The sequence below is a fragment of the Nonomuraea sp. NPDC049400 genome, from assembly GCF_044466425.1.
Taxonomy (GTDB): domain Bacteria; phylum Actinomycetota; class Actinomycetes; order Streptosporangiales; family Streptosporangiaceae; genus Nonomuraea.
The window spans coordinates 1-227,478 of record NZ_JBITMP010000004.1 but is presented as its reverse complement, the minus strand read 5'-3'; the positions used below and the strand labels follow the sequence as shown (position 1 = coordinate 227,478).

Below are 227,478 nucleotides of genomic sequence, written 5' to 3'. Positions count from 1 at the left end.
GAGCCCGACGACGGCAACATGGGTGGCGGTGACCCGGACAGATGGGTGCACCGGTTGTTTCTCGAGTTATGCACTGATCTTCTCCAGATCACCGGGTTGGAGAAGGCCTCGCACGCGGGCTTCATGGACCGCAGGCTGCGCCTGGGCGAGCAGGCCGCCCACACCTCCGAACCGCCACCCGTGATCATCCCCATCGTGTGGACGGCCATCGAATCGTCGAGCATGCCCGAATGCACGCGAGCGAGTCATACTCCAGCTCGCGAGGCGCATCAAAGAAGTCGCCGAGTCGTCCCCGTTGCTGGAGGCGAGGGACGTTCCCGACTACACGGCACTTCCCAATGCCTTCGTCGGCTACAAGCTTCCGCGCACCATCAAGGTGACGGTGGTGGCGCCCGATATAGATCACCTTCCCGAGGGCCGTACCCCGTACTACTACGGTCAAATGCCGCACGAATGGAGCCCGTACCGTCACGAGGGAACCACCGGCCGCTCGTATCCGAGCTGGCCGATTTCGCGCGACTGCGCGGGATCGACACCGAGGTGGCCCCGCTCGACATGTCCGACGGCGAGCGACACGTGCCTGACGCTCCCGGAATGGTGCTGGTGGATCCGTGGGCCACACAGGTCCCTGACATGCGGGACACGCTCAGCAAGTTCGGCAGCTCGGGCAGGCACTGGTACCCCGTCAAGGTGCCGTGGAACGACGCGGACGTGCAGACGAGCAGGGCCGAGCCCCAGCTGCGCCGTTCGCCCGGCATGGTCATCCCGGGCGACTGCGGCGAGCCCGCCGCCCATGACGTGCAGTCCCTCGACGACCTGCGGCAGAAGATGCCCAAGATGCTGGCGCGCGCCTCCGAGCGCTACCTGCAGACGGCCCAGGTGAACTCGCCGCCTTCGGGCAAGAGATCGAGACTTATAGAGCCAGGAGACGGCGATGTCCAAGGACGAAAGTGAAGGCCGGATCGTCACGTTCTACTCCTACAAGGGCGGGACCGGGCGGACGATGGCGGTGGCCAACGTCGCCTGGCTGCTGGCCAGCAACGGCCTGCGCGTGCTGGCCATGGACTGGGATCTGGAGTCGCCCGGGCTGCATCGCTTCTTCCGCCCGTTCCTCGACGACAGCGTGATGAGCGCGACCACCGGCGTGATCGACATCGTCAACGAGTACCGGTGGGAGGCCGCGAGCCCGCGCGAGCACGACACCGACTGGCATCTGGAGTACGCCAAGGTGGTGCCGCACGCGGTGTCGCTGGAGTGGCGGTTCCCGAAGCAGGGCACCCTGGACTTCCTCTCCGCCGGCCAGCAGAACCGCGACTACTCCTCGCTGGTGTCCGCCTTCGACTGGGACACCTTCTACGAGAGGCTGGCCGGCGGCAGCTTCCTGGAGGCCCTGCGGGCCGACATCAAGCGCAACTACGACTACTGCCTGATCGACAGCAGAACGGGTTTGAGCGACATCGCCGACATCTGCACGATCGACATGCCGGACATCGTCGTCGACTGCTTCACCATGAGCGATCAGGGCATCGACGGTGCGGCAAGGGTCGCGGGGGCCATCAGCGGGCGTCATGACCGCCACCGCAGGATCCTGCCCGTCCCGATGCGGGTGGACGACGGCGAGAAGAAGAAGGCGGATGCCGGCCGGGCGTACGCGCGTTCCCGGTTCGAACGCTTCCTCACGGACATGTCCGCCGAGGACCGGGAGCGCTACTGGGGAGCGGTGGAGGTGCCGTACAAGCGCTTCTACGCCTTCGAGGAGACCCTGGCCGTCTTCGGCGACGCCCCGCAGTCACCCGGATCGCTGCTCGCGTCCTTCGAGCGGCTGACGGAGATGATCACGCAAGGCCAGGTCACCGGGCTCGTGCCGATGGAGGAGCCGGTACGGCTGCGCTGGCTGGAGTCGTTCACGCGAAGAGAGCCCGCTCTGCACGAGGAGATCCTGCTCAGCTACGCGCCGGAAGACCGCATGTGGGCCGACTGGATCGCGATCGTGCTCCGCCAGGCCAACTTCCGGGTCGTCCCGCAGGCGTTGTCGGCGGTCGGGGACGGCAACGGCGCAACGGCCGCGGACGGCGTCGTGGCCGTGGTGTCCGCGGCCTACCTGCAGGATTTCCAGGCCGCGGCCTGGGCGACGGCCACCGAGGACGGGTTGAACCTGGCGCCCCGGCTGACGATGCTGCGGATCTCAGGTGACCTGCGGCTCGGCCCGCCCTTCTCGGAGCAGCCGACCGTCGATCTCTTCAGGCTCTCTTCCTCGCAGGCCGCCGAGGCGATCCTGCGCGCGGTCGGCAAGCCCGCCGCCGTCGTCAACGACCCGGCGGTGCTGAGCGCCCGCTTCCCCGGCACGGTGCCGGCCATCTGGAACGTCCCACCGCGGAACGCCGCGTTCACGGGGCGGGACAAGGCGCTGGAAACCCTGCGCGACCAGCTCGTCGGCGGCAACCAGGCGGTGGTGCTCCCGCAGGCGCTGTACGGGCTCGGCGGCGTCGGCAAGACACAGGTGGCGCTGGAGTACGCCTACCGCTTCCAGGCCGACTACGACGTGGTGTGGTGGATCGCGGCGGAACAGCCGGATCTGATCAATCCTGCCCTGGCCGAACTCGCCCGGCGGCTCCACCTGCCCGTCGGCGACAGCATCGTGGAGGCGGCCGAAGCGGTTCGCGAGACGCTGCGCCGAGGTGAGCCCTACAAGCGCTGGCTGCTGATCTTCGACAATGCCGGTGAGCCGGAGGACCTGCGGAGGTACATGCCCGGAGGCCCCGGGCACATCATCGTCACCTCGCGCAATCCGACCTGGGTCAGCATCGCCAAGCCGCTCGAAGTCGACGTGTTCAGCCGGGAGGAGGGCCTGGAGCACCTGATGCGGACGGTGCCCGGCCTCAACCCCGACGACGCCCTGCGGGTGGCGGAGGCGCTGGGCTACCTGCCGCTCGCCATCGCGCAGGCCGCGGCGTGGCTGAGAGAGACCGGCCAGCCGGCCTCCGACTACGTCGAGCTGCTGCAGAGCCAGGCGGCCGTCGTGCTGTCGGCGAACCAGGCCGCCGACTATCCCAGCCCGGTGGCGGCCACGTGGAACGTCTCGTTGAGCCAGCTCAAGGAGCGTTCACCCGCCGCCGAGCGGCTGCTGCAGCTGTGCGCCTTCTTCTCGCCCGACCCCATCTCGCTGTCGCTGCTCTACAGCAAAGAGACGATGAAAGTGCTCGTGCCGTTCGACAAGTCGCTCCAGGGGGAGAAGCTTGTGCTCGGCCGGGTCATCAGGGAGATCAGCAGGTTCGCCCTGGCCAAAACCGATCAGGGCAGCAACACGCTGCAGGTCCACCGTCTCGTCCAAGCCGTGATCCGCGACCAGATGACGCAGGAGGAGAGAGACAAGGTCTCCCACGTGGTGCACCGCATCCTGGTGGAAGCCCGGCCCCGCCAGGGAGAGGTGGACGACCCGGAGAACTGGGAGAAGTACGACCTCATCTGGCCACACCTGCTCCCGTCCAACGCGGAGACGTGTGTGGAAGAGGAAACCAAGCAGCTCCTGACCGAGCGCGTGCGGTACTGGTGGAAGCGCGGCGACTACGACAACGCCCTGCAACTCGGCGAGCGCCTGTCCAGCTACTGGGAGCAGAAGTTCGGCCAGCTGGAACAGCAACGGCTGCACCTGCTGACCAATATCGCCAACGTGCAACGCTCGCTCGGCATGTTGCAGGAGGCGTACGAGCTGGAGCAGTGGGTCTGGGGCCACCAGCGCGAGCTGTTCGGCGAGGACCACCCGCACACGCTGCTGACCGCCAGCGGGGTCGCCGCGGACCTGCGGGCGCTCGGGCAGTTCCGCGAGGCGCTGGCACAGGACAGGGACGTCTATGAACGCTGGAAGGAGGTGTACGGCGAGGACCACCCGAGGGCGCTGCGGTCGGCGAACAACCTGGCCGTCTCCTACCGTCTCGTCGGCGACTGGCGCAATGCGAAAGAACTCGACGGCGACATCTACCAGCGCATGCTCCAGGCACTGGGGCCGATGAACCCCAACACGCTCAACTCGGCCCAGAACTTCGCCAGGGACATGCGCGAGGCGGGAGATTTCGAGGCCTCGATCGCTCTGCTGCGGCAGACGCTCCAGCATTACGCGGACCTGAATTTCGACGACTATCCCATCGCGCTGCGCGCCACGAAGAGCCTCGCCGTGTCGCTGCGCAGGGCCGGGCAGCGCAAGGAGGCGGCCGAGCACGCCCGGGACGTTTACAGCCGTTACATCCGGCTCTATCCGTCCGATCCCGAGGCCAAGGCCGCCGCGCTGGAGCTCGCCTGCTGCATGTCCTCCGCGGGTGACAAGGCGGCGGCCAGGGACATGGCGCGCAACGTGATGAAGGACTACAGCGAGCTGCTCGGTCCTGAGCACCCGTACACGTCCGCCGCGGCCAACAACCTCTGCTCGTACCTGCGCGGACTGGGAGCCCTCGACGAGGCCCGTGGCATGGGGGAGCGCAGTCTCGCCGCGCTGCGCCGCCACCTCGGTGACACGCACCCGTTCACGCTGACCTGCTCGATCAACGTGGCGAACTGCGCCGCGGACCAGGGAGAGCTGGATACGGCCGAGCGCATGGAGCAGCGCACGCTGGTCGGTCTCATCGCCACGCTGGGCAATGATCATCCCGATGTGCTGGCCTGCCAGGCCAACCTGTCGATCACCCTGCGTTCGCTCGGCAGGGACAAGGAGGCGGACGAGCTACGCAGAAGGACCCTCGCCGCGGTGACCGTCAAGCTGGGTGAAACGCATCCGTGCACCGAGGCCCTGCAGAAATGGCGGCGCGTCAACAGGGACCTCGAACCACAGCCGACCTGACGCTCAGGATTTCGATCCGCAGCCGATCTGACGCTCAGCCCGCCGGTTCGACGAGTTCGCGGGTGAGCCAGGGCAGCACCCTGGGCAGGACGCTCAGGGCGTCGAGATGTGCCAGCCCGCGCTGGATGCAGACCGTCGCGTTCGGGATGCGCCGGCCCAGCCAGCGGGCGTGCCCCACCGGGGCGAACACGTCGTTCTCGCCATGCCACACCAGGGTGGGCACCCGGATGACGGCCGGATCGAACCCCCAATCCGAGTTGAACGCCAGCACGTCGTCCACCCACCCGTCCGCCGAGTGGCGCAGGGCCTCGGTGAAGTTGCGGACCATCATCCGGCGCAGGCCGTGGTCGGAGACGATCCGGCGGTCGGCGCGACCGCCCTCCTGTCCGATGGACAGCACCTTGCTTTCGGGATCCGCCCGGATCTGGTTCGCGAGCGAGGTCAGGCGGGTGGCCGCGAGATGCGGCCCCGTCCGTGCGACCAGATATTCGAGCACGTTCGACTCCGCCATGCCCGCGAACCAGTCGAGCCCCTCGGCGCTGTGCGGGGCGAGGCTGACCAGCGCGGCCGCTCGCCTCGTGCGCTCGGGAAGCAGCGCGGCGCAGGCGAGCGCGTGCGGCGCGCCGCCCGAACGCCCCACGACGGCGAACCTGTCGATCTCGAGCGCGTCCGCGATCGCCGCCACATCCGCGGCGATGCTGGCCACCGTCCTGCTCGGCATCCTGTCCGACAGCCCGTATCCCGGCCGGTCAAAGGTGATCAGCCGGACACCCAGCCGGTAGAGCACCTGCGCGCGGGGAGACGGGCCGAGCCTGCTGCCGGGAGTGCCGTGCAGGAGGAAGATCGGGGTGCCGCCGGGCTTTCCCCGCTCCTCGACCGCCAGCCTTCTGCCATCCGGAGCGACCACGATACGGGGCAAGACATCCTCCGTCTGATCTTGGGAGAAACCCGTCACAGAGTCTTTCGGCGATCTGTCTTCTCTTGGAGAAACCCCGAGCAACCGGACGTACGCGTGCCCGGACAGTACGGTCACGGTACTACGGCGCAGCGGACCGGTGAATACCCGAACGAGGCCGCCGCCCGGGACGGTAGATCGATGGGAGCGAGAACCCCTTGGGCTCCTGTAGACTCTTCGAAGCTGCAGAGCCCGCCGCCTTAGCTCAGTCGGCCAGAGCACTTCACTCGTAATGAAGGGGTCTGGGGTTCGAATCCCCAAGGCGGCTCCAGTTCAAAGGCCCTTCCGGATGATCCGGAAGGGCCTTTTGCATGGGTGTACAGCAGCTCCGTACAGCAACCGCCTCTAGCGATCGAGGCTTTCGTTGAGCTGGTAGAGCCTTGCGGGTCTCAGGACTAGCGATCTGGGTTTAGACGTTCATGGTCACCGAACGCGATACGACTGTCCCCCAGGGGTGATCCATCGCTGGAGCGCCCAGAGCTGGAACGCTAACCGAACGTCAGTTGGTGTCCTCCACCTTGTCGCCACTGGGCGGGATGATCTTGTTGAAGAACGGGATGGCCAAGCCGAACGTGCCACCGCTGTACAGGAACGCCATCTGCCAGATGGTGCCGGCCGACGTCGTCAGGGCGAACGCGAGCACCGCAACGAATGCCGCCGCCATGACCACGACGGCGGCTCGGACGGTGAGTAGGTACATCGCTCCTCCGTAGGGGGACGTAGGGCGCGGCGATCACGCCCTTGTCTTGAGCGGCGAGCCTTCCATTCCTGAGAACTCCGGCTTTCGCCTGCTCTGATCCCAGCATCGGGGTGCTCTGGAGTAGTTTTCCCTTTGTGTTGAAGTGTTTTCTCTGGTGATACGTGGCGATTTAACGTGGTCGTGATTGAAGTCTAGGTGGTCAAAGGTTGTCGGGAGTAGGCTTTGCTCGTCTTGATGTGTCGATAGTAGGCGAGGGTCTTGTCATGGTGAGAGCGATAGCCATGCCATCCAAGGATCAGGTGCCCGAAGGCCCGCACCGGGAGCTCCTGATACTTCTCTTCCAGATGTACCGGGCCGCTGGACGCCCTCCGCTCAAGCAGATCGTCTCCACCGCGGAACGACTTGGGCTTGACGGCACGGCGAGCCAGGAGACGATCCGGCGCACCCTCCACGGCAAGGTCATTCCTGAGCGGTGGGAAACGGCATACGCGATTTATGCGCCGCTGTGCGCGCTCGCCGATGTTGATCCCGATGCGGAGTACTATCACAACGACTACGAGGGATACGGCGAGCCGGACACCTCAACGCACAAAGAGCTGTTCAGACGGGCGTGGAGTGCGGCTTTCGACACCGAAGAATTGCCGCCTCCTCTTTTGGGAGCCAAGGTCACGAACACGCAGGCTCAGCCCGTCCTCGATTTCTCGGATGAACCGCCATTCTGACCTGCAAGTCTTCAAGGCACTCGGCGAGTGAGGGGCGGCTGCAACATGTTGCAGCCGCCCCTGCCTTGCCGAGCACGGTGGAAGTGCGTGCGGAGCGCCCTTCTGGTTGTTGTTCCTGTTAGTGCCGACACGATTGTCGTCTGGCGATTCAGTCGTCGGCGGACGCAAAGATTTACGATCCAGACCGTGGGGCTTCTGCGTACATCCGAAACACATTGCCATGGTCAAGTTTGCTGTGGGCGAGCTGAGTGGCAACAGCTTGCTCATCACCCCAGCGCCCCATGCCATCAGCAAGGGCGGTCGTATAGGCCCTGACGGCGTCTTTGAGCTCCTCCAGCTTCGCTGTCGTAACCACCCGCATATTTGGTACGCCTATACCTCGTACGTCGAGGTCCCGGCTCGGGTGGACCATGACCGGAAGCGGAGTAACTTCAGGGTATTGCTCCTGATCCCAGCGGACACTGCCACCGAGCTGGTCTAGGTCCTTCTTGGAAATAGTTTCGGTTGTTGCGCCCGTCTTCAGCTCGGTGACCGCGTGGCGGTCGCGACCGAGCACCCACAAGTTATCCGGGCCGGTGCCGTACGCCTGCTCTGGGCGAGAACTGGTGAACCCCAGATGACGTCCCAAGCGCTCCCACGCGGCTTCGGCCTCCTTGGTGCGCTCTTCGTCCCACGTGATCTGATCTAGCATGGCCCGCACGCCCAGGACCAAAGATGTTGCGTCCTTGTACTGGCTCGCCAAGAACTCAGCAGCCGCGCGCGCCTGACTAGCGGCGGCTTTGAGCTGAGAGGGAGCAACGCCGACGGCTGGTCGGAGAACGAAGGCGTTCCTATTTCCCGCAGCAGAGAGCACTTGTTGCGCGGCTGCAGGATCAGTCAGGTGCAGGTACGCAGCCTTCTGCTCCATGATCCAACCACTTGTAGCAGGATCACTCAGAGTGTTGATGACCTCCTGCAGTTGGTCCACAGCGGCAAGCGACTGACCAGCCGAGGCAAGGTCGAACGCTTTGCGTGCGGCGATGGCCTCTGGGCGGATGGTGCTGGTCTCTGCGTAGCGGACCTCCGCGAGCGCCCGGCGGCTGCGTTCGACCCAGGCGGGAAGGCGGTTCAGGCAGGCAGACAGTGCACTACGGATTGCATCCAGGCCCTCTCCCTGAATCTGCGTGGCGATGTCGCGGCTCAGATTGAGCTGTGCCCGGGTAGCCGGCGAGAAGAGGCTCAGGTGAAGCGGATCATGGGTAGCCACCGCGAGATTGGCACCCAGCAGCAGTACTGCACATGAGTCGTCTGTGTCACGTACACCGCGCCCCATGCCCTGCTCGATGCGCTGTACCTCGCGGGCTAGTCGGACAGGGCTATCGGCAAGAGCAACAGCCTCCCGGCTCTCCACAGCGTCCATCGGCCGCGGAATGCCATCCAGAATGAGCAGGTCGCAGGCCCTGCCAGGGAGGTCGATTCCGTCATACTTGTTGACGAGAACAACCAGTCCGACATGGCCGGCCTTGAGATCCGCCACACCCTGCTGAAGGTCTCGAACCAAGAGGATGCGGTCGGCGTAGTGCCGCCACACGTTGGCTGCTTTCAAGCTTGGCACGAGAACGACAACGTTGATGGGTTCGGCCTCCACGATGCCGTCACCGTCGCGATCGCCTTGGGAAAACTGGTGAGCCAGAACACGGATGGCTTCCTCGTCCATGGAAGGGTTGAGCGCGATAGGAGCCAGTATCATCCGGTCACCCAGATCGGCCGCGCTTCCTGGTGTGACCGGATGCGCGAGCAACTCAGGGGCCGCATCTAGATCTGTTACCAAGATGCTGTCATCCGCCAGAGTGGCAGTCAGATAGACGCGACGGCGCGCGCGGGCAAAGGATGGGATCATATGGATCGGTGGGCAGGGCGGGCGGATTTCTACACTGCGGCCGGTGACGGTGGCAGCGCATAGGTGTAGCACATTCGAGATCAGCGGCCAGGCGAATTTGAATACATCATCCGACCGGAATGGATGTAGCAACTTCATGACATCGCTACGCCTATCAGCCCACGACCAGAATGGGATACGAGCGGTTGCGCTGTATTCCTTGGCCTTAACGTCCTCCCACACGTTGAGGGACTGATGCCGAAGATCTTCCTCGAACATGTCGAGGATGGCGCCGTAGGCGTCATGAGTGTCGGGGATGGTTAGCCGAAACTGGCCCTCCGTTGTTGCAAGGGCGGCGTGGGCGTCGTCGACGACAACAATGCCTAGGTCGACTGGTGCACGGCCATCTCCTGCTACACCAAAGATTGATTTTCCATTGATCAGCTTGTGGAAGGTGGTCACCAAGATGGCTTGCTGGGAGACGAACGCAAGATCGCTGGGATCGTTGGTCGTCTTCAAGCCGAGACGTGCAGCCTCCTCGCAGACACGGCTGGCGAGGTAAGTGTCGGGAGCCAGGTAGACGGCCTTACCTATGCCTTCGTTAAGGGTGCTTTGGGCGATTAGTAGCCCAGCGACGGTCTTGCCGCCACCGGTGTTCTGTTTGATGACGATGTCGCGATCATCCCTGCGGACATACCACTTCTCGAGTACCTCGCCCTGTTCTTGGCGTAGGTAGGGCCAAGGCCGGTGAGGAAGAGCCGCGTAGATGTCGCGCGGGCGTAGCAAGGGTTCGTGGTCCGCCGTGCCGATCCGGCTCCAGTCCAGTGGCATTGGACATCCCTTCGGGTCCGATCTCGTCCAGATGTGGGCCGATCTAACCGAAGATATACGCTTTCGGGCCTCGCTGATTACCAAATTGGAACGTTCTTGGCGTTCGTGACCCAGAGGTAAGAGGCGGCCGGGAGTGTAGGCCATCCTGAGTTCCGAAACAGCCCATAAAGCGTCGTTATGGACCATTGGTGCGGAAGAGGCGATCTATCGCCGACAGGCAGTGCTGGGGCGTGGCCGTAGTCGGTCGTGTCGAGCAGCAGTGTCGTCTCGCGTTAGCCGAGCGGGCGCAGACCGTCGAGGCACCACCTGCAGAGCGTCCAGTTTTGAAGCTCGAGGACGTTCTCGACAGATCACGACAGGGTGACGGGGAGCCGCGAGGGCCGCAGGCCCAACTTAAAGGCCCTTCCAGGTGATCCGGAAGGGCCTTTTGCATGGCCGTACAGCAACCACCTCTAGCGATCGAGGCTTTCGTTGAGCTGGTCGAGGGCCTTGCGGGTCTCAGGACTCGCGATCTGGGTGTAGACGTTCATGGTCACCGAGATCTGAGAGTGCCGCAGGATACGCATCGCCACCCGAGGGTGAACGTCCAGAGCGGCCAGCATCGAGGCGCAGGTGTGCCGAGTGTCGTGGACGCGGATGCGGGGGACACCGGCGGCCTTGCCACGCAGCTCAAATGATCGGTTGAAGTTCCGCGGCTCGACAGGCGTGCCGTACCGGGTGGTGAAGACGAGATCGGAGTCCTTCCACTTGTCGCCGGCCTCTTTGCGGGCGTCCTCCTGGACTCGGCGTCGGTGCTTGAGGGCGGTGACGCAGAGTGCTGGGAGGGGGAGCGAGGCGTCCGAATCGGCGGTCTTGGTCGTGTCACGGTGGAGCAGCTTGCCGTGGACGCGGTTGAGCTGGTGGGAGACCCACAGCTCTTGACCAGTGAGATCGATGCTGTCCCAGGTGAGCCCCAGGACCTCGCCACGACGCAGGCCGAGAACGAGCATGAGCACGAAGGCTGCGTAGAGCGGCTCGTCCACGGCCCGCAGATGCTCGAGGAACTTCCGCGCGTCATCGACGCTCCACACGACGTGCTTGCGCCTCTTCGTGGTCACCTTGGGCAGCGTGGTCAGCGAGACGGCGTTCTTGGAGATCAGTTCTTCGCGGATGGCGTGATTGAGAGCGGAGCGGAAGACGCGGCGGATGCTCTCGACGGTCCCGCGTGACGGGTGGTCCTCGCAGCACTGGCCATCCGAGCAGCACGGCTTCTTACGCTTCTTCTTCTGCGCGCAGCAGGTGCACAGGGCCGGAAGGGTGTTGAGCCAAGTCTGGACGTCGCGGACGGTCAGCTTGTCGAGTCGCCTCTTGCCCAGGCCGGGTATGAGGTAGAGCCGTACCAGCGCCTCGTACCCGGCGTAGGTCGTCGGTTCGCGGTTGGGCTGCACCACGTCGGAGAGCCAGCGGTTGAGGAAGGCGGACACCGTCTCGTGTCTGGTGGCCACAGGTCCCCTGCGAGCCTGCTCGTGGAGCTTGAGCCACTTCTCGTGGGTCTCCTCGCGGGTCTTGCCGTAGGCCCACTTGCGGGTGCGCTTGCCGTCAGGCGTGGTGACCCAGACGTAGCCCGCCCAGCCGTCCTTGTACGGGAAGATCGAGCCTTCCCCGTTCGATCGCTTGCCCATCAGGCGGCCTCCTCACATAGGCGGGTCACGTAGGCGTCCAGGGCGGACGATGGGATGCGGCGGCAGCGGGCGCTGACCAGGATTGATGTGATCTCGCCGGAGCGGATCAGGTTGTAGAGGGTCCAGCGGCTGATCTTGAGAACGGCCATGGCCTCGGGCACGGTGAGCAGTTCAGCGGTCATACGCGGCCTCCTGAGTGAGCGAGGCGGCCAGGGCGTGTTCGCCGGGTGTGAAGCCCTGTCCGGCGTATTGCCAGTGGCCGAGGACGTAGGTGGTTTCTGGGTCGTAGGGCAGGCGGGCGCGGGCCCAGTCGATGCGGGCCTGGCGCAGGTCGCCGAGGGTGGTGGAGTAGGCGCGGCTCTTGGTGGAGAAGTGGCCGCGGAAGCCGAGCATGTGGGCCCAGTCGCGTAGGCGTAGATGGGCGAGGTCGGGATGGGTGGCTGGGTTGCCGAGTGTCCAGGCGGTGCGGATGAGGCGTGCCGGGTGCTCGGCGATGTCGAGGCGGTGGAGTTGAAGGATGGTGGCGCTGGTCAGGGGCCGGTCGAGAGTGCCTGAGGTCTCGGCGGCCTTGGTGGCGTACTTGGCGATGTAGCCCGCGACCTTCTCTTCGGTCATGTCGCCGGTGCTGGAGTCGGCGGCGGTGGCGATGTGTTTGACGTCGATCTGGTCGCCCCAGAGGAGTTGGCGGGTGGGCTGTCCGAGGTCGGGCGAGGGGAGCTGTACAGCGCGAGCCGCCGAGTGGATCGCGCCGTCGAGCAGTTCGACAGTGGCCCAGGCCGGTGGTGGGACGGGTGTGGTGTCCTCGGTGCGGCTGTCCAGCCGGATCACGGCGTGGAAGTGGACAACACCGCGGGCCTGGTACTCGGCGACCTTGGCGAAGGAGATTCGTACGGTCTCATCGAAGGTCTTGCGGGTCAGGCCAGCGGCGGCGGCCAGGTGCCGGCGGAGGTAGATAGTGAAGCGCCGCCACAGGTCTCCGGCGTGGGCGTTCCACAGGATGTGGCCGACGTAGTCGTAGGTGTCAGGGTCGAGTGGTTGGCCGATGGCCGGGTCTCCTTGTTGGTGGCGGGTGAAGCAGGCCGGGCTGGTCCTGCGTGGGTGGCAGATGGGTGCGGCGCCGTCTTTGGCGGGGCCTCGGTGGACGGGGCCGAAGGTGGGTGCGGTGAAGGTGGCCAGCACTCTCGGGTGCGTGCATACGGTGGCCGGGACGCCCTTGTCGCCGCCGAGAAGGCCCGCGCGGATGAGGTGGAAGGTGTCGCGTCGGTAGGTCTCGGCGCACGCCGGGCAGCGGGCTTGGCGGCGGTTGCCGCAGCGGACGAGGAGTTGGCCGTGAGGCTCGTGGATGGTGGTGTAGTGCCGCAGCAGTTCGCCCGTGACGCTGTCGATGGTGTCCGACTCGCCGGTGAGGCGGATGGGTTCGCGGCAGCCGCGTAGCCGGTCCACCTGGTGCAGCCAGCGGGTCACGTCGTGGTTGGAGCGCCGGGCGAGGTCGCGGATGACCGGGCCGACGAGGGCGCTGATGGATGCGGGTAGCTCGATGGCTTCGGTCATGGTGCCTCCTCTCCGGTGCCTTCGCAGCACGGGCAGTTGATGGTGATCAGTTGGTTGCTGCGGATGGAGCGGACACGGACGGAGCCGTATCCGCCGCATTCCGGGCATGGCCGGTGGCGCATACTGGAGTTCCTTCGTTGAGTGCGGAGGGTGACGCCCCACGGGGGCGGCGTGGCTGCCAGGCTTGAGCCGTCCCGTGGTGGCGTCGTTTGCGTTCAGTTGTGGTTGTCGATGCCGGTGCCGGAGCAGTCGCGGCAGGTGTCGTCGTCGTAGAGGCCGGTGCCGTTGCATGTCGCGCAGGCGTAGGCCTGGATCTCGGTGGTCATCGGGTGCGTCCTCCTTGGTGGGTGGAGCAGGTTTCGGCGACCTCGATGACGAGGGTTTGGCCGGTGGGGTTGAGCTGGCTGCGGTAGGCGGTGATGGCGCCGGAGCCGAGGCAGCGGCGGCAGTAGGGCTTGTTCATGTCGGGTCTCCTTGCGTGGTGATCCAGGCGTCGCGGTCGCCGTTGGCGTGCGCGATGGCGGCCAGGACGCGCCGGAGGTTGGTGAGGTCCAGGCCGGTGATGATGGGGCGGAGCTCGACCGGCAGGCTGTCGGCGAGGGAGAGGGCGATGCGCAAGATGGCGGCCTCGCTGCCGCAGCAGGGCAGTCGGCCGGCGGACAGCGCAGTGTGAGCGGCCTGCCAATCGATGACCGCGTACGAGGGGCGGGTGTGGGCGGCAGGGATGTAGTCGATGGCGTAGCGGCGGAAGTCGGCGCGGTGGAGCCATACGCCGTGCTGGATGAGCAGCTCGACAGCGGCCTCCATGGCGTAGGAACCGCGGGCCCAGGCGCGGGCGGCCTCGGCCAGTTCGAACGAGGTGGGGTGGGTCATGAGATGGGTTCCTTTCGGATCTGGGTGAGTAGGTCTGTGGCCAGCTCGGCCGAGACGCCCATGCGGGCGCGTAGCTGCTCGCTGGTGATGGGCTTTTGGTGGGTGGTGTGGTGGTCGTCGGCCAGGCGGCGGGCGTAGGCCACAAGTGCGGGCGACGGGACGGGCCGGGCCGGTTGCGGCTTGGCAGCGTCGAGCGCTGGTGTGTCGTGGATGATCTTCTGGACTGGTGTACCGGCGTCCTCGGTCACCGCTTGTGCGGCGGGTGCCGGGGCGCGGCGGGAGGCGCGGCGTTCGAGCATGGAGACCGCGACCAGGAACGCCACGGCGGGTGTTGCGGCGGTGATCCAGCCCCACACGCTCGGGTGGGCGGTGGCCAGGTTGGCCGCCAGGGTGAGCACGATGCCGCCGGTGAGCACGAGCGCCGGCCACGAGATGATCCCGTGTCGGCGGCGGCCGGTGCGTTTGTCGCGTTGGAGTTCGCGGGCGGCCATCACGCACATCAGGTCGATGCACACGGCGACCGCCCACGCTTGCCAGCCGCGCTGCCCGTGCCGGGCGGCCAGGTCGCTGATGTGGGTGAACGAGCCGACAGCGGCGATGACCGCCAGGACGACCACGGGGCCGGTGTCGAGCAGGCGCGAGCGAATGCGGACCATAGCGAGGCACCTCCTTTCGGGCTTCAGGCATGGGCGGGGTAGGGACCTGGCGCGATGGGCTCGCGGCCGGGCCGTACAAGGTGTGGTCAGGTGGGCTCGCCCTCGCGGGCCAGCGCCTCCAGCTCCGCGTCCGTCACGGTGACGGTCAGGTCGGTGGCGGTGAGCAGGTCGGCCCACGTGGGCGCGAGATCGGCGTGCGCCTGGGCGGCGGCCTCGGCGACTTCTTCGCTGACGTAGACGGAGCGGGCGCGGTACCAGCGGCCGTCATCGGCGACGACAACGGCGGTACCGGGCATGTTGGCTGGGATCTGGCGGGCCGCGTCCAGGGCGGCGGGGTCGGTGTCTCCGAGGGTCATGGTGGCGGTCTCCGGGTCGTTCACTCGGTGGCAGACCCGGCCGGAGAGCTGGGAGCGCAGGGCGGTGACGCCGGGGCCGAGGTCGGAGCCGACCCGCTGGCCGCAGACGAACAGGTAGACGCCGAAGGCCCGGCCGAGCTGGGCCAACCGCAGCAGGGCGGTGGCGGTGGAGGCGATCTCGTCTTTCTCGCCCTTGTGGGCCATCAGGAACAGTTCGGCGACCTCGTCCACCAGGACGACGACTGGTGTCGGCCGTAGGTCCTGTGGCAGTTTCCAGATGTTGCGTGCCTTGTTGCTGCGGCACAGGGCCATCCGGGTTTTGACCAGGCAGATCAGGTCGTCGAGCAGGCCGACGCATTCGGCTCGTTCGGTGGCGATGGCCGACAGGCGCGGCCCGTAGGCGGTCAGCTCCACCCCGCCTTTGAGGTCGAAGCCCACCAGGGCGACGGGTTGCGCGGACAGGCCGGTGATGAGCGCGTTGAGCAAGGTGGACTTGCCGGATTGGGTGGCACCGGTGTTGAGCCAGTGTGGAACGGTGCGGAAGTCGACCACCCATGGCGCGCCGGTTTCCAGCAGTCCGACCCGTACCCTCAGCAGCCCTTCGGAGAGGACCGGGGTGCGGACCTCCGAGAGTGGGTCGCCTCGGGTAGCCAGCAGCGTGACGCGGCCCGGCCGGGACGCGACGAGCCGGACCGAGTGCACGCGCCAGGCGTGCGCGAGGTTCGATAGGCGGGCGGCGTAGTCCTCGGGCGTCTGCCCATCCATCAGCTTGACGTTGACGCGGAAGCCGAGCCGGTGTGGGCGGATGATGCCCAGGCGGGGCGGTTTGTCGATCTGGACGCGGCGGATCTTCCGCTTCTGCGAGAGGGAGATCGTGGCGTGCCCGACGATCGGCAGGCCGTCGAGGGTGTAGCGCCAGCGGCGCCGCTTGCGGGTGAGCGTGCAGCCCAGGGCGACGTTGCCCCAGGTGAGGTAGACGTGTGCGGCCTTGAGCGGGTAGCCCAGACACAGCCAGAGTGAGATGGGGTGCAGCTTGCGCCACAACAGCAGGACCGTGCAGACCGAGGCCACGGTGATGGCCAGCGGGATGAGCCAGTCGGACATAATCGGGACTGTCCTTTCGAACCATCGGAAGGAAGGCCCCGGAGCGGGCGGTTAGCTGCCAGGCGATGCGCCCGCTCCAGGGGTGCTCACTTACGCGGCTAGGCCGCCTTTGGGGTGGCCAGCGTGATGGTCTCGGCGCGAAAACCGAGTCCGGAGCGGCCGTTCATCGACCAGAAGAACGCTGCCAGGCCGACCGGCCGGACCTGCACGCCCTCGGGGATCTGCGGGAACGTCTCGCTCGGGAACGTCACCACGATCACCGGGTTACGTCGGTCGTCGTTCGGCTTGGGCAGGAGCGGGATGGTGTAGAGCTCCCGTCCTTCCGCGTCTCGCTTCACCTCGCCGGTGGCGCGGTCCACGATCTTGGGCTCGGGCTCGCCCGCGACCGTGAACGCCAGGCTGGTGATGTCGACGGGGATGTTACGCATGGTGGTCCTCCCAGACCTTAGGTCCTCAACTCCTAATGAGGACTGTAGGACCGATGATGACCACGCGGACCTCCTGTCGTCAACTCCTAATGAGGAGTAGAGTGCGTGTGAGGGCAGTTTTTACTGTCCGATCACCACGAGGCGGAAACAGTGACAACAGGTTTGGGCGGATTCGCCCCCAAATACCAGCGCATCGCGGAGGAACTGCGGCGAGACATCAACGAGGGCCGCTACCAACCCGGAGAACGACTCCCCGCGGAAACGGCCCTAGCCGAACGGTTTCGAGTCAGCCTGCCGACCATCCGACAGGCCATCGGCGTCCTACGAGCCCAAGGCATCGCCGAGTCCAAGCACGGCATCGGCACCTTCGTACGACAAGACCACCGGCTCGAACGACGCTCCCGCCACCGCTACGGCCGAGCCCGCAGCGACCAGAAGCTCCTGACAGCGCACCTGCGTCACGACATCGTCTTCGCCGGGCCGGAACAGGTGCCAGCACGCATCGCCGAGGCCATGGGCATCGACGAGGGCACCGAGGTCATCACCCGTCGCCGAGTGCTCTACGACAAGGAAAGCAACGCGCCCGAAGAGATCGGCGCCAGCTACATCCCGACCGACATCGCCCGTGGAACCTTCCTGGAAAAGCGCGACGTCGTCCCCAACGCGCTCTTCCTGTGCATCGAGGACCTGAGCGGCAAGCGCTACCACCACGCCCGTGACCAATGGATCGCCCGCAGCGCCACACCGGAGGAGGCCGTCACGCTGGGCCTGCCGCAGGGCGGCCAGGTCATGCACGTCATCCACACCGCCCGAGCCGAAGATGACACAGTGCTGGAAGTGTCGGAGTCGATCTGGCCGGCAGACCGGGTAACCATCATCGATGAGTACCTGATCGACCAAGAGCCGAACGTCCCTGACACTCCTTCCCAGATCTGAGGCACGCCGATGACCATCGAGAACGTTGACGAGGTTCGGTCGCATTGGTGGCCACGAGAAGGCTGGCGGCCGGGCCGCCTGGTCTACACCTGGCACCTGACCTTTGAGAACGCGCCGCAGTTGCATCAGCTCGCGGAGCGCTACCAAGCCGCTCTCGCCGCGATTGATGGGCACAACCTCATACCGGCCCGGTGGCTGCACCTCACCGTGCAGTCCGTGGGGTGGGTCGACGAGGTGACTGAGGAACAGCTTGATCAGGTCACCAAGGCGGTAGCCGCGCGCCTGGGGCAACTCGCCCCTGTCGAGCTGGCCTTCCACCAGCCTGCCGTCATCGGCGAAGCCGTAGTGATGGCTCCAATCCCAGCAGATCCGCTGCACCAGATCTGGAGCGAGATCAGGAACGGGATAGCCGAAGTCGCTGGAAAGGCACCCACAGCAGCTGAGCAGGCCAAGGGATTTCGCCCGCACGTGAGCCTGACCTACTTCAATAGGTCAGGACCGGCCAGGCCCTATATAGACGCCTTGAACGCGGTCGAAGCCGACGCGGTGAGCGTCAACGTAGATCAGGCGGCGTTGATTGTGCAGAACCGGGTCTTGGATCCCGAGTGGGTCTACCGCTGGAACACCCGAACGGCAGTGCCCCTAGGGGTCCGTTAGCGCACGTCGAGCGGTCGGGCAGCGGCCACAAGATCCGAAGTGGTTACAACCTTCTATACGGGTTCAAGCCGCCGCCCGATGGGCGGCGGGCGGCCGGGCGGTCCGGGCGGGCGTGCGGCCTCTCCGGGCCGGTCCCGCCCGGCCACCCCGCCGCACTATCGAACGGCTGTGAAAGACCAAACAAAGTTGCTCTGAGGTGCCAGGACGCGAACTGCGACACCCTGGGCGCGGTCAGTTGTCTGGATCAGGATGCGCTTCCACGACTACCAAATGTCCGGAGGTATTCCGCTTAATCAGGCGCTTGAAAAGAGTCGCGTTGGACGTATCGAGTTGTTCATCGAACCCCTCTGAAGTCGCCACTTCATAGTTCATCAGCGGCTCAACCGCGATCCATGCACCATCCCACTTGTCCGACTCCAAGCGTGTACGCCAGAGGTGCGGTGGGTCCTCGGCCTCCCACCCGCGCGCTCGAAGGATGCCCAGCGCCTTATCAAGGCCATCACGAAAGCTTGACCCACCGACGTCCAGCACGAGGATGTCTGTGATCTCAGTGTGGCCGTCCCAATACCACTCGGTCGTGGTTGCCGCCAGCACCCTTCCCGTACCCCGCAGGTCAGCGACGAGTTCGGGAGCAGCACGTGATTCGCTGGGAAAGAACTCGGAACGGCACCCGGTGGCAAGTGAAGTGACGAGCGCGAATGCCAGAGCCACGGAGATGAGGCCAGTTCTCATCGGGACTACTCCAACCAGCAGTGGGAGCGATTCACCTTATACATCGAAATCATCGACGACTTTAGCCTGTGTGGCGTTGTTGGGCCCAGAGGAAACAGCCAGGTTAAGCACGCCTCCGGCGGGAGCGCTCCGGTACCGAGGTGATCGCCACACGGCCCTGGACGTTGATGGGTGGCTGGGGGCTGATCACCTCGCACACCATCGACTCAGGCAAGCCCGGCAGGCCGGCTCGTCCGTATCAAGCCCGGCTCTGACCGCAGGACAACGCGTGATCGAGGAACGGCGACCGGCGAACGTACGCGAAGCCGAGCTTGACACTCCGTCCCCGGCCCGCTGCCGCTACACGATGAGGTCGACGGCGTGCGAGGTGATCAGAGGGCGCCGCTGTCGCGGTCTAGCTGGTTGTCGGTGTCATGGATCAAACGCAACTCAGGCCGAGCATGGGAAATTGCTTCTCGCCCACCCTTAAGTGCGATTGGGGCGAGACCAAAGATGTGCCTGTTTAGCTCATCTAGGCTTAGATCAACATTCCTGGCAAGCTGGGCAGCACTGATTCCGTTATCGCGTAGAACAGCGAGGACCTTGGTGAGAAGCTGAGAGGTCTCTCTTGGAATTCCGCCCGGTTCGGAGCTGCGATACCCCATTTGTGAGAGCCGTTTGGCTGTGGTCCTGTACACCCAATCGGACATGAGGTTGAGATCGTGCAGCCTGTAGGTCAACGCCATGGCGGCCACTTTCCACTTCTGCTTCGCTTTCAAGATCTGTGGAATGGAGGGGTTGCGTAGACCTTGAGCGAGCAGACCCGCCCTGGGCATGAGAAACGCTGAAGCGAATTGCTGAGCTTCCCTTTCAGCCTCTGGGCCGTGCGGTATTCGGTGTTCAACATGCAGAACTAGATGGCCTAGCTCGTGTGCGGCGTCAAATCGACCGCGTTCACCACTCTTATGTGTGTTCAAGAACACGAAGGGTTGCTTCCCGCCGTGCCGCAGAGAGAAGGCATCAACAGATGCGCAGTCGGCAGCAAGAGAGAAGACTCGAACACCGTGTGCCTCAAGAAGGTGGATCATATTTGGTGCGGGGGCTTCGCCAAGTCCCCACCTGGCTCGCAGTAGTTCAGCTGCCTCTTCTGGTTCTAGATGGGGAAAGGTTGGTATATCGGGTAGAGGTAGGTCGAAGCGGGCGCCTATCCACTCACCGAGAGCGATCGCGAACGTGCCGGCGCTGAGCGCCGCGTCTCTGTCTAGGGCGCTCATCTTCGTGAGCGCGCGAAAACTGGCTTCGCCTACCGGGATCTCATTAAGATCCACGCCCTCAAAGAAGGAGACGGGAAGCTCTAGAGCATCAGCTAGAGCCTCCAGCGTCTCTCCGCTAGGTGCCTTATGCCCGTTCTCAAACGCGGTCAGGCTTCGAACCGATACGTTCGAAGCCTTGGAAAGTTTTGCCAGGGTCATCCGGCGGCGCTTTCGCGCGAGGACAAGGCGTGAGGCAGTGAACACTTAGAACCATCCCTAGTGGACCAAGGTGCGGCCGTAGGGCGTCACCCGACGAGCGATCTAGATGCCCTTGTAGGTGACGTCGAACTCCGGGCCCTGGTCGTCGTTGTCGTCGGTGTTGATGTTGAACTCCGCGCCTCCGTCGCCGAACGGGATGGTGTCCACCATGATCCGTTCGGCCCACGTGTCGACGTACTTCCCGTGCATCTTCACCGGCAGGGAGACTTCGACCGCGATCCCCGTCTCGTCCATCCGGTAGAGGATGAACCAGGTGGGGAGGTCATCGACGTTCCTCTCCGTCTCCTCGGAGATCGTGATGCCGAGGTCTTCGAGGGAGAACAGTCCGAGCTGCTGGTTCAGCTCGACAAGCTCTGCGATGGCGGCACCCTTGGGGTTCTTCGCGCGGACGGAAGCGTCCGGGTCACCCACCCCCTTCGAAGCGCTCATGGCGGTGATGGCGAAGGTGCCAGACGGGTGGATCGTACGCAGAATGGTAAGGCGGTTGCTGAACTTCCAGTCTTCCGGGATGAGCTGTTCACGCAGGTAGCGGTTGCTCCGGCTCCAGAAGAGGGAAGCCGGGGCACCCGGAGCGTCCAGCGCCGTGCAGGTGCGCGCATCGGCGGCAGCGGTTTCGAGGGCCTGATGAATCACCTCGGTCGACAGACCCAGCTGCGTCAGGCGCGAGATGGCCTGGGCGCCGACATGGCAGACCTCTTCCATGAAGCCCCTCCAAGGTCATGATGGTTCCAAGAACTCTACCTCATTTGAGGTCGCAAAAGTGGAACCTAGATGACCATGGCCTATGATATCGAACACACAATCGATGTGGGAGGAGGTAGCTCCAGCTTGTGTCGGTGGCGGTGAGTGACGAACTGAGTGACGATCGCGGAGTACGAGCACGGTTGTATCCCTGAAACGGCAGGCCGGGACTTGCTGACGGCGGCAGGTTGATCGACAAGTAGAGAAGCCTCTGGTAGAAGGGATGTCGATCAAGATCAACCTGTCCACTGGAGGCTTCGAGCTGCTGTTCTTCGTGCTGCGTTGTCATTGTCGTCTCGGACGCTGTCCTACCTGTCTGACCTGATCCGCCCAGCACCGCAAGAGGATCCGTTCACCATGGTGGCGTCTCAACCCAGGCCAGCAGGCACTCCCCTGGTTCGTCCACCTGCGTAAGGACGAAACGCTCGCCGAAGTTGCGGCCCGGCTTCGGCGTCAGAGTGGCCACCGCCTGGGCGCTACATCCGCGAGGCCATCGCCCTGCTCACGCGTCTACGAGAACGGGTCCATGTAGGGGCGCTCTTTCACCCGGTCATGGATGCGGCGCAACCACGGCTGCCGAACGGCCGCCAGCCGCTCTAGCGTGCTGAGGAACACTCGCCCATCGGGACGGAAAAGACTGTGCGGCAGCAGCGGGAGCGGATCATCACGGCGAACGACCGCAGGCATCCCATACGCCGCCGGCAGGAGCCGCCGATCATCGTTGAACGCTATGTACGTCCACACGTCCGCGGCCAGCGGCACCACCGCCCTCGCGTCGCAAGCCCATACCTCCCCAGTCTGCGGATGCCGCGGCACCAGGGCGATGTCCGTGATCGCGGCGGATAGGCCGGGTCCGGCCAGGACGAGGTGGCGTTCCGGTGGCCCCGGGGGGAGCAGACTGTCGATCGCCCGGCGAAACGCCTCTGCGACAGGCCCGTCAGGGACGGACACCCGCTTACCACCCGATACTGCCAGCAGGTGCGCCAGTGCCACCGCGACCGCGGCCTCCCACGGCGGGCTCCAGAAACCACGCGGATCAACGGGCGGCGTGCTCGGCAACTCCGCCCAGTCAATAACCCGCTGGACGGGGCCATCGACGGCGACAGAGCGCACGGCCTCCGGCACCAGCCACACCACCTGCCAAAAACCACAGTCGTCGACGCGAGTCGCCACCGGACAGTCGCACCTCGCGCACGCCAGGTTGGGACCGTACTGGCCGTCCCAGCCACAACAGCAGCCGCCTAACCGCTCCGGGATGAAGACGGTTCCGCGGACGTCGCCGGGCGCGATCCCGATCCTGTTCGGTGGGCCCGAGATGGAGTACGTCTGCAGCCGCACGCCATGCTCTTCCGGCTCGGGCTTCAATGGTTCCCAAGACCGGCCGTCTCCAGGGTCCACCACGTACGTTCCTGGCTCCAGAAGACCAGGGAGCAGACCATGGCCGTACTTCTGACCAGAGTGGTCGGGAAGCGCCACCCGCGTCACCCTCGCGGTTATCACGGCGCCGCACCGCGCACAGGCGAAAACGACCAAGCAACCTCCTTCGTTGGGAAGGACGCGATCATGGTGGCACAACATCCCGCCTGGTTTGTAGGCCCTCAGAATCACCGCGTCGTAAGCCGCCTGAGGATGAAGAGGCTTCACTGATCACGAAGTATTGGTCGAGGGCTGAGATGAGCCGGTCGGCCAGCCCCGGGGTAGTGATCGCCGCCCATCGTCCGGCGACGTCGAGGAAACCGGAGAAGTGCTGTTGGGCTGTGGTGAGCAGGATGGAGAGCGCGTCGCGAGAGATCTCGATGGACGGAGAGTCCTCATCGTGCTGCCGGAGCTGGATGATGTGACCCACATGTGTGATGTGTGGCGTGGGGTCGTGGCCGAGCCAAGCTCCTTGCCCGCGAGCCACGTTCCACCAGTCCCGCCAGTTCTCCAAGCCGAAGCAGCAACCGGGCGAGACGTTGACGTTGGTGGTGGTGTCGCGGAAGCGCAGCCCGCCCGGAGCGATCAGCCCTTCAGCTTCGGCGAGATGCTGTTCCAGATGAGCCTCGGTCAGGTCGGCGGCGTGGGTGACGGGGATGCCGTTGTAGCTGAAGATGACTGCCATGGCCGTCCCGACGTCGGCGGGAGACATCCGGCCGGAGAGGGCGAGAAGGCGGTCGCTCGACGGCTCCGCGATCGGCCAGGCCGTGAAGTCCACCGCGTCGTAGGTCTCCAGGACGACTTCGACGATGACCATAGCCGTCAGTATCCAGGCATTGCGCCCGTGTGCGGTTGGCGAAGGTGCGAGGAGGGCTCGCCAGCACGTCGGAAGGTCGAGGGAGTCAGCGAAAAGTCAGCGGACTCGCTGACACGGGAGCGCAGTCGAGATCAACGGATGCATCCTCTCGGCACTTGACGGCACCGGATGGCATTCGGCGAGCAGACATGGCACGCCCCATCAGGGTTCGCATCGAAGTGTGCAGAGACCGTGACGATCGCCGACTTCGGTTCCCGCGTTTCGGGCTGGGGCGATCGGCTGCCGCGGACCGACTCCGTCGATCCTTGCCATCGGTCTCCTGGGGTACTGTCCGCGGCGACAGCCCTCACCGGACGGTGCCGAGTAGTATGCGCTGCCACCAGCGACGCGACTCCGCGCGGCGCCATGGGCCGGCGAAGGTGTGCTCTGGTGTGTCGAGCTGCACGACCTTGTGGATCAGGTAGAGCCCGGCGTGCTCGATCAGTTCGTAGTACACCGCCGTGCACGCGCAGGTGTACTCATGGACGCGGTATCGCTCAGGCGCGAGCGAGGTCCAGGTGAGGGCCTTGTGGCCGCGGCGAGCGCGAGCTGGATGTGGTGACAGCCCCGGACACTCCCATTCGAGCGGAGCGACCAGGTCACAAGCCAGGGGGAGAAGCTCGGGGTCCATGCTTCGAATATAGACCTCTCTATACCTCTGCAGACGTATCTAGGTGTTTTTGCAGGTCAGAGGGCATCTATGTTGTGCAGCGTGGCCGAGGAGAGCGACTACCCGAAGATCGACAGTGAGGGGCCCGAACTCGTCTATATGGTCGTGGCCAACCACATCGCGGCCAGGATCGAGCGTGGAGAGCTCAAGCCTGGGCAGCGGCTCCCCGCGGAACTGGATCTTGCGGAGCTGTACGGCGTCGCGAGGATGACGATCCGTCGTGCGCTGAAAGAGCTACGTGAACGCGGCCTGATCCGCAGCGTCCATGGCAAGGGCACCTACGTCCAGCAGCCCAGCCCGCCTGCTGACAACGCCGAGGGATGAGCCGTGCTGTACAGCAACCAGTACAGCAACGTCGACTCATTCAACCGCACGGGGACCGTCTAAGCTGGCCACTCAGGCAGAGCTGGAGCTGATCGACAAGGTGTCTGCCCTGTTCTCGTAATGAAGGGGTCTGGGGTTCGAATCCCCAAGGCGGCTCCAGTTAAGAAGCCCCCTGAGATCACTCAGGGGGCTTCTGTGTGCCTGTCGCTCCCCCTATCGACCTGCGCGGGAGATCTCTCGTGGTCCATCATGGGCGCGATGAATGTTCGCTACAACGACGTGATCGGGTCGCTGCGAGCGGCCTACGACGGCAGTGCTGAGCGGCGTGACGGGAGCGGCAAGACTGCGTGGAAGCTGGCAGAGCGGGAAGGATTCCTGAGCCGTCTACAGCGCCATGAGTGCAAGCGCCTGCTGGAGATCGGTGCCGGCACCGGCCAGGACAGCGCGTACTTCCAGGAGAACGGCATGGAAGTGGTGGCCGCCGACCTGTCTCCCGCCATGGTCGCACTGTGCCGGGAGAAGGGCCTTGACGCCCGTGTCATGGACTTCCTGAGTCTTGACTTCGCACCCGGCTCGTTCGACGCGGTCTATGCCCTCAACTGCCTCCTGCACGTGCCCAACAGTGATCTCCCTGCGGTGCTGGATGAGATCCGCCGGCTGTTGCGCCCTGGCGGCCTGTTCTTCCTCGGCGTGTATGGCGGTGGCAATCTGACTGGCGAAGGCCCGTTCGAGGGAGACGACCACCAGCCTCCTCGGTTCTTCTCCTTCCGGAGCGATGAGGAACTCCAGGAGTACGCACGCAGGAACTTCCAGATTGTTGACTTCCATGCTGTGGGTTCGGACGAGTTCCGGTTCCAGTCGCTCACCTTGCGCCGCCGGCCTGGGGGAGAGACCAATGGCCGGCATGCCACCGACGACTGACGTTTGTCTTCGCCAGGAAGTCGGTAGAACTCTTAGGAAGGTTTCTTATAAGTAAGAGGTGAGGCCGGTGCGCGTATGGCCCGCCTTGGCCGCGGCGCAGGCGGCCCTCCTGCTGATCGCCGCCTGCGCCCCCGCCAAGTCCCAGGACGTCCCGGTCAACGCCGAGGACGTGATGTTCGTGCAGATGATGGTCCCGCATCACCGCCAGGGCATCGAGATCGCCAAGCTGGGCGCCGCCCGTGCCGCCACGCCGGAGCTCAGGACGCTGACCGCGGCCATCGCGAGCACGCAGCAGGACGAGGTGGAGATGATGCTGCGCTGGCTGCACTCCTGGGAGCAGCCGCTCGCGCCCCCTACCGGCGCGCACGAGCACCACGGCGGGATGCCGGAGACCGACGTCAAGCGCGTGCAGGCGCTGAAGAAGTCGAAGGACTTCGAGTACGACCTGCTCAAGCTGCTCGTCGCACACCAGGGCGACGCCGTGCGGATGGCCGCCGCCGAGGTGGCGGGCGGGGCGAACCCGGCCGTTCAGAAGTGGGCCGGTCAGGTGCGGGACTCGCGCGAGGGGCAGATCGCGATCATGAAGAACCTGCTGAAGCGGTGAGGAAGGCCCGCAGCGCCTGCTCGTAGCGTGCCTGGTCGACGTTCCACGAGCCCACGTGGCCGCCGCCGCGAGTGCGTACGAGCGTCACCAGGTCCGGTCTGAGCTGCGCGAACCGCAGCGAGGGCTCGATGGGCACGCTGGCGTCGTCGTCGTCCACGAACAGCAGGATCGGCTGCTTGAACTCCTTCGCGTGCCGCACGTGGTCGAGGTCGTCGAGCGAGATCCCGGTACGCCGCTCCACCGTGAACTTGCCCACCGTGGCCAGCCAGAGCGGCACTCCCTGCTGCCGCGCCCCGAGGTCGATGGGCGCGTTCCAGTCCATGACCGGGCTGTCCAGGATCAGGCCCTTGATCGGCTCGCCGGGTAACTCGCGGGCCGCCATCGGCACGATGCCCCCGCCCATCGAGAACCCGTACAGCACCACCCCGGTCGCCCCCTGGCCGCGGGCGTAGGAGATGGCGGCGGCCACCTCCCGCCACTCGGTGGCGCCGAGGTGGAACTTGCCGTCGTCGCTGGCCGGCGCCCCCTCGTCGTTGCGGTAACTGATCGCGAGCACCGGCATCCCCAGCGAGTGGAAGACCGGCAGGAAGCGCAGGGCCTCGGAGGGGTTGGCGTTGCGGCCGTGCACGGCGATCACCCAGGTCTTCGCGGCGCCCGGCAGGCGCCACGCGGGGAAGTCGCCTAACTCGCCGCGGATCGACACCGTCTCGTACGGCAGGCCGAGCGCCGAGCGCGGGTCCTCGTGGCCCCAGATCCACCGGTCGAAGTACGCGCGGACCCCAGGCGTGAGCGTGCCCCGCCGCACGCGGGTCACCTGCCTGACGACCGTGGCGCCGGAGGCGGAGACCACCGGCCCCAGCGTGGCGTTGCCGTCACGCCAGGTCAGCCCGTACGTGCCGGGCGCCGCGGTGTCGGAGCCGCCCTTCAGGGTGACCTTCGAGCCGTCGAAGGCCAGCACCTCCAGGGGGTACGATCCCCCGTGCGAGGGGTCGATGACCATGCCGGAGTAGTACCAACCCGCGCCGCCCACCCCGACCGCCGTCAAGACCGCCAGGACCGCCAGGACGGTCGCGATCCGCGCCACCGCACGCTTCATGGCGAAATCATAGACGCCAAGACCAGAAAGTGATTAGATCACTTGATATGTCCGAGGTAACGCGGCCGACGCTGTCCGACGCTCTGACCGAGCGCATGCTGGAGCTCATCCGTACGGGCGGGCACCGGCCAGGCGACAGGCTGCCCTCGACCAGGGAGCTCTCCCAGCGCTTCGCCGTCACCACCCCGACGCTACGCGAGGCGCTACGCAGACTCGAGGCCACCGGGGCCATCGAGATGCGGCACGGCTCAGGCATCTACGTCGGGGCCGACATCGAGCGGGTGGTCCTGCCCAATCCCAACGTGCGCGAGCTGCACGCCAACCAGCTCCTGGAGCTGCTCGAGGCGCGCATCGTGATCGAGCCGCCGCTGGCCGCGATGGCTGCCGAGCACGCGGATCCCGAGGAGCTGGCGGCACTCAAGCGGGTGCTCGACCAGGCGGGCAGGCACCTGCGCGGTGACGACGCCCTGCTGCACGACGCCAACATGTCCTTCCACCGGGCGACTGCCCGGCTGGCGGGCAACAGCGTGCTGCACGAGGTCGTCGACTCGCTGCTCACCGTCCACGGACCCGAGCAGCGGGAGATCCTGCAGATCTTCGACGACCGGCGCCGCGACTATGAGGAGCACCTGGCGATCCTGGAGGCCATCGAAGCACGCGACGCGGCGCAGGCCGAGGAGCGTATGCGGGCCCACCTGGTGGACGTGAAGACCGTAGTAGAGCACAGGTTGCAATCCCCCTGATGAAAAACAAGGAGGCCGGTCCATGTTCCGGTCACGTGTGGTCACGCTCGGCGTGGCGGCGCTCGTCCTGACCGCCTGCGGTGGAAACGGCGCGCAGACGCAGAAGAAGACCGAGCTGACCCTGTACAACGACAAGGGCGCCTGGACGAAGTACTTCGACGAGATGGGCGCCCTGTCCAAGCAGAGCATCGGCCTGGGCATGAAGCCGACGGGATACACGGACTCGGCCCAGTACCAGGCGTTCATCAAGGCGTCGTTCCGCACGAACGTCAAGCCTGACCTGTTCACCTGGCAGACCGGGGGGATGCTGGAGGAGATCGTCAAGCAGAAGCAGGTGGCCGAAACCACGGACGTCTGGCAGCAGGCGATCCAAGCCGGCGACCTGTCGAAGGACCTGCTGCCGTACTACACGATCGGCGGCAAGCAGTACTGCGTGCCGATGAACGTCGCGTACTGGGGCATGTTCTACAACAAGAAGATCTTCGACAAGTACGGCCTCGAGGCGCCGAAGACGTGGGACGACCTGATCAAGGTGGCCGACACGCTGAAGAAGAACGGCGTCAAGGCCTTCTACCACACCAGCGTGCTGTTCTCCTTCGTCTGGTTCGAGCAGCTCATGGCCGGCACCGACCCCGACCTGTACGACCGCCTGTCCACCGGCAAGGCGAAGTACACCGACCCGGGCGTGGTCCAGGTGATGGAGAAGTGGAAGTCGCTCATTGACGCCGGATATTTCATCAATCCGGGCGACAAAACGGACCCTGGCGACGTGATGAAGAACGGCAAGGCCGCGATGGTCTCCTTCGGCACCTGGTTCAACACCAGCATGACCCAGCGCAGCCTCAAGCCCGGCGAGGACTACGACTTCTTCGTCATCCCCAACGTCAACCCCTCGCTGCCGAAGACCTCGATGATCTTCGAGAGCGGCCCGCTCTGCTCGCTGGCCAAGGGCGCCGATCCCGCCGCCAACCAGAAGTACCTCAAGTGGTGGACCACGCCGCAGGCGCAGGAGAAGTGGGCGACCAGCAGGGGCGACGTGAGCGCCAACCCCAAGGTGAGCATCGCGGACAAGGCACTCGGCACCGTCACGAAGGACGCGGGCAGCGGGCAGTACCGCCTGGTCAACCGGTACTTCGAGGCCACGCCGCCGCCGATCCTGACGGCCGCGCTGGACGGGTTCGGCAAGTTCGTGACCGAGCCGGGCAGCTACAAGGAGGTACTGGACACCATCCAGAAGGCTGCTGATGAGTACTGGAGTGCGCATCAGTGAGCGGATCTAGGCGGCGAGTTGCCCCGCGGGGCGTGGTCATACTCGGGCGCTTCGGATACGGATACGTGGCGCCCGCGGTGCTCCTGGTCGCGGGCCTGCTCTACGCGCCGTTCCTGTGGACGGCCTACCTCAGCTTCACCCGCTACGACGGACTCGAGCCGGCCCAGTGGCTCGGCGGGCACAACTTCGGCAAGCTGTTAGAGGACCCGGCCCTGATCACCTCGATCCGCAACACGCTGATCTGGGTCATCGGCACCATGGTGCTGCCCGTCGGGCTCGGCCTGCTGGTGGCGGTGCTGTCGTACGACATCAAGGGCGGCATGTGGTTCCGGGTGCCGTTCCTGCTGCCGTACGCGCTGAGCGGGGCGGGCCTCGCCATGGTGTGGAGCCCGATCCTGTCGCACGACGGCATCGCCAACAAGCTGCTCGGCGTGGACACCGCGTTCCTGCAGGACGCGCCGACCAACACGTTCGCGATGCTGCTGGTCTGGACGTGGCAGCAGCTCGGCGTCAACATGCTGCTCTTCGTGGTGGGGCTGCAGTCCATCCCGAGGGAGCCGATCGAGGCCGCCCGGCTGGACGGGGCGGGGGGCTGGCAGCTGTTCAGGCTCGTCATCTGGCCGCTCATGAGGCCGCTGACGGCGGTCGTGGTCGGGCTCGCGCTGGTGGCCAGCCTGAAGACGTTCGACATCGTGTGGGTGCTGACGCAGGGCGGTCCGGGGCGCAACTCCGAGACACTCGCGGTGACCATGTACAAGGAGACGTTCGTGGCCAGCGACTACGGCTACGGCTCGGCCGTGGCGGTGATGCTGACCGTCGTCACCGGTCTGGCGTCCTACCTCTACCTCAAGCGGCAGGTGGCCTCGTGATCCGGCGTGCCGTTCTCGTCGTGCTCGGGCTGCTCTGGCTCGGGCCGACGTACCTGCTGCTCGTGAACGCCTCGCGGCCGGCCGGCTCGTACGATCCGGGCCGCGCGTGGGTGCCCTCGCTCGACTTCTCGCTGTTCGAGAACTTCGGGCGGGCCATCGAGGGCGCCAATCTGACGCAGAGCCTGGCCAGCACCGCGCTGTACGCCGTCGTCTCGCCCCTGCTCGGAGTGATCATCGGGGCGCTGGCCGGGTACACGATCGTGGTGCTCCGGCTCCGCCACGGCTTCTTCTGGTTCATCCTGATCTTCGGCGGCACGGTCTTCCCGTCGCAGATGTTGCTCGTGCCGCTCTTCGTGGGCTACAGCGACGCCGGCCTGTACGACAGCCACCTCGGCATGATCCTCATCTACACGGCGATCAGCGTGCCGCTGGCCGCGTTCGTGCTGCGGAACTTCTACACCGGCGTGGCATTCTCGATCTTCGAGGCGGCCAGGATGGACGGCGCCTCCACCTGGCGCATCTTCTGGGGTATCTACCTGCCGATCTCGCTCAGCGCGCTGACGGCGGTGTTCATCCTGGAGTTCACCTTCGTCTGGAACGACCTCGTCTTCGGCCTGACCCTGAGCCAGACCGAGGACGTGCGGCCGGTGATGACCGCCATCGCCGGCCTGATGACCGACGTGTACGCCGGGACGCCCGTGCCCGTCGGACTGGCCGCGGGTCTCGTCGTCTCGCTGCCGACCGTCGTGCTGTTCCTGGCCACCCAGCGCCTCTTCGCCAGGGGCCTGTCTCTAGGGAGTGTTTGATGACGAGCCGGTTGCTCCAGCGGAGCCTGGGCAGTCCCGACTACGACGGGATCAGGCAGGCGCTGCGGGACGACACCTCGACACCGGTGATCAGCGTGCGCGGGCTGGAGGTACGGGTCGCGGTGCTGCCGCTGTTCACCCACGACGGCCGCCAGGCGGTCAGGGTGTCGAGCACCGAGCCGCTGACCCATGTGCTGGTGGGCGTGGACAGCGCGTCGGGCAGCGACGTGACGCTGCTGGTGCCCGAGGTGCACGCGCCGCGCGCGTTCACGCTGGAGAGCCGCGACGACGCCGGGGTGGTCGGCACCGCGCAGGTCACGGTGACCCCGCAGCGCAAGTGGAGCGTGTTCGTCGTGCACCACTCGCACCTGGACATCGGCTACACCGACCCGCAGGGCACCGTGCTCCGCCACCACCTCGACTACCTCGACGCGGCGCTGCGGCTGGCCGAGGAGACCGCGTCCTGGCCGGACGACGCCAAGTTCCGGTGGACGGTCGAGTCGTCGATGCCCGCGCTGAAGTGGCTGGACGCGCGGCCCGCCGACATGGTGGCGTCCTTCGCGGAAAAGGCCCGCGAGGGCGTGATCGAGGTGACCGCGCTGCCGTTCCAGCTCCACACGGAGGCGTGCTCGACCGAGGAGCTGTACCGGCAGCTCCGCTTCACCGCCCAGCTCAAGGAGCGGTACGGATTCGCCACCAGGTCCGCCATGCACACCGACGTGCCCGGCGCGGTCGTCGGTCTGGTGGACGCGCTCAACGCGGCCGGTGTGCGCTACCTGGCCGCGGCGCACAACTGGGCCGGGCGCTCGGTGCCCTACCTGCACGGCGGTGACAAGCTGACCAGGCCGTTCCGCTGGCGGGCGCCGAGCGGGAACGAGGTCATCGTCTGGTTCACCGACACGCCGCACGGCATGGCGTACATGGAGGGCAACACGGTCGGCCTGACCGACTCGTACGAGCTGGCCGACGACCTGCTGCCGCGTTACCTGTCCGCACTGGCCACGCGGGGGTACCCGTACGGGCCAGGGACCTTCGGGTGGCAGGGGCCCGACGCGCCCAAGGAGCCGTACGAGCTGGACGTGCTGCACCTGAGGGTGCAGGGCGCGCACGCCGACAACGCGGGTCCCTCGATCGTGCCCGCCACGATCGCGCGCCGGTGGAACGAGCAGTGGGCCTACCCGCGCCTGCGCTCGGCCGTCAACAGCGACTTCTTCGAGCACGTCGAGGAGCGCTACCACGACCGGCTGGCCGTGCACGAGGGCGACTGGACCGACTGGTGGGCCGACGGGCTCGGCTCAGGCGCGCGCCCGCTCGGCTACGTGCGCAGGGCGCAGTCGGCGCTACGGGTCGCCGAGACCCTGCACACGCTGGCCGGGGTGGACGCCACCGAGCAGGTCGACGCGGCCTACGACAAGGTCGCCCTGTTCAACGAGCACACCTGGGGCGCGGCCAACCCGTGGGAGGACGCCGAGGAGGCGGGCGACTCGGGCGGTCTGCAGTGGACGCGCAAGTCGTCCGGCGCCTACGACGCCCAGGACGACGCGGCCGACTTGCTGCACGCCGCGACCCACAGGTTCGCCGCCGCGCTGTCGGAAGCGGGTGACGAGGGCGGCGCGCTGGCCTCGTTCGCCGTCTTCAACCCGGGCACATGGGTGCGGACCGACATCGTCCGCACGTTCCTGCCGAGGGACGTGGTGGGCATCGACGTGCCGATCGCGCTGGTGGACTCGCGGACGGGGGAGACGCTCCCGCACCACGAGGAGTTCGTGCACCCGGAGGACTGGCCGACCCGGCCGATCGGGCGGCACGTGCGCGCGGTCGTCCCCGACCTGCCCGGCTACGCCTACGCGCGCATCGATGTCGTGCCGGGGCAGACCCAGGCGCCCGAGCCGGTCGAGCTCGATCTGGGCGGGGTGATCGAGAACGAGTTCTACCGCGTGGCCTATGACGTGCGCGAGGGCTACATCAGCTCGATCTTCGACAAGCGGGCGGGCCGCGAGCTGGTCAACGACGATGCGGCGGCCGGCTTCGGCCAGTACGTCTACGACCAGTACGCCACCGCCCCACATTTCAACCATTTGTCGGGACACGTTGGGGCGCACGACCGCACGCTCCTCGGCGACCGGGCCATCGGCAAGGGCGCCACCATCACCAAGGCCCAGCGCACGGCCGTCGGCGAGAAGCTGGTCGTGGAGCTGCACGGCAAGGGCGTGGACTGGATCCGCACGACGATCGAGCTGCACAACGGCGTGCCCAGGCTGGACCTGACCTACCAGCTCGCCAAGCAGGGCACCCCGGCCAAGGAGGCGGTCTTCCTGGCCTTCCCGTTCGCCGCCGGCCCGGCCACCGCCTGGGAGCTGACCGGCGGCGTCGGCGGCCCCGACGTGCCGCGCGTGCCGGGCTCGGCCGAGTACATGCTGCCGATCAGGCACTGGATCGCGTTCGAGGACCCCGAGCTGACCATCGCCTGGGCCACGCTGGAGGCGCCGCTGGTGCAGCTCGGCACCATCCACATGCCGTACGCGCCGTTCCCGCCCACGCTGGACCAGGAGGACGGCACGGTCTACTCGTGGGCGCTCAACAACATCTGGGACACCAACTTCCCTGCTCAGCAGCAGGGCGAGACCACGTTCCGCTACGCGGTCGCGTCGACTCTCAATGTCGCCGGGTCCGCGACGGTTGCCGGGACCGACGGCCGGCGGCTCGGCGCGGCCGCGGCCTCGGGGCTGACCGAGCCGTTCGTCGGCGCGCTGATCACCGACAGCCCCGACGTCACCGAGACGTACGTGTCGGTCGACCACCCCGACGTGCTGGTCACGTCGCTCGGCCGGTCGGGGGACGAGCTCGTGGTGCGGCTGCAGTCGCTGGCGGCAGAGCCGGTCGAGGTGGCGGTCCACCTGCCCGGGCTGCGTGCGGCCCGCGGGCTCGACGTGGTGGACGAGACGGTCAAGGTACGGCTGCCCGCCTGCGGGGTGGCCACTGTTTGGGGGACGTGTTCGTGAAGATCGTTGACATCAGGGCCACGACGGTCGCGGTCCCGCTCGAGGCGCCGCTGCGGCACAGCAACGGCGCGCACTGGGGCAGGTTCGTCCGCACGATCGTCGAGGTCGAGGCCGACAACGGGCTGGTCGGCCTGGGCGAGATGGGAGGCGGAGGGGAGAGCGCGGAAGCGGCGTTCCGGGCGCTGATGCCGTACCTGAAGGACCATGACCCCTTCCAGCTCGAGGCGCTGCGCTTCAAGATCGCCAACCCGACGGCCTCGCTCTACAACAACAGGACGCAGCTGCTCGCGGCCATCGAGTTCGCCTGCATCGACCTCATGGGGCAGCACCTGGGCGTGCCCGCGCATGACCTGCTCGGCGGGCGGATCCGCGACGCCGTGCCGTTCGCCTCGTACCTGTTCTTCCGGTACGCGGCCAAGGGGTACGGCGAGATCCGCACGCCCGAGCAGCTCGTCGAGCACACCAGGGAGCTCAGGGCGGCGCACGGGTTCACCGTGCACAAGCTCAAGGGCGGCGTGTTTCCGCCGGACCACGAGCTGGAGTGCTACCGGGCGCTGGCCGAGGCGTTCCCGGAGGACCGGCTCAGGTACGACCCGAACGCCGTGCTGTCGGTGGCCGAGGGGCTGCGTTTCGGCCGGGCCATCGAGGGGCTGAACAACGACTACCTGGAGGACCCGGTCTGGGGCCTGGAAGGGCTCAGGACCGTCCGCGAGCAGGTCAGGGTGCCGCTGGCGACGAACACCGTCGTGGTCAACTTCGAGCAGCTCGCCTCGAACGTCATGCGCAGGGCCGCCGACGTGGTGCTGCTGGACACGACCTTCTGGGGCGGCATCAGGCCGTGCGTGAAGGCGGCGGGCGTGTGCGAGACGTTCCAGCTCGGGGTGGCCGTGCACTCGTCAGGGGAGCTGGGCATCCAGCTGGCGACCATGCTGCACCTCGGCGCGGTGCTGCCGAACCTGACCTACGCCGCCGACGCGCACTACCACCAGCTCAGGGACGACGTGATCGAGGGCGGGAAGATGGCGTACTCGGAGGGCGCCATCGCCGTCCCGTCGGGGCCTGGGCTGGGGGTGCGGCTGGATCCGGAGAAGGTCGCCCGTTACGCCGAGTTCTACCGGGAGACCGGGGGCTATCCGTACGACCGCGATCCCGGGCGGCCCGGCTGGTACGCGACCGTGCCGAACGAGCGGTTCGCCGACCCCACCGTGTCCATCGATGTAGCTCCATAATTGGGCGCTATGTCTGAAGCTGCCCAGCCGGCCCCTCCGGCTGACAACCTTGTCACCACCTCGCACAGCCTGCCGTCGGGGCAGGCGTACACCGCCACCACCGGCACCATGGTGCTGCGCGAGGAGGTGACCTTCGACGGCAAGTTCGAGGGCCTGCGTCCGAAGGCCGAGGTGTTCGTCACCTCGTACACGCTTGATGGGGCCGACCCGCTGAGCCGGCCGGTCACGTTCGCCTTCAACGGCGGCCCCGGCTCTTCCAGCGTGTGGCTGCACCTGGGTGTGCTCGGGCCGCGCCGGGTCGTGATGGGGGACGCGGGCTCGCTCCTGCCTCCCCCTTACGGCCTGGCCGACAACGAGGAGAGCCTGCTGGCCGTGAGCGACCTGGTCTTCATCGACCCGGTCTCGACCGGCTACTCGCGGGCGGCAGAGGGCGAGAAGGCGGAGCCGTACCACGGCTTCACCGGCGACATCGAGTCGGTCGGGGAGATCATCCGGTTGTGGGCCACCAGGAACGGGCGGTGGATGTCGCCGAAGTTCCTGGCGGGGGAGTCGTACGGGACGATCAGGGCGGCCGGGCTGGCGGACCACCTGCAGTCGCGGTACGGCATGTACCTCAACGGCGTGATGCTGATCTCCTCGGTGCTCGACTTCATCACCGGGGATTTCAACCAGGGCAACGACCTGTCCTACGCCCTCTATTTGCCGACTTATGCCGCTATTGCGCACTATCACGGGCTGCATGGGGACCGGCCGCTGGCCGACGTGCTGCGGGAGGCCGAGGCGTTCGCCGAGCGCGACTACCTGTGGGCGCTGGCGCGAGGCAACCGCCTCAGTGCCGAGGAGCGCTCGGCCGCCGTCTCCACGATCGCCGCGCTGACCGGGCTGAGCGAGGACTACGTCGACCGCGTGGACCTGCGGATCGAGCACATCCGGTTCTTCACCGAGGTGCTGCGCTCGCGCCGCCAGGTCGTCGGGCGGCTCGACGGGCGGTTCATAGGCTGGGACCCCGACTCGGGGCGCGAGCACTTCACCGCCGACCCCAGCATGAACGCGATCATGGGGCCGTACAGCGCCGCGCTCAACCACTACCTCCGTACCGAGCTGGGCTACGCCAACGACCTGCCGTACGAGGTGCTCACTTCGCGGGTGTGGCCGTGGTCGTTCAAGGAGTTCGAGGGCGCGCACGTCACGGTGGTCGACAAGCTGGCCGCGGCCATGCGGGCGAACCCGCACCTGCGTGTCCATGTGGCCTGCGGCTACCACGACGGCGCGACCCCGTACCACGCCGCCGAGCACGCCTTCGCCCACCTGCCCGTGCCCGCGGAGCTGGCCGCGAACGTGGAGTTCAGGTACTACGAGGCAGGCCACATGATGTACGTCCACGAGCCGAGCAGGCTGCGCCAGTCAGCGGACCTGGCGGCGTTCGTGCTCGGCCAGCAGACCTGACGCGCGGGCCAGGCGCTGCTTGAGGTTGGCGCGGAGCGCGGCGAAGCGCTCGGGGTTGTCCCGGATGAGCGTGCGCTGGAGCTCCGCGTCGGCCGCGAACCAGGCGGCGATCAGGCCCGACGACCACTTGCAGGACGTGTCCGCGAACGCGACCTGCTTCTCCTCCTCGCTGATGGCCGGCTTGTCCAGGTTCCAGCGCTTGTCGGCGATGGCGGCCTCGGGAGCCGGGTACGAGTGGCCCGCCTGGCTCATGCACGACTGCCAGCGCTTGACCGCCGCCGTCACGGACGGGTCCTTGGCGGCCTGTTCCAGCGTGAGCGAGTCCTGCAGGGCCAGCCACGGCCAGTCCGCCTTCTGCGCGCCCTTGCCGAGGGTGAGCGTGGCCCGGTCCAGGCAGCCGCGGTCGACGGCGTTGCCGTACAGGCGGTGGCGGGCCGGCTTGGAGAGCTTGCCCGCCCAGGCGCCGGTCGTGTCGGGAGCGGGCAGGCGGGCCAGGTGGTAGCCGAAGTGCTTGGTCGACACGGTGTCGGCGACGCCGTAGCGGCGGGAGTTGCCGGGGTCCACCGCGGCGATGGTGACGGGATCTTCCTTGGGCAGGTCGATGGTGATCCCCTTCTTGCGCATGCACCGTTCGACGAGGTCGTTGTGGGCGTTGCCCAGGATCGCCCGCTGCTCGGGAGTGGTCTTGTAGGCGTCGAACGGCAGCACCAGTTCTGACACCGAGGAGACGCCCTTCACGGGCGCCCGTGGCGCGGGCTCGTCGGCGGCGCAGGCGGCGGCGGAGATCAGCAGCAGCATGCCCGCGAGGAGTCCGCGGCAGCCGGCTTCCGGCGGCCAGGCCCGGCTGTTCAGCGACACCAGATATCGAGCGCGCTGGCGCGGTTGTTGGAGACGGCGTTGTTGACCAGGAAGCCGTCGTTCGAGTCGTGCGTGAACGTGCTGTGCGCGCCGGTGTACCCCGGGTGCTGCCAGAGAGTGGCGCTGCAGCCGATGCGGTTCCTGATGGAGCTGGTCTCGTTGTCAATGCCGTGCCAGGAATCGGTGAAGTCCCAGTTCAGCCAGTTGTTGTCGGCGAAGTCGGAGTCGTCCTGGATGAAGTCGCGCCAGAGGTCGGCGTGGCCGCGGTTGAAGTCGAAGCCGGCGTACAGGCAGACGCGACCGCCGTAACAGGTCGAGCGGGGGCTCGCCACCGCGGCGCCGGCGGGGGCGACCGCGGTGAGCATCGCGGCCGCGGCGACGAGGCCGGCCGCCTTTCTGGATAGCCTCACAGGTCTCTCCTCGATCAGTGGGTCGTTTCGAGGGTCCGTGCAGGGGCTGCTCGCCCGGCACGCCGAGGACCACTGGTATCAGCGGCACGACCTGGGAGATCGTCGCGTTGGCGCAACTCTTGCCAGCTTGGTGCGCGACCTTGGCAATCCGTGGGCTATTCGGGGAGTGCGGCCGGGTTCTGCGCGAGCAGCCCGCCGTCCACGCGGTGCTCGGCGCCCGTGATGAACGACGAGCGCGGCCCCGCCAGGAACGCCACCAGCTCCGCCACCTCCTCGGGCCGGCCCACGCGGCCCAGCGGGTGGGAGCGGCCCCACTGCTGGATCTGCTCCTCCTGCGACGACTCGCCCCGCCACAGGTCCGCGGCCCAGCGCAGCATCGGGGTGTCCACCGAGCCAGGGCAGACCACGTTCACCCGGATGCCGTCGGCGGCGTGGTCGAGCGCCATGGCCCTGGTCAGGCCGTTGAGCGCGGCCTTGCTCGCCGTGTACGCGGCGACCTGCGCCTGCGAGGAGAACGCCTGGACCGACGACATGATCACGATCGAGCCGCCGCCGCGGGCCCTGAGCTTGGGGATGGCCGCCTTGCAGGCGAGGTAGACGCCCTTGAGGTTGATGTCGAGCACCTCGTCCCAGACGTCCTCAGGGGTGTCCTCGACCGTGCCGTAGCGCTGCACGCCCGCGCAGGTGACCACGATGTCGAGCCCGCCGTACTTCGCCACGGCCAGGTCCACCAGGTCCCGCATCTCGTCGGCCTTGCGCACGTCGGCGATCACACCGGTGACGCTCTCGTGTCTATGGTCGCGCTCGCACGGGGCTCCGCTGGTCACGCAAGCTGCCGCTCTCCGCCCCAGGCTCGCCGCTCCGGTATCGAGCGCCGCGTCCTTGTCGACCCCGCAGAACACCACGGACGCCCCGCCGTCGGCCAGCCGGTCGACCACCGCCCGCCCGATGCCCATCGAGCCGCCCGTGACCAGCGCGACCTTGCCGCTGAACTCGCTCATGCCAATACCTCCGCGCGCAAGCGCAACACCTTCGTCTCGTGCGGGTCCAGGGTCAGGGCCGTGCCGTTGGCCACGGCGGCGGCCAGGCCGTCGGTCGGCATGCTGGAGAACGGCTCGAGGCCCACCGTGTACGCCCGTCCCCACCAGGGATAGCCGGTGGACGCGCCGAGCTCCTGCCACATCCACAGGTACGGCAGGAGAGTCGCATCCCACTCCACACGGATACCGATATCCCCCGAAATTTCGTACCAACCCTCGTTAAAGCCGGTCAGATAGACGATGTCGCTCGGCGCCCCCGGCTCCTGGACCACGCTCAGATCGGTCTCGCCGCCCTGGTCGGCGGGCACTCTCGGCCAGTCCCAGGGGCCGCCTGCTTTCACCCGGCGGCCTTTCGCCGGATTTATCGCGCTTTCGTGGGGAACGACCTTGACGCCGGCCGGCACCCGGATCCTGGCCCCCGGGCGCAGGAACGGCAGGCCGTACACGATGTGCTGCCCCCACATGGCGTGCAGCGGGAGGTCGGCCTCGTTGGTGGCCCGGCCCTCGATCTCCAGCGCCGCCGTCCCGGACCGCAGCCTGAAGACCTTCTCCATCCGGTACGGCAGCCGCCGCGTGCGCACGCTGAGCCGTACCGCGACCTCCTCCTCCGAGTCGGCCACGACCTCGCACTGCCACGGCAGCCCGGAGACCTCCCCGTGCTGCGCCAGCCGCGCGCCGCGGTACTCGCTCGGCGCGCCGCCGCTGGGGAAGATCTCCTGCCAGCCGCCCTCGTAGTGGTCGACGAACTGGGCGACGTCGTCGGCCGCGCCCTGGAGGTGGTCGTGCGGGTTGCGCAGGCCCTGCGGGGAGAGCCAGACGAAGTCCGTGTCGGTGGGCTTGTACAGGAACTCCACCACGTCGCCGCCCTTGTCCGGCACGACGGTCACGCGCAGCCGCTCGTTCTCCAGCACGACCGCCCGCAGCCCGTCGATCGTGACGTGCCGCAGGCGAGCCGCCCAGTTACGCCTCACTGGAAGGTCACATCCAGAAATCTCGGCCGGTAGATGGTCACGTCCCGGTAGTGGTCGGTGTTCACGAAGCTGTTGACGTTGTAGGAGACCACGAGCCCGTTGCCGGACACCTCGGGGTGTGCGTGGGCGTTGTACGTGAAGATGTTCCCGGCGGTCTCCGGGGTCTTGTAGACGTGCTGCTTGCCGGTGAACGGTCCGGCCGGGGAGCAGGAGCTGTAGGCCACGATGTTCGGGCTGAGCACCTCGGTCGTGTCATGCGTGATCAGGACATATCCAGATCCGACCTTGGTGACGCTGTACTCGTTCGCCACCCCGCTCATGATCCGCGCCGAGTCGGCCTCGCTCGCCGACCAGGTGCCGTCGGCCTTGAGGTACTCCCACGTGCCCAGCAGGCTCTGCCCCCGCACCCTGGCGACGTGCATGTACTTGGGGGAGCCGAGGTCCTCGACGCCGTAGACGTAGGTGTATCCGCCGTCCTTGAGAATGGCGGAGGCCCAGGAGATGCCGTGCGCGGACGGCAGGTCGGTCACGCTGATCGGCTTGTTCAGCCGGCCAGGGGCGAACCTGGCCAGCACGTTACGGTGCCAGCGCCAGTCCCAGGCGCCGGTGCCGTACCGCTCGTACTCCTGGTAGGTGACCTCCACGATCCCGCCGGCCACCGTCGCGTCACCGGCCCAGAACCAGTGGTTCTTGTCGCGCGGGGGCATCACGGCGGTCGGCTTCTGCACGGTGCCGTCGTGGATCGTGGACAGCCTGCCGCCGCTCTCCACGGCGAAGGAGTTGTTGAGGAACACCGTGTCGCCGCCCTCCCCGACCACGGGTGGGCGCGAGCCGCCGGGGTTGACCCGGCCGAGGAACGTGTCGGAGAAGATCCACAGCTCTCTGCCGCTCGGCAGTTTGACCGAGTACGTGCCATCGGCGCCCGTCCAGTCGTCCACCCGGCTGTTGTCGTTGCCGTAGTTGGTGAAGAGGCTGGTCAGCCGGGCGTTGGTCGTGGTTCCCTTGACCGTCGGGGCACAGGCGGCGGCCGGCGTGGCCTGCTGCTGCTGCTGTTGCACCACCGACGGGACGGGCTTGGGTGGGGCGGCCCAGGCGTGCTGCGGCGCGGCCGTCAGGCCGACCAACGCGATGGCGAGGGGTGCTAAGGCGGAGCGGAATCGCGTCATCACCGGTCCTTGGGGGAGGGAAGTTCCCTACAGTTCTAGTCATTAGATCACTTACTGTCTAGGGCCCCTCTCACACTCGACCAAGACGGATTGTTGGCGGCTCGGGGTCGGCGGCGGCCCTGCGCGACGCGGAAAATGTGATGACCGCGCCCGAACGGGGCGGCTACCCTGCCGGGATGGGCCACGTCGAAGTAGGACATCTCACGTACGTGCTGCCCGACGGGCGGCCCCTGCTCAACGACGTGTCCTTCAGGATCGGTGAAGGCGTCAAGGCTGCGCTCGTCGGGCCCAACGGCGCGGGCAAGACCACGCTCATGCGGCTGATCGCCGGCGACCTCCAGCCGGTCGACGGCAGCGTGGCCAGCTCCGGCGGGCTGGGCGTGATGCGGCAGTTCGTCGGCAGCGTGCGCGACGGCAGCAGCGTGCGCGACCTGCTGCTCGGCGTCGCCCCGCCGGCCGTGCGCCGGGCGGCCGAGCGGCTCGACGAGGCCGAGCTGGCCATGATGGAGCGCGACGACGAGAAGACGCAGATGCGCTACGCGCAGGCGATCAGCGACTACACCGACGCGGGTGGCTACGACATCGAGGTGTTGTGGGACACCTGCACGGTGGCCGCGCTCGGTGTCCCGTACGAAAGGGTGAAATATCGGGACGTGGCCACGCTGTCCGGCGGCGAGCAGAAGCGGCTCGTCCTGGAGGCGCTGCTGCGCGGCCCCGACCAGACGCTGCTGCTGGACGAGCCCGACAACTACCTCGACGTCCCCGGCAAGGAGTGGCTGGAGCAGCAGCTCAGGGAGACGCCCAAGACCGTGCTGCTGGTCAGCCACGACCGCCAGCTCCTGGCGAACGCGGCCGACCGCATCGTGACCGTCGAGTCCGGCAACATCTGGATCCACGGCGGCGGGTTCGCCACGTACGCCGAGGCCCGCAAGGCCCGTAACGAGCGCCTCGACGAGCTGCGCAGGCGCTGGGACGAGGAGCACGCCAAGCTCAAGGCCCTGGTCAACATGCTCAAGAACAAAGCCAGGTACAACGACGGCATGGCCGCCGCCTACCACGCCGCCCAGACGCGGCTGCGCAAGTTCGTGGAGGCAGGGCCGCCCGAGGTGGCCCCGAGCGATCAGAACATCAAGATGCGCCTGCGCGGCGGACGCACCGGCAAGCGCGCGGTCATCTGCGAGGGGCTGGAGCTCACCGGGCTCATGCGCCCGTTCGACCTCGAGGTCTGGTACGGCGAGCGCGTCGCGGTCCTCGGCTCCAACGGCTCGGGCAAGTCCCACTTCCTGCGCCTGCTGGCCGGGGAGCCGATCGCCCACGACGGCGTCGCCAGGCTCGGCGCCCGCGTGGTCCCTGGCCACTTCGCCCAGACCCACGCCAGGCCGGACCTGCTCGGCCGCACCCCGGTCGAGATCGTCATGACCGAGCACGCCAAGCTCAAGAACGAGGCGATGAAGACGCTGGCCCGCTACGAGCTGGCGGGGCGCACCGCCGAGCAGCGGTTCGACTCGCTCTCGGGCGGCCAGCAGGCACGGCTGCAGATCCTGCTGCTCGAGCTGTCCGGGGCCACGTTGCTGCTGCTCGACGAGCCGACCGACAACCTCGACCTGGCCAGCGCCGAGGCGCTGCAGGCGGGGCTGGACGCGTTCGACGGCACGGTGCTGGCGGTCACCCACGACCGCTGGTTCGCCGCCGACTTCGACCGCTACCTGGTCTTCGGCTCCGACGGCACGGTCTACGAGTCGCCGGACCCGGTCTGGGACGAGGCCAGGGTCGCCCGTCCCCGTTAAAGAGTTGGTACGCCCGGCGCGTGTCACCTGCCATCCGTGCCCATGCACGGGTTATCACGGCAAAGTGATCCCGCGTAGCCGAACCGCCAGCCTGCTCGCACTCGGGGCACTCGGGGCAATCTGCCTCTCCGGGTGCTCCAGCGAGAAACGACCAGCACAAGAGCTCAAGCCCCTCGCGCTCAAGGAACAGGTCTCGAGCATCGTCAAATCCGCCGACGGGTACGCCGTCAGCTGGGCAGGCGTGCTCAACAACGCCAACCCGTGGCACTTCGGCGAGCACGTGGTGGCCACGATCGTCGGGCACGACGCCAAGGGCGCCGAAGTGGTCAGGATGGACCAGCCGCTCGACGCCGTGCCGCCGGGCGGCTCGTTGTCCTTCACCGGCCAAGCCACTGCCGCGGAGAAGCCGGAGAAGGTGACGATCCAGTACCGTCCCGCGCGCTGGCGGATGGCGACGCGCATTCCCTCGGCGTTCCAGAGCTTTCCCATTACCCGGAGCCAGACTCTGCGCCAGAAAGACGGCTCATACCTTATTACCGGATATGTCGGTAATCCATATCAAATGGCGGCCGGCAGTCTGGTCGTGAACGCGTTGCTGCGCGACAAAGCGGGCAAACTCCTCGGTGGCGGCAGCACGTTCGTGGACGACGTCAAAGCGGGCAGTCCGCCGCGATTCATTCTCACTGTTTCCGGTCTGCCGGCCGGGTCCAGCGTGGCGAGGACCGACATCACGGCCAGGACCTGGGGGTCCACCGGCCGTCCCTACGAGGATCTGGCGCTCGGCGGCGCCGTGCCGATCCACACGGTCAAGCCGGTGACCGAGCCTTTCGCGGTGGATCGGAGCACACAGGTCGTCTCTGAACATAAGCAATAATTCACGCCAAATTCAAAGGCGTTGCTATGCCGTAGGCTGAAACAGGTAGAACTACTAGTTACGAATCAATTACCTTCGGTCATATGAATGACCGCGTCCTGGTCGAAGCACTTCGCGCCCGTGACCCAGGTGCGCTCGCCGCGCTCTATGACACGTACGCGGAGAGCATCTACCGCTACTGCTGGTCCCTCCTCCTGAACGCCGACAGCGCCCAGGTGGCGCTCCGCGACACGCTGATCGCCGCCGAGGCGCACGCGGGGGCGCTGGCCGACCCGGACCTGCTGCGCGCCTGGCTCTTCGCGCTGGCCCGCGTGGAGTGCCTGCGCCGCAGGGCCGCCGCGCCGCCGGGCGCCGCCGAGGTGCTGGCCGAGGCGCCGCCCCTGGACGACCCGGCCGACGCCGACCTGCGGGTCATGGCCTGGAACGCCGTCCAGAGCCTGCCCGTCGCCGACCGCGAGGTGCTGGCGCTCACGCACCGGCACTCGCTGCCCGCCGCCGAGCTGGCCCTGGTGCTCGGGACGCGGCAGGTCGAGCAGCCCCTGGAGGAGGCCCGCGAGCGCCTGCGCGACGCGATCACTGCCGAGATCCTCGCCAGGAAGGGCCCGTACGACTGCCCGCGGCGGGCCGCGATGCTGGCCGGGTTCTCCGGCGAGCTGACCCAGGAGATGCGCGAGCGGCTGGTCAGGCACCTGCCGCGGTGCGAGATCTGCGCGCCGCACCGCCTTCGCGAGGTGTCGGCCGCCAAGGTCTTCGAGCTGCTGCCCGAGGAGGCGCTGCCCGACTCGCTCCGCATCCGGGTGATGAGCTGCTTCGTCGACCCGGAGCTGCTGCCCTACCGCCGTTACGTCGCCAGGCGCACGGCTGCCCTGGGCGCCGCCGGATTTCCCGTCTCCGCGGACCAGGCCGTTCAGGGGTGGCCTAAGGCGCTGGCGGGCGCGCTGGCGGCGGTCGCGACCGTGGTGGCGATAGTGGTGATCTTCCAGCAGCTCGGCGGGGGGAGCGGCGGAGTGTCCGGCGTGGCGACGGCCGCGTTCCCCGCGACGGGCCAGCCGCCCGGCATCCAGTTGCCCTGGCGCTCGGAGCCGCCGGACGTCCCGGTGACCGGGGAGCCGGTCCTGCACAGCACGGCCACGCACCCGATCGGCGTGACCGGCGGTCCGATGCTCGTGCCGCCCGTCGTGCCGGTCAACAACGCGGTCCAGACGACGCCGGCCCGGGGCACGCCCCCGTCTTCCGGGCCGCCCCAGTCCCAGCCGCATGGGGAGCCGCCTACGTCGCAGGCCCCGCCTTCCACGTACGTACCGCCTCCTACGCAGACCCCGCCGCCCCAGCACTCGCCGCCCGAGCACTCGCCGGGGCCCCGCACCCGCACTCCCTGCCCCACGCCGACCCGCACGCCCACCGCGACGCCGCCGCCTCCTACCACCACCCCCGCCGAGACGCCCACGCAGACGGCCGCCCCCACGGAGACACCCTTGCCCAGCACGACGGGCTGAGTTCCCCGAGCTCTGAACGGCCCCCTCCACCGGAGGGAACGAGCCTTCGCCGACTACGTTACGTAAGCAGCCCACTGGGAACCGTGTGCATAGAGTAGCCACGTGTTTCCGGGGGGACTGATGCGTGCATTTCGGACAGGGCTTCTCGCGTGTTGCCTGATGGTCGCCCTGTGCCCGCCCGCCGAGGCCGAGCCCGCCCCCTCCTCGCGGGAGGTGAAGAAGGCCCGTCAGTCCGCACGTGAGCGTTCGAAGGAGCTGGGAGCGGCCACCGCCGAGCTGGTCACGGCGCAGTCGCAGCTGGACGGGCTGGCGGCCGAGGTGGAGCGGCTGGTGGAGGCCTACAACGGCGAGCTGGTGCGGCTCCGGCAGGCCGAGGAGTTGTACGCGCAGGCCAGTGCGCGTCTGGCGGCGGCCGACGCGGAGGTCGAGCGGGTGAGGCAGGAGGTCGCGCTCCTGGCCACGGAGAGCTACGGCGGGCAGACCCCGATGGCGCCGGTCATCGGCATGATCTTCGACCAGGGCGGCACTGAGGGAGCCCTGCACAGGGCAGGGGTGCTCGCGCAGCTCTGGGGCGAGCGGGCGGCGATCCTCAGCAGGATGGACGACAGCCAGAAGGTGGCCGCCATCCTGCGTACCCAGGCCGCGAACGCCTACGCCGCCCAGGAGGCCGCCTCGGAGCGCGCCGAAACGGCCAAGAGCGCCGCCGAGGCCGCCGTTGCCAGGCAGCAGGAGGAGACGAGGGAGCTCAGGGCGCGTACGGAGGTCCTGCGCCACGAGGTGGACAAGGCGCGCAGCCGCGCGAAGCTGCTGGCCCGGCAGCGGGCCGCGTCGCTGTCAGGGGGGATGGTCTCGGGGGGCTCGGCCATGGGGGACGTGGCGGCCAACTGGGCGCTCACCCAGCTCGGCAAGCCGTACGTGTGGGCGGCCGCCGGCCCGGACACCTACGACTGCTCGGGGCTGACGATGCGGGCCTGGGAGAAAGCGGGCGTACGGCTCGACCACTGGACGGGCACCCAGTGGACGGCGGGCCCGCACGTGCCGCTGGAGCAGCTGAAACGTGGCGACCTGCTCTTCTTCGGCCACGTCAAAGACGATCCGAGCACCATCCACCACGTCGGGATCTACGTCGGCGACGGGCAGATGGTGCACGCCCCGCAGACCGGCGACGTGGTGCGGGTGGCCTCGATCTGGCGCGGGGACCTGGTGGGCGCCACCAGGCCCCGCTGAAGGGGACGGTCAGTGATGGCCGGATTCCTTGGCCCGGCGGAAGGAGCGCTCGATCTCGGCCTCGGCCTCGATGCGGCCCACCCAGTTGGCGCCCTCGACGGACTTGCCCGGCTCCAGGTCCTTGTAGACCTCGAAGAAGTGCTGGATCTCCAGCCGGTCGAACTCCGACACGTGGTGGATGTCCTGGATGTGGTGCATCCGCGGGTCGGTCGAGGGGACGCAGAGGACCTTGTCGTCGCCGCCCTTCTCGTCGGTCATCCTGAACATGCCCACCGCCCGGCAGGTGATGTAGCAACCGGGGAACGTCGGCTCCTGCAGCAGCACCAGCGCGTCGAGCGGGTCGCCGTCCTCCCCGAGGGTGTGCTCGATGAAGCCGTAGTCGGCGGGGTACTGCGTGGAGGTGAACAGGAGCCGGTCGAGCCTGATCTTCCCGGTCTCGTGGTCCACCTCGTACTTGTTCCGTTGCCCCTTTGGAATCTCAACGACGACGTCGAACTCCACCGCGGTCCTTTCTCATGGGCTGATTCCGCCTCACCAGTCAGTGCCTGGTCAGGCATCGTCTCCCGTACTCAAGCCCCCGGGCACCCCCGGCTGGGCGTTAATGTCTCGTAGGCGAACAAAGGAGAGAGGGCAGCGACGTGGCGCGGCACGACCGGTGGCTGATGCTTACCACTCTCGCCGTGCTCCAGGCCCTGACGATCGTCACCGGCGTTTACGCGATGACCACCGACTTCAGCCTGGGCGCGTTGACGAGGCAGTCTCCACCGACCAAGCCGACGGCGTCCCCGCCGGAAGGGTCTCCCTCCGTCCCCGTGGTCACCTCGGGGCCAGTGCTGGCCCAGCTTTCGGTGAAGCCAGGAGACGGACCTCTCTCGACTAAGGGTACTTTGACGCGGCAGCTCACCCACGCGCTGGGTGACGAAGCACTCGGCAACCGGGTCGGCGCGGTGGTCCTCGACGCGGTCACCGGCGAGCGGATCTTCGCCGCCAACGCCGACACCCCGATCGTCCCCGCCTCGACCACGAAGATCATCACCTGCGCCGTCGCCCTCGCGTCCCTGGGGCCGGACACCCGTCTGTCCACCAGGGTCGTCCAGGGGCCGAAACCGGACACGGCCGTCCTGGTCGGGGGCGGCGACCCGCTGATCGCCGGTCCGTCGGCGAAGCCGGGGTACCCGAAGCAGGCGAGCCTGGCCACGCTCGCGGCCCGCACCGCCGCGACCCTTAAATCGCAAAACATTCGAAAAATCGCTCTTTCGTACGACTCATCCCTCTTTGTAGGTCCGGCGGTCCCTCCCGGCTGGAAGCCGAACTACATCCCGGACGGCGAGGCGGCGCCCGTCCACGCCCTGACCATGGACGAAGGCCGCCAGGACCCGCGCAACAAGCAGCCCCGGGTTTCCAACCCGCCCCAGTACGCCGCCGCGGCCTTCGCCAAGTTGCTGGCCAAGCAGGGCATCACGGTGTCCAGGTCCGTACGGCCGGGCAAGGCCCCGGCGGGCGCCACGGAGCTGGGCCGGGTGGACTCGGCGCCCCTCTACTCCCTGGTTGAGCACACGCTCACCCACAGTGACAACGACATGGCCGAGGCGCTGCTCAGGCTCGTCGCCATCAAGGAGGGGCAGCAGGCGTCGGTCGAAGGGGGCGCCAAGGCCGTGATCGCGGTGCTCCAGCGCCTCGGGGTCGCGCAGGGCGTCTCCCTCACCGACGGCAGCGGTCTGTCCCCACGCAACCGCATCAGCCCCACCGCCCTGGCCAAGGTGATCGCCATGTCCTCCTCCGCGAGCCAGCCCAACCTGCACGCCATCGCCTCGGGCATGCCGATCGCCGGCTTCTCCGGCACCCTCGGCAACGGCCGGCGGTTCACGGGGAGCGACAGCCGGGGCCAGGTCGGTCTGGTCCGGGCCAAGACCGGCACGCTCAACAACGTCAACACGCTGGCGGGCATGGCCACCACGAAGGACGGGCGGCTGGTGACGTTCGCCTTCATGGCGGACCGCGTACCGGTCACCGCCGAGCCCGTGCTCGACCGCCTGGCGGCGATCGTGGCGAGGTCATGAGGACGCTCCTTCGCCTGCTTATGGCGATCCTTCGGATCGCGGCTCAGTCGCTGGGATCCGGTGTCTTCCCTCGTCGTTCGGTCGCTTCGCTCCCTCTCTCCTCAGTCCAGACACCGGCGCTCCTTCGCAGGTTGGACATGGAGCACGTACGGTGGACGGTATGCAGGTGATCGACTGGGATCTGGCCGTCACGACCGGCACGCGCCTGGTGCGCCCCGGTCCTCAGGTGAGCCGGGAGGAGGCCAGGCAGGCCGTCACCGAGCTCCGCACCCTGTCACGCGAGGCCGAGGGCCACGTGCGCAGCTTCACCAAGATCCATACAGAGACCGCGCCGCAGGCCGCGACCATCGTGGACCGGCCAGGCTGGATCAGGGCGAACGTCGAGGGCTTCCGCGTGGTGCTCGAGCCGCTCACGCAGCGCATGGGCAGCGGCCCCAACCCGCCGCCCGCCATCGTCACGGCCGTGGGCTCCCGCATCACGGGCGTGGAGGTGGGGGCCGTCCTCGCCTTCCTCGCCTCACGGGTTCTGGGCCAGTACGAGCTGTTCCTCCCGCCTGACCCCACCGGCCAGGAGCCCGCCGGCCGCCTGACGCTCGTCGCCCCCAACATCGTCCACGCCGAGCGCGAGCTGGGCGTCAACCCCCACGACTTCCGCCTGTGGGTGTGCCTCCACGAGGAGACGCACCGGGTGCAGTTCACGGGCGTGACGTGGCTGCGCGAATACGTCCGGTCGCAGATGACCGAGTTCCTGCTCGCCTCCGACCTCGACCTGCCCACGCTGCTCGAACGCCTCCGCAACGCCGCCGACACGGTGGCCGACGTGGTGCGCGGCGGCGAGGGCAACCTCATCGACGCCATCCAGTCACCCGGCCAGAAGGAGATCCTCGACCGGTTGACGGCCGTGATGACCCTGGTGGAGGGGCACGGCGACTACGTCATGGACGCGGTGGGCCCGTCCGTGGTGCCCTCGGTGGCCGAGATCCGCGCCAAGTTCGCCCAGCGCCGTGAGGGCGGCTCCCGGCTCGACCGCACGGTGCGGCGGCTGCTGGGGATCGAGCTCAAGATGAAGCAGTACGCGGAGGGGTCGGCGTTCGTGCGGAAGGTGGTGGACCGGGTCGGGATGGATGGCTTCAACCGCATCTGGACCTCGCCGGAGACGCTCCCCACGACCCCGGAGATCGCCGACCCGGACGCCTGGATCAACCGCGTCATCGGCACCCCGGCGCTCCCGGCCTAGCCTCCCGCACCGCCCACGCGGAGCGCCGCGCGCCGGCCCGGACGGGCGGCTGTCGTCACCCACGACCAGCGCTCCGCGCCAGGAGCGCTGTGTCGGGTGGTGCAGGCACGTACGGCCGGTGCCCCGCTCGGAGCGTCGGCGGGACGGGGTGCGGGTGGCGTTGTGACGTGTGGCGGCACGGGACAATGGCACCCGTGGGCCCACATCCAGCCGTAGCCGACGTGCGCAGGGCAGTGCGTGAGGCGCTGGCCGACGTCCAGGAGGGCGCGCTGGTCCTGGTGGCGTGCAGCGGCGGAGCCGACTCCCTGGCGCTGGCGGCGGCGCTGGGGTTCGTGGCACCCAGGATGGGGCTGCGCGCCGGGCTGCTCACCGTGGACCACCAGCTCCAGCCGGGCTCGGCCCAGCGGGCGCGAACGGTCGCGGACATCGGGGAGACCCGGCTGGACCTGCACCCCGCCGAGGTCCTCACCGTGACGGTGGGCACCGAGGGCGGCCCCGAGGCGGCGGCGCGGGAGGCCCGTTATCAGGCGCTGGCGGAGGCGGCCGACAAGCACCGGGCGCAGGTGGTCCTGCTCGGCCACACCAGGGACGACCAGGCGGAGACCGTGCTGCTGGGGCTGGCCAGGGGGAGCGGCGTCAGGTCGCTGTCCGGGATGGCGGCCCGCAGCGGCCGCTACCGGAGGCCGTTCCTCGAGCTCCCGAGAGCCACCACCGTCAGAGCCTGCCAGGCCATGGGTCTCGTCCCCTGGGACGACCCGCACAACGAGGACCCCCGCTACACCAGGGTCCGCGTCAGAAACAGGGTCCTGCCGGTGCTGGAGGCGGAGCTCGGCCCGGGAGTGGCCGAGGCACTCGCCAGGACCGCCAGGATGGCCCGCGAAGACGCCGATGCCCTCGATCAGTGGGCCGAATCGGCGTACCAGAATTGCGCTCTTAGCGATATTCCGGGATCGGTGACGCTGGCCGTGCCGGAGTTGGAAAAGCTCCCCGACGCCGTCAGGCGGAGGGTTTTGCGGCGGGCGGCCATTGCGGCGGGGGCACCCTCGGGCGCTCTGTCCGCCACTCATATCCTGGCCGTGGACCGGCTGGTCACGCGGTGGCATGGGCAGAAGGCCGTGGACCTACCGGGGGGTCTGTCCGCCGTGCGGCGGTATGGGACCCTGATAGTCGCCATCAGTCCCATCGCATAAGGAACCACAGGTGGACGCTGCCGACATGGGCAATGACCTGGAAAAGGTCCTCATTCCCGAGGACGAGCTCCAGGCGAAGATCAAAGAGCTTGCCGGGCGGATCGACGAGGACTACGCGGGTAAAGATTTGCTGCTCGTGGGCGTGCTGAAGGGCGCCGTCATGGTGATGGCCGACCTGGCCAGGGCCCTGCACGTGCCCGTGCAGATGGACTGGATGGCGGTGTCGTCGTACGGGGCGGGCACCAAGTCGTCCGGCGTCGTGCGCGTGCTGAAAGACCTCGACACCGACATCATGGGCCGCCACGTGCTGATCGTCGAGGACATCATCGACTCAGGACTGACCTTGCACTGGTTGCTGGAAAACCTGAAGTCGCGCAATCCGGCGTCGCTGGAGATCTGCACCGCGCTGCGGAAACCGGACGCGGTGAAGGTGCCCATCGAGGTGAAATACGTGGGCTTCGACATTCCCAACGAGTTCGTCATCGGATACGGGCTGGACTACTCCGAGCGATACCGCAATCTGCCGTTCATCGGCACTCTGGCCCCACACGTTTACAAGTAGCAATCTGGAACACGGCCGGGAACACCGCACAACGTGACGTACGTTGATAGGGCAAGGCCGGTGCAGCGGGCGGGTCCCCCCGTGCGCTCTGCCGGTGTACCTTCAGACTCCTGGAGGGTGACCGCGTGTCGCCTTCGGGTAGTCAGAAGTCGCGGTGTCGGATGCCGCGGCCCCGGGCCAGCCCGGGGTTCCAGGCCATGGTCAGGAAGGGACGGGCCCGCAAGGGGTTCCGCATCGGATGGATCTCAAGCGATTTACACGTGGGCCACTGCTGTGGATCCTGGGCATCGTCGTGCTGCTCCTCCTCGTCACTCAGCTCTGGAGTGGCGGCGGTAATTACAAGGAAGCCGACACGTCCCTGGTCCTCCAGCAGATTCGCGCCGGAAACGTCAGCAACGCCAGGATTGTCGACAAGGACAACCGAATCGAGGTGACGCTGGCCAACCCGATCGCGGTGAAGACCGGTGACACCCCGACGAAGCTGATCCAGTCCGACTGGGTCACCGGTTACGGCGGCAAACTGACCGACGAGCTGCAGGCTCAGGTCGAGGCGGGCAAGACCAAGAGCTTCACCACCGAGGTGCCGCAGGAAAACTTCCTCGTCAGCATCCTGGTGAGCTTCCTGCCGATCGTCATCATCGTGCTGCTCTTCCTGTTCATCATGAACCAGATGCAGGGCGGCGGCTCCCGGGTGATGAACTTCGGCAAGTCCAAGGCCAAGCTGATCACCAAGGACACCCCCAAGACCACGTTCGCCGACGTCGCGGGGGCCGACGAGGCCATCGAGGAGCTCCAGGAGATCAAGGAGTTCCTGCAGGCCCCGGCCAAGTTCCAGGCGATCGGCGCCAAGATCCCCAAGGGCGTGCTGCTGTACGGCCCGCCCGGCACCGGTAAGACGCTGCTGGCCCGCGCCGTCGCGGGCGAGGCCGGGGTGCCGTTCTACTCGATCTCCGGTTCCGACTTCGTCGAGATGTTCGTCGGTGTCGGCGCCTCGCGTGTCCGCGACCTGTTCGAGCAGGCGAAGGCCAACGCCCCGGCGATCATCTTCATCGACGAGATCGACGCCGTCGGCCGCCACCGCGGCGCCGGCTTGGGCGGCGGTCACGACGAGCGCGAGCAGACGCTCAACCAGCTGCTCGTCGAGATGGACGGCTTCGACGTCAAGGGCGGCGTGATCCTCATCGCCGCGACCAACCGGCCCGACATCCTCGACCCGGCGCTGCTGCGTCCCGGCCGGTTCGACCGGCAGGTCACCGTCGACCGCCCCGATCTCGAGGGCCGCAAGGGCATCCTCAAGGTCCACGGCCGCGGCAAGCCGTTCGCGCCCAACGTCGACCTCGACGTCATCGCGCGCCGCACCCCCGGGTTCACCGGCGCCGACCTGGCCAACGTGATCAACGAGGCCGCCCTGCTCACCGCGCGGGCCGACGAGAAGCTGATCACGATGGACGTCCTCGAGGAGTCGATCGACCGTGTCATGGCAGGGCCCGAGCGCAAGTCGCGGGTCATGTCCGACAAGGAGAAGAAGATGATCGCCTACCACGAGGGCGGTCACGCGCTGGTGGCGCACGCGCTGCCGAACTCCGACCCGGTCCACAAGATCACGATCCTGTCCCGGGGCCGCGCGCTCGGCTACACGATGACGCTGCCGATGGAGGACAAGTTCCTGGCCACCAGGTCCGAGATGATGGACCAGCTCGCGATGCTGCTCGGCGGCCGCGCGGCGGAGGAGCTCGTGTTCCACGAGCCCACCACCGGCGCCTCCAACGACATCGAGAAGGCCACGGCCGTCGCCCGCCGCATGGTGACCGAGTACGGCATGAGCGAGCAGCTCGGCGCCCGTAAGTTCGGCACCGGGCAGGCCGAGGTGTTCCTGGGTCGTGAGATGGGCCACGAGCGCGACTACTCCGAGAAGATCGCCTCCACGATCGACGAGGAGGTCCGCCGGATGATCGAGACGGCGCACGACCAGGCATGGGACATCCTGGTCGAATACCGCGACGTGCTCGACAACCTGGTGCTCGAGCTCATGGAGAAGGAGACCCTCTCCCGCGAGCAGGTGCTCGAGATCTTCTCCCCGGTGGTGGTCAAGGAGCACCGCCCGTCCTACGCGGGCTACGGCAAGCGGCTCCCCTCCGACCGTCCGCCGATCCTGACCCCCAAGGAGCAGTCGGCCAACGGCTCGCTGACAGGGGGCCACCAGGACGCCCTCCCGTCCGGAGAAAGTGCGTGACTCAGCACGACGTCGACCTGGGCCGTATCGAGAAGGCCGTACGCGAGATCCTCTACGCGATCGGCGAGGATCCCGACAGGGACGGCCTTCTCGACACGCCCGCAAGGGTCGCCCGAGCCATGGCCGAGCAGTATTCAGGGCTCGGCCAGAAGCCCGAAGACGTGCTGACGAAGGTCTTCGACGTCGACCACGACGAGATGGTGCTCGTCAGGGACATCGAGGTCTACAGCACGTGTGAGCACCATCTGGTCCCGTTCCACGGCGTGGCCCACGTGGGCTACATCCCCAACGACCGCGGCCAGGTGACCGGCCTGTCCAAGCTGGCCCGCCTGGTCGACGTGTACGCCCGCCGCCCCCAGGTCCAGGAGCGCATGACGTCCCAGATCGCCGACGCCCTCATGCGGGTCCTGGAGCCGCGCGGGGTCATCGTGGTCGTCGAGGCGGAGCATCTGTGCATGACGATGCGTGGCGTACGCAAGCCGGGCGCCAAGACCGTCACCTCGGCCGTCCGCGGCGACTTCCGCACCAGTGACAAGACCCGATCCGAGGCGATGGCGCTGATCCTGGGTCGCTGATGAGCGAACGGGGTACCCACGATGTCAACATGTGTGGGGAAGCGCCTAGGCTTGGCCCATGACTAGCGTGCCCATCAACGTGCCGGGGGGTGCGGATCGGTGCCTCGTCATGGGTGTGGTCAATGTGACCCCCGATTCGTTCTCCGACGGCGGCCTGTGGTTCGACGAGAGGGCCGCCATCCAGCACGGCCTTGACCTGGTCGAGGAGGGGGCCGACCTGGTCGACGTGGGCGGGGAGTCCACCCGCCCCGGCGCGGCCAGGGTCTCGCTGGAGGAGGAGCTGGCCAGGGTCGTGCCGGTGATCAGCGCGCTCGACGCCGAGGGTGTGGCGGTCAGCGTCGACACGATGCGGGCCGAGGTGGCCAGGGCCGCGGTCGAGGCGGGCGCGCGGCTCGTCAACGACGTGAGCGGCGGTCTCGCCGACCCCGAGATGCCGCGCGTGGTGGCCGAGACCGGCGTCCGCTATGTGGTGATGCACTGGCGCGGCCACAGCCACGACATGGACAGCCGCGCCGTCTACGCCGACGTGGTGACCGAGGTCCGCGAGGAGCTGAGCAAGCGGGTCGACCTGGTGCTGGCGGAAGGTGTCACGGAGGAGCAGATCGTGCTCGACCCCGGGCTCGGCTTCGCCAAGAACGCCCAGCACAACTGGGCGCTGCTGGCCGGGATCCCGCAGCTGGCGGAGCTGGGCTTCCCGCTGCTCATCGGGGCCTCGCGCAAGCGCTTCCTCGGGCGGTTGCTGGCCGATCCCGACGGGACGCCCCGGCCGTTCAGCCGCAGTGACGACGCCACGCTGGCCGTGACCGCGCTGGCCGCGCACGCGGGCGCCTGGTGCGTACGCGTCCACCACGTGGGCCCCAATGCCGATGCCGTGCGCGTGTCCGCCGCATGGAAGAGAGCCGGAGCAGGCACATGAGCGTCGACACCGCCGCCATCGAGACGGTCAACCAGGAGTTCTACGCCGCGATAGAGAGCGGCGACCTCGACAAGATGACCGAGATCTGGGCCGAGGACACCGCCGACGACCAGGTGAGCTGCGTCCACCCGGGCTGGACCCTGCTCGCCGGCCGGTCCGAGGTGCTGCGGTCCTGGGCCCTCATCATGGCCAACACCACCTACATCCAGTTCGTGCTGACCGACGTCAACACGACCGTGCTGGGCGACGTGGCCGTGCTGACCTGCGTCGAGAACATCCTCACCGCCGGCGAGGAGGGCGAGGCCAGCTTCGCCGCGGGCAAGGTGGTGGCCAGCAACGTCTACGTCCGCACCCCGCAGGGCTGGCGGCTGTGGATGCACCACGGCTCGCCGGTGCTCCAGGGGGACGACGACGAGGAGGAGGAAGGCGAGCTTGAGCGCTGACCGCATCGCTCTCAAGGGCCTGCGGGCCAGGGGGAGGCACGGCGTGCTCGCTGCCGAGCGGGAGCTCGGGCAGGAGTTCGTGATCGACGCGACGCTGTTCCTCGACACCGCGCCGGCGGCGGCCGGCGACGATCTCACCAAGACCGTCCACTACGGGGAGCTGGCCGAGGCGCTGGTCGAGGTCGTGGAGGGCGAGCCGGTCGCGCTGATCGAGACGCTCGCGCAGCGGCTGGCGGACGTGTGCCTGGCCAGTGAGCTGGTGAGCAAGGTCGAGGTGAGCGTGCACAAACCGGCGGCGCCCATCCCGCTGGCGTTCGACGACGTGGTCGTGACCATCGAACGGAGCCGCGTATGAAAGTAGTCCTGGCTCTGGGCAGCAACCTGGGGCCCCGGTTCCAGACGCTGCAGGGCGCCGTGGACACCTTGTTCGACGCGCCGGGGCTGGAGTTCGTCAAGGCATCCCCGGTCTACGAGACCGATCCCGTCGGGGGTCCTGCCGGGCAGAAGCCGTACGTCAACGCGGTCGTGATCGCCGAGACCACGCTGCCGCCGCGCACGCTGCTGGAGCGGGCGCAGAGCGTGGAGAACGCCTTCGGCCGGGTGCGCACCGAGCGCTGGGGGCCGCGCACGCTCGACATCGACCTGATCGTGGTGGGCGACACCGTCTGCGACGACCCCGAGCTGACGCTGCCGCATCCCCTCGCCCACGAGCGCGCGTTCGTGCTCGTGCCCTGGGCGAAGGCCGACCCCGACGGCGTGGTGCCCGGGCGTGGCCGGGTGACGGAGCTGGTGGAGGGCGTCGACCAGCAAGGGGTACGCCTGCGCGACGACCTCAGTCTGCAGAGGCCCGATTGAAGCCCACCCACCCCGGCCGCCTGGTCGGCATCGTCATCGTCGTCGCGTTGATCGCGTGGGCGTTGGTCCGGTCTTTCTACTCCGAGCTGCCCCTCATGCCGTGGACCGCGATCCCCACGGTCCTGCTGCTGGCCATCGGCGAGGGTTACAGCGCGTGGACGACCAAGGCCAGGATCGCCAGGAAACCTGGCACCAAGCCGGTGGAGCCCCTGTCGGTGGCCCGGCTGGCCGCGCTGGCGAAGGCGTCGGCGTACGTGGGGGCGATGTTCGCCGGGTTGTTCGCCGGGTTCGCTCTCTATACGGTGCAGATCTTGGACCGGGAGACGCCGCGATCGGAGTTCTTCGTCGCGACGGGGTCGTTCCTGTCATGCGTGGTGCTGGTCTGCGCCGCCCTCTACCTGGAGAACGTCTGCCGCATCCCGAAGGACTCGGACGAGCAGCAGCCCGGCTAGGCGCTACGCTCCCTCGCCGGTTCGGGCGCACGTCTACGCCCGAACAGGTAGATGACCGGGGTGGTGCAGATCAGCGGGCCGACGATGGCGATGGGGCGCTCCAGCCACCACTTCAGGTCAGGCGGGATCTCACTGCCCAGGGTGCCGAAGAGCCACCATGACAGCCCAAGTGCGATGGCCATCCCGGTCGTGTGGAAGAGGAAGAGCGGCAGCGAGTACCGGTTGATGAAGCCGTTCGCCCGGCTCCACCTGGGCCGCTCCAGGACGCGCTCCATCGACGGCCGCAGCACCTCCACCAGCCCGATCTGGAACAGCAGCAGGGCGACGATCACGAACGTGGGCGGCGCCATGTTCGACCACTTGTCACCCGGCACGCCCACCATCGAGCCCGGGTAGATGCCGGAGTAGACCAGGCCGAACAGGGCGAAGAGGCCGGTCCAGAGCAGTGCGACGTCGTAGCGCCTGGGCAGGATGACGACTCGGTCGTAGAAGAACCCGGCCTGGTGGGCGAGCCCCCAGATGAGGATCATGTTGAGCCACCCGGCCCATTCGACCCCGTACCGGAAGCGCACCACGTCGACCACCAGCGACGCGCCGCCGAGCCAGATCAGCGCCAGCACGTCGTAGCGGCGGTGCAGCCAGAGCGCCACCGGCAGCAGGGCGATGAGCACGAGGTAGACGCCGAGGAACCACAGCGGGCTGAGCACCAGCAGCACCACCCGCCACATCCAGTCCACCTGGAACGTGAACGTGACGACCGCGCCGATGGCGAGCCACACCCCGGACAGGAACAGCGCCGGTAACGCCAGCGCGCGGATGCGCCGCCAGACGAACGAGCCGATGCCGACGCCGCGCCCCCGGGCACGCTCCCAGGACAGCAGGTGCACGTGGCCACCGACGTAGAAGAACAGCGGCAGCACCTGCAGCAGCCAGGTCAGGATCCACAGCCCGGAGGTGAAGCCCAGCGGGCTGGTGGGCTCGGGGCCGTTCGGCTTCCACTCCAGGATGGTGAACGCCCAGTGCCAGACCACCACGACGCACAGGCTCAGGGCGCGGAGCCAGTCGACGTACTTGTCGCGCTCGGCCTTCACTTGTCGATGTCACCCACGACGAAGAACATCGAGCCGAGGATGGCCACCATGTCGGCGACCAGGTGTCCGGGCAGCATCTCCCGCAGCACCTGGATGTTGCTGTAGGAGGCCGAGCGCAGCTTGAGCCGCCACGGGGTCTTGTCGCCCTTCGAGACCAGGTAGTAGCCGTTGATGCCGAGGGGGTTCTCGGTCCACGCGTACGTGTGCCCCTCCGGCACCTTGAGCACCTTCGGCAGGCGCTGGTTGATGGGCCCGGGCGGCAGCGAACGCAGGTGCTCGACGCAGGCGTCGGCCAGCTCGAGCGAGCTCTTGAGCTGGTCGAACAGCACCGCGAACCGGGCGTGGCAGTCGCCCGCCTGCCGCGTGACGACCTTCACGGGCAGCTCGCGATAGGCGAGGTACGGGTCGTCGCGGCGCAGGTCGAAGTCCACCCCCGAGGCCCTGGCGATGGGGCCGCTGACGCCGTACTGCATGATCTGCTCGCGGGTGAGCACGCCGACGCCCTTGGTGCGGGCGATGAAGATCTCGTTGTGCAGGATGAGGTCCTCGATGTCGGGCACCCGGCGCCGGGTCTCAGCGACGGCGGCCGACACCCGGTCGAGCCAGCCGAGCGGCAGGTCCTCCTTGAGGCCCCCGACCCGGTTGAACATGTAGTGCATGCGCCCGCCGGAGATCTCCTCCATGACGGCTTGGATGCGCTCGCGCTCGTCGAAGGCGTAGAACAGCGGCGTGATCGCGCCCAGCTCGAGAGGGTAGGAGCCGAGGAACATCAGGTGGTTGAGCACCCGGTTGAGCTCGGCCAGCAGGGTGCGCGCCCACACGGCCCTGACCGGGGGCTCCATGCCGAGCAGGCGCTCGGCGGCGATCACCACGCCCAGCTCGTTGGCGAAGCCGGAAAGCCAGTCGTGCCGGTTGGCCAGCATGATGATCTGACGGTAGTCGCGGACCTCGAACAGCTTCTCCGCGCCCCTGTGCATGTAGCCGATGATCGGCTCGGCGGCGGTGATGCGCTCGCCGTCGAGCGTCAGCCGGAGCCTGAGCACTCCATGGGTCGACGGATGCTGCGGGCCGATGTTGAGGATCATGTCCTCGGTGGCCAGCTCTTTCGCGCCCGCGCCGATTCCGACCACACGTTCCGTCATATGGCCATGCTGCCACCGCACTGATTGGTGATCCAGCCGGGGGGCAGGTCAAGGAATCGTATGGAAATGCATCCCGAAGCCGGACATGGGGAGAAGACCGGGAACGGGGGGAGAAATCACCATGAAGAGAGCTGTGTTCGATGTCACGATGCTGATCGCGCGCGTCGTGACCGGCGTGATCTTCCTGGCTCACGGCCTGGAGAAGTGGATGGCCGGCCTCGGACCCACGGGTCGGGCATTCGCCGGGATGGGAGTCCCGATGCCCGAGCTCGCCTCCGCGTACGCGACCATCGTGGAGACCGTCGGCGGCCTCTTCCTGATCCTGGGCCTGCTGGTCCGGCCGGTGGGGCTGCTGTTGCTGCTCAACATGCTCGGCGCGATCGTCTTCGTGCACTCCGGCCGCGGCATCCTGACCACCACCGGCGGCTGGGAGCTGCCTGGCCTGCTCGGGGCGCTGGCCTTGCTGTTCCTGGCGCTCGGTGGCGGGCGGATCGGGATCGACGGGCTGTTCGGCGCGATGTTCCGCAGGCGCGCGGAACGCCGGGCCGCCGAGGAGGAGCTCGCCGCGCACGCTCCGGGCGCATCTGGTCCGGAGCCGTCGAACGTCACGACCGTGAACGGCGGCCCCACCACGCCCACATCGTCCAATGAACCGGCGGAGCCGCGCGTGCCCAGGCAGCCTTCCGAGCACCGGTCAGGCATGATCGACGACGACGACATGAGGGACATCGACGCCCTGGTCTCCGACGAGCCGCCGCCGCACCGCAAGCCGCCGAACAGGGCATGAGGCTCAGCGCGCGACGAGCTCCCGCAGCGCCTGTACCAGCCGGTCCACGTGCTCCTCCGTGGTGCCGATGCCGATCGAGGCCCGCACCGCGGAGGCGGTGCCGTCCTCGCAACCCCCATCGGTCTCGTTGAGGAGGTGCCGGACGAAGGGGTGCGCGCAGAACTTCCCGTCGCGCACCCCGATGCCGTACTCGCTGGACAGCACCTCGGCCACCTCGCGGGCGGAGTAGCCGTCCACGGTGAACGACACGATGCCGACGCGCGGGTGGTCATCCCCCCACAGCGACAGCTCACGCACGCCCTCGATCGCGGCGAGCCCGGACCGCAGCCGGGCGATCAGCCGCTCCTCCTCGTGCACCAGCGCGGTCCAGCCGGTGGCCGTGAGCGCGTCGCAGGCGGCGGCCAGCGCGATGGCGCCCAGCACGTTCGGGGTGCCCGCCTCGTGCCGCGGCTCCGGGTCGTCGTGCCACTCGGTGTCGTCCCCCACGGAGCGCACCGCGCCCCCGCCCTTGAGGTACGGCTCACCCTGCGCGAGCCAGTCCCGCCGCCCGACCAGCACCCCGGCGCCGAACGGCGCATACAGCTTGTGCCCGGAGAAGGCCACGTAGTCGAGGTCGAGCGCGGTCAGGTTGAGCTGCCGGTGCGGTACGAGCTGGGCGGCGTCCACCAGGATGCGGGCCCCGTGCCGGTGCGCGATGTGGGCCAGGGCGGCGATGGGCCAGAGCTCGCCGGTGACGTTCGAGGCGGCGGTGACCACGAGCAGCTTCGGCCCGTCGATCCCGGCCAGCGCCTCGTCGGCGGCGCGGACGGCCTCGCCGGGGAAGGCGGGCGGCGCCAGCCGTACGGACTTCTTCCAGGGGAGGAGGGAGGCGTGGTGCTCGGTGTCGAAGACCACGGTGGTCGTGCCGGCGGGCAGGCAGCCGGCCAGGAGGTTCGTGGCGTCGGTGGTGTTGCGGGTGAAGATCACGGAGTCGTCCGGGCGGGCGCCGACGAACGCCCTGACCGTGTGGCGGGCCTGCTCGTAGCGGGCGGTGGTCAGCTGGGAGGCGTAGCCCGCGCCCCGGTGGACGCTGGAGTAGGCCGGGAGCGCGGCGGTGACGGCGGCGCTGACCGGCTCGAGACAGGGCGCGCTGGCGGCGTAGTCGAGGTTGGCGTAGCCGACGAGCCTTCCGCCCTTGACCGGCACCTCGAGATCGTCCCCGAGCACGGCGGGAATGGGCCTGCTCGTGGCGGTGGGAACCGCCTCGACGGGCTGGGCGGGAATGGAGTTGAAGATCGTCAGCGTGGGCACGGCACATCTCCCTCAGGGTCATCGGACCCCTGGAAGCAGCCACGGAGCCCGCGCTTGCCCGCCACACCTCGTGACGGACCAGGTCTTCACCCGGGGCACCCCGCCGCGGACGCGAGGGTTGCCGGCCAGCTAGCCGGGGCTTGTCGCTGGCACTCATGACCTACGACGGGCACTATAACCCAAATCCCACCTTCGATCGCAAGTCGGCGAACTTCTGCGGCGCGTCACTCGTTGCTACCGGAAACCCCCGCCCACGTAGTCATGGAGGTACGCAGAATGTTGGACTGGGTGGCCGACCCGCAGATCTGGATCGGCTTCTTCACCCTGGTCGCCCTGGAGATCGTGTTGGGCATCGACAACATCATCTTCATCTCCATCCTGGCCGGGAAGCTACCTCCGGAACAGCGCGACAGAGCCCGCGTACTGGGCCTGGCCGCGGCCCTGATCAGCCGCCTGCTCCTGCTGCTCGGCCTGTCGTGGGTGGTGCAGCTCACCGAGCCGTTGTTCGCCGTCTTCGGCCACGACATATCGGGACGCGACCTGATCCTGCTGCTCGGCGGCCTGTTCCTGCTGGGCAAGAGCGTCACCGAGATCAGCCACAGCATGGACGGTCCCGCGGGCGGGGACGGCAAAAAGGTCGCCGCCGCCTCCTTCACCTCGGTGATCCTGCAGATCATGGTGCTGGACATCGTGTTCTCGCTCGACTCCGTCATCACCGCCGTCGGCATGGTGGACCAGCTCGGCGTGATGATCGCGGCGGTCGTGGTGTCCGTGCTGGTGATGCTGTTCGCCTCGGGGCCGATCAGCAGGTTCGTGGACCGGCACCCGAGCATCAAGATGCTGGCGCTGTCGTTCCTGGTGCTGATCGGCGTGGTGCTCATCGCCGAGGGCTTGGGCCAGCACATCCCCAAGGGCTACATCTACTTCGCCATGGCGTTCTCGCTCGTCGTCGAGCTGCTGAACATCCGGATGCGCAGCAAGCGCGTCCACCCGGAGCAGGAGGATTCGGCTTCTAGTATGAAATAGTGCGCTTTGACCCTTGGGATCCGGATTTCGTGGCTCACCCGTACGGCGTGTACGACGAGCTGAGGCGCGAGTCGCCCGTCAGCTACTTCGAGCCGACGAACCAGTGGCTGATCTCACGCCACGCCGACGTGAACGCCCTGCTCAGGGACCGCCGCCTGGGCAGGTCCTACCTGCACGTGGCCACCCATGAGGAGTTCGGCAGGCCGCCGGAGCCGGAGTTCCACGAGCCGTTCTGGCGGGTGATCAGGGCGGGCATGCTGGATGTGGAGCCGCCGGTGCACACCAGGCTGCGCCGGCTGGTCTCCAAGGCGTTCACGCCCCGCATGGTCGAGTCGCTGCGGCCCCGGGTGCGCGCCATCGCCGAGGGCCTGGTGGACGCGTTCGTGGAGAAGGGCGGCGGCGACCTGATCGCCGAGGTGGCCGAGCCGCTCCCGGTGACGGTGATCGCGGAGATGCTCGGCATCCCCGAACACGACCGACACCTGCTGCGCCCCTGGTCGGCGGACATCTGCGGCATGTACGAGCTCAACCCGACGCCGGACGCCCAGCACGCGGCGGTACGCGCGGCGTCGGAGTTCGCCGGCTACCTCAAGACCCTCGCCGCGCAGCGGCGCCGGACCCCGGGCGAGGACCTGGTCAGCGCGCTGGCGGCGATTGACGAGCTGACCGAGGACGAGCTGGTCGGCACGTGTGTGCTGCTGCTCAACGCCGGCCACGAGGCCACCGTGAACGTGACAGGCAACGGCTGGTGGTCCCTGTTCAGGAACCCCGCCGAGCTGGCCCGGCTGCGCGAGGACCGCTCGCTGCTGCCCACGGCTGTCGAGGAGCTGATGCGCTGGGACACGCCGCTGCAGATGTTCGAGCGCTGGGTGCTGGAGGACATCGAGGTGCACGGCGTGGAGATCCCGCGTGGGTCGGAGGTGGCGCTGCTGTTCGGCTCGGCCAACCGCGACCAGGCGGTGTTCGAGGAGCCGGACCGGCTCGACGTGGGGCGCGCGGACAATCCGCACATCTCCTTCGGGGCCGGCATCCACTTCTGCCTGGGGGCGCCGCTGGCCCGCATCGAGCTCATGGAGTCGTTCGGCGCGCTGCTGACCCGGGCGAACAAGCTGGAGCTGCGGCAGGAGCCCGCCTGGAAGCCCGGCTACATCATCCGAGGGCTGGAGTCCCTGGAGGTCAGCGCCGCTGGCTGAGCCAGCCGAAGCCGCCTAGGCCGGCCGGATCGATCAGCTCGCCCTCCTCCGAGGCCCGGGCCAGGGCCCGAACATAGCCCCGCGGATCGGTGTGCGCCAGGTCGATGGGCGGCCGGGTGCCGGTGATCCCCAACGCCTTCAGCGCCTCACGCTGTGTGGACAAGGTTGTGGATATCGCACCGGCTCGCCGCCCGGCCTCCGCGCACGCGTCGAGGGCCACGTGAGCCGTGATGTCGCAGGTCCCGTCGGGGATCGGGGCAACGACGGCACCGTCGCGGTAACCGGTCAACGTGCCACAGAGCGGCCGGTTATCCACAGCATGTGCATAATCGATGGCAATCGCCCGGCCGCGGTTGAGACGTACCAGGACAGAGGCCCATGCCTCATCGCGGGGCCGGCCGATCTCCGCGCGCGAGCCCACGCGGGACAGCGGCCACCACCGGTCGAGCCAGGCGCGGTCGGCGGGACGCAGCGTGCCGCCGAGGCGCTCCTCGCCCGTGTGGACGTCCACCATGATGAGGCGCGGCCCGTCGGCGGTCTGCTCGGCCACGTCGAGCGGGATGTTGTCGAGCCACTCGTTGGCGATGGCCAGGCCGGTGATGCCGGTGGGCAGGCTCCGCCGCCAGGTGACTCGCTCGGGCAGGCCCTCTGGCCTGGGGGAGAGGTCGACGGCGGTGACGCGGAGCCGGTCGCGCAGCATGGGCTCGGCGGCGGCGAGCACCTGGGTGACCAGCGTGCCCTCGCCCGCGCCGATGTCGACCAGGTCCAGCACGTCAGGGCCGCCGAGCTCGGTGTCCACCTCCGTCAGCAGCCCCAGCACCGCGTCGGCGAACGCCGCCGAGGCGCTGACCGAGGTGCGGAAGTGGCCCGAAGGGCGTTCGCGAAGGTAGAAGCCCTCCTCGCCGTACAGCGCACGCTCCGTCGCGGCGCGCCAGGTGAGCCACATGTCCTGGACTATCTCATGATTTCTTGTTGACACGCATCGTTATCAAACGACTACTCATGGTCGCCGACTTGCGGTAGCTTTACCCTTCGTCATCGAGTGATCGCGTTCCGCCAACCCTCATTTGGCGGAGCCCTTCGCTTCCGAGCAGAGCACCCCAGCGGCCCAGGCCGCGCAACCGAGAGGAACCCCCGTGCTGAAGAAGGTCATGGTCGTCGCAGGAGCCTTCGCCATGCTGTCGCTCGCGACCCCGGCGCACGCCGACATCACCAGTGGCGACGGCAGCGTGCTCGGCGGCAACCAGGTGCACGTTCCGATCGCCATCCCGATCAATGTCTGCGGCAACGCCGTGGCCGTCATCGGCGTCGCGTTCGCCGGCTGCAAGGGTGGCGCTCACGCCCACGTCCCGAGCCACCACTGACAACGAGACAAACCCGGGCCGGCGCTCGTCCGGCCCGGGCTGTCACTCCGGCTGGCCGGTCGGCGAGCGGCCAGTCGGCGCACCTCCAAGAGGTCACATCAGCGCGGGCGTCGGTCCTGGATGAGGGACCCGGCGCCCGCTGCCATGCGATGAGACCCCTCTCCTCATCTCTTCCGACAGGGGGTGCACCATTTTGTATGCCCTTGTCGCTTTTGTCGTTAACTCAACATGCGGCAAAACAGCGGTCACATCTGCAGTCACGAAAGGCCGTTACGCTGGTCGGCGGTGCCATATCGACAGAGGTGTGACGTCATGGACGCAGGGGATCGCCCGGCACGGCTGACTGTCGGCGTGCTGGGGGCGGGCAAGGTCGGCTCGGCCCTCGGCGCCGCGCTGGCGCAGGCGGGGCACCGGATCGTGGCCGCGAGCGGCGTTTCGGAAAATTCACAGCGATGGGCGGCCGATCGGCTCGGCGTCAAGCTGTCCAGGCCCGACGAGGTCGTCGGGGCGGCCCAGCTCATCCTGCTCACCGTGCCCGACGACGCGCTGCCCGACCTCGTCAACGGGCTCGCCACCACGGGCGCCGACCTGCAGGGCAAGCTGCTCGTGCACACCAGCGGGGCCTACGGGCTGTCCGTGCTCGACCCGGCGGCCAGAGCCGGCGCGCTGCCGCTGGCGCTGCACCCGGTGATGACGTTCACGGGCAGGGACGACGACATCAACAAGCTCACCGGCATCTCGTACGGCGTGACCGCCCCCGACGTGCTGCGGCCGATCGCCGAGGCACTGGTGATCGAGATGGGCGGCGAGCCTGTCTGGATCGCCGACGCCGACCGCGCGCTCTACCACGCGGCGCTGGCCGGCGCCGCCAACCACATGGTCACGCTCATCGCCGAGTCACAGGAGCTGCTCGGGCGCATCGGCGTCGAGCACCCGGGGCGGATGCTGGGCCCGCTGCTCGGCGCCGCGCTCGACAACGTGCTGAGACTGGGCATCGCCGGGCTGACCGGTCCGGTCGTCCGCGGCGACGCGGGCACCGTGCGCAAGCACGTGGACGCGCTGATCCTGGCGGCGCCCGAGGCGGCCGACGCCTACATCGCGCTGGCCAGACTCACGGCCGACCGGGCACTGGCCGCCGGGCTGCTCAAACCGGAGGAGGCGGAGCGGCTGCTCGACGCGCTGGGCGGCAATATATGGACTTAATCGTCCCGTTCGGAGGCTGACTATGGAGCTGATCGTCGCCAGGCACAGGGAAGACCTGGTCAAGGCGCGGCGTGGTGGTGAGGTGGCGCTGGTGCCGACCATGGGCGCGCTGCACGAGGGCCACCGGTCGCTGATCAGGCAGGCCCGGGCCCGCGCCGATCAGGTCGTGGTCAGCATCTTCGTCAACCCCCTGCAATTCGGCCCAAACGAGGATTTTTCCCGATATCCCCGTACGTTCGACGCCGACCTTGACGTGTGCCGGGCGGAGGGCGTGGACGTCGTGTTCCACCCCGACGCCGAGGTGATGTACGCGCCGGACCGCCAGGTGAGCGTCTCCGCCGGCCACATGGGCACGGTCGTCGAGGGGGCGTCTCGCCCCGGCCACTTCGACGGCGTGCTCACGGTCGTGCTCAAGCTGTTCAACCTCGTCCAGCCCGACCTCGCCGTCTTCGGCCAGAAGGACGCCCAGCAGCTCGCGCTCATCCGCCGCATGGTCGCCGACCTCGACCTGCCGATCGAGATCCTGGGCGCGCCCACCGTACGCGAGCCCGACGGCCTGGCGCTGTCGAGCCGCAACCGCTACCTGTCCGACGACGACCGGCAGGTTGCGCTGGCGCTCTCCCGCGCCCTGCGGGCGGGCGCGGCGGAGCTCACCCCGGCCAGGATCCGCGCGGCGGCGCGGCAGGTGCTCGACGCGGCGGGGCCGGGGCTCGAGGTCGACTACCTCGCGCTGGTCGACCCGGCCACGTTCGCCGACGTCGACGAGGCGCACGAGGGGACGGCCGTGCTCGCGGTGGCCGCCAAGGTGGGCGCGACCAGGCTGATCGACAACGTCACCCTCACCTTGGGTCCCGCCTCTTAGGACACCCGGACCCCGGGGCATGGGCACGCTGCGCCAGGCGTTATCGTCATGTTGACGAAATCGCCTCAGTGAGGAGACCCCTGATGAGTGCACCGGCGATTCCCCTGCGGCTGACCGCGCCCGCGCCGGGCTGGACCGTCGAAGCGGACGTGGTCGTCATCGGCTCGGGCATCGCGGGCCTGACCGTGGCCCTGCGCCATGCCGAGCTGGAGCCGTCCGCCAAGGTGCTGGTCGTCACCAAGGATGTGCTGTCGGCGGGCTCCACCCGATGGGCGCAGGGCGGCATCGCGGCCGTGCTCGATCCCCGTGACACCCCCGACGAGCACCTGAACGACACGTTGCTCGCCGGAGTCGGGTTGTGCGACACGCGGGCCGTACGCACGCTCGTCACGGAGGGGCCCGGCGCGCTGCGGCGGCTCATGGAGCGTGGCGCCCGCTTCGACCGCACCCCAGATGGGGAGCTCCAGCTCACGCGGGAGGGCGGGCACCGGCGGCGCCGGATCGTGCACGCGGGCGGCGACGCCACGGGAGCGGAGGTGCAGCGCGCACTCATCGAGGCGGCCCGCGCCGAGCACATCGAGGTGATCGAACACGCGCTGGTGCTCGACCTGCTCAAGGACGCCAGGGGCCGGGCCACGGGCGTGACGCTGCACGTCATGGGCGAGGGCGCACGTGACGGGGTGGGCGCGGTGCGCGCCAGGGCGGTGGTGCTGGCCACCGGCGGCATGGGCCAGGTGTACGCCGCCACCACCAACCCCGCCGTCTCCACCGGCGACGGGGTCGCGCTCGCGCTGCGGGCCGGGGCCGTGGTGCGCGACATCGAGTTCGTCCAGTTCCATCCGACCGTGCTCTGGCTCGGCGAGGGCTCGACCGGTCAGCAGCCGCTGATCTCCGAGGCGGTCAGGGGCGAGGGCGCGTACCTGGTGGACCACGAGGGCGGCCGGTTCATGGAGGGCGTGCACGAGCTCGCGGACCTCGCGCCGCGCGACGTCGTGGCCAAGGCGATCATGGGCAGGATGCGCGAGACGGGCCGCGACCGCATGTACCTCGACGGCCGCCACTTCGGCCGCGAGAAGTGGGAGTCCCGTTTTCCCACGATCTACGCCGTCTGCCGCGAGCACGGCATCGACCCGGCGACCGAGCCGATCCCCGTGGCGCCCGCCGCCCATTACGCGAGCGGCGGCGTCCGCACGGACCTGCACGGCCGTACCTCGATCGAGGGCCTGTACGCGTGCGGCGAGGTGGCCTGCACGGGCGTGCACGGCGCGAACCGGCTGGCCTCGAACTCCCTGCTCGAGGGGCTCGTCTTCGCCGAACGCATCGCCGAGCACATCCACGCGGTACGCCCGTCGCCGGGCGAGCCGGCAGCGGACGGAGCGGCGACCGGGCTGGTGGACCCGAGGGTCAGGCCCAGGATCCAGGCCCACATGAGCACCGGGGTGAGCGTGCTGCGCAGCCGCGAGTCGCTGCTGGCCACGGCCAGGGCGCTGCGCGACGCCCGCTGGACGCCGGTCGAGGTGCCCGCCTGCACCGAGTCCTGGGAGGCCACGAACCTGCTCACCGTCGCCACCGTGCTCACCGGCGCGGCGGCGGCCAGGCTCGAGACCCGCGGCTCACACTGGCGCGAGGACTACGACACCCGAGACGACAACGACTGGCTCGGCCACCTGGACGTGACCCTGACCGAGGAGGGCCCCCGCATGACGTACACGCCTCACGAAGACGTGATGCCGCCGCGCCTGGCGCAGGAGCTCACCGCAGCCGGGCTGGACCCGGCCGAGGTGGACGCGCTGATCGACCGGGCGCTGGCCGAGGACCTGCAGGAGGCGGGCGACGTGACGAGCCTGGCCACGATCCCCGCGGAGCAGTCCTGCGCGGGCGACGTGGTGGCCCGCAAGGACGGCATCGTGGCGGGACTGGCCGTGGCCGAGGCGGTCTTCGTCCGGCTGGGCGCCGCCCGTACGGAGAGAAGGGCCAAGGACGGCGAGCGGGTGCGGGCCGGAGACGTGCTCATGACGGTCGAGGGGCCGGTGCGGGCCATGCTGACGGCCGAGCGCACCGCGCTCAACCTGCTCACGCACCTCTCGGGGGTGGCCACGCTGACCGGCAGGTGGGTGGAGGCGATCAGCGGCACGGCGGCGCGCGTGCGTGACAGCCGCAAGACGCTGCCGGGGCTGCGGGCCCTGGAGAAGTACGCCGTGCGCTGCGGCGGCGGCGTGAACCACCGGATGTCGCTGTCGGACGCCGCACTGATCAAGGACAACCACGTGGTGGCCGCCGGCGGGGTGGCCGAGGCGTTCAGGGCGGTCAGGGAGCGCTACCCGGACCTGCCGATCGAGGTGGAGGTCGACCGGCTCGACCAGCTCGAGGCCGTGCTGGACGAGGGGGCCCAGGAGATCCTGCTGGACAACTTCACGATCGAGGACACGGCGCGGGCCGTACGAGTCGTGAAAAATCGGGCGAAAAACAGGGTTGCGCTTGAAGCCAGCGGGGGATTGACCTTGGAATCGGCTCGCAGTGTGGCCGAAACTGGCGTTGACTACCTGGCGGTGGGGGCGCTGACGCACTCTGCACCGGCCCTGGACATCGCACTGGATCTGCGGGGGTAATTGATGCTGCTCACGATCGACGTCGGCAACACGCACACGGTGTTGGGGCTGTTCGAGGGCGAGGACGTCATCGAGCACTGGCGGCTGGCCACCGACGCCCGCCGCACCGCCGACGAGATCGCGGTCGTACTCCAGGGCTTGCTGGCGCAGTCGCCGCTGCTCAAGGGGGCCGACATCGACGGCATCGCCATCTGCTCCACGGTCCCGAGCGTGCTCAACGAGATGCGCGAGATGTGCCGCCGCTACTACGGCGACGTCACGGCGGTGATCGTGGAGCCGGGCATCCGCACCGGGGTGCCCGTACGCATGGACAACCCCAAGGAGGTCGGCAGCGACCGCATCGTGAACGCGCTGGCGGCCATCGACCAGTACGGCGGGCCCTGCGTCATCGTCGACTTCGGCACCGCGACGTCGTTCGACGCGGTGTCGGCCAAGGGCGAGTACGTCGGGGCGGTCACCGCGCCCGGCATCGAGATCTCGGTCGACGCGCTGGCCGCCGCCGGGGCGCAGCTGCACAAGGTGGAGCTGGTCAGGCCGCGCTCGGTGATCGCCAAGAACACGGTGGAGGCCCTGCAGGCCGGGATCATCTACGGGTTCGCCGGCCAGGTGGACGGGATCGTGGAGCGCATGGCGGCCGAGCTGGCCGACGACCCCGACGACGTGACGGTGGTGGCCACGGGCGGGCACGCGGGCCTGGTGGTGGGCGAGTCGCGCTCGATCGACGTGCACGAGCCGTGGCTGACGCTCATCGGGCTGCGCCTGATCTACAACAGGAACACGACCTGACACGGAACAAGCGGCCCCCGCTCCGGTAAGGGGGCCGCTCGCGCATGTCCGGGGTTGATCGTCACTCGCTCTCGGCGGTGTAGATGTAGTCCCAGGAGCCACACTTCTTCGGGTAGTTGCTGTACTGGCCGATCTGGCAGACCTTCACCCGCAGGCTGTGGACGTCGTGCTCCTGGAAGAAGAACTTCTTGTAGCCGGGGTAGCCGCAGTACTTCCTGGAGTAGACCTGGGACCAGTCGCCGTCGAAGTCGCCGGCCTCGAACTTCACGAATGCGCACTTGCCACCCTCGTCAGCGCTGCGGTTGTCCAGGTCGTAGAGCCGGCCCCGGACGGTGACCTCGTTCGACTCGCCGTCCTCGTCCCAGTTGACGCCGATCCAGCCCTGCGACTTGGCGAGGTGGTTCTTGGCGTAGACGGCACCCCAGGAGGTGGAGTAGTCGTAGCCGGCCGTGGCGGCGTTGGCGGCGGAAGGAAGCGACAGGGCCACTGCGCCGGTCGCGGCGACGGCCAGCAAACCGGTCGCGATCTTCTTCAACATCTTCTCTCCTTGAGCTCCCCTCGGACCGGCTCCCTGCCGGCTCCCCCCTCGAGCTCGTGAGATATTGATAGGCGAGGGCTCTTGCACAGGTCCTGCAGCGTTCCTGCAGCGGACCGACGAGGCCTTGCAGTTCGCCATATCCCCTACCCTTTGATGTTGTGAGCGACGAACTTCCCGAGCAGATGCGCATCCGGAGGGAGAAGCTCGACCGCCTTCGCAGCGAGGGCGTCGACCCTTACCCGGTGAATTTCCCACGTACGGCGACCAACGCCGAGGTCAGGGAGAAATACCAGGGCCTGGAGCCCGACACCGCCACCGGTGACACGGTCGCGGTCGCGGGGCGCGTCATGCTCAACCGCGTGGGCGGCAAGCTCTGCTTCGCCACGATCCGCGACGGCGGCGGTGACCTGCAGGTCATGATCTCGCTCGACAAGGTGGGCGAGGAGTCGCTGGCCGCGTGGAAGCGCGACGTCGACCTGGGCGACCACGTGGGCGTCAGCGGCGAGGTCATCACCTCCCGGCGCGGCGAGCTGTCGATCCTGGCCGACAGCTGGCAGATCACCGCCAAGTGCCTGCGCCCGCTGCCGGAGAAGCACGTCGGCCTCACCGACCCCGAGGCGCGCGTCCGCCAGCGCTACGTCGACCTCATCGTCAACGACGAGGCACGGAAGATGGCCCGCCTCCGCAGCGCCACGGTGCGCGCGGTGCGCGACTTCTGGCACGAGGAGGGCTACCTCGAGGTCGAGACCCCGATGCTGCAGCCCATCCACGGCGGCGCGACGGCCCGGCCCTTCAAGACCCACATCAACGCCTACGACATGGAGCTCTACCTTCGCATCGCGATCGAGCTCTACCTCAAGCGGCTGGTGGTCGGGGGCGTCGAGAAGGTCTTCGAGATCAACCGCAACTTCCGCAACGAGGGCGCCGACTCCACGCACAACCCCGAGTTCACGATGCTGGAGGCGTACGGCACCTACCTCGACTACAACGACATGGCCGACCTGACCCAGCGGATGTACCAGAAGGCCGTGGTGGCGGCCCTGGGCACGTCGGTGGTCGTCCACGACGGGGTCGAGGTGGACCTGGGGATCGCCGAGTGGCCCCGCATCACCCTGTACGGCGCCGTCTCGGCGGCCGTGGGTGAGGAGATCACCACCGCGACCACCCTGGAGGAGCTCCGCAAGCTCGCCGACCGCCGCGAGATCCACTGGGACCCGAAGTGGGGCGCGGGCAAGCTGGTGCAGGAGCTCTTCGAAGCCCTGGTGGAGCACACGATCGTGCAGCCCACATTCGTCATGGACTACCCGCTGGAGACCTCCCCCCTGACCCGTCAGCACAGGGAAAACCCGCTGCTGACGGAGAAGTGGGACCTGATCGGCTTCGGCACGGAGCTGGGCACGGCCTACTCTGAGCTGATCGACCCGATCGAGCAGCGCCGCCGCCTGACGGAGCAGTCCCTCCTGGCCGCCGGCGGCGACCTGGAGGCCATGCAGCTGGACGAGGACTTCCTGCAGGCCCTGGAGTACGCCATGCCGCCCACCGGCGGTGTGGGCGTGGGGATCGATCGCATGATCATGGCCTTCACCGGCAAGAACATCCGCGAAACGATCCTGTTCCCGCTGGTCAAGCCCACCCACTGACCGGGTCAGGGCACGAGGACGAGGCGGCCGCGGAGGCCGCCGGCGGCCAGGCGGGCATGGGCGTCGGCGGCCTTGTCCAAGGGATACGTGTCCGCCACCCGCAACGTCAGCCGCCCACCTTCCACCAGCCGCACCACCTCCGCGAGCTGGGCGGCGTCGGCGCGGAAGAACACGGTGGCGACGTCGATCCCACGCAGCCCCACGGGCGCCACCCCCGCGGAGAGGGCGACGAAGGCCCCGCCGTCCCGCACCGCGTCCAGAGCAGCCAGGCCGAGCACGGCCGCGTCCACGACGGCGTCCACGCCCCCGGGGACAAGGGCACGCACGGAGGAGGCCACGTCGTCACCCCGGGGCACGAACCACTCTGCCCCCATCCCTCGCACCAGTTCCTTGTCCCCGGCCCCCGCGATCGCCGCCACCCGGGCGCCGCGCTGCGCGGCCAGCTCGACCAGGTAGCCGCCGACGGCCCCAGCCGCCCCCGTGACCAGCAGCGTACGTCCGGGGCCGGCGCCCGCGCGGTCGAGCGCCTGCCAGGCCGTGAGCGCGTTGAGCGGGATCGTGGCCGCCTCCACGGCCGTGCGGCCGCGGGGCGCCCGCGCCACCGCCGAGGCGTCGACCACCACGTAATCGGCCTGCGCCTTCACCGGTAGCTCGAGACGCGCCACGAGCCCGATGACCTCCTCTCCCACACGGAACGCGGCACCGTCCCCCACCTGGTCGACGGTGCCCGCGACGTCGAAGCCGAGCCCGTACGAGTCCAGCCTGCGGGCCACGCCGTAGTCCACGAGCGTCCCTGCGGCCACGGCGAGGTCGAACAGGTTGACCCCGGCCGCCGCCATCTTGATCCGCACCTGTCCGGGTCCCGCGGTGGGCACCGGCACCTCCACGAGCCGAGGAGAGCCGGAACCGCCGATGAGTGCACGCATGTTCGTCATGCGGACGAGCGTAGGAAGAGTTACTCTCTTCTGGTAAGTAGACACCTGAAAGTGCGTAACCCACCCACGAGGAGGAGAGAGTGGCCACGAAGACGGCGGCGGAGCGGCGCGACGAGGCCAGGCAGGCTTTCGACGCGTACTTCGCCCAATGCCCCTCCAGGAAGCTCCTCGACCGCCTCAGCGACAAGTGGGTCACCCTCCTGCTCGGCGCGCTGGCGGATGGGCCACGCCGCTACAGCGACCTGGCCAGGCGCATCGCGGGCGTCAGCCAGAAGATGCTCACCCAGACCCTGCGCACCCTGGAGCGTGACGGCTTGGTCTCGCGCACGCTCACTCCCTCGGTGCCCGTACGGGTGGACTACGCGCTCACCCCGCTGGGCGAGAGCCTGATGCCGCTGGTGATCGCGATCAAGAACTGGGCGGAAACGCACATAGAGGACGTCGAGGCGGCCAGGGACCGCTACGACGCGGGCAATACCTGACCCCTCACGGCAAGTGGTCGTGGAACTACCTTCTGGCTTGCCGGTTTCCGATCCGAGGCCGGTTGTCAGCATCGGGTCAAGGTCGTCGGCGGGTGTCCCGTTCCAACCTCGCCGACGCCCGGGTCTCGGCATGATCGCTATGAGGGGCGCCGGGTACGCGCACCCGGAAACGAGGCACTCCGGCGCGGGCGGTGACGCGTGAAGCCCGGCGGCGGCCGCATGAATACCCGCGGGCCAAGCGGAGCAAGCGGCTCCGAACAATCCGGTAGGCGCGTCGGGCCGGCCTTTTCAATGGCCTGACCTGGATCTCCCGGCAGGCTACGAATCGCCGTACAAAGCGAGCGATTGGTGGTTCACCACACGAGCGGAAGATCTTGCCCGGCCCGCTCAGCCGACAATGACCGGCTTATGGATCACACCGAAACTTCGCGCCGAACGGATCAAAATCGGGAACGTCCCGAGGCCCATTGATAGCGTGCGGTAAGCCCCAAAGAGATCACTCATCGCCGGCCGGGCGTTCTGACATATCGCGAGTGCGTCACATATAACGGATCATGTCAATAGCCCCCGTCAAGTGCGGCGATTGTCATGCTTGACGTCCTTTCCACGATGCGTTTACCGTCTCCGAGGAGCGGCTTTGGCCCATCTGTGAGGTCCGAGTTCTGCTGTTGGGGGGAGGGCTCCCGGTGGATGTGCTCACTGAAGACATTGAGCTGAGCCATGCGGATTTGGTGCTGCTGGCGGAGCTGGCCAGGGGAGTCACGGTCGATCGGGTGGGCAGACGTCTGGATATCAGCGGGCGCACCGTACGACGGAGATTGCGCGGCATCTGCGACCGCATCGGCGTCGCCACGGCGATCGAGGCCGTGGCCTGGGCCGCGCGCCGCCAGCTGATCTAGCCGCGACCCGGCTGTCAGTCGGCGATGCGCACGGCGCCGGCGAACGGCCGCCTGGCGATCGACGCGATCCGTACGACGTCGCCCGTCTGCGGGGCGTGCACCATCATGCCGCCGCCGATGTAGATGCCCACGTGGTGCAGGTCGCTGTAGAAGAACACCAGGTCGCCGGGGCGCAGCTCCGAGCGCGAGATGTGCCTCCCCGCGGTCCACTGGTTGCCCGTGTAGTGCGGCAGCGAGATGCCCACCCGCTGGTACGCCGCCATGACCAGCCCGGAGCAGTCGTAGGAGCTCGGCCCCTCTGCGCCCCAGACGTACGGCTTGAGCTGCTGCGTGAGCGCCCACCGCGCGGCCTCCGCCGCCTTGCCGCTGCCCGCGATGGGCAGGTTGACGCGCACGGCGCGCGTGCCGGGCTGTCCCGCCTCGCCGAGGGCCCGCTTGAACAGGCTGCTCTCGACCTTGGCCACCATCGTGGTGATCTTGTCGCGCTTGGACTTGAGGTCGTCGACGATCTGCTGGACCTCGTCGATGCGTGCCTTGGCGCCCGCCCTGGCGCGGGCGGCGGCCTCCATGGCCTTGGCGAGCTGGTTGATCTCCTCGCCCTGCTCCTGCTCCAGCGCGTACGAGGTCGCGGCGCGGTTGAGGAAGTCCTCCGGATCCTTGGAGGTCGCGAACGCCAGGGTCCTGGTGAAGCCGCCCGTGATGTAGGCGTTCTGGGCGAGCAGGGCGGCCTTCGCGCGCTTGGCGGCCAGATCCGTCTCGCTGGTCGTCAACGTCTTCTGTGCCGCCTCAGAGGCCTTCTTGGCCGACTTGAGCTTCTCCCGCTGGCCGTTGTACTGCTCGGTCAGCGTCTCGATCTGGGTGTGCAGCTCCTGTGCCTGGGCGGCGAGCTCCTTCAGCGAGGGCTTGGGGTCCGCGGACGCCGAACCGACGGGGATGGCGAACAGCAGCGCGGCGACTGTGAGACTCACCACACCGACGTGGCGCGGCCGCCGTGCCCGTTCCGGAGGGCGGGCGTGCTTGCCCGCTGACTTCCTCCCACCGTCACGCGTGCGCTTCACCAACCAGCTCCTCTCATAGACGCCTACCGGGTTAGCTGACGGGTTCGGGCCGGAGCAGCCCTACCGAGAGACTCGGACTCACCCCTGTGATGGCGCTGGAGGTCGCCACCTGTGGGTCCCCGGCTCCCCTTTCGGGAATTGAGCGTGCCCCCCGTACGACATACGGGGAACATTGTCGCTGGACACTAATGCACTCCAGGTTCGTGCTCAACCAGAACTGCCAAGTCTGTAGAGGTTTCACAACCGAAGGGTCACAAGGTGATCTCGTGATCACCTGTGCGGAACTGACCTTATGCCCTCTATGTCCGTGCTTTCGCGCTTACCCCCACCGGGTGCGAGCTCCGTGCTCATCTGGCCACGAGATGTAACAGGATGGGCCCAGACATGGGAGTTAGGGCCGAGCCGTAATGAGATCTGTACTCTGGAGAACCATGGAGCAGGTGGCCGAACTGACAGCGCCCGAGACCGCGGTGGTGGTCCGGCGAGCCCGCACGCCCGACGTGCGCGCGGTCAGGCGCCTGGTGGACACCTACGCGGGCGCGGGTCCGCGGCTCCTGAAGAAGGCCACAGTGACGCTGTACGAGGACGTACAGGAGTTCTGGGTGGCCGAGCGAGGCGGACAGGTTGTCGGCTGCGGCGCGCTCCACGTGCTCTGGGAGGACCTCGCAGAGGTCCGCACGGTGGCCGTGGATCCCGAGTGCCGGGGGATGGGCGTCGGCCACCGGATCGTCTCCGCGTTGATCCAGCAGGCTAAAGACCTTGGTCTGCGACGTGTATTCTGTCTCACTTTTGAGGTCGACTTCTTCGCGAGGCACGGATTCCGCCCGATCCAGGGCACGCCGGTCTCACACGAGGTCTACGCCGAGCTGCTGGCCTCGTACGACGAGGGTGTGGCGGAGTTCCTCGACCTGGAACACGTCAAGCCGAACACGCTGGGCAACACCCGCATGCTGCTCCATCTGACATCGGGTGACGCGGACCTTGACTAGCTGAAAAGGTGATTGTTGATACCTATGTCGATACGTTGGGCAGCACAGGCATGTGTCCTGACACGTGCCACACGCGCACTCGAAGCGAGGTGACACGGTGAGCACCGGACAGCCGCCGTATCCACAGGACGACTCCGGCGACAAGCCCGCCGGCACCCCGGAATACGGACAACAGAACGCGGGTCGCCACCCCGGCGAGCCCGACCCCGACGTGACTGTGGTCGGCTACCGGGCGGACGATGCCTACGGTCAGCAGCCCCAGTACGGCCAGCAGGGCTACGGCCAGCAGCCCCAGTACGGCCAGCAACAGCAGCAGTATGGCCAGCCCCAGTACGGCCAGCAGCCTCAACACGGTCAGCAGGGCTACGGCCAGCCCCAGTACGGCCAGCAGCCGCCCTCGGGCCAGCAGTACGGCCAGCAGCCGCAGGCCCAGCCGGACTACGGCCAGCAGCCGCAGTATGGTCAGCAGCCCCAGTATGACCAGCAGCAGTACGGCCAGCAGCAGCAGTCGGGCCAGCAGGGCTACGGCCAGCAGCCTCAGTATGGTCAGCAGCCGCAGTCCCAGCCCGGCTACGGCCAGCAGGGCTATGGCCAGCAGGCTCAGTCCCAGCCGGGTTACGCCCAGCCGGGCTACGGCCAGCAGCCGCCCTCGGGCCAGCAATACGGCCAGCAGCCGCAGGCCCAGCCGGACTACGGCCAGCAGCCGCAGTATGGCCAGCAGCCCCAGTCCCAGCCGGACTACGGCCAGCAGGGCTATGGCCAGCAGGCTCAGTCCCAGCCGGACTACGGCCAGCAGCAGTACGGCCAGCAGCCCCAGTCCCAGCCGGACTACGGCCAGCAGCCTCAGTATGGTCAGCAGCCGCAGTCCCAGCCCGGCTACGGCCAGCAGGGCTATGGCCAGCAGGCCCAGTCCCAGCCGGGTTACGCCCAGCCGGGCTACGGCCAGCAGTACGGCGACCAGCAGTACGCCCAGGGCTACGGGCAGCCGCAGCAGTACGGCCAGCCGGGCTACGGGCAGGCCTACGGTCAGCCTGGCCCGGTGGGGGTGCAGCCGCCCGGAGCGCCGGCACCGCTGGCGGAGTGGTGGCAGCGCCTGGTGGCGAGGATCGTCGACGGCGTCATCTTCGGCGTCCTCTACACGGTCATCTCCATCGTCGTCGGCCTGCTCACCGTGAGCTACGACTCCGCCACGGGTTACAGCAGCGGCTTCCTGAGCGGCTTCGTCGCGAGCATGCTCAGCTATCTCCTCCTGGCCCTGCTGTACGTCGGTTATGACTTCTTCATGACCAAGATGAACGGCCAGACGGTCGGCAAGATGGTCATGGGCATCAAGGTCGTGCCGGTCGGTGCCGGGATGCCGCCCGGCGGCCTGGCCACCGACGCGGCGCTCAAGCGTGCGGGCGGGACCTGGGGCTGGTACCTCCTTGGCGTCATCCCGTTCATCGGACCGCTGTTCGGCGTTGTGGGCACGGGCGTGAACGGCGCCTCGCAGCTCTGGGACAAGCCGCTGCAGCAGACGTTCGCCGACAAGTTGGCGAAGACCGTAGTGGTGAAGATCAAGTAGTTCTCGCGACAGGTAAAAGCAGGGGCCGGCTTCGTGCCGGCCCCTGTTTTATGTGCGGACGGCGTACCAAAATGAGGGGACCTGGGCCGCTGACGACGCGAGGTGGGGGTTATGGCCGGGTCACCGTCCTGGGCGGACGGGGTGCCCGCGGAATGGTGGGAACGGCTCGCCGCCCGAGCGATTGAAGCGCTCGTCTTCGGGGTGTTCTATTACATTCTGTTCATTGCGCTATGGGGCATCTTCCGAACTGTCGGGATGCTGGAGGTGCTGGACGGCCGGCTGCCCGGTGTGCTCGCGTGGCTGGCCGCGGGGCTGGGTTATGCGGGCTACGACTGGTGGGCGCATTCCAGGCGCGGCAGGACGTTCGGGAAGGCGATCATGAGGATTCGCCTGGCGCCGGGCGACGTTCCGCCCCGGGCGCTGCTCAAACGGTCCCTGGTCTATCCGGGACCCGTCATGCTGATGGGCATTCCCGTCGTCAATCTGATCGCCGGAATGCTCCTGTTCTGTGTGGGTTTGCTCATCCTGATCGACAAGCCCCTGGAACGGGGGCCGCACGACAGGCTGGCCGGAACGCACGTTGTAAAAGATCTTCGCTGAGCCATCCGCACCAGGCAGGATGCCAATTCTCAAAATTTTCCCTTGATCCGGTAAGGAGCCTGGAGAGACTGGCATTAGGCTATGGGGCGTCCGGGTTGCCGGATGTCGGCGCCCCATGACGCGTAGGGCATCTGTGCGCCGCTATGGTCGTGTCTGGGCGGTAGTCGCCTTGTGCGTCACGAGGGGCTCAGCGCCCCTCCTGGTCGCGCTCCCATCCGCATAATGCGCCCCCGAAACCCTGTCAGCCGTGGAGGCGAGGACGAATGGAAGCCCTAACAGAGGTATTGTCAGCGCTCATCCCCCCGCTCGTGGTGGGCGGCGCCTTCATCTTTGGCGTAGTGAAGTTGGTCCGATCCGAGGCCCTCGGAGGCCGCCGAAACCGTGAGGATCAGGTCGAGGAGCCAGAACTGACCGGCCGCTCAGCCGAATCCCCGCAGCGCTGAATTGTCTCCGCGCCTTTCCGGGTATATGTTTGGGCAGGCGAATGAAACAATGCTCCGCGAAAGGATTGCGTAGATGGCCAAGCAGATCCAGGAGATTCTCATCGATGACCTCGATGGGGGCGAGGCCAATGAGACGGTCAGCTTCGCTATTGACGGCTCGTCCTATGAGATTGACCTCAGCGACCTTAACGCGAAGAAGCTGAGGGACGCACTCACGCCTTTCGTGCAGCACGCGCGCAGGGCGGGCGCAGTCTCCACGCGTCGCCGCGGTCGCGGCGGCAGCCGGGCGATGAGCCGCGAGAAGAGCTCCGAGATCCGGCAGTGGGCCAAGGCCCACGGCCTGCCGGTCAGCGAGCGCGGCAGGATCGCCTCCACGGTCGTCGAGAAGTACGAGGCTGCTCACTGAGCGAGCCGCCTATCGACCATGCGCTTATGCCGTTCGCCTAGGACCCCGGCGGCCGCCATAAGCGCATGATCGTATCTGGGGGGCGGGTTCTCGAATGCCGTGTGCCCAGATGGCGATCTTCCCCCTCGCACATATGCGGGCGTTTTGGTCGTGTGTTCCGGTCCATGTCCGGCACCGTTTCACCGGCGGGGCGCCCGCATATGTGGTTACACCCCGTGGTGCGCCCGGAAAGCCGGGGGGCGGGCATACCTCATTCAACGTACGCTCGCGTCCGTACGTCGCGAGTGGGTCCCACGCTCATGGAACGCGCCATCGCCGTAAATCACGGCCACCTATAGCCTCAAGGCGATCTCCGGCCGCCGCCGCGCCTATAGCTTGATCTCTCCGAACGTAAACCCGGGCCCGCTACTGTAAGTAAACCCGCGACCGGCGGGATGGACGGCGCCGGGCAATACCGGCGCCTCGCGGGCTCCCCGGTGTCGGGTAAAACCCGCTAACCCGAGCATGGCTCGCACAAACCGCGTTCCCCCGGCATGTGGCACACAATGCCCGACCATCTCCCGTGCAGAAGTGCCCCGTGAATGGGCGCCCGTGAGCGGTTTGGTCTCATGATGCGAGATGCACTCGGTAACCGGCCTGACCAGATGGCAAGATTCCCTTGGTGTGCAGTGCGTGCCGCGTTGTGCCCACGGCGTAGCGCGGCCGTTTGGACGGGGGCCCCTCCCGTACATAGGATGATTAGGTAACGATACGGACGCGGCATCTGTGATGTGCGGGCGAAGGGGCGGGCCCCGACGCCTACTCCGTCCCGGCGCGTCCGATGGCCGATCCGTGTGGGTCCGCATGCGTCGCGAGGGGCAATTTTCCGACGCTTCCGTGAAGCGTCCTAAACATCGTTCGCTTGCGGCGTATCGGGAACACGTCACCCCCGAACAGTAGTTGGATGGAGGGTGAACGCCCTGCTCTCGGGGAACGTCTCTGCTATAGAGCGTGTCAGCGGCAGTGGGCACGGTTCGCCGAGCCAGGGCTAGCATGCGGGATGACGGGACCGGATTTACCGGCCTGACTGACCGCTCTGTGAGGAGCGACGAGATGTTCGAGAGGTTCACCGACCGAGCGAGGCGTGTTGTCGTCTTGGCCCAGGAAGAGGCCAGGATGCTCAACCACAACTACATCGGCACTGAGCACATTCTTCTTGGCTTGATCCATGAAGGTGAAGGCGTGGCCGCCAAGGCTCTGGAGAGCCTGGGCATCAGCCTTGAGGGTGTGCGTCAGCAGGTCGAGGAGATCATCGGCCAGGGCCAGTCGGCTCCGTCGGGGCACATTCCGTTCACCCCGCGGGCCAAGAAGGTCCTCGAGCTGTCGCTCCGTGAGGCTTTGCAGCTGGGTCACAACTACATCGGCACCGAGCACATCCTGCTCGGGCTCATCCGCGAGGGTGAGGGTGTGGCCGCCCAGGTGCTGGTCAAGCTTGGAGCCGATCTCAACCGTGTCAGGCAGCAGGTCATCCAGTTGCTCCACGGTTACCAGGGCAAGGAGCCAGCCGCGGCGGGTGGTCCGCAGGAGTCGGCCCCCTCGACCTCCCTGGTGCTCGACCAGTTCGGCCGCAACCTGACCCAGGCGGCCCGCGAGGGCAAGCTGGATCCGGTCATCGGCCGCGAGAAGGAGATCGAGCGGGTCATGCAGGTCCTCTCCAGGAGGACCAAGAACAACCCGGTGCTGATCGGCGAGCCCGGCGTCGGCAAGACCGCCGTCGTCGAGGGCCTGTCGCAGAAGATCGTCAGGGGCGAGGTGCCCGAGACGCTGAAGGACAAGCAGCTCTACACGCTTGACCTCGGCGCGCTGGTCGCCGGCTCCCGCTACCGCGGTGACTTCGAGGAGCGCCTGAAGAAGGTGCTCAAGGAGATCCGCACGCGCGGCGACATCATCCTGTTCATCGACGAGCTGCACACGCTCGTCGGCGCGGGCGCCGCGGAGGGCGCGATCGACGCGGCCAGCATCCTCAAGCCCATGCTGGCGCGCGGCGAGCTGCAGACGATCGGCGCGACCACGCTCGACGAGTACCGCAAGTACCTCGAGAAGGACGCCGCGCTGGAGCGCCGCTTCCAGCCGATCCAGGTGGCCGAGCCCTCGCTCAGCCACACGATCGAGATCCTCAAGGGTCTGCGCGACCGCTACGAGGCGCACCACCGCGTGTCCATCACCGACGACGCGCTGGTGGCCGCCGCGCAGCTGGCCGACCGCTACATCAGCGACCGCTACCTTCCCGACAAGGCGATCGACCTCATCGACGAGGCCGGTTCGCGGATGCGCATCCGCAGGATGACCGCTCCGCCGGACCTGCGCGAATACGACGAGAAGATCGCCAACGTCCGCCGCGACAAGGAGTCCGCGATCGACGCGCAGGACTTCGAGAAGGCCGCTGCCCTGCGCGACCAGGAGAAGCAGCTGCAGCTCAAGCGCGAGCGGCGGGAGAAGGAGTGGAAGGCCGGCGACATGGACGTCGTGGCCGAGGTCACTCAGGAGCTCATCGCCGAGGTCCTGGCGACCGCCACCGGCATCCCGGTCTTCAAGCTGACCGAGGAGGAGTCGCAGCGCCTGCTCCGCATGGAGGACGAGCTCCACAAGCGGATCATCGGCCAGGACGACGCGATCAAGGGCCTGTCGCGGTCCATCCGGCGCACCCGCGCCGGTCTGAAGGACCCGCGCCGTCCCGGTGGCTCGTTCATCTTCGCGGGTCCCTCCGGTGTCGGTAAGACCGAGCTGTCCAAGGCTCTGGCGGAGTTCCTCTTCGGCGACGAAGACGCTCTGATCAGCCTTGACATGTCGGAGTTCATGGAGAAGCACACCGTCTCGCGGCTGTTCGGCTCGCCTCCCGGCTACGTCGGGTACGAAGAGGGCGGTCAGCTGACGGAGAAGGTGCGGCGCAAGCCGTTCTCCGTGGTCCTGTTCGACGAGATCGAGAAGGCCCACCCCGACATCTTCAACTCGCTGCTGCAGATCCTGGAGGACGGTCGCCTGACCGACGCCCAGGGCCGCGTGGTCGACTTCAAGAACACGGTCATCATCATGACCACCAACCTCGGCACCCGGGACATCTCCAAGGGCATCGGGGTCGGGTTCGCGAAGTCCAACGACACCGAGTCCAACTACGAGCGGATGAAGTCCAAGGTGCAGGAGGAGCTCAAGCAGCACTTCCGGCCCGAGTTCCTCAACCGTGTCGACGACATCGTGGTCTTCCACCAGCTGACGCCGGCCGAGATCATCAAGATCGTGGATCTGATGCTCGCCCAGGTCGACTCCAGGCTGAAGGACCGCGACATGGGGCTCGAGGTCTCGCAGGATGCCAAGCAGCTGCTGGCCGACCGGGGCTACGACCCGGTGATGGGCGCCCGTCCGCTGCGCCGTACGATCCAGCGCGAGCTCGAGGACGCGCTGTCGGAGAAGATCCTGTACGGCGAGCTCCGGCCGGGCCAGGTCGTCAAGGTGTCGACCGAGGGCGAAGGCGACAACGCCAAGTTCATCTTCAAGGGTGAGACCGCCTCCAAGGTCCCGGACTCGGCCGCCGCCATCGCAGCGCCGATCCAGCACTGACGGATCCCCGAAAGCCCCCGTGTGAGATGCCTCACACGGGGGCTTTCGCATGCCCGCCGGTGGCGTCGAGGTTCGTCGCGCCCGCCCCGGACGGGGGACCGTGCACTCCGGTCGTTGCGTAATTGTTGAGGTACCAGGTGTACGCCACCACCACGAGTAGTACTACACTGCGTAGAGCTTCGCCAGTCTCATCCAAGCGACTCACAAGAGCGTGTTCCTAGGCTGAGGCCTGCTCCCTGGGGAGTAGTGCGGAATCAACTCAGGGCGGACGCGCGGCCCACCATCGAGCAGGCATGCTCGCAAGGGCCGGCACGTCCGCGGGCGGGCGACGGAACACCAAGAGCAAGCCGTGGAGGAAACCGATGCGCCTGCGTCACGATGACGGAACGCTCGTTCACCTCGCCTACAACGCAGGCGTCCACCCCGCTGAGGACCTGGAGAACCTGATCGCCCACCTGACCCGTTACGCGGTCCCGGTGCGCAAGCGGCTGGGCGTGGAGCGGATGGGCATCGGGCTGTGGTTCTCGCCGAGCGTCGCCGACCACCTGACGGCCGACCGCATCGAGCTCGTACGGCTGCGCCGCTCCCTGGAGGAGCGCGGCCTGGAGGTCGTGAGCCTCAACGGCACCGGCGGTCGCAACCAGGAGGTCCCCGGCCCCGACTGGGCCAAGCCCGAGCGCTACCGCTACACCATGGCCCTGGCCAAGATCCTGGCGTTCCTGCTGCCGGACGACGTGCGGTTCGGGAGCATCTCGACGATCCCGATCGGGTGGCGCCGCGACTGGCCTGCCGACCTGCACACGATCGCCACGCGCCGCCTCGAGCGGCTGGCGCGCGAGCTGCGCGGCATCTACAGCGTGACCGGCAAGACGATCAGGGTCGGGTTCGAGCCGTGGCCCGGATGCGTGCTGGAGACGACCGAGCAGGCGCTCGAGCGGGTGTGCGGCATCGACTCCGAGCACCTGGGCGTGTGCCTGGACGCATGTCACCTCGCCTGCGGCGCCGAGGAGCCCGGTGCGGCACTGAAGGGGCTGGCCGAGGCCGGCGCGCCGGTGGTCAAGCTGGGGCATGTGCACAACCACACGGGGGAGACGCCGAGCACGGGGGCCGTGCTGCACGACACGCTGACGGCGATGCTGTCGGGGGCGGTCAGCGGGAGCGCCCACATCGAGGTCGAGACGCACAACCTGACCGTGCCCGGGCGCGCCAAGGGGCCGGGGGCGCTGGTGTCGCTGCTGGCCGACGAGCTGGACTGGGCCCGTACGAACCTCACCAGCCTGGGCCTCCAGCTGGCCGCCTGACCCTCCCGGCATCGCCCAAAGGCACGGACCGAACCGTGCCCCGCGGGTAGGGTCATGCAGCCGGAAGGTCCGCGCCAACGTGCGTGAGGCAGCCGGAAGGGCCGCGCCACCGTGGCTTAGGTAGCCGAAAGGGTCACGCCGCCGTGGCCAGGTAGGACCGCGCGGCCGTGGGGCGGTAGCCGGGAAAGCCGCGCCCGCCCCGCTCAGGCGTGGGGGAGGCGGTACGTGCCGTCGTCCAGGTGCTCGGCCAGGCCGTCGGCGATCAGGCCGTCCAGGGCGCGCTCGCGTTGCACCGCGTCGTCCCACACCACGTCCAGGGCGGCCTTGGGGACCGGGCCGTGGGCCGTCCGCAGCACCTCCAGGAGGCGGCCGCGGCACTGGCGGTCGGTGCCCGCGTACGTCTGGCCCTTGCGCGCGGGGCCGGTGTGCGGCGGCTTGCCCGCCAGCCGCCAGGCACACAGGTGATTGATCGGGCAGTCGGCACAGCGCGGCGCGCGGGCCGTGCAGACGAGTGCGCCCAGCTCCATCACGGCCACGCCCCAGCGGGCCGCGCCCAGCTCGGGCAGGAGGGCCTCGGCGAGCCGTCGCTCCGCCGCTGAGGTGGCCGTGGGAGGGTACTCCTCCGCGCGTACGGCTCTGGCGAAGACCCGCCGGACGTTGGTGTCCAGGACGGCGTGGCGGCCGCCGTACGCGAAGCTGGCGACCGCGGCCGCGGTGTACTCGCCGATGCCGGGCAGCGCCAGCAGCGTCGCGTGGTCGGAGGGCACCTCGCCCCCGTGCTCGTCGCTGATGGCTCTCGCGCAGGCGTGCAGCCGGAGCGCCCTGCGCGGGTAGCCGAGCCGGCCCCAGTGGCGTACGGCCTCGCCCGGCTGCTCGGCGGCCAGCGCCTTGGGGGTGGGCCAGCGGGCCATCCAGTCGTGCCAGACGGGCAGGACGCGTACGACCGGGGTCTGCTGGAGCATGATCTCGCTCACCAGTACGCCCCACGGGGTCGCGTCGGCGGCGCGCCACGGGAGGTCTCGGGCGTTGTCCTCGTACCAGTCCAGAACGGGGGCGTGTAGGAGGTTCGGCTCAACCACGCGGTCAAGCGTATTCGGAGAATGCGGCCTTCGGCGTGTCGTCACTCTTCGTAGCTGTCACGGGAACCATCCTTTGCGTATGGACCCGGATACTGTGCGTGGCGACGGCGGTGACGTTTACTGGCGGCGCCGGATGAGCGTCCTCGTGGCGGTGCTCGTGGTGGTGGCCGTCGTGGCATGGGCATGCTCCAGCGGGGGCAGCGGGCCGGAACGTGCGTCCAGCGCGCAGACGTCACCGAGTGCCACCCCGGTCGTCGATCCGCTGCTGGCGGGGCTCCGTACGCTCGCCATGGGCACGGCCAGCTCGTCACCGACCCCGTCCACCACCCCTACGGCCACTCCGGCGGCGTCCCCCAAGCGTCCCGGCGAGCCCTGTGCCAAGGAGGACCTGGTGCTCAGCCTCCAGGGAGGCAAGGAGGAGATCTACTCGGGCGGCACCCAGCCCACGTTCCTGGTGACGCTGGTGAACACCGGCCCCGTGATGTGCACGGCCGACGTCGGGCCGCGCGCCATGGAGATCCGCATCACCTCGGGGGAGGACCGCATCTGGTCCACCGCGGACTGCGTCAGCGGGGTGGGCTCGGAGGTCAAGAAACTGCAGCGCGGGGTGCCCTACGTGCGTTCTCTGGAATGGGACCGCCACCGCTCCAGCACCGACTGCCGCGCCACCCCGGCCACCGCGCTGCCGGGGACGTACGTGGTCACGGTGCACATGGGCGAACTCCGCACTCCCAAGGGCGTCTTCCACCTCCGCTGAGCTTGCGGCTCGTCCATGCGCTCACCCCGACCTTCAACCCGACTGAAGCCTTCGCTAAGCTTCAGTTAACCTGAAGGTTGGAGGAAGAGGCATGCTGGAACATGTCCTGCTGTCGGTACACGTGCTCGCCGCCATCGTGTTCGTGGGCGGCTCCGCCGTGGCCACGAGCCTGTTTCCCCGGTACGCGCCGGTCGCCACCGCCGTTCCCGCCACCGCCGTTCCCGCCGCCGCGGCTCCGTCCGATCCGGATGTGCGCAACCGGTCCGTGGCCGTCGCGCTCCATCGCGTCACCGGCGGGTACGCCCTCTTCGGCCTGATCGTCCCCGTGGCCGGGATGATCCTGGCCAGCGTGCAGGGCCGGATGGGCGAGATCTGGATCATCATCTCCATGATCCTCACCGCTGCCGCGGGCGTGCTGCTCGCCACGCAGATCTACCCAGGTCAGCGTGACGCGCTCGGCCATCCCGACGACGGCAGGAGACTGCGCCGGCTCTCCATGCTCAGCGGCATCTACAACCTGGTCTGGGCGATCGTCGTCGTCATGATGATCGTGCGGCCCGGCTACGGTCCGCAGGCGTGAGCGGCATGCGTCTGCTGCGAATCGCGGCCGCCGTCGAGGTCGTCTCCTTGGCGGTCCTGCTCGGCAATCTGTTCACCGTCCACGCCAAGGCGGTCACGACGTTCGCAGGTCCGCTGCACGGCTGCGCCTATGTCGTGGTCATCGTGGCGACCTGGCTGATCCCGTCCGCCCCCCGATGGCCGGCCTTCATCCCGGGCGTCGGCGGCCTGCTCGTCCTGCGCGCCCGGACCCTCCCCGTGACCGATGACCCGCAGTGAGGACGACGTGATGGACACCTACTGGGGCCTGCCCTTCCCCTGGACCGAGCTGACGCTGAAGGCGACGCTCCTCGCCCGGGGCATCGAGCAACCGGCGATCTTCAACCACAGCATGCGCACTTACCTCTACGGACGTTTCCTCGGTGAGCAGCAAGGACTGCGGCCCGGCGCGGACTACGACGACGAGCTGCTGTTCCTCGGCTGCGTGCTCCACGACGCCGGGCTCAGCGAGAAGGGCAACGGCGATCAGCGTTTCGACCTCGACGGCGCGGACCTGGCTGCAGACTGGCTGGCAGAGCAGGGGTTGCCGTCGGAAAAGGTGGAGGTCGTGTGGGACGCGATCGCCCTGCATCTCCACTATGAGATCGCCATCCGGAAGCGGCCCGAGATCGCGCTGGTCACGGCCGGCGCCGGATACGACCTCGGGCCGGAAGGACCCGCCCTTCCTGACGGCTACGCCGACCGCATCCACGCCGTGCTGCCGCGCCTGCACGCCGCCGCCGTGCTCCACGACGAGATCGTCGGGCAGGCGCTCGACAAGCCGCAGAAGGCGCCGCCGTACAGCATGCCGGGCGAGTTGGTCCGCCAGGTCACCCGGGAGTCCTGGCCGACCTGGAAGGAGCTGTTTCAGACCTCCGGCTGGAACGACTACGACGGCTACGACGCGGACGGCGGAGGCGCTGCCTGAGCCGCCGCATCCCCATTGGAAAGGCACTGCCGACCGGCCCCGGGGCGGTGGCCGGTCGTCGCGTCCTAGACGTAGCGCTCCAGGATGGAGGACTCGGCCAGGCGGGACAGGCCCTCTCGGACGCTGCGGGCGCGGGACTCCCCGACGCCCCCCACCGCCTGCAGGTCGTCGATGCTCGCCGCCAGCAGCTTCTGCAGCCCGCCGAAATGGTTCACCAGGCGCTCCACCACCGTGGCCGGCAGGCGGGGGACCTTGGCCAGGAGGCGGAAGCCCCGGGGGCTGACCGGGCTGTCCAGTTTGTCGGTGCCGTTGTGGCCGAGGACATGGGCGACGGCCGAGAGGTCGAGCAGTTCGCTGGCCGACAGCTTGTCCAGGTCGTGCATCGCGTCGATCAGGCGCCGCTGGCGGCGGCCGGAGGGGGCCGGGAGGTAGTCGCGGATGACCAGCTCGCGCTCCGAGTCGACCCCGGCCACCAGCTCGTCCAGCTGCAGGGACAGCAGGCGGCCGTCGGTGCCGAGCTCGACCACGTAGCCCTTGATCTCGTCGGCGATCCTGCGGACCATCTCGAGGCGCTGGGCGACCGCGGACACGTCTCTGACCGTGACCAGGTCCTCGATCTCCAGGGCCGAGAGGGTGCCCGAGACCTCGTCGAGGCGGTGTTTGTAGCGCTCGAGGGTGGCCAGGGCCTGGTTGGCCTTGGAGAGGATGGCCGCCGACTCCTCCAGGACGTAGCGGATGCCGTCGAGGTAGAGGGCGATGATGCGCATCGACTTGCTGATGGCGATGATCGGCAGGCCCGTCTGCCTGGCCACGCGCTGGGCGGTGCGGTGGCGGGTGCCGGACTCGTCGGTGGGGATGGACGGGTCGGGCACGAGGTGCACGGCGGCGCGTACGATCTTGTGGTCGTCGCTCACCACGATGGCGCCGTCCATCTTGGCCAGCTCGCGCAGCCTGGTGGCCGAGAAGTCGACGTCGAGCTCGAAACCGCCGCTGCAGACCTCTTCGACGACCCTGTTGTAGCCGAGCACGATCAACCCGCCGGTCTGCCCGCGCAGGATCCGTTCCAGGCCGTCGCGTAGTGGTGTGCCCGGGGCCACCGCGGCCAGGGCTTCGCGTCGGCGGTCGTCCAGACTCCTATCCACATGACCCCCGTGTCGATCGGTCACGCCCAGCTTAGCGGCGCTATGTCACGTGTGTGAGGGCGTCCCAGACGTTCTCTGCCTGCACCACCTCGAACCCCGGCGCGAACGCCACCGGCCCCACCGGCACCAATGCCCGCTGTCCTGTGCGCCTGCGACCGCCTTCTTCCAGGGATCCGGCAGGTACGAGTGCCCGCTTGAAACCGAGCCTGGCGGCCTCCGTCAGCCTCCTGCGTACGTCCCTGACCGGTCGCAGCTCGCCCGCCAGGCCCACCTCGCCGAGCGCCACCAGCCCGGAAGGCAGGGGTTTGTCCCCGGCGGCGCTGGCGACGGCCAGCATGACCGACAGGTCCACGGCAGGGTCGGCCAGCTTGATGCCGCCCACGGTGGCGGTGAACACGTCGCAGCCGCCCAGCCGGGCGTTGAGCCGGCGCTCCAGGACGGCGAGGATCATCTGCACGCGGTAGGTGTCGAGGCCCGACGACGTGCGCCTGGGCTGCTGGGCCTCCGTGCGGGCGACCAGGGCCTGGACCTCGGCGGGCAGCGGGCGCGTGCCCTCCACGGTGACGGTGACGCAGGTGCCGGGCACCGGCTCGCTGCGCCGGGAGACGAACAGCCCGCTCGGGTCGGTGATGCCCTCGATGCCCCGCTCGTGCAGGTCGAAGCAGCCGACCTCGTCGGTGGGCCCGAACCGGTTTTTGATCGCGCGCACCATGCGCAGCCTGGAGTGGCGGTCGCCCTCGAAGTTGAGCACGACGTCGACCAGGTGCTCCAGCGTGCGCGGGCCCGCGATCGAGCCCTCCTTGGTGACGTGGCCGACGAGCACGGTGGCCATGTTGCGCTCCTTGGCCAGGCGGACCAGGTTGGCCGCCACCTCGCGGACCTGCGTCACCCCGCCCGGCACGCCGGTGGCCTGCGCGGAGCCGACCGTCTGCACCGAGTCGACCACCAGCAGCTTGGGCTGGACCTTCTCCACATGGGTGACCAGGGCCGACAGCTCGGTCTCCGCGGCGAGGTAGAGGTGGTCGCGGATCGCGCCGATGCGGTCGGCGCGCAGCCGCACCTGGGCCGCCGACTCCTCGCCCGTGACGTAGAGGACCGTCTCGCGCTCGGCGATGCTGGCCGCGGCCTCCAGCAGGAGCGTGGACTTGCCGATGCCCGGCTCGCCGGCCAGCAGCACGACCGCCCCAGGCACCAGGCCGCCGCCGAGCACCCGGTCGAGCTCGCCGACGCCGGTCGTGCGCGCGGTCGCCACCTCGGCCTTGACCTGCCCGATCGGCACGGCGGGCGCGGTGGTGGCGCCTGCCTGGACGACGTTGACGCCGGCGCGCGCCCCCTCCTCGTCGACCGTGCCCCACGCCTGGCACTCGCCGCACCTGCCCACCCATTTCGTGGTGCGCCACCCGCACTCGGCGCAGCGGTATCCGGGCTTCTGGGCTGTCTTGGCCATGCGGAGCAGGCTAGCGGCATCTACCGACAATCCTCGAGGGGTACGGCCCGCGTCACGCCACCCGCCGGATAAGTTACGCCAGGCCCAGCTCCGCGACGAGCATGCGCTTGGGCTTGGCGCCGACGACCTGCTTGACCGGCTCGCCGTTCTCGAACAGCAGCAGCGTCGGGATGCCCATCACGCCGTAACGGGCCATGATCTCCGGGTTTTCGTCGGTGTTGAGCTTGCCGATGGTCAGCCCGTGCTCCGCCTCGATCTGGTCCAGCACCGGCGCCACCATGCGGCACGGCCCGCACCACTCCGCCCAGAAGTCGACCAGCACCGGCTTGTCGCTCTTGAGCACCTGCTCCTCGAAGTTCTCCGTGGTCAGCGTGATCATGTCTATCCCCTTACGAAGCAACCTGGGCATGACTGCGCGAGCTGGGCGGCCACCTCGGCGCGGCGGGCGAGCAGGACGCGGATCTCGTCGTCGATCTCGTTGAGCTTGCGCTCGTAGACCTCGACCGACTCCGCGCACGAACCCCCCGTGCTGTGCCCGCGGCGCAGGCAGTCGACGAACGGCCGCGTGTCCTCCAGCGTGAACCCCACCTTGAGCAGCGCCCGGATCTCGGACACCAGCTTGACGTCGTCCTCGCTGTAGTCACGGTAGCCGTTGGCCGTGCGACGGGCTCTGAGCAGGCCGTGCTGCTCGTAGTACCGGAGCGAGCGGGTGCTTACTCCGGTGCGTTCCGCCAGCTCTCCGATGCGCATGCCACCACGGTAAACGTTGACACCGACGTCAATGTCAAGGCGTCAGTAGTAACGCCAGCGCAGCACGTTCGGGTAGGCGAGCTCCAGGCCCGGCGTCTCGGCGATGGCCTGCTCGGCCACCTCGGGCGCGAACTCGATGCGCAGCACCGCCTCCAGGTCCGCCCGCCGCTCGAAGGCCATCCTGAGGTCGAGCGGCCGCCGCTGCCACCCCTGGCGGACCCAGAACGACTCGACCTCCTGAGCGGAGTACGTCGGCACCGTGCGCGAGAACCAGCGGCCGAACGACCCGCGCGTGGCGTCGAGGTCGAGGACGAAGGCCGCGCCGCCGCGGCGTACCACGCGGGACAGCTCGCGCAGGCCCGGCTCGCAGCCGGGACCGAAGAAGTACGCCCAGCGCGCGATGGCCACGTCCACGCTCGCGTCGGGGATCGGCAGGTCCTGGGCCGCGGCGGGGTGCACGGTCACGTTGGCCAGCGCGGCGCAGCGGCGGCGGGCGATCACGGCGAGGTCCCCGTGCGGCTCCACCCCGATCACCGTGTTCGCCGTGGCGGAGAGCGCGGGCAGGTGGTACCCGGTGCCGCAGCCGATGTCGAGCACCGTGCCGCCGTCCCAGGGACGCAGCGCGCGCATCGCCGTGTCGGCCGCGCCTTCGGGATCGACGGCGCGGTTCTCCAGCTCGTAGATCTGGGGCGTGTTCCAGATGTTCGGGCTGGGGATCGCACCTTTCGCTATCCGTGGCATGCCCCAAAGTTAAGACACCCGCTGTACGCGGCTCACCAAAGGGGCTTTCGCGCCAGATCGGCTCCACCGGCTTAGGCTGGCAGCGTGGCTGATGTCATCCGCGTGCCCAATGCGAAGATCGCATTGTCCACCGCCTCGGTATATCCGGAACGCACTCCTGACGCGTTCGAGCTGGCCGCGCGCCTCGGCTACGACGGCGTGGAGATCATGGTGGGCGCCGACCCGGTGAGCCAGGACATCGACGTGATAGAGCGGCTCTCCGAGCACTATCAGGTCCCCGTCCTGGCCATTCACGCCCCCTGCCTGCTGGTCACCCAGCGGGTCTGGGGCCGCGACCCCTGGGCCAAGCTGGTCAAGGCCCGCAAGGCGGCCGAACGCCTGGGCGCCTCGACGGTCGTGGTCCATCCGCCGTTCCGCTGGCAGCGTGAGTACGCCCGGGAGTTCGAGACGGGGCTGGCCAGGATGCGCGACGAGACGAATGTCACGTTCGCGGTCGAGAACATGTTCCCGCTCAGGGCCAGGGGCAACGACGTGGTGCCCTACGCGCCCGACTGGAACCCGATCGACTACGACTTCCCCCAGATCACGCTCGACCTCTCGCACACGGCCGTGTCGGGCTCCGACGCCATGGAGATGGCCGTCAAGCTCGGCGACAGGCTGGCCCACGTGCACCTGGCCGACGGCATCGGCGTCACGAACAAGGACGAGCACCTCGTGCCCGGCAGGGGCAACCAGCCGTGCGCCCCGCTGCTGGAGCGCCTGGCCGGCACCGGTTACTCGGGGCTGGTGGTGCTGGAGGTCAACACGCGCAAGGCGGCCAGCCGTACGGAGCGGATCGACGACCTGGCGGAGGGGCTCGCCTTCGCGCGGCTGCACCTGGCGGCCTCCTCATGAACATGGGGCCGATCAAGGATCTGGGCAGGGTGTTCGACCGGGTGGCCGACGCGTACGACGCGGGCAGGCCCGGCTACCCCGACGAGGTGTTCCGCCAGCTGAGCGAGGTGTCCGGCGTCGAGCTCGACGGCGCCGTCACGGTGGACGTCGGCGCGGGCACCGGCATCATGACGCGCGCGCTCAGGGCGCGCGGCTCCCACGTCATCGCGATCGACCCGGGCGCGGAGATGCTCGCCCGCCTGGTCTCGCGCTCGGCGAGCGGCCCGCCCGCCGCCGCGGCCGTGCTGGCGGACGGCAACGCGCTTCCGCTGGCCGACGGCGTGGCCGACCTGGTGACGTACGCGCAGTCGTGGCACTGGCTCGACCCGGTGGCGTCGATCACGGAGGCCCGGCGGGTGCTGCGGCCCGAGGGGGCCATCGTGGGCTGCTGGAACTTCAACCACGCGGCCCAGGCCGACTGGCTGGCCGCCTACGAGGCCCGCCTGGCGGAGGCCGTGCCCACCTACTACGGCCCCGCGGTCGAGCAGTGGTCGGCGCCGCCCATCGCCTCGGCCTTCGACGTGATCGAGGAGCGCTGGATCCCCTGGACCAGGCTGGTCGGCATCGAGGACTTCCTGCTCGACCTGCGCTCGCACTCCTACATGGCGGCGCTCTCGCCGGAGCCCGCCGACGAGCTGGTCGAGCGGCAGCGCGTGGAGCTGCGCAGGGAGTTCCCCGAGGGCATGCTGCCCGTGCCGATGCGGGTCTACCTGGCGGTGGGCAGGTGAGCAACAAGCGCAGGCCCGGGCGCAGGCCGGGGTCGGCCGACACGCGTGGGGAGATCCTCACCGCGGCCAGGAAGGTGTTCGCGGAGAAGGGGTTCGACAAGGCCACCGTGCGTGCCATCGCCCGCGAGGCCGAGGTCGATCCCGCCCTCGTGCACCACTACTTCGACACCAAGGAGGGCATGTTCGCGGCGGCCATGCAGCTGCCGATCACTCCAGACCAGATCATCCCGGCGCTGCTCGAGGGCCCGCGCGAGGAGATCGGCGAGCGGCTCGTACGCCTGATACTCCAGGTCACCGCCGCGCCGGAGACGCGCGAGCCGATGGTGGCCCTGATCCGCTCGGCCATGACCAACGAGCAGGCGGCCACGATGTTCCGCGAGTTCATCTCCAACGCGCTGCTCTTCCAGGTGGCCAACCGGCTCGGCGTGCCGCACCTGCGGATCGAGGCGGCGTTCGCGCAGATGTACGGTGTGATCATGGGCCGTTACGTGATCAAGCTGGAGCCGCTGGCGAGCGCCAGTCACGACGAGCTCGCGGAGCTGCTCGCACCGACGATCCAGAGGTACCTCGTCGGCTAGAGCATTGTTCTGCATACACCGGTGACCTTAGGGTATGTCGCATATTCCGGAAATATTACCGGTGGGTAGGATTCCCGGGAGATGCCGGCGAAGCGGGTGACCGTACGCTGACAGCCAACGTCGTCTGTGGGAGGACCCGTGCTCTGGGTAGCCATCATCGGACTTTTGATGACCGTCCTGGCGGTGGCCGTCGCCGGCCGCAGGGTGCTGTTCCTGTTCAGGCTCGCGACCGTGGGGCCGCCCGCGCCCGAGCGGATCGAGTACGCCAGGACCCATGCCAAGGATGAGGCCAAGGCGCAGCTCGTCGAGGTGTTCGGGCAGAAGAAGCTGCTGAAGTGGACGCCGTCGGGCACCGCGCACTTCTTCGTCATGTGGGCGTTCTTCATCCTGCTGACCGTCTACATCGAGGCGTACGGTGCGATCATCCAGGGCGCGATCACCGGCAGGCCCGACTTCCACATCCCGCTGATCGGCACCTGGGGTGTGCTCGGCTTCCTGCAGGACTTCATCGCGGTCGCGTGCGTGCTCGGCCTGGTCGCGTTCGCCGCGATCCGGATCAAGAACTCGCCCAAGACGCTCGGCCGCACCTCCCGCTTCTCCGGCTCGCACCTGGGCGGCGCGTGGCTCGTCCTGTTCATGATCTTCAACATCATCTGGACGCTGTTCCTCGCCCGTGGCGCGTCGGCCGCCAACGGCAACTTCCCCTACTCCTCCGGGGCGTTCGTCTCGCTGGCCCTGGGGGACGCGCTGCCGCAGAGCACGCTCCTCGAGGAGATCGCGCTGCTGCTGCACATCGGCTTCATGCTGGTGTTCCTGGTCATCGTGGTGAACTCCAAGCACCTGCACATCTTCACCGCGCCGCTCAACGTGCTGTTCTCGCGCCGCCCCGACGGCCTGGGCGGCGCGCCCGAGATGCGCGTGGACGGCAAGGCGGTCGACTTCGAGGACGAGGACCTCGATCCGGAGCGGCTCGGGCGCGGCAAGATCGCCGACACCACGTGGAAGGGCTTCCTGGACTTCTACTCCTGTACGGAGTGCGGCCGCTGCCAGTCGCAGTGCCCGGCGTGGAACACCGACAAGCCGCTTTCGCCGAAGATGCTCATCCTCGACCAGCGTGACCACGCCTTCAAGGTGGCCCCGTACCTGCTGGCGGCCCAGCAGGGCGTCGAGCACAAGGACACCGACGTGCTGGCGCTGCTGGAGAAGCCGCTGGTCGGCGAGGACGGCGTGATCCACCCCGACGTGCTCTGGTCGTGCACCAACTGCGGCGCCTGCGTCGAGCAGTGCCCGGTGGACATCGAGCACATCGACCACATCCTCGACATGCGCCGCTACCAGGTGATGGTGGAGTCGTCGTTCCCGTCCGAGGCGGGAGTGATGGTGAAGAACCTGGAGAACAAGGGCAACCCGTGGGGCATGTCCGAGATGAAGCGGGCCGACTGGATCGAGGAGCTCGACTTCGAGGTCGAGGTCGTCGACGAGAAGATGCCCGAGGACGCCGAGTACCTGTTCTGGGTGGGCTGCGCGGGCGCGCTCGAGGACCGGGCCAAGAAGACCACCAAGGCCGTGGCGGAGCTGCTGCACATCGCGGGCGTGAAGTTCGCGGTGCTCGGCCCGATGGAGGCGTGCACCGGCGACCCGGCCCGCCGCCTGGGCATGGAGTACCTGTTCAACATGCTGGCCCAGCAGAACATCGAGACGCTCAACGAGGCCGGCGTCAAGAAGATCGTCGCCACCTGCCCCCACTGCTTCAACACCCTGGCCAACGAGTACCCGCAGCTGGGCGGCACGTACGAGGTCGTGCACCACACGCAGCTGCTGTCGAAGCTGGTGGACGAGGGCCTGCTCACCCCGATCACGCCGATCGAGGAGAAGATCACCTATCACGACCCGTGCTTCCTCGGCCGCCACAACAAGGTCTACTCCCAGCCCCGCGACATCATGTCCAAGGTGCCCGGCGTGCAGACCCAGGAGATGCACCGGCACAAGGACCGCGGCTTCTGCTGCGGCGCGGGCGGCGCGCGCATGTGGATGGAGGAGCGCATCGGCAAGCGCATCAACACCGAGCGCGTGGACGAGGCCCTCACCACCAACCCCGACACCGTCTCCACCGCCTGCCCGTTCTGCATGGTGATGCTCGGCGACGCGATCAACGAGAAGAAGAACAACGGCGAGGCCAAGGAGTCGCTCGAAGTCGTGGACGTGGCCCAGCTGTTGATCAAGTCGGTCAAAGGCGCTTCCTGACCGTTAGCCGTCAGACTCCCTCACCGTTGAAGTGGGGGAGTCTCGCATGTCAGCGAGGCAAGTGTCCGTAATCTGGGATCCACATAACGGGAAAATCACGGTAACCTCAACGTCGCATGGCTCTATTCGACGGGGAGGGGGCTCGTGATGGGCGTCGTCGTCACGGACGCCGAAGTCACCTTGGCCGACGTCCTCGCCCTCCGGCTAGCCATGGACGCACCACTGCAAGACGGCACCGAGCTCGTGCTCAGGCATCGCACCACGGGGGTGGAGCGCGACGTGCGGCTGGGCACGCCTGGCGCACGGACCCGAGAGGCCACGCTCGCGGTCTCGCTCGCGCCGCTGGAGCTCACCACCGGACGCTGGGACACCTACCTGCGTCGCGGCGGCAAGCGCAGCAGGCTGCGCAGCGTCGATCCCGGCTTCTCGCTCGACCACCTCGACGCGTACGCCCTGTGCAGGCGGACCCTCGCCTACCGCTCCTACCGCACGCGCAACGGCTACCTGGCGCTGAAGATCTCCGACGCCGAGCCGGTGGCAGAGGTGCGTGCGATCTGGTTCAGGGAGGGCCGGTTCGAGGTGACGGGCCTGCTCGCGTACACGGGCCTCGAGGATGACGACTCCCGCCACGAGGCCATGATGACCCTGGACCGCAGGCAGTCGAACGCGCGGATCCGCGCCACGGCCACCGTGCAGGGCGTGCGGTTCCACGCCGCCGTGTCACTCGTGGACGTCCTGGCGGCCGATCCCGACGCCGGGGCGGGCTCGGGCACCTGGGAGCCCGCGCTGGAGGTCGAAGGCGTGTCCACGCCGCTCAAGCTGGGCGCGCGGCTCGACGACATCGACGGCAAGAGACGCCGGTTGCACTATCCCTCGGCCACCGTGGACGGCGTGCCCATCAAGCCCTGCTACACGGCCGACGACGAGCTGCGGATCGAGGTCGGCGGATGAAGGTCAGCCTGGTCCTCGCCTCCGCGTACGCCATGCGGGGCGACGTGCGCGCCACGCTGAACCTCGCCACCGCCCTGTCAGAGCGGCACGACGTCGAGGTGATCAGCGTACGGCGGCAGAAGGAGAAGCCGTTCTTCCCCGTCGGGCCCAAGGTGAGCATGCGCAGCGTGATCGACGCCAGGCCGGGCGTCAGGCACCTGTTCCCGCGCGGTCAGGTGCGCACCGAGGTGGCGCTGTGGCGGTTGCTGCGCAACCTCAAGTCCGACGTGCTGATCACCACCAGGCCGGGGCTCGGCGTCCAGGCCGCCAGGCACGCCCCGCGCGAGACCCTGAAGATCGCCAGGGAATGGGGCAGGCCGGTCGTGCCGGGGCCGGTGAAGCGCCTCTATCCGCGCCTGGACGCCGTCGTGACGGCCACGGAGTCGGCCGGCGAGGAGTGGAGCAAGCTGCTCACCGACGGGCCCGTCGTGCACCCCCTGCTGGACGCGCTGCCCAGCGGCCCGTGGCCGCGCTCGCGCATGGACAACAGGATCGTGGCGGCCGGCGGGCGGTGGGTGCCGGTCAAGGCGTACGACCGGCTGATCAAGGCGTTCGCGATCGTGGCGGACAAGCGGCCCGACTGGCGGCTGCGGCTGTACGGCGGCGGCCCGGAGGAGCGGCGGCTGCGCGCGCTGGTCCGCGACCTCGACCTGCACAACCACGTCTACTTCATGGGCATGACGTCCGACCTGGCGGGCGAGTTCGCCAAGGCGTCGATCGTGGCCACCACCTCGCGCACCGAGGACCTCGGCATGGCGGTGCTCGAGGCCATGGGCTGCGGGGTGCCCGTGGTCGCCTTCGAAGGGGCCAGGGGGCCGCAGGAGTTCGTGGCGACGGGCTACAACGGCGTGCTGGTGCCCGAGACCGAGGACGAGCTGCAGCTGTTCGCGGCGGCTCTGCTGGCGCTGATCGACGACGAGCGCAGGCGGCGCTCCCTCGCGGCGGGCGCGCTGGACACCGCGGTGCGCCACGCGGCCGGCGAGGTGGCCGAGCAGTGGGAGAAGCTGATCAACGACCTCCGCTGAACACTGACCCCCCGTACGGGTTCCGGGTACCGTAGAAGCATGCATGGGTATAGCGGGGACAAGCAGGCCTATCTGACGCGTCTCAGGCGAATCGAGGGTCAGATCAGGGGCCTGCAGCGCATGGTCGATGACGATGCCTACTGCATCGACGTGCTCACCCAGGTCTCCGCGGCCACGCGGGCGCTCCAGGCGGTGGCGCTGGGGCTGCTGGAGGAGCACATCTCCCACTGCGTGGCGGACGCGATCAACAGTGGCGGGCCGGAGGCCGAAGCGAAGGTCAAGGAGGCCTCGGCGGCCATCGCGCGCCTCGTCCGCTCTTAGTCCTCCTTCAGAAGGACACCGTTCGGCGCGATTGACTAGTTATAGGAAACCCCGGAAACCTGCTAACTAGGTCCCCGGGGCTAGTAATCGTGATTGATCCTTCAGCGGCTCGCCGAAGTCCGCAATCCGAGCGCGTCGTCGAGTTCGTCCAAGGTCAGCCGCCGCTCGCTGACAGCCACGGCCGTGAGCACCTCGGCGTAGAGCGCAATCTCGTCCAACGCGACACGGTCGTGGACCCGAGAGTCCAGGTCGTCGTGCCCCACCGCGTCGTCCTTCCTTCCGCAGCCCACACCCTCTACGAGGTTACGGCGATGTCCCTTCCGGCGACATGGCCCATCGGAGTCATTCCTTTCCGATCCCCGGGGCCCCGGTGGAGTCATTTCCCGAATCCGAGATCACAATTCGGAGAATGACCGGTGATCAACGCGATAGAACGATATAGGCGGAGTAAGGGTGAAATAACGGTATTTGTGGTTTAGGTGTGGTCTGTGTGGTTGTCGTCGCGTTCGTGGACCACCCTGCGTACGAGTGCCGTCTGCCCGGCCAGCCCGCTCTGCGGCACCTTGGCCCCCGTCAGCCTGCCCCATGCGAGGCCGGTGGCGTACGCGGCACCGAGCACGGCCGCCGTGCTCGCCCGGTCGGGCGGCGCCACCTCCAGCGGCGGCGCGGGCTTGGTCAGCACCCTGCCCGGCACGGGGAAGCCCTCGGGCTCGGTCGACTCGCTCGCGGAGGTGCCGGTGAGCCCGGCGCGGTCCAGTTCCTCGTACGCGCGCCTGAGCCGATGGTCGAGCCGGGCCGGCAGCGCCCCCTTGGAGTCGGACAGGTCGGCCAGGAACGTGGCGGCGGCCATGGGCGGATCGGGCATGAAGGCGAGCGCCTCCACCAGGTCGTAGACGGTGTGCGAGAAGTGCGCCGCCGGATCGTTCTCGACGAGCAGGGCCCGGCACAGCCGCCGCGGGCAACGCTCCAGCCACGCCTCGCGCAGCGCCTCGGCGACTGTGGGGGCGTGCTTATGGTCGCACTCGCACGGGGCTCCGCTGGTCACGCAAGCTGCCGCTCTCCGCCCCAGGCTCGTCGCTCCGATCAGGCCCGGCAGGCGCAGCATGGGCTCGACCATCGTGAGCAGCGCCAGCGCGCGCGGCCTGAAGCGGGTGTCGGACATCAGGATCTGCGCCGTGTCCGCCATGACGGCGGCGAGCCTCAGCGCGGCACGCGGGTGGCCGGCCCGCTGCCGCTCGGACACGAGCGTGACGAGGTCGAGCAGCGGCGGCGCCGGCAACCAGCGCACCCACTCGTCGCCGGGCAGCGAACGGCGCAGATACTCGCCGAACACGGTGATCAGCCGCTCGTTGCCGTCGAACGCGGGCGCGTACGCGCACCACATGATCGTGCCCCAGATGGCCGCCACCGTGCTCGGCACGTCGGAGGCGAAGATCTCGTCGAAGGCCGTCAGCGGGTAGTCCAGCTCCGACTTGCGCCCGCTGGCCCGCAGCAGCACCCTGAGCCGCTCGGTGAGGTCCTCCGACACGTCTGGGCCGACGAACGCCTGGGTGGAGCCCGGCTCGGCGTGGAAGTCGGGCCCGTGCGGGATCACGTCGCCGGGTAGCACCGCCGCCGGATGCTGCACCTGCCGCGGCCGTACGCCCCTCGGAGGCGGCGCGAGGTGCCAGCGGCCGTCGGCCGGGTCGTGCAGGTGCCAGCGCGCGTGCGCGCCGAAGAGCCACCTGTCGCCATCTGGGGTCACAAGAATTCTGGCGGCCAGTACGTGGGCACGATCGGCCACGGAAAGCCCCTGCCAGCGTGGGTCCGCGACCATGGCACGGACCTCCGCCTCGGCGGAGGTGAACGCATCCCAGGCTCGCACGGGCGTCATCGTACTTGGCCGGTTCCGATCATCCACCGGCATTTCACGGCAGAATGTCTGCTATGAGGGCGAAGGTAGCGGGGGTACTGACGGTCGTCGGCGCGCTCTCCGCTTGCGGCACGACCACGTCCGCACAGCCGTCCCTGACCGGGCCGGGCGTGCTCACGCTGGACAAGGCCCAGCCTCCGGCGCCCGGCGGCGAGGTGGGCGAGGCCTCGACGGAGTTCCAGGACGCCGCCGACATGTCGATGTGGGCCAAGCTGAGCGACACGGAGAAGGACGTCGACAGGATCGCCAAGCTCGACGTGAACAAGACCGTGAAGGGCTCGCTCTACCTCGAGCCCAGGACCTCCGCCTGGTTCGACGGCTTCCGTGGCCCCTTCGTCTATCAGGAGCTGGCGGGGGACATCCTCATGCACGCCCGGGTCAAGGTCGAGGGCAAGAAGGGCGGGCAGCCCAAGCGGAAGTTCTCGCTCGGCGGCCTGATGGCCCGCCAGCCCGGCTCGTACGTCAAGCCCAACTGGGTGTCGGTCACCACCGGCACGGCCGAGGAGAGCGGCAAGGTCGAGGTGAAGTACACCCAGGACGGCAGCTCCAAACCCGCCGAGCTGGCCGTCAAGGACGGCTGGGTGGACCTCGCGCTCGGCCGGGTGGGCCGCGCCTTCGTCGCCCTCTACAGGGAGGACGGCGGCAAGTGGAAGGTCGGCCGGCGCTGGCCGTCCAATCTCCCCGACGTGCTCCAATGGGGCGTCACCGCCTATACCGACTGGGACAGCTACAACTTGCTGCAGAAGGACGCGACCAAAGCCAACGCCAAGCAGATCAAGGGTGTGCCCGACGTGAAGCTGACCGTGGACTTCGTCCGGTTCCTCCGGCCGGAGCTGCCCGAGTACGCCGACCCGCTCAACACCGCATCGGTGTCGGACGAGGTCCTGATCAAAGCGATGACGCCTGCCGGTGCCTGAGCGCCTTGGCCATGTAGTTGTCCGGCGTGCGGGCGAAGGAAGCCCGGTCGTCGTCGGTGAGCTCGCGTACGATCTTCCCGGGCACGCCGGCGACCAGCACGCCGGACGGGATCCTCTTGCCCGGGCCGACGAGCGCTCCTGCCGCCACCAGCGTGCCCGCGCCGATGCGGGCGCCGCCCAGCACGATCGCGCCGATGCCGATCAGCGCGCCCGACTCCACATGGGCGCCGTGGACCATGGCCTTGTGGCCCAGGCTGACGCGGTCCTCCAAGATCGCGGGCTCGCCCGGATCGGCGTGCAGGCAGCACAGATCCTGTACGTTGCACTCTTCGCCGACCTCTATCCGCTCATCGTCCCCTCTGAGAACGGAGCCGTACCAGATGCTGGACGCCCGCCCCACGCGCACGCTGCCGACCACGACGGCGCCAGGGGCTATGTACGCCTCGTGGTGTATGTCCGGGACTGCACCGTTATCCAATGCTGCAATGTACATCCGAGACATCGTAATTCCAGGTCCGGCTGTGGCGTTCCGGTTGCGGACGTGGGCAGATGGCAGGAAAGTCGTTTCCTGATGTCTCGTCGTCAGACCCTCACAACCCGCGCAGTCTTCCCCCGCCTCACGCAAACCACCATTAGGTAGCCCCCATGATGAACCAGCACGAGAGCATTCCCGATCTGATGCAAGAGGACACCTTCGAAGTCGTGATGCGCGGTTACAACCGCCGTCAGGTCCACGACTACATGATCCGTACCCGAAACCAGATAAGGGACCTGGAAGAGCGGCTGGCCCGGGCCATCGACCAGGCAGAGCAGGGCCGTGTCGAGCTGGCGGAGGCCAGGCGGCGCATGGTCGAGACGCCGCAGAACTACGAGGACCTCAGCCCCAGGCTCGCCCAGATCCTCCGGCTCGGCGAGGAGGAGGCCGCGGCCAAGCGGGAGGACGCCGAGGCCGAGGCAGCCAGCGTGCGTGATGCGGCCAAGTCGGAGGCCGACCGGCTCGTGACCACGTCCCGCGAGACCGCCGACAAGATCCTCACCTCGGCCCAGGCGGAGGCGGAGCGGCGGGTGAACGAGGCGACGCAGGCCGCGGAGGGGATGCTGGCCCAGGCGGGCACGGACGCGGAGGAGCAGCTCACGGCCGCCCGCACGGAGTCCGAGGACCTGCTGCGCGAGTCGCGCGCCGAGTCCGAGCGGCTGATCGCGGCCGCCCAGGCCGAGGCCGAGCAGCTCCTGCAGTCCGCCAACGCGCAGGCCGACAAGCTGGTGTCGGAAGCGCGTGGCGAGTCCGAGGCCATGCTGGCCTCCGCGAACCAGCGCACCGCCGCGCTGGACGAGCAGGCGGGGCGGCGGGTCGAATACCTGACCAACACGCACACGGAGGTCGTGCGGCGGCTGACCGAGATCAGCTCGGTGCTCGGCGACCTCATGCGCAAGGAGTCGACGGCCGGGTCGCTGATCCCTGAGTCCGCCACGGCTCCCGCGTCGCCCCAGGACGACGTGCGGGTCATCGTGGACTCGGACATGGACCCGGACGAGACGGTCAAGCTCAAGGTCGAGAGCGACGTCTCGGACGACACCGACGTGCACGTCGTCCGGTTGACTGAAGTCCACAAGTAACCCCCGACCCGGGCCACCCACCCGCCCGCCCCGCCTCGTGAATGGCCCCCGCCGTGCTCGGCCGGACGCGTGTGTGGGGCGCGCTGTGATGGGCGCGCCGCGCGGGCGCCATGGGCGGCGCGCGGGCGGGTGTGAGGTGTGGCACGACGGCGGTGGCGCACGGCACACGGCGCGCGGGTGGAGGCGCACGGCGGTGGCGCACGGCCGGAGGCGCGTGGTGCCCTGCCGGAGGGGCGGGGCGGAAGCCCCCGCCCCCGATAGGGTCGGAGGCTTCCGCGATCGTGGCCCCTCCTCGATTTGGGGGCCCGGTGCCGAGGCCGCCGAGACGCTGGACCCGGCACCGGGCTGCTTGTGGACGCCGGCCGCGGAACGCTCCACGGCCAGCGTCAAGGAGGTGCGGGCCCTGCTTGCCAGGGGTGCTGCCCGGCCCGCCTCTCCTGGTCCCGGAGCTGGTCGCGCAGACCGTCCGGGTCGTCCGCGTCGATGGTCATCGCACATCCGGCAGCGCGCTGCGCCGCGCTGAGCGGATGGTGCCTCGTGGCCCACCAGCGGCCGGCGTCGCTCCGCCAGATGGTCCACTGGGGGTGCTCCCGGGCGATCTCGGCAAGATGTCGATCAAAGGACATCTCTGTCCGCCTTTCCCGGCCCCCAGGCGAGGTTCCATCTCCTTCAAGATGGAGTAGTTCTCTAGAGAATTCAATGATCGTGATGGACAGGTCAACCTATCGCTTGACAGATGCTCTTGAACTAGGCGTCGAAGTCGTACTGGAGTACGTATGCCGCCGAGTCGAGCACCATCTCGTTGAGCTCGACGGGCAGCCCGCCCGACGTGTACGCGGTCCTGGCGATCACGATCACCGGTGTCCCGCCGGGCAGGTCGAGCAGCGTGATCTCGCGCGGTCCCGGCATGCGGGCGCGTACCTCCTCGGTGAAGTGGGCAGGAGGGACGCCCAGATCGCCCAGTCTGGCGTAAACGCCGCCGGGTCCCGTGTCCGCGAGGGTGATCGCGCTGCCTTCGACCAGGTGCGCGGGGAAGTAGGAGGTGGCCAGCTGCACGGGCCTGGCGTCGACCGAGTAGCGGCGCCGACGTACCCATACCTCGCCGCTCTCCAGGACGCCCGCCACCTCCTCGCCGGCCCGTTCCAGCGCCACCTCCACCCGGTCCACGGTGAAAGGCCGGCCCCGCGTGTCCGCGTCCCAGATGGCCCGGCCCTGACCCCACTGCTCTCGTGACAGGCGGCGCGAGCCGTGCCTGCGTATCGGTTTGAACAGCCGCACGTAAACCCCCGAACCTCGTTTGGGCACCGCCAGCCCTTCATTGATCAGTACGGCAAGCGCCTGCCTGGCGGTGGCGCGTGCGATTGCGTATTCGGCCATCAGCGCGTTCTCGCCCGGTAGTCGGTCCCCGTCGCGCAGTTCGCCGGACAGGATCCGGGCGCGGAGACCGTCGGCGATGCGGCGATAGATAGGGGGCTCGTGGGGTACCGGGGATTCAGACACTATTGATCACCCTCTGTCACCAACCAGGTTGTGGCGTCTCCAGAGAACTTGCCCCGTCTTGTCCACGATCGCACAGATAGAAAGCTTGGTCGTGGGCTTCTTTTGAGCGGATCGTGCCTGAGTGGTGAATTCGGCAGGGTTTTAGCAGACCGTTACCGTGGAACGGTCTCAGCCGGTATTCGAACGGCCCACCAGCGCCGAGTAATCAAAGCGAAGATCACGGCGCCTGCCGTGTTCAGGATGACATCGTCCACGGAGGAGAAACGGCCCAGTCGCAGGGCGTACTGGAGGACTTCGACGATGACCGAAAACGCCGCCGCGACCGCCGCAACGCGCGCCGTCGAGGACATCGCGCGGCTGCGTACCGGCAGCAGCGCGCCCAGCGCGGCGAACACCAGCAGATTGCCCCCGACCTGCACGAACACCGCCTCCCACGGTGCGCCGACCAGGTCAGTGAGGTCTGCGAACGGGACGAGGCCGACTCCTGTCCGACCGCTCGACGGCGTGAGGATCATCCAGATCCACGGAGCCGTGCCGACCGCTATGCCGATGTCGGCGATGGACGTGCGCAGAGGCGCCGGATGGCCGGAGCGGGCGCGGTGGCGGGAGAGGAGCAAGATTGCTAGCAAGGCGACGGGGAGTGCAAACGTACCAGCAATAATGACGGTTCCCCACAATTCCCACGTCCGCGCCATCCGACCATGATGGCGATGAACAAGGGGTACCGGAAGATGTCTATCTGGACAGGGTCACGGGCAGGTGCTCGGAGAGGAAGGCGAGCGCCACCTCCCATGTGCGCCCGGCTGCCTCCGGGTGGTGGAACATCGGGGCCTCGCTGTTGTGGAAGGCGTGCCCGGCCTCCTCCTCGATGTGCATGACCACGTTCGGTCTGCCCTCCGCGGCCTGCTCGACGGCGGCCACCCGCTCGCGCTCGATGTACGGGTCGCTGCCGCCGAAGACCAGCAGGAGCGGCGCCGCGATGCGGTCCATGAGGCCGGTGGAGTCGGGCACGGCGGAGCCGTAGAAGGACAGGACGGCGTCCAGTTCCACCTGCGCGGCGAGCGTGTAGTCGATAGAGCCGCCCAGGCAGAACCCCAGCGCGCCCACCCCACCGCTCACCTCCGGCAAGGACCGCAAGTGGGCGACGGTCAGGGCGCAGTCGGCCACGCCCCGCACGAAGTCGAACCCGCCCGCCACCTCGATCGCGGCGGCCGTGCCCGCGGGCGTGTGCTCACCCTGCCAGTGGGGATGGATGCGCCAGAAGAGGTCCGGCGCGGCCACCACGTAGCCGCGCGAGGCCAGGTCCAGCGCGACCTTCTCGATGTACGGGCCGACCCCGTAGATCTCCTGGACCAGCAGGATCCCGGGGCCAATCGCGGCGTCGGGGAACCACAGGTGAACGTCGAAGGTGCCGTCAGGGGCAGCCACTTGATCGGTTCTGGTTTGCATGTGCAACAGCATCGCTCATAGCGCGGACGGCGTTACGGCGAGACGATGCGATCAGAGAGAGTCCCGAGGCACCACCCGTTGTCCGCCGATCGCTCAGCGATCTGTACAGGGGAGAAGAGGAGAGTGTCGTGCTGACCCATTTCATCGGTGGCGAGCCGGTGGGCGCGGGCAAGACGTTCCCGGTCCACGACCCCGTGACGGGCGCGGTGACCAGGCAGGTGCACGAGGCCGATCCCGAGGTCGTCGACCGGGCCGTGCGCGCGGCCAGGGAGGCGGCACGCGACTGGGCGGCGCTGCCCGTCGGCGAGCGGGCAGGGTGGATGCGCCGCCTGGCCGCGGGCATCGAGTCCCGCTTCGACGACCTGGTGACGGCGGAGATCGCCGACACGGGCAAACCCCTCGACCAGACCCGCACGCTCGACATCCCGCGCGGCATCGCGAACTTCCGCGCCTTCGCCGAGATCGCCGCCCAGCGCCCGGACGACGCCTTCCACCTGTCCGGCGTGCTCAGCTACACGGTGCGCAGGCCGCTCGGAGTGGTCGCGGTGATCGTTCCCTGGAACCTGCCGTTCCTGCTGATGACCTGGAAGCTCGCGCCCGCGCTCGTCGCGGGCAACACGGTGGTGGTCAAGCCGTCGGAGCACACGCCCGGCTCGGCGGCGGTGTTCGCCGAGATCTGCGCCGACGCCGGGCTGCCCCCGGGCGTGGTCAACATCATCTTCGGGTACGGCTCCGCCGGCCAGCTCCTGGTCGAGCACCCGTGGGTGGACGCCGTGACGTTCACCGGGTCCACCAGTACGGGCAGCGCGATCATGCGGACGGTGGCCGACCGGGTCAAGCCGATCTCGTTCGAGCTGGGCGGGAAGAACGCCGGGCTGATCTTCGAGGACTGCGATCTCGACCGGGCCGTCGAGGGGACCGTGAAATCGGTCTTCACCAACGGCGGACAGGTTTGCCTGTGCACCGAGCGGCTCTACGTGGAGCGGCCGATCTTCGAGGAGTTCTGCGCCCGGCTCGCGAACCGCGCCCAGGAGGTCGAGCCACAGCCGATGATCTCGCAGGAGCATCGCGAGAAGGTGCTCTCGTACTACTCCTTGGCCCGCTCGGAGGGAGCCAAGGTGCTCACGGGGGGCGGCGTGCCCTCGTTCGGCGACCCGCGCGATTCCGGATATTTCGTGGAACCGACAGTAGTGACAGGCTTGTCAGAGTGGTCCAGGTTCAATCGGGAGGAGATCTTCGGTCCCGTGTGCCACGTCGCGCCCTTCGACAGCGAGGCCGAGGCGATCGACCTGGCCAACGGCAGCGAGTACGGCCTGGCCGCCACGCTCTGGACGACCAGCCTCGACCGGGCGCACCGGGTGGCGCAGCGGCTGGAGGCCGGGCTCGTCTGGGTGAACACCTGGTATCTGCGCGACCTGCGCACCCCGTTCGGCGGCGTGAAGTTGTCGGGCATCGGCAGGGAGGGCGGCGTCCAGTCACTCGACTTCTACTCCGAACCCACCACGATCACCATCAAACTGGAGCAACCCGATGTATGACGAATGGTCCCAGGCCGTGGACACGCGGACCCAGGCCGCCGACCGACTGGCCGAGGCCGCGCGTTCCGGCAAGCCATGTGCGCCGATCAGGGACCTGGTCAGCACGGCGGCCGACGCGTACGCCGTACAGGAGATCAACACGCGACGGGCGCTCGATGCGGGACGGCGGCTGGTCGGCAGGAAGATCGGCGTGACCAACGCGCTGCTGCAGAAGCAGTTCGGCATCGACCAGCCGGACTTCGGCATGCTCTTCGCGGACAGGTCGTACTCCGACGGGCTCCCGGTGCCGGTGGACGGGTTCCTGCAGCCGCGGGCCGAGGCCGAGGTCGCGCTGGTGCTCGGCAGGGACCTGACCGGTGGGCCGTTCACGGTGGCCGACGTGATCAGGGCGGTGGAGTTCGCGCTGCCGGCGATCGAGATCGCCGACTCGAGGATCGTCGACTGGGACATCACGCTGGCCGACACGATCGCGGACAACGCCTCGGCCGGCGCGTTCGTGCTGGGCGGCACGCCCGTCTCGCTGACGGGGCTCGACCTGCGCGCGGCGGCGATGACGATGACGCGGAACGGCCAGGAGGTCTCGACCGGCTCCGGCGAGCTGTGCCTGGGCAACCCGCTCAACGCCGCCGTCTGGCTCGCCTCCCGGCTGGGCCGTACGGACTACGCGCTGCGGGCCGGGGACGTGGTGCTGACCGGCGCGCTCGGCCCGGTGGTGCCCATCGGTCCCGAGGACGTGTTCGAGGCTCGCGTCGAGGGGCTGGGCTCCGTACGGGCGGTGTTCTCCAAGTGAGCGGAAGGACCAAGGGGCTCAGGGTGCCCGGCAAGGCCGTCCCCCGAGGCAGGTTCCCGCACGTCAAGCGGGCAGGCGACTTCCTGTACGTCTCCGGCACGAGTTGCCGGCGCCCCGACGACACCTTCGTGGGCGTGGCGGTGGACAAGTACGGGACGACGAACCTGGACATCCGCGCGCAGACCAGGGCGGTCATCGAGAACATCGGCGACATCCTCAAGGCGGCCGGAGGCTCCCTCGCCGACCTCGTGCAGATCACCGCGTACCTGGTCAACATGAACGACTTCAGGGGCTACAACGAGGTCTACGCCGAGTTCTTCGACGAAGAGGGGCCGACGCGGACCACCGTCGCGGTGCACCAGCTGCCCCATCCACACCTGCTCATCGAGATGCAAGCCGTCGCCTACCACCCGCAGGAGCGATCATGATACCGCCCATCGACTTCACCAAATGGATCGACGAGCACGCCCACCTGCTCAAGCCGCCGGTCGGCAACAAGGTGGTCTTCGAGGGGGCGAGCGACTTCATCGTGATGGTGGTCGGCGGCCCCAACTCCAGGACCGACTTCCACGTCGACCCGTACGAGGAGCTGTTCTACCAGGTGCGCGGCAACATGCACGTCAACGTCGTGACCGAGAACGGCCCCGAGACCGTGCACATCCGCGAGGGACAGATGTGGCTGCTGCCGCCCCGCGTGCCGCACTCGCCGCAGCGTCCTGAGGCCGGGTCCGTGGGGCTCGTGGTGGAGAAGATCCGGCCGGAGGGCGAGCTGGAGAAGTTCCAGTGGTACTGCATGGAGTGCGGCAACCGGGTGCACGAGGTCGAGCTGCAGGTGCGCGACATCGTCAAGGACCTGCCGCCGGTCTTCGAGGCGTTCTACGCCGACCAGAAGGCCCGCACCTGCGGTGAATGCGGTGCGCTCCACCCTGGCAAGGGCTAGATGGCCACCGACGTCCACACGCATTACGTGCCCAGGGGCTGGCCCGAGCTGGGCTGGCCAGGGGCGCCCAGGCTGAGGATCGAGTCGGAGCGCGACGCGACGATCCTCGTCAACGACCGAGATTTCCGGAAAATTCAGGATGACTGCTGGGATCCCCGGGTCCGGCTCGCGCGGATGGACCAGGACGGCGTGGACCGCCAGGTGGTCTCGCCCACGCCCGTCTTCTTCGGCTACGACCGGCCGGCCGTGGAGGGCGTGCGGATCGCCAAGATCTTCAACGACCTCGCCCTGGAGATCTGCGCGCACCCGCGGCTGATCCCGTTCTGCCAGGTGCCGCTGCAGGACCCCGACCTGGCCTGCGCGGAGCTGGACCGCTGCCTGGCCTCCGGCCACCGGGGCGTGGAGATCGGCAACCACGTCGGCGACCGCGACCTCGACGACCCGGGCGTCGTCCGGTTTCTCCAGTACTGCGCCGAAAGGAACGTTCCCGTCTTCGTGCACCCGTGGGACCTGCCCGCGGGCTCACGCATCGAGCGGTGGATGGCGCAGTGGCTGGTCGGGATGCCCGCGGAGACGCATCTGTCCATCCTGGCGATGATCCTCGGCGGCGTGTTCGACCGGGTGCCGGACACGCTGCGCATCTGCTTCGCGCATGGCGGCGGCTCGTTCGCGTTCTGGCTCGGCCGGTTCGAGAACGCCTGGCACCGCAGGCGCGACCTGGTCGGCGTCTCCGAACGGCCGCCGTCCCACTACCTCGGCAGGTTCAGCGTCGACTCTGCCGTCTTCGACGAGCGCGCGCTGCGGCTGCTCGTCGACACTCTCGGGGAGGACCACGTGATGCTCGGCAGCGACTTTCCCTACCCGCTCGGCGAGTCGCCACCGGGCGACCTGATCCGGCGCGCCGGCTTCCTGTCCGGCACGGCTCGGGCCAAGCTGCTCGCCGCCAACGCCGAGGCGTTCCTGGGCTGAACCATGCGCGCATCAGTGCTGGGGCTAGTGGTGCTGATGGCCGCCGGTTGCGGCGGGCAGGTGCCGCTGTCGGCCGAGGGCGATCCGCTGGTCAAGGTCGGCGCGATCATCTCGCAGACCGGCGTGTACGCCGTGCTCGGCGACGACATGGAGACCGCCATGCGGCTCTACCTGGACGACCACGACGGCCGCCTGGGCGGCAGGCCCGCCGAGCTGATCGTGGCCGACGACGCGGGCAACCCTGAGGAGGGCGAGGCACAGGCCAGGCGGCTCATCGACGACGAGGGCGTGGACGTGATCACCGGGCTGATCGCCTCGCCCGTCGCCGAGTCGGTGGTCAAGGCGGCCGGCGGCACGCCCGTGGTGATCGCCAACGCCGGCGCCGACGCGCTGGGCGGCCCGAACGTCTACCGCGTCTCGTACACCGACCACGACCACGGCTACGCCGCGGGACGCTACGCCGCCGAGCGGTACGGCAAGGAGGGCGTGGTGCTCATGGCCTCCGACTACTCGGCGGGCATCGAGACGCTCAGGGGCTTCATCGAGGGGTACGGCGCCCAGCCGCTCAAACGCATCCTGACGCCCTATGGCCGGATCACCGACCTGGAGCCGTACTTCGCGCAGATCCCGCCGGAGGCGAAGCTCCTGTACGCCTTCTACGCCGGCGGCGAGGCGGTCGAGTTCCTGAGGGGATACCGGCAGCACGCCGCCTCCAAGGTCAGGCTGCTGGCCTGCCAGAACCTCACCGACGAGGACGTGCTGCAGGCCGTCGGCCAGGACGCCGAGGGCGTCACCAGCGTCGGCATGTACTCGCCCGCGCTGGACAACCCGGACAACACCGCATTCGTCGCCAGGTGGCGGGCGAAGACCGGCCGGAACCCCTCCGCGGTCGCGCTCCAGAGCTGGGACGCCATGCGGCTCATCGACAGAGGGCTGGCCCAGGACGGAGGGCTGTCGGCAGTGGGCGAGCTGGACGGGCCGCGCGGGGCGTTCCGGCTCGACGCGACGCACAACCCGGTGCAGAGCTGGTACGTCCGCGAGTACCACAATGGCGTGAATCGGGTAGTTGCCACCATGCCCCCACAAAAGGAGTAACCATTGGACCGGGACCAGTGCCTCGCCCTCGACGCCGCCGACCCGCTGCGGGGCTTCAGGGACGAGTTCGTGCTGCCGGAGGGGGTCATCTACCTCGTCGGCAACTCGCTCGGTGCGCTGCCCCGCCGTACCGCTGAACGGGTGCGGCAGGCGGTCGAGGACGAGTGGGGCAAGGAACTCGTCGGCGGCTGGAACCACTCCGGCTGGTACGCGCAGCCGCTGACCACGGGCGACCGGCTGGCCCCGCTGATCGGCGCGGGCCCCGGCCAGGTCGTGGTGGGCAACACGACCTCGATCGCGGTCTTCCAGGCGGTGGCGGCGGCGCTGCGGCTGCGCCCCGAGCGCCGGGTGATCGTCTCCGACGTGCGGAACTTCCCCACCGACCACTACATGGTCCAGGGCCTGGCCGGGCTGCTCGGCGGCTACGAGGTGCGCGACTTCGCGGAGGGACGGTTCGACGACGCCGCCGTGGTGCTGCTCTCTGAGGTGGACTACCGCACCGGCGCCCGCCACGACGTGCCGTCGGTCACCGCCCGGGTCCACGAGGCCGGCGCGCTCATGGTCTGGGACGTGTGCCACAGCGTGGGGGCCATGGAGGTGGACGTCTCAGGGGCCGACTTCGCGGTCGGATGCACGTACAAGTACCTCAACGCGGGTCCCGGCGCGCCCGCGTTCCTCTACGTCAACCCGCGGCACCACGCCGCCGCCGAGAACGTGCTGTCCGGCTGGTACGGCCACGCCGAGCCGTTCGCGTTCGAGCCCGGCTACCGCCCGGCGGAGGGCGTCAGGCGGTTCGCGGTGAGCACCCCGCACGTGTTGTCGTTCGCGGCTCTGGAGGCGGCGCTCGATGTGTGGGAGCGGGTGCCGATGGACCAGGTGCGGGCCAAGAGCATGGCGCTGACCTCGCTCTTCGTCGACCTGGTCGGCGACGCGCTGGAGCTGGCCTCGCCCGCCGACCCCGCCGCACGCGGCAGCCAGGTGAGCTTCCGCCACCCCGACGGCTATCCGGTGATGCGGGCGCTGATCGACCGGGGCGTGCACGGGGACTTCCGGGCGCCGGACATCCTCAGGTTCGGCATCGCGCCGCTCTACATCGGCTACACCGACGTCCACGACGCGGCGGCCACGCTGCTCGAGGTGCTGGACAAGGAGCTCTGGCGGGACGAGCGCTACACCACCCGCCTGGCGGTCACCTGACCGGGTTCGCGTCGAGCTGCTTGACCGCCCGCTTGGGCGCGACGGTCCGGTAGCTCTCCTCCACCCAGTCGAGCAGCACGTCCGGCTCCGGGAGCTCCGACAGGAACGGCACGGTCACCCAGCCCGCCTTGCCCAGCCCGTGGCTGGTGGGCTCCGCCCCCTCGACGGTGAGCGCGTGGCCGTGCGCCTCCGACGCCAGCTTCACGCTGAACTTCGGGTCCCATTTCTCGGTCTGCTCCTCGATGCCGAGGAAGAGGAAGACCTTCTTGTTCACCTTGATGACGGTCTCGCCCCACGGGTGGTCCTCGTGGGTCTCGGGCAGCTTGAGCGCGTACGCGCGCAGCTCTTCCCGTACGTCGTGCCAGTCGCTCATCGGCGAAATTCCTCCAGCTTGCGCTCGATTCGTTCCCTGACCATGTCCCTGGCCTCCATCCTGGGCACACCGGACATGAGCAGGTGGTCGTAGTCGGTGTCGAGGTGCCGGATCGAGGCTATGACGGCCAGCGTGATGGCATTCTCGTCGAGCGCCCTGGCGGCCGCCGTCCTGCCCACCCGGCCGCTGCCGCGCTGCCCGGCGTGCCCGGCGATCTCCTGCGCCCGCCGCTCGGGGCAGCCGGGGAACAGCCTGGCGATCTGGGCCGCCATCCTGGCCTGGAACTCGACGTCCTGCTCCGCCCTGCGCTCCCGGTCGCGTTCGCGGCGGCGCAGGCGTACCTCCTCGTCGGCCAGGCACCGCTCCTCGGCGGCGGCCAGCGCGGCCTCCTCGACCAGCAGGCCGACGCGCTGGTAGACCTTGCGCCGCCGGTTGTAGCGCACGACCACCGCCGACAGGCCGCTCTCCTGCTTTGCCCGGCGGCTCAGCGCCGCGTTCCCCGACGGCAGGAACACCAGGTGGTCCATGTCCGCGCAGGTCAGGCAGTGCGGCCGGTCGTCCTCCATGATCAGGTAAGGGCCCGTGTCGCCGCACGAGGCGCAGGTCCAGGCGTCGAGCGGGGCCACCGCCACCAGGTCGGGCACCTTGGGCTCGGTCAGCTTGCGGACCCTGGCCTCGCTGAGGTCGGGCGAGAGCCAGTGCACGCGGAACGGCTCCTGCCCGTGCCTGGCGGTGAAGCGCAGCTCGCGGCGGTCGCGCGTGCCGGCCACGTACGGCGCGTCGACCGGCTTGAGCCCCTTGGCCAGCGCCCACTCCTTCAGCAGCGTGGCCGTGGTGAGCAGGCGGTCCTCGTCGACGGCCGCCAGCTCGGACAGCGTGGCGACCCGGCCCTGCTGCCATGTCGCCACGTGCCTGGAGTGCAGCCAGCGCAGCCCCGTCACCACGTCGATGAACGTCACGTACTTCCGCGTGGACAGCGCGATCTCGGCCGCCTCCGCGACCCTCCGCGACAAATTCGGCTTGCTCACGGGCCCCAGTCTCCCGCGCCTTTGTCGTGAGATGGCGAGACTCGCAGCTTTCCTTTTGGCCATCGCGGCAAGTAACCCCTACGGACCTGGCCCTGGAGGAAATCGTGCGTCTGTTCTGGCCGGCCGTGCTCATCCTCGCCACCTCGTGCGGCCTGGCTGAGGACGGCACGCAGCCCGTGGTCACGGGTGCGTTCGGCACCAAGCCGGTCGTCGCCATACCCAAGGGCAAGCCGAGCCGCACACCGCGGATCACCGTGCTGTCGATGGGCAGCGGCCGGCGTACGCTGCCTGGCGACGTGGTGCTCGCCGACGTGGACATCCGGCGCTGGTCGGGCAACCGGCCGTACATGAGCACCTATGACGGCAACCAGCCCACCGCGGTCGTCTTCGACGGCAGGCAGGTGTCGGAGACCTGGCGGCAGTCGCTCATCGGCCGGCCGGCGGGCAGCCGGGTCATGCTGGTCAGCCCGGCGTCCGAAGCGCTCGGTCCCAACGTGCCGCTGACCGGCCTCGCACCCGCGGACACGCTGGTGCTGGTCTTCGACATCCTGGGCGGTTACCCACCCGACGCCAGGCTGGTCGGCCGCACCCTGCCGGTGATCCCGGGCGACCTCGTACCGGGCGCGCCGCCTCGTGTCCTCATCGACGGCTCGGGGGACGAGATCGTGGCCGGGGCGAAAGTGGTGATCCAGTACGTGGAGGCGTCCTGGCCGTCGCGGACCGTCGTGGACTCGTCCTACCGGAGGGGTGGGCCCAGCGCGTTCGTACTGGAGGAGGGGTCCGTGCCGGATGGCTGGCTGGAGGGGCTCGTGGGCCGGCGGGTGGGCAGCAGGGTCGCGGTTTCCTGTTTCGGTGACGAGTCGTCGCTCTACGTGATAGACGTATTGGACACGTTCACGCACGTGTGACAAGGGGCCGGGTGATAGGTGTGCCACCCGGCCCCTTGGCATGCCGGCGCGCTACGTGCACCGGCGGACTGTCATGATCGGGACACCAGCCGACGTACCAGCCGCTTGAGGCGGGACTCCTGGACCGGCGCACCCTCGAGGGCGTCAAGGGCCTCGGCGGCGGTCGGGCGCTTGGCCGGGGAGTGGTCGAGCATCCTGCGCACGACCTCGGGCACCTCGGGCCCGTGGGCGTCGCCGCTGGTGGGGAGCTCGCCCGTGAGCAGGTGGTAGGCGATGGCGCCGGCCGCGTAGACGTCGGAGGCGGTCGTCATCCGGTCGGGCCGCTCCTGGCACTCGGGCGCCACGTAGTGGGCGTCGAGCACGTTGCCCAGCTCGTGGGCGACGGTGTAGTTACGCGGCCCCGGCTTGGCGTAGTCGAACCCGGTCAGCACCGCGTGCCCGTCGTCCGTGACCAGCACGGAGGCCGGGGTCAGCGCGCGGTGGACGACGCCGTTGGCGTGGGCGTGCGCCAGCCCGCGCAGCAGGTCCTGGATCACGCCCAGCCGGGCGCCCTTGCCCAGCGAGAGGTGCAGCGCCTCGCCGTGCACGTCGTCCAGCACCAGCACGAACCGGCTCTCGTCGTCGATGGCGAAGAAGTCGCGCGAGCGCACCACGCACGGGTGCGGCGGGATCCTGGCCAGCGTCTGGTACGCGTTGGCGATGCGCTGCCGCTCGGCCGCCCGCGCCTCGCTGTCGGCCAGCGGGTCGGCCTGGTAGACCCGTAGCAGCACCGTCTCGCTGCCCGGCAGCGTCGCGTTGAACGCGCGGTATTCGGTGACCTTGGTGTCGCCGCCGAGCTGCTCCTCGACCTCCCAGTTGCCGAACCTCGGCGGCGCGGTGCTGCGGCGTACCGTCTGGTTGAGCGCGTCGAGGATCGCGGTGCGGTACGGCTTCGCGTCGGGGCTGCACCCGCGCCTGACCCTGGAGACGTCGCTCAGCGTGGTGAGCAGGCCCGGCAGGTCGGTGACGTTGACCGCGTCGCGCTGCGCGGGGTCGACCAGCTCGGCGTCGGGTGAGGTGAGCACGACCAGGCAGTCGACGTAGACCCGCTCCAGCTGGGTGGCCTTGGACACCAGCAGGCCCTTCAGCGCCTTGGCGGTGCCGCGCAGCTTGGCCACAGGAGAGCCGAACGCCTCCCTGCGCGGCGGGAACCAGCGCGTGCCCGACACCTCGATGCGGCCCCTGGTGCCCTTGACGTCGACGACCACGAGCGAGTGGCCGGTCAGCACGATCAGGTCCACCTCGAAGACGTCGTGGCCGCGCTGGACCTCGACGTTGTGCAGCAGCAGCCAGTCGGCGGGGGCGTGGTCGCGCAGATAGGCGATCACCCTCCGCTCGGCGTCGTTGACCGGACGTCCCCCGCCGACGATCTCTGCCATAGGGGGTATCCTCCCACGATTCACAGTTGACAGCATGTTGTCGAAATGACAGTATGTTGTCATGAAGGGAATCGTGCACCACGCCGTCTATGACACGTTCGCCGACTGGGAGACCGGTCACGCGACCGCCCACCTGCGCAACGGACGCCACCAGCGCGAGCCGGGCGGCTATGAGATCGTCACGGTGGGCCTGACCACCGACCCCGTCGTGAGCATGGGCGGCCTCCGCGTCACCCCGGATCTGGCGCTCGACCAGCTCTCGCCTGCCGCCAGCGCGCTGCTCATCCTCCCCGGGGCCGACCTGTGGGACATGGGCGCCACGCTCGCGCCGTTCGCCGCGAAGGCCAGGGAGTTCCTCGACGCGGGGGTGCCGGTGGCGGCCATCTGCGGCGCCACCGCCGGGCTGGCCAGGGAGGGGCTGCTGGACGAGCGCGACCACACGAGCGCGGTGGTGCAGTATCTGGCGGCGCAGGAGGGCTACTCGGGCGCCGAACACTACCTCGACCAGGACGCCGTGCTCGGGGGCGACCTCATTACGGCAGGACCGACGGAGCCGGTGGCGTTCGCGCGGGAGATCTTCCGGCGGCTCGACATCTACCGGCCGGAGGTGCTGGACGCCTGGTTCCGGTTGCACGCGAGGAGTGACGCGTCGGCCTTCGAGGTGTTGATGGCGGCATGACGGACACGCCGGAGCTGCTCTCGGGCCTCGCGCTGGCTTCGTTCCGGCTCAACGGGCAGTTCCTCCAGGTGGCGGAGGGGCTGGCCCGCCCGGCGGGGATGACGGCGGCGTGGTGGCAGGTGCTCGGCGCCGTCCTGTCCGAGCCGCTGCCGGTGGCGGGGATCGCCCGGGTCATGGGGATGAGCCGGCAGGGGGTGCAGCGGATCGCGGACCTGCTGGTGGAGCGGGGGCTGGCCGAGTATCGCCCCAACCCGGCGCACCGGCGCGCCAAGCTGCTGCAGCCCACTGCCGCCGGGCGCGCCTCCATCGCGAAGATCGTCCCCGGCCACCACGCCTTCGCCGAACGCCTGGTGGAGGAGCTGGGGCCGGACGGCGCCCGCGACTGCCTGGAGGCCCTGCACCGCCTCTCCGCCGCCCTGGACCGCCTGGACGCCCAGCCGTAACCCCGATGGCCGCTCCCGGCGCCTCCGGGCGCGGGACGGCCACCAGGTCGGGCATCCGATAGGCCGCGTGCGCCGGTCCGGTGTCCTTTGTCGGGGCGGAGCAGGGGCGGTTCTCCATTTTCGGTTGATCATTTGCTAAACGGCGGTGAACGGCTGCCCCATCGCGCGTGCGGCCGGTAAAAATAAAGCTCGTTCGCCGGACTGTTTCCGTTGTGTCTGCGCCGCGCCTGGTTGACGAGCGGAAAAACCGAGTGCCAAGAAATCGAGGCACCTCTTTGACCTCCCGGAGAGCTTTCTGAGTTGCGATTCTGGCCGCCTCCCGCGATTGTTATTTGCGGCACCTCACAGCCCTGCAGAAACGACTATGGCGCTGGAAATTTCCGCGCCGATCCATGGAGGAAAGCACACATGATCCGTCGCATTCTGGCCGGTGCAGCAATCGCCGCCGCCGCTCTTGGCTTCTCCGCCACCGCGGCCTCCGCCGACGTCGGTCCCAACCCGCAGACCAGCGGGTGGAGCCTGCTGAGCCAGCTGACCGCTGCCGAGGACCTGACCGCGCTGAACAACATCCTGAACGACTCGGCCAAGGACATTCACCTCCTCCCGGTGACCGCGCCGGTGACCGTGCCGGTGTCCGACGTCGCCGACCTCGACGCCCCGGTCCTGAGCGTCCCTGTCATGAGCCACGTCAGCCCGGTCGACAACGACTGACGGCTCCTCACGTGGCGTAGGCAGGAAGCCGATCGCGGCTCTCGTGTGAGGGGCCGCCCGGCCAAGGTCGCCTTCCTGGTAGTTGAGGTGAACCAGAAGAACGGGCCGTGGACATTCGCGAAGCCACGGCACGGGCTTGGTGCGCACTGAGCTATCCGCGCCCTGTGGCCCGGGTCGATCACTGCAGGATCACCTGGGCCGCGGGGCCGTGGCCATGCATGGCCGCACGACGAGGCCGACGCGCTCAGGCCCCGGGTGCGCCGAATCGTTGTCGTAGCAGATCAGATCCCCCGGTTCCACCTCCTCCTTGGACTCCTTGGACATCCGGCTCCCCGACCTCCACTACCCCTGAGTCGTCACCCCGGCCCGCGCACACGCGTATTCCCCGCCCCACGAATAAGCGCAGCGCGCAGCGGAATCACCTGCGCCAGGGCCATCGATATCGGCGACAGCCCACGTGGCCCATTCATGGAATATTCGGCGCGCCTGGAAAACTCATGCGCGCCATACCGTTCTGTCGGTAGCTTTCCTGCGCCTCAATGCCGACAACGTAACGCGCCAACAAACGCTCCGACAAGGCGGCCGCCACGGGGGACAGCCGGGCATGCGCGCGTCAAGGAGCAGGAGCACGGCTGCCGGAGCGCCTTCGTGCCAGGCGTGCGGGGAGCCGTTGCCGCCACCCTGGAGCCGGCGAGCCCGACCAGGGCGCGGATCCCGCTCCCATCGGGCCCCAGCGCACGGCCTCGCCGGGCCGTCATAATTTCCCCGTAATTCGGTCATTTTCCGGCGAAAATAACATAGCCAAACATACTTCGTGTAACCTAGGTTCTGGTTAATCGTCAGAGCAGGATCACGACCCCCAGAGCGTGTGTGTTGGGGGGTGCGAGGAGCGTGAGCGGCGCCGAAGAACGGCTGCTCTACCAGGACCGGCAGCTGACGATCACGATGCGCGCGATTCCCGGGCCACCGTCCGTCGCGCTCATCGGGGAGATCGACGCCTCCAACAGTCCTGCGGTCGCCGGTGCCCTGGCGGACTGCCGCCAGGGCGCGTACATCGTCGTCGACACCGGCGAGCTGAATTTCATCGACGTCTCGGGCCTGCGCGTGCTCGTCATGCCCACGCTGCCACCGTCACAGCGGTGGATCCGCCTGCACAACGTCACGCCGTACCAGCGCCGGCTGCTGCGCATGATGGGCTGGTACTACGAGCCCCGCGCCCATCACCTGCCCGTGTAGAGAGCAGGGCCGCCGAGGTGCCCAGGCCCGTCGGCCCGCCCAGCCGGAACTGCGGCGGCCGGTTGTGGCGGCGCAGCGACTCCTCGTCGTACCGGAAGCAGTGCCGGTGCCAGTGGAGCACCCCGCTTACCCAGTCACGCAGCTCGTTGACGAACGCGTCGAGGTCTCGCCGGGCCTCCGCGTCGAGGCCGAGGTCGTCGCACACGACCGGCAGCTCGTGCTCGACGATGTGCTGGAACTGCCGCATCCGCGAGGTCAGCAGGTCGTTGACGATGCCGAGCGCCGTCGGGTAGTCGCAGTCGAAGAAGTTCTGGACCACCAGCACGCCGTTGTGCAGCTCGCCCCCGAACTCGATCTCCTTCTGGTACGAGAAGATGTCGTTGATCAATGTCCCGCAGTCGCTGATGGCGCTCTCCAGCGCCCGCATCGGGCCGCTCTCGTACACCTCCCGGCCGATCCTCTTGCCGTGCCGGAGCCGGGCCAGGCTCATCGTCAGCTCGGAGCCGAACGTCCGGCGGCGCATCTCCACGTAGTCCACGGGATCGGGGATGCGGTTGGCGAACTCGTCGGCCAGCTCCCACAGCCAGCTCGCGCACATGCTCTCCACCGCGCCGCGCAGCTCGCGGCGCTCCTCGAGCGGCATCGGCCCCGTCGTACGCGCCCAGACGTCGGCCAGGCCCCGCTCCAGCGCGTTCGCGGGCGGCGGCGCGGGCGAGCCGTCCAGGGGCATGAACGCCGACAACCGCTCCACCGCCGTCTTGGCCGCCACGAGGTTGCGTGACCGGCCGAAGACGGCCGGGAAGTAGTCGTCCGCGTACGTCCCCCAGGCCAGCCAGTACGACGCCAGATCCAGCTCCTCAGGGGTGGCGTCGGGATGGAGCCCCGCGGCGCACAGCGGCAGGTCGATGTCGATCAGCTGCCGCTCGTCCCATATGCCCGAGTCGAGCAGCCCCATCTCCTCGCACCAGGCCACGGTGTGCCGCCGGGCCGCGTCGAGATGGGGTGACAGCCTCACCTGGAACGGCATGTACAGGTCGGGGATCCGCGACGGCCCCACCCGCTGGTGCGGCACGTGCGTGAAGTTACGCAGCCGCTTGGCCCCCAGCAGGTTGACGATCGACGACATGCCCAGCGGCTTGGCGGCGGCGGCCCGCTTGTTCATGTACCGGCTGGAACGCAGGTGCCACTCGTGCCCGCCCGACTGCCAGTCCTGCAGCCCTTTGACGTAGGCCAGCACGCCGGCCGCGCTGATCGGGTCGATCGCGTACTCCACGAACAGCGGTCCCAGCTCGGTGAGCGCCGTGTGCTCGAACTGCTGCAGCCGCGAGGTCAGCAGGTCGTTGACGGCGTCGGCGGCCTCCTGCGTGCCGCACTTGAGGAACGTCTCCAGCACCAGCACGCCGTTGCTCAGCTCGCCCTCGTCCCCGACCTCCCGCTCGTACGAGAACAGGTCGTTGCGCAGGTGCACCGCGTCCGAGAAGGCGTCCTTGAGCACCCGCATGGGACGGGTCCCCGCGATCCGCGCGGGCACCTCGGCCCCCACCGCGTGCTCGACGAGCCCGGCCGACCAGGGCGCCCCGCCCACCTTGCGGCGCATCTCGATGTACTCGACCGGGTTGGCCACCCGCCCCCGGTTCATGTTGGCCAGCTCCCACAGCGACTCGTTCAGCAGGTTGCGGGTGCTCTCGGCGAACCGCGCCCGCCAGTCCGCCGACCTGCTCGGCACCGTACGCGCCCACAGGTCGGCCAGGCCCGCCTCGACCGGGTTGGTGGGCTCGGGCATGCTCAGGTCATCGCCCATCGGCATGAAGCGGGGGATCCGGTCGAGGTACGCCTTGCCGCCCCGCAGGTCGCCGGAGCGCTTGAACACCTCGAGGAAGTGGTCGTCGAAGAAGAAGACCCACACGTACCAGTCGGTGATCAGACACAGCTCGGCGCCGTCGCAGTCGGGATGGGTGTAGGCGCACATCAGCGGGTAGTCGTGGGCGTCCAGGTCGGCCTCCTCCCAGACGCCGGGGTCGTCGAGCATGCCCATGTCGCGCGCCCACCGCCTGGAGTGCGCGCGAGCCTCTTCGAGATGCGGGTTCAGCCGCGCCGGGTACGGCATGTAGAAGTCCGGCAGTTCGAACGGCTGGCTCATGGTCGCTCCCTCACAATGCGCGGCCGGCACCGTGCCCGCGGTGCCGGCCTCCGGCGTCCGGTCCCTCGGTCAGCCGTTCCTGCCGACCTCGACGTCCTCCAGCACGCCGAGCGCGTCCGGCACCAGGACGGCCGCCGAGTAATAGGCGCTGACCAGGTAGGAGATGACGGCCTTCTCGTTGATGTTCATGAACCGGACCGACAGGCTGGGCTGGTACTCGTCGGGGATGCCGGTCTGGTGCAGGCCGACGACGCCCTGGTTCTCCTGCCCGGTGCGCATGAGCAGGAAGGACGTCGTGTACGTGGCCGAGATCGGGATCTTGTTGCACGGGAAGATCGGGATGCCCCGCCAGGCCGGCACCTTGTGCCCGAAGGCGTCGATGGACTGCGGGTAGACGCCGCGCTTGCTGCACTCCCTGCCGAAGGCGGCGATGGCCTGCGGGTGCGCCAGGAAGAACGCCGGCTCCTTCCACACGGTGGCCAGCAGGTCGTCGAGGTCGTCGGGGGTGGGGCGGCCCGTGCGGGTGCGGATGCGCTGGCTGAGGTCGGCGTTGTGGAGCAGGCCGAACTCCCTGTTGTTGATCAGCTCGTGCTCCTGCCGCTCGCGCAGGGCCTCGATCGTGAGGCGGAGCTGCTGGTCGAGCTGGCTCATCGGCTGGTTGTACAGGTCGGAGACCCGGCTGTGCACGCGCAGGACCGTCTGGGCCACGCTCAGCTCGTACTCGCGCGGGCTCAGCTCGTAGTCCACGAACGTGCCGGGCAGCACGGGCTCGCCGGTGTGGCCCGACGCCATTTCGATCGCGGCCTCGCCGTAGTCGTTGTGGGCGTGCTCCTCGCTCGAGTGCCAGCGGTCCAGGTGCTCGCGCAGCGCGGGCGACTGATCGGCCAGCTGCTCGAAGTCCTGCCTGGACAGGGTGAGCACGGTGGTGGCCGTCTTGGCCCGCGCGGTGAACGCGAACCGCCCGCCGTCGGTCAGCGTCTGCTCGCCGAGGTAGTCGCCGTCGGCCAGGATGCCGAGGTTCTGCTCGTCGCCGTACGCGCCGCGGGTCACCTTGCTCACGCGACCGTGCGCGATGAGCACGAGCCGGTCAATGGGGCGGCCCTCGGAGACGATCTCCTCACCGGCCTCGATCTCTCGCTGCGTGAAACCGCCGGCCAGGGCCTGCAGCGCCTCGGTGTCGTCGAAACCGCGCAACATGGGTATCTCGGTGAGCTCGGCAGGAATGACCCGCACGTCAGAGCCGGTGTTGCTGAACGTGATGCGGCCGTCGCCCAGCTCGTAGGTCAGCCGCCGGTTGACCCTGAACACGCCGCCCGAGCACTGAACCCATGGCAGCAGCCGCAGCAGCCAGCGCGAGGTGATCTCCTGCATCTGCGGCGGCGTCTTGGTCGTGGTCGCGAGCTGCCTGGCGGCCTCGGTGCTGAGGCTGAGCTGGCTGTTGCCGTTGACGGTCTCAGGGGCTGTTGAGTTGGTCGTTTCGGTCATCGTGCTGCACCACCAATCTCGGTATGGGACTTAACCGGGCTTGCGGGTGGGTCGGAGTTCGGGCGGAAGCGAGAACGTGCGGGTCTCCTCGGTCAGCGTCATCCGCTCCACGTCGGCGTATCCGCGGGCGGCGAGCCAGTCGAGTAACTCCTCGACCGGCCGCTCGGGGACCGAGGCGCCAGAGGTGATCCCGACGGTCCGCACGCCGTCGAGCCACCGCTCGTCGGCGTCGGCGGCCCCGTCGACCAGGTACGCCGCGTCCGCGCCCGCACCGAGCGCCACCTCGACCAGCCGCCGCGAGTTGGAGGAGTTGGCCGAGCCGACGACGATGACCAGCTCGCACTGCGGGGCGATCCGGGTGATCGCCTCCTGGCGGTTCTGGCTGGCGTAGCAGATGTCGTCGCTGGGCGGGTCGACCATGTCGGGGAAGCGTTTGCGCAGCTCGGTGACGGCCCGCATGGTCTCGTCCACGGCCAGCGTGGTCTGCGACAGCCAGCTCACCGGGCCCTGCGCCGTCACCTCGCCGGGGCTGGCCGGATCCACGACGTGGATGTGCTCGGGGGCCTCGCCGTACGTGCCCTCGACCTCCTCGTGCTCGGCGTGGCCGATGAGCACGATCTCGTAGCCCGCCTCGGCCATGCGTACGGCCTCCTTGTGGACCTTCGTGACCAGCGGGCAGGTCGCGTCGATCGTCCGCAGGCCACGCCGCTCCGCCGCCTGCTTGACCGCCGGCGAGACCCCGTGCGCGGAGAAGACGACCAGCGAGCCGTCGGGCACCTCGTCGAGCTCCTCGACGAAGACCGCGCCGCGCCTGGTGAGGTCGCCGACCACGTAGGTGTTGTGGACGATCTGCTTGCGCACGTAAACGGGTGCGCCGAAGCGCCTCAGCGCCTCCTCGACGGTGGTGATCGCGCGTTCGACCCCCGCGCAGAAGCCGCGCGGGGCCGCGAGAAGTACCCGTCCCATCTGGGAACCTCCTAGTAGGTGCGGTGCGCGAGCTGGTCTGCCAGCAGGGCCAGCGCTCTCGCGGCCTCCGGCTCGATCCGCGCCGCGGCAAGTGCCGTCACGGCCTCGTGCACGCGTTCTTCGATCATTTCCTCGACCTGGTCCAGCGCGCCCGTGTCGCACAGGATCTGCCGCAACTCCGCGGCGCGCTCCTCGGTCAGCCCGGGGTTGCCGTGCCAGCTCTTGAGCCGGCCGAGCTGGGCGGGCGAGGCGTTGCGTACGGCATGCGCGAAGAGCACCGTGTGCTTGCCCTCGCGCAGGTCGTCGAGCGCCGACTTGCCGGTCTCCGGCTCCGAGCCGAACGTCCCGAGCACGTCGTCGCGGAGCTGGAACGCCTCGCCCAGCGGCAGGCCGAAGCGCGAGTAGGACTCCAGCAGCTCCATCGAGGCGCCCGCCAGCGCGCCGCCGATCTGCAGCGGCCGCTCGACGGTGTATTTGGCGGTCTTGTACCGGATCACGGTGAGTGCCTCGGCCACGCTCGCGCCCGAACGGAGCTGGGCGAGGATGTCGAGGTACTGGCCGCTGATGACCTCGGTGCGCATGGCGTCGAACACGTGGTGCGCGGCGCGCAGCCGGTGCGGCTCGACCCCGCACGACGACAACATCGTGTCGGACCAGGCCAGGCTGAGCGTGCCGAGCAGGATGCCGCCCGCCCGCCCGAACGCCTCCGCGCCCGGTCCTGAGTGCAGCCCCGCCAGGCTCCGGTGCACGGTGGCCCGGCCGCGCCGCAGATCGCTGCCGTCCATGATGTCGTCATGGATGAGCAGCCCGGCGTGGCACAGCTCCAGGGCCGCGGCGGCGGTGATGATCTCCTCGCTGTCGCCGCCGCCGGCGCCGCGCCAGCCCCAGTAGCACAGCTGCGGCCGGACGCGCTTGCCGCCGATGAGGATGAAGTCGGCCAGCAACCGGTAGGCCGCCCCGACGTCAGGGTCGTCGACGGGGGCACGCCAGGTCTCGAGGAAGCCGGCCAGGCGCCGGTCGACGCGCGACCCGACGTTGGGTTGGGTGAAGCTCACCGGCATGCGCGCGGCTCCTTCGGTCAGAAGTTCGCTACCAATAGTTATCCATCCAATACGTAGCGTGTAAAGGCTCTTTTGTGGCGGGCGACTTCTTTTGCCTCAGCAGTCCCAACGGCAGGGCGTGTCAAGAGGGGCGGATCGTTTGATGCTCTATGTGCGGGTATGCGGCATTTGTGGGCCCCTTCCGTAAGGAGACACCATGAAGGCAGTCACCTGGCACGGCAAGCGCGACGTCCGGGTCGAGGAGGTTCCTGACCCCTCGATCAAGGAGCCGAACGACGCGGTCATCAGGGTGACCAGCACCGGCATCTGCGGCTCCGACCTCCATCTGTACGAGGTGCTCGGGCCGTTCATGGCCGAGGGCGACGTCCTCGGGCACGAACCCATGGGCGTCGTCGAGGAGATCGGTCCCAGCATCGCGAACATCAAACCGGGTGACCGCGTGGTCATCCCGTTCAACATCTCCTGCGGCCACTGTCACATGTGCTCCATGGAGCTCTTCGCCCAGTGTGAGACGACCCAGGTGCGCGAGCACGGCACGGGCGCCGCGCTCTTCGGCTACACCAAGCTCTACGGCCAGGTGCCCGGCGGGCAGGCCCAGTACCTGCGGGTGCCCGAGGCGCAGTTCGGCCCCATCAAGGTGCCCGAGGGGCCGCCGGACGAGCGGTTCCTGTACCTGTCCGATGTGCTGCCCACCGCCTGGCAGGCCGTCGCCTATGCGGACATCCCCGACGGCGGCAGCGTCACCGTCTTCGGTCTCGGCCCGATCGGCCAGATGTGCACCCGCATCGCCGGCCACCTGGGCTACCGGGTGATCGGCGTGGACGGCGTCACGCACCGTCTGGAGATGGCCCGCCGCCACGGCATCGACGTCATCGACGCGAGCGAGGTCATGAACGTCCCCGAGGAGATCCGCCAGCGGACCTCCGGGCGCGGTACGGACTCGGTCATCGACGCGGTCGGCATGGAGGCCCACGGCTCGCCCGCCGCCAAGGTCGCCCAGACCCTCGCCGGCATGCTGCCGTCCGGGGTCGCCGCGCCGCTCATGACCCATGCGGGCATCGACCGGCTGGCCGCGCTCAACCAGGCCATCGACGCGGTACGGCGCGGCGGCGTCATCTCCGTCATCGGCGTCTACGGCGGCATGACGGATCCCATGCCGATGCTGCGCATGTTCGACAAGGGCATCACGATGCGCATGGGGCAGGCCCACGTCCGGCGGTGGACCAGCGCGCTGATGCCGCTGCTGACCGACGAGACCGATCCGCTCGGCGTCATGGACCTGGCCACGCACCGGATGCCGCTGGAGCAGGCGCCCATGGCGTACGAGATGTTCCAGAAGAAGTCGGACGGAGCGGTCAAGATACTCCTACAGCCATAACTTGGCATGTCACGGGGATTTTCCGGCCCAAAGGGCGGGCAGCCGAGCCTCCATGAGAGTCGTTGTGGTTGGAGCAACCGGAAACGTCGGCACCAGCGTGGTGCGCGCGCTGGCCACGGACGGCGGCGTGACCTCGATCGTCGGGGTCGCCCGCCGGTTGCCCGGGTGGCGGATCGACCGCACCGACTGGCGGCAGGCTGACGTCGCGACCGCGGACCTGACGCGGATCTTCGACGGCGCGGACGTGGTCGTGCACCTCGCGTGGCTGTTCCAGCCGACCAGGCACCCGGCCACCACCTGGCGGGCGAACGTGCTGGGCAGCATGCGCGTCTTCCGCGCCGTCGCAGAGGCGAGCGTGCCCGCGCTGGTCCACGCCTCGTCCGTGGGGGCGTACTCGCCGGGGCCCAAGGACCGGCCGGTGGACGAGAACTGGCCCACGCACGGCTGGCCGGGGGCCGCGTACGGGCGGGAGAAGGCGTACGTCGAGCGCGTGCTCGACGTCTTCGAGCACGATCACCCGAGCATCCGCGTGGTGCGGATGCGGCCCGGGTTCGTTTTCCAGCGGGCGGCGGCGACCGAGCAGCGCAGGTTGTTCGGCGGGCCGTTCGTGCCGCGGCGGCTGATCAGGGCGGGGCGCATCCCGTTCGTGCCGGACATTCCGGGTTTGAAGCTGCAGGTGGTGCACGCCGAGGACGCGGCGGAGGCGTACCGGCTGGCCGTCACGAGGGACGTTCGGGGCGCGTTCAACATCGCCGCCGAACCCGTGCTCGACCCGCCCGACCTGGCCAAGCTGCTCGACGCCCGCACGGTGTCGGTCTCGCCGACCGTGGCCAGGGCGGCCATGGCGATGGGCTGGCGCATGAGGCTCATTCCGGCCGCGCCCGGGCTGCTCGACCTGGTCCTGCGGCTCCCGGTCATGAAGACCGACCGCGCCAGGGAGGTGCTGGGCTGGACGCCGCGGCACTCCTCGTGGGAGGCCATTCGGGAGCTGCTCGAGGGGCTGCACGACGGCGCCGGCATGGACACCGCGCCGCTCGCTCCCGACGGCGGGCCGGTCGGACGAGTCAAGGAACTAGCCACCGGCGTGGGCAGAATGTGAAGCCTGGGGTGTAAGGCTCCGGCTTCGGGGAACGGGAGACAGAACGCGAGGTCCTGAAGCGCGGCCTGTGTGTCGGACGACACGGAGGAGTGCATGCGCACCCTGATGGCCCAGCCCTTCACCCTCCACGACGTCACCAGACTGCGTCGCGCCGTGGCCGAGTTGGCCCGGAGTTGCGGGCTGAGCGGTCCCCGGCTCCACGACTTTGTCCTGGCCGTGCATGAGAGCGTGGTCAACGCCGTGGAGCACGCCGGTGGGCACGGGTACTTCAAGCTGTGGACGGTGAACGGCGTGATCCGCTCCGAGACGACCGACCGGGGCTCTGGCATCCCCGGCGGATACGTGGACGCCGATCTGAAGCCGCTCGACCTTGCCCAGGAGGGCAGGGGGATCTACCTCATCCGTCGGTTGTGCGACATGGCCGACTTCGAGACCGGTCCCGGCGGCACCACGGTCCTGCTCACCATGCGGCTGCCACGAGCGCCCCACCGCACCACCCATCGGGTCATGAAGCGGATCCGGGTGACCGCCGGCCACCATCCCTTCGGCCGCTTCACCGCCTGACGACCTGCTCCGGTGCGGGGTGCCCGCGGGCGCGCTCCCAGGCGGCTGGCCTGGGCGGAGGGCAGGTAGGCTCACAACGTGAGCGGCGAAACGCGTTCAACCGGGATGATCTCGCCCGCCCGGCGCATCGGGCGGCGGGAGTTCGATTTCGCGCGCCAGGTCGCCATCATGGCCATCGTCAACAGGACGCCCAACTCCTTCCACGACCAGGGCCGCACGTTCGAGCTCCACAGCGCCGTCGCGGCCGCGTGCAGGGCCGTGGACGACGGGGCCGACTGGGTGGACATCGGCGGGTTCGCCTTCAGCGCGGCCCAGGCGCAGATCGGCACGGACGAGGAGATCGACCGGGTCGCGCCGGTGATCGCCGAGGTCAGGAAGGCCACCGACGCCGTCATCTCCGTCGACACCCACAGGCCCGAGGTGGCGCGGGCGGCCGTCGAGGCGGGCGCCGATGTGATCAACGACACCAACGGCCTGCGCGAGCCCGGCATGGCGGAGTTCGCCGCCGAGTCGGGGGTCAGCGTGATCGTCACGCACAGCCTCGGCGGCCCGGGCAGACGCGTCCTGCGGCCGAGCTACGCCGACGTCGTCTCCGAGGTGGCCGAGTACCTGCGCGAGCGGGTCGCGTACGCGCTCAAGACCGGCATCGCGGACGACAAGATCATCATCGATCCCGGCCACGACCTGAACAAGAACACCTTCCACTCGATCGAGCTCACGCGCCGGCTCGAGGAGATCACCGCGATCGGCTACCCGACGCTGGTGGCCCTGTCCAACAAGGACTTCATCGGGGAGACGCTCGACCGGCCCCAGGGCGAGCGGAAGGAGGGGACGATCGCCGCCAACGTCTTCGCCATCCTCAAGGGCGCCCGCATCCTCCGGGTGCACGACGTGGCCGCCACGGTCGCGTCCGTACGCATGACCGAGGCCATGCTCGGCTGGCGTGGCCCGCTGACCCCGAGTCACAATCTGGCCTGAGGAGGTCAATTGACCGAGCGGAAACCACAGGGGATGCCGTTCGAGAGCTGGGTCGACCGGCAGATTCGCGAGGCGGAGGAGCGCGGCGCGTTCGACGACCTGCCGGGGGCCGGAAAGCCCCTGCCGGACCGGCCGTACGACGAGATGTGGTGGATCAAGCAGAAGATCGAGAGCGAGGGGCTGTCGATGCCCCTGCCGCCCACGCTGGCACTGCGCAAGGAGGCCGAGGAGGCGCTGGCCGAGGCGCGCGGGGCCAGGTCGGAGACCCAGGTGCGGCAGATCCTCGAGGAGATCAACAACAAGATCCGCAAGGCGATCAGGACGGGGCTGTCCGGCCCGCCGCTCAACCTGATGCCGTTGGAGCGGCGAGCCTGGGGCGGAGAGCGGTAGCTTGCGTAACCAGCGGAGCCCCGTGCGAGCGCGACCATAGACACAGACATCGACGAGATCGTGTCGGAGTGGCGCAGGGCCCGATGAAGAAGAAGGGGCCCCGGGAGCGGGGCCCCTTCGACTGGTCGAGGGACCCGGGTCAGGCGGGCCCCTCCGAGAGACCCGGGTCAGGCGGGTCGCTCGGGCTTGCGTCGGGGGCCCGGATCAAGGTCCGGGCCCCGGCCGTGGCGGTTGCTAGTTGATGGGCGGGTAGGCGTTCCGCAGCAGCTCCTGGAACTGCGCGGAGAACCAGCGCCCGGACAGCGGCGCGTCGGGCAGCGCCCCCGACTTGTTGTGCTTGTTGAGGTCGTTGCCCTCGTACGTCGGGTCGCACATCCGGTCGAACTTCTTGCCTTCGTCGTTCGGGATGTCTGTGCTGGCGCCGTCGGACTCGCCCGGCGGCTTGATCCAGACGTAGGCGTCGAACCCGGAGGGGACGTTGGTGGTGGGCCGCGCGCCCATGCCCGCGCCGCTCTGGTTGCACCAGTTGCCGGCGTGGATGCGGCGGTCGGCGCGCGACTGGTCGACGAACTCGTTGACGTTCAGCGAGCTGCTCGGCCCGGTCGGGCGGGCGCTGCCGCCCCAGCCGTTGCGGGAGGTGTCGATCAGCATGCCGATCCCGGACGGGAAGCCCTTGGCGATCAGCCGCGTACGCAGGTCCGTCGCGAAGGTCTGCTCGTCGACGTACCAGTTCCAGTCCAGCCAGTTGGACTGCCGGACCGTCGTGCCGTTCACCGTGGTGTTGATCGTGAAGTACGGCTCGGTGGTCGCGGAGTAGTTGGCGGTGTTGACGATGAAGCCGTCCACGCTGTTCACCCCGGCGGCGGCACCGGAGACGGTGCGGTGGAAGAGGTCCACGCTCGGCTGGAAGTTCGAGTCCCAGCCGAGCCAGGCGTGGTGGGCGGCGTCGATGTAGGTGTAGACGTTGGTGATCGGGTGCAGCTGGTCCAGCGCGTACCTGACGCCGTCGACGTAACCACCGGGGCCGTTGGCCTCGCGGCACTTCTCGAAGGCGTTGAGGTTGGTGACCAGGTTCGGCAGCGAGTCGGGCTCGATGATCGTGACGATGCGCAGGTTGCGGTACGCCGAGTCCCTCAGGATCGCCGCGATCGGGTCGATGTACTCGGTCTTGTAGCGGTTGAACCCGTTCTGGGCGATGAGCAACTCGCCGTTGGAGGCCAGCGCCGAGCAGTCGCGGTTGGGCAGGTTGTAGACGACGATCTGGATCGTCAACGCCGCGGAGCCGTTGGCGGCGTCCTGCCGGACGGCTTCGTCCATGTGGGCGCGCAGGCCCAGGGCCGAGGAGGAGCCGGCGATCGCCGCGATGCGGTCAATCCACACGGCCGTCGAGGTGTTGGCCACCGCGGAGCCGCCCGGCTCGGCGGCCGCCTTGGCGGACCAGTTGGGGTTCACGTAGCCGGTGGCGCCGGCGTACGGGTTCGGGACGTGGGCCGGGTTGGGTCCGCCGTCGTCGTCGGCCTCGGTGGCGGTGACCGTCCGCGAGGTGAGCCCCGTGGAGGCGACCGTGATGGTCCGGCTGCCGTTCGTCGTGTCGGAGTCCTGCGCGGCGGCCAGGGTGACCGTCTGCGGGGTGTTCCAGTTGGACGTCGTGAAGGTGAGGCTGCCGCCGGAGGAGACCGTGATGTCGGTGTCGCCGCTGCCGGCGGTCGAGGTGACGCTCACGTTGCCGGAGGGCTGGGCGGCCAGCCTCACCGTGTACGTGGCGGTGCCGCCTTCGGGCACGGTGACCGCGGGCGGAGTCACGATGATCGACTGCTCCTGGACGGAGTCGTCGTCCACCTCGGTGGCGTTGACCGTGGCGCCGGTGACGCCGTTGCCGCCCACGCTGAACGCGGCCGTGCCGGCGGTCGTGTCGGAGTCCTGGGCCGCGGCCAGGGTCACCGTCTGCGGGGTGTTCCAGTTGCTCGGCGTGAAGGTCAGCGAGCCGCCCGAGCTGACGGTCAGGTCCGTGTCACCGCTGGTCCGCGCGGTGCTGACGGTCACGTTCGAGCTCGGCGCGGACGACAACCTGGCGGTGAACGTCGCCGTGCCGCCCTCGTTGACCGCGACCGAGCTGGCCGACAGGACCACGGACGGGGTCGTGGGGGTGCCACCGCAGGTGACGCCGTTGACGCTGAAGGACGTCGGGTTCGGGTTGCTGCCCGTCCACGTGCCGTTGAAGCCGATGGAGACGGACGCGCCCGTGCCCAGGCTGCCGTTGTACGGCATGTTGGTGCCGGTCACACGCGTGCCTGACTGGCTCCAGTTGGCCCCCCAGCCGGAAGGGGTGTACTTCTGGCCCGCGTTCGGGAAGTCGAAGGCCAGGGACCACGAGGTGATGGGGTCGCCGGTGTTCTTCAACGTGATGCTCGCGGTGAAACCGCCCTGGCCAGGGCTGCTCGTCCACGAGTTGGCAGAGTAGGTCACGTCGCAGGCGACCGCGGCGTTGGCGGCCGTGCTCTGGCCGACGACGAGCCCTAAGGCCGCGACACTCGCGGCGGTCACGGTCACGGCCCATCTGCGAAGGCCGCGTTGGAGTTTCACGAGCGATCATCTCCAGTGTTAGAGGGCTGGGAGCGCTCCCATGGTCTGCCTCAGCCGGATCCGTGTACAGCGGGCGCCTCTCCAAAAGGTGTCCGCCGCCCCACATGCTCGTTGAATGGCCCGGAATGCGGATGAAACTTTCATCCCGGGCAGCCTGGTGAGAGGAAACACGGGGGTTACCGGACCGCCATTCCGTTGACATACGCGTGAGGGCACCCACAATCCCGTTTGGGAGCGCTCCCACTCCTCTACTCCCATGGAGACCCCGTGAAGTACAGACCTCCTTCCCTCCTCACCCGCTTATCGAGGCGGCTCGCCGTGGCCACGACGCTCGTCCTCGTTGCGGGCGCGACCACGGCCGTGGCAGCCGGCCCCGCGCAGGCGGCGGTGGCGTGCGACGTGACGTACGCGGCCAACTCGTGGACGAGCAGCCCTGGCCAGGGCGGTTTCACCGCGAGCATCACGTTGAAGAACACCGGCGACCCCATCACCTCGTGGAACCTGGCCTTCGACTTCCCGACCACGGGCCAGAAGTACACCCCCACCGGCTGGAGCGCCAACTGGAGCCAGTCAGGCACCCGCGTGACCGCCACGAACATGTCGTACAACGGCAGCCTCTCCACGGGCGGCTCCGTCTCCATCGGCTTCAACGGCACGTGGACGGGCAGCAACCCCAACCCGACCAGCTTCAGCGTGAACGGCGTCACCTGCGGCGGCGGGAACCCCACCCCGCCCACCGTGTCGCTGACCTCGCCGACCGCGGGGCAGACGTTCACCGCACCGGCCACCGTGCCGATCGAGGCGAACGCCTCCGACGCCGACGGCACGATCTCCAAGGTCGACTTCTATCAGGGCTCCACGCTCCTCGGCACCGACACCTCGGCGCCGTACAGCTACAGCTGGACGAACGTGGCGGCCGGCAGCTACTCGATCACCGCGCGGGCCACCGACAACGGCGGCGCGGCCACCACCTCGGCGCCGGTCGGCATCACGGTCTCCCCGAACTCGGGCCCCGCGCTCGTGGTGAGCCCGACGACCCTGTCCGTGCCGGAGGCGGGGACCGCGAGCTTCGGGGTGAAGCTGTCGCAGGCGCCCACGGCCAACGTGACCGTCACCACGGTGCGCGCCAGCGGCGACACCGACCTCACGGTCTCGGGCGGCGCCAGCCTGACCTTCACGCCGGCCAACTGGAACACCGCGCAGAACGTCACGCTGGCGGCGGCCAACGACAGTGACACCACCAGCGGCTCCGGCGTGTTCAGGGTGAGCGCCACCGGCTACCCGGCGGTGGACGTGACCGCCAGCGAGGCGGACGACGACGTCGGCGGGAACAACCCCTACGTCCAGCGCTTCGTCGAGCTGTACAACGAGCTCCACGACCCGGCCAACGGCTACTTCTCGCCCGAGGGCGTGCCCTACCACTCGATCGAGACGTTCATGGTCGAGGCGCCGGACCACGGGCACGAGACCACGTCCGAGGCCTACAGCTACTACCTGTGGCTGGAGGCGACCTACGGGCAGGTCACCGGCGACTGGTCGAAGTTCAACAACGCCTGGGCCTCGATGGAGAAGTACATCATCCCGGCCACGGCCGACCAGCCGACGAACTCCTTCTACACGCCGAACAAGCCGGCCACGTACGCGCCGGAGTGGAACCAGATCAGCAACTACCCGTCGCAGCTCGACACCGGCGTCACCCCGGGCGTCGACCCGATCGCCAATGAGCTGCAGAGCGCGTACGGCACCCGTGACATCTACGGCATGCACTGGTTACTCGACGTCGACAACACCTACGGCTTCGGCCGCTGCGGCGACGGCACCACCAAGCCCGCCTACATCAACACCTATCAGCGCGGTCCCGAGGAGTCGGTCTTCGAGACCATCCCGCAGCCGTCCTGCGACACGTTCAAGCACGGCGGCCCCAACGGCTTCCTGGACCTGTTCATCAAGGACGGCTCCTACGCCAAGCAGTGGAAGTACACCAACGCCCCCGACGCCGACGCGCGCGCCGTGCAGGTGGCGTACTGGGCGCAGACCTGGGCCAAGGCGCAGGGCAAGGAGTCGCAGATCTCCGCGACGGTGGCCAAGGCCGCCAAGATGGGCGACTACCTGCGTTACGCGATGTACGACAAGTACTTCAAGAAGCCGGGCTGCACCAGCCCGTCCTGCCCGGCGGGCACCGGCAAGGACTCGGCGGCGTACCTGCTGAACTGGTACTACGCCTGGGGCGGCGCGACCGACTCCAACGCCGGATGGGCCTGGCGCATCGGCTCCAGCCACAACCACTCCGGCTACCAGAACCCGTTCGCGGCCTGGGCCCTGTCGAACGTGGCCGAGCTCAAGCCGAAGAGCGCGACCGGCGCCGCCGACTGGACTACCAGCCTGACCCGCCAGCTGCAGTTCTACAAGTGGCTGCAGTCCGCCGAGGGCGCCATCGCCGGCGGCGCGACCAACAGCTGGGAGGGCCACTACGCAACCCCACCGAGCGGTCTGCCGAAGTTCCACGGCATGGCCTACGACTGGCAGCCCGTCTACCACGACCCGCCGTCGAACCAGTGGTTCGGCTTCCAGGCATGGACCATGGAGCGGGTGGCCGAGCTCTACAACGTCACCGGCAACGCCGACGCCAAGGCCATCCTCGACAAGTGGGTGGCGTGGGCGCTGGACAACACCACGATCAACGCCGACGGCAGCTACCAGATCCCGTCCACGCTGCGCTGGACCGGCCAGCCCGCCGGTGACTTCAGCTCGGCCACCGGCATGCCGCCGGCCAACCCCGGCCTGCACGTGACCATCGCGGACTACACGCAGGACGTCGGCGTCGCCGGCGCCTACGCCAAGGCGCTGATGTACTACGCGGCCAAGGCCAACCACGCCGAGGCCAGGGACACGGCCAAGGCGCTGCTCGACGGCGTGTGGAAGAACCGTGACGCCAAGGGCGTGTCGGTGCCGGAGACCAAGCAGGACTACAACCGCATCGACGACCCGGTCTACGTGCCGCCGGGCTGGAGCGGCAAGATGCCGAACGGCGACACCATCAACTCCAGCTCGACGTTCATCTCGATCAGGTCGTTCTACAGGAACGACCCCGACTGGCCGAAGGTGGACGCCTTCCTGAAGGGCACCGGTCCCGCGCCGACCTTCAACTACCACCGGTTCTGGGCGCAGGTGGACGTCGCCGTCGCGCTCGCCGAGTACGGGCGGCTCTTCCCGTGAGAAAGGCCGCACTGATCGCCGCGGTGTCGCTGGTCCTGCCCCTCGCCGGGGTGGGGCCGGCGGCCCCCGCCCACGCCGCACCCGCCTTCGCCTACGGTGAGGCGCTGCAGAAGTCGCTGTGGTTCTACGAGGCCCAGCAGTCCGGCGACCTGCCGAGCTGGAACCGCGTCTCCTGGCGCGGCGACTCCGGCTTGAACGACGGCAAGGACGTCGGCGTGGACCTCACGGGCGGCTGGTACGACGCGGGCGACCACGTCAAGTTCGGCCTCCCGATGGCGGCCTCCGCCACGATGCTGGCCTGGGGCGCGGTCGAGTACCGCGACGCGTACGCGAGCTCCGGCCAGCTCACGCACCTGCTCAACAACCTCAAGCACGTCAACGACTACTTCATCAAGGCGCACCCGTCGGCGAACGTGCTCTACGGCCAGGTCGGCAACGGCGGCACGGACCACGCCTGGTGGGGCCCGGCCGAGGCCATGCAGATGGCGCGGCCCGCGTACAAGATCGACGCGTCGTGCGGCGGGTCGGACCTGGCGGGCGAGACGGCGGCCGCGATGGCGGCCTCGTCGATGGTCTTCCGCCCGACAAATCCGACTTATGCTGACACGCTGCTGGCGCACGCCAAGCAGCTGTACACCTTCGCGGACACCGTCAGGAAGAAATACAGCGACTGCATCACCGACGCCCAGGGCTATTACCAGTCGTGGAGCGGCTACAACGACGAGCTGGTCTGGGGCGCGATCTGGCTCTACCGGGCCACGAACGACGCCGCCTACCTGGCCAAGGCCGAGACCGGCTACGACAACCTGGGGAACGAGCCGCAGAGCACCACCAAGTCGTACAAGTGGACGATCGCGTGGGACGACAAGTCCTACGGCGCGTACGTGCTGCTGCACAAGCTGACCGGCAAGCAGCGCTACCTGGACGACGCCAACCGCTGGCTCGACTGGTGGACGGTCGGCGTGAACGGCTCCAAGGTGGCGTACTCGCCGGGCGGCCAGGCGGTGCTGGACCGGTGGGGCTCGCTGCGGTACGCGGCCAACACCTCGTTCGCGGCGCTCGTGCACAGCGACTCCATCACCGACGCCACGCGTAAGTCCCGCTACCACGACTTCGCGGTACGGCAGATCAACTACGCGCTCGGCGACAACCCGCGCAACTCCTCGTACGTGATCGGGTTCGGCGCCAACCCGCCGAAGAACCCGCACCACCGCACGGCGCACGGCTCGTGGACCGACCAGATCGCCAACCCCGAGCAGACCCGCCACACCCTGTACGGGGCGCTCGTCGGCGGCCCGCCCGACCCAAACGACGCCTACACCGACAAACGCGACGACTACGTCATGAACGAGGTCGCCACCGACTACAACGCCGGCTTCACCAGCGCGCTGGCCCGGCTCTACAAGGAGTACGGCGGCGCGCCGGCGGCGAACTTCCCGGCGGCGGAGACCCCGGACGGCCCCGAGCTCTTCGTCGAGGCGGGCGTGAACGCCTCGGGCACCAACTTCACCGAGATCAAGGCCATCGTCCGCAACCAGTCGGCGTGGCCCGCCAGGGTCCTGTCCGACGGCTCGTTCCGCTACTACTTCACGCTCGACGGCTCGACGACCGCCTCGCAGATCACCGTGTCGTCGGCCTACACGCAGTGCAAGGCGCCCACGCTGCATCAGGCGAGCGGCACCACGTACTACGTGAACATCGACTGCTCCGGCCAGGCCATCGCCCCGGCGGGACAGTCGCAGCACCGCAGAGAGGTGCAGTTCAGGATCGCCAGCTCGGGGACGTGGGACCCGGCGAATGACTGGTCGTACCGGAACATCCCCACCACGCCCGGCGCGACGCCGGCGCGGACCGGGAACATCACTCTCTACAGCGGCGCGACCAAGATCTGGGGTGAGCCCCCGGGTCCGGAGGAACAGGACACGACAGCGCCCAGCAAGCCGGGCAAGCCCGAGGTCTCCGGGATCACGGGCTCGACCGCCAAGCTGAGCTGGACCGCCTCCACGGACAACGTGGGCGTGAGCGGCTACGACGTCTACCTGGGGTCCCAAAAGGTGGGCACGGCCACGAGCGCGTCCTTCGACCTGAGCGGGCTCACCCCCGCCACTTCCTACACCGCCTCAGTGGTGGCGCGGGACGCGGCGGGCAACACCTCGGCGCCGTCCGACGGCACGCCGTTCACCACCACGAACACGACGCCGCAGCCCACGGGCGGATGCGCGGCGGCGTACAAGGTGACGAGCTCGTGGAGCGGCGCTTTCCAGGCAGAGGTGACGGTGAAGAACAACGGCACGTCCGCCACCGCCGGCTGGACGGTCACCTGGACGTCGGCGAACCAGATCACCCAGCTCTGGGGCGGCAAGCACACCCAGTCGGGGTCCGGCGTCACAGTGAAGAACGAGTCCTACAACGGGGCGCTGGCTCCCGGCGCCACCACCACGTTCGGCTTCATCGCGAACGGCACGCCAACCGTCCCCGACCCGATCACCTGCACTCCCGCCTGAGTGAAGACCCCGCCCCCGCCGCAGTAGCGGCGGGGGCGGTTCCACCGCTCAGTGAAAGGCAGCACATGAGATCACTCTTCACCGCGCTGGCCTGCCTCCTCGCCCTCTTCGCCGCCCCCGCACTCCCCGCGAGCGCCGCCACCGGCATCCACGTCAGCGGTACGAAGATCCTGGAGGCCAACGGCCAGGAGTTCATCATGCGCGGCACGAGTCATGCGCACACGTGGTACGCGACGCAGACCAAGGCGTTCGCCGACATCAAGTCGCTGAAGGCCAACACCGTGCGGGTCGTGCTCAGCGGCGGCCGCTGGACCCCCAACACCGTCTCCGACGTGGCCAACGTCGTCTCGCTCTGCAAGCAGAACAAGCTCATCTGCGTGCTGGAGAACCACGACACCACCGGGTACGGCGAGCAGAGCGGCGCCTACACCCTCGACCAGGCCGCCAACTACTGGATCAGCGTCAAGTCCGCCCTGGTCGGCCAGGAGGACTACGTCATCGTCAACATCGGCAACGAGCCGGTCGGCAACAACGCCGTCACCCCCGGCTGGGCCGCCGCCACCACTGCCGCGATCCAGAAGCTGCGCAGCAACGGCTTCCAGCACGCGCTGATGGTGGACGCGCCCAACTGGGGCCAGGACTGGCAGTTCGGCATGCGGGACAACGCGCGGGCGGTCTTCGACAGCGACCCGAACAAGAACACGATCTTCTCCGTCCACATGTACGGCGTCTTCGACACCGCCGCGGAGATCACCGCGTACATGGACGCCTTCAGGACCGCGGGGCTGCCGCTGGTCGTCGGCGAGTTCGGGTTCAACCACTCCGACGGCAACCCGGACGAGGACACGATCATGGCGCAGTCCGTGAGCCGCGGCCTCGGCTACCTGGGCTGGTCGTGGAGCGGCAACGGCGGCGGCGTCGAGTACCTCGACCAGGTCACCAACTTCGACGTCACCCAGCTCACGGATTGGGGCCGGCGGCTGTTCAACGGCGCCAACGGCATCGCCGCGACCTCCAGGCAGGCCTCGATCTACGGCGGCGGCAGCACCGACACGAGCCCGCCGAGCGTGCCCGGCACGCCGTCCGCGTCCGCCATCACCTCGTCCGGGGCCACCCTGACCTGGGCGGCGTCCACAGACAACGTGGGCGTGGCCGGCTACGACGTCTACACCTCGACCGGCACCGCGCTCGGCTCGACCGCCACCAACTCGATCACGCTGACCGGGCTGTCGGCGGCGACCACGTACCAGGTGAACGTGAAGGCCAGGGACGCGGCAGGCAACCAGTCCGCCGCGTCGCCGACGGCGTCGTTCACCACGCTGAGCGGCGGCAGCGGCGGCGGCTGCACGGCCGCCGGCACCGTGCAGAGCCAGTGGAGCACCGGGTACGTCCTGCAGCCCGTGACCGTGACCAACACCAGCACCTCGACCAAGCCGAGCTGGACGGTGACCTTCACGCTGCCCGCCGGGCACACGGTCACCGGCTCATGGAACGCCGCGGTGACGGTCAGCGGCCAGACCGTGACGGCCAAGAACCTGAGCTACAACGGCTCGCTCGCACCGAACGCCAGCACCAGCTTCGGGGTGCAGGCCAGCCGTCCGAGCGGCAACACGGCCGTCCCTTCCGGTTACACCTGTGCCAACTGAACCGCCCGTCGAACGGCTGCGTATGAGGAGGTGAGGCGAAAAAACAACATCCCTGCCCATGACACCATCCCGCCCGGATGGGACGGACGCGGCCGATACCTCCAGTCGGCCGCGTCCGTGTTCATGGCCTCCACTCCGTGGAGGCGGCTCGGTCGCTGAGGAGCCGTCGCCTTCCCTCGTCGCTCTGGTCGCTACGCTCCCGACGCTCCTCAGTCCAGGCGACGGCGCTCCCTCGCGTCTTATTTGACCTGGGCTTTCTTGATCTCGGTGAACCTCTGGCGGGCCGCGTCTATCGCGTCCTCGTCGTCGAACTCGGCGAAGGCCTCGTCCTGATAGCGGGCGGGAATGAGCTGCCTGACCCGGTCCGGATACCCCATGCCGGCCTCCGGCACCCTGATCAAGGGCGGGATGCCGATGCGGACGGCGATCGGGCCGGAGGCGCGCACGGAGGTCGCCCAGTCGGTGCCGGCGTCGGTGACCGCGCACATGTGGCGCGCGTACACCCACTTCACCTCGACGGCGGAGGTGGCGTTCGGCGGATCGGTCCCGAAGGTCTCCACGGCGCACACGACGCGCGACTCGAAGTCGTGGCCGTGCGCGTGGTGCTCGTCGAGCGAGGACTGCTCGAGCGCCAGCGTCGCCTGGGCGGCGAGCTCCTTGTACAGCTGCGACGACGACTGCCGGCTGGCGAAAAACATCACCCCGGCCAGGGTCAGGCTGGCCAGGGTGACGATCGCCGCGACGAGCCCGCGACGTGACTTGATCACGGGCTGGTGCAGGTCAGGGCCGGGGCCGGGTTCGGGATCGAGCCCGTGGCGTTGAAGCCGAACGTGGTTGTCGCGTTCGGCCCCAGCTGTCCGTTGTAGCTGGCGTTCTTGACCACCACGTTGGGCGGCTGCCCGGACAGTACGCCGTTCCACGGCGAGCCGTCGAAGCCCTGGCCGCCGCTGTAGGACCACTTGACCGTCCAGCCGTTCATCGAGGAGGTGCCCGTGTTCTTCACGGTCACCTCGCCCTGGAAGTGGCCGGCCCAGCCGTTGTCGGTGGCCTTCCACGTCGCCGTGCAGGCGCCGGTCGGCGGGGGCGGGGTCGAGGTGTTGGTGGGCGTGCTCTGGCCCGGGCCGACGCCGGTGACTTCGCCGTTGCCGCCGTCGAAGACGACGTCGGAGCAGCTGTAGAAGTTCTCGTTGCTGTCGGAGCGGATCCAGTGCGTGTAGATGATGTGCCGGCCGGTCTTGCCGGACGGGAGTTGGGCGTTCCAGTAGTAGTAGTTGAGCGCGCCGGCGGGGCCGGTGTCGGGCGGGTTCGTGACGCTGCCGAACGGCTCCAGGTCGGACCACTTCAGCGGCCCGTTCGGGTTCCAGCCGTTCTTGGTGATGTAGTAGTTGAACGAGCCGGGGTGCTTGGCCCAGTTGCTGTGCCGCATCTGGATGGTCGCGCCCGAGGTCAGGTGGGTCAGCGGCCAGTCGCTGCGGACCGCGTTGTAGGCCGTGAAGTCGTAGGGCCCGCCGCTGCCGCCACTGCAGAGCTGCCCGTCGGGGATGAATCCGGCGGTCCGGCCCGCGCCGTCGGAGCGCAGCACCGCGAACCAGTTGTACAGGGGCGTCGTGCCGCTCTGCGCGACGGCCGCCGCGCACGCCGGGTTGTAGGGGATGATCTGGCCGTTCTCCCGCAGGCCGTCCTGCCAGCACAGGAACGTCCTGGCGCCGGGGAACATCGACACCCCGTGCGCCTGTGCCTGCGTGGGCACCATCAGGACAGTCGCGATCAGTACCGTGACGGCGGTGACCGCCGCCGACTTGAATAACCTCATGGGGATTCCCTTGCGCTGTCGACAGAGGAAACCTGCCCCACGACTGCCCGCCCGGCGAGCGCATTGAATCATGCCGCGCACGGCCTCGACAACGCGCTGTGAAACTTTCATTCGATCTTGGTAATGGTGCTTTCTCCTCAATCCCGCTCGAGCGCGGAGTCGATCTCGTCGAGCCTGGCCTGTAACTCGCTCAGGCAGGCGGGCGCGAGCCGGCCCTCGGCCATGCGGACGGAGAGCTTCTGGCGTACGCCCTGCGTCGTCGACTCGGACGGGCCGTGCGGCGACACCGCGGCGTGCAGCACCTGCTTGAGGTCCAGCACGACGTCGGCGTCGGTCGCGCCGCACGGTGTCCTGGCCTCCAGCGTGCTCTTGAACTCGTCCACGGCCTGCTCCACCGTGATCGCCGTAGCCGGCGCGCTCTCGACGAACATGGCCGTCGGCGACGGCTTGACCGTCAGCTCCAGCTCCTGGAGCCCCGACCGCTGGAACCACAGCAGGGCGGAGAGTGCGACGGCCGCGGACCCGGCGACTGTGAGACCGCGTCTCACATGCCGGCCCAGTGTCGCCGTGCCGAGTGCCGAGTTCAGCGCGGAGGCGAACTCGGCCGCGGTCGGCCGCGCCTCCGGCCGGTGCGCCAGGCAGCGCTGGCAGAGCGAGGCCACGGCGTGCGGCACGCCGACGACGCGGGGCGGAGGATACGTCCTGCGGGCCGCCTCGATCTCCTCCCACGTCGTCTCCGGGTACGGCGTGCGCCCGGTGAGCATGGCGTACAGCAGCACGCCCAGCGCGTACACGTCGACCGCGGGGTGGGTCGGCGCGCCGAGCAGCCGCTCGGGGGCGACGTAGGGAGGGGTGCCGCGGTCGTCGTCGGGATCTCCGGCCCAGGCCGCGATGCCGAAGTCGAGGAGCTTGGGGCCGTCGGCGGTGAGCAGCACGTTCTCGGCCGTGACGTCCCGGTGGACCAGACCGCGGGCGTGCCCGGCCATCAGGACCCGGGCCAGCCGCAGCGCGATGGTCGCCGCCTCGGGCCACGGCAGGGGGCCCTGCTCGATGCGCTCGGCCAGCGGCATGCCGTCGAGCAGCGGCATCACCACGTAGGCCGCGACGCCGCCCTTCGTGGTGACGGTCTCGCCGTAGTCGTAGATCTCGATGGAGTCGGGATGGATGAACCTGGCGGCGGCGCGGGCCTCGCTGCGCGCGCTGGCGCGCTCGCCGTCGCCGGTGTGGAGTGAGGCGGTGAGCACCTTGACCGCGATCATCCGGTGCAATGACTGGTCGAAGGCACGCCAGATGACCGACATCCCCCCGCGGGCCAGCGGATCCAGCAACAGATACCTGCGGGCCAGCACATCCCCCGGCTCAAGCCGACTCACGGATGACCAGTTCCGTGGGGAGTACGGGGTCGATCCCCGCGGCCCCCGTCAGGAGCAGCCGGGTGGCGACCGTGGCGAGCTCCTCGACGGGCTGGCGGATGGTGGTCAGGGCGGGAACGGTATGCCTGGCGACCGGCGCGTCGTCGAAGCCGATCACCGCGACGTCCGCGGGCACCTTGCGCCCGGCCCTGCGCAGTGCCTGGATCGCCCCCGCCGCCATCAGGTCGGAGGCGACGAAGACGGCGTCCAACCCGGGGGCGTGGCGTAACAGCCACTGCATGGCGTGGGTGCCGGAGGCCGCGGTGAAGTCCCCGTACGCCACGGGCACGTCGGGTAGGCCCGCCGCCTGCAACGTGCGTACCAGGCCCTCTAATCGGTCCCGGGCGCCGGGCAGGGACGGCGGTCCGCCGATGGCGGCGACGTTGCGGCGGCCGGACAGCAGGAAGTGCTCGGCCGCCTGGCGCCCGCCGTCGAGGTTGTCCACGTCGGCGAACGGGAGCTTGAGGTCGTGGGGCGGGCGGCCGATGTTGCGCACGGGGACGCCCGAGGTGGATAACTTGATCGCCAGCGGGTGCCGCTCTCTGGCGCCCACGATGAGCACCGCGCCCGACAGCGCGGGCAGGGTGGATGACGTGGGAGTGACGGTGGTCACCATGAGGTGGGTGCCGTGCTCGGCGATCACGGCTCCCGCCGCGGACAGGAGCCTGGCGTAGTAGGGCTCGGAGAAAAGGCGGGGGAGATGGTCACAGATCACCGCCGTGACGCCGTCGGCGATGGTCTTGGCGGCCGTTCCCCGTGGGGCGCGTTGGCGCACGTATCCCATGCGGGAGACGGCGTCGTAGACTTGCCGGCGGGTCGAGGTACTGACCCGCACCGAGCCCGTGAGGACTCGAGATGCGGTCGCGGGGGAAACCCCTGCAGCGGCCGCCACCTGTGCCAGTGTGGGCTGCTCGGTCATGGAGCACCTCGCGGAAAAGATCCTGGGAGCGCTCCCACGTTACCAATGTTTCGGCGTTGTTAATAGAGCCTTTGCTGGGAGTGCGTCCCATTGTGCGGACGCACTCCGAATTTGCTCAGCTAGAGGCGTTGATAACCGGCAGGGATTTCTGAGTTTTCCCAGTTTTCCCTGCCGATGATCAATGGTTCAGCGTCGTGTCGATGTCCGCCTCGTCCAGCAACCCGTCCGGGCGCTCGCCCCGGTCGGGCTCCTGCCGCCGCGGCTGGCAACTCCCCCCGCAGCCGCCGAAGCGGGAGCTGTTGACCGGCGTGAAGTCGGTCGCCGGGATGCCCTTCAGCGCGGCCAGCATGGTGTCCTTCCAGATGGGCCCGGGGATGGAGGCGCCGAAGACCGAGCCGTAGTAGCGGCCGCCGATGGTGATGTTGTTCAGCTTGTGGGTGACCGCGCCGCGCGGGTCGCCGATGCTGACCGCGCCCGCCAGGTCGGGGGTGAAGCCGGCGAACCAGGCGGTGGACTGGGCGTCCGTGGTGCCCGTCTTGCCCGCCGCCGGCCGGCCGATGCCGCCGACGCCCTTCATGGTGCCCTTGGTGAACACACCGGACAGGATGCTCGCCGCGGCGTCCGTCACCTCGGGGTCGATCGCCTGCCTGCACTTGGGCTTGTAGTTGGTGACCTTGCCGTCGCGATCCTTGATCGAGGTGATGGCCATCGGCTCGCAGTACTTGCCGCGAGCCCCGATCGCGGCGTAGGCGTTGGCGACGGTCACCGGGTCCATCTCGTTGATGCCGAGCGTGAACGTCTCGTACTCCTGCAGGGGCAGACCGTCAGAGCGCTTGATGCCCAGCGACTTGGCCGTCTTGACCACGTTGCACAGGCCCACCTTCTGCTCCAGCGCCATGAAGAAGGTGTTCACCGAGCCCCAGGTGCCGGTGGCCAGCGACTTGAAGCCCCCGCCGCCGCCCTCGGCGTTGGTGACGGTGAAGGCGGGATCGCCGACGTTGTCGCCCTTGCAGTTCTTGAACGACCAGTAGGCCGGAGCGCGGTAGCCGCCGCCCACCGAGATCCCCTCGTTGATCTTCATGCCCTGCTTGAGCGCGGTGAGCAGGGTGAAGGTCTTGAACGTCGAGCCGGCCTGGAAGCCGGTGCCACCGCCGTGCACCGCGTCGGCGACGACGTTGTACGACATCTCGTTCTTGCGCTTGGAGATGCCGTACTTGCGGCTGGCCGCCATGGCCTTGATCTCACCGGTGCCGGGCTTCACCAGGGCCTCGGAGGCGACCGGGTTGTCCGACGCGTGCACGTGCTTCTTGATGGCCTGCTCGGCGGCCTTCTGCATCTTCGGGTCGATCGTGGTCCGGATCTCCAGGCCGCCCCGGTTGAGGAACTGGGTCCTGGCCTTCTTCGTCTTGCCGAAGTCCGGGTTGCTCAGGATCTCGTTGCGGACGTACATGCAGAAGTACGGGTAGTCGCTGGCCTCGCAGCCGCCGGGCAGCGGGGTGCCCTTGTAGCCGAGCTTGGCGGTCTTGGCCTCGGCGGCCTGCTCCGGCGTGATCTTCTTGAGCTCGGCCATCCTGTCGAGCACGACGTTGCGCCGGGCCAGCAGCCGGTCCTTGTACTCCTTGCCCCGGCTGGGGTCGGTCTGGAGGGGGTCCTGCACGGCGCCGGCCAGGGTGGCGGCCTGGGGCAGGGTCAGGTCGGCGGCCTTCACGCCGAAGAAGCGCTTGGCGGCCGCTTCGATGCCGTAGGCCCGGGCGCCGAAGTACGCGATGTTCAGATATTTCTCAAGGATCTGGTCCTTGGTGTACTTCTTCTCGACCGCCATCGCGTACCGCAGCTCGTTGAGCTTACGCGCGTAGCTGGCCTCGAGGGCCGCGTTCTTCTCCTTGGTGGTGGTGGCCGAGTTGAGCAGCACCTGCTTGACGTACTGCTGGGTGATGGACGAGCCGCCCTGGGCGATGCCGCCCGAGCTGAGGTTCTTGGCCAGGGCGCGGATGGTGCCCTCGATGTCGATGGGACCGTGCTCGTAGAAGCGGAAGTCCTCGATCGAGATGATCGCCGTCTTCATGATCTCGGCGATCTGGTCGAGAGCGACGTTCTCGCGGTACTCCTCGTAGAAGGTCGCGATCATCTTGCCCTTGGCGTCGAGCACCATCGTCCGCTCCGCGAGGGGTGGCTCCTTGAGCTCCTGCGGTTTGATCCCCAGGTCCTCCGACGCCGAGACGAACATCGCTCCGGTGCCTCCGACCGCGGGCAGCGCGATGGCCGCGGCCACCACACCAGCCGCGACCGCAGCCCCGGTCAGGCGCGCGATACTCGACATACGGGAACCCATGGTGGTAAAACCTCCCCCTCGTGGCATTAGGGTGCATCCTAAACCCCGCCATGACGTGCTCTATGTAAAACCTTGGACCCCGCTGGTGCCCGGTTTGTTCGTGGAGGAACCGGGTTTTCTCCGTCTCTGACCGCTTAACGGAAGTTCGGGCTGGCCAGGGGCCTGTGCGGCAGCTGTGGCGATCTTCAGTTTTCGCCAAAGAAAGCGTGTTGCCGTGCGGGCGGACGCTGGCCGCTCTGGCAATGTCGGTTTGCTACCGGTCGTGGTGGGGGGTCTTATGCGACGTGTCGGGGATGGCGAGCACTTCGATCGGCTGCTCGCCGCCGCAAGAACATACTGGGGCGAGAGCCCGGGTGGTGACAGCTGTGTCGTGGCGGAGGCGTTCGACCAGGACATCCGGGTCGTGGTGCGTACGCTCATGGTCGCGAAGGCGGTCTGCGAGCTGCTGTCGGCGCGGCTGTTCGCGCTGGTCGATCCGGAGTGGCGCAGGCTGGCCGAGGTGTTCGGGGCCGAGGCGGACGGGGGTCCGCGGGTGCCGCTGGCCGCGCTGGTCACGAGCCGGGTGGATCCCGATGTGCGCAGGGACATCCCGGTTGTGCACGTTCACGGGAAGGGGTCGCTGAAGGCGTACGCGATCTTCCCTGATCAGGGTCCCTGCTCGTTCCACGAGGAACTGCCCGCCAGGGTGGGCGCGTTCTTCGAGCGGCACGTCTGGCCGCACCGGCATGTGATCGCGCCCGACGCGGAGCGGACGGCCTGGCGGGCGAAGAGCGGCTACCAGCTCCGCACGGAGACCGAGCGCCGTCAGCTCCGCCACTACGGCTGCGCCCGCCTGGGGCTCGACCCCGGCCTGCCGACGATCACGGTCTTCGGCCACCGGCCGGAGCCGGACAAGGAGCTGTTCGAGTCGACGGTGGAGTACGCCGCCTCCGACGTGTCGGCGAACTGGCTGTTCCTCGACCCCGTCACCAGAACGCATTCGCGCATCAGGGGCCTGGCCGGCGCCCTGTCCACGAACCTGCTCTGGAGCATGACGGACGCGGCCGTCGCGTTCGGCGACAACGATCTGCCCGCGTTCGGCATCCCCGTCATCCAGGCAGGCTGGTCGGTGGGGAGAGCCTGCCGCACCACGCACGTCGCACTGCAGCCGTCGGACATCCGCCTGCTGCTTGACGAGGCCATCGCCAAGCACGACAAGGGGGAGTCCATCCTCGAGCCGGAGCAGCGCGAGCGTGCCCGCCTGTGGCTCTGGCTGCGCCGTTGCGGCGCGGACGTGCCCACGGGGCTCCTGCCGCACTGGGAGCACGGCGCCGATTACGCGCGGGCGCTCGCCGTCAACCTGTGGCACGTGGAGCGCGATGGCGACCCCCTCTACAGCGCGGTCGCGCGCATGTGGGACAGGCGTGAGCCCATGCTCACCCGTTTCGACTTCCACGATCCGGCGGGGCCGTACATCAGGAGCGCCCATGATCGGTTCCGCCGGATCGGAGCCGTTGATCACCAGGAGTTTCCCGACCCGGAAGGGCCGTTCGTCACCAGGAGCACCCCATGACCAGCCCAGGATCCGCCACCGAGCTCGACCAGCTGATTCTTCCCGCCATCCCGCCCGTACACCTCAACAACGGCCAGGTCTCCGCGCTGCAGGTGACCGACAGGTTCCACCGGGGCACCCAGATCCTGGGCAGGTTCGAGACCTCGGGCCTGGCCGGGTTCAAGGTCTCGGCGCAGGGACGCTCGCTGCGGGTGCTGCTGTCGCTGTCGCTGGACGAACGGTCCGTGACCGGCTGGCACGACGGCCAGGCCGAGGCGAGCGCGCTGCCCCGGCTGGTGCAGGTCCGCTCCCAGGGGCGGCTGCGCCAGTGCGTGCTGCTCAAGGGGAAGCGGGCGCACGCCCGGGTGACCTTCGACCTGGCGCCGGACGAGATCCCCGACGACGGGCTGATCTGTGTCGAACTGCTCGACATCACGGAGGGCGACGGGGTCTCCCCGGAGGTACGCCAGGCCGTGTCGGGACGCGTCATGCCTGACGGGGTGGCCGGGGTGCGGCTGAACAAGGTGGTGTTCGAGGAGCCGCCGGCGGTGGACTTCGACCCGGACACGCTCGACGGGCTGCGCTGTGAGCAGTCCTCGCTGATCAGCGCGGGCGGCCTGGCCAACTTCAACCGGCAGGGCGTACGCGTGCTGCGCTCGGGCATGTTGGTGGTCAACCCGGTGCTGAAGGACACGTTCGGGTCGAGCGGGCGCCTCACGCTCAAGCTGGGCACCAAGGCGGAGCCCGCGAGCGTCATCCCCGCGACGTGGCGGCGGGTGAACAGCGAGCTGCGCTGGATGCGCCACGCCACCAGGAAGCTGCTGGGCATGGCGGCGCCGCCCGTGAAGCGCGTGCTCAGCATCAGGGACGGGAACATGGGGGTGCCCGAGGAACGGGTGGGCGCCAACGTGACCGAGCTCGTGCTGCCCAGCCCGAGCAACTCGCCGTTCCTGGTGATCATGGGTCCGTGCCTCGGCGCCATGCCCACGCTGGAGTCGGCCATCGCGCACCAGTAAATAAGATGCGGAGTCATGGGCGACGCTGTCGACGGGATCCTCGAGCAGTGGCGGCGTGAGCGGCCAGATCTTGATTTGTCGGCGATGGGCGTCTTCGGGCGGCTCGCGCAGGTGATGCGGGTCCTGGAGCCGCGGGTCGACCAGGTCTTCACCAAGCGCGGGCTGCGGCCGGGCGAGTTCGACGTGCTGGCCGCGCTGCGCCGGGCCGGGGAGCCGTACACGCTGATCCCGTCGGAGCTGTCGGCGGTGCTGATGATGTCGCGGGCCGGCATGACCAACCGGCTCGACCGGCTGGAGGCGGCGGGGCTGGTCGAGCGCAGCCTCGACCCCGCCGACCGGCGTAGCTTCCGCGTCCGGCTGACCGGCGAGGGGCTGCGGATCATCGACGAGACGCTCACCGAGCACGCCGCGAATTTGGCCCGGCTGGCCGCTCCGCTCACCGCCGAGGACACCGAGACGCTCGCGGCGATCTTGCGCAAGTTGCTGGACGGGCCGCTTGGTAACCCTGAGGGCCGTGATGCGTAATGCAGGCAGGAAAAATGGCGACAGCCCGTGATATCGCCGCTCAGCGGGAAGCTTTTCCTATGTGAGGAACGGCTTGCGCATCGAGACGATCCGGCACCTCCATTGCACAGTCGTTCGCGCCAGCGGTGAGCTCGACCACGCGGGCCGGGTCCGGTTCAGTGCCTGCATCAACGCCGTGTGGGACTGGTCGGAGGGGCCCGTTCTGGTGTTCGACCTGGCAGATCTGGACTTCTACGACTCTTCGGTCATCGGGGTGCTCGCGATGGCCATGCAGCGGATGGAGGAGCAGAGAAGCGGCCGCATCATCCTGGTGCGGCCCGACGGTCACCTGCTGTCGGTGCTGCGGCTGACCGACCTGCTGTCGCGCGTGGAGCTGCGGGGGAGCGTGGAGGAAACGGTGGCGGAGCTGATGCTGGAGCCGGGATCGGCCGCCGCCCCGGCGCGCGGATCCGAGGCGGCGGCCGTGCGGGATCACAGCCCGTAGGCCTCCAGCAGCCGCAGCCACACCTCGCTCACCGTCGGGAAGGACGGGACCGCGTGCCAGAGGCGGTCGAGCGGCACCTCGGCCGTCACCGCGATCGTGGCGGAGTGCAGCAGGTCGGACGCGCCCGGCGCGGCGAACGTGACGCCGAGCAGCACCTTCCTGTCCTCGTCCACCACGGCCCTGGCCCGGCCGCGGTAGCCGTCGCCCATCAGGTAAGCCCCGGTGACCGACCCCATGTCGTAGTCCACCACGCGCACCCGGAACCCGTCGGCACGAGCCGCCGCCTCGGTCCTGCCGACCGCGCAGATCTGCGGATCGGTGAAGACGACCTGCGGCGCGCCGTACCCGTCCGCCAGATCCCGCATCGCGGGCAGCTCGTCGCCGCGGGCCCGCGCGGCGATCACGTCACCGCAGATCCTGGCCTGGTACTTGCCCATGTGGGTGAGGAGCGCGCGCCCGTTGGCGTCGCCCACGGCGTACAGCCAGCCGTCGGAGATGGCGGTGGCCCGCATGCTGTCGTCCACCTCGACGTACTTGCCGTCGGCCAGGCCCACCGTGCTGAGCCCCACGTCGCGGGTCGCGGGCCGGCGGCCGGTCGCCACCAGCAGCTCGTCGGCCTCCAGTGGCGGCCCGTCCGGCAGGTGCACCGTCACCTTCCCGCCGCGCTCCGGGCGCTCGACCCTGACGGCCTCGACCTGGGCGCGCACCTCGATGCCCGCCTCCGCGAACGACTCGGCCAGCAGCTCTCCCGCGAACGGCTCCATCCTGGGCAGCAGCCCGCCCCCACGCACCAGCATGGTGGTCTGGCGCGCGCCGAGCCCGTGCATGGCCTGGGCCATCTCGCAGGCGACCACGCCGCCGCCGATCACGACCAGCCGCTCGGGGATGGAGTCGGTCACGGTCACGTCATGGCTGGTCCAGGGCTCCGCCTCGGCCAGCCCCGGAGTGGGCGGGATGGCGGGCGTGCTGCCGGTGGCCAGCACGACGGCCTGCCGGGCGGTCAGTACGCGTTCCCCGCCGTCCTCGGTGGTGACGCGCACGCGCTTGGGGCCGTCGAGCCGCCCGCGCCCACGTACGAACTCGGCCGGCACGCTCTCGATCCACCGCACCTGCCCGGAGTCGTCGAAGTTCCCGATGGCCTCGTCACGCCTGGCCAGCACGGCTGCCACGTCGACGGGCCCGAGCGACAGCCCCGGGGCGCGCGCCACCTCGCCCACCAGATCGACCGGCCGCAGCAGCGCCTTGCTCGGGACGCACGCCCAGTAGGAGCACTCGCCGCCGGCCAGCCGCTCCTCGACGACCGCCGCGGTCAGCCCGCCGCGCACGGCCCGGTCCACGACGTTCTCACCGGCGGGACCGGCGCCGATCACGATGACATCGAACTCGTCAGCCACCCTGCCTCCAGAAGCACTTGCCCATGAATTGCACTCTTTCATGCCGGAGCACCGACCTCCTTGCCGGACGCGGCGGCTCGCGTGCCGTTCGCGGGAGGGGGCGGGGAACGTCACGCTGCGTTCACCCGCGGCCCGTAACGTGCCCGCATGGATGATCGTTACCCGACGTCGGTGCCGTACCGGCAGCGAACGGATGGCTATCACACGTACCGGATCCCGGCGGCGGTGGTGACCGGGGCGGGCACGGTGCTGGCGTTCGCGGAGGGGCGGCATGCCTCGGCAGGGGACTCCGGCCACATCGACATCGTGCTCAAGCGGTCCACGGACGGCGGCAGGACGTGGGGCGATCTGCAGGTGGTCGCCACGGAGCCGCGCCGGGGCACCGCGGGCAACCCCGCGCCCGTGGCGCTGGCCGACGGCCGGATCGTGCTGGTCTATGTCAGGCAGGGCCCGTCGGCCACGGAAGAGAAGATCAGGCGCGGTCAGGTCGCGGCGGCGGATGGGCGCCGGGTGTTCACGCAGGTCAGCTCCAACGACGGGGTCACCTGGTCGGCGCCGCAAGAGATCACCGGCAGTGTGAAGCACGCCGAGTGGCGCTGGTACGCGACTGCTCCCGGGCACGCGGTCGAGCTGCGCCACGGCCCGCACGCCGGGCGGATCGTGGTGCCCGGCAACCACTCGCTGCCGCCCGCCGGGTCGGACAACGAGACCGAGGGCAAGTACGACGGCGGCCACGCGTTGCTGAGCGACGACGGCGGGCGGACGTGGCGCATCGGGTACGTCGACGACAAGCCCGACGGGTACGTCAACGTCAACGAGACCACGGCCACCGAGCTGCCGGACGGGCGCCTCTACGTCAACGCCCGCACCGACTCCACCGCGCCGGGCACCAGGGCCGACGCCTGCTCCTCCGACGGCGGCCAGACGCTGGACCAGCCCTTCCGCCCCCAGGCCGGGCTGGTCGGGCCGGTGGTGGAGGGCAGCGCGCTGTGGTGCTCGTCGCCGGACGTGCTGCTGTTCTCGGGGCCCGCCGCCCCTGACGCCCGGGCATTGATGACGGTACGGGCCAGCGACGATCTCGGGGTGACCTGGCGGGTCGCGCACACCGTGTCGGGGCTGCCCGCGGCCTACTCCGATCTGGTCCGGGTGGACGGGGACACGGTGGGGCTGCTGTTCGAGACCGGCGGCTTCGGACCGTACGAGACCATCGCCTTCCGCCGCCTCCCCATCGCCGAGCTGACCTCCTGACCCCGGCCCACGATCAGGTGGCGAGGGGGTTGGGCAGCGTGGTCCAGCTGTCGCCGGGTGGTGCGCCCTCCAAGCGCGCGAGCAGGTGGGCCTTGACCGTGAGGTGCGTCCCGAACAGCGCCTCGCGGTCCTCGCTGCGGGGCAGCTCGTCGAAGGCGTCGCGGGCGGCGGCGGCCACGACGTCCCAGAGGCGGGGCTCGGCGGCCCGGTCGCCCCGGCAGAAGAGCGCGATCAGGCTGCCGAACGTGGTCCCGACGAGCCCGCCGAAGAGCTTGGCGTGCAGGATCACGGGGTCGTCGGCGAGCAACCTGGCGCTGACCGGCGGGAGCTCGATGCCGTTGCGGGCGAGCCTGGCGGGGCTGATCCTGACGTCGGCCAGGTCGCGGTAGACCAGCCGGTACGGCATGCCGTCCCGGTCGAGCTCGACCAGCAGGTTCTGGCCGTGCGCCTCGAGCGCCACGCCGAGCGCCAGCATGCCCAGGGCGTCCCGCAAGGCCAGCCGGGCGAACGCGGCCAGCCACGCCACCGGGTCACCGGCCATCGCGGGGGTGACCGCCGCGACGGGTATGGCGGACCCCGTCGGCTCGCGCAGCATGGCCGCCAGGTCGGGGCTGTGCTCGCCCTTCACCTTCGCGGCGGCCCCGGCCAGGTAGCGGGCGATGCGCGGCCGCCCGCCCTGCCGGGCCGACAGGGCGGTGAGCAGGTGCGACAGGTTGACGCAGTCGCGGACCGAGCCGGGCGAGATGTCCCTGACACCGGAGGTCATCCTGGTGCTGAAGGCGGTCTTGACGTGCGGGCCGCCGTCGAGAGGCGCGAGGGTGCGTACGGACATGAGCGGACGGGCCAGGACGGCTCCGGCGACGTGCGGGCGCAGGCCCAGGCCGGGCAGGACGTGGGCGCTCTGCCAGGGATGCACGGGGAGCAGGAGCCGGTCGCCGTCCTTGAGCGAGTCCGGCCACCGTCCTGAGACGAGGCAGTCCGCGGCGGGGACCGCGAGCAGGTCCAGGTGGACGACCGGCCGGTGCTCCGGCATGTACGCGAGCTGCTCGGCCACGGAGACGCCGGGACGGCTGCGGCAGCCCGGGTGGTACGGATGGCCGTCCACCACGCTCTGCTCGTGCTCCTCGGGCGTGGCCGGGGTGCGGGCCGGTTCCGCGCGGGACAGCGCCAGCGAGGCCACGCTGTTGTCCAGGTCCTCGACCAGCGGGCCCGTCCCCGGCAGGCCGAGGGCGGCGAGCAGCTCGGCCGGGTGCGTGTACGGATGGCCGTTCAGCCAGAGCGCGGGCTCGCCCCAGAGGTCGTACGGCTCGCGTGGCCGGCCCATGAGCCTGCGCCCGTCCGCCAGCGCGACCTGCACCAGGGCGTCCGGGCGGCACTCGGAGCCCACGGGGCTCACCAGTCCGGGGAGCGGCTCGTACAGGAGGCTGCGCCAGAGGCGGCCCAGGACGGCGGCGCGTGCGTCCGGGAGCGCCGCCATGTACGCGGCGGACAGCTCGGGGCGCATGAGGGCCAGGTCGGCCGCGAATTCCGCCTCCGTACGCCTCATATTTCCCACCATTACCCGGAAAGTTACGCTTGTTGGCATCAATGGGGACAAAGGGTATGGATAAGGTCGTCATGACAGCTACCGACGGCCTTCTCCCGCTCTCGCGAGAGGCACGGAGAGACGCCGCAGCCCTCGCGATGACGGCGCTGCTCAACTGCCTGATGCGCGAAGTGGCCCGTCCCGCGTGGGACGGCGCCTTCCTGCTGCCCGCCACCGGACACCTCCTGCGTGCCGACGACGGGCGGTTCCCCGGCAGGCCCGCGCTCCACACGCCGGACGGCTGGTGCCCGCTGTCGCTGGACGACCTGGTCGCGTTGACGGCCGCCGAGCTGCGCGCCGGCACGGGGGTCGCCAACGACGCGCTGCCCGCGGAGATCGCGCACAGCCGGGACGTCATGGCCGCCCTGCTGGCCGCCAGGCAGACCGCGACGCCGCCCGCGGACCCGTACCTGCGCTCCGAGCAGGCCCTCGTCGCCGGCCACCGCTACCACCCCGCGCCCAAGGCCCGCGGCGGCTCGGACCCTGGAGCCTGGCTCCCGTACTCGCCGGAGGCGCACGCGAGCTTCGCGCTGCCGCTGCTCGGCGTGCCCGCGGAGCAGCTGGTGGAGGAGGGGGACGCGGGCGCGCTCGACCGGCTCGGTCCGCCGCCGGGCGACGGCCTGGCCCTGCTGCCCGCGCATCCCTGGCAGGTGGAGCTGCTGGGCGGCCCGCCGCTGCGGCACCTGGGCCGCACGCAGGCGGTGGCGTGGCCGACCTCGTCGATTCGTACGGTGTACCTGCCGGAGCTGGACCTGTTCTGCAAGTTCAGCCTGGACGTGCGGATCACGAACGACATCCGGCGGCTGTGGCTGCACGACCTGAAGAAGCTGGCCGCGACCGCCGACCTCGTCGGGCACGCGTTCGACGACCTGCCGGAGCACGTCTCGCGCCCCGCCGTACTGCGCGACCGCGGCTACCGCAGCGCGGAGCTGGGCCGGGACGGCGGGGAGGCGCTGGCGGTCATCGTCCGCGACGGGCTGCGCGAGCACCTGCGCCCGGGGCTGACGGCGCTGCTGGCAGCCGGGATCAGCGAGGGCTTCCCCGGCAACCCGATCGACGGGCTGGGCGAGGACGAGGCGCTCGCGTGGTGGGGGCGCTACCTCGGCCACGTGGTGCCCCCGGTCCTGCACGCCTACTTCCGCCACGGGATCGTGCTCGAATGCCACCTGCAGAACGTGCTGATCGCGGTGGACAGGCACGGCAGCCCGGTCCAGGCGGTCTTCCGCGACCACGAGGGCGTCAAGGTGCTCGCGGAGCGGCACCCGCTGCTGCCGGGCATGGACGGCCCGCGGGCGTGGGAACGGCTGGTGTACTGCCTGGTCACCAACAACCTCCGCGAGATCGCGGAGGCCCTCGCGGAGCGCCATCCGGGACTGCGGGGGGAGCTGTGGGTGCGGGCCAGGGAGGTGTTCGCCGCCTGCGGCGAGGAGCACGGCGATCCGGACGAGCTGCGTGACCTGCTGTCCGCCACGCACGTTCCGGCCAAGGCCAACCTCCTGCTGCGCTGGCTGGACGCCCCGGGCGGGGACATGCGGAGCGTGCCCGTGCCGAACCCGCTGAGCCCCGGCCGTCTCAGGGAAGCGAGCGCATGCGGCCGATGATGGCCGTGGTCGAGTGGTCGGGCAGGTAGCCGAGCACCCGCACCTCGCCGCCCAGCGCGCGGACCAGCGGCGCCTCGGCCAGCATCTCCGCGGTGTAGTCGCCGCCTTTCACATAGAGCTCCGGGCGGATCATCCTGAGCAGCCGTTCGGGCGTGTCCTCGTCGAACTCCGTCACGTAGTCCACGTCGTTCAGCGCCGCCAGCACGGACATGCGGTCCTCGCACGGATTGACCGGGCGGCCCGGCCCCTTCAGCCGGGCCACGCTGGCGTCGCTGTTGACCGCCACCACCAGCACGTCGCCGAGCCGTCCCGCCTGCTCCAGGTACGTCACGTGCCCCCGGTGCAGCACGTCGAAGCAGCCGTTGGTGAACACCACCCGCTCGCCCCTGCGCCGGTGCTCGTCCAGGAGCTGGGCCAGGCGCTCGGCCGTCTGGACGGTGCCCTCGTGGCGGCGCAGGGCGCGCAGCAGCTCGTACCGGGTGCAGACGGCCGTCCCCTGGCGGCGTACGACGACGCCGGCCGCCGCCTGGCCCGCCTCCGCGGCCTCCTCCGGCGACGCGCCGCCGGCCAGCCAGAGCGCGAACGCGGCCGTGTAGGTGTCGCCCGCCCCCGTGGCCATGTGCTGGGGCGCGGGCCGGGCATAGGTGCGGTACGGCGGGCGGTCCCTCCTGTGCAGCAGCGTGCCCTCGCCGTCCAGCGTGGTCACCACGATCTCGGCGCGGGTCAGCTCCATGAGCCGGTCGGAGCGGGCCGACAGGTACGCCAGGCGGTCGGCCGGCTCGTCCGCGTCGCCCAGCAGGCGTACGACCTCGGCGTAGTTCGGCAGGACGGCGGCGGGTGCGCATTCGCCCCACGGCGCGACCGCGTGCGCGTCCACCACCAGCAGGGGGAGCCCGGCGAGCGCCCGGCGCACGGCCGGGGTGAACACGCCGCCGCCGTAGTCGCACGCGACCACCACGTCGGCGCCGCGCACGGCCTCGCCCAGCCGGCCGAGCAGCTCCCGCTCGGCCCGCTCGCAGAGCACGTCGAGGTCCTCCTCGTCGTAGCGGGCGGTGAGCTGGCCGCCGCTGACCAGCCGCCGCTTGTGTGCGGTACGCCGGCCCGGCACGGTCACCAGCTCCGTCTCGACGCCGAGCAGGTGGAGCGACTGTACGAGCTTGTCCCCGCAGGCGTCGTCCCCCACGGCGCCCAGGAGCCGTACGCGGGCGCCGAGCGCCACGAGGTTGGCGGCGGTGTTGGCGGCCCCTCCTGGGGCCTCCTCGGTGGCCTCCAGGCTCATCACGGGCACGGGCGCCTCCTGCGCCAGGCGCTTGGCCGAGCAGCGCAACCAGGAGTCGAGCATGACGTCGCCGACGACCACGGCGCTGATGGTGCTCTCTGTGCCCATGAGGAGCGAATACCGGAGAAAGCGCTGCTCAAACCCGGTTTGTCGGCAACGGCCGCCCCTGCGGAGGTTCGCCCGCCCCACGACTGAAGTGCGGCGGGGACGGGGCCGCTGCGCGGCAGGTTAAACGTGTGAACCCGCCGGGTAGCACGGGCGGCCATGGGAGACACATCCGGGCTGGTCGACGGGGTGGAGCGGATCGCCGTGCTACGGGCCAACGCGCTCGGCGACTACCTGCTGGCCGTCCCCGCCCTGAAGGCGCTCAAGCACGCCTACCCGGGCGCCCGCCTGACGCTGCTCGGCCTCTCATGGCACGCGGAGTTCCTCGGGGGCCGCCCGGGGCCGGTGGACGACGTGGTGGCGCTGCCGCCGATCTCCGGCGTGTCGACGCAGGCCGGTGGGCACCCGGCGCCGGAGGCGCTGTGCGCGGGGCTGCGGGCGCGCCGGTTCGACCTGGCGGTGCAGATCCACGGCGGCGGCCGTTACTCCAACCCGTTCATCCGCGGGCTGGGTGCCAGGGTGACCGCGGGAATGCGCGCTCCCGGGGCGGAGAGCCTGGACCGCTGGGTGCCGTACACGGTCTACCACCACGAGACCCTGCGCTTCCTCCAGGTCGCCGCGCTGGTCGGCGCGGTCGCGGGCGGCCTGGAGGCGCGGGTGGCCGTGACCGGGGACGACCGGGCGGAGCTGGCACTGGCGCTCGGCGAGCTGCCGCGCGGGCTGGTGGCCCTGCACCCGGGCGCGAGAGACCCGCGGCGGCGCTGGCCGGTGGAGCGCTTCGCCGAGGTGGCCGACGGGATCGACCGCCCCATCGCCGTCACGGGCGCGCCGGAGGAGAAGGATCTGGTGATGGGCGTGGTCGACGCGATGCGCCGGCCCGCGGTCCCCGTCGTGGGCGCGCTCGGCATCGGCGGGCTGGCCGCCCTCTACGAGCGGTGCGACCTGGTGGTCGCCAACGACACCGGCCCGCGCCACCTGGCCGCCGCCGTCGGCACGGCCACGGTCGCCGTCTACTGGTGCGGCAATCTGATCAACTTCGGGCCGCTCAGCAGGGACAGGCACCGGCCGCTGGTCTCATGGACGACGGTCTGCCCGGTCTGCGGCGCCGACGGCATGGACCCGCGTGCCGAGCGGTGCCCGCACGACCTGTCATGGGTGACCGACGTCCCGGTGGACCGGGTGATGGAGCAAGTCCGCGATCTGCTTGACGCATAGCGGGGGCGTGGGCGGGCGTCTGAGAGGGTGACATCAATCCCCCGGAGGTGATCGTGGACGCCGCGGACGAGCAACGTTTCCGCGAGTTCGTCTCTGCGCGCTCTCCCGCCCTGATGCGGCTCGGGTTCCTGCTCACCGGTGGTGACCAGCACGCGGCCGAGGACCTGGTGCAGAGCGCGCTGGCGAAGCTGGCGAGCCGGTGGCGGCAGGTGGAGACGCCCGAGGCGTACGCCAAGCAGATCATGTACCGCCAGCAGATCAGCTGGTGGCGGGCGAGCAGGCGGCGCGGCGAGGTGGTGCAGGCGACGCCGCCCGAGCCGGCGGACCGGGACCTCAACCACCAGAGCGAGCTGCGCATGGTGCTGCGGACGGCGCTGGCCAGGCTCACCGCGCGGCAGCGCGCGGTGCTGGTGCTGAGGTACTTCGAGGACCTGCCCGAGCAGGAGGTCGCAAGGACGCTGGGCTGCTCCGTCGGCACGGTCAGGAGCACGGCGCACAGGTCGCTGGCCCGCCTGCGTGAGATCGCCCCCGAGCTGGCCCAGGAACTGGAGGTGGCCAAGTGACACAACTGCTTCGCGACACGCTGCGGGAATGGGCCGACGAGACGAGGGTGCCGCACGACCTGGCCGACCGGGCGCTGCGGAGACGCGCCTGGAAGCCCGCGGGCATGGTAGTGCTGGCCGTGGGGCTGGTGGCGGCCGTCGCCGTGTTCGCCGTGGGCCTGCGCGGCACTCAGCCGGCCGCGCATGACCCGAAGGCCACCATGCACGCGGCCACCGGCGTCACGCTTCCCCCTCGCCCGTCGCCCGCGCCGACGGACGTGCGGACCGACACGGAGCACTCCCCGCCGGCCAAGCTGATCGCCGCGGGCCGCATGGCCGTGTCCGCCTACTACACCATCAGGCGGGAGCAGATCTCGGACGACGAACAGCGGATCATGCGCACCTGGTCGCTGTACGACCCGCGGACCGACGGCTACGAGGAGACCCGGTGGGCCTGGGTGGACGTGGCTCCGGGGCTGCAGGTGGCGGCCGTGCTGGAGGGGGACCTGATCAGCAAGCGGCTGGGCATCCTGGACATGAACACCCGGCAGATCCTGAAGTGGATCGACCTGGAGCGCCCGGTGGGGTCGGTCGCGTGGTCTCCCGACGGCACCAAGGTCCTGGCCACGGCCTACTCCAGCTACCCCGACATCCTCCAGGGGAAGGGTGACCAGGCGGCCCCCCGGCGGGAGGGCAGCCCGCGTACCGGCTACTACATCGTCGACGTCGAGGCGGGCACGGCCGACTACCACGAGCTGCCGCCGTTGAGCTCCGGGTTGTTCACCAACGAGAAGATCGTCAACATGAACGGCCGTCAGGACCTCGGCTGGAGCCTGGACGGCAGCATGCTCTGGGCACCCACCTCCACCACGCCGGACCGGGTCTTCTACACCCTCGACGGCGAGCAGCGTGAAGCGCCCGAGGGGGACCGGTACGTGCATCACTCGAGCATCTCGGCGACCTCGCCGAACGGCCGACTGGTCCTCGGCCCCGACGGCCTGCCGACCAAGATCACCGATGCCGAGACAGGCCAGGTCGCCGGGCGGCAGCGGGTGCTGCAACTGCACGCCTGGGCGGACGACGACAACGTCATCGCGCTGGGCTGCGCCGGGTCGTGCGAGAACGAGTTCAACAACGGGCTGGTCCTGGTGAGCGTGGACGGCCAGCGGACGACCCAGCTCGCCACCGACCGTGACTCCAGAAAGAACGGGGCCTGGCGATGGGTGCTGACGCCTAGGTAACTAGACCGATCGTTCTTGAATGTGCTAGCTTCGGCGTCGTGGCGAGGAACAAGGAGTTCGATCCCGAGGTCGCGTTGCAGAAGGCGCTCGAGCTGTTCTGGGAGCGCGGATACGAGGCCACGTCGATGGCGGACCTCGTGGAGCACCTCGGGATCGCGCGGGCGAGCATCTACGGGACCTTCGGCGGCAAGCGCGAGCTCTACCTGAAGGCGCTGGAGCGCTACCTGGGACAGCGCAACATCGTCGAGCCGCTGTCCCAGCCGGGGCCCGCGCTGCCCGCGCTCAGGGCGTTCCTGGACTCGTACGTGGCGGAGTGCCTGGTGGACGAGCTGCGGCGGGGCTGCATGGTGGTGAACTCGGCAGTGGAGTTCGGCTCGCGCGACGCCGTCGTGGCCGCGCGGGTGGCGGCGAGCTGGGCCGGGCTGGAGACCACGCTCGCCGCCACCCTCGTCAGGGCGCGCGCCCAGGGGGAGATCCCGCCGGAGAAGGACCCGTACGCGCTGGCCAGGTTCCTGCTTGTGCTGCTGCAGGGCCTCAGGGTGCTCGGCAGGGCCGACCCCGACCCGCGCCGGCTGCGTGACGCGGTCGGACAAGCCATGATTGCCGTGGAAATTTGAGAACGATTGGTATGGAATAGATGAGCCGTTTCGAAGGCAAGGTCGCTCTGGTCACCGGCGCGAGCGGCGTCCTGGGGCGCGCCGCCGCGCTGGCGTACGCGCGCGAGGGCGCGGCGGTGCTGGCCGCCGGGCGTGACGCCGCCCGGCTGGCCGAGGTGGTGAAGCTGATCGAGGAAGAGGGCGGGCGGGCGAGCGCGTTCGCCCTGGACGTCACCCGCTCGGCCGAGGTCGCCGCCATGGTCGAGGCCGCGGTCTCCCGGTACGGCGGGCTCCACGTCGCGCTCAACGCGGCCGGGATCTTCGGCATGCTGGCGCCGCTGGCCGACTACGACGAGGACACCTGGGACCAGGTGCTCGCGGTCAACCTCAAGGGCGTGTTCCTGGCGATGAAGCACGAGATCGACCACATGCGCGCGCACGGCGGGGGTGTCATCGTCAACGTGTCATCCAACCTCGGCGCGCACTGGCGGCTGCCCGGGGCGGCCGCGTACGCCGCCTCGAAGGCCGGGGTGAGCTTCCTGACCCGCACGGCCGCCCGCGACCACATCGCGGACGGGGTGCGGATCAACGCCGTCAGCCCCGGTCCGATCGACTCGCCCATGTCGACGCGCCCCGGCGAGACCCGGGAGGAGCGGGACGAGCGCATGAAGGGCGCGCTGCCGATCGGCCGGGTCGCCACGCCGGAGGAGGTCGCGGCGGCGGCGCTGTGGTTGTCGTCGCCGGAGTCCGCCTTCGTCGTGGGCCAGGACCACGTGATCGACGGCGGCGCCACCGCCTGACCCCGGGCTTCGTGACGCGGCACCGCCGTCACCGGGCCGCGGACCGGTGCTACGCGGCAGCGGCGTCGCCGGTGGCTCGGGCCGGTGTTACTCGGCGGCGGCGTCGTCGTGTGCCGTCGCGAGGGTCTCGGGCCGCAGGATGTGGGACGCGCCGAGGATCTCGATGCCCAGCAGGGCACCCTGCCCGTCCAGGTCGAGGATCACCTCGCCCGGCACCCCGTCGGCCTCGACCACGACCTGCCTGGCCGCCTCCCCGGCGGCGATCCGGTCCACCAGATAGATGTAGGCGACATCGTTCTCGTCGTCGTGTTCGATGCGCAAGTCAGCCTCGGTTCCTGTTCTTCCTGATGACGGTGACCACCTTAAAGGTCTTGTTGTTCCTGACCACGACGACGCCGTCCTTCTCGTACTCGGTTCTGTCCGGCGTCTTGCCGGGTCTCGCGGTGCCTTCGGAGAGCGTCCGGTTGATCTCGGCCTCGCTGACGCCACGTTCTTCCTTGCGCTGGTCGGCATGGCCCGAGTTGTACCCGCGCCCCGCCTCCGGAGCTGCGCCCCTTCTTGTTGTTGCGACCCATCTGGGCCATGCCGTCCTGGACGGAACGTGGGCCGCTCGTCCCTCCGCGTCCCGCGGGCCGCAGCGGGACGTTCCGGCCGCCCGCGCCCGCCAGGGCGGGGCCTCCGCCACGGCCGCCGGGGTGGTGCAGATCGTCGTAGATGCGGCGCATGGGCTCGGTGATACGGCGGCGGATGAGGTCGCCGATGTCCTTGCCGGTGCCCTCGATGCCCTCGTGCAGAATCCTGCCGACGGTCCTGCGGCCCGCCAGCACGTGGGCGGTGGCGTGGCTGGGGCCGAGCGGGCCGCCGACGAGCAGGGCCCTGGCGACTTTGACCGAGGTGTAGACCGCCTGCGTGGCGGCGGCGACCTTGACCGCGGAGATCACCGCGGCGCCGCACTCCAGCGCCACCGGGGCGATGTTCATCGCGGCCTGCGCCTGTGCCAGGTGACCGCCGTCGGCGCCGGTCCTGGCCCACTGGCCGTCGAACCCGGCGGCCGACTGGCTGCGATAGGACTGCTGCGCGCTGCGCGCCGCCGCGTCGGCCCCGCTCGCCGCCTGGGCCGTCCCGGCACTCGCGGCACGCACCGCGTCACGCTCGGAGCGCACATCGTCCACTTCGATGCTCGGCCACGGGCCCAGCTGCTCCATCATCCCGGCCGCCTGCGGGGGAAGCGCTACATCCATGCCAAACGACCGTAGCGGGATAAAATGATCAGCACGGCCCGCTTCCCGAGCAAAGCGGGAAGCGGGCCGTACAGAATCTGTCAGACCCGGCTGATGCGGACCGCGTCGGCGATGACGAGGCCCGTGCCCGAGGTCCATCGGCTCACGCCGACGGCGTTGTAGGTGCCTGCGTTGAGGGAGAAGGTGCCCAGGCTCTTCCAGGCCCCTCCGCCGGAACGTTGGTCGACGTAGACGGTCTGGTTGCCGCCCGACGCCGCCACGATGTACGGCGCCGAGCTGTTATATCCGGCATCGTCCGGATACCAGACCTCGACCCGGTACGTGCCCGCGCTGGGGATGGTGGCCAAGTACCATGCCGGGTCGCTGGCGGCGACCGGGTCGGCGAAGCGGTAGTCGGCTCCGTAGCGCTGGCTGGAGAAGGTGGAGGTGCCCCAGTTCGCGCTGGCGGTGAACTGGCCGGAGGTGGTGTTGTCGACGGTCGTGGACCACGTCGGGGTGCCGCCACCGGTCACGTAGTTCATGTACGTGGTCCAGTTCCAGTGCGAGCCCGGGTCGGTGTGGGTCGCGCCGGGGACCTGGTTGTGCCCGATGATGTGGGTGCGGTCCTTCGGGATGCCGTACTTGTCGCAGATGGCCTTGGTCAGGGCCGCGGACGCCCGGTACATCGCGTCGGTGAACCACGAGGCGTCGTTGACGAAGCCCTCATGCTCGATGCCGATGGACCTGGTGTTGTAGGTCCAGTTGCCGGCGTGCCAGGCGATGTCCTTGTCACGCACCATCTGGGTGATGGCGCCGTTGGAGGACTTGACCACGTAGTGGGCGGAGACCTGCGCGCTGGGGTTCTGGAACCAGGAGATGGTGCCCGCGTACGAGCCCTGGGTGACGTGGATGATCACCCGGTCGATGGCGTAGCTCGACTCGCGGCTGGAGGCGGTGTAGTTGCTGGAGCTGGCGGCCACCCAGGACGCCGGCGGGTAGTCGGGGCTGGCGACCTCGGCCTGCGCGTTCAGCTGGCGGGCCTTGGCGAGGTCGCCGCGGTCGGCGGTGACCTCCTGCGGCTTGACCTGCACGCCGCGGGTGTCGATGCCGAGGCCGAGCTGCTCGTACACCGCGTCGGCGTAGAGCCGGGCCAGCTCGGGTGAGGAGGCGTTGCCGTACTTGGCCACGGCCTGGTACCAGCGGCCGATGTCCTTCCTGGCCGTCTCGTCGAGGCCCAGCGCGTCGGCCTGGGAGCGAAGGACGGCCGCGCCGCCGAGGATGTTCGCCTCGTCGTCGGCCTTCAGCTTCTCGACCGGGAGCTTGGTGAGCTCGGCGGCCTTCTCGAGCGAGTGGTTGGTCGGATTGCTGACCAGGTGCATGACGCCGTAGCCGCCGCTGGCGCTGGGCTCGCCCTTGTGCCCGTCGAGGTGGGTCTCGGCGTAGGCGAGCGCGACGAGCAGGTCACGGGGCACGTCCTGCGCGGCCGCCGCCTTGGCGAACGCGGCTTGGAGCGGGCTGTCCTTGGCCACCGCCAGAGCGGGCTGGCCTGCGGCGATGAGGAGGACGGCGAGGATCGAGGTAGCGAGGGCTGCTAATCGCGTGCGGGCGAGAGTCATGAGTGCTCCTCGTAAAGGGGGACGGCTGCACCGTAAGACATCTCCTGACATATGTCGATAATTGACATTACTGCCGTGTTAGGTGAAACTTTTCGCCCCTGATCCTTTTTGGGGAGAGGCGTGGCGTGCACGCTCTCCCGCCGGCCGGGGTCCGTCGGCGGGCAGGGCGTGGCGCGGCGCCCTGTCCGCCAAGGATTTGGGTCCCGTCGAAGTTGTGAAAACTATTGCGCTTTCAGCTGATCGCGCTGAAACTTCCTTTCGTGACCGCGCTTCTGCGTACCGTCCTGGCGGCGCTCACCGCCGCACTCGTCAGCATCGTGGCCCCCGTTTCCTCCTCCCCAGCCGCCGCCATGGCCTGCGCGACCGATCCCGCCACCCCGAAGCGGCAGCTCAGGGCCATGTGGATCTCGTCGGTCGCGAACATCGACTGGCCCAGCCGCACGGGGCTGAGCGCGTCGGCGCAGCAGGCCGAATTTCGCGCCTGGCTGGACCTGGCCGTGCAGAAACGCATGAACGCCGTGGTGGTGCAGGTCAGGCCCACGGCCGACGCGTTCTGGCCCTCGCCGTACGAGCCGTGGTCGCAGTGGCTGACCGGCACCCAGGGCGGGAACCCCGGGTACGACCCGCTGGCCTTCATGGTCAACGAGGCGCACGCCCGCAACCTGGAGTTCCACGCCTGGTTCAACCCGTACCGGATCGCGAACCACGCCGACCCGAGCAAGCTCGTGTCCACGCATCCGGCGCGGCAGCACCCCGGCTGGCGCTTCGCGTACGGCGGGAAGCTCTACTACAACCCCGGCATCCCGGAGGTGCGGGACTTCATCGAGGACGCGATCATGGACGCCGTCTCCAAGTACGACGTGGACGGCGTGCACCTCGACGACTACTTCTACCCCTATCCGGTGAGCGGCGAGACCATCCCCGACTCCGCCACCTACGCCCAGTACGGCGGCTCGTTCAGCAACATCGGCGACTGGCGGCGCAACAACGTCAACCTGCTCGTACGCGAGCTCGACCAGCGCATTCACGCCGCAAAGCCGCACGTGTCGTTCGGGATCAGCCCGTTCGGCATCTGGCGCAACGCCGCGACGGACCCGCTCGGCTCGCGTACCTCGGGGCTGCAGTCGTACGACGCGATCTACGCCGACAGCAGGCAATGGGTGAAGCAGGGCTGGGTGGACTACCTGTCGCCCCAGATCTACTGGCACATCGGCTTCTCCGCGGCCGCTTACGAGGTGCTCACCGCCTGGTGGTCCGACGTGGTGCGGGGCACCGGCGTGCAGCTCGTGGTCGGCCAGGCCGCCTACCGCGCCGGAGCCTCAGGGCAGGACGCCGCCTGGCAGGACCCGGCGGAGCTGAGCGACCACCTGACCGACAACCGGCGGCATCCTGAGGTGGTCGGTGACGTCTTCTTCAGCGCGAAGGACGTCAAGGCGGACCGGATCGGGGCGATCACCCGGCTGGTGAACACCCACTACACGCGCCCCGCGCTCTTACCGGCCCGCGGCTCGTCGGCCGCGCCGTCCGCCCCGGCCATCGCCTCGGCCGTTCAGGGCTCGAACGGCGTCCAGCTCGCGTGGACCGGCTCGGGCACGTCGTACGCGGTGTACCGGGTGGCCGGCTCGCAGTCCACGGCGGACCCGTGCTTCTTCGCCGACGCCCGGAACCTGGTCACCACGACCCGGCAGACGTCCTTCACGGACACCGGCGCCTCCTCGGGCACCTACACCTACTACGTCACCGCGCTCAACCGGACACACCAGGAGAGCTCGCCCAGCGCGGGCCGGGCGGTGGGCAGCGGGCCGGGCTTCAGCGTGGTGATCGACAACGCGGACGCGGGCTTCACCGCCAGTACGAACTGGGGCACCTCCACCTACTCCACGCAGTTGCACGGCACCGACTACCGCTTCGCCAATCCGGTCTCGGGCAGCGACCCCGCCTGGTACCAGGCGACCATTCCGAGCGCCGGGAGTTATCGGGTGGAGGTGTGGTATCCGGCCAACTCCGGGTACAACAGCGCGACCCCGTACATCGTCGCGGCCTCCGGCGGCAACCAGACGGTCGCCGTGGACCAGCGCAGCGGCGGCGGGCAGTGGCGGGTGCTGGGGACGTACACGCTGGCGGCGGGCACGTACAACGTGGTCGGGGTGAGCCGCTGGACCTCCACGACGGGCTACGTGATCGCCGACGCCGTCCGCATCACCAAGACGTAGCCGATTGGCAACGGTGATCGTACGATGAGCCGGTGGACGGTGTCCGTCCGCGGCCGATCGACGCGGTCGCGGTCCTCGTCGCGGGGGGCTTGACGCCGGCGACCGGCTACACCGGTCCGGTCCTCGTGGTCCTGCTGGCGGCGGCGGTGCCGGTGCTGTGGATGCGCAGAGCGCCGCTCACCGTCGCCTGGGTCAGTGCGGGTACGGCGATCGCCCTCCTCGTGCTGGCCGTGATCACGGACGCGCCGCCCCCTGCCGGGGCGCTGGTCTGGCCGCCCACCTGCGCCTTCGCCGCCTACGGCGCGATGGCGTACGCGGGGGAGCACCGGAGCGGCGTGCAGCGGTGGCTGCCGGTGCTGGTCCTGGCCCTCGCCGTGCTGGCGCTCCCCGACCGGCTCCCCCTGATCCTGCGCACCGACACGGCGATCGCGCTGGCCACCCTGTTCGGCATGTACGTCGCCGTCAGGGAACGCCTCCACCGCGAGCTGGCGGAACGAGCCGAGCGGGTGGAGCGCGAGCGGCTGGCGGGCGAGATGCACGACGTGGTCACGCACCGGGTGAGCCGGATGGTGCTGCAGGCCGGGGTTCTGGCCCTGACGTCGGGCGACGAGCGCGCCAGGGCGGTGGCCGAGGAGTTGCGCGCGACCGGGTGCGAAGCGCTGGGGGAACTGCGCCACATGGTGGCGCTGCTCCGGCGCGGCACGGGGGAGGGGTTCGACCTGGGGCTGCCCCTGCCCGACCTGCGGCCGCTGGTCACGGAGTCGGCGCTGGCGGGCGTGCCGGTGGAACTGGTGGTGGCCGGGACGCCGGTGCCCGTCTCCGGCGAGGTGGGGCGTACCGCGTACCTGCTGGTGCAGGAGGCCCTGGCCAACGTCCGCAAGCACGCGCCCGGCGCGGAGGTGCGGGTGCAGGTCCGCTACCTTCCCGGTTCGTTACGGGTCACCGTCCGCAACACCCCTGGCCAGCCGGACGCCTGGGTCGCGGCAACCGGCCCCGGGATGGGCCTGCTCGACCTGCGGCAGCGCGTCGAGCTGGCCGGGGGCGCCCTGGAGAGCGGCGAGGACGACGACGGCGGCTTCCGCGTCGAGGCGACCTTGCCCGCGTCGCCGTCGTGAGGTCAGTCCCAGTCGTTCATCAGGCGCTCCAACTGGGCGTTCGCCTCCACGGGGTCATAGCCGGGCAGGGCCTCGCGCATGAGGTCGTGGATCTGGCGCTGGGCGTCGGCGCAGGCCTCGCGCACCGCCGCAAGCGTCTCCTCCGCGAGCTCGTGGCTGCTCAGGCGCATCGCGCGGGGGCCGTAGGCGATGTCCAGGACCCGGCCGTGCTGATCCACGGCCGCCTTGACCTGGCCCGACGCCGCTTCTCCCGCGCCGACGATCTTGTCGAGCTTCTCCTGGGCCGTCTCGAGCCAGGCCAGCAGCTGCTCGCTCTGGCGGGTGACCTTGTCCAGATCCTGGTCACTGATGTTGGCCGGGTTGAACCGGTGGCCGTACACGCTTGCCTCCGAGCCTAGAGAAGATCGCGGACCGCCTGCTCGACCCGTTGGCGCACGAACGTCTCGTCGAGCGGCGCCGCCAGAGCCTCGGCGCCGCTTTCTGCCTTCTCCGCGATCTCCTGAGCCTTGCGTGCCGCGTCGTCCTGGGCTGCCCGCAGCACGGCCGCCACCTCCCGGCCGAGCGCTGTCTTGCCGAGGCGCAGCGCGCGCGGGTCGATGCGCAGCCGGGTCAGGTCACCCTCGCCGCCCGCGGCGGCCTCGACCAGTCCGTCCCCGCTTCTGGCCAGGCCCTCGACCTGCCGGATCGCGGCCTGCGCCGCCCGCAGGCCATGCATGATCCGCTGGGCCTGGGCGTGGTATCGGGCCAGGTATTCGGCGTCGTCTTCCGGCGCAGGCGACCGCATGCCAACCTCCTGCAGTAAGAGAGCGAACACGATCTTGACTGTGAAATGTAGATCTCATGAACAGCGAGTGCTGCCCGTATAGCGATATATCCGGATATGGTCGTTCGGCATGACGGGAGTTGACATCGCTCTGGAGGAGGCGGGGCGGGAAGCCTCGCGGATCGGGACCTGCGGGGACGACCACGAGCTTGCCCTCGAGCCGCTCAGGGCACGCGGGGACGGCGTTTCCTCCTGGCAGGACGACGGCCTGTTCGCCGTGTTCACCAGCGTGTACGCCGAGTGCCGCGCGGTGTCCATGGCCACGCTCACCGGGCTCTCCACGGTGATCGGCGGCACCTGTGACGGCCTGCACGCCGTGGTCAGGAACACAGGCGAAACCGAGACCGCGAACGCCGAGAACGCCAGCCACGCATGACCCGTCGGCTCAAGGAGCCGGCCCGCCGGGCATCGACCCAGGTCTGATGCCGGGGTCATACCAGGGAACGAAGGAAAACGTCCTGAGGAAGGATGCCCCGGCTCGGCCTCGCGCGCGAGTGTTGACGTATGAATCGACTCGCCCGGACGGCCGCCTTACTCGTCGCGGTCGTCCTGCTCGCCTCGTGCGGCGCCCAGAGCACCCCTGCCCCGGCCGGTCACGGGGCACACACGGGGCACACCGCCGGATCCACGCCGGCCGCGGCCCCGCTGCGGACCGGCGAACGGTTCGCCAACCTCACGATGGCGGAGCCGTACACGCCGGCCCCGCCCAACGGCGGCACGGACGACTACCGCTGCTTCCTCATCGACCCAAAGCTGACCAGCAAGGTGTTCCTGACCGGCGCCCAGTTCCAGCCCCAGAACCGCGACCTCGTCCACCACGCGATCTTCTTCAGGCTCGACCCCGAGCACGCCGCCGAGGCGCGCAAGCTCGACGACAGCACGCCCGGCCAGGGCTGGACGTGCTTCGGCGACTCGGGTGTCGACGGCGACTCATGGGTGGCGCACTGGGCCCCTGGCACCAGCGAGACGCTGCTCGACCCCAAGTACGGCTACGAGCTGCCGCCGGGCAGCCGGCTCGTCATGCAGGTCCACTACAATCTGCTGGGCGTGGCGGGCAAGCCGGGCACCGACCGCTCGGGCATCCGGCTCCGCTTCACCGACCAGCCCCTGCAGCCCCTGCAGACCGCCCTGTTCCAGGCCCCGATCGAGCTTCCGTGCACGCCGCAGGAGTCAGGACCGCTCTGCGACCGGGCCGCCGCGGTCGAGGACGTCGGCGCCAGGTTCGGTGAGGAGATCAAGGAGACGTCGGAGATGCTCGCCAAGTTCTGCGGCCCCATCAAGCCCGGGCCGACCCAGCACTGCGACATGCCCGTCGAACACCCCGCGACCGTCCACGCCATGGCGGGGCACATGCACCTGCTCGGCCGCTCCATCAAGGTCGAGCTCAACCCCGGCACCCCGCAGGCCCGGACGCTCCTGGACGTGCCGAACTACGACTTCGACGACCAGTCGCTGCGGGTCCTGCCCACGCCCGCCAAGGTCAAGAAGGGCGACGTCGTACGGGTGACGTGCACGCATGACGCGGGCCTGCGCGCCCAGCTGCCGCAGCTCCAGAAGCTCCCCCCGCGGTACGTGGTGTGGGGCGACGGGACCAGCGACGAGATGTGCCTGGGCATCGCCATCGTGACCCCCGGCTCCTGTGACGCGCCCTTGCCGAGGCAGCGCTCCGCCGCCGGGCCTCTCCGGCGGCGGGGACATCTCACCTACACGGCGACGGGTCCGTCGCTCTCCCACCTGATGAGCGCCGTCCTGTGCCTGGTTTGCAGGCCGGTGCCCGGGTCGATCGCGAAGTCGCCGAACAAGGTGACCGTCCGCAGTCCGGTGGCCGCCGACCACAGCTCCGCCTGCCCGGTGCCGCCCGCCCGTTCTGCGCAGTGGGTCGCGATGATCGCGGCGGCGACCGCCTGAACGGCGGGATAGTCCGGCGGCTTCCCGGCCCTGTCGTGATACGCGGCGAGGAAGTCCCGCTCGGAGATCCCCACGGCCACCTCGCCCCCCAGACCGGGGAACCATTGCCCGATGCCGTAAACCCCCCGAGGGTCTCCGACGGCCGCGCCGAACTCCCGCACCCCCGCGGCCACGGCACAGACCACCCGCGAACGACCGGCCTTCTTGACGGCCTCGACGTCCTCGTCGAATGACCCGGCGCACAGGAGGTTCCATGAGTCCTCCACCAGGCCGCCTCGGACCACCGGGATGCCCTGCTCGTTCGCGGCTCGCGCGGCGCCGTCCGCCACCTGCCGGGCGAAGCCGCCCTTGCCGTACACGATCCGGAGCGGGCTCCGGTCGCCGGCCCGCACGAGGTGGCGGATGAACGGCTCGGCGTACCGGCTCGCCGGCGTCAGCACCGAGACGACATGTCCGGGGTGCGCCGTCTGGACGTCGTCGCCCGCGCCGCCGTGGTTCCAGATCAGGCAGCCCAGCGCCGCGCCGATGCCGCCCGCCCGCCGCATGAGCTGCGTCGAGTACGGCCCCAGCAGGAGGTCGCACTGCCCCGCCAACCGGGGAAGCACGACGTCCAGGGTCCCGGGTTCGCTGCGGTCGTCCTCGACGAGCAGCTCCACGGAGGGGGTGAGGGCTCGCCAGACCTCGAGCCCGAGCTCGACCTGCTTGCCGAAACGGGCATGCTTCCCGGACCGCGAAACGGGCACTCCGATCCGTAGTGTCACCTGGTCCCACTGCCCGTGGCGCTCGGCGTCACTCGCCTTCCGGGGCAGGCGCCTGCTCACCGTGATGTGCGCTGAGGAGTGTCGCGCTTGAGCCGTCCGGCGCTCTTGTACGTCAATGGAGATGTGAAGATATGGCGAATCGTGCTCCTGCCGCTGCTTCTGCTGGCGCTGACGTCGTCCATGGCGCCGGCGCAGGCGGCGGCCGTGCGGGCGGTGAAGAAGAAGGTGCTGCTCGACTACAGCAGGCAAGGCGGGTTCGCGGGGTTCGACGACCGCGTGATCGTCTATGACAACTACTGCGTCCGGCTGAGCCGCCGTACCGGGCCGACCATCGACAAGTGCCTCACCGCCATGGAGCAGCGCACGTTGCGGAAGCACCTCAAGGGCCTGGTCCTGGGCCGCTCCGAGGCCCCGCCGGCGGGGGCGGACTTCATCAAGTACACGCTTGTTCATAAGAAGCAGCGCGTCACCCGCTACACGCTGCCGGCCAGCTGGCAGCCGGTGGTGCAGGAGCTGGACAAGATCATGCAGAAGTACTGGGCGCCGGACTGAGCGGCCTGTCCTACCTGAGCGCGTCCACCGGCTCCATCCTGGCCGCTCGCAGCGCCGGATACAGCCCGGCCAGGAGACCGACCACGGCGCCCGCGACCGGGGCCGCGACCGCCAGCCGCAGGTCCAGGAGGGGCGTCCACTGCTTGGCGGCCGACACCGCGACGACCGTGACGATGCCCAGGGCGGCGCCGATCACGCCGCCCGTGAGCCCGATCAGCGTCGACTCCAGCAGGAACTGGGCCGCGATGTGCCGCCTGGCGGCGCCGAGCGAGCGGCGCAGGCCGATCTCCGCTACGCGTTCCATCACCGTGACGAGCGTGACGTTCGCGATGCCCACCGCGCCGACCACGAGCGAGACCAGGCCGAGGATCAGGAAGAGCGCGTTGACGTCGTCCTGCGCCTTGTCACGCGCCCTGGTCGGGCTGGGCGGGGCGACCACCTGCAACATGTCGCCGTTGCCCGGGCTGAGCGCGGCGGGCGCCTGACGGGTGATCAGCCCGGCGGCGCCCAGGCTCGTGTTGACCAGCACCCTGGTGACGTCCCGCAGCCCGAACTGCCTGCCCACGGTGGGCGGCACGAGCACGGCGGCGCTCAGGTTGCGCTCCCGGCGCAGGTCGCCCAGGATCCCGATGACCGTGTACGCGTGCTTGCCGATGAAGATCGCCGGTGCCCGGTCGAGCCGGGTGACGCCGAGCATCCTGGCCGCCTGGTCGCCGATCACCGCCACCCGGTGCCGGTGCCGCCGCGTCCTGTCCGGACGTGGGCGGTGGGGTGTGGGGATGGTCAGCTTCGGTGTGTCGTTCATATGTTCTACTCAGCCCGGTAAACAACTGGTAGCCTTTCGGACACTCACTGTGAAAATGCGGGAGAGAGGCGGGGGCTGGTCATGCAGGGCGTGTCGGTTCGCCTGCGGCCGGGATGGGCCGGCCGGGCGGTGCGCCTGCCGGGTCCGAGCGCGGTCGGCGACATGCCGTCGTGCCCGCACGGTGCCGGAGACGGTCGAGCATGGCCCGCTGCGCAGCCGATCGACGCGTCGTTCGCCGCCTTCCGCTCGTCCCGAAACAGGGGGCAGCCGATGAGTAAGCTCACCGCGACCGCAACCTGCACCGCCCATGCGGCGGTGGTGGAGAAGACCGGTCAGGTCGTCCCTCAGCTGTTGCTGGCCCAGCGGGTCGCCTGGCTGGCGGGCTTGGCGCGGGATCTGACCGCCGATCTGGTCGCCGCCCGGTGGAATGCGGCGGATCTGGATGCGCTGGCCTGCGGGGTCGGGCCGGACGGGCGCGCGTTGCCGGCGAAGGGCTGGATGGCTGTGCGCCGTCTGGGCTGGGGCACGAGCCTCGCCCCAGGCGTGCATGTGTGTGATCGGGTGGTGCGGTGCGCCCAGGAGCAGGCCGCCCGCAGCTTGCGGCTGGCGCTGCACCGCCGCGCCCTGGTGACGGCAATCGTGGCCACCTGGCCGGCCAATTCGCGGGCCCGCACCGACGCCGAATGGCAGGCGCTGCGCGCTGTGCTGCCGGACGGGGCTACCCCGGCCCAAATCCGCAACCGCACCCGCCAGATCGCCGCCTACCGCGACGAGCATCACACATTCCCGGCCGATCTGACTGACCTGGAGCAGCCGCCGACCGTGGCGGCGCAGATCGTGCTGGCCGCCGCGGACCGGCAACTGGTCACCCTGCAGCGCACCGGCGACCGTCGCGCCTGCGTGCGGGTGCGGCTTCCCCTGGTGGCCTGTCCCGCCTCCGCCAAGGAGTGGGCCTGGCACATGCTGCCGCTCGCCTTGCCGCCGACCGTCCCGCCGCAAGCCACGCTGTGCACTCCCACCCTGCGGGTGCGCAAGGGCCGGGTGCGCGTCGATCTGCCGTTTCAGATCCCGATCGGCTTCGCGCCCGCCACCGGTCACAGGGTGGGGGTGGGGTTCGACTGGGGCTGTAACACCCTGCTGACCGGTGTGACCGGGCGCCTGACCAACGACGGCCGGGTGATCTCGGATGGGCGGCCGCTCACCTACGACGCCACCGGCGTCTCGGCCAAGCTGCACCGGCTGCGCTCCGAGCGGGAGCAACTGGCCGCCAAACACCGGCATGTGGAACGGCTGCTGGCTGGGCTCACCCCCGTCGATCCCCGCTTCCCGGCGTTGAGCAGGGCTTATGAGGTTCTCGGGCTCGAGCACGAGCGTGTGTGCGCCCGCATCCGGCACCTGAATCATGCGCTGGCCTGGTCGGCGGCGCGCTGGGTGGCCGACCAGGCGATCGCGGCCGGGGCGACGGTCATCTACCTGGAAGACCTGGCCACCCTGGAAGCACGCGGACGCCGAGGACGCGCAAACGCCCGCCTGTCCGGGCAGGTTCGGGGGCAGGTCATCGAGGCGATCCGGCACCTGGCGGCCAAGCACACCATCGCCGTGGTCACGGTCCCGGCGCGCGGGACGTCCAAGTACTGCCCGCGGTGCGGGGACGGCACCTCGGTCCTGAAGCATTGCCCCGCCCCGGACCGGGTTGCCGAGCAGGGCTGGGCGTGGGCGTACTGTCCGGTCTGCGGCCTGTCATGTGATCGGGACTGGGCCGCGGCCGAACGCATCCTCGCGCGCGGTCTGCTGGGCCAGGACCTCACCCGTACCCATCGTGCAACGGGGGTGCGCACCATCGGCAAGGTCGTGGAGGGCAACGTGGCCCGCGCCCGCCGCACGCGCAGGCCCACCCGGGCCGCCCGGCGAGCCCGCCGCACCCGAACCGACCTGCCCCCCCGGCCCGCGGCACGGGACCGATCCAAGATGCGTCCCACCCCGAAACGACCGACACGAGCCCAGAACCGTCACTCAGCGAACGATCCAACAACCTCCAGCCATGTGCCCGACCGGCGCACGGTGCCCGCCCCATTCCCTGCGGGGAGTGGACAGCGTCCGGCGGGCCAAGCACCCCAGGCGCCCCGCCCACCGGCGGGACGCACAGGACTTGCACGCGATTCTCAACACCGGACCGGCTTCCACCGTGTCGCAGCCACCCCCGTCCTCACCCTCGGAGAGTACGGGGCAGCCCCCCACGGCCACGCCCGCCCGACTTGCCGGGAATCCTCAGGTAAACATAGAGAATCGCAGACGCTGAGCTGGAATATCGTGTCCGCCTCCATCCGCTGAGGGCCCGCCCACGCGACGGCCACGACGGCCGCCGGCCACCACCATGACCGGGTCCGTGGCGCCTGCCGCCTTCTCGACATGAGCACCAGCAGCCCGAGCAGCACCACCGCGTACGCGAAGGCCACGGCGAAGGGGGCGCTGTCCGAGAACAGGGCACGGTCGGCGAGGAGCGACGGGTAGACCGGCATCAGCGTCAGTTCGAACACCTGCCAGCCGCCCGCGAGCGCGACCGCCTTCATGCCCGTGACGAGCGTGAGCAGGAACGCCGCCGGCAGCCGTCCGCGCAGGACGGCCAGCAGCGCGAGCGCCGACAGCAGCGCCCACAGCGGTATCGTGCCCGCGTAGGGGAGTAACGCCGCCAGGTTCGCCGCCGCCACGGCCGTGATGCCCAGGTGCAGGCCGTCCTCCCACGCGCTGCCCGTCGCCAGGTGGACGATGCGGCTGCGCACGCCGCCCACGAGCAGGCCCCAGGCCTCCCTGAGCGCGGGGACCGTCCTGCCGGGGTCGGCCGACTCCAGCAGGACGTCGAGCAGCTCGTCGCCGTGCGCCGCGCGGTACTTCCTCGGGTATGCCAGCAGCAGCCTGCGGTAGCGACGTTCGAGGGCGGTCGTGGGCTGGGGCGCGGTGGCGGTCATGTGATGGGGCGCAGCACGAGCTGGGCGGCCTCGTGCATGCGCCTCGCCTCGGCCTCGACCAGAGCCTGGCCCTCGTCGGTGATCCGGAAGTAGCGCCGGTTGCGGCCGTTGACCGTCTCCTCTCTGTCGACGGTGATCACGCCCCGCTCGTTCAGGCGCTCCAGGATGCCGTAGAGGGTGCCGACCGAGGGCTGGACCCGGCCCCCGGACAGCTCCTTGATCGACTTGCTGATCGCGTGGCCGTGCAACGGGCCCGCGCGTAGGGCGGTGAGCACGAAGTACATCGGCTCACTGACTTCGGAGGTTCCCCTGGGCATGCGCAGACAGTATTCCGTTGAACGGAGCGTCCGCAACGCCGGGTCACCGGGATCACCTGCCCTTGCCGGTCAGGAACGCGGAGACCCAGGCCAGCGGGGAGTTCCAGTTGATGGTCAGCTCGTTCGTCGCCCACGACTCGATGTCGTCGATGTAGCAGAACTGCGGCTTGCAGCCCTTGAGCAGCCGCTGCGCGAGCGGGTCCTGGATGCTGGAGTTGGGGCCGCCGGCCAGCGTTCCGCGCGGCGGGTTGGGCAGCGCGGGGTCGAGCTGGCGCGCGTACCAGCGGCTGTGCTGGTTGCGCGAGGCCACCTCGCCGTAGCCGGTCACGTATGACTGGTTGAGCGCGTTGCGGCCGAGGAGGTAGTCCATGCCCTCGCGCACGGCCGCCCGGTACTTCTCGTGCCCGGTCAGGTCGTACGCCGTGGCCAGGACGACCAGATTGTTGAGCACCAGGTTGTTGGAGCCCCAGTCGAAGTCCGGCGGGTTGTACGGCAGCCCGTACGGGTGTGCCCGCTGGATCGCCAGATACTTCTCCGCCCCTTCCACCACGGACTGCCGCACCCGCGCCCGGTCGGGGACGGCGTTGGGCACGGTCGCCAGCTCGAGGCGGCCGAGCTGAGCGGTGTTGCCCCAGTCGAAGCCCCTGTCACGCCAGATGTCGCCGGCGTGGTGCGGCGAGGCCAGCAGGAAGTCCTTGAACTCCTTCCCGCCCGTCGTGATGAACAGCTCCGCCGCCGCCCAGTAGAACTCGTCGCTCACGTCGCCGTCGTTGTAGGCGCCGCCGCCGGTGCCGTCGTTCGGGTCGGCGTACCTGGCCGGGTTGGCCTTGGCGGCCGCCCACGCCCTGCGGGCCGCTCTGAGGTTCCTGGCGGCGAACGCCGGGTCGTACCGGGCGAACAGCCTGGCCGCCTGCGCCGCCGTCGCGGCCAGGTTGAGCGTGGCGGCGGTCGAGGTGGGGTGCAGCTCGCGGAGCTGCGGGTCCAGGTGCGGCAGCAGGGGCAGGCCCGTCCAGTTCTGGTCGTGGATCTTGTGGTGGGCCATCCCCGCGTACGGCTTGCCCTCCGGCACCTGCATGCTGAGCAGGAACTCCTGCTCCCAGCGGGCCTCGTCCAGGATGTCCGGCGTGCCGTTGCCGCTCTCCGGGATGTTCAGCTGGCCGTCCTTGAAGGCGGACCTGTCCCGTTCGTACGCGGCCATGAGCTGGTGCACCGAGATGCCGCCGTTGACGACGTACTTGCCGTGGTCGCCGGCGTCGTACCAGCCGCCCTTGACGTTCAGCGAGTAGTCGCAGACGCCGGGCTGGCACGGGACGCTCACGTCGCCCTGGTTCGGCGCTACGCCGGCGTGCCCTGCGGGCCTGGCGTAGCCGGGCCTGAGCCGGTCGAGGATCTCGATGCCGCTGCGCTGGGTGTAGTAGAACTTCAGCGCGTCCGCGGGGAGCTGGTCGTAGATGCCGGCCGCGATGTCGAACGGCCTGCTGGTCTCGCCGTCCGCCGTCAGCGTGTAGCCCTTGCCGGGCCTGCGGTATGCGCCGAAGTCCAGCGTGTGCACATTCTGGCCGGAGCTGGCGTCCACGCCTCTGGGGGTGGTTCTGCCCTTGGCGACCGCATGGCCGGCGGCGTTCTTGAGCTCCCAGTCGAGGGCCGTGGTCGCGGTGGTGACCACGGTGGCCTTCTTCGGGCCCCGCGGGAGGTAGCCGACCATGTTCACGCGGACCCGCGGTCCGGTGTCCGGCTCGTACGTCTCAGGCTCCGCGCCGCCCTTCAGCGACACGTTGTCCAGGCAGAACCGCCACGGCTCTGCGCTGCCGCCCAGCTGGAAGGCGACCTGGGCGTTGGGCAGCGACGCGGGGGCGGTGAAGGTGTAGGAGTGGTCGTTGCCGGAGACGCTGAGCTCCGGGTTGGCCGACAGGTACTGCGTCCACGGGTCCACGGGGAGCTGGATCAGCGCCTTGCCGACCTTGGCCGGGCTCGCCGAGCCGCTGAAGCGGTACGCGTACGTCTCGCCCGCGACCAGCGGAATGTCGTTCTGGCCGATGATGACGTCCCATGGGTTGGCGGTGCCGCCGGGGATGTCGGCGCAGAGGCGGCCGCCGTCCACCGTGAGGGTGAGGTTGGCGGTGCTCCACCAGGGGGCGGTGCCGGCGTCGAAGGTGCCGTTGACGATCTGCTCGGGTCCCTCGTCCGCCTGCGCTGTCGTGGCGGGGGACAGGGCGACCATGGTGAGGAGGGCCAGTATGGCGGCCCGGCTTCGGATCATGGAGGTCCTTCGGGGGGTGGGAGCGCTCCCAATTGCCGGAGCGATCTGATCCTCCTGTCCTGTCGCCGTCCCGTCAACAGGGCTCTTCGGCGACGCGGCAGAATGCGGATAAATGGCCATTTTTTAGCGTTAATGCCTAATTATTCGGACTTGTGGAAAATCGGGGTGGTGTGCGCGCTCGTACTGCGGGTGGGGCAGCTCGCCGTTTACGCTCTGGTGGGAATGGGCGCCAAAGCGGCGATCCGGGATGGGGCGTGACACGATGACAGAATCCTGGACGATGCGGCCGGTCATCCGGCGTGCGACGGCCGACGACGCGGGTCAGGTGGCGGAGCTCGTCGCGACCGCGTTCTCCGGGCTGAGGGTGGTGCACTACCTCGTGCCCGTCCGCAGGGAACGCCACCGGGTGATGACCGCGAACATCCGGATCCTCGTCGACCATGCCATCGAGCACGGCGAGATCCACCTCATCGACGACGGGCCCGCGGTCGCGGTCTGGCTCCCCCACACCGCGCCGCCGCCCGAACAGTCCGACTACGACCGCCGGCTGGCCGAGGCCACGGGCCACTGGGCCGAGCGCTTCCGGGCGCGCGACGCGCTGTTCGCGGCGAACCATCCCGCGCAGCCGTGCCACTACCTGGCCTTCATGGCGGTCCACCCGGGCCACCAGAGCCAGGGACTCGGCTCGGCGCTGCTGCGGCACCACCACGCTCGTCTGGACGGCGTGCCCGCGTACCTGGAGGCCAGCGACCCGCGCAACCGCGACCTGTACGCGCGCCACGGTTACCAGGCACGGGAGCCGTTCGCGCTGCCGGACGGGTCCCTGTTCTGGCCGATGTTGCGGCCGGCGGACGGATAGCCTCCACCGGAGCGGCCTGGCATCGTCAGACACGAAGGCCCAGGTCAGGCGGGTTATTGGTTTGCCGGGCGGCACCAGGTACGGTCGGGACCATGCACGCGTACCGGACCGGATCCGTGGCGTTCGCCATGCTGGCCGCACTGGGCGCGCTGTCCGCCGCGTGCGGCGGCGCCGCGCCCGCCGCGCGGCAGGCGGCGCCCGCGTCGGCCCAGCCCCAGTCCCAGTCGCCGTCGCCGAGCCGGTCGTCCACCGGGCAGGCGCTGGCAGGGAAGATCGTCGTGATCGACCCCGGCCACAACGGCGGGAACGCCTCGCACCCCAAAGAGATCAACCGCCAGGTCGACATCATCACCGGCAAGAAGGCGTGCAACACGACCGGCACCGAGACCGACGCGGGATACCCGGAGCACGCCTTCACCTGGGACGTCGCCAGGAGGCTCAAGCCGATCCTGGAGAAGATGGGCGCCAAGGTCGTGCTCACCAGGCCCAACGACAAGGGCGTCGGCCCGTGCGTCACCGAGCGGGCGGCCATCGGCAACGAGGCCAGGGCGGACGCGGTCCTGTCGATCCACGGCGACGGCGCGGCGCCGGCCGGGCACGGCTTCCACGTGATCATGCCGGGGCTGGTCGCCGGGCACAACGACGCGATCGTCAAGCCGTCCCGCCGGCTCGGGGTGGCGATCAGGAACGCCTACCACGCCGGCACGGGGCTCCCGTACTCCACTTATAGGGGCGTGGACGCGCTGGAGACCCGCACCGACCTGGGCGGGCTCAACCTCTCCACGCGCCCCGCGGTGTTCATCGAGTGCGGCAACATGCGCAACCGCGGGGACGCCGCCAAGATGTCCGACTCCGCCTTCCGCGAGCGCATGGCCGAAGCCCTGGCCGGCGGGCTCAAGAAGTATCTGAGCTAGCCGCCCCGTACGCGCGCAGGAACGCCGCGGCGGCGGCCTCGGAGAGCCGCTCCAGGTCGGCTTCCGTGTAGTGGTCGCCGCCTCCCCAGAACATGACCTTGTTCACCGGGACCCACAGCAGCAGGCCCACGAAGTGCTCGGCGGCCAGCTGGGGGTCGTCCAGGCTGAGCAGCCCGCGTTCCGCCAGGCGTCCGAACGCGTCGGCCATGGTCTTCAGCGAACGCTCGAAGCCCTGCTCGTACCAGGTGCGGCCGAGGTCGGGGAAGCGGTCGGCCTCGGCGATCACCAGCCGCCGCAGGCGGAGCAGGTCCGGTCGCATGAGCGCGTCGAGGAACTGGCGGGCCAGCTCGCCCAGGTCCTTCGCCAGGTCGCCGCTGTCGTCGAGGGCCGCCGTGATCAGCTTGGCCAGCCCGTCCACCTGGCCCGTCGTGTCGAGGATGATGCTGGTGAACAGCTGCTCCTTGTCGGTGAAGTGCTTGTAGACGGTCTGCTTCGAGACCGCCGCCAGCGCGGCCACCTCGTCCATGCTCGCGCCCACATAGCCGTTGCGCAGGAAGACCGGCCGCGCCGCGTCCATGATCTGCCTGCGCTTGCGTGCCGTGCGGTCGTTCTCTTCCGCTGCCATGACCACCCTTTCGCGCTGCTGCGGAGAACAGTACTAGACAGTTCCGTACTGATATGAGTACTGTACCGTCTAGTTCCCAACATGACCAAGGACTTTCCCATGAGCGATCTCCAGAAGCAGGTGCAGGAAGCCGCCGACCGGCTCGTCGAGTCAGGCGAGGAGCGCGGGCTCCAGGTGGCGGTCTATCGAGACGGCGTCCAGATCGTGGACGTGGCGGCGGGTGTGGCCGACCCCGGGACCGGGCGGCCCGTCACGTCCGACACGCCTTTCTACAACTTCTCGATCGGCAAGGGCGCCACCGCCACCGTCGCCCACGTGCTGGCCGAGCGGGGGCTGTTCGGCTATGACACGCCGGTGGTGGAGCTGTGGCCGGAGTTCGGGCGGCACGGCAAGCAGGGCGTGACCGTACGGCACGTGCTGTCGCACACCGCCGGCGTGCCCGGCGTGCCGCTCGACACGACGCCCGAGGACGTCTGCGACTGGGGCAAGATGGTCGCCGCGCTGGAGGACGCCGAGCTGTGGTGGGAGCCGGGCACGAAGGTGGGCTACCACGCGTACACGTTCGGGTTCCTGGTCGGCGAGATCGTCCGCCGGGTCACCGGCAAGCCCATCTCGCAGGTGCTGCTCGAGGACGTGGCGGGCCCGCTGGGGGTGGGCGAGGAGCTCTACTTCGGGATGCCGGAGAAGGAGCACGCCCGGCTGGCCAGGCTGGAGGACGCGCCGGTGGACATGTCGGCGTGGGGGGAGATGCCGGCGGACCTGCCGATGTTCAAGGCGGGGCCGATGACGCTGATGCCCACCGCCGACCTGGGCAACCGGACCGACTACCTGTCCGCCGACATCCCCGCGGGCGGCAAGACCTCGGCCAGGGCCATCGCGCGGATGTACGCGGCGCTGCTCGGCGAGGTGGACGGGACGCGGCTGATCTCGCCCGAACGGCTGCGCGAGGTGACGGCGGTGGCCTCCAGCGGGGTCGACGAGGTGTTCGGCATGCCTTCGGCCTGGGGGCTCGGGTACGGCATCGGCGGCCCCGACTCGACGGCCGAGGCGAGCCCGACGGTCTTCGGGGTGCCCGGTGCGGGCGGCAGCGCGGCCTGGGCCGACACGGCGACCGGCACCGCGTTCGCCCTCACCAAGAACCGCCTCACCAACGACTTCGCCGCCGCCACCCAGATCGCCGCCATCGTCAAAGCCGCCTGACGCCCTCCCGCCCCTCGCAACTCATGTTCAGTCCTCAGGAACGGTTGACCCTGGCTCGCACGTGATGGATAACGGATTCCGGCAAAGGGAGTAAACCTGCACTGTTACGGAGACCCCGATGGCAAGCGCGGCTTCTCCCGCACTGGTCGGGCGCGACGCCCAGCTGCGGCTGCTCAACGGCGCCATCACCGGGCCGCCCTCCGTCATCCAGGTGCAGGGCGAGGCGGGCATAGGCAAGACCAGACTCGTCAGGGCGGCCATCGACCCGCTGCGCGAAGGCGGCGGCGAACGGACGGTGCTGCTCGGCCACTGCCACCAGATCCGCGAGCCGCTGCCGTACGGGCCGGTGTTCGACGCGCTGCGGCACGTCGCCGCGGCGCTGCCGCCTCAGGAACAGCTCGGCCCGCTCACCGGGGTCCTGTGCGGCTACCTCCCCGAGCTGGCGGACCGGCTCCCGCCCGCCCCGTCGCCACAGCCGCTCGACGACCCGCGGGCCGAGCGGCACCGGCTGTTCCGCGCGGTCCACGCGCTGCTGGCCGCCGCGGGTCCCGTCGTGCTGGTGGTCGAGGACCTGCACTGGGCCGACGACGGCACGCGTGACCTGCTGCGGTTCCTCACCGACCAGCCGCCGGACGGGCTGGCGCTGGTGGTGACGTTCCGGAGGGAGGAGCTGCCGGTGCCCGGGTTGCCGTTCGGGCACGCGTACCGGCGGGCTCCAGGGGTGCGCGGCGAGGTGATCTCGCTGACGCCGCTCGACGTCGAGGGCGTGCGCAGGCTGGCCGGCGCGCTGCTCGGCCGGTCGGCGCCGACCCCCGAGTTCGCCGCCAAGCTGCATGAACGCACCGCGGGGGTGCCGTTCGTGATCGAGGAGGTGGTGCGCTCGTTGCTCGATGACGAGGGCCGGTTACCCGAGCCGGAGGCGCTCGATCGCATGGCCGTGCCGCTGCTGCTGCGCGAGGCCATGGCCGAGCGGCTCGCCGGGCTGTCACCGGCCGCGCTGAGCACCGTGCGCGCCGCCGCCGTCCTGCGGCTGCCCGCCGACGAGCCCCTGATCGCCGCCGTCTCCGTCCCCGCCCCGTCCGAAACCGGGCTGGGCCAGGCGCTCGAGGCGGGGGTGCTGCTCGAGCAGCCCGACGGCCAGTACGGCTTCCGCCACACCCTCGCCCAGCAGGCCGTCTACGACACGATCCCCGGCCCGGAGCGGCGCCTGATCCACCAGCGGGCCATGGCCGCGCTGGCCGCGCTCGACCCGCCGCCCCTCGTCCAGCTCGCCCACCACGCCCGCCGCGCCGGCGACTTCGCGGCCTGGCAGCGCCACGGCAGCGCCGCCGCCGACCGGGCCGCCGCGCTCGGCGACATCCCGCTCGCCGTCGAGGTGCTCGAAGGGCTGCTGGCCGACCCCAAGCTGCCCCGCGACGCCCGCGGCCCGCTGGCGCTCAGGCTCAGCAGGGTCGCCGCCATCGGCCTGTCCCACCGGCGCGTCGTACGCATCCTGCGCCACCTGCTCAAGGACGACTTCCTGTCCCCGCAGGTACGCGGCCAGGCCAGGCTCAACCTGGGCATCCTCCTGTCCAACCAGGCGGGCGCGGTGGCCGCGGGCCGCCAGGAGATCCTGGCCGCGCTCCCCGACCTGCACGACAGCCCGAGCCTCGCCGCCCGCGGCCTCGCCCTGCTGGCCATGCCGGCCTGGGGCGGCGAGCCGCTCTCCACGCACCAGGAGTGGATGGTCCAGGCGGAGAAGCTGATCGACGAGGACCACGAACCCGAGCTGGCCGCCGCCGTGCTGGCCAACAAGGTGAGCCTCGCCATGCTGGTCGGCGCGCCCGACGCGTTCGAGCTGGTGGCGGCGCTGCCGGTGGACGACCCCGCCACGGCCGTGCGCCGCCAGGTGGCGCGCGGCTACTCCAACCTGTACGACGCCGCGGTGGCGCTCGGGCACTACGCGGCGGCCGAGCGGTTCGCGGAGCAGAGCAGGCGCATCGCGGAGGAGACCGGGGCGCTCTACCCCGAGTTCCTGGTGGAGATGTCGTCGATCAGGCTCGACCTGCTGACCGGCCGCTGGAAGGGCCTGCGTGAGCGGGCCGTCGCCGCCGTCGAGATGACCTTCGAGGCGCCGCTGCTGGCGGTCGACGCCCGATTGACACTCGGCATGCTGGCCCTGGCCAGGGGCGAATGGGACGAGGCCGGCGCGCATCTCGAGGCGGCCGGTGTACGGGACCTGGACTCGGGTTTCCTGCCCGTCGCCGCGGCGGCCTCCAGCGGGCTGGTCGAGCTGCACCTGACCCGCGACTCGCTCGAGTCCGCGCTGCGCGAGGCCGACCTCGCGGTGGGCAGGCTGCGGCGCAAGGGCGTGTGGGTGTGGGGCGACCAGCTGGTGCCCGCCGCCGCCGGCGCGCTGGTCAGGGCGGGGAGGCGGGGCGAAGCGGCCGACCTGGTGGGCGAGTTCGCCGCGGGGATCGAGGGCAGGAACGCGCCGTCCGCGCAGGCCGGGCTCGACGCCGCCAGAGGGGCGCTGGCCCGGGACGCCGACGAGGCGGCGCACTATTACGCCAGGGCTCGTGCCGTCTATGAGGCGATGCCGCGGCCGTGCGACGCGGCCAGGGCGGGGGAGTCGGAGTCGGGCGCGCGGCTCGCGCTCGGGGACCGGGAGCGGGCCGCCGACCTCGTCGCCGACGCGGGCGAGCGGTACGCGGCGCTCGGCGCCACCCACGACGCGGCCCGCTGCCGCCACCTGCTGCGCGAGATCGGCCCGACTGCCGCGCGGCGCAGGGGCCGCAGGGGCGGGAGCGGGGTGTTGTCGCCGCGCGAGAGCGAGGTGGCCAGGCTGGTCGCGCTCGGGCGGACCAACAGGGAGATCGCCGAGGTGCTGTTCCTGTCGCGCCGCACCGTGGACACGCACGTGGCCAAGGTGCTGCGCAAGCTCGGCGTGCGCACGAGGGCGGACGTGCGTGAGCCCCGGCCGGACGACCGGCCGGGGCTCGTGGAGAGCTAGACGGTGATGCTCCAGGAGTCCAGGTAGCCGGTGTCCTGGAGGTAGACGTCCTCGATCTCGAGGATCCAGGTGCCCGCCGCCTGCTGGCTCACCGGGACGGAGAACGTCCTGGTGCCGTACTGCGTGCAGGTGGTGCCGCCGTACCTGTCGACCGCGTACCACGTGCCGTTCGGACCGCGCAGCCAGATGTCGAGGTCCTCGGCGCACGTGTGGCTGATCGTGATGGACAGCTTGACCGGCGAGGTCGCGGTGCCCGTCGCGGTGGAGGTGATCGGGCTCTGGATGGTGCTCCAGTCGTCGATCGTGTAGTTCGTGCCGTTGGTGAACGTCCTGCCGCCCGAGGTGCTCTGGACGGTCAGCGCGTACGTCGCCGTGTGCGTCGCCGTCACGCCCGTGCCGGTCACCGTGACGGTGTAGTTGCCGGCCGGTGTGGTGGGCGCGGTCGAGATCGTCAGCGTGGACGAGGCGCCCGAGGTCACCGAGGCCGGGTTGAACGCGGCCGTGGCGCCCGTCGGGAGGCCGCTGGCCGACAGGTTCACCGTCTGCGCCGTGCCCGCCGTGGTGGTCGTGCCGATCGTCGTCGTCGCCGCCGAGCCCGCCTGCACTGTGCCGGACGCGGGGCTGGCCGAGATCGAGAAGTCACGCGTCGGCGGGTTCGAGCTGACGGTGAGCGCGTACGTCGCGGTGTGCGTCGTCGAGCCGGTTCCGGTGACTGTGATGTTGTACGTGCCCGCCGCCGTCGACGAGCCGACGGAGAGCGTCAGCGTCGAGGAGTTGCCCGAGGTCACCGACGACGGGTTGAAGCTCGCCGTGGTGCCGCTGGGCAGGCCGGACGCCGACAGGCTCACGGTCTGGGCGCTGCCGGAGGTGGTCTGCGTGCTCACTGTGACCGTCGCCTGGCCGCCGGGCGTCGCGCTGCCGGACGTCGGGTTGAGCGAGATCGAGAAGTCGCTGGTCGATGTGCCGCACGCGGGCTCGCCCGACATCGCCGCCACGCTGACCGCGCTCCACGCCGCCTTGGTGGTGTTGCACTGGGCGCTGTTGGCCCCGAACAGCTCGATCGCGGCCGCGACAGAGGCGGCGCGGACGTTCGTGTACCGCCAGGACGAGGTCTTGCGGGACAGCGCGCCCATGAAGATCTTGCCGGCGTTCTGGATGCCGATGCCGGTGACCGACGAGGGGCCGCCGGAGCAGATCGGGCTGGACGGCTTGCCGCCGCCGGGGTTGTTGCCCTCGGCCAGCAGGTAGAACCAGTGGTTCAGCGGGCCCGCCGCCGCGTGCACCTCGGTGCTCGGGATCGAGGACGACCAGCAGTTCGGGTCGCCGAGCGCGCTCGGGTTGTACATGTTGCGGATCGGCCCGTCGCCGACCAGGTCGACCTCCTCGCCGACCAGGTAGTCGGCCGGGTCGTTCGGGTGGGCGGCGTACGCCTCGGTGATCGCGCCGAAGATGTCGCCGGTGCCCTCGTTGATGCCGCCGTTCTCGTTGCCCGATCCGGCGCCGCCAGGTGTGGTCTGGAAGATCGCGTGCCCGAACTCGTGCGCCACGACGTCGATGGGGGTCGCCTGCCGGTTGTTGGCCTGGTTGTGGCCGAAGTTCGTGTAGCTGCCGTTCCAGTAGGCGTTCACGTCGTTGAGCCCGACCCGGATCGGGAAGCCGCGGCCGCTGCCGTTGATGCCGTTGCGGCCCAGCCAGTCGCGCAGCATGTCCCATTCGCGCTGCACGCCGTAGAGCGCGTCCACGCAGGCGGTCTCGAGGTTGGTGCCGGAGCCGTTGCCCCAGGCGTCGTCGGTGCCGGTGTACGCGCTGCCGTTCTGGCCGCCGCACTGGATGCCGGGCCTGGTCGAGTCGGTCATCGAGTACGAGCTGCCGGAGCCGCTGGTCTGGATGGTGACCTGGCCGTAGTAGTAGCCGTTGCCGGTGCCCGCGCGTACCAGGTCGTAGGAGTCGGCGATCTCGCCGGTGCGCGCGTCCACGAACACGTGCTGGATGCTCGGCTTGCCCTCGGCGATGCCGCTGACCATGGCATCCCAGGTCAGCCTCGGCTTCTCGCCCCAGGCCAGCACGACCAGGCGGGGCGCGGCGGTGTCGTCCACGCGGGAGAGCCTGGTCCTGGCGACCTCGGTGGCCCGGTCGGCGCTGATCGTGGCGTTGGTCGGCACGTCGCTCGGGGTCGGGCCCGCCGCCGCGACCGTGTCCCTGACGTTCCCCGCCGCGTCGGTGACCACGACGGCGTCGCCGCCGACCATCGGCAGGCCCTTGTACGTGCGCTCGTACGACACGTAGTACATGTCGGCCGCGCCCGGGGTGACCGCGACGCGGCTGTAGGCCTCGTCCGGCCCTCTGGTCAGCTCGTCGAGCTGGCTGGAGATCGCCTTGTCCGCGACCTGCGCGGCGAGCGACGCGGGGTCGCCTGCTCGCGTGGTCTGCTTGCGCGGGGTGGCTCCCGGAGGGGCGGCGTTCGCGGGTGGCGCCTGTAAGGCCAGTGTCGCGGCCGTGGCCATGCCGACGACCGCCGCGAGTAAGGCTTTACGTTTCACGCTGTGCTGCTCCTTTCGACGTTCTCCCTCGGGGGTCGGCACGCTTCGTGAGCGCACGACACGCCGCACCGGGGATCGCCTCGGCGGCGGGATTGCAGGGAGATTGGGGGGTGGGAAGCTAGCAGTACTGTTGCGCCTTGATGCCGCGACGCTAAACGGTCACTCCTGACTGGGAAATACGTATATGCATCCGTAGGCATACCGATAATTCCGTTCTGACTGCTCAGTTGAGGAACAATCGGGGCGTGCAGTACGGCATCCTGGGCCCGCTCCTGGTGCGCTCCCCCGACGGTGACGCCCTGTCGATCGGGGGTCCGCGCCCGCGTGCCCTGCTCGCGCTGCTGCTGCTCGACGCCGGGCGGGTAGTGAGCGTCGAGCGCCTCATCGACGGCCAGTACGGCGACCGGCCCCCCGCGGAGGCCGCCAACGCCATCCAGGCGCAGATCTCCCGGCTCAGGCGGAGCCTGCCCGCCGGGCTGATCGAGTTCCACGGCGCGGGATACCGGCTGGCGGTCTCGCCGGATGACGTGGACGCGCACCGGTTCGAGCGGCTGTCCCGCGAGGGGCGGCGGCTGCTGACGGCCGGCCGTTTTCCGGGAGCCGCCTCCTCGCTCAGGGAGGCTCTCGGGTTGTGGCGGGGACCGGCGCTCGCGGACGTGGCCGACGCGCCGTTCGCGGGGCCGCAGGCGCTCCGGCTGGAGGAGCTCAGGCTGTCCGCCACGGAGGACCTGATGGAGGCCGAGCTGGGCCTGCCGGAAGGCAGCCCGGTGGCCGCGCTGCAGGACCTGGTGGCCACGCATCCGCTGCGGGAGCGCCCGCGCGGGCTGCTGATGCGCGCCCTGGAGGCGGCGGGGCGGCCGTCCGAGGCGCTCGCCGTCTACGACGAGACGCGCCGCCTGCTCGCCGACGAGCTCGGCACCGACCCCTCGCCCGAGCTGGCGGCCCTGCACCTGGCGATCCTGCGCGCGGAACGGCACCAGGTCCGGCGGACCGCACCACCGGCCCAGCTGAACCGGCTCGTCGGGCGGGAGGAGGAGCTCGCGCGGCTGGCCGAGCTGCGCGGCGCCCGCCTGGTGACGATCGTCGGCCCCGGCGGCACCGGCAAGACCCGCCTGGCCATCGAAGCCACCACCCGTCCCGCGCCGCTTTCCGATCGCGATGCCTTCCATGCGGGGAGGGGCGGCGCCCGGGAGGCGTGCTTCGTGGACTTGTCGCTGGTGGACGGGGCCGGGCAGGTGGCGGGGATGGTGCTGGCCGCGCTGGGGCTGCGCGAGCCGGCGCTGCGCAGGCTCCCCGACCCGGCGGAACGCCTGGTGGCGGCGCTCGCCGAGCAGGACCTCCTGCTCGTCCTGGACAACTGCGAGCACGTGATCGCCGAGGTCGCCGCCCTGGCCCGCCGCCTGCTCGCCGCCTCTCCCGGCCTGACGATCATGGCCACGAGCAGGGAGCCGCTGGGCATCACCGGCGAGCACCTGGTCCCGCTTGCGCCCCTGCCCACCGGGCCGGCTGTCCGGCTGTTCGCCGAACGGGCGGCGGCCGTGCGGCAGGGGTTCGCGGTCGGGCCCGGCGCCCAGGACGCCGTCCTGCGGATCTGCGCGGCGCTGGACGGCCTGCCGCTGGCCATCGAGCTGGCGGCGGCCCGGATGCGCACGTTCGGGGTGGCGGAGATCGCCACCCGGCTGGCCGAGCACGACCGGTTCAGGCTGCTCTCGCGCGGCGACCGTACCGCTCCTGCTCGCCACCAGACGCTGTACGCGGTCGTGGAGTGGAGCTGGAGCCTGCTCGACGCCGAGGAGCAGGCGCTGGCCAGGCGGTTCTCCGTGTTCGCCGGCGGCGCGAGCCTGGCGGCGGTGGAACGGGTCTGCGGCGCGGACAGCGCCGGCCTGCTGGCCGACCTGGTGGACAAGTCGCTGGTCGAGACCGACGGCGAGCGCTACCACATGCTCGACACCATCCGCCTGTTCTGCGCGGAGCGGCTGGCGGAGGCGGGCGAGGAGGAACGCCTGAGGGCGGCCCACGCCGCCTGGTTCCTGGAGTTCGCGGGCCGCGCCGACGGCCACCTCTACAGCGCCGAGCAGCTCGAGTGGCTGGCCCGGCTCTCGGCTGACAACGCGAACCTGCAGGCGGCGCTGCGGTGGAGCGTGGAGCACGACAGGCCGGCGGCGGCGCGGCTGGTGGCGGCGCTGGCCATGTACTGGTGGCTGAGCGGGCGGCGGGGGGAGGCGACCCCGCATGCCGTGCGCCTCCTTGACACGATCGGGCCCGAACTGGCCGAGGAGTACGTGCTGGTGGTGCTGCACGCCGTGCCCGAGGCCGGGTCGCCGCACTGGAAGCAGGCCCGTGCGGTGATCGAGTCGCTCGACCGGCCGATGCGATGCCCGTTCGGTCCGGCCCTGTGGGGAATGATCGCGGGGCCGCCGGAGCCGCAGGCGCTGTCCGGGCGAGTGCTCGCGTCCGACCCGTGGAGCAGGGCACTCGATCGGCTCGGCCGCGCCCTGCTGATGCTGGTGAGCGGCGGGGTCGCGGTCGCGGAGCAGGAGCTGGAGTCGGCGCGCGCGGAGTTCGGCTCGTTGGGGGAGCGCTGGGGCAAGGCGCAGGGCCTCGACTGGCTCGGGATGATCGCGAGCTGGCGCGGCGAGTGGAGACGGGCCATGGCGCTGTGGCAGGACGCGGTCGCCCTGCTGGAGGAGCTCGGCGCGGTGGAGGAGCTGGTGGACGTGCTGGGCCGGCGGGCCGACGCGCACCGGCGCGCCGGCGACGTCCAGAGGGCACGCGCCGACTCCGAGCGCGCCGGGGAGCTGGCGCGCCGGCTGGGCAGGCCAGAGCTGGCGGCGGCGGTTCACCTGCGGCTGGGCGAGATCGCCCGGTCCGAGGGCGACCTCGCGGAGGCCGGCCGCCTGCTCGACGCGGCCCTGGCCGCCTCGGAGAGCGGGGCGTTCACGTCCACGGGGTTCAGGTCGCACGTGCTGACGGCGCTCGGCCGTTTGGCCGAGGCGACGGGCGACACTGCCGAGGCCGCGCGCAGGCACGCGGAGGCCCTGGCCACGGCGCTGAAGTCGCCGCTGTCCACCGACCTCGCCGACGCTGCGGAAGGCCTGGCAGGACAGTGCCTGCCGGGCGGCACGACGGAGGACGGAGGTTCGGCGGAGCGGGCGGCGTTGCTGCTCGGCGTGGGGGTGGCGCTGCGCGGCATGGCCGTCGCCGGGGATCGGGACGTCGCCAGGGTCGCCGCCGCCGCCACGGAGGTCCTCGGGGCGGAGGGGTTCGCGGCGGCGTTCGCCAAGGGCGCCTCGATGAGCAGGGACGACGCGCTGTCCGCCCTGACCGCGACCACGGGCCCCACCGACTGACAGAGCCCGCCCCGGCTGTCAGCCGGTGGTCGCCCCGCTGTCAGCGCCGCCCGCGAGGCTGCGGGACATGAAGAACACCAACGTGCTCATCTCCGGGGCCGGCATCGGCGGCCCCGCTCTCGCCCTCTGGCTCGCCCGCCACGGCTTCAACGTCACCGTCGTCGAGAAGGCCCCGTCGCTCCGCCTCGGCGGCCAGGCCGTCGACTTCAAGGGCAGGACCCACCGCACCGTACTGACCCGCATGGGGCTGCTCAAGGAGATCGAAGCGCACCAGACCGGCGGTGTCGACCAGGAGATCGTCGACGCGGACGGCCGCCGGCTGACGGTCATGCCCGGCGAGTTCACCGGCGGCGACATCGAGATCAAGCGCGGCGAGCTGTCCCGCCTCCTTTACGAGCGGACCGCCGCGAGCTGCGAGTACGTCTTCGGCGACTCGATCACCTCGCTCACCGAGACCTCCGGCGGCGTCCACGTCACCTTCGAACGCGCCGCGCCCCGCACGTTCGACCTGGTAGTGGGGGCGGACGGCATCCACTCCAACGTACGCCGCCTCGCCTTCGGCCCCGAGGCCGACCACGTGAAGCACCTCGGCTACTACTACGCCCTGGTCGACGTCCAGGAGGACTTCGGCGGGGTCTCGAAGATGTACAACGAGCCCGGCAGGATGGCCGCCGTCGGCGGGCCGAAGGCACCGGCGTTCTTCGTCTTCGCCTCCGAGCGCCTCGACTACGACCGGTACGACATGCGGCAGCAGAAGGACATCCTGACCCGCGCCTACGCGGGCATGGGCTGGCAGGGCCCGGCGCTCACGGAGGCGGTCCGCCGCTCCGGGGACGTCTACCTCGACTCGATCAGCCAGGTCGGCATCGACCGCTACAGCCAGGGTCGCGTGGTGCTGCTCGGCGACGCCGCGTACGGCAACACCTTGGGCGGATTCGGCAGCGGCTTGGCCGTGGTCGGCGCGTACGTGCTCGCGGGCGAGCTCAAGCGGGCGGGCGGCGATCACCGCGTGGCCTTCGCGCAGTACGAGGAGCAGATGCGCGGATACGCCAAGATCGCCAAGAACGGCAACGCGGGCCCCTTCCTCGCCCCCCGCACCAAGAGGGGGATCCGGATGCGGAACTGGTTGTTCAAGTACAGCTTCCTGCTGGGTTTGATGATGAAGATGGGCGACAAGTTCGCGAACGACATCGCGCTCAAGGAGTACTGAACTTTTCTCACATCCGCCGCATCCAACCCCGGCATGAACAAGATTCAGAAGCTCGCCACCCTGTCCGTCCTGCCCGTCGCCGCGGCTCTGCTGGCTCTCCCCGCCCAGGCGGCGGAGCGACCCGCCTGCCCCGTCCCCGCCAAGGCGCAGTCGGACCAGACGGACAGGCCCGCCAAGGGCGCGACCGCCATCAAGGGCGTCAGGGTGGGCTACCTCCCCAAGGGCTTCACGTACGGCGAGATCCTCGCGAACCAGCACGACGGCCTCATCGAGTACGGCTACCAGTGGGCGGACGACCGCGACGACGTGGACAGAAAGCACCGGGCCCTGTGGGTCAGGGTGGTGTGCTGGCCGAAGGCGAGCAAGCTGGCCCAGCTCAAGAACGCGCCGTTCCAGACCGGCACGTTCTCCGGTGACACGAAGACCGTCAAGATCGGCGGCCGTCAGGTGCTCACCCAGGAAGGCGACGGCGCGCTGGGCCACGGCCGGTACGCGGGCTGGGTCGAGCGCAAGGGAGTCGTCGTCACGGTGATGGCCAGCCAGCCCCTCGTGCCCGAACTGGCGAAGATCATCAAGGGCATCAAGCTCTGAGCCGGCCGACGCCGCCTTCGATGCGGAGCCTCGACATGCCTGTCAGCAGGGGGATGTGGGGCTCCTCGCCGATGTGCCAGTCCTGGACCGGCACCAGGCCGGGGCCGATCAGCTCGAACCCGTCGAACAGCCGCAGCACCTCATCCCGCGCCCTGAACCGCGCCTGCGCGGGGGAGCCGGCCGTCGCCATCGTGAGCTGAGCGATCGCCTCGGGGTCGCTCTCCGCCATCGCGTGGGTGAGCACCAGGTGACTGCCCGGCGCCATAGGCTCCCTGAAGGCGGCCACGACGCCCGCGGGATCCTCCTCGTCCATCACGTAGTGCAGCACGCCGACCATCAGCACGCACACCGGCTGATCGAAGTCGATCAAGCCGGTGACGTGTGGGTCGGACAGCACGTCGGCGGGGCGGCGCAGGTCGGCCTGGATGCTGGCGACGCCGGGCGAGTCGGCTAGCAGCACCTGGGCGTGCAGCCGCACCATCGGATCGTGGTCCACGTAGATCACCCGGCAGGCCGGGCTGACCGAGCGGACGGTCTCGTGGATGCTCGGTGAGGTCGGGATGCCGGTGCCCAGATCGACGAACTGCCGCATGCCCCGCTCTGCCAGATGGCGGACGGCCTCGACCTGGAACCTGCGGTTGGCCCTGGCCACCAGGCGCGCCTCCGGGGCGACGGCGAGCAGCTTGTCGGCCACCGCCCGATCGACCGCGACGTGGTCCTTGCCGCCGAGCAGATAGTCGTAAACCCGGGCCGAGCTGGGAACAGTCGGATCCACACCGGGCGGAACGCGTTCTAGCTCGGTCACGGGGGCCGTCTCCTTCTACGTGTACGACTCGAACGCCATACTACTCGGCGCTTCCGCGCCGAAGGCCCAGGTCTGCGAAGCTTCTTCGACTGGACAGGCAGGCGAAACAGAACACGTTCTCGTTTATTGCGGGCCGTCAGGCGCCGGGGCGCTGAAGCGGGTCAGGAGCTGCTCGGCGGCGGCGAAGCCGGCCACCACGTCGGCGGCCGTACGCCGCTCGCGCACCATCCCCACTGCCTGCCCCGCGTAGATGTAGGCGGTGTCGAAGTCGCCCTCGCGCCGCGCCACCTCCAGCTGCGCCTGGGCGGAGTCGTCCGCGGCCAGCTCGTCCTCCCGCCCTGCCCAACGGTCGAAGAACGCGTTGCGCAACGCGCGCCCGCCGTACTCCGGTGGCCACCCGAGGCGCTGGGCGACGTCGAAGACCCGGCCGTACGCGGTGCCCGTCTCCTCCGCGGCCAGCACCTGATCGCCGGCCGCCGCGGAGAGTGCGGTCTCCACGCACCCCATGAACGCCGTGCCCACCCACGCCCCGGCGGCGCCGGCGGCCAGCACGGCGGCGAGCCCGCGCGCGGTCGCGATACCGCCCGCCGCGAGCACCGGGATCCGCACCGCGTCGAGCACGCTCTGCAGCAGCGGCAAGGTGCCCACCTCGTCGCGCCCGTGCCCGCCGGCCTCGGCGCCACGCGCCACCACCGCGTCCACCCCTGCCTGCTCGGCGGCGCGGGCCTCGTCGGTGGTGCCCGCCTGGGTGACGACCGTGATGCCCGCCTGCCTGAGCTCCCCGACATAACGCTCGTACGGCCCGAAGCTCACGGAGACCATCGCCGGGCGGAGCTCGAGCACGACGTCGAGCTGGGCCGGGTTGTGGGGCAGCGCCCAGGCCATGAGCCCGATCCCGTACGGCTCGCAGCCCGCGACGGTGGCCTCCTTCTCGATCCAATCCCCCGTGGTGGTGGCGGAGACCCCGATCAGGCCCAGCGCCCCGGCCTCGGAGACGGCGGCGGCCAGCCGGCCCGCGCCCACCCCCGCCATCGGCGCGCCCACCACGGGCACCCTCAGCCCGAACCGATCAGTAAGCCAGGTGTGCAAGATCACTACCTCCAAAACCCCTGCTGGAGCCAGTCTTCCATGGCCTTCCCTACCTCCGGACCGGAAATAGAGCCGGATGGCCGATGCGCTCATGGCACACACCTGTGCATCCTGGTGGGGAGCGGGTTTCGTTCCGCAGCTGAGAGGAGTCACGAGGGCATGGACAACGCGGCAGGCCGCCCGACCGTGATCTTGGATAATGGCGTGGTCGGCAGGGTCATGCTGGCTCATCCGTCCAGGCGCGATCTCGTGCTCGTGCTCGGCATGGACGGCACCCTGCTGAGCTGCCAGCTCGACGACATCGCGTGCGTGGTCGGCGGCAAACCACTCTGCCGCGACGGCTGACGCCGGCGGCACTTCCCACCGGCACCGAGGTGACGGCGGTCGATGGCGGCCGCCCTTTTGGGGGGAACGGCTCCGCTTCCCGCCAACCCGACGTGACCGCAGTCAGTGGTGGCCGTCCCTTGGGGAAGAAAGGGAGGCTGGCGGGCCGCGGCCGGATGGGCGGTGGCCGTCCCTTGAAGGGAAGGGCGCGATGGGGCCGCCGTGGCCCGTGGGAGTGGCGACGGGCCCTTGCAAGGAGGGGCGGGAGCGCGTCAGGCGGCTTTGACGATGGCGGCGATCTGGGTGGCGGCGGCGAAGTCGTTGGTGAGGCGGTTATTGGTGAGGGCGAACGCGGTGCCGGTCGCCGTGTCGGCCCAGGCCGCGCTGCTCGGGTTCCGGCTTGGCCAGCGGGGTTGCGTTGTGCAGTCTGCCGAGACTTGTCGCGCACATGTTCTATCCGACAGGGTCAACTCTTGGTATTGTTACGGTCACGCAACGTGAAACCCGGGAAGGGTGAGTGCCAGTCATGCCCGCGTGCCCGTTCGACCGCGATCCACAGGCACCGACCGCGTGGCGCCCTCGCCGGTCGGCCATGGACCGCGCTGGCATCGTGGCGGAGGTCGGTGAGCATGGCTGAGTTGCGTCCGATCGCCCCTGCCTTCGTGGTGCCTGGCCCGTCCGGTGTTGCTGTCCGCGATCGGCTCAAGCACCTCACCGCCGCAGATGACGAGGTGCTGCGCCTGGTCGGGGCGCATACGGGCGCGCTGGCCTCGGCCGATCTGAAAACCAGGTGCGCTGACGGGCTTGGTCACTCCGCCGACGCCTGGGCGGCCCGCAAACGCGAGTTGACTGGGCAGTCGTCGGCGCGCTGGGCGGGGGCCATCACCAAAGCGTCCCACGATCAGTGGGCGCTGGCCCGCCGCTGCCAGGCGGACCACATCCGCGACCTTGAGGCTGCGATTGCCACGATCACCCGTCGGCTGTCGCTGCCTATCGGGAAGAAGGGCACCGGCAAGGAGCCGGGCGGCTACCGCTCGGCGCAGGAATGGTTCGCCAAGTCCCGCCGCCTGCACCTCCTGCAGGACCGGCTGAAGCGGCTGCGGGCTGGCCAGCAGGCCGGGCGGGTGCGCGTGGTGCGGGGCGGCAAACGCCTGCTGAACACTCGCCACCACCTGGACGCCGCCGGACTCACCGAGGCCGAGTGGCGGCAGCGGTGGGAGGCTGAGCGTTGGTTCCTGGCCGCCGATGGCGAGTCCGGCAAACGCTACGGCAACGAGACCATCCGCATCACCCCCGACGGGCAGGTGTCGATCAAGCTGCCCGCGCCACTGGCGCACCTGGCCAACGCGCCGCACGGCCGCTACGTCCTCGCCTGCCGGGTGGCCTTCGCCCACCGTGGCACCGAATGGGCCGATCGCATTGAGGCCAACCGAGCCGTGGCTTACCGCATCCACCTGGACGTGGCGCGGGGACGCTGGTACATCACCGCCTCCTGGCAGATCCCTGCTGCCCCGACCATGCCCCTATCGGCTGCGCTTGCCGCAGGGGTGATCGGGGTGGACACCAACGCCGACCACCTGGCCGCCTGGCGCCTGGACGTCCACGGCAACCCCATCGGCAACCCACGCCGCTTCGTCTACGACCTGTCCGGGTCGGCAGACCATCGTGACGCGCAGGTCCGCCACGCCCTGACCCGCCTGCTGCACTGGGCAAGGGCCTGCGGGGTGAAGGCCATCGCCATCGAAGACCTCGACTTTCAGACGGAGAAGACCCGGGAAAAGCACGGCCGCCGCAAACGCTTCCGAAAGCTCATCTCCGGCATGCCCACCAGCAAGCTACGCGCCCGGCTCACCTCAATGGCCGACCAGAGCGGGATCGCGATCATCGCCGCCGACCCGGCCTACACCTCCAAGTGGGGCGCCCAGCACTGGCAAAAGCCCCTCACCACAAAGACTCGCACGACCACGCGCCACGACGCAGCCGCCGTGGCGATCGGCAGACGCGCCCAAGGGCACCCGATCCGGCGACGGACGGCACCGCCCCCTGCCCACCGGAGCGATGGACAGGGGCATCGGACCGTCCAGGCCGGAACGGACGCCTGCGGGCGTGAGGGACCCCGCCCCCACATCCCCGGACCACGGACACGATCCGTGCCGCCCGGACGCGGCACGAACGCGGGCGACCAGAACACTCAACACCGTTCGGAGCGTTCGACTGAGCACGTGCAACTCATGCTCAGCCCTTAGGAACGGTGCCCTTTCGGAGAGGGCCCCCCGCTTCTGGCACGTCAACGCGCCGCCTGCCAATCCGCCCTGACCTGCGCGAACGCATGAAAGTTTCACAAGCTGCCGCCTCGTACCGAGCGTCCATTGACACATGATCGACACAAACGTACCGTTTCGTGGGAGCGCTCCCAAGAAGCTGTGCGGGAGGGAAATGATGGGTCTTCGGTTCGGCATCCTCGGACCGGTACGGATTTGGCGAGACGGCGCGATGGCGCCGCTGGGCACGACGAAACAGCGGCTCCTCCTCACCCGCCTCCTGCTGGAGCCGAACCGCGCGGTCTCCCACGACCGCCTGTTCAGCGCGTTGTGGGAGGACAGCCCGCCCAAGTCGGCCCTGGCCAACGTACGCAGCTACGCAAACCTGCTGCGCAAGGACCTCGACGGCCGCCTGCGGGCGAACCCGCCCGGCTACCTCCTCACCGTCGAGGCCGGTGAGCTGGACGCCACCGAGTTCAACGAGCGGGTACGGCAGGGCCGTGACGCGATGGCAGGCGACCGTTACGAGGAGGCTCTGGGATATCTGACCGCGGCGCTCGACCTGTGGCGGGGAGCCGCGGCCGAGGACCTGCCCAGGACCGTCGGGGTGGCCGCCCAGCTCGACGCGCTGGAGGAGCAGCGCTACATGGCGATCGAGGAGTGCGCGCGGGCCCGCCTGGCGCTCGGCAGGCACAGCGAGGTCATCGGCGGCCTCCGGGAGACGCTGGCCCTGCGGCCCACCAGGGAGCGGCTGTGGGGGCATCTCATGGTGGCGCTGTATCGCACCGGAGACGTGGCGGGGGCGCTGACGGTGTATGCCGAGGCCAGGCAGGCGCTCGACCGCGAGCTCGGCATCGAGCCCGGGCCCGAGCTGACCGAACTGCACCATCTCATGCTGAACCGGGATCCCCGCCTGAGCGGCCCCGCGCTGGGCTGGCGCCGCCGCCGCCTCCGCTGCCACCGCCGCCCCGTCCGCCTCTTCCCAGGCTCCGCATGACCGCCGCCGCCCGTGCGCCTCTTCCCGGGCTCCGCATGACCACCGCGGCTCCCGTGCCGCCGGGTCTCCGGTCTCACGGTCCCGGATGACCATCGGGGGACCCGGCCTCGGCGGACTGGTAGCCCTGGGCCTGCAGGGTGAACAGCCGCCGGTAGAGCCCGTCGAGCATCATCAGCTCTTCGTGCGAGCCCTGCTCGGCCACCTGCCCGCCGTCGAGCACCACGAGCACGTCGGCCTCCCGCACGGCCCCCAGCCGATGCGAGATCAGCAGGCTCGTGCGTCCGGCCCGATGCTCGAGCAGCCGGTTGTGGATCTCGGCCTCGGCCTCCGCGTCGAGCCCCGAGCTCGGCTCGTCCAGGATCAGCAGGTCGTGTCCGTCGCCCAGCACCGCCCGGGCCAGCGCGAGCCGCTGCCACTGCCCGCCCGACAGCACCACCCCGGCCTCGGCCTCGGGGTCGGGTCCGAAGAACATCCTGGTCAGCAAGGTGTCGTAGCCGCGCGGCAGAGCGCTGACCGCGTTGTGGACGCCGGCCTTCCTGGCGGCGGCCTCGATCCGGGCGGCGGAGGCGGTCAGGTTGTCGCTCCCCGCCACGTCGCCGATCGCGATGTTCTCGGCGGCGGTCAGGTCGTACTCCATGTAGTCCTGGAACACCGCGCCGATCCGGCCGCGCAGCTCCTCGGGGTCGAGATCGCGCAGATCGACGCCGTCCCAAAGGATCGTGCCCCGGTCTGGGTCGTAGAACCGGCACAGCAGCTTGACGATCGTGCTCTTGCCCGCGCCGTTCCTGCCGACGAGTGCGACCGCCGAGCCGTACGGGATCGTGAAGCTGACGCCGCGCAGCGACCAGGGATGTTCGGGGGAGTAGCGGAACCATACGTCGCGGAACTCGATGCCGTGCCGCAGCGCCGGCGGGGACACCGGTCGCGCCGGTTGCCGCAGGTCGGGCTCCGCGCCGGTCACGGCCAGGTAGTGGTCGAAGTTCAGGAGTTGCTGGTGCGCCATCGTGACCTCGCTGACCAGCGCGGCGAGCGCCGATTGCACGCCCACGATCGAGGTGGCGAGCAGGGCTATGTCGCCCGCGGTGAGCCGCCCGTCTCGTGCGGCGAGCAGCGCCCAGATCAGGCCGGCCCCGGCGATCACGCCGGACAGCAGCCCGAGCCCGCCCTCGACGCCCAGCTCGCGGCGGTCGAGGTGGCGGCGTTCCGAGTCGGCCGCGGCACGTTCGGCGTTCATCCTGGACCGGAAGTACCGGCCCGCGCCGAACAGGCGCAGCTCCTTCGCGGCGCGGACGCTGGTGAGGAGCTGCCGGTAGAACAGCTGCCGGCGCTCCATCGGCCCGATCCGCCACATCATGGACGCCCGCTGGCGTGACAGGCGCAGCTCGGCGGCCAGCGCGGGCAGAGCGGCCACCAGGACCGCGCCCGCCAGCAGCGGGTTGACGACCAACAGCGCCCCGAGGAAGCCCAGCACCGTGACGAGCCCGCGGCAGATGGCCAGCGTCCCGGCGACCACCGCGCTCGGGGTGGCGCCGCCCGAGGTGTGGGCGAGGCTCATCCGGTCCAGGAACGCGGGGTCCTCGAATCTGGCCAGGCCGGTGAAGCGCTCGACGCCGGCGAAGAGCCGGTCCTGAGCCAGGCGGCCGGTGCGGCGCTCGAGCTCCTTGCGTACGTAGCGGGAGACGTGCGGGAGCACGATCGCCGCCACGCCTGCCGCCGCCAGCGCCACGCCCACGGCCACCAGCGCGGACGCGCCGCTCTGCTGGTGGGCGATCACGTCCAGCGCCGACTTGGTCAGCAAGGCGGCGGTCACGGGCACGGCCGCTTCGAGCAGGGCCAGCACGGCGTACGCGAGGATGTGCCACGGGCCTGACCGCCAGGCCAGGCCGAGCGCGCGCACCAGGGCCGCGGGGCTGGCCTTCATCCGCACGTCCGGCCCTCCCGCCACCGCCGACCCGGCTCCGTCCGCCTCCGCTGCCTGCGCCACCACCGTCGACGCGCCGCCTGCCGAGGTGGCGTCTGCCGAGGTTGTGGGGCTCATCGGGGTGGGATTCGGCGTCACGGCGGCTATGCCCTGGCGAGTGCGACGACCTGGCCGAGCCGCAGCCCGCTGGCTAGGATCCGGCCGCCGCCGCCCACCAGCGCGAACACCGGGAACGCCTGCGCCCGCAGCGCCGACGTGACCGGCCCGTCCATGTCCTCGACCACCACGCGGGCGACCGGTTCCAGCTGCTCCCGCTGCGGCCCCGCCAGCCCGCCCTTCTGGTCGACGACCACGGCGAGCACCTGCTCGCGGGGGAACTTCGCGGCCATGTCGAGGAAGCCCGGCATCGCCTCGTGGCAGGCGTCGCAGCCGGGCGAGAAGAAGCCCACGAGGACCGGCTCGGTGATCAGCTCACTGGAGACGGCGGACCCGTCGGTGGCCACGGTGGTGTACGGCGGCGCGACCGAGCCCTCGGTGAGTATCGCCTGCCGCCCGTCGGCGGAGCGCGAGGCGAGGGCCTCGGAGTGCTTGCGCAGCCGCCGGATCACACCGACGGTCAGCATCAGGTTCAGCAGGCACAGGACGCCCAGGAGGATGACAAAGGTGACGAGGTAGGGCATGGCTGGACTCCAGGTCAGGAAGCAGGTTGATCAGGTCGTCGCCGAGTCAGGACAGGCGGCGGAGCACCACTCCGAGCAGGGTGCCCCCGTCGATGAGGCCGCACTGGCGGGAGTCGAAGCTGGCCGAGGGGTTGTCGCCCAGCACCACGAGCCGGTCCGGCGCCACCCGGCGATCCGGCACCACCGGCCGGACCGAGTCGGGGACGGGATCGCCAGGAAGCGCCACCGCTCGCTTGACCATCCAGCGCCGCTCGGGCGGCAGGGGCTCGCCGGTCTCCAGCCAGTCGGGCGTCTCGAACACGACGACGTCCCCGGCCGAGATCGTGGCCAGCCCGGTCCGCCTGACCAGGAGCCGGTCGCCCGCGTGGAAGGTCGGCTCCATGCTGAGGCCGGACACCACGACGACGGTGAGCCGGCGCCGCAGGACCAGAGGGGCCGCCAGGAGCACGGCGACGGCAAGGAGACCGGCCGTCCACGCGAACATGGTCATCTACGTGGCCGTCAGCCGCAGGTGTACTGCCAGGGACCGCACGACTCGCCGGTGGCGCAGGAGGCACCCCAGGTGCAGCACTTGCGGATCAGGCACGTGGTGCCCTCCCACCAGCACGGACACGCGGCCTGCGCCGACTGCTCAGGGAGCACCTTGGCCAGCAGCCAGTCGCTCAGCTTTCCGATCTTCATGTGAACCGCCTCTCGTCGGGCGTTTTTGGGATCACCGAAGACGTTAGAAACGGGCCTGACAATTCACATACCAGCGAGGTACGCCACAGATACATTCGGCGCGAGTCAGGGTTCGCGCTCACCTTGGACGAGGTCTAACTCCCGGGGACGGGGAACAGCCGGCGTACGCCTCCGGCCAGCCAGATCGTGCCCAGCCCGGCGTACACGGCCAGCAGCGCAACGGCGGGCGAGCCGATGACCGCGGACGTGACGATCGCGACCCCCAGCAGGCCCGCCCAGCCGTACAGGATCCCGCGCCCGCGGGCCGAGCCCGTGTGCGTGGCCTCCTGCACCGGGGTGACCAGCGCCATCACCGCCACCCCCGCCGTGCCGAGCGCCTCCTGGCCGAGCGCGATGCCCGCCGCGAGCACCGCCGCCCCGGCGAGGAGTAGGGCGCAGCTCGCCATGGCCGCGCGGGCCTCGACGCCCTCGAAGAGCAGGCGGGTCGTCCTGGCGCGGGCCAGCCGCAGCACGGTCACCGCCTCGGCCAGCCACGCCGCCCAGTGCAGCACCGCGATGAGCACGAACACGATGATGAGCGGCGGGATCGTGGGCAGCAGGAAAACCATCCGCCAGCCGCCCCTGAACCTGCGCAGGCCCGCCAGCATCCGGTAGAGGGGGTTGCGCTGCTTCAGCGCCGTCACCAGGAGCTCCCTGGCCGGGTCGAAGCCGGGCTCGAGCCGGAGCACCTCGCGGAACGCCTCGGCGGCCGTCCTGGGATCGCCGGCGGCCAGCGCCGCGCGGCCGTACACGAGGTGCGCGGTGGCGCTCTCCGGATCCAGCCGAACGGCGTTCGCGGCGGCGGCCCTGGCCTGCTCCGTCTCCCCGAGCTTCTCGTGGGCCACCGCCAGCAGGCTCACCAGATCCGAGACCTGCGGATCGATGGCCAGCCCGCGGCCGGCCGCCTCGATCACCTCGCGGTACTGGCCCATCATCAGGTGCGCGCGGGCCAGCAGCTCCCAGCCCGACGCCTGCTCGGGATCGTGCGCCAGTGACGTCCGCACGGAGGCGACGGTCAGGTCCGGCCGGTCGATGTCGAGGTAGACCTTACCGGCGATGTAGTGCGGGAAGGACTGGTCGGGCGCCAGCCGTACCGCCTCCTGGGCGGCCGACACCGCCTCCGCGGTCCTGCCCTGCTGGACCAGCGCGAGGCCGAGCAGCGAGTGCGCGGTGAAGTGGTCGGGCCGTTCGGTGAGCACGCCGCGCAGCTCCCGCTCCGCGTCGGCCGGGCGGCGCATCTCCAGCAGCGTGCCGGCCCGCAGGATCGACTCGCGCGGGTTCACCACTTGCCCTTGATCCAGGGCATCAGCTCGTCCCACGCGCCGGACTCGTTGGCGTGCAGCACGTAGTTGCGCGCGGTGGCCAGCCACTCGCGTACCGCCGTGGGCCTGACGCCCTGGGCGGCGGCCAGCAGGTCGCCGGTGGTCATCGGGATCGGGCGGCCCGCGCTGATCGACTGCTGGAGCTTGACCTCCACCGCGCGGTCCACCAGGCCCTTGAGGTCCGCGCCGACGTAGTGGTCTGTGACCTTCGCCACCGCGTCGAAGTCCATCTCGGCCAGCGGCTTGTCGCGGCAGAGGATGCGCAGGATGGCCGCGCGCGCCGCGGCGTCCGGCGGCGGCACGAACACGAGCTGGTCGAAGCGCCCCGGGCGGCGGAACGCCACGTCGATGTACCAGGGCGCGTTCGTGGCGGCCAGCACCAGCACGCCCTCGTTGGCGCTCTGGTCCACGCCGTCGAGCTCGGCCAGGAACTGGTTGACCAGTTGCCGGGTGTGCGCCTGGCGCATGTCGGAGCGGCGCGCGGCCAGCGCGTCCACCTCGTCGAAGAAGAGCACGCACGGGCGGTTGCGGCGGGCCAGGTCGAAGGTCGCGCGCAGGTTGCGCTCGCTGGAGCCGACGTACATGTCGAGGATGTCGGCCAGGCCGACGTTGACGAACGCCGCGCCGAGCTCGCCCGCCGCGGCCCTGGCCAGGTGGGTCTTGCCGGCCCCCGGCGGGCCGTACAGCAGGACGCCGCCGCCGGCGCGCTTGCCGTACGCGGCGAACAACTCGGGCTGCTGGATCGGCAGCAGCAGCTTCACCCGCAGCGACTCCTTGACCGCCTCCATTCCGGCCACGTCGGCGAAGGTCTGCTTCGACTTCTCCACCTCGGCCCCCGAAGGCGCGTCGGCTGGTGCGGCATATGCCGGTGCCGCGTAGGCGGGCGCGGCGGGCGGGGGCGGGGCGGTCAGGCGGGCGGCCAGTTCGGGATCGGCGACGGACGGGTCACGGGAGACCGCCTCGTGGTAGCGGTGACCAGCCCTGCCCGTGTCCCCCTCGCCGAGCAGCGCCCTGGCCGCGAGCACGCCCATGCGCGGCGGATATCCGGGTGTGGCAAGGAACGGCTCAAGCGCCGACAGCGCGGCGCTGTGGGCACTCTGCCGTACGAACGCCTCGGCCAGCCCCGCCGTGATGTCCGGGTCCTTGGGCGCGAGCACGAGAGCGGCGCGGAACTCGGCCTCCGCGTCGGCCAGATAGCCCTTGGCCAGGAGCTGCTCGGCGAGATGCCGCCGGAGAGGGAGGTTGTCCGGAGACAGGCGTGCCGCCTCGCGGAGCGCCTGGAGGCCGGCATCTTCGAGCACGTGCCTGGTCCCTTCTGTCACAGGATTCGGTCGTCCCTAAAACTACGCAGACTATCGAGATCCGGTGCATAGAGTGCAGCGTGGGGTGGTAGTGCTGGGTCTACCTCGGGTTCTCGCGGCAGCGCCCATGTGCGGACGCGCTCCGGTCGCTTGGATCGATGGCATGACGATCACGCACACGCTTCCCGGGCGCTGGGTCGAGGGCGCCGGTCTGGTGCTCGGCCCGTCGCTGCTCATCGCCGGGGTGCTCATCCGGGCCGGCGAGGGCGACTTCTTCCCCGACCAGCTCGCCGCCTACGCCGCGCGGCCGGACCAGATGGTCCTGTCCTACAGCCTGTTCGCGGCCGGGGTCGTGCTGCTGTGGCCCGCGGTGACCGCGCTCGCCCGCACGGTCGGCGCGAAGCACCCGGGCTGGGCGCGGTGGGGCGCCACGCTGGTGATACTCGGGCTGTTCGGGCGGGTCTTCCACGCCGGGGTGAGCCACCTGGCCTTCCACCTCGTGGACGCCCTCGGACTGGAGGCGGCGCAGCGGGCGGTCGCGGCCACCTACGGCGCGTTCCACGTGTTCAAGGCGGTCAACGTCTGCATCATGGGCGGCTGGATCGTGCTCGCCGTCGGCGCCTACCGCGCCAGGGCGCTGGGCGTGGCCAGGTGCGTCTGCCTGGCCCTGGCCGCCGGGCTGCCGCTGGGCGTGCTCAAGGGCAGCAGCGACCCGATCTCGCTGATCGCCCTGGCCGGGCTGGCGGTCGCCCTCGTGCCCCTCGGCGTCGCCGTGCTGCGCGACGGCCCCGCTCCCCGCTGGTGGGCCGTCGCCCTCACCGTCGGCCTGATCCCGGCCGCGTTCTTCTTGGGCCTGTCCGGCTGAGCTAGGCGGCCAGGAGCTTGACGATCGCCGCGACGCCGATGCAGACGATCACGCCGCGCAGGATCGGGGCGGGCAGCCTGCGGCCCACACGGGCGCCGAGGAAGCCGCCGATCATCGAGCCCAGCGCCACCAGCAGCACGGCGAGCCAGTCCACGTCGGCGACCAGCGTGTAGAGGACGGCGGCGGTGAAGTTCACCAGCAGGGCGAGCACGTTCTTGGCCGCGTTGATGCGCTGCAGGTCCTCATGCAGGAGGATGCCCATCAGGCCGATGAGCAGGATGCCCTGCCCGGCGCCGAAATAGCCGCCGTACGCGCCGGCTGCCAGTGTGCCCAGCCACAGCCACGGGCCGCCGTGCGTGCGCCCCGGGTGGGCGGCCAGCATGCGGCTGAGCCTGGGCTGGATCACGACCAGCACGCAGGACAGCGCGATCAGCACGCTGACGATCACGTTGAAGCTGCTCTCGGGCAGGTTGAGCAGCAGCAGGCCGCCGGCCAGCGAGCCGACGACGGAGGCGGGGGCCAGCCTGAGCAGCCGCTCGCGCTGGCCCTTCAGCTCGGGCCGGTAGCCCATGACACCGGTGAGGCCGCCGGGGACCAGGCCGATGTTGTTGGAGACGTTCGCGACGATCGGCGGCAGGCCGACCGCCAGCAGCGTGGGGAACGTGATCAGCGATCCGGACCCGACCACGGTGTTGATGCCCCCGCCCACGACGCCGGCTGCCAGCACCGCGACCATCTCCCAAGGTGTCATGCCATGAGACTTTAGGGCATGTCTTATCTTCTAAGACGAATGGTCCCGCCATGTGAGACGCATGGTGTGGAAAACCGCAGGTGGATCCGGGCGCGCACATCATTCCGCCGCCCTGGCCAGGGTACCTAGCGTTCCCGGTCATGATGGGAAAGTTGTTCGACGTCCCGCGCCGGGCGTCGGCGGGGGTGTGTGCCCTGCTCGTGCTCGTCGGAGTGATCATGTTGACCGTCATGGCGAACAGCACGATGCAGCCGCTGCCCGCCTCCGCGCCGGCCGGGGAGTTCAGCGCCGAGCGGGCCCTGCGCCACCTCGAGAGGTTCGCCACCGAGAGCCGCCCGATCGGCAGCCAGGCCGGTGACCGGGCCAGGGACTACCTCGCCGGGCAGCTGCGCGCGGCGGGGCTCGACGTGCGGGTCCAGCGGGCGATCGGCGCGAACCCGTCGACGGGGCTGGCGTCGTTCGGGCAGGTGGACAACGTCGTGGCCACGGCGAAGGGCGCCGATCCGACCGGGACGGTGCTGATCGCCGCGCACTACGACTCCGCGGCGATGGGTCCTGGCGCCTCCGACGACGCCGCCGCGGTGGCGGCGATGCTGGAGACGGTACGGGCGCTCAAGGGCGCCGCGCTCCGCAACGACCTGGTGCTGTTGATGACGGACGGCGAAGAGGACGGAACGCTGGGCGCCGAGGCGTTCGTCAGGGAGCACCCGCTGGGCCGCGCGGGCGGGGTCCTGCTCAACTGGGAGGCCAGGGGAGTGAGCGGCCCGTCACTGATGTTCGAGACGTCCAGGAAGAACGCCGGGCTGGTCGAGACGTTCGCGAGCGCCGTGCCGCACCCGCGCGGCGACTCCACGATGGTGGAGATCTACCGGCTGCTCCCCAACAACACGGACTTCACCCCGATGTCCAAGAGCGGCTTCACCGGCATGAACTTCGCCTACATCGAGGGCTCGTCGCGCTATCACACCGCCGACGACTCGCTCGCCCACCTCGACCGGGGCAGTCTGCAGCACCACGGCTCGAACATGCTGGCGCTGGCCCGCGCCCTCGGGAACGCCGACCTCCAGGCGCTGGCCTCCGACCACGACGTCACCTATTTCCGCGTTCTCGGGACCATGGTCACGTACTCGAACGCGCTCGTCTGGCCGCTGGCCGTGCTCGCGGTGGTGGCGGTGGCCGGGCTGGCGCTGCTCGCGCGCCGGCGGCGGCTGATCAGCCTGCCCAGGCTCGCCGCGGGCGCGGTGTCCGGCGTCGTGCCGCTGGTGCTCGCGGTGGCCCTGGCGCAGGGGCTGTGGGAGGTGCTGGTGGCCGCGAGGCCCGCGTACGACGGGATGGGCGGGCTGCTGCACCACCCGCGGGTGTTCCAGGTGGCCGTCGCGGTGCTGTCGGGGCTGGCGCTGCTCTGCTGGTACCTGCCGCTGCGCCGCCGCCTCGGGCCCGCGGCGCTCGCCGTCGGGGCGCTGGCCTGGCCTGCCGGACTCGGCCTGCTGTGCGCCCAGGTCGCGCCGGGCGCGTCGTTCGTGTTCACGCTGCCCGCGCTGTTCTGCGCGCTCGGCGGGACGGCCGCGATCCTGCTGCGTGGCGCGGTCCGGCCGGTGGCGGCGGCGACGCTGGGCACGGTCATGGCGGCGATGCTGCTGCCCGCCCTGGCCGGGAACGCGTTCGACGGGATGGGCCTCGCGCTCGGCGGGGCGCCCGCGCTGGTGCTGGCGCTGTTCGGGCTGACGGTGCTGCCGATCGTGGAGCTGTGCCTGCCGGAGCGGGTGCCGAGCCTGGTCCCTCTGGCCGCCGCCGGGCTCGCCGTGGTGCTGGTCGGCGGCGGGCTGGCCACCGACGGCTTCGACGCGGACGACCCGCTGCGCACGCACCTCGCGTACGTGCTGGACGCCGACGCCAGGACCGCGAGCTGGGTCAGCGCCGACCCGGAGCCGCCCGCCTGGACCAGGAAGTACGTGTCGAGCCATGACACGGCGAAACTGCCTCCCGGCTACGCCCGCGGCACCTCGCTCTGGACGGGACCCGCGCCGGTGACCAGGGCCGCCGAGCCCCGCGTCACCGTGCTTTCCCGCGACGGCGACACGGTCAAGCTCCGCGTGACCGCCGGCCGGGCGGCCCGCTCGGTCACGCTGAGAGTCGAGCGGCCCATCACCGGGGCGAGCGCCGCCGTGGCCGGCATGGCCCCCGTGAGCGTCGAGGTCACCGGCACGCGGGCCAACACCTGGCCCGGCGAGATCCGCTTCCGCGGCCTGCCCGATTCCGGTGCGGAGATCACCGTGCGAGTGCCGCGGACCGGCGGGTTCAGGGTGACCGCCATCGCCGAGACCGACGGACTCCGGCAGGTGCCCGGCTTCGTCCCGAGGCCGGCGGGTGTGGTGGCGGCGACGCGCGAGGACGGCGACCTGGTGGCGGTCACCCGTACGTACACGATCAGCGCGAGATGAGCGCCCGCTTGAGGATCTTGCCGGTGGGGCTCATCGGCAGCTCGTCCACGAACGAGATGCGCCGCGGATACTTGTAGGCCGCCACCCGCTCCCGCACGAAATCGCGCAGGTCCGCGCAGGTCACCGCGGCGCGTACGGCCACCACGGCCTCGATCTCCTCCCCGAGCCCCGGGTGCGGCACGCCGAAGACCGCCGCCTGCCGCACCGCCGGGTGCTCGTACAGGACCTCCTCGACCTCCCGCGGATAGACGGTGTAGCCGCCGCGGATGATCACATCGCGGCGGCGGTCCACCAGGTAGAAGTAGCCGTCCTCGTCCACCCTGCCGAGGTCGCCGGTGTGGAACCAGCCGTCGCGGACGGCCTCCGCGGTGGCGGCGGGGTCGTTCCAGTAGCCCTTCATCACGTTGGGGCCGCGCACGACGATCTCGCCGATCTCGCCGCGCGGCGTCTCGCGGCCGTCCTCGTCGACGATCTTCATCTCGATGCCCTTGATCGGCCAGCCGATGGAGCCGGGCCTGCGGTGGTGGCCGCCCCGGTTCGTGGCGGCCACGGGGGACGTCTCGCTGAGCCCGTACCCCTCGATGATCTCGCAGCCGAACCTGGTCTCGTACGCGCGCTGCACGTCCAGCGGCAGCGCCGCCCCGCCGGACGCGCGGACGCGCAGCATCGACAGGTCGGCGGCGCCGGGATGGTCGAGCAGCGAGATGTACATGGCGGGCACGCCGTGGAAGACCGTCACCCCGTCGCGCCTGATCACCTCCAGCGCCCGCCCCGCCTCGAACCGCCGCAGCAGCGTCAGCCGCGCGCCCGCGTGCACGGTCGCGTTGAGCGAGCACGTCTGCCCGAACGTGTGGTAGAGCGGCAGCGCCCCCAGAACCACGTCGTCCACGCCGAGCGCGTGCATGCGGGCCACGGTGGCGGCGTTGCCGCCCAGGTTCGCGTGGGTCAGCTCGATGCCCTTCGGACGGCCCGTCGTCCCGGAGGTGTAGTGGATGACGGCTGTGTCGCCGTCTCCGGTGGCGGCGATCTCCCGCTCGCCCGCCACGCCCCGCAGCAGCCTGCGGAACTCCTCGGGCACGACGAAGAAGCAGTCCGCCTTCGTGCCCGCCGAGCCCGCCTCGGCGGTCTCCGCGAACGCGTGCCAGGCGATCAGCAGCCGCGCCCCGCAGTCCCCCAGGTACGCGGCGATCTCCCGCCGCTTCAGCAGCGGGTCCAGCGGCACCACGATCGCCCCGATCCGCAGCACCCCGTAATAGACGACGCCGAACTCCGGCACGTTCGGCAGCATGATCGCGACCCGGTCGCCGGCGCCGATCCCGCGGCCCCGCAGCAGCCCCGCGAGCCGGGCGCTCAGCTCGTCGAGCCCGCCGTAGGTGAGCTCCGCCTCGTCCAGCGTGAGAACCGCTCTGCCGCCGAGTCGCCCGGCGGCGATGTGGAGCCGGTCAGCGAGGTTCATGGCAAGACCGTACGTCCGCTCTTCCTCGCCCCTCATCGGTCGCGGTGACCAGTCTTTCCCGCCCGGCATTGGTGGGGAGCGAGTCCTGCAGCGCGATCGCCACGAGCAGCTCGACGAGATCGCTGATCGAGCGCAGGCTGCGCCCCGTGCGCTCCTGGATCCGGCGCAGCCGGTATTGAGCGGTGTTCGGATGGATCTGCAGCCGCTCGGCAGCGGCCCGCAGGTTCAGGTCGGCGGCGGCGAACGCCCTGATCGTGGCCGTCAGCACGCCGCCCCGCGCCCGGTCCTCGGCCAGCAGCGCCGTGATGCGCGGGTCCACCAGGTGGCGGGCGGTGTCGTCGGCCTTCAGCGCCAGGTACTGGAACGGCGTGATCCGCGGCAGCGCCGCCACCCCGCCCTCCTCGGGCACGAAGTCCAGCACCGCCCTGGCCTCCTGGTACGCCTGCGGGATCTGCGCCGTCCCCGCCGACACCGTGCTGATGCCCATGGCCAGCCTGATCCCCTCGCGGGCCAGGCCCTCCAGCACCGCCTGCAGCCGGTCGCACAGCTCCTCGGGGCCGGTGCCGGGGCCGAGCACGGGGATCGCCACGATCTCCGACTGGCGCACGACCGACAGCGTACGGGTGACGTTCCCGCCGGTCCTGGCGATGGCCGCGCAGGCCGCGTGCCTGGCGTCGGCGCCCTCGTCGAAGGCCGCGGGCGGCCCGGCGAGCACGGCGATCACCACGAGCAGCGGCGTGCGCGCGTCCGGGGCGAGACCGTGGGCCTGCGCCGCCGCCAGCTCCCTGCCCCGCGTCGGCACGCAGCCCGCCAGCAGCGTCTCCAGCAGGTCACGGCTCTCGCGCACCGCCTCGGCGGCCGCGTACTGCTGGAACTCCATGTACGCGTTCGCCGTGTGCGTGCTGGCGAAGTCCGAGTACCGCATCAGCGGCGCAACCAGCGACAGCGCCGCCTCGCGACCGGCGTACGAGTGCCCGGCCCGCTCGACCACCGCCTCCCAGAAGACCCGCTGCCCGACCCTGAACGCGTTGATGTAGTCGGCCAGCGGCACCCCCGCCCTGGCCCGGCGCATGGCCGGCCGGCGGGTGAACGAGATGTCCCCGTGCGTGACCGTGCGCTCCTCCAGCAGCACGGCCAGCTTGGCGCGGTAGTGCCTGACCACGTGCTCCCGCACGTCGGCGTGGAAGTCCGGCCCCTGCGCCGCGTAGACCGGGATCTCCCTCAGTATCGCGGCGAGCGCGGCATCGGCCAGCGCGTCGACGTCGGTGAGCAGCTCGGAGAGAATCCGCGCGCGTTCCACGCGGACGGCTTCCACGGTGTACGAACCAGTGGACATGCCCGGGATGATCCATGGCCGTCGCCGGGAGGTCAACGGGTTGTGACCGGTCCGAGACCCACCCTGTGCTCAGCGGACAACTCGCCTGAAACATCTTGGGTCACCGTGCCCAATGCGGCCTGTGACCGGCCGATCCTACGCTGAGCCCACCTTCAGAACATTGTTCTCCAGGAGGCCGGATGCTGGAGGTAGACGATCTTACCGTCCGCTTCGGCGGCATCACGGCGCTGGACGGCGTGGGCTTCGAGGTGGCGCGCGGGGAGATGGTGGGGCTCATCGGGCCGAACGGCGCCGGCAAGACCACCCTGTTCAACTGCCTCACCCGGCGGTACGAGGCCGGCTCGGGGACGATCGTGTACGAGGGCAGGGACCTGACGGCCGTGGCCCCCTACGCGATCGCGGAGCTGGGCATCGCCAGGACGTTCCAGAACCTCGGCCTCTTCCCCCGGCTGCCGGTACGCGACAACGTGCTGGTCGGCGCGCACCACAGGGGCCGCGCCGGCTTCCTCGGCGCGGGTCTGCGGCTGCCCGGCGTACGCCGCGAGGAGCGCGCGCTGCGCGCGGACGCCGACGCCGTGATCGAGCGCCTGGGCCTGACCGGCGTGGCCGACCATCCGGCGACCGGGCTGCCGTTCGGGACGCTCAAGCGGGTCGAGCTGGCCCGCGCGCTCGTCGGCAGGCCCCGGCTGCTGCTGCTCGACGAGCCGGTGAACGGGCTGAACGCGGCCGAGGTCGAGGAGTTCGCGGGCACGCTGGGTGCGATCCGGTCCGAGTACGACCTGACGGTGATCGTGGTCGAGCACCACATGGGCTTCGTCATGGGGATCTGCGAGCGGATCGTGTGCCTCGACTTCGGCCGCAAGATCGCCGAAGGGCCGCCGGGCGAGGTGCAGCGCGACCCCGGCGTCATCGAGGCGTACCTGGGGACGGCCGTGAGTGAGCGAAGCGAGCGAACAATCGAACAAAGCACTCATGGAGTCATGCGACCGACGAAGGAGGGCGCATGACTCTCGTCGTGGAGGACCTGGTGGCCGGGTACGGGGACGCCCGCGTGCTGCACGGCGTGAGCCTGACCGTCGGCGAGGGGGAGATCTGCGCGATTCTCGGGCCGAACGGCGCGGGCAAGACGACGCTGCTGCGTGCCCTGTCCGGCATGGTGAGAGCACGTGGCCGGGTCTCGCTCGACGGCAGGGACCTGGCGGGCCGCTCGCCCGACGCGCTCGCCCGGCAGGGCGTGGCCCACGTGCCGGAGGGGCGGGGCACGTTCATGCCGCTGACCGTCGAGGAGAACCTCCGGCTCGGCGCCTTCGTCCGGCGCGGACGTGCCGAAGTGGAAGCGGACCTCGAACGAGTCCACACGTACTTCCCGGTGCTGAAGAGCCGGCTCAAGCAGGCCGCGGGCAGCCTCAGCGGCGGCGAGCAGCAGATGCTGGCCATCGGCCGGGCCCTCATGCTGCGGCCCCGGCTGCTCCTGCTCGACGAGCCGTCGCTCGGCCTGGCCCCGCTGGTCACCCGGGAGCTGTTCCGCATCGTCCAGGCCGTCAACGCAGAGGAGCGGACCACCGTGGTCGTCGTCGAGCAGAACGCCCATCTCGCGCTCGGCATCGCCCAGCAGGCGCACGTGCTGGAGACCGGGCGGATCGTCCTGTCGGGCACGGCCGAGCAGATCAGGGCCGATGAGCAGGTCGCGCAGTCCTACCTGGGATACCGGGTGTAGCCGATGGGCGGATTCCTGCAGCAGGTCGTCGAGGGGCTCGGCGCGGGCGCCATCTACGCCAGCCTGGCGCTGGCCCTGGTGCTGATCTACCAGTTCACCGGCATCGTGAACTTCGCCCAGGGCGAGCTGGCCATGTTCGCCACGTACGTCGCCTGGCAGTGCGTGGCCGCCGGGCTGCCGTTCTGGCTGGCGCTGGCGCTCACGCTGGTGGTGTCGTTCGCGGGCGGGATGCTGATCGAACGGGTGATCATCCGGCCGGTCGAGGGCGCACCCGAGCTGACGCTGGTCATCGTCACCGTCGGGCTGTTCATCTTCGTCAACGCCGCCGCCGGGTGGATCTGGACGTTCCTGATCAAGGACTTCCCCAACCCGTTCCCCGGCGGCGCGCTGGAGGCGGCCGGGATCAGCGTGAGCTTCTCGACGCTCGGGGTGCTCGCCGTGGTGGCGGTCGTCATGGGGCTCCTGTACCTGCTCTTCCAGCACACCAAGATCGGGCTGGGGATGCGGGCGGTGGCGAGCAACCCCGAGTCGGCGCGGCTGGTCGGGATCCGGGTGGGCTGGACGCTCGCGCTCGGCTGGGGACTGGCGGCCACCGTGGGCGCGGTGTCGGGGGTGCTGGTGGCGCCGCTGCTGTTCCTGGAGCCGAACATGATGGGCGGCGTCCTCATCTACGCGTTCGCGGCGGCGACCCTCGGCGGCTTCGACAGCCCGGTGGGGGCCGTCGTGGGCGGGCTGATCGTCGGGGTGGCGGAGACGCTGGCCGGCGCCTACGTCGGGTTCATCGGGTCCGACCTCAAAGTGGGGGTGCCGCTGATGATCATCCTGGGTGTGCTCCTGCTGCGGCCCCGTGGCCTGTTCGGGCGAGCGGTGGTGGAGCGGTCATGAGCGCAGCGGCACCCACCCCTGCTTCCACGGCATCCACCCCCACTTCCAAAAGGACGCCCGCCACGACGTCGCCCGCAGTCCGCCGGCGGTGGGCAGCGGCAGCGGCGCTGCTGGCGGCCGCGTGTTACGCCCCCTTCCAATTGGCCCCCTTCCACGTCTTCCAGCTCACGATGGTGCTGGTCTACGCGGTGGCGCTGCTCGGGCTGAACCTCCTCGTCGGCCACGCGGGCCAGATCTCGCTCGGGCACGGCGCGTTCTTCGCCGTCGGCGCGTACGCGACCGCGATCCTCCTCGACCGCTGGGCGCTCCCGTACCCATTGACCCTCCCCGTCGCGGCGGGGGCGGCGTTCGTGCTTGGCCTGGCGTTCGGCCTGCCGGCCATGCGGCTGCGCGGTCTCTACCTGGCGCTCGTCACGCTCGCCGTGGCCATCTTCCTGGTGCCGCTGCTCAAGCGCTTCGAGGCGGTCACCGGCGGCTCCATGGGGCTGACGCTGGCCAAGCCCGCGCCGCCCGCCTGGAGCGGCCTGGCCGAGGACCAGTGGCTGTACTTCCTCGCCCTGCTCGTCGCCGTCGCGGCGTTCCTGGTGGCGGGCAGCCTGCTGCGCTCGAGGGTGGGCCGGGCGCTGCACGCCATCAGGGACGACGAGGCCGCGGCCGAGGTCATGGGCGTGCGGCTGTCGTCCTACAAGACGCTCGCGTTCGCGTGGAGCGCGATGTTCGCCGGAGCGGCGGGCTGCCTCTACACGTGGGTGATCGGGTTCGTGTCGCCGGACTCGTTCACCGTCAACCTGTCGATCACCCTGCTGGCCGGACTGGTCGTCGGCGGGCTCGGCTCGCTGTCCGGCCCCGTGCTGGGCGCGCTGTTCGTGATGTTCGTGCCGAGCATCGCGCAGGACATCAACGACGCCGCTCCCGGCGTCGTCTTCGGCCTGCTGATCATCGCGGTGATGTACGTGGCCCCGGCGGGGCTCGCCGGGCTGGCCGGGCGCTTGGTCAAGAAAGTTCCCCGGAAGGAGTAAGAGCGATGCGTGTATCTGCGATCGGGGCTGCTGCGGTGCTTCTCCTGGTCGCCGCCTGCGGGGGGCGGGACAGCGGCGGCGGCGCGGGCACGGCGGCGTCGGGCCAGTGCCAGGGACAGCAGACGACCGGCATCACCGACAAGACCATCAAGCTGGGCGGCATCTACCCGCTGTCCGGCCCCGCCTCCGCCTACGGGGACATCCCCAAGGGCATCAAGGCGTACTTCGACTACATCAACGCGGAGAAGGGCGGCATCGGCGGGCGCAAGGTCGAGTTCGTCGTGCGCGACGACGGCTACCAGCCGCCCAAGGCCGTCGAGGAGGCGCGCAGGCTGGTGGAGCAGGAGCAGGTGTTCGCCCTGTTCCAGACGCTCGGCACGCCCTCGACCACCGCCACCTGGGACTACACGAACCAGCGCAAGGTCCCGCAGATCTTCGTCGCCACCGGCGCCTCCAAGTGGGGCACCGACACCGCGCACCCGTGGACGATCGGCTGGCAGCCCAACTACGTCTCCGAGGCCCGCGTCTACGCCCAGTACCTCAAGAAGGACAAGCCCCAGGCCAAGGTCGCCGTCCTCTACCAGAACGACGACTTCGGCAAGGACCTGCTCGGCGGGTTCAAGCGGGCCGTCGAGGGCACCGGCATCACGATCGTGGCCGAGCAGAGCTACGAGGTGACCGACCCCAGCATCGACCCCCAGATGCGCAACCTCGCCGAGTCGAAGGCCGAGGTGTTCCTCGACATCACCACGCCCAAGTTCGGCTCGCAGGCGCTGGCCGCCGACGCCAGGAACACGACCTGGAACCCGCTGCACATCGTCAACAACGTCGCCGCCTCGATCACCGTGCTCAAGCCCGTCGGCTTCGCGAACGTGCAGGGCGTCGTCTCGGCCACGTACTACAAGGACCCCAACGACCCGACCTGGCAGAACGACCCCGAGATGACGCTGTACAGGCAGAAGATGCAGCAGTACGCGCCCGGCGCCGATCCGAACATCCCCTACCACACCTTCGGCTGGGCCGTGGCGAACAGCTTCCACAAGGCCATGGAGGCGGCCAAGTGCCCGACCCGCGAGGGGCTGCGCGACTCCGTACGCGACCTCAAGGGCGTCAAGATCGACATGCTGCTGCCCGGCGTGACACTCGACACCGGTCAGGCGGACGGCTTCCCGATCGAGTCGATGCAGCTCATGACGTTCAAGGGAGAGCGCTGGGAGCTCTTCGGCGACGTCATCGACACGCGGAAGGAGTTCGGCCCCCTCACGGGGTGATGGGCCTCACCGGGTGATGGTGCCCGCCCTGACCAGCCAGTCGACCGCCTCGGAGATGGCCTCGAGCGGCGCGTATCGGGGCCGGTGCCCCAGGAGCCGCTCGGCCTTCTCCATGCTGCAGTGGGGGCTGTAGGCGATGTGGTCGTACGTGATCTGCGCGTCCTCCTCCGACACCGTCTCCCGCCACCGCTCGAACGGCAGGAAGGTCAGCCGCGCCTCCCGCCCGAACCAGCCCGCCACCGCCTCGGCGTAACCGCGCAGCGTCAGGGCGGTGGTGGCGACGGAGTGGAAGCTCTCGCCCACGGCGACGGACGGGTTGACCATGGCGTCCACGAACAGCCGCGCCACGTCGTCGGCGTGCACGTGCTGGACGGTCTCCATGCCGAAGTTCGGCAGCGCCAGCTCGGCGCCGTCGGCCAGCGTCTGGAACACGGCGGGGTTGACGTTGCCCGCCGGGTTGACCGGCACCCAGCCAGGCCCGGTGATGTGTCCGGGGTGGATGATCGTGGCGGGGAAGCCGTCGCGATGCGCGCGTTCGAGGAGGTGGGCCTCGATGGCGGCCTTCTGCTTGCCGTACTCGCCGATCGGGCGCTTGGGCATGTCCTCGGTCGTCGGCACCCGGCTGCTCGGCCCGTGCGTCCAGATCGTCCCGCAGTGCAGGAAGTGCCGGACCCGCCCGGTCAGCGCCGCCGCCAGGTCGCGGGCGCTGGACTCCGTGAAGCAGATGAGATCGATGACGACGTCCGCCTCCAGGTCGGCGATCCGCCGCCCGAACGTGCCGTCGGCGTCCTCCGCCTCGCGGTCGGCGGTGATGGCGGTGACCCGCTGCCAGGCCCCGTGCGGGCTGTAGGGCTCGCGCTTGCCCCTGCTCACGGCGACGACGTCGTGTCCGGCGTCGACCAGCCGGGGGATTAGATATGTGCCGATATGACCGCTGGCACCAATCACCGCTACTCGCATGCGCCCAGCGTAGACCCGCCGTCTCGGCGGTCAACCATCCCGATACGCTGCTGAACGTCCCATTTCGGAGGTTGGTACGTGTCGGGGGTTGTCGCGGCGTTCGCCGCCCTGGTGTCCGTTGCGGTGCTCGGCTACCTGATCGGGATGGGCGGTCTGCTGCGCGCCAGCGACGAGTTGGTCCTGTCGCGGCTGGCCTTCTTCGTGGCTACTCCCGCGCTGATGTTCGCCACGGTGTCCCGTGCCGACCTGCGCACGCTCTTCTCGCCGGTGCTGCTGACCGAGGTGGTGGCGGTGGCCTGCGTCCAGCTGGTCTACGTGCTGGTGGCGAGGCTGGCCTGGCGGCGCGACCGCCGCGAGGCGACGATCGGCGCCCTGGCCTCGTCGTACGTCAACGCGGGCAACCTCGGCGTGCCCATCTCGATCTACGTGTTGGGCGACGGCGCACTGGTCGCCCCGATCCTGCTCTTCCAGCTGATCGTCATCACCCCGATCTCGTTCCTGATCCTCGACAAGGGGGCGCGCTCGGCGCGTGCGGCGCTGCTCCTCCCGCTCCGCAACCCGCTCACGGTCGCCTCACTCCTCGGCCTCGCCTTCGCGCTCAGCGGGATCTCCCTCCCCGAGCTGGCCATGCGCCCGGTCGAGCTGCTCGGCGGCGCCGCCGTGCCCGTGGCGCTGCTGGCGTACGGCCTCAGCCTGTACGGCTCCCAGCGCACCCCCAAGGACCCCGAGACGAACGGCGTCGGCAAGGACGTCTTCCTCGCGGTCGCGCTGAAGGCCTTCGTCCAGCCGGCCATCGCCTACCTGACCGCCCGCCTCGCCCTCGGCCTCGACGGCAGCGACCTCCTGGCCGCCACCCTGTTCGCCGCCCTGCCGACCGCGCAGAACATCTACGTGTACGCGGTGAACTACGACACGGGCCGCCGCCTGGCCCGCAGCGCGGTGCTGCTGACCACGGGCCTGTCCATCCCGATCATGACCACGATCGGCGCGGTCCTCGGGTGATTACCATGAGGGTGTGCTTCGCTCCGTGTGGGACGAGCCCCGTCCCTCCGACCCTCCGTTACGCGTCTGGCGGGACTGGGCGCTCGTAGGGGTGCTCGTGCCGGTCGCGGTGCTCGAAGGGGCCCTGCGCCCGGAGCTGCCGTGGCGGGCCGTCGCGGTGGCCATGACCGTCGGGCTGGTGCCCACGCTGCTGTGGCGCCGCACCAGGCCGCTGCTGATGCTCGCGACCGCCTTCGTCACCACGAGCCTGGCTCCGCTGCTCATGGGCGGCGTGCGGCCGGAGACGTACACGATGGTGTTCCTGCTGCTCGTGGTGTACGCGCTGTTCAGGTGGGGGTCGGGACGCGAGGCCGCGACCGGGCTGGCGATCATGCTGGTCGCGGTCGGCGTCTCGGTCGCCTTCTACGGGCTCGCGCCCGCCGACGCCGTCGCCGGGTTCGCCGTCATGTTCTCGGCCATCGCCCTGGGCCTCGCGGTCCGGTACCGGGCCAGGGCGCGGATGCGCGAGCTCGAGCAGGTCAAGCTGCTCGAGCGCGAGCAGCTGGCCCGCGACCTGCACGACACCGTGGCTCACCACGTGTCGGCCATGGCGATCCGCGCGCAGGCGGGCCTGGCGACGGCGGCCTCGCAACCGGAGGCCGCGACCGACGCGCTCCGCGTGATCGCGGCCGAGGCGTCGCGTACGCTCGCCGAGATGCGCGCCATGGTCCGCCTCCTGCGCCGAAACGAGCCGGCTGAGCTGTCGCCGGGGCGGCAGATCGCCGATCTCCGACAGCTCGCCGGTCACGCCCGCGTCGGCCCATCCGTCGACGTGGAGCTCTTCGGCGACCTCGACGGCCTGCCGCCGTCGGTCGGGGCCGCGATCTTCCGCATCGCCCAGGAGTCGGTCACCAACGCCCGGCGGCACGCCCGCCACGCCACCCGCATCGCGATCCAGGTCGCCGCCGACGACACGTCGGTGCGCCTGCGCGTGAGCGACGACGGCGACACCAGCTCCGTACGCTCGATTTCGTCGCCCGGCTACGGGCTCATCGGCATGATCGAACGCGCGGGCCTGCTCGGCGGCACCTGCGAGGCAGGGCCGAACCCCGACCGGGGCTGGACCGTGACCGCCGTGCTGCCCCGCGCCGGGACGGCGACATGACCGCCGGGGGCGAGGGCATCCGGGTGGTCGTCGCCGACGACCAGGAGATCGCCCGCACGGGGCTCAGGATGATCCTCGACGCGCAGCCCGGCATCGAGGTCGTCGGCGAGGCCGCCGACGGGCGGCGCGCCGTGGAGCTGGCGCGGCGCCTGCGCCCCGACGTGTGCCTGTTCGACATCCGCATGCCCGGCCTCGACGGCATCGAGGCCACCCGCCGCCTGGCCGGTCCCGGCGTCGCCGAACCCCTCGCCGTCGTCGTCATCACCACCTTCGACCTCGACGAGTACGTCTACGCCGCGCTCAGAGCGGGCGCCCGGGGCTTCCTGCTCAAGGACGCCGGCCCCGACCTGCTCTCCCAGGCCGTCCGCGCCGCCGCCAACGGCGACGCCCTCATCGCCCCGAACATCACCGCACGCCTGCTCGAGACCTTCGCCTTCGCCGGGCGCGCCACGCCGCCCGCGCAACCCGTCGATGCGCTGACCGTCCGGGAGGAGGAGATCCTCGCCACCGTGGCGCGCGGGCGGACCAACAGCGAGATCGCCGACGAGCTGCACATCTCGCTCAGCACGGTCAAGAGCCACATCGCCAGCCTCATGACCAAGCTCGGTGTCCGCAATCGCGTGGAGATCGCCATGTGGGCCTACGAGACCAGGCGCGTGCGCGACTGATCCGGCCGATCGGCCGGGCGGAAGGTCGTACTTTCGGCTGTAGAGCTCGCGTGCGGGGTCTGGCGACACTGGTCTCGAGTCCCCTCCATGAGGAGAATGCGATGAAGGCGTTCGTCTTACGCTCGTACGGCTCACCCCTCCGGCTCACGGACGTCGACCGGCCCGTGCCCGGCGACGGCGAGGTGCTGGTCCGGGTGCGCGCCACCTCCGTCCAGCCCTACGACTGGCACTTCATGCGCGGCGAGCCGTACGTCGCGCGCCTGATGCCCGGCGGCCCCGGCCTGCTCACGCCGCCGTTCGGCATCCTGGGCGCGGACGTGGCGGGGGAGGTCGAGGCGGTCGGCGCTGGCGTGACGGAGTTCGGCCCTGGCGACGAGGTGTACGCGATGCCCAAGCAGGGCGGCTTCGCCCAGTACGTGTGCGTGCCGGAGAGCGAGCTGGCGCGCAAGCCGGCGAACCTGTCGTTCGAGGAGGCGGCGGCGGTGCCGATGGCGGCGAACACCGCCCTGATCGCCCTGCGTGACCAGGGACGCGTCCAGCCGGGACAGAAGGTCCTCGTGAACGGGGCCTCCGGAGGCGTGGGCACGTTCGCCGTGCAGCTCGCCAAGGCGTTCGGCGCGCGGGTCACCGGCGTCTGCAGCGCGCGGAACGTGGACATGGTGTGGTCGATCGGCGCGGACGAGGTCATCGACTACACCAAAGAGGACTTCACCCGTAACGGGCAGCGCTACGACTTGCTGGTGGACATCGCGGGCAGCCGTCCCGCCTCGGCGTGCCGGCGGGTGCTGGCCCGCAAGGGCATCCTGGTGCTCGTCGGCGGCCCGGCCGGTCGCTGGCTGCAGCCCGTCGGCCACGTGGTCGCGGCGCTCGCGGCGGCGCCGTTCGTGTCCCAGAGGACGGTTCTGGCGGACGTGGTGCGCTGCACGGAGAACAAGCGGAACCTGGCGACGCTGACCGAGCTCATCGAGGCCGGCGCGGTCCATCCGGTCATCGACCGGAGCTACCCGTTCGAGGAGCTCCCGGCGGCCGTCAGGTACCAGGAGGCGGGCCATGTGCCGGGGAAGGTCGTGATCGCCGTCTAGAGTGCCCCGATGGAAACGTCACGCCTCACGGCCTACAGCGACGTCGCCACCTCCCTGGCCCTTCGCGGCGACGTCGAGCTGGGCAAGCTGGTCGAGCAGGCCGACCCGCTCGGCGCCGGCATCGGCGGCCGGTCCGCGCTGTTGGAGGTGGCCGGGACCCGGGTGTTCGTGAAACGGGTGCCCCTCACGGACCGGGAGCTCCTGCCGGAGAACTTCAGGTCCACCGCCAATGTCTTCGGCCTCCCGGCCTTCTTCAACTACGGCATCGGCAGTCCTGGCTTCGGGGCGTGGCGGGAGCTGGCGACGCACGTCATGACCACGAACTGGGTGATCGCCGGTCAGTATCCCGGCTTTCCCCTGATGTACCACTGGCGGGTGCTGCCCGACACCCCGCCGTCCCTGCCCGAGGTCATGTCCGACGTGGAGCAGACCGTTGCCTACTGGGGAGGAGGCCCGGAGGTGCGCGACCGCATCGAGGCGCTCCAGCGGTCCTCGGCGAGCCTCGTGCTGTTCCTCGAGTACTTCCCGCACAACCTGAGCGACTGGCTGGGAGCGCGGATGCGGGCCGGTGACGAGGCCGCTAACGCCGCCTGCGAGCTGGTGGAGCGGGAGCTGGAAGCGGGCGTCTCCTTCATGAGCGCCAACGACCTGCTGCACTTCGACGCGCACTTTCTCAATCTCCTCACCGACGGGCGGCGCGTCTACTTCGCCGACTTCGGGCTCGCGATCTCCTCGCGCTTCGATCTGTCGCCGGAGCAAGCCGACTTCTTCCGCCGGCACCGAAGTTACGACCGCTGCTACACGCGCACGCACTTCGTGCACTGGCTGGCGTCCGCCCTGTACGGCCGCAAGTGGGGCGATCACGACGACCTGGTGCGCGCGTGGGCCGGGGGAGAGCCACCCGCCGGGGTGCCGGAGTCAGCGGCGGCGATCCTGACCCGTCACAGCGCGCTCGCCCTGGTGATGGACGACTTCTACCGCAGGCTCCAGAAGGAGAGCAGGCGGACGCCGTATCCGCAGGAGGAGCTCGATCGACTCCCCGGCTGAGCCTCAGGCCGGGCAAACCGCTTGTGCCGGGTCACTGGAGACCGACCTCCCTGATTGTTACCGTTGTCGCCTCAACGACGATCATCAAGGGGTAGCCATGACCGAGTCCTCGGTGATGCCGCCGCACATGCGGCGGGTGGGGTTCGACCCGGCTCCTGAGCTGGCGGCGGTCCGGGACGAGGCGGGGATCGTGCGCATCACGAGTGCGTTCGGCCTGGACGCCTGGCTCGTGACCCGGTACGCGGACGTACGCGAGGTCCTGGGCGACGCCGAGCGGTTCAAGATCGCAGAGCAGACGGTCGCGCGGCTGCCTGGAGCGCCGGAGATGACCCCGGAGCAGCTCGCCAAGGCGCAGGCGGGCAACCTGCTCGGCGCGGACCCGCCCAAGCACACGCGCCTGCGCAAGATGCTGACCCCCGAGTTCACCATCCGCAGGATGCAGCGGCTGGAGCCGCGGATCAGGCGCATCGTGGACGACCACCTGGACGCCATGGAGGCCGCCGGGGCGCCCGCCGACCTGGTGCAGTCGTTCGCGCTGCCGATCCCGTCGCTGGTCATCTGCGAGCTGCTCGGCGTCCCGTACGAGGACCGCGCGGGTTTCCAGCACCGCACCAGCAGGATGCTCGACATGTCGGTGCCGGGCGAGGAGCGGCTGGCGCTGCAGTTCGAGTCGCGGGCGTACATGGAGGACCTGGTCCGCCGCATCCAGCAGGACCCGGGCGACGAGCTGCTCGGCATGCTGGTGCGCGAGCACGGCGACGACCTGACCACGGACGAGCTCGTCGGGATCGGCGCCCTGCTGTTGTTCGCCGGTCACGAGACCACCTCCAACATGCTCGCCCTCGGCACCCTGGCCCTGCTCCGCCACCCCGAACAGCTCGAACTCCTCAGGAAGGAGCCCGAGCGCATCGACGCCGCGGTGGAGGAGCTGCTGCGCTGGCTGAGCATCGTCAACTCGGGCACGACCAAGGTCACGACCACGGAGGTCCGGCTCGGCGGCCGTACCATCCCGCCCGGCGAGCTGATCGTCTGCGCCCTGCCCGCGGCCAACCGCGACCCGGGGCTGCTGCCCGACGCGGACACGTTCGACATCTCCCGCGGCGCTCCCGGCCACGTCGCCTTCGGCCACGGCATCCACCACTGCCTGGGCGCCCCGCTGGCCCGCATGGAGCTGCGCATCGCCTTCCCCGCGCTGCTCCAGCGCTTCCCGGGGCTGCGCGAGGCCGGCGCCGCGGACTTCCGCTCCGCCCACATCGTCTACGGCCTGAGCTCCCTGGAGGTCGCCTGGTAGCGGCTGATGGGAATTGTCGGTCCCGGCGGATAGCGTGCAAGGGTCATGCCTATCGACGTCGCGGCACACGAGCTGATCGGCAGGGAGCACCCCGCCGCGCTGATGCGTGCCGAGATCGACCGGGTGATCGGCAGCCACGGCGGCCTGGTGCTGGTCACCGGCGAGGCGGGCATCGGCAAGACGACGCTGGTCACGAGCGCGGCGGGGGAGGCCAGGCGGCAGGGCGCGCTGGTGGTCGGCGGCGCGTGCTGGGATTCGGACAATGCCCCAGGCTTCTGGCCGTGGGTCCAGGTCATCCGGGCTCTGCGGCGCGCCGCGGAGCCCGGGGAGTGGGCCGCGGTGGAGCAGTCGGCCGACGGCAGGCTGGCCGCCCTGCTCGGCGAGGGCAGGAGCCGCGCGGCGGCCCTCGACGCCTTCCGGGTCTACGACGCGGTCACCTCCGCTCTGGTCTCGCTGTCGCAGCGGCGCCCGGTGGTGGTCGTCATCGACGACCTCCACGAGGCCGACCCGGCCTCGCTCCGGCTGCTGGAGTTCGCGGCGCAGCAGACCTGGTTCGAGCGGCTGCTGTTGATCGGCACCTATCGCGACGCCGAGGTGGAGTCCGTCGACCACCCGCTGCGCGATCTCCTGTCGCCGCTCGTCGCGCGGGCCACCACCATCACGCTCACCGGGCTCGACCAGGCGGGCGTCGGCGCGCTCATGACCCGCACGGCCGGCCACGAGCCGCCGCCCGAGCTGGTCGCGGAGGTCCATCTGCGCACGGGCGGAAACCCGTTCTTCGTCGAGCAGACCGCCAGGCTGTGGCGCAGCGGCGGCTCGGCCGGCGCCATCGCGCCGGGCGTGCGCGACGCGCTGCTGCGCCGGTTGTCCCTGCTGCCGCGGCAGGTGTCCGAGCTGCTGCCCGCCGCGGCGGTGCTCGGGCGGGAGTTCCACCGGCAGGTGCTCGCCGCGATCGTCGCGGCGCCCGTCGCGCACGTCGACCGGCTGCTGGACGTGGCCGTGGCGGCCAAGCTCGTGGTGGCCAAGGGCGGCGGCGTGTTCGCGTTCGCCCACGACCTGGTGCGCGAGACCCTCTACGACTCGCTGGACGACCCGCTCGAGCTGCACGGCGCCATCGTCAGCGCCCTCGACCGCGCGCCCGGTCTGGCGGGCAAGGTGCTGCCGGGCGACCTGGCCGGGCACGCCTACCTCGCCCGCGACCGCCTGGACCCTGATCGGGTGATCGACCTCCTGCTGGCCGCCTCCCGCGACGCCAAGGGTCGCCTGGCGGACGAGGAGCAGCTGGGCCACCTGCGCAGGGCATGCGACCTGAGCGGCGGCGTCGACCGGCGCAGGCAGGCCGTGATCGCTCTCGACCTGGGCAAGGAGCTGCACCACGTCGGCGAGCTGGACGCGGCGAGGGAGGCGTTCGAGCTGGCCGCCGCCATCGCCCGCGAGCTCGACGACCCCGAGCTGCCCGCCCGCGTCGCGCTGACGTTCCACTCCCAATACGGCCTCGACGAGGCCCTCGAGCGGCTGCGACAGGCCCACGGCAGGCTGGTCGGCGGCTCGGCGCCCGACGAGCGGCTGGCGCTCGAGCTCGTGCTCCACCTCGCCAACCTGGCCAGGCGCGGAGGTGACGACGACGCGCTGGCGTTCAGCCTGTGGAAGCACCACGAGATCATCTGGGGGCCCGGCACGGCGGAGGAGCGGTTGGCGCTGACCGGCGAGCTGCTCGACGTGGCCAGGCGCACGTCCGACGGGGACCTCGCCCACTTCGCCGCCGCGCTGCGCTGGGTCGCCATGATCGAGCAGGGTGACGCCCGCTACCTCGACGCCTTCCACGACTACGCCGCCAGAGGGCGGCGCAGCGGCCGGCGCCACCTCGACCTGTCCACGTCGGTGGACATGAGCATCATCGCCGCCCTCACCGGCCGCTTCGCCGAGGCGGAGTCGGCGCTGTCGGGCATCCACGTGGACTCGATGCACGATCATTTCCTGTTCATGATCATGCACCACCGGTGGGCGATGACGTCGCTGCAGGGCAGGATCAAGGAGGCAGAAGAGCTGCTCCGCGAGCTCAGGGAGACCGCCCACCCGTGCGTGCCGGTGCTGGAGGCGCTCACGGCCCTGCAAGTAGGCGACCTCGACACCGCGCTACGCCACTTCGCCGCCGGGGAGCCGAGCGAGCGCATGGCGCAGCCGCTGTGGCTGCGGTTCCAGGCGGAGGTGGCGGCGGCCACGCAGGACCCGGAGCTGTGCGCGCGGGCCCGCGCCGCGCTGGCTCCGCATCGGGGCCAGTGGGTGGTGTCGTTCTACGGCTGGGACGTCAGCGGGCCCTACGATCTCTGGCTCGCGCTGCTCGACGCCGCCGAGGGCCGGTGGGCGCAGGCCATCGAGGGATTCACGGCCGCCTACCGCTCCGCCGACCTGATGCGGGCACGGCCGTGGTCGGTGATCGCCCGGGCGCACCTGGCCGAGACGCTGCTCTCCCGTGGCGGGCCGGGCGACGCCGAGGCGGCGGAGGGGCTGCTCGCCGGCGTGCGCAGGGAGGCGGGCGAGCTGGGCATGCGCCACGTCCTTGAGTCCGTACGCCCGGCGCGTCCAGAGCCGGTCGCCCCCCGGCCGGACAGAGGCGGCACCGCGGAGTTCAGGAGGGACGGGAAGGTCTGGTCGCTGGCGTTCGCGGGCCGCACCGCGCACATGCCCGACGCCAAGGGCCTGCGCGACCTCCACACGTTGCTGAGCCGTCCGGGTGACGACGTGCCCGCCGTGCTCCTGCTCGACCCCGAGGGCGGCGAGGTCGTGGTCGCGGCCCGGCGGATGGGCGGCGACGACGTGCTCGACGAGGAGGCCAAGAGCCGCTACCGGCGCCGGCTGGCCCAGCTCGACGACGAGATCGACCGGGCCGCGGAGCTGGGGGACGACCGGCGGGCGGCCGAGTTCGACCGGGAGCGGGCGGCGTTGCTGGAGGAGCTGCGGGCCGCGGCGGGGCTCGGCGGGCGCACCCGCCGCCTGGGCGACGAGGCGGAGCGCGCCCGCAAGACCGTCACGGCCAGGATCCGCGACGTGCTGCGCAAGCTCGACCGAGCCCATCCCGAGCTGGCCGCCCATCTCCGCGCCGCCGTCTCGACCGGCTCCACCTGCCGCTACCAACCTGACCGCCCCGTCACCTGGCGCCTCTGAGCAGGGGCCATGCTACTTGCGGTTGTACAGGCGCATGGTGAGGGTGCCGAACACGGCGATCAGCACCAGCGCCGACACCAGTACCCACATGAGCTCCGCGCCGTCAGGCGCGCCGGCCATCAGCGACCGCACGGAAGCCACCACGTGCGTGATGGGGTTCGCGTTCACGAAGATCTGCAGCCACCCCGGCATGGTCGAGGGGTGCACATAGACGTTGCTCAGGAAGGTCAACGGGAACAGCACCAGCATGCTGACCCCCATCACCGACTTCTCGCTCCGCAGCAGCAGCCCGAACATCGTCCACACCCAGGAGAACGCGAACGAGAACCCCAGCAGCACCAGGATCCCGGCCACCGAACCGGCGACCCCGCCCGGCGGCCGGTAGCCCAGCACCAGACCGACCGCCAGAATGACCGTCGAGGCCAGCGTGTACCGCAGGACGTCGCCGAGCAGGTAGCCGACCATGGTCGAAGGACGCCAGATGGGCAGGGTGCGGAAGCGGTCGAAGACGCCCTTCTCGATGTCCTTGTTGACCTCCACGCCGGTGTACATCGTGATCATCACGACGCTCGTCACCATGATGCCCGGCAGCAGGAACTGCAGGTACTTGGTCGGCGATCCCGCCAGCGCGCCGCCGAACAGGTACGTGAACATCAGCGTCATCATCAGCGGGAACGCCGTCACGTCGAACAGCTGCTCCGGCACGTGCTTGATCTTCAACATGGCCCGCCAGCCGAACGTGATTGACGCCGACCAGGCGCTGGGCCGCGGCGGCTTCACCCCCGGAGCGAGCACCGTGCCGAGCGTCTCGGCCGCGGGTGCGTACGTGGTCTCAGTGGTGGTGCTCATGCTGCCTCCTCGGTCGCGGGGCGGTCGGTCAGTGCCAGGAAGACCTCGTCCAGGCTGGGCTGGCCGAGTGAGAAGTCGTTGACGACGATGCCGGCCTCGGCCAGCCGCCCGAGGGCGCGGGCGGCCTGCGCCGCCTCCCCGCCGTCGCCGGTGATGCGGGCCGTGAGCGCCACCGGGTCCGCCTCCAGGTAGACGGGCGCGTCCAGCGTCTCGGCGAGCAGGCGCTCGGCCTCGCCGCGGGTGGCCGGGTCGCGCAGCCGTACGTGCACGGAACCGGAGCCGACCGACGACTTCAGCTCGCCGGGAGTGCCCTCGGCGATGACCTTGCCGTGGTCGATGACCGCGATGCGGCTCGCGAGCCGGTCGGCCTCCTCCAGGTATTGCGTGGTGAGCAGCACCGTCGTGCCGTGGGCCACGACGACGCGCACGATGTCCCAGACCTGGTTGCGGCTGCGCGGGTCGAGGCCGGTCGTGGGCTCGTCGAGGAAGAGCAGGTCGGGCGTGTTGAGGATGCTGGCCGCGATGTCGATCCGCCGGCGCATCCCGCCCGAGTACGTCTTGACCTGCCGCCCCGCGGCATCCGTCAGCCCGAACGCCTCCAGCAGCTCCGCCGCCCGCTCCTTCGCGGCCGGCTTGCGGTGGCCGAGGAGGCGGCCGAGCAGGATCAGGTTCTCGGCGCCGGTCATCTCCTCGTCCACGGAGGCGTACTGGCCGGTCAGGCTGACCCGGCTGCGTACGGTGTCCGCCTCGCGCACGACGTCGTGCCCGAACACGGTCGCCTCGCCGCCGTCGGGTCGCAGCAGCGTGGCCAGCATCCGTACGGCGGTGGTCTTGCCCGCGCCGTTGGGGCCGAGCACGCCGTACACGGCGCCGGTCGGGACGGCGAGGTCGAGGCCGTCCACGGCACGGGTGTCGCCGAAGACCTTGACCAGGCCGGAGGTCTGTATCGCTAGATCTGGCATTGCGGTCCTAATCAGTGTTAGCGAGTCGCCTTGCGGCAGACTCGGTGGTTGGTAGCCGTCCGGCAGGTGAGCACTTGCGCGTCCTGGACTTCGAGTCCTGCTGAAAGACAGTGCCCCTGCCGGTTGGCCGGGAGAGTTGATCGCTTCTGGGATGTCGTTGCCCACTGACGGTG

The 227,478-nt window shown here is 69.8% G+C and carries 205 protein-coding genes, 1 tRNA gene and 2 riboswitches; of the genes, 122 read left to right on the top strand and 84 right to left on the bottom strand.

The window, feature by feature from the left end:
- The first annotated feature begins 453 nt into the window (after window positions 1-453).
- Window positions 454-954 carry an FxsC protein gene (fsxC, locus tag ACIBVN_RS07045; RefSeq protein ID WP_397133552.1) on the top strand — a complete coding sequence of 167 codons (501 nt, stop codon included), beginning with the start codon at window positions 454-456 and terminating at the stop codon, window positions 952-954.
- Window positions 935-4,831: an FxSxx-COOH system tetratricopeptide repeat protein gene (gene fxsT / locus ACIBVN_RS07040; RefSeq protein WP_397133550.1), complete on the top strand. Its 3,897-nt coding sequence runs from the start codon at window positions 935-937 to the stop codon at window positions 4,829-4,831. The genes fsxC and fxsT overlap by 20 nt, the downstream gene beginning before the upstream one ends.
- A 34-nt stretch (window positions 4,832-4,865) precedes the next feature.
- Here fxsT and ACIBVN_RS07035 read toward each other — a convergent pair whose 3' ends face one another.
- On the bottom strand, window positions 4,866-5,750 hold the full coding sequence (locus ACIBVN_RS07035; protein ID WP_397133549.1) for an alpha/beta fold hydrolase: 885 nt from the start codon (window positions 5,748-5,750) through the stop codon (window positions 4,866-4,868).
- A 230-nt stretch (window positions 5,751-5,980) separates the two neighbouring features.
- Here ACIBVN_RS07035 and ACIBVN_RS07030 point away from each other — a divergent pair.
- Window positions 5,981-6,057, top strand: a tRNA-Thr gene (locus ACIBVN_RS07030).
- 228 nt (window positions 6,058-6,285) lie between these two features.
- On the opposite strand, the gene ACIBVN_RS07025 is transcribed toward ACIBVN_RS07030, so the two are convergent.
- Window positions 6,286-6,486, bottom strand: a complete 201-nt coding sequence (locus ACIBVN_RS07025) for a hypothetical protein (RefSeq protein ID WP_397133547.1) — start codon at window positions 6,484-6,486, stop codon at window positions 6,286-6,288.
- 281 nt (window positions 6,487-6,767) lie between these two features.
- Here ACIBVN_RS07025 and ACIBVN_RS07020 point away from each other — a divergent pair, with 281 nt between their 5' ends.
- A complete protein-coding gene (locus ACIBVN_RS07020; RefSeq protein ID WP_397133545.1) occupies window positions 6,768-7,208 on the top strand; it encodes a hypothetical protein in 441 nt (146 codons plus the stop codon).
- Window positions 7,209-7,380: 172 nt separating this feature from the next.
- On the opposite strand, the gene ACIBVN_RS07015 is transcribed toward ACIBVN_RS07020, so the two are convergent.
- The 9 genes from ACIBVN_RS07015 to ACIBVN_RS06975 all read right to left on the bottom strand — a co-directional run bounded on the left by ACIBVN_RS07015 (window position 7,381) and on the right by ACIBVN_RS06975 (window position 16,526).
- On the bottom strand, window positions 7,381-9,897 hold the full coding sequence (locus ACIBVN_RS07015; RefSeq protein WP_397133543.1) for a DEAD/DEAH box helicase: 2,517 nt from the start codon (window positions 9,895-9,897) through the stop codon (window positions 7,381-7,383).
- A 452-nt stretch (window positions 9,898-10,349) separates the two neighbouring features.
- Window positions 10,350-11,558 carry a tyrosine recombinase XerC gene (xerC, locus tag ACIBVN_RS07010; protein WP_397133541.1) on the bottom strand — a complete coding sequence of 403 codons (1,209 nt, stop codon included), beginning with the start codon at window positions 11,556-11,558 and terminating at the stop codon, window positions 10,350-10,352.
- Window positions 11,558-11,740 carry a helix-turn-helix transcriptional regulator gene (locus ACIBVN_RS07005; RefSeq protein WP_397133539.1) on the bottom strand — a complete coding sequence of 61 codons (183 nt, stop codon included), beginning with the start codon at window positions 11,738-11,740 and terminating at the stop codon, window positions 11,558-11,560. Before ACIBVN_RS07005 ends, xerC begins: the two co-directional genes overlap by 1 nt.
- Window positions 11,730-13,109 (bottom strand): replication initiator, encoded by a 1,380-nt coding sequence (locus ACIBVN_RS07000; RefSeq protein ID WP_397133537.1) that lies wholly within the window; start codon window positions 13,107-13,109, stop codon window positions 11,730-11,732. Before ACIBVN_RS07000 ends, ACIBVN_RS07005 begins: the two co-directional genes overlap by 11 nt.
- A gap of 322 nt (window positions 13,110-13,431) precedes the next feature.
- Window positions 13,432-13,572 (bottom strand): hypothetical protein, encoded by a 141-nt coding sequence (locus tag ACIBVN_RS06995; RefSeq protein WP_397133535.1) that lies wholly within the window; start codon window positions 13,570-13,572, stop codon window positions 13,432-13,434.
- Window positions 13,569-13,982 (bottom strand): hypothetical protein, encoded by a 414-nt coding sequence (locus tag ACIBVN_RS06990; protein ID WP_397133533.1) that lies wholly within the window; start codon window positions 13,980-13,982, stop codon window positions 13,569-13,571. Before ACIBVN_RS06990 ends, ACIBVN_RS06995 begins: the two co-directional genes overlap by 4 nt.
- The gene (locus ACIBVN_RS06985) at window positions 13,979-14,638 is read right to left on the bottom strand and encodes a DUF2637 domain-containing protein (protein WP_397133531.1); all 660 of its coding nucleotides are present in this window, start codon (window positions 14,636-14,638) and stop codon (window positions 13,979-13,981) included. Before ACIBVN_RS06985 ends, ACIBVN_RS06990 begins: the two co-directional genes overlap by 4 nt.
- Window positions 14,639-14,724: 86 nt before the next feature.
- Window positions 14,725-16,098, bottom strand: a complete 1,374-nt coding sequence (locus ACIBVN_RS06980; RefSeq protein ID WP_397133529.1) for an FtsK/SpoIIIE domain-containing protein — start codon at window positions 16,096-16,098, stop codon at window positions 14,725-14,727.
- Window positions 16,099-16,196: 98 nt separating this feature from the next.
- The gene (locus ACIBVN_RS06975) at window positions 16,197-16,526 is read right to left on the bottom strand and encodes a hypothetical protein (protein WP_363962106.1); all 330 of its coding nucleotides are present in this window, start codon (window positions 16,524-16,526) and stop codon (window positions 16,197-16,199) included.
- Window positions 16,527-16,676: 150 nt separating this feature from the next.
- Between ACIBVN_RS06975 and ACIBVN_RS06970 the strand changes: the two genes are divergently transcribed.
- Window positions 16,677-17,462 carry a GntR family transcriptional regulator gene (locus ACIBVN_RS06970; RefSeq protein ID WP_397133526.1) on the top strand — a complete coding sequence of 262 codons (786 nt, stop codon included), beginning with the start codon at window positions 16,677-16,679 and terminating at the stop codon, window positions 17,460-17,462.
- Window positions 17,463-17,471: 9 nt separating this feature from the next.
- Window positions 17,472-18,119 (top strand): 2'-5' RNA ligase family protein, encoded by a 648-nt coding sequence (locus ACIBVN_RS06965; RefSeq protein ID WP_397133524.1) that lies wholly within the window; start codon window positions 17,472-17,474, stop codon window positions 18,117-18,119.
- Between the two features lie 231 nt (window positions 18,120-18,350).
- Here the strand turns inward: ACIBVN_RS06965 and ACIBVN_RS06960 are convergent, their stop codons facing one another.
- From ACIBVN_RS06960 to ACIBVN_RS06935, 6 genes are all read right to left on the bottom strand, one after another.
- The gene (locus tag ACIBVN_RS06960) at window positions 18,351-18,830 is read right to left on the bottom strand and encodes a hypothetical protein (RefSeq protein ID WP_397133522.1); all 480 of its coding nucleotides are present in this window, start codon (window positions 18,828-18,830) and stop codon (window positions 18,351-18,353) included.
- Window positions 18,831-19,222: 392 nt separating this feature from the next.
- Window positions 19,223-20,347 (bottom strand): helix-turn-helix domain-containing protein, encoded by a 1,125-nt coding sequence (locus ACIBVN_RS06955; protein WP_397133520.1) that lies wholly within the window; start codon window positions 20,345-20,347, stop codon window positions 19,223-19,225.
- Between the two features lie 57 nt (window positions 20,348-20,404).
- Complete coding sequence (locus ACIBVN_RS06950; protein WP_397133518.1) at window positions 20,405-21,064, bottom strand: hypothetical protein; 660 nt, start codon at window positions 21,062-21,064, stop codon at window positions 20,405-20,407.
- A gap of 549 nt (window positions 21,065-21,613) precedes the next feature.
- Window positions 21,614-22,276 (bottom strand): hypothetical protein, encoded by a 663-nt coding sequence (locus tag ACIBVN_RS06945; protein WP_397133516.1) that lies wholly within the window; start codon window positions 22,274-22,276, stop codon window positions 21,614-21,616.
- A gap of 388 nt (window positions 22,277-22,664) precedes the next feature.
- Window positions 22,665-23,336 (bottom strand): hypothetical protein, encoded by a 672-nt coding sequence (locus ACIBVN_RS06940; RefSeq protein WP_397133514.1) that lies wholly within the window; start codon window positions 23,334-23,336, stop codon window positions 22,665-22,667.
- A gap of 346 nt (window positions 23,337-23,682) precedes the next feature.
- A complete protein-coding gene (locus tag ACIBVN_RS06935) occupies window positions 23,683-24,006 on the bottom strand; it encodes a hypothetical protein (RefSeq protein WP_397133512.1) in 324 nt (107 codons plus the stop codon).
- Between the two features lie 81 nt (window positions 24,007-24,087).
- Between ACIBVN_RS06935 and ACIBVN_RS06930 the strand changes: the two genes are divergently transcribed.
- The 3 genes from ACIBVN_RS06930 (at window position 24,088) to ACIBVN_RS06920 (ending at window position 25,894) form a co-directional block, all read left to right on the top strand.
- A complete protein-coding gene (locus ACIBVN_RS06930; protein WP_397133510.1) occupies window positions 24,088-24,369 on the top strand; it encodes a GntR family transcriptional regulator in 282 nt (93 codons plus the stop codon).
- Between the two features lie 258 nt (window positions 24,370-24,627).
- Window positions 24,628-25,290 carry a class I SAM-dependent methyltransferase gene (locus ACIBVN_RS06925; RefSeq protein ID WP_397133508.1) on the top strand — a complete coding sequence of 221 codons (663 nt, stop codon included), beginning with the start codon at window positions 24,628-24,630 and terminating at the stop codon, window positions 25,288-25,290.
- Window positions 25,291-25,357: 67 nt separating this feature from the next.
- Window positions 25,358-25,894 carry a DUF305 domain-containing protein gene (locus ACIBVN_RS06920; protein ID WP_397133506.1) on the top strand — a complete coding sequence of 179 codons (537 nt, stop codon included), beginning with the start codon at window positions 25,358-25,360 and terminating at the stop codon, window positions 25,892-25,894.
- Here ACIBVN_RS06920 and ACIBVN_RS06915 read toward each other — a convergent pair.
- Window positions 25,869-26,990: an alpha/beta hydrolase gene (locus ACIBVN_RS06915; protein ID WP_397133504.1), complete on the bottom strand. Its 1,122-nt coding sequence runs from the start codon at window positions 26,988-26,990 to the stop codon at window positions 25,869-25,871. The two genes, ACIBVN_RS06920 and ACIBVN_RS06915, sit on opposite strands and share 26 nt — an antisense overlap.
- 47 nt (window positions 26,991-27,037) lie before the next feature.
- On the opposite strand from ACIBVN_RS06915, the gene ACIBVN_RS06910 reads away from it, so the two are divergent.
- From ACIBVN_RS06910 to ACIBVN_RS06880, 7 genes are read left to right on the top strand one after another with little or no spacing between them, the layout of a single operon-like run.
- Window positions 27,038-27,733, top strand: a complete 696-nt coding sequence (locus tag ACIBVN_RS06910) for a FadR/GntR family transcriptional regulator (protein WP_397133502.1) — start codon at window positions 27,038-27,040, stop codon at window positions 27,731-27,733.
- A 22-nt stretch (window positions 27,734-27,755) separates the two neighbouring features.
- Entirely contained in the window at window positions 27,756-29,003 is a 1,248-nt protein-coding gene (locus ACIBVN_RS06905) for an ABC transporter substrate-binding protein (protein ID WP_397133500.1), read from the top strand.
- Window positions 29,004-29,035: 32 nt separating this feature from the next.
- Window positions 29,036-29,872 (top strand): carbohydrate ABC transporter permease, encoded by an 837-nt coding sequence (locus tag ACIBVN_RS06900; RefSeq protein WP_397133498.1) that lies wholly within the window; start codon window positions 29,036-29,038, stop codon window positions 29,870-29,872.
- Entirely contained in the window at window positions 29,869-30,678 is an 810-nt protein-coding gene (locus tag ACIBVN_RS06895) for a carbohydrate ABC transporter permease (protein WP_397133496.1), read from the top strand. Before ACIBVN_RS06900 ends, ACIBVN_RS06895 begins: the two co-directional genes overlap by 4 nt.
- Window positions 30,678-33,680 (top strand): glycoside hydrolase family 38 C-terminal domain-containing protein, encoded by a 3,003-nt coding sequence (locus ACIBVN_RS06890; protein ID WP_397133494.1) that lies wholly within the window; start codon window positions 30,678-30,680, stop codon window positions 33,678-33,680. Before ACIBVN_RS06895 ends, ACIBVN_RS06890 begins: the two co-directional genes overlap by 1 nt.
- A complete protein-coding gene (locus ACIBVN_RS06885; protein ID WP_397133492.1) occupies window positions 33,677-34,909 on the top strand; it encodes an enolase C-terminal domain-like protein in 1,233 nt (410 codons plus the stop codon). The genes ACIBVN_RS06890 and ACIBVN_RS06885 overlap by 4 nt, the downstream gene beginning before the upstream one ends.
- A 9-nt stretch (window positions 34,910-34,918) precedes the next feature.
- Window positions 34,919-36,355 carry a S10 family peptidase gene (locus ACIBVN_RS06880; RefSeq protein WP_397133490.1) on the top strand — a complete coding sequence of 479 codons (1,437 nt, stop codon included), beginning with the start codon at window positions 34,919-34,921 and terminating at the stop codon, window positions 36,353-36,355.
- On the opposite strand, the gene ACIBVN_RS06875 is transcribed toward ACIBVN_RS06880, so the two are convergent.
- The 5 genes from ACIBVN_RS06875 to ACIBVN_RS06855 all read right to left on the bottom strand — a co-directional run bounded on the left by ACIBVN_RS06875 (window position 36,314) and on the right by ACIBVN_RS06855 (window position 40,800).
- Complete coding sequence (locus tag ACIBVN_RS06875) at window positions 36,314-37,213, bottom strand: hypothetical protein (protein ID WP_397133488.1); 900 nt, start codon at window positions 37,211-37,213, stop codon at window positions 36,314-36,316. The genes ACIBVN_RS06880 and ACIBVN_RS06875 overlap by 42 nt on opposite strands.
- The gene (locus ACIBVN_RS06870; RefSeq protein ID WP_397133486.1) at window positions 37,204-37,623 is read right to left on the bottom strand and encodes a peptidase inhibitor family I36 protein; all 420 of its coding nucleotides are present in this window, start codon (window positions 37,621-37,623) and stop codon (window positions 37,204-37,206) included. The genes ACIBVN_RS06875 and ACIBVN_RS06870 overlap by 10 nt, the downstream gene beginning before the upstream one ends.
- 155 nt (window positions 37,624-37,778) lie before the next feature.
- Window positions 37,779-38,624: an SDR family NAD(P)-dependent oxidoreductase gene (locus tag ACIBVN_RS06865; protein ID WP_397133484.1), complete on the bottom strand. Its 846-nt coding sequence runs from the start codon at window positions 38,622-38,624 to the stop codon at window positions 37,779-37,781.
- The gene (locus ACIBVN_RS06860; RefSeq protein ID WP_397133482.1) at window positions 38,621-39,634 is read right to left on the bottom strand and encodes a DUF4432 family protein; all 1,014 of its coding nucleotides are present in this window, start codon (window positions 39,632-39,634) and stop codon (window positions 38,621-38,623) included. The genes ACIBVN_RS06865 and ACIBVN_RS06860 overlap by 4 nt, the downstream gene beginning before the upstream one ends.
- The gene (locus ACIBVN_RS06855; RefSeq protein ID WP_397133480.1) at window positions 39,631-40,800 is read right to left on the bottom strand and encodes a DUF4185 domain-containing protein; all 1,170 of its coding nucleotides are present in this window, start codon (window positions 40,798-40,800) and stop codon (window positions 39,631-39,633) included. Before ACIBVN_RS06855 ends, ACIBVN_RS06860 begins: the two co-directional genes overlap by 4 nt.
- A gap of 176 nt (window positions 40,801-40,976) precedes the next feature.
- Between ACIBVN_RS06855 and ACIBVN_RS06850 the strand changes: the two genes are divergently transcribed.
- The 4 genes from ACIBVN_RS06850 to ACIBVN_RS06835 all read left to right on the top strand — a co-directional run bounded on the left by ACIBVN_RS06850 (window position 40,977) and on the right by ACIBVN_RS06835 (window position 46,184).
- On the top strand, window positions 40,977-42,587 hold the full coding sequence (locus ACIBVN_RS06850) for an ABC-F family ATP-binding cassette domain-containing protein (RefSeq protein ID WP_397133910.1): 1,611 nt from the start codon (window positions 40,977-40,979) through the stop codon (window positions 42,585-42,587).
- A 64-nt stretch (window positions 42,588-42,651) separates the two neighbouring features.
- A complete protein-coding gene (locus ACIBVN_RS06845; protein WP_397133478.1) occupies window positions 42,652-43,461 on the top strand; it encodes a hypothetical protein in 810 nt (269 codons plus the stop codon).
- An 83-nt stretch (window positions 43,462-43,544) separates the two neighbouring features.
- A complete protein-coding gene (locus tag ACIBVN_RS06840; RefSeq protein ID WP_397133476.1) occupies window positions 43,545-44,957 on the top strand; it encodes a hypothetical protein in 1,413 nt (470 codons plus the stop codon).
- A gap of 159 nt (window positions 44,958-45,116) precedes the next feature.
- A complete protein-coding gene (locus ACIBVN_RS06835) occupies window positions 45,117-46,184 on the top strand; it encodes an NlpC/P60 family protein (protein WP_397133474.1) in 1,068 nt (355 codons plus the stop codon).
- Between the two features lie 9 nt (window positions 46,185-46,193).
- Here the strand turns inward: ACIBVN_RS06835 and ACIBVN_RS06830 are convergent, their stop codons facing one another.
- The gene (locus ACIBVN_RS06830) at window positions 46,194-46,685 is read right to left on the bottom strand and encodes an inorganic diphosphatase (protein ID WP_349447486.1); all 492 of its coding nucleotides are present in this window, start codon (window positions 46,683-46,685) and stop codon (window positions 46,194-46,196) included.
- A gap of 137 nt (window positions 46,686-46,822) precedes the next feature.
- On the opposite strand from ACIBVN_RS06830, the gene dacB reads away from it, so the two are divergent.
- The 11 genes from dacB to ACIBVN_RS06775 all read left to right on the top strand — a co-directional run bounded on the left by dacB (window position 46,823) and on the right by ACIBVN_RS06775 (window position 56,707).
- Window positions 46,823-48,244, top strand: coding sequence for a D-alanyl-D-alanine carboxypeptidase/D-alanyl-D-alanine-endopeptidase (gene dacB / locus ACIBVN_RS06825; protein WP_397133471.1), 1,422 nt, complete (start codon window positions 46,823-46,825; stop codon window positions 48,242-48,244).
- 160 nt (window positions 48,245-48,404) lie between these two features.
- Window positions 48,405-49,481 carry a zinc-dependent metalloprotease gene (locus ACIBVN_RS06820; protein ID WP_397133908.1) on the top strand — a complete coding sequence of 359 codons (1,077 nt, stop codon included), beginning with the start codon at window positions 48,405-48,407 and terminating at the stop codon, window positions 49,479-49,481.
- Between the two features lie 185 nt (window positions 49,482-49,666).
- Window positions 49,667-50,671 carry a tRNA lysidine(34) synthetase TilS gene (gene tilS, locus ACIBVN_RS06815; protein WP_397133469.1) on the top strand — a complete coding sequence of 335 codons (1,005 nt, stop codon included), beginning with the start codon at window positions 49,667-49,669 and terminating at the stop codon, window positions 50,669-50,671.
- A 10-nt stretch (window positions 50,672-50,681) separates the two neighbouring features.
- The gene (gene hpt, locus ACIBVN_RS06810) at window positions 50,682-51,233 is read left to right on the top strand and encodes a hypoxanthine phosphoribosyltransferase (protein WP_397133467.1); all 552 of its coding nucleotides are present in this window, start codon (window positions 50,682-50,684) and stop codon (window positions 51,231-51,233) included.
- A 238-nt stretch (window positions 51,234-51,471) separates the two neighbouring features.
- Window positions 51,472-53,466: an ATP-dependent zinc metalloprotease FtsH gene (ftsH, locus tag ACIBVN_RS06805; RefSeq protein ID WP_397133465.1), complete on the top strand. Its 1,995-nt coding sequence runs from the start codon at window positions 51,472-51,474 to the stop codon at window positions 53,464-53,466.
- Window positions 53,463-54,041 (top strand): GTP cyclohydrolase I FolE, encoded by a 579-nt coding sequence (folE, locus tag ACIBVN_RS06800; protein WP_349447481.1) that lies wholly within the window; start codon window positions 53,463-53,465, stop codon window positions 54,039-54,041. Before ftsH ends, folE begins: the two co-directional genes overlap by 4 nt.
- 109 nt (window positions 54,042-54,150) lie before the next feature.
- A complete protein-coding gene (gene folP, locus ACIBVN_RS06795; protein ID WP_397133906.1) occupies window positions 54,151-54,957 on the top strand; it encodes a dihydropteroate synthase in 807 nt (268 codons plus the stop codon).
- Window positions 54,954-55,400: a nuclear transport factor 2 family protein gene (locus ACIBVN_RS06790; protein WP_397133463.1), complete on the top strand. Its 447-nt coding sequence runs from the start codon at window positions 54,954-54,956 to the stop codon at window positions 55,398-55,400. Before folP (ACIBVN_RS06795) ends, ACIBVN_RS06790 begins: the two co-directional genes overlap by 4 nt.
- Window positions 55,390-55,755 carry a dihydroneopterin aldolase gene (folB, locus tag ACIBVN_RS06785; RefSeq protein ID WP_397133461.1) on the top strand — a complete coding sequence of 122 codons (366 nt, stop codon included), beginning with the start codon at window positions 55,390-55,392 and terminating at the stop codon, window positions 55,753-55,755. Before ACIBVN_RS06790 ends, folB begins: the two co-directional genes overlap by 11 nt.
- Window positions 55,752-56,255: a 2-amino-4-hydroxy-6-hydroxymethyldihydropteridine diphosphokinase gene (gene folK / locus ACIBVN_RS06780; protein ID WP_397133459.1), complete on the top strand. Its 504-nt coding sequence runs from the start codon at window positions 55,752-55,754 to the stop codon at window positions 56,253-56,255. The genes folB and folK overlap by 4 nt, the downstream gene beginning before the upstream one ends.
- On the top strand, window positions 56,252-56,707 hold the full coding sequence (locus ACIBVN_RS06775; protein WP_397133457.1) for a DUF3180 domain-containing protein: 456 nt from the start codon (window positions 56,252-56,254) through the stop codon (window positions 56,705-56,707). The genes folK and ACIBVN_RS06775 overlap by 4 nt, the downstream gene beginning before the upstream one ends.
- Here ACIBVN_RS06775 and ACIBVN_RS06770 read toward each other — a convergent pair.
- Window positions 56,704-57,798, bottom strand: coding sequence for an acyltransferase (locus ACIBVN_RS06770; RefSeq protein ID WP_397133455.1), 1,095 nt, complete (start codon window positions 57,796-57,798; stop codon window positions 56,704-56,706). The genes ACIBVN_RS06775 and ACIBVN_RS06770 overlap by 4 nt on opposite strands.
- Window positions 57,795-58,940, bottom strand: coding sequence for an NADH-quinone oxidoreductase subunit D (locus ACIBVN_RS06765; RefSeq protein ID WP_397133453.1), 1,146 nt, complete (start codon window positions 58,938-58,940; stop codon window positions 57,795-57,797). Before ACIBVN_RS06765 ends, ACIBVN_RS06770 begins: the two co-directional genes overlap by 4 nt.
- Window positions 58,941-59,061: 121 nt before the next feature.
- On the opposite strand from ACIBVN_RS06765, the gene ACIBVN_RS06760 reads away from it, so the two are divergent.
- Window positions 59,062-59,727: a DoxX family protein gene (locus tag ACIBVN_RS06760; protein ID WP_397133451.1), complete on the top strand. Its 666-nt coding sequence runs from the start codon at window positions 59,062-59,064 to the stop codon at window positions 59,725-59,727.
- A gap of 3 nt (window positions 59,728-59,730) precedes the next feature.
- Here the strand turns inward: ACIBVN_RS06760 and ACIBVN_RS06755 are convergent, their stop codons facing one another.
- Window positions 59,731-61,017: an aminotransferase class V-fold PLP-dependent enzyme gene (locus ACIBVN_RS06755; protein ID WP_397133449.1), complete on the bottom strand. Its 1,287-nt coding sequence runs from the start codon at window positions 61,015-61,017 to the stop codon at window positions 59,731-59,733.
- Window positions 61,018-61,062: 45 nt separating this feature from the next.
- Window positions 61,063-61,178: riboswitch (SAM riboswitch) on the bottom strand.
- A gap of 115 nt (window positions 61,179-61,293) precedes the next feature.
- On the opposite strand from ACIBVN_RS06755, the gene ACIBVN_RS06750 reads away from it, so the two are divergent.
- A complete protein-coding gene (locus tag ACIBVN_RS06750; protein ID WP_397133447.1) occupies window positions 61,294-62,043 on the top strand; it encodes a TerC family protein in 750 nt (249 codons plus the stop codon).
- Complete coding sequence (locus tag ACIBVN_RS06745) at window positions 62,043-63,236, top strand: cytochrome P450 (protein ID WP_397133445.1); 1,194 nt, start codon at window positions 62,043-62,045, stop codon at window positions 63,234-63,236. Before ACIBVN_RS06750 ends, ACIBVN_RS06745 begins: the two co-directional genes overlap by 1 nt.
- On the opposite strand, the gene ACIBVN_RS06740 is transcribed toward ACIBVN_RS06745, so the two are convergent.
- A complete protein-coding gene (locus tag ACIBVN_RS06740; RefSeq protein WP_397133443.1) occupies window positions 63,220-64,182 on the bottom strand; it encodes an SAM-dependent methyltransferase in 963 nt (320 codons plus the stop codon). The two genes, ACIBVN_RS06745 and ACIBVN_RS06740, sit on opposite strands and share 17 nt — an antisense overlap.
- Window positions 64,183-64,372: 190 nt before the next feature.
- Here ACIBVN_RS06740 and ACIBVN_RS06735 point away from each other — a divergent pair, with 190 nt between their 5' ends.
- The 5 genes from ACIBVN_RS06735 to ACIBVN_RS06715 all read left to right on the top strand — a co-directional run bounded on the left by ACIBVN_RS06735 (window position 64,373) and on the right by ACIBVN_RS06715 (window position 70,060).
- On the top strand, window positions 64,373-64,600 hold the full coding sequence (locus ACIBVN_RS06735) for a chaplin family protein (RefSeq protein ID WP_397133441.1): 228 nt from the start codon (window positions 64,373-64,375) through the stop codon (window positions 64,598-64,600).
- A gap of 312 nt (window positions 64,601-64,912) precedes the next feature.
- Entirely contained in the window at window positions 64,913-65,803 is an 891-nt protein-coding gene (locus ACIBVN_RS06730) for a Rossmann-like and DUF2520 domain-containing protein (RefSeq protein WP_397133439.1), read from the top strand.
- 22 nt (window positions 65,804-65,825) lie between these two features.
- Complete coding sequence (gene panC / locus ACIBVN_RS06725; protein WP_397133437.1) at window positions 65,826-66,665, top strand: pantoate--beta-alanine ligase; 840 nt, start codon at window positions 65,826-65,828, stop codon at window positions 66,663-66,665.
- 83 nt (window positions 66,666-66,748) lie between these two features.
- Window positions 66,749-69,274, top strand: a complete 2,526-nt coding sequence (locus ACIBVN_RS06720; protein ID WP_397133435.1) for an L-aspartate oxidase — start codon at window positions 66,749-66,751, stop codon at window positions 69,272-69,274.
- Between the two features lie 3 nt (window positions 69,275-69,277).
- Window positions 69,278-70,060: a type III pantothenate kinase gene (locus ACIBVN_RS06715; protein WP_349447466.1), complete on the top strand. Its 783-nt coding sequence runs from the start codon at window positions 69,278-69,280 to the stop codon at window positions 70,058-70,060.
- 61 nt (window positions 70,061-70,121) lie between these two features.
- On the opposite strand, the gene ACIBVN_RS06710 is transcribed toward ACIBVN_RS06715, so the two are convergent.
- Window positions 70,122-70,598 carry a hypothetical protein gene (locus ACIBVN_RS06710; protein WP_397133432.1) on the bottom strand — a complete coding sequence of 159 codons (477 nt, stop codon included), beginning with the start codon at window positions 70,596-70,598 and terminating at the stop codon, window positions 70,122-70,124.
- Window positions 70,599-70,756: 158 nt separating this feature from the next.
- Here ACIBVN_RS06710 and lysX point away from each other — a divergent pair, with 158 nt between their 5' ends.
- Complete coding sequence (gene lysX, locus ACIBVN_RS06705; RefSeq protein WP_397133430.1) at window positions 70,757-72,238, top strand: bifunctional lysylphosphatidylglycerol synthetase/lysine--tRNA ligase LysX; 1,482 nt, start codon at window positions 70,757-70,759, stop codon at window positions 72,236-72,238.
- Between the two features lie 5 nt (window positions 72,239-72,243).
- Here the strand turns inward: lysX and ACIBVN_RS06700 are convergent, their stop codons facing one another.
- A complete protein-coding gene (locus tag ACIBVN_RS06700; RefSeq protein ID WP_397133428.1) occupies window positions 72,244-73,173 on the bottom strand; it encodes an NADP-dependent oxidoreductase in 930 nt (309 codons plus the stop codon).
- Between the two features lie 80 nt (window positions 73,174-73,253).
- Between ACIBVN_RS06700 and ACIBVN_RS06695 the strand changes: the two genes are divergently transcribed.
- The gene (locus tag ACIBVN_RS06695) at window positions 73,254-73,655 is read left to right on the top strand and encodes a winged helix-turn-helix transcriptional regulator (RefSeq protein WP_397133426.1); all 402 of its coding nucleotides are present in this window, start codon (window positions 73,254-73,256) and stop codon (window positions 73,653-73,655) included.
- A 686-nt stretch (window positions 73,656-74,341) separates the two neighbouring features.
- Entirely contained in the window at window positions 74,342-74,554 is a 213-nt protein-coding gene (locus ACIBVN_RS06690; RefSeq protein WP_397133424.1) for a LuxR family transcriptional regulator, read from the top strand.
- Between the two features lie 14 nt (window positions 74,555-74,568).
- Here ACIBVN_RS06690 and ACIBVN_RS06685 read toward each other — a convergent pair whose 3' ends face one another.
- Window positions 74,569-75,612, bottom strand: coding sequence for an NlpC/P60 family protein (locus tag ACIBVN_RS06685; protein ID WP_397133422.1), 1,044 nt, complete (start codon window positions 75,610-75,612; stop codon window positions 74,569-74,571).
- Window positions 75,613-75,617: 5 nt separating this feature from the next.
- Window positions 75,618-75,767: riboswitch (cyclic di-AMP (ydaO/yuaA leader) on the bottom strand.
- Between the two features lie 276 nt (window positions 75,768-76,043).
- Between ACIBVN_RS06685 and ACIBVN_RS06680 the strand changes: the two genes are divergently transcribed.
- The 6 genes from ACIBVN_RS06680 to ACIBVN_RS06655 all read left to right on the top strand — a co-directional run bounded on the left by ACIBVN_RS06680 (window position 76,044) and on the right by ACIBVN_RS06655 (window position 84,509).
- Window positions 76,044-76,601 (top strand): amino-acid N-acetyltransferase, encoded by a 558-nt coding sequence (locus tag ACIBVN_RS06680; RefSeq protein WP_397133420.1) that lies wholly within the window; start codon window positions 76,044-76,046, stop codon window positions 76,599-76,601.
- A gap of 97 nt (window positions 76,602-76,698) precedes the next feature.
- Window positions 76,699-78,165: an RDD family protein gene (locus ACIBVN_RS06675; RefSeq protein ID WP_397133418.1), complete on the top strand. Its 1,467-nt coding sequence runs from the start codon at window positions 76,699-76,701 to the stop codon at window positions 78,163-78,165.
- Window positions 78,166-78,276: 111 nt separating this feature from the next.
- Complete coding sequence (locus tag ACIBVN_RS06670; protein ID WP_397133416.1) at window positions 78,277-78,765, top strand: RDD family protein; 489 nt, start codon at window positions 78,277-78,279, stop codon at window positions 78,763-78,765.
- A 516-nt stretch (window positions 78,766-79,281) separates the two neighbouring features.
- A complete protein-coding gene (locus ACIBVN_RS06665; protein WP_090937978.1) occupies window positions 79,282-79,614 on the top strand; it encodes an Lsr2 family protein in 333 nt (110 codons plus the stop codon).
- 1,092 nt (window positions 79,615-80,706) lie between these two features.
- Window positions 80,707-83,208: an ATP-dependent Clp protease ATP-binding subunit gene (locus ACIBVN_RS06660; protein ID WP_397133414.1), complete on the top strand. Its 2,502-nt coding sequence runs from the start codon at window positions 80,707-80,709 to the stop codon at window positions 83,206-83,208.
- Between the two features lie 362 nt (window positions 83,209-83,570).
- A complete protein-coding gene (locus ACIBVN_RS06655) occupies window positions 83,571-84,509 on the top strand; it encodes a sugar phosphate isomerase/epimerase family protein (protein ID WP_397133412.1) in 939 nt (312 codons plus the stop codon).
- A 203-nt stretch (window positions 84,510-84,712) separates the two neighbouring features.
- On the opposite strand, the gene ACIBVN_RS06650 is transcribed toward ACIBVN_RS06655, so the two are convergent.
- Entirely contained in the window at window positions 84,713-85,588 is an 876-nt protein-coding gene (locus ACIBVN_RS06650; RefSeq protein ID WP_397133410.1) for an A/G-specific adenine glycosylase, read from the bottom strand.
- A gap of 79 nt (window positions 85,589-85,667) precedes the next feature.
- Here ACIBVN_RS06650 and ACIBVN_RS06645 point away from each other — a divergent pair, with 79 nt between their 5' ends.
- The 4 genes from ACIBVN_RS06645 (at window position 85,668) to ACIBVN_RS06630 (ending at window position 87,870) form a co-directional block, all read left to right on the top strand.
- Window positions 85,668-86,345, top strand: a complete 678-nt coding sequence (locus tag ACIBVN_RS06645) for a hypothetical protein (protein ID WP_397133408.1) — start codon at window positions 85,668-85,670, stop codon at window positions 86,343-86,345.
- 94 nt (window positions 86,346-86,439) lie between these two features.
- Window positions 86,440-86,925 (top strand): hypothetical protein, encoded by a 486-nt coding sequence (locus tag ACIBVN_RS06640; RefSeq protein ID WP_397133904.1) that lies wholly within the window; start codon window positions 86,440-86,442, stop codon window positions 86,923-86,925.
- A 5-nt stretch (window positions 86,926-86,930) separates the two neighbouring features.
- Window positions 86,931-87,182, top strand: a complete 252-nt coding sequence (locus tag ACIBVN_RS06635; protein ID WP_397133902.1) for a DUF3817 domain-containing protein — start codon at window positions 86,931-86,933, stop codon at window positions 87,180-87,182.
- Window positions 87,169-87,870, top strand: a complete 702-nt coding sequence (locus ACIBVN_RS06630) for an HD domain-containing protein (RefSeq protein ID WP_397133406.1) — start codon at window positions 87,169-87,171, stop codon at window positions 87,868-87,870. Before ACIBVN_RS06635 ends, ACIBVN_RS06630 begins: the two co-directional genes overlap by 14 nt.
- 65 nt (window positions 87,871-87,935) lie before the next feature.
- Here the strand turns inward: ACIBVN_RS06630 and disA are convergent, their stop codons facing one another.
- The 5 genes from disA to ACIBVN_RS06605 all read right to left on the bottom strand — a co-directional run bounded on the left by disA (window position 87,936) and on the right by ACIBVN_RS06605 (window position 91,950).
- On the bottom strand, window positions 87,936-89,012 hold the full coding sequence (disA, locus tag ACIBVN_RS06625) for a DNA integrity scanning diadenylate cyclase DisA (protein ID WP_349447450.1): 1,077 nt from the start codon (window positions 89,010-89,012) through the stop codon (window positions 87,936-87,938).
- A gap of 40 nt (window positions 89,013-89,052) precedes the next feature.
- Window positions 89,053-90,459, bottom strand: a complete 1,407-nt coding sequence (gene radA / locus ACIBVN_RS06620; RefSeq protein ID WP_397133403.1) for a DNA repair protein RadA — start codon at window positions 90,457-90,459, stop codon at window positions 89,053-89,055.
- A gap of 73 nt (window positions 90,460-90,532) precedes the next feature.
- Window positions 90,533-90,838 (bottom strand): thioredoxin, encoded by a 306-nt coding sequence (gene trxA / locus ACIBVN_RS06615; RefSeq protein ID WP_349447448.1) that lies wholly within the window; start codon window positions 90,836-90,838, stop codon window positions 90,533-90,535.
- 2 nt (window positions 90,839-90,840) lie between these two features.
- Entirely contained in the window at window positions 90,841-91,209 is a 369-nt protein-coding gene (locus tag ACIBVN_RS06610; RefSeq protein ID WP_397133401.1) for a MerR family transcriptional regulator, read from the bottom strand.
- A gap of 42 nt (window positions 91,210-91,251) precedes the next feature.
- Window positions 91,252-91,950 carry a class I SAM-dependent methyltransferase gene (locus ACIBVN_RS06605; protein WP_397133399.1) on the bottom strand — a complete coding sequence of 233 codons (699 nt, stop codon included), beginning with the start codon at window positions 91,948-91,950 and terminating at the stop codon, window positions 91,252-91,254.
- 84 nt (window positions 91,951-92,034) lie between these two features.
- Between ACIBVN_RS06605 and ACIBVN_RS06600 the strand changes: the two genes are divergently transcribed.
- The 7 genes from ACIBVN_RS06600 (at window position 92,035) to ACIBVN_RS06570 (ending at window position 98,769) form a co-directional block, all read left to right on the top strand.
- Window positions 92,035-92,844: a sugar phosphate isomerase/epimerase family protein gene (locus tag ACIBVN_RS06600; RefSeq protein ID WP_397133397.1), complete on the top strand. Its 810-nt coding sequence runs from the start codon at window positions 92,035-92,037 to the stop codon at window positions 92,842-92,844.
- 2 nt (window positions 92,845-92,846) lie between these two features.
- On the top strand, window positions 92,847-93,611 hold the full coding sequence (locus tag ACIBVN_RS06595; protein WP_397133395.1) for a class I SAM-dependent methyltransferase: 765 nt from the start codon (window positions 92,847-92,849) through the stop codon (window positions 93,609-93,611).
- Entirely contained in the window at window positions 93,608-94,189 is a 582-nt protein-coding gene (locus ACIBVN_RS06590; protein WP_397133393.1) for a TetR family transcriptional regulator, read from the top strand. The genes ACIBVN_RS06595 and ACIBVN_RS06590 overlap by 4 nt, the downstream gene beginning before the upstream one ends.
- Before the next feature lie 138 nt (window positions 94,190-94,327).
- Window positions 94,328-96,433: a (Fe-S)-binding protein gene (locus ACIBVN_RS06585; protein WP_397133391.1), complete on the top strand. Its 2,106-nt coding sequence runs from the start codon at window positions 94,328-94,330 to the stop codon at window positions 96,431-96,433.
- A 147-nt stretch (window positions 96,434-96,580) separates the two neighbouring features.
- Complete coding sequence (locus tag ACIBVN_RS06580) at window positions 96,581-97,384, top strand: hypothetical protein (RefSeq protein ID WP_397133901.1); 804 nt, start codon at window positions 96,581-96,583, stop codon at window positions 97,382-97,384.
- The gene (locus ACIBVN_RS06575; protein WP_397133389.1) at window positions 97,381-98,448 is read left to right on the top strand and encodes a glycosyltransferase; all 1,068 of its coding nucleotides are present in this window, start codon (window positions 97,381-97,383) and stop codon (window positions 98,446-98,448) included. Before ACIBVN_RS06580 ends, ACIBVN_RS06575 begins: the two co-directional genes overlap by 4 nt.
- 39 nt (window positions 98,449-98,487) lie before the next feature.
- On the top strand, window positions 98,488-98,769 hold the full coding sequence (locus tag ACIBVN_RS06570) for a metal-sensitive transcriptional regulator (protein WP_043615428.1): 282 nt from the start codon (window positions 98,488-98,490) through the stop codon (window positions 98,767-98,769).
- Window positions 98,770-98,870: 101 nt separating this feature from the next.
- Here ACIBVN_RS06570 and ACIBVN_RS06565 read toward each other — a convergent pair whose 3' ends face one another.
- Window positions 98,871-99,032 carry a hypothetical protein gene (locus ACIBVN_RS06565; RefSeq protein ID WP_020540796.1) on the bottom strand — a complete coding sequence of 54 codons (162 nt, stop codon included), beginning with the start codon at window positions 99,030-99,032 and terminating at the stop codon, window positions 98,871-98,873.
- A gap of 212 nt (window positions 99,033-99,244) precedes the next feature.
- On the bottom strand, window positions 99,245-100,642 hold the full coding sequence (locus ACIBVN_RS06560; RefSeq protein WP_397133387.1) for a hypothetical protein: 1,398 nt from the start codon (window positions 100,640-100,642) through the stop codon (window positions 99,245-99,247).
- A 53-nt stretch (window positions 100,643-100,695) separates the two neighbouring features.
- Here ACIBVN_RS06560 and ACIBVN_RS06555 point away from each other — a divergent pair, with 53 nt between their 5' ends.
- Window positions 100,696-101,598 (top strand): hypothetical protein, encoded by a 903-nt coding sequence (locus ACIBVN_RS06555; RefSeq protein WP_397133385.1) that lies wholly within the window; start codon window positions 100,696-100,698, stop codon window positions 101,596-101,598.
- On the opposite strand, the gene ACIBVN_RS06550 is transcribed toward ACIBVN_RS06555, so the two are convergent.
- Window positions 101,570-102,091, bottom strand: coding sequence for a gamma carbonic anhydrase family protein (locus ACIBVN_RS06550; protein WP_397133383.1), 522 nt, complete (start codon window positions 102,089-102,091; stop codon window positions 101,570-101,572). The genes ACIBVN_RS06555 and ACIBVN_RS06550 overlap by 29 nt on opposite strands.
- 152 nt (window positions 102,092-102,243) lie before the next feature.
- Here ACIBVN_RS06550 and ACIBVN_RS06545 point away from each other — a divergent pair, with 152 nt between their 5' ends.
- Window positions 102,244-103,215, top strand: coding sequence for a hypothetical protein (locus tag ACIBVN_RS06545; RefSeq protein ID WP_397133381.1), 972 nt, complete (start codon window positions 102,244-102,246; stop codon window positions 103,213-103,215).
- 386 nt (window positions 103,216-103,601) lie between these two features.
- On the opposite strand, the gene ACIBVN_RS06540 is transcribed toward ACIBVN_RS06545, so the two are convergent.
- The 4 genes from ACIBVN_RS06540 to ACIBVN_RS06525 all read right to left on the bottom strand — a co-directional run bounded on the left by ACIBVN_RS06540 (window position 103,602) and on the right by ACIBVN_RS06525 (window position 106,164).
- Window positions 103,602-103,841 (bottom strand): hypothetical protein, encoded by a 240-nt coding sequence (locus ACIBVN_RS06540; RefSeq protein WP_397133379.1) that lies wholly within the window; start codon window positions 103,839-103,841, stop codon window positions 103,602-103,604.
- 121 nt (window positions 103,842-103,962) lie between these two features.
- Window positions 103,963-104,715 carry a GntR family transcriptional regulator gene (locus ACIBVN_RS06535; RefSeq protein WP_349447435.1) on the bottom strand — a complete coding sequence of 251 codons (753 nt, stop codon included), beginning with the start codon at window positions 104,713-104,715 and terminating at the stop codon, window positions 103,963-103,965.
- Window positions 104,716-104,867: 152 nt separating this feature from the next.
- Complete coding sequence (locus ACIBVN_RS06530) at window positions 104,868-105,410, bottom strand: VanZ family protein (RefSeq protein WP_397133377.1); 543 nt, start codon at window positions 105,408-105,410, stop codon at window positions 104,868-104,870.
- 40 nt (window positions 105,411-105,450) lie between these two features.
- Window positions 105,451-106,164: a dienelactone hydrolase family protein gene (locus ACIBVN_RS06525; protein WP_397133375.1), complete on the bottom strand. Its 714-nt coding sequence runs from the start codon at window positions 106,162-106,164 to the stop codon at window positions 105,451-105,453.
- A gap of 128 nt (window positions 106,165-106,292) precedes the next feature.
- Here ACIBVN_RS06525 and ACIBVN_RS06520 point away from each other — a divergent pair, with 128 nt between their 5' ends.
- The 7 genes from ACIBVN_RS06520 to kynU are packed head-to-tail and all read left to right on the top strand — an operon-like array spanning window position 106,293 to window position 112,693.
- Window positions 106,293-107,702: an aldehyde dehydrogenase family protein gene (locus ACIBVN_RS06520; RefSeq protein WP_397133373.1), complete on the top strand. Its 1,410-nt coding sequence runs from the start codon at window positions 106,293-106,295 to the stop codon at window positions 107,700-107,702.
- Window positions 107,695-108,492, top strand: coding sequence for a 2-keto-4-pentenoate hydratase (locus ACIBVN_RS06515; protein WP_397133372.1), 798 nt, complete (start codon window positions 107,695-107,697; stop codon window positions 108,490-108,492). The genes ACIBVN_RS06520 and ACIBVN_RS06515 overlap by 8 nt, the downstream gene beginning before the upstream one ends.
- Entirely contained in the window at window positions 108,489-108,920 is a 432-nt protein-coding gene (locus ACIBVN_RS06510) for a RidA family protein (RefSeq protein ID WP_397133370.1), read from the top strand. The genes ACIBVN_RS06515 and ACIBVN_RS06510 overlap by 4 nt, the downstream gene beginning before the upstream one ends.
- Window positions 108,917-109,432: a 3-hydroxyanthranilate 3,4-dioxygenase gene (locus ACIBVN_RS06505; protein ID WP_397133368.1), complete on the top strand. Its 516-nt coding sequence runs from the start codon at window positions 108,917-108,919 to the stop codon at window positions 109,430-109,432. The genes ACIBVN_RS06510 and ACIBVN_RS06505 overlap by 4 nt, the downstream gene beginning before the upstream one ends.
- On the top strand, window positions 109,433-110,401 hold the full coding sequence (locus ACIBVN_RS06500) for an amidohydrolase family protein (RefSeq protein WP_397133366.1): 969 nt from the start codon (window positions 109,433-109,435) through the stop codon (window positions 110,399-110,401).
- A 3-nt stretch (window positions 110,402-110,404) separates the two neighbouring features.
- Complete coding sequence (locus ACIBVN_RS06495) at window positions 110,405-111,496, top strand: ABC transporter substrate-binding protein (protein ID WP_397133364.1); 1,092 nt, start codon at window positions 110,405-110,407, stop codon at window positions 111,494-111,496.
- Window positions 111,497-111,499: 3 nt separating this feature from the next.
- The gene (kynU, locus tag ACIBVN_RS06490) at window positions 111,500-112,693 is read left to right on the top strand and encodes a kynureninase (RefSeq protein ID WP_397133362.1); all 1,194 of its coding nucleotides are present in this window, start codon (window positions 111,500-111,502) and stop codon (window positions 112,691-112,693) included.
- On the opposite strand, the gene ACIBVN_RS06485 is transcribed toward kynU, so the two are convergent.
- Window positions 112,686-113,066, bottom strand: coding sequence for an MmcQ/YjbR family DNA-binding protein (locus ACIBVN_RS06485; protein ID WP_397133360.1), 381 nt, complete (start codon window positions 113,064-113,066; stop codon window positions 112,686-112,688). The genes kynU and ACIBVN_RS06485 overlap by 8 nt on opposite strands.
- Window positions 113,063-114,094 carry a DUF2293 domain-containing protein gene (locus tag ACIBVN_RS06480; protein WP_397133359.1) on the bottom strand — a complete coding sequence of 344 codons (1,032 nt, stop codon included), beginning with the start codon at window positions 114,092-114,094 and terminating at the stop codon, window positions 113,063-113,065. Before ACIBVN_RS06480 ends, ACIBVN_RS06485 begins: the two co-directional genes overlap by 4 nt.
- Window positions 114,095-114,198: 104 nt before the next feature.
- Between ACIBVN_RS06480 and ACIBVN_RS06475 the strand changes: the two genes are divergently transcribed.
- Window positions 114,199-115,002 (top strand): FKBP-type peptidyl-prolyl cis-trans isomerase, encoded by an 804-nt coding sequence (locus ACIBVN_RS06475; RefSeq protein ID WP_397133357.1) that lies wholly within the window; start codon window positions 114,199-114,201, stop codon window positions 115,000-115,002.
- 71 nt (window positions 115,003-115,073) lie between these two features.
- Here ACIBVN_RS06475 and ACIBVN_RS06470 read toward each other — a convergent pair whose 3' ends face one another.
- The gene (locus ACIBVN_RS06470; RefSeq protein ID WP_397133355.1) at window positions 115,074-116,420 is read right to left on the bottom strand and encodes an NERD domain-containing protein; all 1,347 of its coding nucleotides are present in this window, start codon (window positions 116,418-116,420) and stop codon (window positions 115,074-115,076) included.
- A gap of 61 nt (window positions 116,421-116,481) precedes the next feature.
- On the opposite strand from ACIBVN_RS06470, the gene ACIBVN_RS06465 reads away from it, so the two are divergent.
- The 4 genes from ACIBVN_RS06465 to ACIBVN_RS06450 all read left to right on the top strand — a co-directional run bounded on the left by ACIBVN_RS06465 (window position 116,482) and on the right by ACIBVN_RS06450 (window position 119,489).
- Window positions 116,482-117,099: a type 1 glutamine amidotransferase family protein gene (locus tag ACIBVN_RS06465; protein ID WP_397133353.1), complete on the top strand. Its 618-nt coding sequence runs from the start codon at window positions 116,482-116,484 to the stop codon at window positions 117,097-117,099.
- Window positions 117,096-117,542, top strand: coding sequence for a MarR family winged helix-turn-helix transcriptional regulator (locus ACIBVN_RS06460; protein ID WP_397133351.1), 447 nt, complete (start codon window positions 117,096-117,098; stop codon window positions 117,540-117,542). Before ACIBVN_RS06465 ends, ACIBVN_RS06460 begins: the two co-directional genes overlap by 4 nt.
- A gap of 408 nt (window positions 117,543-117,950) precedes the next feature.
- Window positions 117,951-118,253: a hypothetical protein gene (locus tag ACIBVN_RS06455; RefSeq protein ID WP_397133350.1), complete on the top strand. Its 303-nt coding sequence runs from the start codon at window positions 117,951-117,953 to the stop codon at window positions 118,251-118,253.
- Window positions 118,254-119,144: 891 nt separating this feature from the next.
- A complete protein-coding gene (locus tag ACIBVN_RS06450; protein WP_397133348.1) occupies window positions 119,145-119,489 on the top strand; it encodes an STAS domain-containing protein in 345 nt (114 codons plus the stop codon).
- Here ACIBVN_RS06450 and ACIBVN_RS06445 read toward each other — a convergent pair.
- The 4 genes from ACIBVN_RS06445 to ACIBVN_RS06430 all read right to left on the bottom strand — a co-directional run bounded on the left by ACIBVN_RS06445 (window position 119,413) and on the right by ACIBVN_RS06430 (window position 125,141).
- A complete protein-coding gene (locus ACIBVN_RS06445; protein WP_397133346.1) occupies window positions 119,413-121,629 on the bottom strand; it encodes a germacradienol/geosmin synthase in 2,217 nt (738 codons plus the stop codon). The two genes, ACIBVN_RS06450 and ACIBVN_RS06445, sit on opposite strands and share 77 nt — an antisense overlap.
- Window positions 121,630-121,698: 69 nt before the next feature.
- Complete coding sequence (locus ACIBVN_RS06440) at window positions 121,699-123,114, bottom strand: family 2B encapsulin nanocompartment shell protein (RefSeq protein ID WP_397133344.1); 1,416 nt, start codon at window positions 123,112-123,114, stop codon at window positions 121,699-121,701.
- Window positions 123,115-123,144: 30 nt separating this feature from the next.
- Window positions 123,145-124,080 (bottom strand): 4-hydroxy-3-methylbut-2-enyl diphosphate reductase, encoded by a 936-nt coding sequence (locus tag ACIBVN_RS06435; protein WP_397133342.1) that lies wholly within the window; start codon window positions 124,078-124,080, stop codon window positions 123,145-123,147.
- Between the two features lie 11 nt (window positions 124,081-124,091).
- A complete protein-coding gene (locus ACIBVN_RS06430) occupies window positions 124,092-125,141 on the bottom strand; it encodes a polyprenyl synthetase family protein (RefSeq protein ID WP_397133340.1) in 1,050 nt (349 codons plus the stop codon).
- Window positions 125,142-125,337: 196 nt separating this feature from the next.
- On the opposite strand from ACIBVN_RS06430, the gene ACIBVN_RS06425 reads away from it, so the two are divergent.
- From ACIBVN_RS06425 to ACIBVN_RS06405, 5 genes are all read left to right on the top strand, one after another.
- On the top strand, window positions 125,338-126,519 hold the full coding sequence (locus tag ACIBVN_RS06425) for a zinc-dependent alcohol dehydrogenase (protein ID WP_397133338.1): 1,182 nt from the start codon (window positions 125,338-125,340) through the stop codon (window positions 126,517-126,519).
- 52 nt (window positions 126,520-126,571) lie between these two features.
- Complete coding sequence (locus ACIBVN_RS06420) at window positions 126,572-127,618, top strand: NAD-dependent epimerase/dehydratase family protein (protein ID WP_397133336.1); 1,047 nt, start codon at window positions 126,572-126,574, stop codon at window positions 127,616-127,618.
- Between the two features lie 93 nt (window positions 127,619-127,711).
- On the top strand, window positions 127,712-128,182 hold the full coding sequence (locus ACIBVN_RS06415; RefSeq protein WP_397133334.1) for an ATP-binding protein: 471 nt from the start codon (window positions 127,712-127,714) through the stop codon (window positions 128,180-128,182).
- Window positions 128,183-128,260: 78 nt separating this feature from the next.
- Window positions 128,261-129,160, top strand: coding sequence for a dihydropteroate synthase (gene folP, locus ACIBVN_RS06410; RefSeq protein WP_397133332.1), 900 nt, complete (start codon window positions 128,261-128,263; stop codon window positions 129,158-129,160).
- Between the two features lie 9 nt (window positions 129,161-129,169).
- Window positions 129,170-129,550 (top strand): DUF1992 domain-containing protein, encoded by a 381-nt coding sequence (locus ACIBVN_RS06405; protein WP_397133330.1) that lies wholly within the window; start codon window positions 129,170-129,172, stop codon window positions 129,548-129,550.
- Between the two features lie 234 nt (window positions 129,551-129,784).
- Here the strand turns inward: ACIBVN_RS06405 and ACIBVN_RS06400 are convergent, their stop codons facing one another.
- On the bottom strand, window positions 129,785-132,100 hold the full coding sequence (locus ACIBVN_RS06400; RefSeq protein WP_397133328.1) for a glycoside hydrolase family 6 protein: 2,316 nt from the start codon (window positions 132,098-132,100) through the stop codon (window positions 129,785-129,787).
- Between the two features lie 300 nt (window positions 132,101-132,400).
- On the opposite strand from ACIBVN_RS06400, the gene ACIBVN_RS06395 reads away from it, so the two are divergent.
- The 3 genes from ACIBVN_RS06395 to ACIBVN_RS06385 all read left to right on the top strand — a co-directional run bounded on the left by ACIBVN_RS06395 (window position 132,401) and on the right by ACIBVN_RS06385 (window position 139,499).
- Window positions 132,401-135,349, top strand: coding sequence for a glycoside hydrolase family 48 protein (locus tag ACIBVN_RS06395; protein ID WP_397133326.1), 2,949 nt, complete (start codon window positions 132,401-132,403; stop codon window positions 135,347-135,349).
- Window positions 135,292-137,853: a glycoside hydrolase family 9 protein gene (locus ACIBVN_RS06390; RefSeq protein WP_397133899.1), complete on the top strand. Its 2,562-nt coding sequence runs from the start codon at window positions 135,292-135,294 to the stop codon at window positions 137,851-137,853. The genes ACIBVN_RS06395 and ACIBVN_RS06390 overlap by 58 nt, the downstream gene beginning before the upstream one ends.
- Before the next feature lie 65 nt (window positions 137,854-137,918).
- Window positions 137,919-139,499: a cellulase family glycosylhydrolase gene (locus ACIBVN_RS06385; RefSeq protein WP_397133324.1), complete on the top strand. Its 1,581-nt coding sequence runs from the start codon at window positions 137,919-137,921 to the stop codon at window positions 139,497-139,499.
- A gap of 239 nt (window positions 139,500-139,738) precedes the next feature.
- On the opposite strand, the gene ACIBVN_RS06380 is transcribed toward ACIBVN_RS06385, so the two are convergent.
- The 5 genes from ACIBVN_RS06380 to ACIBVN_RS06360 form a co-directional block, all read right to left on the bottom strand.
- Complete coding sequence (locus tag ACIBVN_RS06380; protein ID WP_397133322.1) at window positions 139,739-140,266, bottom strand: hypothetical protein; 528 nt, start codon at window positions 140,264-140,266, stop codon at window positions 139,739-139,741.
- Window positions 140,263-141,312, bottom strand: a complete 1,050-nt coding sequence (locus ACIBVN_RS06375; protein WP_397133320.1) for a lytic polysaccharide monooxygenase — start codon at window positions 141,310-141,312, stop codon at window positions 140,263-140,265. Before ACIBVN_RS06375 ends, ACIBVN_RS06380 begins: the two co-directional genes overlap by 4 nt.
- A 137-nt stretch (window positions 141,313-141,449) precedes the next feature.
- A complete protein-coding gene (locus ACIBVN_RS06370; protein ID WP_397133318.1) occupies window positions 141,450-142,685 on the bottom strand; it encodes a serine/threonine-protein kinase in 1,236 nt (411 codons plus the stop codon).
- Window positions 142,672-143,643, bottom strand: a complete 972-nt coding sequence (locus tag ACIBVN_RS06365) for a LacI family DNA-binding transcriptional regulator (RefSeq protein ID WP_397133316.1) — start codon at window positions 143,641-143,643, stop codon at window positions 142,672-142,674. Before ACIBVN_RS06365 ends, ACIBVN_RS06370 begins: the two co-directional genes overlap by 14 nt.
- 178 nt (window positions 143,644-143,821) lie before the next feature.
- Entirely contained in the window at window positions 143,822-145,963 is a 2,142-nt protein-coding gene (locus ACIBVN_RS06360; RefSeq protein WP_397133314.1) for a transglycosylase domain-containing protein, read from the bottom strand.
- Between the two features lie 289 nt (window positions 145,964-146,252).
- On the opposite strand from ACIBVN_RS06360, the gene ACIBVN_RS06355 reads away from it, so the two are divergent.
- The 4 genes from ACIBVN_RS06355 (at window position 146,253) to ACIBVN_RS06340 (ending at window position 149,531) form a co-directional block, all read left to right on the top strand.
- On the top strand, window positions 146,253-147,527 hold the full coding sequence (locus ACIBVN_RS06355; RefSeq protein ID WP_397133312.1) for a hypothetical protein: 1,275 nt from the start codon (window positions 146,253-146,255) through the stop codon (window positions 147,525-147,527).
- On the top strand, window positions 147,524-148,522 hold the full coding sequence (locus ACIBVN_RS06350) for a hypothetical protein (protein WP_397133310.1): 999 nt from the start codon (window positions 147,524-147,526) through the stop codon (window positions 148,520-148,522). The genes ACIBVN_RS06355 and ACIBVN_RS06350 overlap by 4 nt, the downstream gene beginning before the upstream one ends.
- 15 nt (window positions 148,523-148,537) lie before the next feature.
- On the top strand, window positions 148,538-149,047 hold the full coding sequence (locus ACIBVN_RS06345; protein ID WP_397133308.1) for a MarR family winged helix-turn-helix transcriptional regulator: 510 nt from the start codon (window positions 148,538-148,540) through the stop codon (window positions 149,045-149,047).
- A 73-nt stretch (window positions 149,048-149,120) separates the two neighbouring features.
- A complete protein-coding gene (locus tag ACIBVN_RS06340; RefSeq protein ID WP_397133306.1) occupies window positions 149,121-149,531 on the top strand; it encodes an STAS domain-containing protein in 411 nt (136 codons plus the stop codon).
- Here ACIBVN_RS06340 and ACIBVN_RS06335 read toward each other — a convergent pair.
- Complete coding sequence (locus tag ACIBVN_RS06335) at window positions 149,519-150,925, bottom strand: dihydrolipoyl dehydrogenase family protein (protein ID WP_397133304.1); 1,407 nt, start codon at window positions 150,923-150,925, stop codon at window positions 149,519-149,521. The genes ACIBVN_RS06340 and ACIBVN_RS06335 overlap by 13 nt on opposite strands.
- Before the next feature lie 147 nt (window positions 150,926-151,072).
- Here ACIBVN_RS06335 and ACIBVN_RS06330 point away from each other — a divergent pair, with 147 nt between their 5' ends.
- Window positions 151,073-152,173 (top strand): exo-alpha-sialidase, encoded by a 1,101-nt coding sequence (locus ACIBVN_RS06330; protein WP_397133302.1) that lies wholly within the window; start codon window positions 151,073-151,075, stop codon window positions 152,171-152,173.
- Window positions 152,174-152,186: 13 nt separating this feature from the next.
- On the opposite strand, the gene ACIBVN_RS06325 is transcribed toward ACIBVN_RS06330, so the two are convergent.
- Window positions 152,187-153,719 (bottom strand): IucA/IucC family protein, encoded by a 1,533-nt coding sequence (locus tag ACIBVN_RS06325; protein WP_397133300.1) that lies wholly within the window; start codon window positions 153,717-153,719, stop codon window positions 152,187-152,189.
- Between the two features lie 71 nt (window positions 153,720-153,790).
- Here ACIBVN_RS06325 and ACIBVN_RS06320 point away from each other — a divergent pair, with 71 nt between their 5' ends.
- The gene (locus tag ACIBVN_RS06320) at window positions 153,791-155,359 is read left to right on the top strand and encodes an IucA/IucC family C-terminal-domain containing protein (protein ID WP_397133298.1); all 1,569 of its coding nucleotides are present in this window, start codon (window positions 153,791-153,793) and stop codon (window positions 155,357-155,359) included.
- Here ACIBVN_RS06320 and rfaE2 read toward each other — a convergent pair.
- Window positions 155,331-156,746: a D-glycero-beta-D-manno-heptose 1-phosphate adenylyltransferase gene (rfaE2, locus tag ACIBVN_RS06315; RefSeq protein WP_397133296.1), complete on the bottom strand. Its 1,416-nt coding sequence runs from the start codon at window positions 156,744-156,746 to the stop codon at window positions 155,331-155,333. The genes ACIBVN_RS06320 and rfaE2 overlap by 29 nt on opposite strands.
- Window positions 156,747-156,902: 156 nt before the next feature.
- Here rfaE2 and ACIBVN_RS06310 point away from each other — a divergent pair, with 156 nt between their 5' ends.
- The 5 genes from ACIBVN_RS06310 to ACIBVN_RS06290 are packed head-to-tail and all read left to right on the top strand — an operon-like array spanning window position 156,903 to window position 161,137.
- Window positions 156,903-157,958, top strand: a complete 1,056-nt coding sequence (locus ACIBVN_RS06310) for a glycosyltransferase family 9 protein (protein ID WP_397133294.1) — start codon at window positions 156,903-156,905, stop codon at window positions 157,956-157,958.
- A 53-nt stretch (window positions 157,959-158,011) separates the two neighbouring features.
- Window positions 158,012-158,521 carry a SigE family RNA polymerase sigma factor gene (locus ACIBVN_RS06305; RefSeq protein WP_397133292.1) on the top strand — a complete coding sequence of 170 codons (510 nt, stop codon included), beginning with the start codon at window positions 158,012-158,014 and terminating at the stop codon, window positions 158,519-158,521.
- Window positions 158,518-159,741, top strand: a complete 1,224-nt coding sequence (locus tag ACIBVN_RS06300) for a hypothetical protein (RefSeq protein ID WP_397133290.1) — start codon at window positions 158,518-158,520, stop codon at window positions 159,739-159,741. Before ACIBVN_RS06305 ends, ACIBVN_RS06300 begins: the two co-directional genes overlap by 4 nt.
- 38 nt (window positions 159,742-159,779) lie before the next feature.
- A complete protein-coding gene (locus ACIBVN_RS06295; RefSeq protein WP_397133288.1) occupies window positions 159,780-160,358 on the top strand; it encodes a TetR/AcrR family transcriptional regulator in 579 nt (192 codons plus the stop codon).
- A gap of 20 nt (window positions 160,359-160,378) precedes the next feature.
- Entirely contained in the window at window positions 160,379-161,137 is a 759-nt protein-coding gene (locus tag ACIBVN_RS06290; protein WP_349447386.1) for an SDR family oxidoreductase, read from the top strand.
- An 87-nt stretch (window positions 161,138-161,224) separates the two neighbouring features.
- On the opposite strand, the gene ACIBVN_RS06285 is transcribed toward ACIBVN_RS06290, so the two are convergent.
- The 3 genes from ACIBVN_RS06285 to ACIBVN_RS06275 form a co-directional block, all read right to left on the bottom strand.
- Window positions 161,225-161,458 carry a DUF2283 domain-containing protein gene (locus ACIBVN_RS06285; RefSeq protein ID WP_397133286.1) on the bottom strand — a complete coding sequence of 78 codons (234 nt, stop codon included), beginning with the start codon at window positions 161,456-161,458 and terminating at the stop codon, window positions 161,225-161,227.
- Between the two features lie 41 nt (window positions 161,459-161,499).
- Complete coding sequence (locus ACIBVN_RS06280) at window positions 161,500-162,378, bottom strand: hypothetical protein (RefSeq protein ID WP_397133284.1); 879 nt, start codon at window positions 162,376-162,378, stop codon at window positions 161,500-161,502.
- 80 nt (window positions 162,379-162,458) lie between these two features.
- Window positions 162,459-163,973, bottom strand: a complete 1,515-nt coding sequence (locus ACIBVN_RS06275; RefSeq protein ID WP_397133282.1) for an N-acetylmuramoyl-L-alanine amidase — start codon at window positions 163,971-163,973, stop codon at window positions 162,459-162,461.
- Between the two features lie 260 nt (window positions 163,974-164,233).
- Between ACIBVN_RS06275 and ACIBVN_RS06270 the strand changes: the two genes are divergently transcribed.
- Complete coding sequence (locus ACIBVN_RS06270; protein WP_397133280.1) at window positions 164,234-166,186, top strand: family 10 glycosylhydrolase; 1,953 nt, start codon at window positions 164,234-164,236, stop codon at window positions 166,184-166,186.
- A 32-nt stretch (window positions 166,187-166,218) separates the two neighbouring features.
- Window positions 166,219-167,301, top strand: a complete 1,083-nt coding sequence (locus tag ACIBVN_RS06265; protein ID WP_397133278.1) for a sensor histidine kinase — start codon at window positions 166,219-166,221, stop codon at window positions 167,299-167,301.
- Window positions 167,302-167,303: 2 nt separating this feature from the next.
- On the opposite strand, the gene ACIBVN_RS06260 is transcribed toward ACIBVN_RS06265, so the two are convergent.
- Both ACIBVN_RS06260 and ACIBVN_RS06255 read right to left on the bottom strand, forming a co-directional pair.
- Window positions 167,304-167,681: a YbaB/EbfC family nucleoid-associated protein gene (locus tag ACIBVN_RS06260; protein WP_397133276.1), complete on the bottom strand. Its 378-nt coding sequence runs from the start codon at window positions 167,679-167,681 to the stop codon at window positions 167,304-167,306.
- Window positions 167,682-167,695: 14 nt separating this feature from the next.
- On the bottom strand, window positions 167,696-168,085 hold the full coding sequence (locus tag ACIBVN_RS06255) for a YbaB/EbfC family nucleoid-associated protein (protein ID WP_397133274.1): 390 nt from the start codon (window positions 168,083-168,085) through the stop codon (window positions 167,696-167,698).
- A 109-nt stretch (window positions 168,086-168,194) separates the two neighbouring features.
- On the opposite strand from ACIBVN_RS06255, the gene ACIBVN_RS06250 reads away from it, so the two are divergent.
- From ACIBVN_RS06250 to ACIBVN_RS06240, 3 genes are all read left to right on the top strand, one after another.
- The gene (locus ACIBVN_RS06250; RefSeq protein ID WP_397133272.1) at window positions 168,195-168,500 is read left to right on the top strand and encodes a hypothetical protein; all 306 of its coding nucleotides are present in this window, start codon (window positions 168,195-168,197) and stop codon (window positions 168,498-168,500) included.
- 128 nt (window positions 168,501-168,628) lie between these two features.
- A complete protein-coding gene (locus ACIBVN_RS06245; RefSeq protein WP_397133270.1) occupies window positions 168,629-170,032 on the top strand; it encodes a monooxygenase in 1,404 nt (467 codons plus the stop codon).
- A gap of 884 nt (window positions 170,033-170,916) precedes the next feature.
- Window positions 170,917-171,345, top strand: coding sequence for a hypothetical protein (locus ACIBVN_RS06240; RefSeq protein WP_397133268.1), 429 nt, complete (start codon window positions 170,917-170,919; stop codon window positions 171,343-171,345).
- 10 nt (window positions 171,346-171,355) lie between these two features.
- Here the strand turns inward: ACIBVN_RS06240 and ACIBVN_RS06235 are convergent, their stop codons facing one another.
- Window positions 171,356-172,150, bottom strand: coding sequence for an ABC transporter permease (locus ACIBVN_RS06235; RefSeq protein WP_397133266.1), 795 nt, complete (start codon window positions 172,148-172,150; stop codon window positions 171,356-171,358).
- Between the two features lie 270 nt (window positions 172,151-172,420).
- On the opposite strand from ACIBVN_RS06235, the gene ACIBVN_RS06230 reads away from it, so the two are divergent.
- Window positions 172,421-174,481 carry a zinc ribbon domain-containing protein gene (locus tag ACIBVN_RS06230; protein ID WP_397133264.1) on the top strand — a complete coding sequence of 687 codons (2,061 nt, stop codon included), beginning with the start codon at window positions 172,421-172,423 and terminating at the stop codon, window positions 174,479-174,481.
- 631 nt (window positions 174,482-175,112) lie between these two features.
- Here ACIBVN_RS06230 and ACIBVN_RS06225 read toward each other — a convergent pair.
- A complete protein-coding gene (locus ACIBVN_RS06225) occupies window positions 175,113-175,433 on the bottom strand; it encodes a PadR family transcriptional regulator (RefSeq protein WP_397133262.1) in 321 nt (106 codons plus the stop codon).
- 52 nt (window positions 175,434-175,485) lie between these two features.
- Window positions 175,486-177,693 (bottom strand): glycoside hydrolase family 9 protein, encoded by a 2,208-nt coding sequence (locus ACIBVN_RS06220; RefSeq protein ID WP_397133260.1) that lies wholly within the window; start codon window positions 177,691-177,693, stop codon window positions 175,486-175,488.
- Between the two features lie 280 nt (window positions 177,694-177,973).
- Here ACIBVN_RS06220 and ACIBVN_RS06215 point away from each other — a divergent pair, with 280 nt between their 5' ends.
- The gene (locus ACIBVN_RS06215; protein WP_397133258.1) at window positions 177,974-178,552 is read left to right on the top strand and encodes a GNAT family N-acetyltransferase; all 579 of its coding nucleotides are present in this window, start codon (window positions 177,974-177,976) and stop codon (window positions 178,550-178,552) included.
- 92 nt (window positions 178,553-178,644) lie between these two features.
- Window positions 178,645-179,466 carry an N-acetylmuramoyl-L-alanine amidase gene (locus tag ACIBVN_RS06210; RefSeq protein WP_397133256.1) on the top strand — a complete coding sequence of 274 codons (822 nt, stop codon included), beginning with the start codon at window positions 178,645-178,647 and terminating at the stop codon, window positions 179,464-179,466.
- On the opposite strand, the gene ACIBVN_RS06205 is transcribed toward ACIBVN_RS06210, so the two are convergent.
- Window positions 179,447-180,091, bottom strand: a complete 645-nt coding sequence (locus ACIBVN_RS06205) for a TetR/AcrR family transcriptional regulator (protein WP_397133254.1) — start codon at window positions 180,089-180,091, stop codon at window positions 179,447-179,449. The genes ACIBVN_RS06210 and ACIBVN_RS06205 overlap by 20 nt on opposite strands.
- A gap of 99 nt (window positions 180,092-180,190) precedes the next feature.
- Here ACIBVN_RS06205 and ACIBVN_RS06200 point away from each other — a divergent pair, with 99 nt between their 5' ends.
- Together ACIBVN_RS06200 and ACIBVN_RS06195 are read left to right on the top strand one after the other, a co-directional pair.
- Window positions 180,191-181,291 (top strand): serine hydrolase domain-containing protein, encoded by a 1,101-nt coding sequence (locus tag ACIBVN_RS06200; protein WP_397133252.1) that lies wholly within the window; start codon window positions 180,191-180,193, stop codon window positions 181,289-181,291.
- A 118-nt stretch (window positions 181,292-181,409) separates the two neighbouring features.
- Window positions 181,410-184,283: an ATP-binding protein gene (locus tag ACIBVN_RS06195; RefSeq protein ID WP_397133250.1), complete on the top strand. Its 2,874-nt coding sequence runs from the start codon at window positions 181,410-181,412 to the stop codon at window positions 184,281-184,283.
- Here the strand turns inward: ACIBVN_RS06195 and ACIBVN_RS06190 are convergent.
- Window positions 184,280-186,823, bottom strand: a complete 2,544-nt coding sequence (locus ACIBVN_RS06190) for a M4 family metallopeptidase (protein ID WP_397133248.1) — start codon at window positions 186,821-186,823, stop codon at window positions 184,280-184,282. The two genes, ACIBVN_RS06195 and ACIBVN_RS06190, sit on opposite strands and share 4 nt — an antisense overlap.
- A 245-nt stretch (window positions 186,824-187,068) precedes the next feature.
- On the opposite strand from ACIBVN_RS06190, the gene ACIBVN_RS06185 reads away from it, so the two are divergent.
- The 3 genes from ACIBVN_RS06185 (at window position 187,069) to ACIBVN_RS06175 (ending at window position 191,974) form a co-directional block, all read left to right on the top strand.
- The gene (locus ACIBVN_RS06185; protein ID WP_397133246.1) at window positions 187,069-190,173 is read left to right on the top strand and encodes a BTAD domain-containing putative transcriptional regulator; all 3,105 of its coding nucleotides are present in this window, start codon (window positions 187,069-187,071) and stop codon (window positions 190,171-190,173) included.
- Window positions 190,174-190,240: 67 nt separating this feature from the next.
- Window positions 190,241-191,383, top strand: coding sequence for an FAD-dependent monooxygenase (locus tag ACIBVN_RS06180; protein WP_397133244.1), 1,143 nt, complete (start codon window positions 190,241-190,243; stop codon window positions 191,381-191,383).
- A 33-nt stretch (window positions 191,384-191,416) separates the two neighbouring features.
- Window positions 191,417-191,974, top strand: coding sequence for a hypothetical protein (locus ACIBVN_RS06175; RefSeq protein WP_397133242.1), 558 nt, complete (start codon window positions 191,417-191,419; stop codon window positions 191,972-191,974).
- Here the strand turns inward: ACIBVN_RS06175 and ACIBVN_RS06170 are convergent.
- Both ACIBVN_RS06170 and ACIBVN_RS06165 read right to left on the bottom strand, forming a co-directional pair.
- Entirely contained in the window at window positions 191,964-192,779 is an 816-nt protein-coding gene (locus tag ACIBVN_RS06170) for an SAM-dependent methyltransferase (protein WP_397133240.1), read from the bottom strand. The genes ACIBVN_RS06175 and ACIBVN_RS06170 overlap by 11 nt on opposite strands.
- Window positions 192,780-192,902: 123 nt before the next feature.
- Window positions 192,903-193,874, bottom strand: a complete 972-nt coding sequence (locus tag ACIBVN_RS06165; protein ID WP_397133897.1) for an NAD(P)H-dependent flavin oxidoreductase — start codon at window positions 193,872-193,874, stop codon at window positions 192,903-192,905.
- 153 nt (window positions 193,875-194,027) lie between these two features.
- Here ACIBVN_RS06165 and ACIBVN_RS06160 point away from each other — a divergent pair, with 153 nt between their 5' ends.
- The 3 genes from ACIBVN_RS06160 to ACIBVN_RS06150 all read left to right on the top strand — a co-directional run bounded on the left by ACIBVN_RS06160 (window position 194,028) and on the right by ACIBVN_RS06150 (window position 197,450).
- Window positions 194,028-194,213 carry a hypothetical protein gene (locus ACIBVN_RS06160; protein WP_345000866.1) on the top strand — a complete coding sequence of 62 codons (186 nt, stop codon included), beginning with the start codon at window positions 194,028-194,030 and terminating at the stop codon, window positions 194,211-194,213.
- A gap of 608 nt (window positions 194,214-194,821) precedes the next feature.
- Window positions 194,822-196,438 (top strand): IS200/IS605 family accessory protein TnpB-related protein, encoded by a 1,617-nt coding sequence (locus ACIBVN_RS06155; protein ID WP_397133238.1) that lies wholly within the window; start codon window positions 194,822-194,824, stop codon window positions 196,436-196,438.
- 190 nt (window positions 196,439-196,628) lie between these two features.
- On the top strand, window positions 196,629-197,450 hold the full coding sequence (locus tag ACIBVN_RS06150; protein WP_397133236.1) for a BTAD domain-containing putative transcriptional regulator: 822 nt from the start codon (window positions 196,629-196,631) through the stop codon (window positions 197,448-197,450).
- A gap of 73 nt (window positions 197,451-197,523) precedes the next feature.
- Here the strand turns inward: ACIBVN_RS06150 and ACIBVN_RS06145 are convergent, their stop codons facing one another.
- The 6 genes from ACIBVN_RS06145 to ACIBVN_RS06120 form a co-directional block, all read right to left on the bottom strand.
- Window positions 197,524-199,488 (bottom strand): ABC transporter ATP-binding protein, encoded by a 1,965-nt coding sequence (locus tag ACIBVN_RS06145; RefSeq protein ID WP_397133234.1) that lies wholly within the window; start codon window positions 199,486-199,488, stop codon window positions 197,524-197,526.
- Window positions 199,489-199,514: 26 nt separating this feature from the next.
- Complete coding sequence (locus tag ACIBVN_RS06140) at window positions 199,515-200,051, bottom strand: TlpA family protein disulfide reductase (protein ID WP_397133232.1); 537 nt, start codon at window positions 200,049-200,051, stop codon at window positions 199,515-199,517.
- A gap of 46 nt (window positions 200,052-200,097) precedes the next feature.
- Complete coding sequence (lepB, locus tag ACIBVN_RS06135) at window positions 200,098-200,541, bottom strand: signal peptidase I (RefSeq protein ID WP_397133230.1); 444 nt, start codon at window positions 200,539-200,541, stop codon at window positions 200,098-200,100.
- An 11-nt stretch (window positions 200,542-200,552) separates the two neighbouring features.
- Entirely contained in the window at window positions 200,553-200,732 is a 180-nt protein-coding gene (locus ACIBVN_RS06130; protein ID WP_397133228.1) for a hypothetical protein, read from the bottom strand.
- 134 nt (window positions 200,733-200,866) lie between these two features.
- The gene (locus ACIBVN_RS06125; RefSeq protein WP_397133226.1) at window positions 200,867-202,054 is read right to left on the bottom strand and encodes a tetratricopeptide repeat protein; all 1,188 of its coding nucleotides are present in this window, start codon (window positions 202,052-202,054) and stop codon (window positions 200,867-200,869) included.
- On the bottom strand, window positions 202,051-203,394 hold the full coding sequence (locus tag ACIBVN_RS06120; protein WP_397133224.1) for an AAA family ATPase: 1,344 nt from the start codon (window positions 203,392-203,394) through the stop codon (window positions 202,051-202,053). The genes ACIBVN_RS06125 and ACIBVN_RS06120 overlap by 4 nt, the downstream gene beginning before the upstream one ends.
- A 163-nt stretch (window positions 203,395-203,557) precedes the next feature.
- Between ACIBVN_RS06120 and ACIBVN_RS06115 the strand changes: the two genes are divergently transcribed.
- A complete protein-coding gene (locus ACIBVN_RS06115) occupies window positions 203,558-204,259 on the top strand; it encodes a hypothetical protein (RefSeq protein WP_397133222.1) in 702 nt (233 codons plus the stop codon).
- Window position 204,260: 1 nt separating this feature from the next.
- On the opposite strand, the gene ACIBVN_RS06110 is transcribed toward ACIBVN_RS06115, so the two are convergent.
- A complete protein-coding gene (locus ACIBVN_RS06110; RefSeq protein WP_397133220.1) occupies window positions 204,261-205,010 on the bottom strand; it encodes a sulfite exporter TauE/SafE family protein in 750 nt (249 codons plus the stop codon).
- A gap of 140 nt (window positions 205,011-205,150) precedes the next feature.
- On the opposite strand from ACIBVN_RS06110, the gene ACIBVN_RS06105 reads away from it, so the two are divergent.
- Window positions 205,151-207,451 (top strand): M20/M25/M40 family metallo-hydrolase, encoded by a 2,301-nt coding sequence (locus ACIBVN_RS06105; protein WP_397133218.1) that lies wholly within the window; start codon window positions 205,151-205,153, stop codon window positions 207,449-207,451.
- Here ACIBVN_RS06105 and ACIBVN_RS06100 read toward each other — a convergent pair.
- Both ACIBVN_RS06100 and ACIBVN_RS06095 read right to left on the bottom strand, forming a co-directional pair.
- Window positions 207,438-208,907, bottom strand: coding sequence for a long-chain fatty acid--CoA ligase (locus tag ACIBVN_RS06100; protein WP_397133216.1), 1,470 nt, complete (start codon window positions 208,905-208,907; stop codon window positions 207,438-207,440). The two genes, ACIBVN_RS06105 and ACIBVN_RS06100, sit on opposite strands and share 14 nt — an antisense overlap.
- Window positions 208,894-210,243, bottom strand: coding sequence for a PucR family transcriptional regulator (locus ACIBVN_RS06095; protein ID WP_397133212.1), 1,350 nt, complete (start codon window positions 210,241-210,243; stop codon window positions 208,894-208,896). The genes ACIBVN_RS06100 and ACIBVN_RS06095 overlap by 14 nt, the downstream gene beginning before the upstream one ends.
- A 179-nt stretch (window positions 210,244-210,422) precedes the next feature.
- Between ACIBVN_RS06095 and ACIBVN_RS06090 the strand changes: the two genes are divergently transcribed.
- From ACIBVN_RS06090 to ACIBVN_RS06070, 5 genes are read left to right on the top strand one after another with little or no spacing between them, the layout of a single operon-like run.
- Window positions 210,423-211,250 (top strand): ABC transporter ATP-binding protein, encoded by an 828-nt coding sequence (locus ACIBVN_RS06090; RefSeq protein WP_397133210.1) that lies wholly within the window; start codon window positions 210,423-210,425, stop codon window positions 211,248-211,250.
- The gene (locus ACIBVN_RS06085) at window positions 211,247-211,960 is read left to right on the top strand and encodes an ABC transporter ATP-binding protein (RefSeq protein WP_397133208.1); all 714 of its coding nucleotides are present in this window, start codon (window positions 211,247-211,249) and stop codon (window positions 211,958-211,960) included. The genes ACIBVN_RS06090 and ACIBVN_RS06085 overlap by 4 nt, the downstream gene beginning before the upstream one ends.
- 3 nt (window positions 211,961-211,963) lie before the next feature.
- Window positions 211,964-212,845, top strand: a complete 882-nt coding sequence (locus ACIBVN_RS06080) for a branched-chain amino acid ABC transporter permease (protein ID WP_397133206.1) — start codon at window positions 211,964-211,966, stop codon at window positions 212,843-212,845.
- Window positions 212,842-213,864: a branched-chain amino acid ABC transporter permease gene (locus ACIBVN_RS06075; RefSeq protein ID WP_397133204.1), complete on the top strand. Its 1,023-nt coding sequence runs from the start codon at window positions 212,842-212,844 to the stop codon at window positions 213,862-213,864. The genes ACIBVN_RS06080 and ACIBVN_RS06075 overlap by 4 nt, the downstream gene beginning before the upstream one ends.
- A 5-nt stretch (window positions 213,865-213,869) precedes the next feature.
- A complete protein-coding gene (locus ACIBVN_RS06070; protein WP_397133202.1) occupies window positions 213,870-215,135 on the top strand; it encodes an ABC transporter substrate-binding protein in 1,266 nt (421 codons plus the stop codon).
- Between the two features lie 6 nt (window positions 215,136-215,141).
- On the opposite strand, the gene ACIBVN_RS06065 is transcribed toward ACIBVN_RS06070, so the two are convergent.
- Window positions 215,142-216,095, bottom strand: coding sequence for an NAD-dependent epimerase/dehydratase family protein (locus ACIBVN_RS06065; protein WP_397133200.1), 954 nt, complete (start codon window positions 216,093-216,095; stop codon window positions 215,142-215,144).
- A gap of 78 nt (window positions 216,096-216,173) precedes the next feature.
- On the opposite strand from ACIBVN_RS06065, the gene ACIBVN_RS06060 reads away from it, so the two are divergent.
- The 7 genes from ACIBVN_RS06060 to ACIBVN_RS06030 all read left to right on the top strand — a co-directional run bounded on the left by ACIBVN_RS06060 (window position 216,174) and on the right by ACIBVN_RS06030 (window position 225,494).
- Window positions 216,174-217,097: an AEC family transporter gene (locus tag ACIBVN_RS06060; RefSeq protein WP_397133198.1), complete on the top strand. Its 924-nt coding sequence runs from the start codon at window positions 216,174-216,176 to the stop codon at window positions 217,095-217,097.
- A gap of 13 nt (window positions 217,098-217,110) precedes the next feature.
- The gene (locus tag ACIBVN_RS06055; protein WP_397133196.1) at window positions 217,111-218,241 is read left to right on the top strand and encodes a sensor histidine kinase; all 1,131 of its coding nucleotides are present in this window, start codon (window positions 217,111-217,113) and stop codon (window positions 218,239-218,241) included.
- Window positions 218,238-218,909 (top strand): response regulator, encoded by a 672-nt coding sequence (locus tag ACIBVN_RS06050; RefSeq protein ID WP_397133194.1) that lies wholly within the window; start codon window positions 218,238-218,240, stop codon window positions 218,907-218,909. The genes ACIBVN_RS06055 and ACIBVN_RS06050 overlap by 4 nt, the downstream gene beginning before the upstream one ends.
- 101 nt (window positions 218,910-219,010) lie before the next feature.
- Entirely contained in the window at window positions 219,011-219,991 is a 981-nt protein-coding gene (locus tag ACIBVN_RS06045) for an NAD(P)-dependent alcohol dehydrogenase (protein WP_397133193.1), read from the top strand.
- A gap of 9 nt (window positions 219,992-220,000) precedes the next feature.
- Window positions 220,001-221,038 carry a protein kinase family protein gene (locus ACIBVN_RS06040; RefSeq protein ID WP_397133191.1) on the top strand — a complete coding sequence of 346 codons (1,038 nt, stop codon included), beginning with the start codon at window positions 220,001-220,003 and terminating at the stop codon, window positions 221,036-221,038.
- A gap of 97 nt (window positions 221,039-221,135) precedes the next feature.
- Window positions 221,136-222,329, top strand: coding sequence for a cytochrome P450 (locus tag ACIBVN_RS06035; RefSeq protein WP_397133189.1), 1,194 nt, complete (start codon window positions 221,136-221,138; stop codon window positions 222,327-222,329).
- A 45-nt stretch (window positions 222,330-222,374) separates the two neighbouring features.
- On the top strand, window positions 222,375-225,494 hold the full coding sequence (locus ACIBVN_RS06030; RefSeq protein ID WP_397133187.1) for an AAA family ATPase: 3,120 nt from the start codon (window positions 222,375-222,377) through the stop codon (window positions 225,492-225,494).
- Window positions 225,495-225,506: 12 nt separating this feature from the next.
- On the opposite strand, the gene ACIBVN_RS06025 is transcribed toward ACIBVN_RS06030, so the two are convergent.
- On the bottom strand, window positions 225,507-226,343 hold the full coding sequence (locus ACIBVN_RS06025; RefSeq protein WP_397133185.1) for an ABC transporter permease: 837 nt from the start codon (window positions 226,341-226,343) through the stop codon (window positions 225,507-225,509).
- Window positions 226,340-227,305: an ATP-binding cassette domain-containing protein gene (locus tag ACIBVN_RS06020; RefSeq protein WP_397133183.1), complete on the bottom strand. Its 966-nt coding sequence runs from the start codon at window positions 227,303-227,305 to the stop codon at window positions 226,340-226,342. Before ACIBVN_RS06020 ends, ACIBVN_RS06025 begins: the two co-directional genes overlap by 4 nt.
- Between the last annotated feature and the right edge of the window lie 173 nt (window positions 227,306-227,478).

Bases quoted from the DNA above. Each gene is read 5' to 3' on its own strand.
- fsxC (WP_397133552.1), top strand. From the start codon at position 454: ATGGAGCCCGTACCGTCACGAGGGAACCACCGGCCGCTCGTATCCGAG.
- fxsT (WP_397133550.1), top strand. From the start codon at position 935: ATGTCCAAGGACGAAAGTGAAGGCCGGATCGTCACGTTCTACTCCTAC.
- ACIBVN_RS07025 (WP_397133547.1), bottom strand. From the start codon at position 6,486: ATGTACCTACTCACCGTCCGAGCCGCCGTCGTGGTCATGGCGGCGGCA.
- ACIBVN_RS07020 (WP_397133545.1), top strand. From the start codon at position 6,768: ATGCCATCCAAGGATCAGGTGCCCGAAGGCCCGCACCGGGAGCTCCTG.
- ACIBVN_RS07015 (WP_397133543.1), bottom strand. From the start codon at position 9,897: ATGCCACTGGACTGGAGCCGGATCGGCACGGCGGACCACGAACCCTTG.
- xerC (WP_397133541.1), bottom strand. From the start codon at position 11,558: ATGGGCAAGCGATCGAACGGGGAAGGCTCGATCTTCCCGTACAAGGAC.
- ACIBVN_RS07005 (WP_397133539.1), bottom strand. From the start codon at position 11,740: ATGACCGCTGAACTGCTCACCGTGCCCGAGGCCATGGCCGTTCTCAAG.
- ACIBVN_RS07000 (WP_397133537.1), bottom strand. From the start codon at position 13,109: ATGACCGAAGCCATCGAGCTACCCGCATCCATCAGCGCCCTCGTCGGC.
- ACIBVN_RS06995 (WP_397133535.1), bottom strand. From the start codon at position 13,572: ATGAACAAGCCCTACTGCCGCCGCTGCCTCGGCTCCGGCGCCATCACC.
- ACIBVN_RS06990 (WP_397133533.1), bottom strand. From the start codon at position 13,982: ATGACCCACCCCACCTCGTTCGAACTGGCCGAGGCCGCCCGCGCCTGG.
- ACIBVN_RS06985 (WP_397133531.1), bottom strand. From the start codon at position 14,638: ATGGTCCGCATTCGCTCGCGCCTGCTCGACACCGGCCCCGTGGTCGTC.
- ACIBVN_RS06980 (WP_397133529.1), bottom strand. From the start codon at position 16,098: ATGTCCGACTGGCTCATCCCGCTGGCCATCACCGTGGCCTCGGTCTGC.
- ACIBVN_RS06975 (WP_363962106.1), bottom strand. From the start codon at position 16,526: ATGCGTAACATCCCCGTCGACATCACCAGCCTGGCGTTCACGGTCGCG.
- ACIBVN_RS06965 (WP_397133524.1), top strand. From the start codon at position 17,472: ATGACCATCGAGAACGTTGACGAGGTTCGGTCGCATTGGTGGCCACGA.
- ACIBVN_RS06950 (WP_397133518.1), bottom strand. From the start codon at position 21,064: ATGGAAGAGGTCTGCCATGTCGGCGCCCAGGCCATCTCGCGCCTGACG.
- ACIBVN_RS06940 (WP_397133514.1), bottom strand. From the start codon at position 23,336: ATGGTCATCGTCGAAGTCGTCCTGGAGACCTACGACGCGGTGGACTTC.
- ACIBVN_RS06935 (WP_397133512.1), bottom strand. From the start codon at position 24,006: ATGGACCCCGAGCTTCTCCCCCTGGCTTGTGACCTGGTCGCTCCGCTC.
- ACIBVN_RS06925 (WP_397133508.1), top strand. From the start codon at position 24,628: ATGAATGTTCGCTACAACGACGTGATCGGGTCGCTGCGAGCGGCCTAC.
- ACIBVN_RS06915 (WP_397133504.1), bottom strand. From the start codon at position 26,990: ATGAAGCGTGCGGTGGCGCGGATCGCGACCGTCCTGGCGGTCCTGGCG.
- ACIBVN_RS06910 (WP_397133502.1), top strand. From the start codon at position 27,038: ATGTCCGAGGTAACGCGGCCGACGCTGTCCGACGCTCTGACCGAGCGC.
- ACIBVN_RS06905 (WP_397133500.1), top strand. From the start codon at position 27,756: ATGTTCCGGTCACGTGTGGTCACGCTCGGCGTGGCGGCGCTCGTCCTG.
- ACIBVN_RS06890 (WP_397133494.1), top strand. From the start codon at position 30,678: ATGACGAGCCGGTTGCTCCAGCGGAGCCTGGGCAGTCCCGACTACGAC.
- ACIBVN_RS06880 (WP_397133490.1), top strand. From the start codon at position 34,919: ATGTCTGAAGCTGCCCAGCCGGCCCCTCCGGCTGACAACCTTGTCACC.
- ACIBVN_RS06865 (WP_397133484.1), bottom strand. From the start codon at position 38,624: ATGAGCGAGTTCAGCGGCAAGGTCGCGCTGGTCACGGGCGGCTCGATG.
- ACIBVN_RS06855 (WP_397133480.1), bottom strand. From the start codon at position 40,800: ATGACGCGATTCCGCTCCGCCTTAGCACCCCTCGCCATCGCGTTGGTC.
- ACIBVN_RS06850 (WP_397133910.1), top strand. From the start codon at position 40,977: ATGGGCCACGTCGAAGTAGGACATCTCACGTACGTGCTGCCCGACGGG.
- ACIBVN_RS06840 (WP_397133476.1), top strand. From the start codon at position 43,545: ATGAATGACCGCGTCCTGGTCGAAGCACTTCGCGCCCGTGACCCAGGT.
- ACIBVN_RS06835 (WP_397133474.1), top strand. From the start codon at position 45,117: ATGGTCGCCCTGTGCCCGCCCGCCGAGGCCGAGCCCGCCCCCTCCTCG.
- ACIBVN_RS06820 (WP_397133908.1), top strand. From the start codon at position 48,405: ATGCAGGTGATCGACTGGGATCTGGCCGTCACGACCGGCACGCGCCTG.
- tilS (WP_397133469.1), top strand. From the start codon at position 49,667: ATGGCACCCGTGGGCCCACATCCAGCCGTAGCCGACGTGCGCAGGGCA.
- ftsH (WP_397133465.1), top strand. From the start codon at position 51,472: ATGGATCTCAAGCGATTTACACGTGGGCCACTGCTGTGGATCCTGGGC.
- folP (WP_397133906.1), top strand. From the start codon at position 54,151: ATGGGTGTGGTCAATGTGACCCCCGATTCGTTCTCCGACGGCGGCCTG.
- ACIBVN_RS06790 (WP_397133463.1), top strand. From the start codon at position 54,954: ATGAGCGTCGACACCGCCGCCATCGAGACGGTCAACCAGGAGTTCTAC.
- folK (WP_397133459.1), top strand. From the start codon at position 55,752: ATGAAAGTAGTCCTGGCTCTGGGCAGCAACCTGGGGCCCCGGTTCCAG.
- ACIBVN_RS06765 (WP_397133453.1), bottom strand. From the start codon at position 58,940: ATGACGGAACGTGTGGTCGGAATCGGCGCGGGCGCGAAAGAGCTGGCC.
- ACIBVN_RS06760 (WP_397133451.1), top strand. From the start codon at position 59,062: ATGAAGAGAGCTGTGTTCGATGTCACGATGCTGATCGCGCGCGTCGTG.
- ACIBVN_RS06750 (WP_397133447.1), top strand. From the start codon at position 61,294: ATGTTGGACTGGGTGGCCGACCCGCAGATCTGGATCGGCTTCTTCACC.
- ACIBVN_RS06740 (WP_397133443.1), bottom strand. From the start codon at position 64,182: ATGTGGCTCACCTGGCGCGCCGCGACGGAGCGTGCGCTGTACGGCGAG.
- ACIBVN_RS06730 (WP_397133439.1), top strand. From the start codon at position 64,913: ATGGACGCAGGGGATCGCCCGGCACGGCTGACTGTCGGCGTGCTGGGG.
- panC (WP_397133437.1), top strand. From the start codon at position 65,826: ATGGAGCTGATCGTCGCCAGGCACAGGGAAGACCTGGTCAAGGCGCGG.
- ACIBVN_RS06720 (WP_397133435.1), top strand. From the start codon at position 66,749: ATGAGTGCACCGGCGATTCCCCTGCGGCTGACCGCGCCCGCGCCGGGC.
- ACIBVN_RS06715 (WP_349447466.1), top strand. From the start codon at position 69,278: ATGCTGCTCACGATCGACGTCGGCAACACGCACACGGTGTTGGGGCTG.
- ACIBVN_RS06710 (WP_397133432.1), bottom strand. From the start codon at position 70,598: ATGTTGAAGAAGATCGCGACCGGTTTGCTGGCCGTCGCCGCGACCGGC.
- ACIBVN_RS06700 (WP_397133428.1), bottom strand. From the start codon at position 73,173: ATGACGAACATGCGTGCACTCATCGGCGGTTCCGGCTCTCCTCGGCTC.
- ACIBVN_RS06680 (WP_397133420.1), top strand. From the start codon at position 76,044: ATGGAGCAGGTGGCCGAACTGACAGCGCCCGAGACCGCGGTGGTGGTC.
- ACIBVN_RS06670 (WP_397133416.1), top strand. From the start codon at position 78,277: ATGGCCGGGTCACCGTCCTGGGCGGACGGGGTGCCCGCGGAATGGTGG.
- ACIBVN_RS06665 (WP_090937978.1), top strand. From the start codon at position 79,282: ATGGCCAAGCAGATCCAGGAGATTCTCATCGATGACCTCGATGGGGGC.
- ACIBVN_RS06660 (WP_397133414.1), top strand. From the start codon at position 80,707: ATGTTCGAGAGGTTCACCGACCGAGCGAGGCGTGTTGTCGTCTTGGCC.
- ACIBVN_RS06655 (WP_397133412.1), top strand. From the start codon at position 83,571: ATGCGCCTGCGTCACGATGACGGAACGCTCGTTCACCTCGCCTACAAC.
- ACIBVN_RS06645 (WP_397133408.1), top strand. From the start codon at position 85,668: ATGGACCCGGATACTGTGCGTGGCGACGGCGGTGACGTTTACTGGCGG.
- ACIBVN_RS06635 (WP_397133902.1), top strand. From the start codon at position 86,931: ATGCGTCTGCTGCGAATCGCGGCCGCCGTCGAGGTCGTCTCCTTGGCG.
- ACIBVN_RS06630 (WP_397133406.1), top strand. From the start codon at position 87,169: ATGACCCGCAGTGAGGACGACGTGATGGACACCTACTGGGGCCTGCCC.
- radA (WP_397133403.1), bottom strand. From the start codon at position 90,459: ATGGCCAAGACAGCCCAGAAGCCCGGATACCGCTGCGCCGAGTGCGGG.
- trxA (WP_349447448.1), bottom strand. From the start codon at position 90,838: ATGATCACGCTGACCACGGAGAACTTCGAGGAGCAGGTGCTCAAGAGC.
- ACIBVN_RS06610 (WP_397133401.1), bottom strand. From the start codon at position 91,209: ATGCGCATCGGAGAGCTGGCGGAACGCACCGGAGTAAGCACCCGCTCG.
- ACIBVN_RS06605 (WP_397133399.1), bottom strand. From the start codon at position 91,950: ATGCCACGGATAGCGAAAGGTGCGATCCCCAGCCCGAACATCTGGAAC.
- ACIBVN_RS06595 (WP_397133395.1), top strand. From the start codon at position 92,847: ATGGGGCCGATCAAGGATCTGGGCAGGGTGTTCGACCGGGTGGCCGAC.
- ACIBVN_RS06580 (WP_397133901.1), top strand. From the start codon at position 96,581: ATGGGCGTCGTCGTCACGGACGCCGAAGTCACCTTGGCCGACGTCCTC.
- ACIBVN_RS06575 (WP_397133389.1), top strand. From the start codon at position 97,381: ATGAAGGTCAGCCTGGTCCTCGCCTCCGCGTACGCCATGCGGGGCGAC.
- ACIBVN_RS06570 (WP_043615428.1), top strand. From the start codon at position 98,488: ATGCATGGGTATAGCGGGGACAAGCAGGCCTATCTGACGCGTCTCAGG.
- ACIBVN_RS06560 (WP_397133387.1), bottom strand. From the start codon at position 100,642: ATGACGCCCGTGCGAGCCTGGGATGCGTTCACCTCCGCCGAGGCGGAG.
- ACIBVN_RS06555 (WP_397133385.1), top strand. From the start codon at position 100,696: ATGAGGGCGAAGGTAGCGGGGGTACTGACGGTCGTCGGCGCGCTCTCC.
- ACIBVN_RS06550 (WP_397133383.1), bottom strand. From the start codon at position 102,091: ATGTACATTGCAGCATTGGATAACGGTGCAGTCCCGGACATACACCAC.
- ACIBVN_RS06545 (WP_397133381.1), top strand. From the start codon at position 102,244: ATGATGAACCAGCACGAGAGCATTCCCGATCTGATGCAAGAGGACACC.
- ACIBVN_RS06540 (WP_397133379.1), bottom strand. From the start codon at position 103,841: ATGTCCTTTGATCGACATCTTGCCGAGATCGCCCGGGAGCACCCCCAG.
- ACIBVN_RS06530 (WP_397133377.1), bottom strand. From the start codon at position 105,410: ATGGCGCGGACGTGGGAATTGTGGGGAACCGTCATTATTGCTGGTACG.
- ACIBVN_RS06525 (WP_397133375.1), bottom strand. From the start codon at position 106,164: ATGCAAACCAGAACCGATCAAGTGGCTGCCCCTGACGGCACCTTCGAC.
- ACIBVN_RS06515 (WP_397133372.1), top strand. From the start codon at position 107,695: ATGTATGACGAATGGTCCCAGGCCGTGGACACGCGGACCCAGGCCGCC.
- ACIBVN_RS06505 (WP_397133368.1), top strand. From the start codon at position 108,917: ATGATACCGCCCATCGACTTCACCAAATGGATCGACGAGCACGCCCAC.
- ACIBVN_RS06500 (WP_397133366.1), top strand. From the start codon at position 109,433: ATGGCCACCGACGTCCACACGCATTACGTGCCCAGGGGCTGGCCCGAG.
- ACIBVN_RS06495 (WP_397133364.1), top strand. From the start codon at position 110,405: ATGCGCGCATCAGTGCTGGGGCTAGTGGTGCTGATGGCCGCCGGTTGC.
- ACIBVN_RS06485 (WP_397133360.1), bottom strand. From the start codon at position 113,066: ATGAGCGACTGGCACGACGTACGGGAAGAGCTGCGCGCGTACGCGCTC.
- ACIBVN_RS06470 (WP_397133355.1), bottom strand. From the start codon at position 116,420: ATGGCAGAGATCGTCGGCGGGGGACGTCCGGTCAACGACGCCGAGCGG.
- ACIBVN_RS06465 (WP_397133353.1), top strand. From the start codon at position 116,482: ATGAAGGGAATCGTGCACCACGCCGTCTATGACACGTTCGCCGACTGG.
- ACIBVN_RS06460 (WP_397133351.1), top strand. From the start codon at position 117,096: ATGACGGACACGCCGGAGCTGCTCTCGGGCCTCGCGCTGGCTTCGTTC.
- ACIBVN_RS06455 (WP_397133350.1), top strand. From the start codon at position 117,951: ATGATCCGTCGCATTCTGGCCGGTGCAGCAATCGCCGCCGCCGCTCTT.
- ACIBVN_RS06445 (WP_397133346.1), bottom strand. From the start codon at position 121,629: ATGAGCCAGCCGTTCGAACTGCCGGACTTCTACATGCCGTACCCGGCG.
- ACIBVN_RS06440 (WP_397133344.1), bottom strand. From the start codon at position 123,114: ATGACCGAAACGACCAACTCAACAGCCCCTGAGACCGTCAACGGCAAC.
- ACIBVN_RS06435 (WP_397133342.1), bottom strand. From the start codon at position 124,080: ATGGGACGGGTACTTCTCGCGGCCCCGCGCGGCTTCTGCGCGGGGGTC.
- ACIBVN_RS06430 (WP_397133340.1), bottom strand. From the start codon at position 125,141: ATGCCGGTGAGCTTCACCCAACCCAACGTCGGGTCGCGCGTCGACCGG.
- ACIBVN_RS06425 (WP_397133338.1), top strand. From the start codon at position 125,338: ATGAAGGCAGTCACCTGGCACGGCAAGCGCGACGTCCGGGTCGAGGAG.
- ACIBVN_RS06420 (WP_397133336.1), top strand. From the start codon at position 126,572: ATGAGAGTCGTTGTGGTTGGAGCAACCGGAAACGTCGGCACCAGCGTG.
- ACIBVN_RS06415 (WP_397133334.1), top strand. From the start codon at position 127,712: ATGCGCACCCTGATGGCCCAGCCCTTCACCCTCCACGACGTCACCAGA.
- ACIBVN_RS06385 (WP_397133324.1), top strand. From the start codon at position 137,919: ATGAGATCACTCTTCACCGCGCTGGCCTGCCTCCTCGCCCTCTTCGCC.
- ACIBVN_RS06375 (WP_397133320.1), bottom strand. From the start codon at position 141,312: ATGAGGTTATTCAAGTCGGCGGCGGTCACCGCCGTCACGGTACTGATC.
- ACIBVN_RS06365 (WP_397133316.1), bottom strand. From the start codon at position 143,643: ATGACCGAGCAGCCCACACTGGCACAGGTGGCGGCCGCTGCAGGGGTT.
- ACIBVN_RS06360 (WP_397133314.1), bottom strand. From the start codon at position 145,963: ATGTCGAGTATCGCGCGCCTGACCGGGGCTGCGGTCGCGGCTGGTGTG.
- ACIBVN_RS06355 (WP_397133312.1), top strand. From the start codon at position 146,253: ATGCGACGTGTCGGGGATGGCGAGCACTTCGATCGGCTGCTCGCCGCC.
- ACIBVN_RS06350 (WP_397133310.1), top strand. From the start codon at position 147,524: ATGACCAGCCCAGGATCCGCCACCGAGCTCGACCAGCTGATTCTTCCC.
- ACIBVN_RS06345 (WP_397133308.1), top strand. From the start codon at position 148,538: ATGGGCGACGCTGTCGACGGGATCCTCGAGCAGTGGCGGCGTGAGCGG.
- ACIBVN_RS06330 (WP_397133302.1), top strand. From the start codon at position 151,073: ATGGATGATCGTTACCCGACGTCGGTGCCGTACCGGCAGCGAACGGAT.
- ACIBVN_RS06325 (WP_397133300.1), bottom strand. From the start codon at position 153,719: ATGAGGCGTACGGAGGCGGAATTCGCGGCCGACCTGGCCCTCATGCGC.
- ACIBVN_RS06320 (WP_397133298.1), top strand. From the start codon at position 153,791: ATGACAGCTACCGACGGCCTTCTCCCGCTCTCGCGAGAGGCACGGAGA.
- rfaE2 (WP_397133296.1), bottom strand. From the start codon at position 156,746: ATGGGCACAGAGAGCACCATCAGCGCCGTGGTCGTCGGCGACGTCATG.
- ACIBVN_RS06310 (WP_397133294.1), top strand. From the start codon at position 156,903: ATGGGAGACACATCCGGGCTGGTCGACGGGGTGGAGCGGATCGCCGTG.
- ACIBVN_RS06290 (WP_349447386.1), top strand. From the start codon at position 160,379: ATGAGCCGTTTCGAAGGCAAGGTCGCTCTGGTCACCGGCGCGAGCGGC.
- ACIBVN_RS06280 (WP_397133284.1), bottom strand. From the start codon at position 162,378: ATGGATGTAGCGCTTCCCCCGCAGGCGGCCGGGATGATGGAGCAGCTG.
- ACIBVN_RS06275 (WP_397133282.1), bottom strand. From the start codon at position 163,973: ATGACTCTCGCCCGCACGCGATTAGCAGCCCTCGCTACCTCGATCCTC.
- ACIBVN_RS06255 (WP_397133274.1), bottom strand. From the start codon at position 168,085: ATGCGGTCGCCTGCGCCGGAAGACGACGCCGAATACCTGGCCCGATAC.
- ACIBVN_RS06250 (WP_397133272.1), top strand. From the start codon at position 168,195: ATGACGGGAGTTGACATCGCTCTGGAGGAGGCGGGGCGGGAAGCCTCG.
- ACIBVN_RS06245 (WP_397133270.1), top strand. From the start codon at position 168,629: ATGAATCGACTCGCCCGGACGGCCGCCTTACTCGTCGCGGTCGTCCTG.
- ACIBVN_RS06235 (WP_397133266.1), bottom strand. From the start codon at position 172,150: ATGAACGACACACCGAAGCTGACCATCCCCACACCCCACCGCCCACGT.
- ACIBVN_RS06230 (WP_397133264.1), top strand. From the start codon at position 172,421: ATGAGTAAGCTCACCGCGACCGCAACCTGCACCGCCCATGCGGCGGTG.
- ACIBVN_RS06225 (WP_397133262.1), bottom strand. From the start codon at position 175,433: ATGCCCAGGGGAACCTCCGAAGTCAGTGAGCCGATGTACTTCGTGCTC.
- ACIBVN_RS06220 (WP_397133260.1), bottom strand. From the start codon at position 177,693: ATGATCCGAAGCCGGGCCGCCATACTGGCCCTCCTCACCATGGTCGCC.
- ACIBVN_RS06215 (WP_397133258.1), top strand. From the start codon at position 177,974: ATGCGGCCGGTCATCCGGCGTGCGACGGCCGACGACGCGGGTCAGGTG.
- ACIBVN_RS06210 (WP_397133256.1), top strand. From the start codon at position 178,645: ATGCACGCGTACCGGACCGGATCCGTGGCGTTCGCCATGCTGGCCGCA.
- ACIBVN_RS06205 (WP_397133254.1), bottom strand. From the start codon at position 180,091: ATGGCAGCGGAAGAGAACGACCGCACGGCACGCAAGCGCAGGCAGATC.
- ACIBVN_RS06200 (WP_397133252.1), top strand. From the start codon at position 180,191: ATGAGCGATCTCCAGAAGCAGGTGCAGGAAGCCGCCGACCGGCTCGTC.
- ACIBVN_RS06195 (WP_397133250.1), top strand. From the start codon at position 181,410: ATGGCAAGCGCGGCTTCTCCCGCACTGGTCGGGCGCGACGCCCAGCTG.
- ACIBVN_RS06180 (WP_397133244.1), top strand. From the start codon at position 190,241: ATGAAGAACACCAACGTGCTCATCTCCGGGGCCGGCATCGGCGGCCCC.
- ACIBVN_RS06175 (WP_397133242.1), top strand. From the start codon at position 191,417: ATGAACAAGATTCAGAAGCTCGCCACCCTGTCCGTCCTGCCCGTCGCC.
- ACIBVN_RS06160 (WP_345000866.1), top strand. From the start codon at position 194,028: ATGGACAACGCGGCAGGCCGCCCGACCGTGATCTTGGATAATGGCGTG.
- ACIBVN_RS06155 (WP_397133238.1), top strand. From the start codon at position 194,822: ATGGCTGAGTTGCGTCCGATCGCCCCTGCCTTCGTGGTGCCTGGCCCG.
- ACIBVN_RS06150 (WP_397133236.1), top strand. From the start codon at position 196,629: ATGATGGGTCTTCGGTTCGGCATCCTCGGACCGGTACGGATTTGGCGA.
- ACIBVN_RS06145 (WP_397133234.1), bottom strand. From the start codon at position 199,488: ATGAGCCCCACAACCTCGGCAGACGCCACCTCGGCAGGCGGCGCGTCG.
- ACIBVN_RS06140 (WP_397133232.1), bottom strand. From the start codon at position 200,051: ATGCCCTACCTCGTCACCTTTGTCATCCTCCTGGGCGTCCTGTGCCTG.
- lepB (WP_397133230.1), bottom strand. From the start codon at position 200,541: ATGACCATGTTCGCGTGGACGGCCGGTCTCCTTGCCGTCGCCGTGCTC.
- ACIBVN_RS06130 (WP_397133228.1), bottom strand. From the start codon at position 200,732: ATGAAGATCGGAAAGCTGAGCGACTGGCTGCTGGCCAAGGTGCTCCCT.
- ACIBVN_RS06115 (WP_397133222.1), top strand. From the start codon at position 203,558: ATGACGATCACGCACACGCTTCCCGGGCGCTGGGTCGAGGGCGCCGGT.
- ACIBVN_RS06110 (WP_397133220.1), bottom strand. From the start codon at position 205,010: ATGACACCTTGGGAGATGGTCGCGGTGCTGGCAGCCGGCGTCGTGGGC.
- ACIBVN_RS06105 (WP_397133218.1), top strand. From the start codon at position 205,151: ATGATGGGAAAGTTGTTCGACGTCCCGCGCCGGGCGTCGGCGGGGGTG.
- ACIBVN_RS06100 (WP_397133216.1), bottom strand. From the start codon at position 208,907: ATGAACCTCGCTGACCGGCTCCACATCGCCGCCGGGCGACTCGGCGGC.
- ACIBVN_RS06095 (WP_397133212.1), bottom strand. From the start codon at position 210,243: ATGTCCACTGGTTCGTACACCGTGGAAGCCGTCCGCGTGGAACGCGCG.
- ACIBVN_RS06090 (WP_397133210.1), top strand. From the start codon at position 210,423: ATGCTGGAGGTAGACGATCTTACCGTCCGCTTCGGCGGCATCACGGCG.
- ACIBVN_RS06085 (WP_397133208.1), top strand. From the start codon at position 211,247: ATGACTCTCGTCGTGGAGGACCTGGTGGCCGGGTACGGGGACGCCCGC.
- ACIBVN_RS06080 (WP_397133206.1), top strand. From the start codon at position 211,964: ATGGGCGGATTCCTGCAGCAGGTCGTCGAGGGGCTCGGCGCGGGCGCC.
- ACIBVN_RS06075 (WP_397133204.1), top strand. From the start codon at position 212,842: ATGAGCGCAGCGGCACCCACCCCTGCTTCCACGGCATCCACCCCCACT.
- ACIBVN_RS06070 (WP_397133202.1), top strand. From the start codon at position 213,870: ATGCGTGTATCTGCGATCGGGGCTGCTGCGGTGCTTCTCCTGGTCGCC.
- ACIBVN_RS06065 (WP_397133200.1), bottom strand. From the start codon at position 216,095: ATGCGAGTAGCGGTGATTGGTGCCAGCGGTCATATCGGCACATATCTA.
- ACIBVN_RS06050 (WP_397133194.1), top strand. From the start codon at position 218,238: ATGACCGCCGGGGGCGAGGGCATCCGGGTGGTCGTCGCCGACGACCAG.
- ACIBVN_RS06045 (WP_397133193.1), top strand. From the start codon at position 219,011: ATGAAGGCGTTCGTCTTACGCTCGTACGGCTCACCCCTCCGGCTCACG.
- ACIBVN_RS06040 (WP_397133191.1), top strand. From the start codon at position 220,001: ATGGAAACGTCACGCCTCACGGCCTACAGCGACGTCGCCACCTCCCTG.
- ACIBVN_RS06035 (WP_397133189.1), top strand. From the start codon at position 221,136: ATGACCGAGTCCTCGGTGATGCCGCCGCACATGCGGCGGGTGGGGTTC.
- ACIBVN_RS06030 (WP_397133187.1), top strand. From the start codon at position 222,375: ATGCCTATCGACGTCGCGGCACACGAGCTGATCGGCAGGGAGCACCCC.
- ACIBVN_RS06025 (WP_397133185.1), bottom strand. From the start codon at position 226,343: ATGAGCACCACCACTGAGACCACGTACGCACCCGCGGCCGAGACGCTC.
- ACIBVN_RS06020 (WP_397133183.1), bottom strand. From the start codon at position 227,305: ATGCCAGATCTAGCGATACAGACCTCCGGCCTGGTCAAGGTCTTCGGC.